The 230,686-nt window shown below is 67.1% G+C and carries 201 protein-coding genes, 2 tRNA genes and 3 pseudogenes (1 of these 206 running past the window's edge); 99 read left to right on the top strand and 107 right to left on the bottom strand.

Annotated elements, in window-relative coordinates:
- On the top strand, positions 1-175 hold the 3' portion of the coding sequence (locus MLG_RS01520) for a DUF2845 domain-containing protein (RefSeq protein WP_011628054.1). It extends 422 nt beyond the left edge of the window; 175 of the gene's 597 nt are visible here — the last part of the coding sequence; its start codon lies off the left edge, out of view; its stop codon occupies positions 173-175.
- Positions 176-181: 6 nt separating this feature from the next.
- Positions 182-580 carry a gamma-glutamylcyclotransferase family protein gene (locus MLG_RS01515; RefSeq protein WP_011628053.1) on the top strand — a complete coding sequence of 133 codons (399 nt, stop codon included), beginning with the start codon at positions 182-184 and terminating at the stop codon, positions 578-580.
- A gap of 16 nt (positions 581-596) precedes the next feature.
- Here MLG_RS01515 and cyoE read toward each other — a convergent pair whose 3' ends face one another.
- The 4 genes from cyoE to MLG_RS01495 are packed head-to-tail and all read right to left on the bottom strand — an operon-like array spanning position 597 to position 4,002.
- Complete coding sequence (gene cyoE, locus MLG_RS01510) at positions 597-1,526, bottom strand: heme o synthase (RefSeq protein ID WP_011628052.1); 930 nt, start codon at positions 1,524-1,526, stop codon at positions 597-599.
- 10 nt (positions 1,527-1,536) lie between these two features.
- Positions 1,537-2,622, bottom strand: coding sequence for a COX15/CtaA family protein (locus MLG_RS01505; protein ID WP_011628051.1), 1,086 nt, complete (start codon positions 2,620-2,622; stop codon positions 1,537-1,539).
- On the bottom strand, positions 2,622-3,248 hold the full coding sequence (locus MLG_RS01500; RefSeq protein WP_011628050.1) for a hypothetical protein: 627 nt from the start codon (positions 3,246-3,248) through the stop codon (positions 2,622-2,624). Before MLG_RS01500 ends, MLG_RS01505 begins: the two co-directional genes overlap by 1 nt.
- Complete coding sequence (locus tag MLG_RS01495; protein WP_011628049.1) at positions 3,235-4,002, bottom strand: SURF1 family protein; 768 nt, start codon at positions 4,000-4,002, stop codon at positions 3,235-3,237. Before MLG_RS01495 ends, MLG_RS01500 begins: the two co-directional genes overlap by 14 nt.
- 51 nt (positions 4,003-4,053) lie before the next feature.
- Here MLG_RS01495 and MLG_RS01490 point away from each other — a divergent pair, with 51 nt between their 5' ends.
- Positions 4,054-4,281 carry a twin transmembrane helix small protein gene (locus MLG_RS01490; RefSeq protein WP_011628048.1) on the top strand — a complete coding sequence of 76 codons (228 nt, stop codon included), beginning with the start codon at positions 4,054-4,056 and terminating at the stop codon, positions 4,279-4,281.
- Positions 4,282-4,305: 24 nt separating this feature from the next.
- Here the strand turns inward: MLG_RS01490 and MLG_RS01485 are convergent, their stop codons facing one another.
- The 6 genes from MLG_RS01485 to bioD form a co-directional block, all read right to left on the bottom strand.
- Entirely contained in the window at positions 4,306-5,166 is an 861-nt protein-coding gene (locus tag MLG_RS01485; RefSeq protein WP_011628047.1) for a cytochrome c oxidase subunit 3, read from the bottom strand.
- A gap of 31 nt (positions 5,167-5,197) precedes the next feature.
- Positions 5,198-5,740, bottom strand: a complete 543-nt coding sequence (locus MLG_RS01480) for a cytochrome c oxidase assembly protein (protein WP_011628046.1) — start codon at positions 5,738-5,740, stop codon at positions 5,198-5,200.
- On the bottom strand, positions 5,727-5,852 hold the full coding sequence (locus MLG_RS15800; RefSeq protein WP_269490049.1) for a hypothetical protein: 126 nt from the start codon (positions 5,850-5,852) through the stop codon (positions 5,727-5,729). The genes MLG_RS01480 and MLG_RS15800 overlap by 14 nt, the downstream gene beginning before the upstream one ends.
- A 32-nt stretch (positions 5,853-5,884) precedes the next feature.
- Positions 5,885-7,465 carry a cytochrome c oxidase subunit I gene (gene ctaD, locus MLG_RS01475; protein ID WP_011628045.1) on the bottom strand — a complete coding sequence of 527 codons (1,581 nt, stop codon included), beginning with the start codon at positions 7,463-7,465 and terminating at the stop codon, positions 5,885-5,887.
- Entirely contained in the window at positions 7,466-8,401 is a 936-nt protein-coding gene (gene coxB / locus MLG_RS01470; protein WP_011628044.1) for a cytochrome c oxidase subunit II, read from the bottom strand.
- Positions 8,402-8,607: 206 nt separating this feature from the next.
- On the bottom strand, positions 8,608-9,321 hold the full coding sequence (gene bioD / locus MLG_RS01465) for a dethiobiotin synthase (protein ID WP_011628043.1): 714 nt from the start codon (positions 9,319-9,321) through the stop codon (positions 8,608-8,610).
- 1,411 nt (positions 9,322-10,732) lie between these two features.
- Here bioD and MLG_RS01460 point away from each other — a divergent pair.
- Positions 10,733-11,605: an ATP-binding protein gene (locus tag MLG_RS01460; protein WP_011628042.1), complete on the top strand. Its 873-nt coding sequence runs from the start codon at positions 10,733-10,735 to the stop codon at positions 11,603-11,605.
- Here the strand turns inward: MLG_RS01460 and pgi are convergent.
- The 3 genes from pgi to MLG_RS01445 all read right to left on the bottom strand — a co-directional run bounded on the left by pgi (position 11,602) and on the right by MLG_RS01445 (position 15,052).
- Positions 11,602-13,263: a glucose-6-phosphate isomerase gene (gene pgi, locus MLG_RS01455; RefSeq protein WP_011628041.1), complete on the bottom strand. Its 1,662-nt coding sequence runs from the start codon at positions 13,261-13,263 to the stop codon at positions 11,602-11,604. The two genes, MLG_RS01460 and pgi, sit on opposite strands and share 4 nt — an antisense overlap.
- 7 nt (positions 13,264-13,270) lie before the next feature.
- Complete coding sequence (locus tag MLG_RS01450) at positions 13,271-14,614, bottom strand: UDP-glucose dehydrogenase family protein (RefSeq protein ID WP_011628040.1); 1,344 nt, start codon at positions 14,612-14,614, stop codon at positions 13,271-13,273.
- A gap of 204 nt (positions 14,615-14,818) precedes the next feature.
- Entirely contained in the window at positions 14,819-15,052 is a 234-nt protein-coding gene (locus tag MLG_RS01445) for a SlyX family protein (protein ID WP_011628039.1), read from the bottom strand.
- Positions 15,053-15,137: 85 nt separating this feature from the next.
- On the opposite strand from MLG_RS01445, the gene MLG_RS01440 reads away from it, so the two are divergent.
- Positions 15,138-16,001, top strand: coding sequence for a sterol desaturase family protein (locus MLG_RS01440; protein WP_011628038.1), 864 nt, complete (start codon positions 15,138-15,140; stop codon positions 15,999-16,001).
- On the opposite strand, the gene ychF is transcribed toward MLG_RS01440, so the two are convergent.
- From ychF to MLG_RS01400, 8 genes are all read right to left on the bottom strand, one after another.
- Positions 15,998-17,089, bottom strand: a complete 1,092-nt coding sequence (gene ychF / locus MLG_RS01435) for a redox-regulated ATPase YchF (RefSeq protein WP_011628037.1) — start codon at positions 17,087-17,089, stop codon at positions 15,998-16,000. The genes MLG_RS01440 and ychF overlap by 4 nt on opposite strands.
- 11 nt (positions 17,090-17,100) lie before the next feature.
- Positions 17,101-17,694: an aminoacyl-tRNA hydrolase gene (pth, locus tag MLG_RS01430; protein WP_011628036.1), complete on the bottom strand. Its 594-nt coding sequence runs from the start codon at positions 17,692-17,694 to the stop codon at positions 17,101-17,103.
- A gap of 32 nt (positions 17,695-17,726) precedes the next feature.
- Positions 17,727-18,371: a 50S ribosomal protein L25/general stress protein Ctc gene (locus MLG_RS01425; protein WP_011628035.1), complete on the bottom strand. Its 645-nt coding sequence runs from the start codon at positions 18,369-18,371 to the stop codon at positions 17,727-17,729.
- A 99-nt stretch (positions 18,372-18,470) separates the two neighbouring features.
- Positions 18,471-19,427, bottom strand: coding sequence for a ribose-phosphate diphosphokinase (locus MLG_RS01420; protein ID WP_011628034.1), 957 nt, complete (start codon positions 19,425-19,427; stop codon positions 18,471-18,473).
- Between the two features lie 59 nt (positions 19,428-19,486).
- Positions 19,487-19,561: transfer RNA gene (locus MLG_RS01415), tRNA-Gln, on the bottom strand.
- 27 nt (positions 19,562-19,588) lie between these two features.
- Positions 19,589-20,464, bottom strand: coding sequence for a 4-(cytidine 5'-diphospho)-2-C-methyl-D-erythritol kinase (gene ispE, locus MLG_RS01410; protein WP_011628033.1), 876 nt, complete (start codon positions 20,462-20,464; stop codon positions 19,589-19,591).
- Positions 20,461-21,063: a lipoprotein insertase outer membrane protein LolB gene (gene lolB / locus MLG_RS01405; protein ID WP_011628032.1), complete on the bottom strand. Its 603-nt coding sequence runs from the start codon at positions 21,061-21,063 to the stop codon at positions 20,461-20,463. The genes ispE and lolB overlap by 4 nt, the downstream gene beginning before the upstream one ends.
- Positions 21,060-22,814, bottom strand: coding sequence for a tetratricopeptide repeat protein (locus MLG_RS01400; RefSeq protein WP_011628031.1), 1,755 nt, complete (start codon positions 22,812-22,814; stop codon positions 21,060-21,062). The genes lolB and MLG_RS01400 overlap by 4 nt, the downstream gene beginning before the upstream one ends.
- 140 nt (positions 22,815-22,954) lie before the next feature.
- On the opposite strand from MLG_RS01400, the gene hemA reads away from it, so the two are divergent.
- Both hemA and prfA read left to right on the top strand, forming a co-directional pair.
- Complete coding sequence (hemA, locus tag MLG_RS01395) at positions 22,955-24,295, top strand: glutamyl-tRNA reductase (protein WP_011628030.1); 1,341 nt, start codon at positions 22,955-22,957, stop codon at positions 24,293-24,295.
- Positions 24,222-25,307, top strand: coding sequence for a peptide chain release factor 1 (gene prfA / locus MLG_RS01390; protein ID WP_011628029.1), 1,086 nt, complete (start codon positions 24,222-24,224; stop codon positions 25,305-25,307). The genes hemA and prfA overlap by 74 nt, the downstream gene beginning before the upstream one ends.
- A 6-nt stretch (positions 25,308-25,313) precedes the next feature.
- Here the strand turns inward: prfA and MLG_RS01385 are convergent, their stop codons facing one another.
- From MLG_RS01385 to clpX, 4 genes are all read right to left on the bottom strand, one after another.
- Positions 25,314-26,069 carry a phosphodiesterase gene (locus tag MLG_RS01385; RefSeq protein ID WP_011628028.1) on the bottom strand — a complete coding sequence of 252 codons (756 nt, stop codon included), beginning with the start codon at positions 26,067-26,069 and terminating at the stop codon, positions 25,314-25,316.
- Between the two features lie 121 nt (positions 26,070-26,190).
- Positions 26,191-26,622: an RNA polymerase-binding protein DksA gene (gene dksA / locus MLG_RS01380; protein ID WP_011628027.1), complete on the bottom strand. Its 432-nt coding sequence runs from the start codon at positions 26,620-26,622 to the stop codon at positions 26,191-26,193.
- A 133-nt stretch (positions 26,623-26,755) separates the two neighbouring features.
- Positions 26,756-27,832 carry a 3-deoxy-7-phosphoheptulonate synthase gene (locus MLG_RS01375; RefSeq protein ID WP_011628026.1) on the bottom strand — a complete coding sequence of 359 codons (1,077 nt, stop codon included), beginning with the start codon at positions 27,830-27,832 and terminating at the stop codon, positions 26,756-26,758.
- 119 nt (positions 27,833-27,951) lie between these two features.
- Positions 27,952-29,199 carry an ATP-dependent Clp protease ATP-binding subunit ClpX gene (gene clpX, locus MLG_RS01370; RefSeq protein ID WP_011628025.1) on the bottom strand — a complete coding sequence of 416 codons (1,248 nt, stop codon included), beginning with the start codon at positions 29,197-29,199 and terminating at the stop codon, positions 27,952-27,954.
- Positions 29,200-29,383: 184 nt separating this feature from the next.
- On the opposite strand from clpX, the gene MLG_RS01365 reads away from it, so the two are divergent.
- Entirely contained in the window at positions 29,384-29,659 is a 276-nt protein-coding gene (locus tag MLG_RS01365) for a Trm112 family protein (RefSeq protein ID WP_011628024.1), read from the top strand.
- Positions 29,656-30,543, top strand: coding sequence for a peptide chain release factor N(5)-glutamine methyltransferase (prmC, locus tag MLG_RS01360; RefSeq protein WP_011628023.1), 888 nt, complete (start codon positions 29,656-29,658; stop codon positions 30,541-30,543). Before MLG_RS01365 ends, prmC begins: the two co-directional genes overlap by 4 nt.
- Before the next feature lie 512 nt (positions 30,544-31,055).
- On the opposite strand, the gene lpdA is transcribed toward prmC, so the two are convergent.
- From lpdA to MLG_RS01340, 4 genes are all read right to left on the bottom strand, one after another.
- On the bottom strand, positions 31,056-32,837 hold the full coding sequence (lpdA, locus tag MLG_RS01355) for a dihydrolipoyl dehydrogenase (RefSeq protein WP_011628022.1): 1,782 nt from the start codon (positions 32,835-32,837) through the stop codon (positions 31,056-31,058).
- Positions 32,838-32,856: 19 nt separating this feature from the next.
- Positions 32,857-34,554, bottom strand: a complete 1,698-nt coding sequence (aceF, locus tag MLG_RS01350; protein ID WP_011628021.1) for a dihydrolipoyllysine-residue acetyltransferase — start codon at positions 34,552-34,554, stop codon at positions 32,857-32,859.
- Between the two features lie 78 nt (positions 34,555-34,632).
- Positions 34,633-37,320: a pyruvate dehydrogenase (acetyl-transferring), homodimeric type gene (gene aceE, locus MLG_RS01345; RefSeq protein WP_011628020.1), complete on the bottom strand. Its 2,688-nt coding sequence runs from the start codon at positions 37,318-37,320 to the stop codon at positions 34,633-34,635.
- A 265-nt stretch (positions 37,321-37,585) separates the two neighbouring features.
- Positions 37,586-38,212, bottom strand: coding sequence for a DUF502 domain-containing protein (locus MLG_RS01340; RefSeq protein WP_049753635.1), 627 nt, complete (start codon positions 38,210-38,212; stop codon positions 37,586-37,588).
- Between the two features lie 95 nt (positions 38,213-38,307).
- On the opposite strand from MLG_RS01340, the gene rsmA reads away from it, so the two are divergent.
- The 13 genes and pseudogenes from rsmA to MLG_RS01285 all read left to right on the top strand — a co-directional run bounded on the left by rsmA (position 38,308) and on the right by MLG_RS01285 (position 54,650).
- Complete coding sequence (rsmA, locus tag MLG_RS01335) at positions 38,308-39,132, top strand: 16S rRNA (adenine(1518)-N(6)/adenine(1519)-N(6))-dimethyltransferase RsmA (protein WP_011628018.1); 825 nt, start codon at positions 38,308-38,310, stop codon at positions 39,130-39,132.
- 102 nt (positions 39,133-39,234) lie between these two features.
- Positions 39,235-39,390, top strand: coding sequence for a hypothetical protein (locus MLG_RS15320; RefSeq protein ID WP_156774616.1), 156 nt, complete (start codon positions 39,235-39,237; stop codon positions 39,388-39,390).
- Positions 39,387-42,689 (top strand): hypothetical protein, encoded by a 3,303-nt coding sequence (locus MLG_RS01330; protein ID WP_011628017.1) that lies wholly within the window; start codon positions 39,387-39,389, stop codon positions 42,687-42,689. The genes MLG_RS15320 and MLG_RS01330 overlap by 4 nt, the downstream gene beginning before the upstream one ends.
- 58 nt (positions 42,690-42,747) lie before the next feature.
- Positions 42,748-43,761: a tetratricopeptide repeat protein gene (locus MLG_RS01325; RefSeq protein ID WP_049753499.1), complete on the top strand. Its 1,014-nt coding sequence runs from the start codon at positions 42,748-42,750 to the stop codon at positions 43,759-43,761.
- A 4-nt stretch (positions 43,762-43,765) separates the two neighbouring features.
- Positions 43,766-45,397 carry a hypothetical protein gene (locus MLG_RS01320; protein WP_011628015.1) on the top strand — a complete coding sequence of 544 codons (1,632 nt, stop codon included), beginning with the start codon at positions 43,766-43,768 and terminating at the stop codon, positions 45,395-45,397.
- A gap of 93 nt (positions 45,398-45,490) precedes the next feature.
- On the top strand, positions 45,491-46,318 hold the full coding sequence (locus MLG_RS01315; protein ID WP_232209273.1) for a tetratricopeptide repeat protein: 828 nt from the start codon (positions 45,491-45,493) through the stop codon (positions 46,316-46,318).
- 274 nt (positions 46,319-46,592) lie between these two features.
- A pseudogene (gene icd / locus MLG_RS01310) lies at positions 46,593-47,831 on the top strand (isocitrate dehydrogenase (NADP(+))); the annotation flags it as partial.
- Positions 47,829-48,353: a CBS domain-containing protein gene (locus MLG_RS15625; RefSeq protein WP_332247288.1), complete on the top strand. Its 525-nt coding sequence runs from the start codon at positions 47,829-47,831 to the stop codon at positions 48,351-48,353. The pseudogene icd and the gene MLG_RS15625, both read left to right, overlap by 3 nt.
- A 626-nt stretch (positions 48,354-48,979) precedes the next feature.
- The gene (gene ppc, locus MLG_RS01305) at positions 48,980-51,628 is read left to right on the top strand and encodes a phosphoenolpyruvate carboxylase (protein WP_011628012.1); all 2,649 of its coding nucleotides are present in this window, start codon (positions 48,980-48,982) and stop codon (positions 51,626-51,628) included.
- 11 nt (positions 51,629-51,639) lie between these two features.
- Positions 51,640-52,293 (top strand): orotate phosphoribosyltransferase, encoded by a 654-nt coding sequence (gene pyrE / locus MLG_RS01300; protein ID WP_041717861.1) that lies wholly within the window; start codon positions 51,640-51,642, stop codon positions 52,291-52,293.
- Positions 52,293-52,631: a hypothetical protein gene (locus MLG_RS01295; protein ID WP_011628010.1), complete on the top strand. Its 339-nt coding sequence runs from the start codon at positions 52,293-52,295 to the stop codon at positions 52,629-52,631. Before pyrE ends, MLG_RS01295 begins: the two co-directional genes overlap by 1 nt.
- Positions 52,632-52,752: 121 nt before the next feature.
- Complete coding sequence (locus tag MLG_RS01290) at positions 52,753-54,108, top strand: sigma-54-dependent transcriptional regulator (RefSeq protein ID WP_011628009.1); 1,356 nt, start codon at positions 52,753-52,755, stop codon at positions 54,106-54,108.
- Positions 54,109-54,200: 92 nt separating this feature from the next.
- Positions 54,201-54,650, top strand: coding sequence for a DUF4399 domain-containing protein (locus MLG_RS01285; protein ID WP_011628008.1), 450 nt, complete (start codon positions 54,201-54,203; stop codon positions 54,648-54,650).
- A gap of 202 nt (positions 54,651-54,852) precedes the next feature.
- Here the strand turns inward: MLG_RS01285 and MLG_RS14630 are convergent, their stop codons facing one another.
- The 6 genes from MLG_RS14630 to MLG_RS01260 all read right to left on the bottom strand — a co-directional run bounded on the left by MLG_RS14630 (position 54,853) and on the right by MLG_RS01260 (position 58,869).
- Positions 54,853-56,085 carry a pilus assembly PilX N-terminal domain-containing protein gene (locus MLG_RS14630; RefSeq protein ID WP_011628007.1) on the bottom strand — a complete coding sequence of 411 codons (1,233 nt, stop codon included), beginning with the start codon at positions 56,083-56,085 and terminating at the stop codon, positions 54,853-54,855.
- A gap of 64 nt (positions 56,086-56,149) precedes the next feature.
- On the bottom strand, positions 56,150-56,830 hold the full coding sequence (locus MLG_RS01275; protein ID WP_011628006.1) for a PilW family protein: 681 nt from the start codon (positions 56,828-56,830) through the stop codon (positions 56,150-56,152).
- Positions 56,831-56,838: 8 nt separating this feature from the next.
- Complete coding sequence (gene pilV, locus MLG_RS01270; protein WP_083761810.1) at positions 56,839-57,300, bottom strand: type IV pilus modification protein PilV; 462 nt, start codon at positions 57,298-57,300, stop codon at positions 56,839-56,841.
- 4 nt (positions 57,301-57,304) lie between these two features.
- Positions 57,305-57,811, bottom strand: coding sequence for a GspH/FimT family pseudopilin (locus MLG_RS15030; protein WP_011628004.1), 507 nt, complete (start codon positions 57,809-57,811; stop codon positions 57,305-57,307).
- Positions 57,812-58,119: 308 nt separating this feature from the next.
- Positions 58,120-58,557: a pilin gene (locus MLG_RS01265; RefSeq protein ID WP_011628003.1), complete on the bottom strand. Its 438-nt coding sequence runs from the start codon at positions 58,555-58,557 to the stop codon at positions 58,120-58,122.
- A gap of 9 nt (positions 58,558-58,566) precedes the next feature.
- Positions 58,567-58,869: a hypothetical protein gene (locus tag MLG_RS01260; RefSeq protein WP_049753498.1), complete on the bottom strand. Its 303-nt coding sequence runs from the start codon at positions 58,867-58,869 to the stop codon at positions 58,567-58,569.
- 57 nt (positions 58,870-58,926) lie between these two features.
- Here MLG_RS01260 and mntA point away from each other — a divergent pair, with 57 nt between their 5' ends.
- Positions 58,927-59,340 (top strand): type VII toxin-antitoxin system MntA family adenylyltransferase antitoxin, encoded by a 414-nt coding sequence (mntA, locus tag MLG_RS01255; protein ID WP_011628001.1) that lies wholly within the window; start codon positions 58,927-58,929, stop codon positions 59,338-59,340.
- Positions 59,341-59,505: 165 nt separating this feature from the next.
- On the opposite strand, the gene MLG_RS15025 is transcribed toward mntA, so the two are convergent.
- The 3 genes from MLG_RS15025 to MLG_RS01240 all read right to left on the bottom strand — a co-directional run bounded on the left by MLG_RS15025 (position 59,506) and on the right by MLG_RS01240 (position 61,861).
- Positions 59,506-59,922, bottom strand: coding sequence for a pilin (locus tag MLG_RS15025; protein WP_041717857.1), 417 nt, complete (start codon positions 59,920-59,922; stop codon positions 59,506-59,508).
- A gap of 369 nt (positions 59,923-60,291) precedes the next feature.
- Entirely contained in the window at positions 60,292-61,251 is a 960-nt protein-coding gene (gene trxB, locus MLG_RS01245; protein ID WP_011627999.1) for a thioredoxin-disulfide reductase, read from the bottom strand.
- A 91-nt stretch (positions 61,252-61,342) separates the two neighbouring features.
- Entirely contained in the window at positions 61,343-61,861 is a 519-nt protein-coding gene (locus MLG_RS01240; protein WP_041717856.1) for a hypothetical protein, read from the bottom strand.
- Here MLG_RS01240 and MLG_RS01235 point away from each other — a divergent pair.
- The 15 genes from MLG_RS01235 (at position 61,860) to MLG_RS01165 (ending at position 77,364) form a co-directional block, all read left to right on the top strand.
- Positions 61,860-62,144 carry a hypothetical protein gene (locus tag MLG_RS01235; RefSeq protein ID WP_011627998.1) on the top strand — a complete coding sequence of 95 codons (285 nt, stop codon included), beginning with the start codon at positions 61,860-61,862 and terminating at the stop codon, positions 62,142-62,144. The two genes, MLG_RS01240 and MLG_RS01235, sit on opposite strands and share 2 nt — an antisense overlap.
- A 267-nt stretch (positions 62,145-62,411) precedes the next feature.
- Positions 62,412-64,742: an NADP-dependent malic enzyme gene (locus tag MLG_RS01230; protein ID WP_011627997.1), complete on the top strand. Its 2,331-nt coding sequence runs from the start codon at positions 62,412-62,414 to the stop codon at positions 64,740-64,742.
- A 368-nt stretch (positions 64,743-65,110) separates the two neighbouring features.
- Positions 65,111-65,818 (top strand): protein TolQ, encoded by a 708-nt coding sequence (tolQ, locus tag MLG_RS01225; RefSeq protein WP_011627996.1) that lies wholly within the window; start codon positions 65,111-65,113, stop codon positions 65,816-65,818.
- Positions 65,819-65,878: 60 nt separating this feature from the next.
- Positions 65,879-66,280: a protein TolR gene (tolR, locus tag MLG_RS01220; protein ID WP_041718166.1), complete on the top strand. Its 402-nt coding sequence runs from the start codon at positions 65,879-65,881 to the stop codon at positions 66,278-66,280.
- A gap of 1 nt (position 66,281) precedes the next feature.
- A complete protein-coding gene (tolA, locus tag MLG_RS01215; protein WP_011627994.1) occupies positions 66,282-67,283 on the top strand; it encodes a cell envelope integrity protein TolA in 1,002 nt (333 codons plus the stop codon).
- Between the two features lie 17 nt (positions 67,284-67,300).
- On the top strand, positions 67,301-68,587 hold the full coding sequence (gene tolB / locus MLG_RS01210; RefSeq protein WP_011627993.1) for a Tol-Pal system beta propeller repeat protein TolB: 1,287 nt from the start codon (positions 67,301-67,303) through the stop codon (positions 68,585-68,587).
- A 73-nt stretch (positions 68,588-68,660) separates the two neighbouring features.
- On the top strand, positions 68,661-69,206 hold the full coding sequence (gene pal, locus MLG_RS01205) for a peptidoglycan-associated lipoprotein Pal (RefSeq protein WP_408626115.1): 546 nt from the start codon (positions 68,661-68,663) through the stop codon (positions 69,204-69,206).
- Between the two features lie 14 nt (positions 69,207-69,220).
- Positions 69,221-70,039 carry a tol-pal system protein YbgF gene (ybgF, locus tag MLG_RS01200; RefSeq protein WP_041717855.1) on the top strand — a complete coding sequence of 273 codons (819 nt, stop codon included), beginning with the start codon at positions 69,221-69,223 and terminating at the stop codon, positions 70,037-70,039.
- Positions 70,040-70,374: 335 nt separating this feature from the next.
- Positions 70,375-70,450 (top strand) — tRNA-Lys (locus tag MLG_RS01195).
- Positions 70,451-70,666: 216 nt separating this feature from the next.
- The gene (locus tag MLG_RS01190) at positions 70,667-73,156 is read left to right on the top strand and encodes a PqqD family peptide modification chaperone (RefSeq protein ID WP_011627990.1); all 2,490 of its coding nucleotides are present in this window, start codon (positions 70,667-70,669) and stop codon (positions 73,154-73,156) included.
- A 235-nt stretch (positions 73,157-73,391) separates the two neighbouring features.
- The gene (locus MLG_RS14625) at positions 73,392-73,811 is read left to right on the top strand and encodes a DoxX family protein (protein ID WP_198003237.1); all 420 of its coding nucleotides are present in this window, start codon (positions 73,392-73,394) and stop codon (positions 73,809-73,811) included.
- A gap of 99 nt (positions 73,812-73,910) precedes the next feature.
- Positions 73,911-74,222: a hypothetical protein gene (locus MLG_RS01180; protein ID WP_011627988.1), complete on the top strand. Its 312-nt coding sequence runs from the start codon at positions 73,911-73,913 to the stop codon at positions 74,220-74,222.
- Between the two features lie 148 nt (positions 74,223-74,370).
- Positions 74,371-74,952, top strand: coding sequence for a DinB family protein (locus MLG_RS01175; RefSeq protein ID WP_011627987.1), 582 nt, complete (start codon positions 74,371-74,373; stop codon positions 74,950-74,952).
- Positions 74,953-74,987: 35 nt separating this feature from the next.
- Complete coding sequence (locus MLG_RS01170) at positions 74,988-76,649, top strand: FMN-binding glutamate synthase family protein (RefSeq protein ID WP_011627986.1); 1,662 nt, start codon at positions 74,988-74,990, stop codon at positions 76,647-76,649.
- A gap of 43 nt (positions 76,650-76,692) precedes the next feature.
- Positions 76,693-77,364, top strand: coding sequence for a c-type cytochrome (locus tag MLG_RS01165; RefSeq protein ID WP_011627985.1), 672 nt, complete (start codon positions 76,693-76,695; stop codon positions 77,362-77,364).
- 91 nt (positions 77,365-77,455) lie between these two features.
- On the opposite strand, the gene MLG_RS01160 is transcribed toward MLG_RS01165, so the two are convergent.
- The 3 genes from MLG_RS01160 to MLG_RS01150 all read right to left on the bottom strand — a co-directional run bounded on the left by MLG_RS01160 (position 77,456) and on the right by MLG_RS01150 (position 79,384).
- Positions 77,456-77,848 carry a DUF6858 family protein gene (locus MLG_RS01160; RefSeq protein WP_011627984.1) on the bottom strand — a complete coding sequence of 131 codons (393 nt, stop codon included), beginning with the start codon at positions 77,846-77,848 and terminating at the stop codon, positions 77,456-77,458.
- Between the two features lie 136 nt (positions 77,849-77,984).
- On the bottom strand, positions 77,985-79,181 hold the full coding sequence (locus MLG_RS01155) for a UbiH/UbiF/VisC/COQ6 family ubiquinone biosynthesis hydroxylase (protein ID WP_011627983.1): 1,197 nt from the start codon (positions 79,179-79,181) through the stop codon (positions 77,985-77,987).
- The gene (locus MLG_RS01150; protein ID WP_011627982.1) at positions 79,178-79,384 is read right to left on the bottom strand and encodes a DUF2788 domain-containing protein; all 207 of its coding nucleotides are present in this window, start codon (positions 79,382-79,384) and stop codon (positions 79,178-79,180) included. The genes MLG_RS01155 and MLG_RS01150 overlap by 4 nt, the downstream gene beginning before the upstream one ends.
- A gap of 154 nt (positions 79,385-79,538) precedes the next feature.
- Between MLG_RS01150 and MLG_RS01145 the strand changes: the two genes are divergently transcribed.
- Together MLG_RS01145 and MLG_RS01140 are read left to right on the top strand one after the other, a co-directional pair.
- A complete protein-coding gene (locus MLG_RS01145; protein WP_011627981.1) occupies positions 79,539-80,087 on the top strand; it encodes an outer membrane beta-barrel protein in 549 nt (182 codons plus the stop codon).
- A gap of 225 nt (positions 80,088-80,312) precedes the next feature.
- The gene (locus MLG_RS01140; protein WP_011627980.1) at positions 80,313-80,612 is read left to right on the top strand and encodes an FmdB family zinc ribbon protein; all 300 of its coding nucleotides are present in this window, start codon (positions 80,313-80,315) and stop codon (positions 80,610-80,612) included.
- Positions 80,613-80,712: 100 nt separating this feature from the next.
- Here MLG_RS01140 and MLG_RS01135 read toward each other — a convergent pair whose 3' ends face one another.
- Positions 80,713-81,708 (bottom strand): CobW family GTP-binding protein, encoded by a 996-nt coding sequence (locus MLG_RS01135; protein ID WP_011627979.1) that lies wholly within the window; start codon positions 81,706-81,708, stop codon positions 80,713-80,715.
- Positions 81,709-82,017: 309 nt separating this feature from the next.
- Between MLG_RS01135 and MLG_RS01130 the strand changes: the two genes are divergently transcribed.
- A complete protein-coding gene (locus MLG_RS01130) occupies positions 82,018-83,190 on the top strand; it encodes an NnrS family protein (RefSeq protein ID WP_011627978.1) in 1,173 nt (390 codons plus the stop codon).
- Here MLG_RS01130 and MLG_RS01125 read toward each other — a convergent pair.
- Together MLG_RS01125 and MLG_RS01120 are read right to left on the bottom strand one after the other, a co-directional pair.
- Positions 83,176-83,664, bottom strand: a complete 489-nt coding sequence (locus MLG_RS01125) for an Rrf2 family transcriptional regulator (protein ID WP_011627977.1) — start codon at positions 83,662-83,664, stop codon at positions 83,176-83,178. The genes MLG_RS01130 and MLG_RS01125 overlap by 15 nt on opposite strands.
- Before the next feature lie 86 nt (positions 83,665-83,750).
- Complete coding sequence (locus MLG_RS01120; protein ID WP_011627976.1) at positions 83,751-85,844, bottom strand: thioredoxin domain-containing protein; 2,094 nt, start codon at positions 85,842-85,844, stop codon at positions 83,751-83,753.
- A gap of 63 nt (positions 85,845-85,907) precedes the next feature.
- On the opposite strand from MLG_RS01120, the gene ampD reads away from it, so the two are divergent.
- The gene (gene ampD, locus MLG_RS01115; RefSeq protein WP_011627975.1) at positions 85,908-86,468 is read left to right on the top strand and encodes a 1,6-anhydro-N-acetylmuramyl-L-alanine amidase AmpD; all 561 of its coding nucleotides are present in this window, start codon (positions 85,908-85,910) and stop codon (positions 86,466-86,468) included.
- Between the two features lie 18 nt (positions 86,469-86,486).
- On the opposite strand, the gene MLG_RS01110 is transcribed toward ampD, so the two are convergent.
- From MLG_RS01110 to MLG_RS01085, 6 genes are all read right to left on the bottom strand, one after another.
- Positions 86,487-87,326, bottom strand: coding sequence for a symmetrical bis(5'-nucleosyl)-tetraphosphatase (locus MLG_RS01110; protein ID WP_011627974.1), 840 nt, complete (start codon positions 87,324-87,326; stop codon positions 86,487-86,489).
- 47 nt (positions 87,327-87,373) lie between these two features.
- Positions 87,374-87,760: a Co2+/Mg2+ efflux protein ApaG gene (apaG, locus tag MLG_RS01105; protein ID WP_011627973.1), complete on the bottom strand. Its 387-nt coding sequence runs from the start codon at positions 87,758-87,760 to the stop codon at positions 87,374-87,376.
- Positions 87,757-88,902: a transaldolase gene (gene tal / locus MLG_RS01100; RefSeq protein ID WP_011627972.1), complete on the bottom strand. Its 1,146-nt coding sequence runs from the start codon at positions 88,900-88,902 to the stop codon at positions 87,757-87,759. The genes apaG and tal overlap by 4 nt, the downstream gene beginning before the upstream one ends.
- Positions 88,903-89,024: 122 nt before the next feature.
- Positions 89,025-90,359, bottom strand: a complete 1,335-nt coding sequence (locus MLG_RS01095) for a sigma-54-dependent transcriptional regulator (RefSeq protein WP_011627971.1) — start codon at positions 90,357-90,359, stop codon at positions 89,025-89,027.
- Positions 90,356-91,822 (bottom strand): sensor histidine kinase, encoded by a 1,467-nt coding sequence (locus MLG_RS01090; RefSeq protein ID WP_011627970.1) that lies wholly within the window; start codon positions 91,820-91,822, stop codon positions 90,356-90,358. The genes MLG_RS01095 and MLG_RS01090 overlap by 4 nt, the downstream gene beginning before the upstream one ends.
- Complete coding sequence (locus MLG_RS01085; RefSeq protein WP_011627969.1) at positions 91,819-92,718, bottom strand: substrate-binding domain-containing protein; 900 nt, start codon at positions 92,716-92,718, stop codon at positions 91,819-91,821. Before MLG_RS01085 ends, MLG_RS01090 begins: the two co-directional genes overlap by 4 nt.
- A gap of 268 nt (positions 92,719-92,986) precedes the next feature.
- Here MLG_RS01085 and MLG_RS01080 point away from each other — a divergent pair, with 268 nt between their 5' ends.
- The 7 genes from MLG_RS01080 to MLG_RS01050 all read left to right on the top strand — a co-directional run bounded on the left by MLG_RS01080 (position 92,987) and on the right by MLG_RS01050 (position 101,049).
- Positions 92,987-94,240: a 4Fe-4S binding protein gene (locus MLG_RS01080; protein ID WP_049753497.1), complete on the top strand. Its 1,254-nt coding sequence runs from the start codon at positions 92,987-92,989 to the stop codon at positions 94,238-94,240.
- Positions 94,237-96,750, top strand: a complete 2,514-nt coding sequence (locus MLG_RS01075) for a molybdopterin-dependent oxidoreductase (RefSeq protein ID WP_011627967.1) — start codon at positions 94,237-94,239, stop codon at positions 96,748-96,750. Before MLG_RS01080 ends, MLG_RS01075 begins: the two co-directional genes overlap by 4 nt.
- 25 nt (positions 96,751-96,775) lie before the next feature.
- A complete protein-coding gene (locus tag MLG_RS01070; RefSeq protein ID WP_011627966.1) occupies positions 96,776-97,525 on the top strand; it encodes a 4Fe-4S dicluster domain-containing protein in 750 nt (249 codons plus the stop codon).
- Between the two features lie 14 nt (positions 97,526-97,539).
- Positions 97,540-98,733, top strand: coding sequence for an NrfD/PsrC family molybdoenzyme membrane anchor subunit (gene nrfD / locus MLG_RS01065; protein WP_011627965.1), 1,194 nt, complete (start codon positions 97,540-97,542; stop codon positions 98,731-98,733).
- 341 nt (positions 98,734-99,074) lie between these two features.
- Positions 99,075-99,977, top strand: a complete 903-nt coding sequence (locus MLG_RS01060; protein ID WP_011627964.1) for a TorD/DmsD family molecular chaperone — start codon at positions 99,075-99,077, stop codon at positions 99,975-99,977.
- An 11-nt stretch (positions 99,978-99,988) separates the two neighbouring features.
- Positions 99,989-100,555: a hypothetical protein gene (locus MLG_RS15315; RefSeq protein ID WP_041717853.1), complete on the top strand. Its 567-nt coding sequence runs from the start codon at positions 99,989-99,991 to the stop codon at positions 100,553-100,555.
- Positions 100,555-101,049 carry an FKBP-type peptidyl-prolyl cis-trans isomerase gene (locus MLG_RS01050; RefSeq protein WP_011627963.1) on the top strand — a complete coding sequence of 165 codons (495 nt, stop codon included), beginning with the start codon at positions 100,555-100,557 and terminating at the stop codon, positions 101,047-101,049. The genes MLG_RS15315 and MLG_RS01050 overlap by 1 nt, the downstream gene beginning before the upstream one ends.
- Positions 101,050-101,062: 13 nt before the next feature.
- Here MLG_RS01050 and MLG_RS01045 read toward each other — a convergent pair whose 3' ends face one another.
- On the bottom strand, positions 101,063-101,743 hold the full coding sequence (locus tag MLG_RS01045; protein WP_011627962.1) for an alpha/beta hydrolase: 681 nt from the start codon (positions 101,741-101,743) through the stop codon (positions 101,063-101,065).
- A 147-nt stretch (positions 101,744-101,890) separates the two neighbouring features.
- On the opposite strand from MLG_RS01045, the gene lptM reads away from it, so the two are divergent.
- The 9 genes from lptM to MLG_RS01005 all read left to right on the top strand — a co-directional run bounded on the left by lptM (position 101,891) and on the right by MLG_RS01005 (position 108,816).
- Positions 101,891-102,013 (top strand): LPS translocon maturation chaperone LptM, encoded by a 123-nt coding sequence (gene lptM / locus MLG_RS15020; RefSeq protein WP_011627961.1) that lies wholly within the window; start codon positions 101,891-101,893, stop codon positions 102,011-102,013.
- Positions 102,014-102,036: 23 nt separating this feature from the next.
- Entirely contained in the window at positions 102,037-103,284 is a 1,248-nt protein-coding gene (gene lysA / locus MLG_RS01040; protein WP_011627960.1) for a diaminopimelate decarboxylase, read from the top strand.
- Between the two features lie 127 nt (positions 103,285-103,411).
- Positions 103,412-103,987: a TetR/AcrR family transcriptional regulator gene (locus MLG_RS01035; RefSeq protein ID WP_011627959.1), complete on the top strand. Its 576-nt coding sequence runs from the start codon at positions 103,412-103,414 to the stop codon at positions 103,985-103,987.
- Between the two features lie 158 nt (positions 103,988-104,145).
- Positions 104,146-104,532 (top strand): cupin domain-containing protein, encoded by a 387-nt coding sequence (locus tag MLG_RS01030; protein ID WP_011627958.1) that lies wholly within the window; start codon positions 104,146-104,148, stop codon positions 104,530-104,532.
- A 124-nt stretch (positions 104,533-104,656) separates the two neighbouring features.
- Positions 104,657-105,541 carry a universal stress protein gene (locus MLG_RS01025; RefSeq protein WP_011627957.1) on the top strand — a complete coding sequence of 295 codons (885 nt, stop codon included), beginning with the start codon at positions 104,657-104,659 and terminating at the stop codon, positions 105,539-105,541.
- Positions 105,542-105,603: 62 nt separating this feature from the next.
- Positions 105,604-106,134, top strand: coding sequence for a gamma carbonic anhydrase family protein (locus MLG_RS01020; RefSeq protein WP_011627956.1), 531 nt, complete (start codon positions 105,604-105,606; stop codon positions 106,132-106,134).
- 2 nt (positions 106,135-106,136) lie between these two features.
- Positions 106,137-107,198: a succinylglutamate desuccinylase/aspartoacylase family protein gene (locus MLG_RS01015; protein ID WP_011627955.1), complete on the top strand. Its 1,062-nt coding sequence runs from the start codon at positions 106,137-106,139 to the stop codon at positions 107,196-107,198.
- Positions 107,199-107,261: 63 nt separating this feature from the next.
- The gene (locus tag MLG_RS01010; RefSeq protein ID WP_011627954.1) at positions 107,262-108,560 is read left to right on the top strand and encodes an MFS transporter; all 1,299 of its coding nucleotides are present in this window, start codon (positions 107,262-107,264) and stop codon (positions 108,558-108,560) included.
- 16 nt (positions 108,561-108,576) lie between these two features.
- Positions 108,577-108,816 carry a MoaD/ThiS family protein gene (locus MLG_RS01005; RefSeq protein WP_011627953.1) on the top strand — a complete coding sequence of 80 codons (240 nt, stop codon included), beginning with the start codon at positions 108,577-108,579 and terminating at the stop codon, positions 108,814-108,816.
- A 10-nt stretch (positions 108,817-108,826) separates the two neighbouring features.
- Here MLG_RS01005 and pdxA read toward each other — a convergent pair whose 3' ends face one another.
- The 3 genes from pdxA to MLG_RS00990 are packed head-to-tail and all read right to left on the bottom strand — an operon-like array spanning position 108,827 to position 113,414.
- Positions 108,827-109,822, bottom strand: a complete 996-nt coding sequence (pdxA, locus tag MLG_RS01000; RefSeq protein ID WP_011627952.1) for a 4-hydroxythreonine-4-phosphate dehydrogenase PdxA — start codon at positions 109,820-109,822, stop codon at positions 108,827-108,829.
- Complete coding sequence (locus tag MLG_RS00995) at positions 109,819-111,120, bottom strand: peptidylprolyl isomerase (protein WP_011627951.1); 1,302 nt, start codon at positions 111,118-111,120, stop codon at positions 109,819-109,821. Before MLG_RS00995 ends, pdxA begins: the two co-directional genes overlap by 4 nt.
- 20 nt (positions 111,121-111,140) lie before the next feature.
- Positions 111,141-113,414 carry an LPS-assembly protein LptD gene (locus MLG_RS00990; RefSeq protein WP_011627950.1) on the bottom strand — a complete coding sequence of 758 codons (2,274 nt, stop codon included), beginning with the start codon at positions 113,412-113,414 and terminating at the stop codon, positions 111,141-111,143.
- Between the two features lie 147 nt (positions 113,415-113,561).
- Here MLG_RS00990 and MLG_RS00985 point away from each other — a divergent pair, with 147 nt between their 5' ends.
- The 5 genes from MLG_RS00985 to MLG_RS00965 all read left to right on the top strand — a co-directional run bounded on the left by MLG_RS00985 (position 113,562) and on the right by MLG_RS00965 (position 119,236).
- A complete protein-coding gene (locus tag MLG_RS00985) occupies positions 113,562-114,572 on the top strand; it encodes an aminoglycoside phosphotransferase family protein (protein WP_011627949.1) in 1,011 nt (336 codons plus the stop codon).
- A complete protein-coding gene (gene murU, locus MLG_RS00980) occupies positions 114,569-115,240 on the top strand; it encodes an N-acetylmuramate alpha-1-phosphate uridylyltransferase MurU (RefSeq protein WP_011627948.1) in 672 nt (223 codons plus the stop codon). The genes MLG_RS00985 and murU overlap by 4 nt, the downstream gene beginning before the upstream one ends.
- A gap of 39 nt (positions 115,241-115,279) precedes the next feature.
- The gene (locus MLG_RS00975) at positions 115,280-116,713 is read left to right on the top strand and encodes a hypothetical protein (protein WP_011627947.1); all 1,434 of its coding nucleotides are present in this window, start codon (positions 115,280-115,282) and stop codon (positions 116,711-116,713) included.
- A 19-nt stretch (positions 116,714-116,732) separates the two neighbouring features.
- A complete protein-coding gene (locus MLG_RS00970; RefSeq protein ID WP_011627946.1) occupies positions 116,733-117,740 on the top strand; it encodes a M14 family metallopeptidase in 1,008 nt (335 codons plus the stop codon).
- 545 nt (positions 117,741-118,285) lie between these two features.
- Positions 118,286-119,236, top strand: a complete 951-nt coding sequence (locus MLG_RS00965) for a TAXI family TRAP transporter solute-binding subunit (RefSeq protein ID WP_156774615.1) — start codon at positions 118,286-118,288, stop codon at positions 119,234-119,236.
- Positions 119,237-119,284: 48 nt separating this feature from the next.
- Here MLG_RS00965 and MLG_RS00960 read toward each other — a convergent pair whose 3' ends face one another.
- The 25 genes from MLG_RS00960 to MLG_RS00835 all read right to left on the bottom strand — a co-directional run bounded on the left by MLG_RS00960 (position 119,285) and on the right by MLG_RS00835 (position 144,659).
- Complete coding sequence (locus tag MLG_RS00960) at positions 119,285-120,562, bottom strand: MFS transporter (protein WP_011627944.1); 1,278 nt, start codon at positions 120,560-120,562, stop codon at positions 119,285-119,287.
- Between the two features lie 164 nt (positions 120,563-120,726).
- Positions 120,727-121,416 (bottom strand): urea ABC transporter ATP-binding subunit UrtE, encoded by a 690-nt coding sequence (urtE, locus tag MLG_RS00955; RefSeq protein ID WP_011627943.1) that lies wholly within the window; start codon positions 121,414-121,416, stop codon positions 120,727-120,729.
- 1 nt (position 121,417) lies between these two features.
- Positions 121,418-122,260: an urea ABC transporter ATP-binding protein UrtD gene (gene urtD, locus MLG_RS00950; protein WP_011627942.1), complete on the bottom strand. Its 843-nt coding sequence runs from the start codon at positions 122,258-122,260 to the stop codon at positions 121,418-121,420.
- Positions 122,257-123,351, bottom strand: coding sequence for an urea ABC transporter permease subunit UrtC (gene urtC / locus MLG_RS00945; RefSeq protein WP_011627941.1), 1,095 nt, complete (start codon positions 123,349-123,351; stop codon positions 122,257-122,259). The genes urtD and urtC overlap by 4 nt, the downstream gene beginning before the upstream one ends.
- 10 nt (positions 123,352-123,361) lie before the next feature.
- Positions 123,362-125,065 (bottom strand): urea ABC transporter permease subunit UrtB, encoded by a 1,704-nt coding sequence (urtB, locus tag MLG_RS00940; protein ID WP_011627940.1) that lies wholly within the window; start codon positions 125,063-125,065, stop codon positions 123,362-123,364.
- A 122-nt stretch (positions 125,066-125,187) separates the two neighbouring features.
- Positions 125,188-126,522 carry an urea ABC transporter substrate-binding protein gene (gene urtA, locus MLG_RS00935; RefSeq protein ID WP_011627939.1) on the bottom strand — a complete coding sequence of 445 codons (1,335 nt, stop codon included), beginning with the start codon at positions 126,520-126,522 and terminating at the stop codon, positions 125,188-125,190.
- A gap of 193 nt (positions 126,523-126,715) precedes the next feature.
- Positions 126,716-127,351 carry an urease accessory protein UreG gene (gene ureG, locus MLG_RS00930; protein WP_011627938.1) on the bottom strand — a complete coding sequence of 212 codons (636 nt, stop codon included), beginning with the start codon at positions 127,349-127,351 and terminating at the stop codon, positions 126,716-126,718.
- A gap of 331 nt (positions 127,352-127,682) precedes the next feature.
- Positions 127,683-128,369 (bottom strand): urease accessory protein UreF, encoded by a 687-nt coding sequence (locus MLG_RS00925; protein WP_011627937.1) that lies wholly within the window; start codon positions 128,367-128,369, stop codon positions 127,683-127,685.
- The gene (gene ureE, locus MLG_RS00920; RefSeq protein WP_011627936.1) at positions 128,359-128,850 is read right to left on the bottom strand and encodes an urease accessory protein UreE; all 492 of its coding nucleotides are present in this window, start codon (positions 128,848-128,850) and stop codon (positions 128,359-128,361) included. Before ureE ends, MLG_RS00925 begins: the two co-directional genes overlap by 11 nt.
- 690 nt (positions 128,851-129,540) lie before the next feature.
- A complete protein-coding gene (ureC, locus tag MLG_RS00910) occupies positions 129,541-131,247 on the bottom strand; it encodes an urease subunit alpha (protein ID WP_011627935.1) in 1,707 nt (568 codons plus the stop codon).
- Positions 131,244-131,564, bottom strand: coding sequence for an urease subunit beta (locus MLG_RS00905; RefSeq protein ID WP_011627934.1), 321 nt, complete (start codon positions 131,562-131,564; stop codon positions 131,244-131,246). The genes ureC and MLG_RS00905 overlap by 4 nt, the downstream gene beginning before the upstream one ends.
- An 11-nt stretch (positions 131,565-131,575) precedes the next feature.
- Positions 131,576-131,878 carry an urease subunit gamma gene (gene ureA / locus MLG_RS00900; protein WP_011627933.1) on the bottom strand — a complete coding sequence of 101 codons (303 nt, stop codon included), beginning with the start codon at positions 131,876-131,878 and terminating at the stop codon, positions 131,576-131,578.
- Between the two features lie 10 nt (positions 131,879-131,888).
- Positions 131,889-132,770, bottom strand: a complete 882-nt coding sequence (locus tag MLG_RS00895; protein ID WP_011627932.1) for an urease accessory protein UreD — start codon at positions 132,768-132,770, stop codon at positions 131,889-131,891.
- A 10-nt stretch (positions 132,771-132,780) separates the two neighbouring features.
- Positions 132,781-133,383: a HupE/UreJ family protein gene (locus MLG_RS00890; protein ID WP_011627931.1), complete on the bottom strand. Its 603-nt coding sequence runs from the start codon at positions 133,381-133,383 to the stop codon at positions 132,781-132,783.
- Between the two features lie 183 nt (positions 133,384-133,566).
- Entirely contained in the window at positions 133,567-134,214 is a 648-nt protein-coding gene (gene lipB, locus MLG_RS00885; protein ID WP_011627930.1) for a lipoyl(octanoyl) transferase LipB, read from the bottom strand.
- Positions 134,215-134,657: 443 nt separating this feature from the next.
- Entirely contained in the window at positions 134,658-134,936 is a 279-nt protein-coding gene (locus tag MLG_RS00880; RefSeq protein ID WP_011627929.1) for a YbeD family protein, read from the bottom strand.
- A 1-nt stretch (position 134,937) separates the two neighbouring features.
- Positions 134,938-135,798 (bottom strand): D-amino acid aminotransferase, encoded by an 861-nt coding sequence (locus MLG_RS00875; RefSeq protein ID WP_011627928.1) that lies wholly within the window; start codon positions 135,796-135,798, stop codon positions 134,938-134,940.
- Between the two features lie 11 nt (positions 135,799-135,809).
- Positions 135,810-136,955 carry a D-alanyl-D-alanine carboxypeptidase family protein gene (locus tag MLG_RS00870; RefSeq protein ID WP_011627927.1) on the bottom strand — a complete coding sequence of 382 codons (1,146 nt, stop codon included), beginning with the start codon at positions 136,953-136,955 and terminating at the stop codon, positions 135,810-135,812.
- Between the two features lie 71 nt (positions 136,956-137,026).
- Complete coding sequence (locus MLG_RS15515; protein ID WP_011627926.1) at positions 137,027-138,001, bottom strand: septal ring lytic transglycosylase RlpA family protein; 975 nt, start codon at positions 137,999-138,001, stop codon at positions 137,027-137,029.
- A complete protein-coding gene (mltB, locus tag MLG_RS00860; protein ID WP_011627925.1) occupies positions 137,998-138,990 on the bottom strand; it encodes a lytic murein transglycosylase B in 993 nt (330 codons plus the stop codon). Before mltB ends, MLG_RS15515 begins: the two co-directional genes overlap by 4 nt.
- 24 nt (positions 138,991-139,014) lie before the next feature.
- A complete protein-coding gene (gene rodA / locus MLG_RS00855) occupies positions 139,015-140,166 on the bottom strand; it encodes a rod shape-determining protein RodA (RefSeq protein WP_011627924.1) in 1,152 nt (383 codons plus the stop codon).
- Positions 140,153-142,045, bottom strand: coding sequence for a penicillin-binding protein 2 (gene mrdA / locus MLG_RS00850; RefSeq protein WP_011627923.1), 1,893 nt, complete (start codon positions 142,043-142,045; stop codon positions 140,153-140,155). Before mrdA ends, rodA begins: the two co-directional genes overlap by 14 nt.
- An 8-nt stretch (positions 142,046-142,053) precedes the next feature.
- On the bottom strand, positions 142,054-142,542 hold the full coding sequence (gene mreD, locus MLG_RS00845; RefSeq protein ID WP_011627922.1) for a rod shape-determining protein MreD: 489 nt from the start codon (positions 142,540-142,542) through the stop codon (positions 142,054-142,056).
- Positions 142,539-143,492: a rod shape-determining protein MreC gene (gene mreC / locus MLG_RS00840; protein ID WP_156774614.1), complete on the bottom strand. Its 954-nt coding sequence runs from the start codon at positions 143,490-143,492 to the stop codon at positions 142,539-142,541. The genes mreD and mreC overlap by 4 nt, the downstream gene beginning before the upstream one ends.
- Before the next feature lie 123 nt (positions 143,493-143,615).
- A complete protein-coding gene (locus MLG_RS00835) occupies positions 143,616-144,659 on the bottom strand; it encodes a rod shape-determining protein (RefSeq protein WP_011627920.1) in 1,044 nt (347 codons plus the stop codon).
- A 111-nt stretch (positions 144,660-144,770) separates the two neighbouring features.
- Between MLG_RS00835 and gatC the strand changes: the two genes are divergently transcribed.
- From gatC to MLG_RS00810, 5 genes are all read left to right on the top strand, one after another.
- Positions 144,771-145,058 (top strand): Asp-tRNA(Asn)/Glu-tRNA(Gln) amidotransferase subunit GatC, encoded by a 288-nt coding sequence (gatC, locus tag MLG_RS00830; protein ID WP_011627919.1) that lies wholly within the window; start codon positions 144,771-144,773, stop codon positions 145,056-145,058.
- 45 nt (positions 145,059-145,103) lie between these two features.
- Positions 145,104-146,558 carry an Asp-tRNA(Asn)/Glu-tRNA(Gln) amidotransferase subunit GatA gene (gene gatA / locus MLG_RS00825; protein WP_011627918.1) on the top strand — a complete coding sequence of 485 codons (1,455 nt, stop codon included), beginning with the start codon at positions 145,104-145,106 and terminating at the stop codon, positions 146,556-146,558.
- 66 nt (positions 146,559-146,624) lie between these two features.
- Positions 146,625-148,061, top strand: coding sequence for an Asp-tRNA(Asn)/Glu-tRNA(Gln) amidotransferase subunit GatB (gatB, locus tag MLG_RS00820; RefSeq protein ID WP_011627917.1), 1,437 nt, complete (start codon positions 146,625-146,627; stop codon positions 148,059-148,061).
- 26 nt (positions 148,062-148,087) lie between these two features.
- Positions 148,088-148,972 (top strand): Hsp33 family molecular chaperone HslO, encoded by an 885-nt coding sequence (hslO, locus tag MLG_RS00815; RefSeq protein WP_011627916.1) that lies wholly within the window; start codon positions 148,088-148,090, stop codon positions 148,970-148,972.
- A 436-nt stretch (positions 148,973-149,408) separates the two neighbouring features.
- A complete protein-coding gene (locus tag MLG_RS00810; RefSeq protein WP_011627915.1) occupies positions 149,409-150,722 on the top strand; it encodes a sensor domain-containing diguanylate cyclase in 1,314 nt (437 codons plus the stop codon).
- Positions 150,723-150,736: 14 nt separating this feature from the next.
- On the opposite strand, the gene galE is transcribed toward MLG_RS00810, so the two are convergent.
- From galE to MLG_RS14620, 3 genes are read right to left on the bottom strand one after another with little or no spacing between them, the layout of a single operon-like run.
- Positions 150,737-151,732, bottom strand: coding sequence for a UDP-glucose 4-epimerase GalE (gene galE, locus MLG_RS00805; RefSeq protein WP_011627914.1), 996 nt, complete (start codon positions 151,730-151,732; stop codon positions 150,737-150,739).
- Between the two features lie 21 nt (positions 151,733-151,753).
- The gene (locus MLG_RS00800) at positions 151,754-152,497 is read right to left on the bottom strand and encodes a YdcF family protein (RefSeq protein WP_011627913.1); all 744 of its coding nucleotides are present in this window, start codon (positions 152,495-152,497) and stop codon (positions 151,754-151,756) included.
- A gap of 52 nt (positions 152,498-152,549) precedes the next feature.
- A complete protein-coding gene (locus MLG_RS14620) occupies positions 152,550-153,188 on the bottom strand; it encodes a PilZ domain-containing protein (RefSeq protein WP_011627912.1) in 639 nt (212 codons plus the stop codon).
- A 780-nt stretch (positions 153,189-153,968) separates the two neighbouring features.
- Here MLG_RS14620 and MLG_RS00790 point away from each other — a divergent pair.
- From MLG_RS00790 to prsT, 5 genes are read left to right on the top strand one after another with little or no spacing between them, the layout of a single operon-like run.
- Positions 153,969-154,595, top strand: a complete 627-nt coding sequence (locus tag MLG_RS00790; protein ID WP_011627911.1) for an XrtA/PEP-CTERM system exopolysaccharide export protein — start codon at positions 153,969-153,971, stop codon at positions 154,593-154,595.
- A gap of 32 nt (positions 154,596-154,627) precedes the next feature.
- Positions 154,628-156,025 carry a TIGR03013 family XrtA/PEP-CTERM system glycosyltransferase gene (locus MLG_RS00785; protein ID WP_011627910.1) on the top strand — a complete coding sequence of 466 codons (1,398 nt, stop codon included), beginning with the start codon at positions 154,628-154,630 and terminating at the stop codon, positions 156,023-156,025.
- A gap of 19 nt (positions 156,026-156,044) precedes the next feature.
- Positions 156,045-158,099 (top strand): XrtA/PEP-CTERM system histidine kinase PrsK, encoded by a 2,055-nt coding sequence (gene prsK / locus MLG_RS00780; protein WP_011627909.1) that lies wholly within the window; start codon positions 156,045-156,047, stop codon positions 158,097-158,099.
- A 24-nt stretch (positions 158,100-158,123) separates the two neighbouring features.
- Positions 158,124-159,470 (top strand): PEP-CTERM-box response regulator transcription factor, encoded by a 1,347-nt coding sequence (gene prsR / locus MLG_RS00775; RefSeq protein ID WP_011627908.1) that lies wholly within the window; start codon positions 158,124-158,126, stop codon positions 159,468-159,470.
- 8 nt (positions 159,471-159,478) lie between these two features.
- Positions 159,479-162,346 carry an XrtA/PEP-CTERM system TPR-repeat protein PrsT gene (prsT, locus tag MLG_RS00770; protein ID WP_011627907.1) on the top strand — a complete coding sequence of 956 codons (2,868 nt, stop codon included), beginning with the start codon at positions 159,479-159,481 and terminating at the stop codon, positions 162,344-162,346.
- 549 nt (positions 162,347-162,895) lie between these two features.
- Here prsT and MLG_RS00765 read toward each other — a convergent pair.
- From MLG_RS00765 to MLG_RS00730, 8 genes are all read right to left on the bottom strand, one after another.
- Positions 162,896-163,873: a hypothetical protein gene (locus MLG_RS00765; RefSeq protein ID WP_011627906.1), complete on the bottom strand. Its 978-nt coding sequence runs from the start codon at positions 163,871-163,873 to the stop codon at positions 162,896-162,898.
- A gap of 370 nt (positions 163,874-164,243) precedes the next feature.
- Positions 164,244-166,499 carry an efflux RND transporter permease subunit gene (locus MLG_RS00760; protein WP_011627905.1) on the bottom strand — a complete coding sequence of 752 codons (2,256 nt, stop codon included), beginning with the start codon at positions 166,497-166,499 and terminating at the stop codon, positions 164,244-164,246.
- Entirely contained in the window at positions 166,499-167,851 is a 1,353-nt protein-coding gene (locus MLG_RS00755) for a hypothetical protein (RefSeq protein ID WP_408626114.1), read from the bottom strand. Before MLG_RS00755 ends, MLG_RS00760 begins: the two co-directional genes overlap by 1 nt.
- A gap of 64 nt (positions 167,852-167,915) precedes the next feature.
- Positions 167,916-168,725: an outer membrane lipoprotein-sorting protein gene (locus tag MLG_RS00750; protein WP_011627903.1), complete on the bottom strand. Its 810-nt coding sequence runs from the start codon at positions 168,723-168,725 to the stop codon at positions 167,916-167,918.
- The gene (locus MLG_RS00745; RefSeq protein WP_011627902.1) at positions 168,722-169,624 is read right to left on the bottom strand and encodes a ThiF family adenylyltransferase; all 903 of its coding nucleotides are present in this window, start codon (positions 169,622-169,624) and stop codon (positions 168,722-168,724) included. The genes MLG_RS00750 and MLG_RS00745 overlap by 4 nt, the downstream gene beginning before the upstream one ends.
- A gap of 686 nt (positions 169,625-170,310) precedes the next feature.
- Entirely contained in the window at positions 170,311-171,066 is a 756-nt protein-coding gene (locus MLG_RS00740; protein WP_011627901.1) for a PEP-CTERM/exosortase system-associated acyltransferase, read from the bottom strand.
- 44 nt (positions 171,067-171,110) lie between these two features.
- On the bottom strand, positions 171,111-171,824 hold the full coding sequence (locus MLG_RS15015) for an acyl-homoserine-lactone synthase (protein ID WP_198003236.1): 714 nt from the start codon (positions 171,822-171,824) through the stop codon (positions 171,111-171,113).
- Between the two features lie 260 nt (positions 171,825-172,084).
- The gene (locus MLG_RS00730; RefSeq protein ID WP_011627899.1) at positions 172,085-172,657 is read right to left on the bottom strand and encodes a PilZ domain-containing protein; all 573 of its coding nucleotides are present in this window, start codon (positions 172,655-172,657) and stop codon (positions 172,085-172,087) included.
- 350 nt (positions 172,658-173,007) lie between these two features.
- Between MLG_RS00730 and MLG_RS00725 the strand changes: the two genes are divergently transcribed.
- The 13 genes from MLG_RS00725 to MLG_RS00665 are packed head-to-tail and all read left to right on the top strand — an operon-like array spanning position 173,008 to position 189,814.
- The gene (locus MLG_RS00725) at positions 173,008-174,519 is read left to right on the top strand and encodes an XrtA system polysaccharide chain length determinant (RefSeq protein ID WP_011627898.1); all 1,512 of its coding nucleotides are present in this window, start codon (positions 173,008-173,010) and stop codon (positions 174,517-174,519) included.
- 14 nt (positions 174,520-174,533) lie between these two features.
- Positions 174,534-175,490: an XrtA-associated tyrosine autokinase gene (locus MLG_RS00720; protein WP_011627897.1), complete on the top strand. Its 957-nt coding sequence runs from the start codon at positions 174,534-174,536 to the stop codon at positions 175,488-175,490.
- Positions 175,480-177,012: a TIGR03016 family PEP-CTERM system-associated outer membrane protein gene (locus tag MLG_RS00715; RefSeq protein WP_011627896.1), complete on the top strand. Its 1,533-nt coding sequence runs from the start codon at positions 175,480-175,482 to the stop codon at positions 177,010-177,012. The genes MLG_RS00720 and MLG_RS00715 overlap by 11 nt, the downstream gene beginning before the upstream one ends.
- A gap of 3 nt (positions 177,013-177,015) precedes the next feature.
- The gene (locus MLG_RS00710) at positions 177,016-178,065 is read left to right on the top strand and encodes an XrtA/PEP-CTERM system-associated ATPase (RefSeq protein WP_011627895.1); all 1,050 of its coding nucleotides are present in this window, start codon (positions 177,016-177,018) and stop codon (positions 178,063-178,065) included.
- Positions 178,055-178,987 (top strand): XrtA system polysaccharide deacetylase, encoded by a 933-nt coding sequence (locus MLG_RS00705; RefSeq protein ID WP_011627894.1) that lies wholly within the window; start codon positions 178,055-178,057, stop codon positions 178,985-178,987. The genes MLG_RS00710 and MLG_RS00705 overlap by 11 nt, the downstream gene beginning before the upstream one ends.
- Before the next feature lie 14 nt (positions 178,988-179,001).
- On the top strand, positions 179,002-180,054 hold the full coding sequence (locus MLG_RS00700; RefSeq protein WP_011627893.1) for a FemAB family XrtA/PEP-CTERM system-associated protein: 1,053 nt from the start codon (positions 179,002-179,004) through the stop codon (positions 180,052-180,054).
- A 4-nt stretch (positions 180,055-180,058) separates the two neighbouring features.
- Positions 180,059-181,312 carry a TIGR03087 family PEP-CTERM/XrtA system glycosyltransferase gene (locus MLG_RS00695; protein WP_011627892.1) on the top strand — a complete coding sequence of 418 codons (1,254 nt, stop codon included), beginning with the start codon at positions 180,059-180,061 and terminating at the stop codon, positions 181,310-181,312.
- The gene (gene xrtA, locus MLG_RS00690; protein ID WP_011627891.1) at positions 181,302-182,876 is read left to right on the top strand and encodes an exosortase A; all 1,575 of its coding nucleotides are present in this window, start codon (positions 181,302-181,304) and stop codon (positions 182,874-182,876) included. The genes MLG_RS00695 and xrtA overlap by 11 nt, the downstream gene beginning before the upstream one ends.
- Positions 182,873-184,081, top strand: coding sequence for a TIGR03088 family PEP-CTERM/XrtA system glycosyltransferase (locus MLG_RS00685; RefSeq protein WP_011627890.1), 1,209 nt, complete (start codon positions 182,873-182,875; stop codon positions 184,079-184,081). The genes xrtA and MLG_RS00685 overlap by 4 nt, the downstream gene beginning before the upstream one ends.
- 3 nt (positions 184,082-184,084) lie before the next feature.
- Positions 184,085-185,980, top strand: a complete 1,896-nt coding sequence (locus tag MLG_RS00680) for an XrtA/PEP-CTERM system amidotransferase (protein ID WP_011627889.1) — start codon at positions 184,085-184,087, stop codon at positions 185,978-185,980.
- 12 nt (positions 185,981-185,992) lie between these two features.
- A complete protein-coding gene (locus MLG_RS00675) occupies positions 185,993-187,222 on the top strand; it encodes a TIGR04063 family PEP-CTERM/XrtA system glycosyltransferase (RefSeq protein WP_041718140.1) in 1,230 nt (409 codons plus the stop codon).
- Positions 187,212-188,465, top strand: coding sequence for a glycosyltransferase (locus tag MLG_RS00670; protein WP_011627887.1), 1,254 nt, complete (start codon positions 187,212-187,214; stop codon positions 188,463-188,465). The genes MLG_RS00675 and MLG_RS00670 overlap by 11 nt, the downstream gene beginning before the upstream one ends.
- Complete coding sequence (locus tag MLG_RS00665) at positions 188,462-189,814, top strand: phenylacetate--CoA ligase family protein (RefSeq protein ID WP_011627886.1); 1,353 nt, start codon at positions 188,462-188,464, stop codon at positions 189,812-189,814. Before MLG_RS00670 ends, MLG_RS00665 begins: the two co-directional genes overlap by 4 nt.
- Here MLG_RS00665 and MLG_RS00660 read toward each other — a convergent pair.
- Complete coding sequence (locus MLG_RS00660) at positions 189,811-191,667, bottom strand: asparagine synthetase B family protein (protein WP_011627885.1); 1,857 nt, start codon at positions 191,665-191,667, stop codon at positions 189,811-189,813. The two genes, MLG_RS00665 and MLG_RS00660, sit on opposite strands and share 4 nt — an antisense overlap.
- A 71-nt stretch (positions 191,668-191,738) precedes the next feature.
- Between MLG_RS00660 and MLG_RS00655 the strand changes: the two genes are divergently transcribed.
- The 5 genes and pseudogenes from MLG_RS00655 (at position 191,739) to ddaH (ending at position 196,383) form a co-directional block, all read left to right on the top strand.
- Complete coding sequence (locus tag MLG_RS00655) at positions 191,739-191,993, top strand: acyl carrier protein (RefSeq protein ID WP_041717850.1); 255 nt, start codon at positions 191,739-191,741, stop codon at positions 191,991-191,993.
- 13 nt (positions 191,994-192,006) lie between these two features.
- A pseudogene (locus tag MLG_RS15010) lies at positions 192,007-192,801 on the top strand (hydrolase 2, exosortase A system-associated); the annotation flags it as partial.
- The gene (locus tag MLG_RS00650) at positions 192,787-193,800 is read left to right on the top strand and encodes a glycosyltransferase (protein WP_049753626.1); all 1,014 of its coding nucleotides are present in this window, start codon (positions 192,787-192,789) and stop codon (positions 193,798-193,800) included. The pseudogene MLG_RS15010 and the gene MLG_RS00650, both read left to right, overlap by 15 nt.
- A gap of 157 nt (positions 193,801-193,957) precedes the next feature.
- Positions 193,958-195,580, top strand: a complete 1,623-nt coding sequence (locus MLG_RS00645; RefSeq protein WP_011627882.1) for an amino acid adenylation domain-containing protein — start codon at positions 193,958-193,960, stop codon at positions 195,578-195,580.
- A 14-nt stretch (positions 195,581-195,594) separates the two neighbouring features.
- Positions 195,595-196,383, top strand: coding sequence for a dimethylargininase (ddaH, locus tag MLG_RS00640; protein ID WP_041718138.1), 789 nt, complete (start codon positions 195,595-195,597; stop codon positions 196,381-196,383).
- A gap of 76 nt (positions 196,384-196,459) precedes the next feature.
- Here ddaH and MLG_RS00635 read toward each other — a convergent pair whose 3' ends face one another.
- The 10 genes from MLG_RS00635 to MLG_RS00590 form a co-directional block, all read right to left on the bottom strand.
- Positions 196,460-198,148, bottom strand: a complete 1,689-nt coding sequence (locus MLG_RS00635; protein WP_011627880.1) for an IS1634 family transposase — start codon at positions 198,146-198,148, stop codon at positions 196,460-196,462.
- A gap of 216 nt (positions 198,149-198,364) precedes the next feature.
- Positions 198,365-199,273: a hydrolase 1, exosortase A system-associated gene (locus MLG_RS00630; RefSeq protein ID WP_083761804.1), complete on the bottom strand. Its 909-nt coding sequence runs from the start codon at positions 199,271-199,273 to the stop codon at positions 198,365-198,367.
- Positions 199,274-199,409: 136 nt separating this feature from the next.
- A complete protein-coding gene (locus tag MLG_RS15305; protein ID WP_156774613.1) occupies positions 199,410-200,603 on the bottom strand; it encodes a carboxylate--amine ligase in 1,194 nt (397 codons plus the stop codon).
- 238 nt (positions 200,604-200,841) lie between these two features.
- On the bottom strand, positions 200,842-202,047 hold the full coding sequence (locus MLG_RS00620) for a pyridoxal-dependent decarboxylase, exosortase A system-associated (RefSeq protein WP_041717848.1): 1,206 nt from the start codon (positions 202,045-202,047) through the stop codon (positions 200,842-200,844).
- A 26-nt stretch (positions 202,048-202,073) separates the two neighbouring features.
- On the bottom strand, positions 202,074-203,669 hold the full coding sequence (locus tag MLG_RS00615; RefSeq protein WP_408626113.1) for an acyl-CoA ligase (AMP-forming), exosortase A system-associated: 1,596 nt from the start codon (positions 203,667-203,669) through the stop codon (positions 202,074-202,076).
- 2,014 nt (positions 203,670-205,683) lie between these two features.
- Positions 205,684-206,688, bottom strand: coding sequence for a hypothetical protein (locus tag MLG_RS00610; RefSeq protein ID WP_011627874.1), 1,005 nt, complete (start codon positions 206,686-206,688; stop codon positions 205,684-205,686).
- A gap of 24 nt (positions 206,689-206,712) precedes the next feature.
- Positions 206,713-208,599 (bottom strand): ABC transporter ATP-binding protein, encoded by a 1,887-nt coding sequence (locus tag MLG_RS00605; RefSeq protein WP_011627873.1) that lies wholly within the window; start codon positions 208,597-208,599, stop codon positions 206,713-206,715.
- Positions 208,599-209,546 carry a hypothetical protein gene (locus tag MLG_RS00600; RefSeq protein ID WP_011627872.1) on the bottom strand — a complete coding sequence of 316 codons (948 nt, stop codon included), beginning with the start codon at positions 209,544-209,546 and terminating at the stop codon, positions 208,599-208,601. Before MLG_RS00600 ends, MLG_RS00605 begins: the two co-directional genes overlap by 1 nt.
- The gene (locus tag MLG_RS00595) at positions 209,547-211,454 is read right to left on the bottom strand and encodes a hypothetical protein (RefSeq protein WP_011627871.1); all 1,908 of its coding nucleotides are present in this window, start codon (positions 211,452-211,454) and stop codon (positions 209,547-209,549) included. It abuts the gene before it with no gap.
- A 5-nt stretch (positions 211,455-211,459) separates the two neighbouring features.
- A complete protein-coding gene (locus tag MLG_RS00590) occupies positions 211,460-212,860 on the bottom strand; it encodes a putative O-glycosylation ligase, exosortase A system-associated (RefSeq protein ID WP_011627870.1) in 1,401 nt (466 codons plus the stop codon).
- A 315-nt stretch (positions 212,861-213,175) separates the two neighbouring features.
- On the opposite strand from MLG_RS00590, the pseudogene MLG_RS00585 reads away from it, so the two are divergent.
- The 5 genes and pseudogenes from MLG_RS00585 (at position 213,176) to MLG_RS15910 (ending at position 218,541) form a co-directional block, all read left to right on the top strand.
- Positions 213,176-214,120: pseudogene (locus MLG_RS00585) on the top strand (IS481 family transposase).
- A 64-nt stretch (positions 214,121-214,184) separates the two neighbouring features.
- A complete protein-coding gene (locus MLG_RS00580) occupies positions 214,185-215,450 on the top strand; it encodes an ISL3 family transposase (protein ID WP_011627869.1) in 1,266 nt (421 codons plus the stop codon).
- A gap of 286 nt (positions 215,451-215,736) precedes the next feature.
- A complete protein-coding gene (locus MLG_RS15005) occupies positions 215,737-216,756 on the top strand; it encodes a glycosyltransferase family 2 protein (RefSeq protein WP_011627868.1) in 1,020 nt (339 codons plus the stop codon).
- Between the two features lie 57 nt (positions 216,757-216,813).
- Positions 216,814-217,815 (top strand): GNAT family N-acetyltransferase, encoded by a 1,002-nt coding sequence (locus tag MLG_RS15000; RefSeq protein WP_332247264.1) that lies wholly within the window; start codon positions 216,814-216,816, stop codon positions 217,813-217,815.
- A 33-nt stretch (positions 217,816-217,848) separates the two neighbouring features.
- Entirely contained in the window at positions 217,849-218,541 is a 693-nt protein-coding gene (locus MLG_RS15910; RefSeq protein WP_083761803.1) for a GNAT family N-acetyltransferase, read from the top strand.
- Here the strand turns inward: MLG_RS15910 and MLG_RS00575 are convergent.
- Positions 218,501-219,526, bottom strand: coding sequence for a GNAT family N-acetyltransferase (locus MLG_RS00575; RefSeq protein ID WP_232209269.1), 1,026 nt, complete (start codon positions 219,524-219,526; stop codon positions 218,501-218,503). The genes MLG_RS15910 and MLG_RS00575 overlap by 41 nt on opposite strands.
- A 131-nt stretch (positions 219,527-219,657) precedes the next feature.
- Positions 219,658-220,662 carry a polysaccharide deacetylase family protein gene (locus tag MLG_RS00570; RefSeq protein WP_011627865.1) on the bottom strand — a complete coding sequence of 335 codons (1,005 nt, stop codon included), beginning with the start codon at positions 220,660-220,662 and terminating at the stop codon, positions 219,658-219,660.
- An 85-nt stretch (positions 220,663-220,747) separates the two neighbouring features.
- Between MLG_RS00570 and MLG_RS00565 the strand changes: the two genes are divergently transcribed.
- Positions 220,748-221,251: an inorganic diphosphatase gene (locus MLG_RS00565; RefSeq protein WP_011627864.1), complete on the top strand. Its 504-nt coding sequence runs from the start codon at positions 220,748-220,750 to the stop codon at positions 221,249-221,251.
- Between the two features lie 23 nt (positions 221,252-221,274).
- Here the strand turns inward: MLG_RS00565 and MLG_RS00560 are convergent, their stop codons facing one another.
- From MLG_RS00560 to MLG_RS00550, 3 genes are all read right to left on the bottom strand, one after another.
- Positions 221,275-222,225: a polysaccharide deacetylase family protein gene (locus MLG_RS00560; protein WP_011627863.1), complete on the bottom strand. Its 951-nt coding sequence runs from the start codon at positions 222,223-222,225 to the stop codon at positions 221,275-221,277.
- A 12-nt stretch (positions 222,226-222,237) separates the two neighbouring features.
- Positions 222,238-223,392 carry a non-hydrolyzing UDP-N-acetylglucosamine 2-epimerase gene (gene wecB, locus MLG_RS00555; RefSeq protein WP_011627862.1) on the bottom strand — a complete coding sequence of 385 codons (1,155 nt, stop codon included), beginning with the start codon at positions 223,390-223,392 and terminating at the stop codon, positions 222,238-222,240.
- A gap of 136 nt (positions 223,393-223,528) precedes the next feature.
- Entirely contained in the window at positions 223,529-224,347 is an 819-nt protein-coding gene (locus MLG_RS00550; RefSeq protein WP_011627861.1) for a PEP-CTERM sorting domain-containing protein, read from the bottom strand.
- 299 nt (positions 224,348-224,646) lie between these two features.
- Between MLG_RS00550 and MLG_RS00545 the strand changes: the two genes are divergently transcribed.
- Positions 224,647-228,015 (top strand): VanZ family protein, encoded by a 3,369-nt coding sequence (locus tag MLG_RS00545; RefSeq protein WP_011627860.1) that lies wholly within the window; start codon positions 224,647-224,649, stop codon positions 228,013-228,015.
- Here MLG_RS00545 and MLG_RS00540 read toward each other — a convergent pair.
- Entirely contained in the window at positions 227,943-229,325 is a 1,383-nt protein-coding gene (locus MLG_RS00540; protein ID WP_011627859.1) for a right-handed parallel beta-helix repeat-containing protein, read from the bottom strand. The two genes, MLG_RS00545 and MLG_RS00540, sit on opposite strands and share 73 nt — an antisense overlap.
- A 292-nt stretch (positions 229,326-229,617) precedes the next feature.
- Between MLG_RS00540 and MLG_RS00535 the strand changes: the two genes are divergently transcribed.
- Positions 229,618-230,361, top strand: a complete 744-nt coding sequence (locus MLG_RS00535; RefSeq protein ID WP_011627858.1) for a class I SAM-dependent methyltransferase — start codon at positions 229,618-229,620, stop codon at positions 230,359-230,361.
- The last annotated feature ends 325 nt before the right edge of the window (positions 230,362-230,686 follow it).

Here is a 230,686-nt window from a genome sequence, read left to right as displayed (position 1 = left end):
GACCATCCGCCGCCGGGCCGGATCCAGCCCGCCACGGGCTCCTTGGTACGGCGGCCCGGAACGCATCGTTGAGGAATGGCTCTATGACTTCGGCCCCCAGCATTTCTACCGCCTGGTAATCCTGCACCGAGGCGAGGTGGAACGTGTCGAACGGGGCGAACGCCACGGCAACTGAACGCCCATGGGACCACGGGAGCTTTTCGTCTACGGCACGCTGATCCACGGCGCCCCGGACCCCACCGTGCGGGAGGCCATGGATCGCTATGCGCTCATGGGGCCGCGGGCCTGGGTCCGCGGCGAACTACTGGACCTGGGCCCCTATCCCGGGGCCATCCCGGCCACCCGCAGCGACAGCCGAATCGAAGGCCGGATCGTCACCCTGTTGCAGCCGAAACGCCTGCTGCCGCTGCTGGACGACTACGAGGGGGCGACCCCGCATCGGCCGGAGGCCGGCCTGTACCGGCGCGAAGTGGTGCGGGCGCGGCCCGGGAAGGGCCCGCCACGACCGGTCTGGATCTACTGGCTGAATCGCGTGCCACGTAACGCGGTGCGGCTGCCCGACGGCCGTTGGCCCGCCTAAGCACCCGCCCCCCGCCTCAGGCGCCCAACCATACCGGCAACTGCCGATCCACCAGCAGGGCGGCAAACAACCCGAAGAGGTAGATGATCGAGAAGCGGAAGGACCGCATCGGCAGGCGTGGCCCGGGTGTCAGCAGCAGCCGCACGTTCAACATCAGGTACCAGCCACCCAGGCCCACCGCCGCCGCCAGGTACAGCCACCCGCCCATGAAAGTGGCCCAGGGCAGCAGGCTGACCGCCAGCAACAGCACGGTGTACAGCAGGATCTGCCAACGGGTGAAGCGCTCACCGTAGACCACCGGCAGCATGGGCACGTCCGCACGCTCATAGTCCTTCAACCGGGCCACCGCCAGGGCCCAGAAGTGGGGCGGCGTCCAGACGAAGACAATGAGGAACAACAGCAGGGCATGGGCATCGACACTGCCGGTCACCGCCGTCCAGCCCAACAGCGGGGGCGCTGCGCCGGCGGCCCCGCCGATCACGATGTTCTGCGGCGTAGCGCGCTTGAGGTAAAGGGTGTAGACCAGGGCATAACCGATCAATGAGGCGAAGGTGAGCGCCGCGGTCAGCGGATTTATCCACAGCGCCAGCATCCCCAGCCCGGCCACCCCGAGCAAGGACGAAAAGCCCAGCACCTGTAGCGGTCGCAGGTGGCCGGAGGGCAGCGGTCGGCGGCGGGTGCGCGCCATGATGGCGTCGATGCGTTGATCCGCCAAGTGGTTCAGGGCCGCCGCGGAGCCGGCGGCCAGGGCAATCCCCAGGCTGCCCACGGTCAACGCCACCCAGGGCACCTGCCCCGGACTGGCCAGAAACATCCCGACGATGGCGGTGAAGACCATCAACACCACCACCCGCGGCTTGGTCAGGGTGAGGTAGTCCCGCCAATGGACCCACACCCCACCCGCGGGGGTCACAACGTCCTGCACACTCTCTGCCCGACTCTTCATGGCGATACCCCTAACCGGATGGCTGCTCCAGGACCGCACCGCCGGCAGGGGCCGGCGACGACCGGGAGCGGCCCCCCACCGCCGCAGCCTCGGCGGTGGGGGCGAAAAGCAGATGGGTCACGTGCACCGTCGCCAACAGTAGCAACGCAGCGCCCGCCGTATGCGCCGCCGCCAGCCCTAGGGGCAGGGACAGCAGCACATTGGCCGCCCCCAGCGCAAACTGGGCCAGGGTCAGTGCCAACAGCAGCCAGGCCCCACGGCGCAGCGCACGGTGGGAACTGGCGCGCAACAGGCCAATGGCAAACGCCACCACCAGGCCCACCACCACCACCGCGCCGATCCGGTGGCTCAGCTGAATGGCCACCCGCGCCGGGTTGTCCAGGATGCCGAACTCGTAATTGACGCCCAGGCCCCGCCAGAGCACGAAGGCCTCGGCGAAATCGGCCCGCGGCCACCAAGAACCGTTACAGGTGGGGAAATCGGTACAGGCCAGCGCGGCATAATTAGCGCTCACCCAGCCGCCCAGGGCAACCTGCCCCACCACGGCGGCCAGCACCACCAGTGCACCCGCCCGCATCGCAGGTCCGGCCGCCGGCGCGCCGGCGGCCAGGCCGACCCGGCGGCTGCGCAGGTAGGTCCACCAGAGCAACGCGAGCACCGCGAGCCCCCCCAACAGGTGGGCCACCACCACGATGGGCTTCAACTGCCAGGTGACGGTCCAGGCCCCGAGGACCGACTGGAAGAGCACCACAAACACCACCGCCACAGGCAGGGCCACGGGCTGCCACGGGTCCTGGCGACGGCGCCAAGCGAGCACCGCCAGCGCCAGGATCATCAAGCCCAGCAGGCCGGCCACGTAGCGATGGGCCATCTCCCACCACCCCTTGGCCACCTCCACCGGCCGTTCGGGAAAGGCCAGATTGGCCTGACTGATCGCCGGCTCACTCTGCGGCACCACCAGCCGACCGTAGCAGCCGGGCCAGTCCGGGCAACCCAGGCCGGCGTCCATCAGCCGCACGGTGGCCCCGAGCACCACCACCATGAAGGTCCAGACGGTGAGCAGCAGCGCCAGGCGCTGAAACGCGCGAGCCCCCATCACACCCCCTCCTCGCGGCGGCGCTCCGCCTCCCGGTCCGACGCGCGCAGCAGTCGGCGAACGTCCGAAAGGACACCGCTGCCGTCCAACGGCAGGGGGTACACCATCATCCGCTCGCCGGCGGGGTCGACCAGGTGGACCCGTAAGCCGGAGGGGCCTGCCTCGTCGCCGGTGGCCATCCCCTCATCCCCCCGGTGACGCAGCAGGCTCAGGCTTTCGCTCTCCCCCAAGCCGTTGAGGGCCGGCCGCTCAGCAGCCTCCGGAAGCACCAGCAGGGTCTGAACCCGGTCGGCATCATGGTTGAGGGCGATCCGCACCCGCACCAGGGTATCGAGCACGGACTGGCAGGCCTCATCGCAGGGCCCGTCCACCACCAGCATCATGCTCCAGCGCCCGCGCAGCGCCTGCGCCGGAAGCGCACTGCCATCCTCCCGGGCGAGCGCGGCCACCGCCACCGGTTCCGGCGGACTGACGAACTCGCCATGGTTACCCAGGCTGTCCGGGCGCCAGTCGCTAACCACCAGCAGCCAGGCAACGGCGATCGGCAGGAAGAAGAGCAGCGCGATCGCCACCAACTGCCAGCGCCCGCGCCCGCGCGGCGGGCTCTCGACCTTACGCTCTGTCATCGCGCTCCCGTTTCAGATTCACCACCAGCCAGATCACCACCAGCGCCAACCCCAGCCCGAACCACTGCAGGGCGTAACCACGATGCCGCTCCGGAGGCAGCACGGTGGGGCTCCAGTCCTGGATCAGGGCCGCCGGATGCTCCGGGCTGAGCCGCAACAGGTAGGGCACCACCGGGCGGTCCAGCTCCCCGGCCACGTAATCGTAGTCCAGATACTGCAGTCGGCGGGGCCAGCGAGCGTGCTCCTCGGCCGGTTCGCCGAGACGCAGACCCACCGACGGCCCGCTGTCGATCACCCCTTCCACCAGCACACCCCAGGAGGGCCACTCCGGTGCGGGCAGTTCCGAACGCGCCTCGGCCGCCTCCACCCAACCACGATCCACCAGTAACACGGTCTCGCTGCCGGAAAGCCGGAAGGGCTGCAGCACCCGGTAGCCGTGACGCCCCTGATGCACCTGGTTGTCCACCAGGAACACCCGGTCCACCACCGGTTCCCCGGTGGCCTGGCCCCGGTGGTGGCGGACGGTGTCATAGGCCGGCTGCTCGCGATCCAGCTGCACCACCGGCGCCCGTTCGCCCTCGGCCAGGGCATCCACCGCGGCCTGACGCTGATCGGCCCGGTCCAACTGCCAGAAGCCAAGGCCGAGAAGCACCGGCAGCAGCAGCAGGAAAGCCACCGTCGGCCAGAGCCCGGGCCGAAACCGGTAGCGCCCGACCTGCAGCCCGTGCATCAGCGGTGGCGCGGGCGAGGCCATGATTTCCTATAATGGCGGTCTGATTTCGATGCCACGGAGCGCAACCCCATCATGGCCACCGTCATCTTCAAGGGTCTCGTCGTCCTCGCCCTGCTCGCCATCATCTGGAACCTGGGCGCGGCCGCCGTCGCCCTCAGCCGGGACGGCAGTGACCAGCGGCGCGTGGTGCGCGCCCTGACTTGGCGCATCGGGCTCTCGGTGGTGGTCTTCGTGCTGGTGCTGGTGGCCATCGCCAGCGGGCTGGTGGTGCCCAACCCCTCGCCCCTGCACGTCGGCTGACCCGTCACCGTCACCCTCCCGCCGTCACAGGACGTAGACGAAGATAAAGAGCAGCAGCCAGACCACATCCACAAAGTGCCAGTACCAGGCCGCCGCCTCGAAGCCAAAGTGGTCATCGGCACTGAAGTGCCGTTTGAGCACCCGCACCAGCATCACCGCCAGCATCAGCGCTCCGATAAAGACGTGGAGGCCGTGGAAGCCGGTGAGCATGAAGAAGGTCGAGCCGTAGATCCCGGTGTCCAGCCGCAGGTTCAGGTCCTGGTAGGCGTGGACGTACTCGTACATCTGAATGCCCAGGAAGAGCGTCCCCAGGAGAATGGTGGCCACCAGCCCCCACACCACGCGCTGATGGTGGTCCTCCTTGATGGCGTGGTGGGCAATGGTGAGGGTCACGCCGCTGGTGAGGAGGATGGCGGTATTGAGCGCCGGCAACCCCCAGGCACCCATCACCTGGAAGTCCAGGTCCAGAAAGCCCGGCCCGGCGGTGGGCCAACTCAGTACCACCGAATCCCAGATGAACTGGCTGGTCGCCGGGTCATCCCCTCCGAGCCACGGGATGGAGAACACCCGGGCGTAGAACAGGGCCCCGAAAAAGGCCCCGAAAAACATCACTTCCGAGAAGATGAACCAGATCATCCCCCAGCGGAAGGAGCGCTCCATCTGGTCGTTGTAGAGCCCCTGGCGCTTCTCCCGGATCACGTCACCGAACCAGCCGATCATCATCAGGATGATGATGACCACCCCCGCCAGCGACAGCGGCAGGCCCCAGCCCGCCCCCACCAGGAAGGCGGCAAAGCCCGCCACCAAGGCCATCACCCCGGCGCAGCCGACCATCGGCCAGTAGCTAGTGTGTGGGACGTAATACCCCCCGTGCGCGCTACTCATGGGCTTGTACTCCTCTTTATTCGATGCCCCATCAGCCGTCGCTCCCCAAATCGAACAGCGTGTAGGAGAGCGTGACCGTATTCACCTCTTCCGGGAGATCCGGGTCGATGAAAAAGGTGACCGGCATCTTGCGCCCCTCCTCGGCCGCAAACTCCTGGCGGGTGAAGCAGAAGCAATCGGGCTTGGCAAAGTAGCGGGCCGCGGTACCCGGCGTCATGTTGTAACTGGCCTGGCCCGCCCGCGCGCTGCCGGTCTTGTTCGCCGCGTAGTAGGTGGTGGTGTAGATCTCGCCGGGGTGGACCTGCATGCTCCGCTCGGAGGGCCGGAACTCCCACGGCCCGTTGCCATTGATCTGGCCGACGAATTGCACAGTGACCTTGCGGCTGGTATCCACCCGGTCCACCGCGGCGGCGGCGGCCCGTGGCCCGGCGTCCAGGTAGCCGTTAAGGCCAGTGATCTCACAGACCACCCGGTAGATCGGCACCATGGCGTAGCCGAAGGCGAACATCAGAGCGCAAACCACCAACAGCTTGGTGACCAGGGGCCAGTGCCGAATCTGTTCACGCACGTACATGGCTGATAACCGTATACAGGTAGAGTCCGAAGGCCACCGCCGCCAGGATCGCCACCGAGATGAAGACCCGGCGGCGGGTGGCCCTGTCCATCCGCCGACGTTGCTGGTTCACGCGCCCTCCCGCATGGGTGTCCAGGCCGTGGTTCATTTGATCACCGGCGGCTTGGAGAACGTGTGGTGCGGGGCCGGCGAGGGCAGCTCCCACTCCAGCCCCTCGGCCCCTTCCCAGGAGCGGGCCGGGGCCGGCTCACCCTGGCCGCGCATGCACTTGATGACGATATACAGGAACAGCAGTTGGCTGACGCCGAAGGCGAAGCCCCCGATGGAGGAGATCATGTTCCACTCGGCGAACTGCAGGGCGTAATCGGCGGTGCGCCGCGGCATGCCGGCCAGCCCCAGGAAGTGCTGCGGGAAGAAGAGCACGTTCACCGAGACCACCGACAGCCAGAAGTGCACCTTGCCCAGGAACTCGTCGTACATCACCCCCGTCCACTTGGGAATCCAGTAGTAGACGGCGGCGAAGATGGCAAACACCGAGCCGGTGACCAGCACGTAGTGGAAGTGCGCCACCACAAAGTAGGTATCGTGGTACTGGAAGTCCGCCGGGGCGATGGCCAGCATGATCCCGGAGAGCCCGCCGATGGTGAACAGCACCACGAAGGCGATGCTGAACAGCATGGGGGTCTCGAAGGTCATGGCGCCCCGCCACATGGTGGCCACCCAGTTGAACACCTTCACCCCGGTGGGCACCGCGATCAGCATGGTGGCGTACATGAAGAACAGCACACCGGCCGTGGGCATTCCCACCGTGAACATGTGGTGCGCCCAGACGATGAACGACAGGAAGGCGATGGCGGCGGTCGCGTAGACCATGGAGGCATAGCCGAACAGCGGCTTGCGGGCGAAGGCCGGGATGATCGCCGAAACGATGCCGAAGGCCGGCAGGATCATGATGTAGACCTCGGGGTGCCCGAAGAACCAGAAGATGTGCTGGTACATTACCGGGTCACCGCCGCCGGCGGCCGAGAAGAAGCTGGTGCCGAAGTAGGCGTCGGTGAGCAGCATGGTCACCGCACCGGCCAGCACCGGCATCACCGCGATCAGCAGGAAGGCGGTGATCAGCCAAGTCCAGACGAACAGGGGCATCTTCATCAGCGTCATCCCCGGCGCCCGCAGGTTGAGGATGGTGACGATGATGTTTATGGCGCCCATGATGGAGGACAGCCCGGCCACGTGGATGGCGAAGATCAGGAAGGGCAGGGCCATGCCCGTCTGCAGCGATAAGGGCGGGTAGAGCGTCCACCCCGAAGCGGGGCCGCCGCCGGGCATGATCAGGGTTGCCAGCAACATCAGGAAGGCGAACGGCAGCAGCCAGAAGCTCCAGTTGTTCATCCGCGGCAGCGCCATGTCCGGCGCCCCGATCTGCATCGGGATCAACCAGTTGGCCAAGCCCACGAAGGCCGGCATGACCGCCCCGAAGATCATCACCAGGGCGTGCATGGTGGTCATCTGGTTGAAAAAGTGCGGGTCCACCAGGCTCAGGCCGGGCTGAAACAGCTCGGCGCGGATGACCATGGCCATGGCCCCACCGACAAAGAACATGGTCAGAGAGAAGACCAGGTAGAGGGTGCCGATGTCCTTGTGACTGGTGGTCAGGACCCAGCGGTCAAGAAACCCCTGGGGCTTGTGGTTGTCGTAGTCCAGTTCGGAGACCGTGATACTCATTTAGCGCTCCCCCCCGCGAGCCTCGGGCACGGTCGCCCTGGGCATGTCATCGTTCAGATTGGCCAGCAGGCCCATCACGGTGGCCTCACCCAGCCGCGGCACCTCCGGCAGCCCGGGGGCCGCCAGCTGCTCCCCGCCGGCGCCGTTGACCTGCTCGTCCACCCAGGCCAGGTAGTCCTCCTCCTCCTTCACCACCACCACGATGGGCATGAAGGCGTGGTCGCGGCCGCAGAGCTCGGCACACTGGCCGCGGTAGGTACCCGGTTCGTCCACCTGCACCCAGGCCTCGTTGACAAAGCCGGGGATGGTGTCCTTCTTCCAACCGAACTCCGGCACCCACCAGGAGTGAATCACGTCGTTGGAGGTCAGCAGGAAGCGCACCCGCTTGCCGACCGGCAGCACCAGCGGGTTGTCCACCTCCAGCAGGTAATTGTCCACATCCGCGGGGGAGAGGCCGTTGGCGCGGATACGCGCCAGCCGCGTGTCGCGATCCATGCTGCTGTAGAAGGCCGTGCCCTCGGCATCACCGTCCATGTACTCGTAGTGCCAGAGCCATTGGTATCCGGTGACCTTGACGGTCAGGTCGTAGTCGGAGACATCCTCCATGTCCAGCAGCGTCTTGGTGGCGGGCACTGCCATGACGATGAGGATGACGAAGGGGATGATGGTCCAGACCACCTCGAGCCGGGTGCTGTGCGAGAACTGGGACGGTTTGACCCCGCGCGACTTCCGGTGGGTGAGGATCGAATAGAAGATCGCCCCGAAGACCACCACCCCGATCGCCACACAGATCCAGAACACCAGCATGTGCAGGTCGTAGACATCCTGGCTGAGGGCTGTGGGCCCGCGCGGCATATTGAGTGCAGAAAAACCGCCCAACGCGGCCGAACTGAAGGCACTCAGCCCGACACCGCACAGCAAGAGAGCTGCTTTCATCCTCCGACCCCCTCCGGGTGTTGTTGCCCTACCGGCCTTATGATTGATGTGGTTTGGCAGCCGGTGGCGACACGGTTCCGTTGACCGTACGACAATACCCGACCCTCATGTCAGGCATTTTCCTGAAGCATAGCCCAGGAATGTGCGGAGTAAAGGGCAAAGATAAGACGCGGTTTCCCTTTGTGGGCCACGCCTTGGGGGTGGGATCAGAGGGCAGAGAGGAGGGGCTCGATGTCCAGGCGGGCGGCCACCGCCGACGGGTCCCACCGGTCCATCCAGGGCAGGTCGCCCAGCAGGGGGGCCTGCAGCCGCTGGCGCAGCGCCCCCACCTGGGCATCGCTGCGCCCATCGTCCGGGTCCACGCGGTTGGCCACCCAACCCGCCAGGGGCAGGCCGTCGCGGCGCACCGCCTCGGCGGTCAGCAGCGCGTGGTTCAGGCAACCGAGCCGGATACCGACCACCAGCACCACCGGCACATCCATGGCGAGGGCGAGATCAGCCATGGTGTGGTGGTCATCCAGAGGCACCCGCCACCCCCCGGCGCCCTCCACCACCACGAAGTCCGAGGCCTGGGCAAAGGCACGGGCCTGGGCGGCGAGATTCGCCACCGGGATATGAATGCCCTCCTCCGCCGCCGCCAGGTGGGGCGCCGCCGCGGCCCGCAACGCCACCGGGTTGACCTTGTCGTAGGGCAGTGGCGGATCGAACAGCCGTCGAAGCAGCTCGGCGTCTTCGTTGCGCAGCCCCTCAGGCGTCTCCTCACAGCCCGCCGAGACCGGCTTCAGCGCCACCGTCTCCAACCCCCGGTCCAGCGCCGCCCGCACCAGCCCGCAGGCGACCACCGTCTTACCGATACCGGTATCGGTACCGGTGACAAAGGCCCCGCAGGGGCGCGGCTCTTCCGGGTGATATCGACTCATTCGCGATGCTCCTCGTGACCACACCCATTTCAACACGGCGGCCACCGGCTGTCATGGCCCTCCCACGTGATCAACGGGAGGGGCCCCTTGCCCCACCGTCATGACGAGGGTCAAATGCCTTCCCGCCCCCATCATGGCGAGGGCCGAAGGCCTTCCCCACCGTCATCGCGAGGGCCGAAGGCCCGTGGCGATCCAGGGCGGTAGACTGCCGCGTCGGCTTCGCCTCCTCGCAGTGACGGGGGCGACGGCGCCCCCACCGTCATCGCGAGGGCCGAAGGCCCGTGGCGATCCAGAGCGGTGGACTGCCACGTCGGCTTCGCCTCCTCGCAGTGACGGGGGCGACGGCGCCCCCCCGTCATCGCGAGGGCCGAAGGCCCGTGGCGATCCAGGGCGGTGGACTGCCGCGTCGGCTTCGCCTCCTCGCAGTGACGGGGGCGGCGGCGCCCCCACCGTCATCGCGAGGGCCGACGGCCCGTGGCGATCCAGGGCGGTAGACTGCCGCGTCGGCTTCGCCTCCTCGCAGTGACGGGGGCGGCGGCGCCCCCACCGTCATCGCGAGGGCCGACGGCCCGTGGCGATCCAGGGCGGTAGACTGCCGCGTCGGCTTCGCCTCCTCGCAGTGACGGGGGCGGCGGCGCCCCCACCGTCATCGCGAGGGCCGAAGGCCCGTGGCGATCCAGGGCGGTAGACTGCCGCGTCGGCTTCGCCTCCTCGCAGTGACGGGGGCGGCGGCGCCCCCACCGTCATCGCGAGGGCCGAAGGCCCGTGGCGATCCAGGGCGGTAGACTGCCGCGTCGGCTTCGCCTCCTCGCAGTGACGGGGGCGACGACGCCCCCCCGTCATCGCGAGGGCCGAAGGCCCGTGGCGATCCAGGGCGGTAGACTGCCACGTCGGCTTCGCCTCCTCGCAGTGACGGGGGCGACGACGCCCCCCCGTCATCGCGAGGGCCGAAGGCCCGTGGCGATCCAGGGCGGTAGACTGCCACGTCGGCTTCGCCTCCTCGCAGTGACGGGGGCGACGGCGCCCCCCCGTCATCGCGAGGGCCGAAGGCCCGTGGCGATCCAGAGCGGTGGACTGCCACGTCGGCTTCGCCTCCTCGCAGTGACGGGGGCGACGGCGCCCCCCGTCATCGCGAGGGCCGCAGGCCCGTGGCGATCCAGGGCGGTAGACTGCCGCGTCGGCTTCGCCTCCTCGCAGTGACGGGGGCGGCGGGGCAGCCGCGGCGGTGACGGCCGGGGCGAGCCACCGGATCCTCCCCGATGTTGCGGTCCTCCCCTTTGCCCTACACCCCTTCTACCCAACCTGCCAACCTGCCAACCTGCCAACCTGCCAACCTGCCAACCTGCCAACCTGCCAACCACGGAAATTGTGGCAAACTTCCCACACACCCGCCGCGGGAGGACAGCACACCATGGACCGACTCAAGCAATTCCTGGATCGCGCGGAACAACTGCTCGACCGCCTCGAACCCCTGCTGCCGGCGCAACCCGACATCCCCTGGGACCAGGTGAGCGCCCTGCGCTGGAGTCGCGAAGGCCACCGTGCCGGCCTAGTGCCGGTGCGCCACCCCCACCGCATCGCGCCGGAGGCGCTCAAGGGGATCGACCGCCAGCGGACCGCCCTCGATCGCAACACCCGCCAATTCCTCCGGCAATTGCCCGCCAACAACGCCCTGCTCTGGGGCTCCCGCGGCACCGGCAAGTCCTCTCTGGTCAAGGCCCTGCTCACCCGCTACGCCGACCAGGGCCTGCGGCTGGTGGAACTGGACCGCTACCACCTGCCCGACCTGCCCCTGCTGCTGGAACAACTGGCCGACCGCCCCGAACGCTTCATCCTCTTCTGCGACGACCTCTCCTTCGAGGCCGACGACCCCGGCTACAAGGCCCTCAAGGCCGCCCTGGACGGCTCCATCAGCGTGGCACCGGAGAACGTACTGATCTACGCCACCTCCAACCGCCGGCACCTGCTTCCGGAATACCACAGCGAGAACGAACAGACCCGCCTGGTGGACGGAGAGATCCACCACGGCGAGGCGGTGGAAGAAAAAATCTCACTCTCCGAGCGCTTCGGTCTCTGGCTCTCCTTCTACCCCTTCGATCAGGAGGCCTACCTGGAGATCGTCTTCAGCTGGCTGAAACGGCTGGGAGCGACCGCGGACGACCCGGAGCAGATCCGCGCCGAGGCACTGCGCTACGCCCTGGGACGGGGCTCACGCAGCGGCCGGGTGGCCTGGCAGTTCGCCCGCGACTACGCCGGACGACGGGGACTGGCCGACCCGGTTTAATCCGCCCCGCGCAGGATACGGATCAGGCCGCAAGAACTCGCGTCGAGATCCGCCGCCGGGTCCGTCTCACCGGTCACCGCCGGCAACAGCGCCCGGGTCAGTTGCTTGCCCAGCTCCACCCCCCACTGATCAAAGGGATTGATATCCCAGATCGACGCCTGCACGAAGGTGCGGTGCTCGTAGAAGGCGATCAGGCGCCCCAGGTTGTAGGGATCCAGACGGGGGAAGACCAGCGTGTTACTGGGCCGGCCACCGGGTATCTCCCGGTGCGCCAATAGGGCCTGGCGCTGCTCTTCGTCCACCCCGGCGCGGATCATCTCACCGGCCAGAGTGGCACGATCACGCCCGGTCATCAGCGCCCGGCCCTGCCCCAACGCCTGCGCCTGGGCGACACCGTGAAAGACCGCAAGACCGGAGGCATCCTCCCGGCTGATCAGGAAATCCACGGCCACCGGGCAACTGCCCTGGAACAGCAGCTGGGCAAAGGAGTGCTGGGCGTGGAAGCCCGTCTCGCCGAACACCACAGCGCCGGTGTGGTAGTCCACCGGCCGACCGCCGCTGTCCACCCGCTTGCCCAGGCTCTCCATCTCCAACTGCTGCAGCCAGGCGGGCAGACGGGCCAGGCGCTGGTGGTAAGGCAACACACAGTGGGTGTGGGCACCGAGGAAGTTGATCGACCAGACCTGGAGCAGACCGGCGATCACCGGCAGATTCACCGGCAGCGGCGCCTCCTCGAAATGGCGGTCCATGGCGTGCATGCCGGCGAGGAAATCCTGAAAATGCCGCATGCCCACCGCGAGCGCCACCGGCAGTCCCATGGCAGAGGCCACGGAATAGCGCCCCCCAACCCAGTCCCAAATGCGGAACCGCTGCTCCTCCGGGATACCGAAACGGGCCATCCCCTCCTCATTGGCCGACACCCCCACCCAGTGGCGGGCCAGGTGCGCCCCCTCCGGTGCGCAGGCCTCCAGCCAGTGCAGGGCCGCCCGGGCATTGAGCAGGGTCTCGCTGGTGGTGAAGGACTTGGAGGCCACGATGAAAAGCGTGGTGGCCGGGTCGAGCCGCCGGATCAGATCCTCCAGCTGCACCCCGTCGGAGCCGGAGGCGAAATGCATCCGCGGCGCCTCGCGCTGATGGAACCGCGACAGCGCCTGGACCGCCATCGCCGCGCCAAGCTCCGAGCCGCCGATACCCAGGTTGACCACATCGGTGAAGGGCCGGTCGTCCCAGCCGTGGACCAGACCCCGGTGCACACGGTCGACGAAACGGGTCATGCGCGCCAGCTCGGTGCGCACCGCCGCCCGGGCATCGGCCCCGTGTACCGGGAAGGCCGACCCCTCAGGCGCGCGCAGCAGGGTGTGCAGCGCCGGCCGGCCCTCGGTGGCATTCACCGGCTCCCCCGCGAACAGGGCCCGGATCCGCTCCGGAAGCCGCCGCTCGCGGGCCAGCTCCAACAGCAGATCGCGGGTGGTCTCATCCACCGGCTGGCGGGCGTAGTCGAAAAACAGCCCGTCCAACTGCAGGCTGAAACGACGGAAACGCTGCTCGCCCTGCGTGCCCTTCAGCGGCGGCCGCCAGCCACGCAGATCACCGGCCCGTGCCCCGAGCGCCTGCCAGGCGGCGGACTCGGTCAGTCGCGGTACCGCACTGTCGCTCATACCCGCCTCAGATGAGCGTATCGACGCTCTCGCCCCGGCCGATACCATAGTAGACGAAGCCTGCGGCCAGCATCTTCTCCGGGTCGTAGAGATTACGGCCGTCAAAGATCACCGGCTCGCTTAGCAGCCGCCGCATACGGTCGAAATCGGGGCTGCGGAAAACCTGCCACTCGGTGCAGATGATCAATGCATCCGCCCCCTCCAGGGCATCATAGGGGCTGCCGCAGAGCTCCAGCCCGGCCTCATCGGGGTAGAGTCTGGCGGCCTCGTCCTGCGCCTCGGGGTCGTAGGCGCGGACCCGGGCACCGGCATCCCAGAGCGCCTCCATGATCACCCGCGAGGGCGCCTCGCGCATATCGTCGGTGTTGGGCTTGAAGGCCAGGCCCCAGAGGGCAAAGGTGCGCCGCTCCAGGTTGTCCTCGAAATAGTGGCGGATACGGCGCACCAAATGGCGCTTCTGGCGGTGGTTCACCGCCTCCACCGCATCCAGCAGCTCCGGCTCGTAGTGCGCCTGGCGCGCGGTGCGGGCCAGCGCCTGCACGTCCTTCGGGAAACAGGAGCCGCCGTAGCCACAGCCGGGATAGATGAAGTGGTAACCGATGCGCGGATCAGAGCCCATGCCCCGGCGCACCTCCTCGATGTCCGCTCCCAGACGCTCGGCCAGGTTGGACAGCTCGTTCATGAAGCTGATCTTGGTGGCCAGCATGGCGTTGGAGGCATATTTGGTCAGCTCCGCCGAGCGCACGTCCATGAAGATCAGCCGGTCGTGGTTGCGGTTGAACGGGGCGTAGAGGTCCCGCATCAGGGCAACCGCCGCCGGGTTCTCGGCCCCGACGATGATGCGATCCGGCTTCATGAAGTCCTCAATGGCGGCCCCCTCCTTGAGGAACTCCGGGTTGGAAACCACATCGAAGGCCACATCCACGCCGCGCGCCTCCATTGCCTCGAGGATGGCGGCATGGACCCGGTCGGCCGTGCCCACCGGGACCGTGGACTTGTCCACCACCACCCGGTAGTCGTCGATGTGCTCGCCGATGGTGCGGGCCACTGCCAGTACGTGGCTGAGATCCGCCGACCCGTCCTCGTCCGGGGGCGTGCCCACGGCGATGAACTGGAACTGACCGTGAGCCACGCCCTCGGCGGCGTCCGTGGTGAAGCGCAGCCGGCCCTCATCCATGTTGCAGGCGAGCATGTCCTCCAGGCCCGGCTCGTAGATCGGCACCTCGCCGTCATTGAGCTGCTCGATACGCTCCTCGTCGATGTCCACACAGAGCACATCGTTGCCGGCCTCGGCAAAGCAGGTGCCGGTAACCAGACCCACGTAGCCGGTACCAAAGATGGTGATCTTCATGTCGTCCCCAATTGCTTGCTGTTCGCGGCGCGGCGGGCCGCTGTTCCCTCAGCGCGTACTGAGTTCCAAGTGTTATAGACCGTCACTAGCGGTACATTCTAGCGCGAACCCGGTCTCATGCAGCCCCAGGCTTCGCGGCCCTGACCGGGAGCGCGCCCGTACCGCGTCCCGCGGACAGGGTAACCCGGCAGGGTGTCAGCCGGGTTAATAGTGCGGGGGCCGCTCCTGCTGCGGCTCGCCCCCGCCACCGTCCTCGCTCCGGCGCACCATCCGTTCCACCAGCGCCTCCAGCTGCCGGTAGCGCGCCGTCAGCTCATCGAGCTGGCGTTGCTGACGGTAGATGACACCGTCCAGCTCACCGATAGTGTGCTCCTGGTGGGCCAGTTTCTCCTCCAGGCGGAACAGGTGCTCCGCGCTCACAGTGCCCCGGTTACTCATTGGCCCCTCCCTCTCCGGGCGCTGGTCTTGCCACCGCCCCCCGCATACCATTGAATCTCACCGACCACCAGTACCGGAGGTCCCCATGGAGTGGTTGCTAGCCCAGGAACCGCTGGTACGCCTGGCGGCCTTCGCCGGCATCTTTGCGGCCATGGCCGCCTGGGAGTTGCTGGCCCCACGCCGCCGGCAGCAGTTCGGCCGCCGCCAGCGCTGGCCCCACAACCTGGCGATCGTCATTGTGGACAGCCTGGCCGTGCGTCTGGTTTTTCCGGCCGCCGCGGTGGGCGTGGCCCTGTTCGCCGAGGCCCATGGCTGGGGGCTGTTCCACCTGCTGGACTGGCCCTTCTGGCTGGTGGTGCTGCTCAGCGTCATTCTGCTGGATTTCGCCATCTGGGCCCAGCATGTCATGTTTCACGCGGTGCCGGCACTCTGGCGGCTGCACCGGATGCACCACACCGACCTGGAGTTCGACGTCACCACCGGCCTGCGCTTCCACCCGCTGGAGATCCTGCTCTCCATGGTGATCAAGGCCGGGGTAATCGTCATGCTGGGGGCGCCTGCGGTGGCGGTCCTGTTGTTCGAGGTGCTGCTCAACGCCACCTCCCTGTTCAACCACGGCAACGTCCGGCTGCCGGCGCGGGTGGACCGGGTCCTGCGCTGGCTGGTGGTGACCCCGGAGATGCACCGCGTCCACCACTCCTGGCACCCCAACGAGACCAATTCCAACTTCGGCTTCAACCTGCCCTGGTGGGACCGGCTGCTGGGCACCTACCGGGCCCAGCCGCGGGACGGGCACCTGGGCATGACCATCGGCATCAATCTCTTTCGCGACGCCCGCGACCTGCGCCTGGACCAGCTGCTGATCCAGCCCTTCCGCGGCCCGACCCACAGCTATCCCATCAACGCGCGGCCGGAACGGGCCGACGGGGAGCGGGGCAAGGGCGGTTAGACGTTGAACCGGAAGTGCACCACGTCGCCCTCGGCCAGGACGTAGTCCTTGCCCTCCAGGCGCAGTTTGCCGGCCTCCTTGGCCCCCTGCTCGCCATTGCAGGCGACGAAGTCATCATAGCTGACCACCTCGGCGCGGATAAAACCACGCTGGAAGTCGGTATGGATGCGGCCGGCCCCCTCAGGCGCCGTCGCACCCCGGCGGACGGTCCAGGCCCGCACCTCCTTCTTGCCGGCGGTGAAGAAGGTCTGCAGCCCAAGCAGGCGGTAGCCGCAGCGGATCACCCGGTTCAGCCCCGGCTCCTCCAGCCCGTACTCGGCCAGAAACTCCGCCTTGTCCTCGTCGTCCAGCGCGGCCAGTTCCGCCTCAATGGCGGCGCACACCGGCACCACCTCGGCGGCCTCGGCCCGGGCCAGTTCGCGGACCTGATCGAGGAGGGGGTTGTCCTCGAAACCGTCCTCGGCGACGTTGGCGATGTACATCAACGGCTTGATGGTGATGAGGTGCAGATCGGCGATCAGCGCCCGTGCGGCCTCGTCCAGCGCCAGGCTCCGCACCGAGTGGCCCTCGCCCAGCCCGTCGCGCACCCGCAGCAGCACATCGCGTTTGGCCACCGCCTCCTTGTCACCGCTCTTGGTCTGGCGCTCCACCCGGCTGAGGGCCTTCTCCACCGTCTCCAGGTCCGCCAGGGCCAGCTCGGTGTTGATGGTTTCGGCGTCGGAGATCGGGTCCACCCGGCCGTCCACATGGTGGACGTCGTCGTCCTCGAAACAGCGCAGCACCTGGGCTACGGCATCGGTCTCGCGGATATGGGCCAGGAACTGGTTGCCCAGGCCCTCGCCCTTGCTCGCCCCGGCCACCAGGCCGGCGATGTCCACGAACTCCATGGTGGTGGGGATGACCTTCTCGGGTTTGACGATCTCCGCCAGCCGGTCCAGCCGCGGATCGGGCACCGGCACCACCCCCACGTTGGGGTCGATGGTGCAGAAGGGGTAGTTCTCGGCGGGGATCTCCGCCTGGGTGAGGGCATTGAACAGCGTGGACTTGCCCACGTTGGGCAGCCCCACGATTCCGCATTTGAAACCCATAACTCTCTCCGTCAGGACCGGGAGTGCAGGCGCTGGCAGGCACGCCCCCAGTCGCCGGCGAGCAGCCATTCCACGCAGTCGGCCAGCTCCTCCACGGCGTCGGCGATGGCCCGTCGCTCGTCGGGCGCGGGCCGCGACAGCACGTAGGGCACCACACCGTCGCGATGACCGGGATGGCCGACGCCGATCCGGGCACGGCAAAAGCCCCGCTCGTTGCCGAGGGCCCGGATAATATCGCGAAGGCCATTGTGGCCCCCATGCCCGCCGCCCTGTTTCAGCTTGACCTGACCTGGCGGCAGGTCGATCTCGTCGTGGACCACCAGGATCGACTCCGGTGGCAGCCGGAAGAACTGGGCGTAAGGCCCCACCGCCTGGCCGCTGCGGTTCATGTAGGTCTGCGGCCGCATCAGTCGGCACTGATGCGGCCCCAGGTGAAGGGTCGCCAGATCGGCGTGGTAGCGGCGCTCGGGCCGCAGCGCCCCGCCGTGGCGGCGCAACAGCTCGTCCAACAGCCAGAACCCGGCATTGTGCCGGGTTCCCGCGTAACGATCGCCGGGGTTGCCCAGGCCGACGATCAGCTGAATGGGCTGAGGGCTGTCAGTCATGGGCACCCCCGTTCAGGCCGGCGGCGAGGCACTCAGTCCTCGGCGCCCTCCTCGCCTTCCTCACCCTCGGCCGCCTCGTCCTCGTCGGCCTTGGCCTTGCGGCTGGCGTGAATGGACACCACCGGGTGGTCGTGGTCCGCACCCTGAACGAGCTCCGGGATCTCCACCCCGGCCGGCAGCGGCACGTCGGAGAGGTGGATGGCGCTGCCCAGCTCCAGCGCGGAGACGTCCACCTCCAGGTACTCGGGCAGGTCCTTAGGCAGGCAGGCGATCTCGATCTCGTTGAGATCGTGGTGGATGATACCGCCGGCCTTGATGCCCGGGGCCTTGTCCTCGTTGACAAAGTGAACCGGCACCGAGGTATGCACCTTCTCGCCCGCCACCACCCGCTGCAGGTCCACATGCTCGACCAGCGGCTTGAAGGGGTGGCGCTGCAAGTCCTTGACGATGACCTGCTCACTCTTACCGTCCAGGTTGACGGTGAGGATCTGGGAGTAGAAGGCCTCTTCCTGCATCAGTCGGTCCAGCTGCAGCAGGTTTAGGGTGATGGCCTGGGGCTCCTGGTGACCGCCGTACATGATGGCGGGCACGCGCTTGGCACGGCGCAGGCGGCGGCTCGCACCTCTCCCTGTCTCCGTGCGCAGCTCGGCGTCGAGTTTCATTTCAATGGCAGACATGGGTCCTCTCCATACAAAACACCGCCTCCCCCGCGACCAGGTTCGGCGGCTTGTGATAAAGGGCCGCCCGGCGGACGGCCCCGCGTTTGAAATCGGGTCTTACTCCACGAACAGCTCGCTGACCGACTCGTCCTGGCTGACGCGCCGCATGGTCTCGGCCAGGATGTCCGCAATGGACAGCTGGCGGATCTTATCGCAGGACTGGGCCTCGCTGCTCAGCGGGATCGTATTGCTCACCACCAGCTCATCCAGGTGGGACTCGCTGATCCGGTTGATGGCATTGCCCGACAACACCGGGTGGGTAATGTAGGCCACCACCTTGAAGGCGCCCTTGTCCTTGAGCACCTTGGCCGCCTCACAGAGGGTGCCGGCGGTATCCACCATGTCGTCGACGATGATGCAGGTCTTGTCCTGCACATCGCCGATGATGTTCATGACCTTGGACTCGTTGGCCCGCGGCCGGCGCTTGTCGATAATGGCCAGGTCGGCGTCGTCCAGTCTCTTGGCAATGGCCCGGGCGCGCACCACGCCGCCCACGTCCGGCGAGACGACGATCTTGCGCGGATAGAGCTGGCGCCAGATATCGCCCAGCAGCATGGGCGAGGCGTAGACGTTGTCCACCGGGATGTTGAAAAAGCCCTGGATCTGGTCGGCGTGCAGGTCCACCGTGAGCACGCGGTTGACCCCGGCCGCCTCCAGCATGTTCGCCACCAGCCGCGCCGAGATGGGCACGCGCTGGGAGCGCGGGCGGCGGTCCTGACGGGCATAGCCGAAGTAGGGGATGACCGCGGTGATGCGGGCGGCGGAGGACCGGCGCAGGGCATCGATGATGACCAGCAACTCCATGAGGTTGTCGTTGCTGGGTGCGCAGGTGGACTGGACCACGAAGACGTCCTTGCCGCGCACGTGTTCGTTGACCTCCACCATGATCTCGCCGTCGCTGAAGCGACCGACCACGGCGTGGCCCAGGCGGGTCTTGAGATGCTCGGCAATGGACTCGGCCAGTTGCGGGTTAGAGTTACCCGCAAACACCATCATGCGTCCGTTGTCATTCACAGCGCACTACCCCGTTGCGGTTGCGGTCCGGTTGAGCCGGCTGCTCGCGGGAAGGGAAATGGCTGGGGCGCCAGGATTCGAACCTGGGAATGCGGGTACCAAAAACCCGTGCCTTACCGCTTGGCGACGCCCCAGTTGTTGATCGGTGCCGACACCGTCGGCTATGTCGGGCCATCCCTGTCGGCGCTGTCCTGCTCACCACGCAACCGCCCAAGCAAGGAGGAGCACGCAACGCCTTGCGCCACGAAACCCTGCCAGGCGGCCGGCAGCCTGTCCAGCGCGGCCCGGGCCTGCGCCTCGCGCTCGAAGGGCGCGAACACGCAGGCCCCCGTGCCGGTCATGCGTGCCGGCGCAAACCGCGACAGCCAACCCAGGGCCTCGTCCACGGCGCGGTAGTGGGCACGCACCCAGGGCTCGCAGTCATTGCGGACCCTCCCGGCGCGAAGGGCCGATATTGTGCTCGGCGCGCTGTCCCTTGTCAAACCCTCCGCGGCGAAGACCTCGGCGGTGGACACGCGGCACCCGGGATGCACCACCAGAAACCAGCGCGACGGGGTCTCAATGGGGGTAAGCCGCTCGCCCACCCCCTCCGCCCAGGCGGTTCGGCCATGCACGAAGACCGGCACATCGGCGCCCAGCCGCAGACCCAGGCCAGCCAGCTCCAGGGTCGACAGGCCGGTGCCCCAGAGCCGGTTCAAGGCTTGCAGCACGGTGGCGGCGTTGGAGCTGCCGCCGCCCAGGCCGCCGCCATCGGGCAGGCGTTTGTCCAGCACGATGTCCGCGCCGAGCCGGCAACCGGTGGTCTGTTGCAGCAGGCGGGCGGCACGCACGGTCAGGTCCTGGTCCGGCGGCACGTGATCCAGTCCGCCCCGGCGCCGCAGCTCACCGTCGGGGCGGACCCGGAACGCCAGTTCGTCACCCCGGTCCAGGATCTGGAAGGCGGTCTGCAGCCGATGATAGCCGTCGGGGCGGCGGCCGAGGATGTGCAGGAAAAGGTTAATCTTGGCCGGGGCCGGCCAGTGGCGGGACCAGCTCATGGTGCCAGGCTCCAATCGCGGATCACCACCCGCACGCTGTCCTCGCCGCGGGAGATGTCCAACCGCCGGGGCAGTGGCAGGCCGTTGGTCTGGCTCCAGTCCCGGTAGACCACCTCCCAGCCGGCCTGATGCAGCCGCTCCGGTCGCCCGGCCGGGTCGAGGTCCAGCCGCTCCACCTCAGGCCCCGGGGCGTCGAGGCCACGCAGCCAGTAGCGCAGGGCGCTGACGGGCACCTGGTAGCCGGTGAACCAGGCCACCAGGGTCTCGGGGTCCGGGGCGTACTCGCGGTCACCGGCCGAGGTGGTCAGCCAGACCCCCTCCGGCCCGCCCTCCAGCCGCGCGCTGCCGGCACCCAGGGGGGCGCGCAGGTCCACTTGGTAGGTCTCTCCGCGCTGGCGCCATTCCAACGACAGGCTGCCGGCATCGTCCGCAGTGCGCAGGGCGGCACGCCCGCTCGCGTCCCAGTCGGTCTGCGCCCGCAGTCGCTCGACCGCCTCCTGGTAGCGGGCCTTTGGGTCGTCCACCGGCTCGGGGAGGGTGGCGCAGGCGGACAGCACCAGCGCCGCCAGGCCGGCAATAAGCAGACGCCCGCGCCTCATGGCCGCAGCCGCTCCAGGGTCTCCCGCAGTACCGGGTGGTCGGCTTCCAGTTCCTCGGCGGCCTCCCAGATGGCGCGCGCCTCCTCTCGGCGGCCCAGCACCCAGAGCACCTCGCCCAGGTGGGCGCCAATCTCCGGATCCGGCTGCCGGGCCCAGGCCCGCTCCAGATAGTCGAGCGCAGCCTCCGGCTTGCCCAGACGGTAGAGCACCCAGCCCTTGCTATCGAGAATCGCCGGATGGTCGGGCTCCTGTGCCAGCGCACGGGCGATGAGCTCGCGGGCCTCCTCCAGGCGCTCACCGGCATCGGCCAGGGTATACCCCAGGGCGTTCAGGGCGTGGGCGTCGTCCGGTTCATCGGCCAGAATGGCGCGCAGGTCCGCCTCCGCCCCGGCCAGATCCCCCGTCTCCACCCGCGCCAGGGCACGGGCGTAGAGCAGGCTGTGGTCCCCCGGCTCCGCCTCCAGGGCGTCATCGAGCAACGCCACCGCCTCTCCGGCCCGGCCCTGACCGGACAACAGATGGGCCTCCTGGGTCCAGGCCCGGGTGCGCTCCGCCGGGCGTTGCTCGCGCACCGCCGCCAGCCGCTCCCGGGCCTGCGTTTCGCGGCCGTCGTCCATCTCCATGCGCGCCAGCGCCAGTTGCGCGTCGGTCCAATACTCACCGGGCACCCGCTCGTACCAGGCACGCGCCTCCTCCCGGTTACCCTCCTGCTCGGCGATGCGGCCCAGACGGTAAAAGGCCTCGGCACGCTGATAGGCCCGCTTGGCAATGAACTGCCAGTATTCTCGGGCCTGGTCCCAGCGGCGCAGGTCGGTGGCGAGAAGGGCTGCCGCATAGGCCACCTCCAGGTCATCGGGGCGCTGCGCCATCAACACCTCGAACTCCTCCAGGGCGCGCTCGCGATGCCCCATGTTGACCAGCAGACGGGCGTGCAGCATCCGCAGGCTGCGGTCCTCGGCATCCTGGGCCAGCAGCGCCTCCACCACGTCCAGGGCGGCCTCGGGCCGGTCTAGGTTGACCAGCGCTTGCACCTCCAGCATCCGCGGCGCCTGCCAGTCCGGGTCCAGCTCGGCGGCTCGGCGGGACGCCTCCAGGGCAGTCTCCAGGCGCCCCAGTTGCATGGCCGCCCGGGCCAACGCCACCTGCGCGCTGGCGTGGCCGGCGTACTCATCCGCCAACCGCTCCAGCACCTGGAGTACGTCGTCCGCCCGCGCCTCACGGCCCATCAGCTCACCCAGCCCTTGAAAGGCCTGGCGCACCTCGCCGTCCAACGTCTCCAGGTAGCGCGACAGGTGGTGGTAAGCACGATCGGGCTCGCCGGCGCGCAGGTGCAACAACCCCAGCAGCCGATCCACCTCGGCGTTGTCGTCATCCAGGGCATCCCAGCGCTGCAGCGCCGCCAGGGCATCGTCGAGCCGCCCCTGGATGATCGCCAGCTGCGCGGCCTGTTCAGCCGGCCGGGTATCCCGGGTAAGATGCATGGCCTCCAGATAGGCGGCCAGGGCCTGGTCGGCGTCGCCGCGGTGGCGCGCCATCTCGGCCACCATCATGGTGTAGAGCAGCCGCGCCTTGGGGTCGTCCTCCCAGGGGGGCAAGTCGCTGACCACCGCGACGGGCGGCTCAACGGGGGTGGGCGCGGAGTCGGGGGCGACGGACGCGCAGCCGGCCAGCACCGCCAAAGCGGTGAGCGACAGGAGCAGCCGGTGGCCGATACCAAGCCGGCGCCATGGTGTCAGGCGGTCTTTCTGCATTCCAATGCTGCCCTCGGGGATTTAAAGCGTTACCATAGCGATGATGCCCGATGCACCTGTGCAACACCAGCCGGGGGACCGGGTGCCGGCCGTTTTGACAAGCCACCGGCGCGAATTACGCCGCTGACACGTAGCCATTCATGTCTCTTTTCGCCTTGGGCCTTAACCACAAGAGCGCCCCCGTGAACATCCGGGAGCAGATCGTCTTCGCGCCGGACGCGGTTACGGCGGCACTGCAGCATTTGCGCGCTCACACCACCGCGCGCGAGGCGGCCATCCTGTCCACCTGCAACCGCACCGAACTTTACGTGCGGATGGACGACCGGGCACCGGAGATGCTGGGCGAGTGGCTGGCACGCTACCACCGGTTGGACCCGGAATGGCTGCGCGACTATCTCTACCTGCACGAGGGTGCCGGCGCGGTCCGCCACCTGATGCGCGTCTCGGCTGGCCTCGACTCCCTGGTGCTGGGCGAGCCGCAAATCCTCGGCCAGGCCAAGATCGCCTATCAGGGCGCCATCGACGCCGGCACCATGGGCCGCGTGCTGGACCGGCTCTTCCAGCACGCCTTTTCGGTGGCCAAACAGGTCCGGACCGACACCGGCATCGGCGCCAATCCGGTCTCGGTGGCCTTCGCCGCCGTGACCCTGGCACGACAGATCTTCGACGACTTCCAAAACCGCACCGCACTGCTCATCGGCGCCGGCGAGACCATTGAACTGGTGGCGCGCCATCTGCGCGAGCAGGGGCTGAAGAACCTCATCGTCGCCAACCGCAACTTGGAGCGCGCCCGCCAATTGGTGGAGCTGGAGGGCGGCGAGGCCATCCCCTTGAGCGAGATCCCCACCCGGCTCCCGGAGGCGGACGTATTGGTCGCCTCCACCGCCAGCCCGCTACCCATCCTGGGCAAGGGCACGGTGGAGCGGGCAGTACGCAAGCGCCGGCACCGGCCCATGTTCATGCTGGACCTGGCCGTGCCGCGGGATATCGAGCCGGAGGCCGGCAACCTGGACGATGTCTACCTGTACACGGTGGACGACCTGCGCGAGGTGATTGCCGAGAACCGACGCTCGCGGGAGGAGGCCGCGCACCAGGCCGAGGAGATCGTCCAACGCCAGGTGGATCAATTTCTGAGCTGGCGGCGCGCCCAACAGGCGGTGGCCAGCATTTGTGATTTTCGCGAGCGCGGCCACGCCCACGCGCGCGAGCTGCTGCAACGGGCCAACCGCCGTCTGCGCTGCGGCGAGCCCCCGGAGCGGGTGCTGGCCTGGCTGAGCCACACGCTCACCAACCGGTTGCTGCACGCCCCCACCGTGGGCCTGCGCGAGGCGGCTGAGGCCGGCGACCGCGAGCGCATCGAGCTGGCACGCACCCTGTTGCAGATCGAAAACGCCAACGAGGACACCCGTGAAAGCGTCGATAAGGAACAAACTGGAACGACTCAGGGAGCGGCACGAGGAGATCAGCGCTCTACTGGCTGAGCCGGACACCGCCTCTGATCAGAAGCGCTTTGCTGCCCTGTCACGCGAGTACGCCCAGCTTGAGCCGGTCATCGCCGAGCTGAATCACTACCAGGAAACCGAGCAGGCGCTGGCCTCGGCGCGGGAAATGGCCCGGGACGACGACCTGGAGATCCGCGAGATGGCCGAGGAGGAGATCAGCCAGGCCCAGGCGCGACTCGAGGCCCTGGAGGCCGAGTTGCAAGTCCTGCTGCTGCCCCCCGACCCCAACGACGGCCGCAACCTCTACCTGGAGATCCGCGCCGGCACCGGCGGCGACGAGGCGGCGCTGTTCGCCGGCGACCTGCTGCGGATGTACGCCCGCTACGCGGAGCGCCACGGCTGGCGCCTGGAGGAGATCAGCGCCAGCGAGGGCGAACAGGGCGGCTACAAGGAGGTGATCACCCGCATCAGCGGCGAGGGGGCCTGGTCGCGGCTCAAGTTCGAGTCCGGGGCCCACCGGGTCCAGCGGGTGCCGGAGACCGAGTCCCAGGGGCGTATCCACACCTCGGCCTGCACCGTGGCGGTGCTGCCGGAGCCCGACGCCGTCGAGGACATCACCATCAACCCCGCGGAATTGCGCGTGGACACCTTCCGCGCCTCTGGGGCCGGCGGCCAGCACGTCAACAAGACCGACTCCGCCATCCGCATCACCCACTTGCCCACGGGGGTGGTGGTGGAGTGCCAGAGCGAGCGCTCACAGCACAAAAACCGGGCCCAGGCCCTGGCGCTGCTGCAGGCCCGGCTGAAGAACGCACAGCAGGCCGAGCAGAGCGCCCAACAGACCGAGCAGCGCCGGCAACTGGTGGGCAGCGGCGACCGCTCCGAGCGGATCCGCACTTACAATTTCCCCCAGGGCCGGATCACCGACCACCGCATCAACCTCACCCTCTACCGGCTGGAGGAGATCCTGCAGGGCGATCTCGATCAATTGGTGGAACCGCTGCGCACCGAGCACCAGGCGGACCAACTGGCCGCCCTCGCCGGGGACTGACCCGGCTCAGGTGCCGGGCACCGCCACCCGCGACACCCGGCTGGTCAGGCGACCGTTGGGCCAGAGCTTGACCGTGCGATAACCGGGCAGCCGCGTATCCAAGGCAAAGCGGGCCCGCCCCGGACGGAACTGAAAGCTGGTGGCGGGCGTGCCGAGCAGGCGCAGTGCGCCCTGGCGCCGGTCCAGGGCCTGGTGGATGTGGCCGAAGAGCATCCCACGCACCTGCGGGTGGCGCTTCAGCCAGGCCAGCAGGGTGGCACCATCCTCCAGCCCAATGGCGTCGAGCCAGGCCGAACCGCAGGCCAGCGGGGGATGGTGGCCCGCGCAGAGGGCCGGGCCCTCGTGCAGCAGGAACTCCAGCGCCTCCAGGCGCTGTACCCCCATCTCGCCCTCAACGCGCCCGGGGCGCGAGGTGTCCATCAGTAGCAATTGCCATTCGCCCAGCGAATGGCTGGTGGCACCGGTATCCACGGGGCTGCCGGGGAAGACCCGTGCCAACGCTTCCGGGTCATCGTGGTTGCCAGGCAGGGCCAGTACCCGGTCGGCCAACGGTACCAACCGCTCACGCAACCGCGCCAGCACGGGTTTGCCCAGGTCCTGGGTCAGATCGCCGGAGACCAGCAGCAGATCGGGGCGGGGACCGCGGCCGATGGCCGCCAGCACCGCATCCAGGCTGCGCCAGGGATCCATGCCACGAACCCGCTTGCCGGGGGCGGCACTGAGGTGGCAGTCGGTGATCTGCACCAGCCGTTGTGCGTGCATGGGGGCAACCTGCAGGGGTGATCAGCCACGCCACGGGCCGGGGCGCAGCCCTTGAGAAAATGACAAGGCCCACCCCGGCAGCGCCGGGGTGGGCCTCAGGTTCAGCTCAGCGCTGGCGGGGTCAGGCCACCCGTTGACGCTCGCGGATCTCCTCGAGCGTCTTGCAGTCGATACACAGCGTGGCCGTGGGCCGGGCCTCCAGCCGCCGCAGCCCGATCTCGATACCGCACTGATCGCAGTAGCCGTAATCATCCTTGCGGATCTTCTCCAGGGTCTGGTCGATCTTGCGGATGAGCTTCCGCTCACGATCCCGGGTTCGCAGCTCCAGGGCGAACTCCTCCTCCTGGGTTGCGCGGTCGTTGGGATCGGCGAAGTTGTTCGCGTCATCGCGCATGTGGTGCACGGTGCGCTCCACCTCCTCCTGCAGCTCGCGCTTCCAGGCCAGCAGCAACTGGCGGAAGTGCTCCAGCTGCGCCTCGCTCATGTACTCCTCGCCTTCCTCCGGCTGGTACGGCTCAATGCCGTGCACGGGAAGCCTGCGTTTGTCAGCCATGATGGTGTCCTCCATGGTCACAGCCGCGCCGCGCCGGAAACGGCGTCAGCGCCCGCCGCCTGTATGCCAACCCTTTGTCGGGTTTTGGCACGTTCTTTACATTATTATTGATTCAGTTCACGACGTCGACCCTTCAGGCCGCGGCCCGCCGGGGCAACACCTCGCGCAGCTTTTCCGCCGCCTCCAGCAGACCCTGCTCGGTGGTCGGCCAGTCGATACAGGCATCGGTGATGGAGACCCCGTAGTCGAGGGCAGCGGGATCGGCCCCCAGCTTCTGGTTGCCCCAGCCCAGGTTGCTCTCCAGCATGACGCCCACCAGCGACTGGTTGCCCTCCAGGATCTGGTGCACCAGGTCCTTCAGCACCATGGGCTGCAGCGCCGGGTCCTTGTTGGAGTTGGCGTGGCTGCAGTCGACCACGATCCGCGCGGGCAGCCCCGCCTTTTCCAGCTCCTGCTCGCACAGGGCAATGTGCACGCTGTCGTAATTGGGCTGGCCATGGCCGCCGCGCAGCACCACGTGGCCGTAGCTGTTGCCGCGGGTCCGGATGATACTGCACTCGCCGCGGGAGTTGATGCCCAGGAAGCTGTGCGGATGGGCGGCGGACTTCATGGCGTTGATGGCCACGTCCAGGCTGCCGTCGGTGCCATTCTTGAATCCGACCGGCGTGGAGAGGCCGCTGGCCATCTCGCGGTGGGTCTGCGATTCGGTGGTGCGGGCACCAATGGCCGTCCAGGTGATCAGGTCCTGCAGGTACTGCGGGATGATCGGGTCGAGCGCTTCGGTGGCTGTGGGCAGTCCCATCTCAGCCAGGTCCAGCAGCAGTTTGCGCGCCTGGAACAGGCCATTGTCGATCCGGAAGGAGTCGTCCATGTCGGGGTCGTTGATCAGCCCCTTCCACCCGGTCACCGTGCGCGGCTTCTCAAAATAGACCCGCATGACGATGAACAGACTGTCGCCCACCTGATCACTCAGCGCTTTCAGTTGCTTGGCATAGTCCAGCGCCGCTTTGGGGTCGTGGATGGAACAGGGCCCCACCACCACCAACAGCCGGTGATCCTTGCCATCCAGGATGTTGCGAACGGTCTCCCGACCCTCGACCACCAGACGGCGGGCTTGCTCGCTGAGCGGCAGCTGGGCCTTGATCTCGGCGGGGGTGGGGAGGTGCTCGATCTTCTCGACGTTCAGGTCGTCCACAGTACGATCAGACATAGGCGGTTCGGTGCTCCCGGCCACTACAAGGGCCGACTAGTTGGACACAAGGGCGACATATTAGCCGCTCCAGCCCCTTACCGCCAAACTTACTGTTACGCAAGGCGGGCACCGGCTGCCTAACCCACCTGCCGCAAGGCCTGGCTTCTGCAGTAGCGCACAGGTGCCCCAGCCACTGACTCGGTCGTAACCACCACGGCCTCGACATCGCCCCGGGCCGGAACGTGGTACATGGGTTCCAGCAACAGGCGCTCCAGCTCCGCGCGCAGACCACGGGCACCGGTGCCGCGCTCGGCGGCGCGCCGGGCCAGGGCCTCGAGGGCGCCGGCGGTGAAGTGCAGCTCACAGCCGTCCTGCCGGAACAGTGCCTGGTACTGGCGCAGCAGGGCGTTGCGCGGCCGACTGATGACCTCCAGTAGCTGTGCCTCGCTCAATGCCTCCAGGGTGGTGACCACCGGCAGCCGTCCCACCAGCTCGGGGATCAGTCCGTAGTGCACCAGGTCGTCCGCATCCGGGACTGCCGGCGGTTCGGCGGTCTCGGCCAGGCGGGCCCCGAAGCCCACGCCACCGCCGGCGCGACGCCCGGCCATCTGCTGACGCAGCCCCTGGAATGCGCCGCCGCAGACAAACAGCACGTCGCGGGTGTCCACGCTGTGGACGCCGCCCCCGCGGCCCCGGCGCGGCACGTTAACCACCCGCCCCTCGAGCAGACGCAGCAGCGCCTGCTGCACCCCCTCACCGGAGAAGTCGCGACCGTTACCGCTGCCGCCCGGTGCGCGGCATGCCAGCTTGTCCACTTCGTCCAGAAAGACCATGCCCCGACGCGCGGCGGCAGGATCACCACCGGCGGCCTCCAGCAACCGGACGGCGATGTCATCCACATCGGCCCCGGCATAACCGGCGGCGGTGAAGGTGGAGGCGTCCGCGGTGACGAAGGGCACCTCCAGGTGGCGGGCCAGGCTCTCCAACAGCAGGGTCTTGCCACTGCCGGTGGGCCCGACCATGAGGATATTGCTCTTGGCCACCTCACCGGGCCGGCGGGCACCGCGCCAGATCAGTCGCTTATAGTGGTTGTAGACGGCCACCGCCAACTGGCGCTTGGCCCGTTCCTGTCCGATCACGTAGCCGTCCAGGTGGGCGTGCAGCTGCCTCGGGGTGGACAGACCGGCCAGCTGGTCGGTCAGTGATCCGGTGAATTCGCTGTCCAGCCGCGCCTTGGACTCGGCCACGCAGTCTTCACAGATCCACGCCTCCGCCCCGGCGATGAGCGGCCCAGTCTGGTCCTCGGGGCGCCCACAGAAGGAGCAGTGCGCGTGGTCCTGTCGGTGCTCACCCCTTGCCTGGTGTTGAGGCTCGTGTTCCACCATGGGTATCCCCCCAATGCCTGAAATCCGCCCGTTGGCGAACCGTTGTGTCCTGGGCCAATAAACGGCAGACGCCGCCAGGTCTTGAGCGGCATCGCCGGGCGGCAAGGCTTGCCCTTACCGGAACCGGGCTGGCGGTGCCCGGTGCTATACTGGAGACCCACTTTTTGCAGTCGAGCCCGCAACGATGAGCCTGGACAAGAAATTGCTGGACATACTGTGCTGCCCGGTGACCAAGCAGCCGGTGCGCCTGCTGGAGGCGGATGCCCTGAAGCGACTCAACCAGCGGATCGAGCAGGGCGAGGTGCGGCATATGGACGACAGCCCGGTGGAGACGCCGCTGCGTGAGGCCCTGATCACGGAGAACGATCAGCGCATCTATCCGGTGGAGGACGGCATCCCGATCATGCTGGAGGAGCGCGCCATCCCGGCCTCCGCCGCCCGGCCGACCACCGAGGCGTGACCCGGGAAGCGCACCCCGCCACGGGCTCCACCCCGCCGCAGCCCACCCTGGCCGAGCTGCGCCGGTCCGCCCGCACCCGACTGGAGGCGGCGGGCAGCGACTCGCCGGCCGCGGACGCCGATGCCCTGCTGGCGCACGCGCTGGGGCGCGATCGCGCTTTTTTCCTGGCCCATCCCGAGCACCGTCCGCCGGCATCCAGCCTGGCCCGCTTCCGGCAACTCCTTGCCCGCCGTTTGGCCGGCGAGCCGGTGGCGCACCTGACGGGCCGCCGCGGTTTCTGGTCGCTGGAGCTGAAGGTGACGGCCGAGACGCTGATCCCCCGCCCGGAGACGGAGCTGCTGGTTGAGGCGGCGCTGGCCCGGGTTGACGGCGACCGGCAGCTCCGGGTGGCGGACCTGGGCACGGGCACCGGGGCCATTGCGCTGGCGCTGGCGGATGAGTGTCCGGCGTGGCGGGTGACGGCGGTGGAGGCCAGCGCCGGGGCCCTGGTGGTGGCCCGGGAGAACGCCCGCCGGTTAGGGCTGGCGGATCGGGTGCAGGTGGTGGCGGGGTCCTGGTTCGGCCCACTGGCCGGTGAGCGTTTTGATCTGGTGGTGAGCAATCCGCCCTATGTGGGCGTCCACGAGCCTGAGCTGTATGAGGGCGATGTGCGCTTCGAGCCGCGGTCGGCGCTGGCGGCCGGACGGGACGGGCTGGGTGACCTGCGGCGGATCGTCGGCGAGGCGCCGGGGCATCTGGTGGCCGGCGGTTGGTTGATGGTGGAGCACGGTTTTCAGCAGGGGGAGGCGGTGCGCCGACTGTTCCTGGAGGCCGGGTTCGGCGGGGTGGAGACCTTGCGGGACCTGGCCGGGCATGAGCGGGTGACGGTCGGGCGGCTGGACTGACAGCGCGCCTGGACGGGGTGTGTCGGCGGTTGGATGTCGGGGGTAGGGAGAAGGCTGAAGAGGCCTTAGGCCCGGTGGCTGCGGGAAGCCGCGGAACGGGGCGAGGCGGGGGTTCGGATGCGAATACGCCGTAAACCCATCCATGGGGGCTCGTAGGCAGCATCCCTGCTGCCTACGATTCGCATCCGAACCCCCGCCTCGCCCCTGTCGATTGAAAGGGTACTGGCTCGCGGAAGGCTGCTCTCGTGCCACCCTGGCTGCCCCAGTGCGCCCCTGTGCGCCCCGATTGATCCCGAGGTACTGCCCGCGGGCCGCATTGGTCTCCGTGACGCCGCCGCAAGCCCCGCTGACCAAGAACCCCCCCGGAGGCCGTTGGTGGGGCGGGTCACCGCAAGCCCACGGACCCACGAACCACCACGGACGATCACGACTTATCCAGCTACAAAAAGGCCGCCAGAGCCTAAACCCCGACGGCCACGATAAGCGAGGGCGCAAGGCACCCCGCGGCGCTGCTATTTCTTCTTCTTGGGGATATAGAGATCGGTCAGCGTCCCCTCCGCCGCCTCGGCGGCCATGGCCACGGTCTCGGACAGGGTTGGGTGCGGGTGCACCGTCAGGCCGATGTCCGCCGCCTCCGCGCCCATCTCGAGGGCCAGGGCCGCCTCGGCGATCAGGTCACCGGCGTTGGGGCCGACGATGCCGGCGCCAATCAGCTGCCCCGACTGCTCGTCGAACAACAGCTTGCTGATCCCGTCCTGGTAATTGAGCGACAGCGACCGTCCGTTGGCGGCCCAGGGGAAGGCGCCCTTCTCGTACGCAATCCCCTGCGCCTTCGCCTCCTCCTCGGTGATGCCCACCCAGGCCACCTCCGGGTCCGTGTAGGCCACCGATGGAATCGCCCGGGCATCCCAGGCGCTTTTCTCGCCCGCGATAACCTCCGCCGCCACCTTGCCCTCGTGCGACGCCTTGTGTGCCAGCATCGGCTGGCCGACGATGTCACCAATGGCATGGATGTGCGACACACCGGTGCGCATATACTCATCGACGTCGATGTAACCCTGATCATTGGGCTTGAGCCCGGTGGCCTCCAGGCCGATCAGGTCGGTGTTCGGCCGGCGCCCCACCGACAGCAGCACCCGGTCGAACCGGTCGCTCTCCGGCGCGTCCTTGCCCTCGAACTTCACCGTGATGCTCTTCTTGTTGGGCTTCAGCTCCTTGACCAGGGTGTTCAGGTGGATGGCGTCATAGCGCTTATCGATGCGCTTGCGCAGCACCTTCACCAAATCGGCGTCCGCGCCCGGCATCAGCCGGTCCGCCAGCTCCACCACCGTCACCTTGCTGCCCAACGCGTCGTACACACAGGCCATCTCCAGGCCGATGATGCCACCGCCGACCACCAGCAGCCGCTCCGGCACCTCCTCCAGCTCCAGCGCGCCGGTGGAGTCCATAACCCGGGGGTCGTCCACCGCCAGCGGGGGCGGGACCACCGGCCGGGAGCCGGCGGCGATGATGCAGTGCCGAAAACTGATGGTGCGCTTGCCCTCCTTACCGTCCACCTCCAGGTGGTAGGCGTCCTTGAAGGCCCCCTTGCCGGTCACCACCTCCACCTTGCGCTGTTTGGCCAGACCGGCCAGTCCGCCGGTCAACTTCTTGACCACGCTGGATTTCCAGTCGGCCAGCTTGCGGATGTCGATCTTGGGCTTACCGAAGGTGATGCCGTGGTCAGCGAACTGCTCCGCCTCGTCGATCACCTTGGCCGCGTGCAGCAAAGCCTTGGAGGGAATGCAGCCCACGTTCAGGCAAACGCCCCCCAGGGTCGGGTAGCGCTCCACCAGCACCGTCTTCAGGCCCAGGTCCGCCGCCCGGAAGGCGGCGGTGTAGCCGCCCGGGCCGGCGCCCAGTACCAGCACGTCGCAGTCGGCGTCCACCGGGGCATCCCCCTGCGGGGCGGCCGCCGGGGCGGGCCTGGTGGCCGCGGCCGGCGGTTCCGGCTCGGCGGGCTTTTCCGCCCTGCCGCCGCCGGTGGCGGGGGCCTCGCCCCCGGCCGTGGCTTCAGCCGCCTCGAGGGTGCAGACCACATCCCCCTCGGAGACCTTGTCGCCCACCTTGACCTTGACCTCCTTGACCACGCCCGCGTGGCTCGAAGGCACCTCCATTGAGGCCTTGTCCGACTCCAGGGTGATCAGCGACTGCTCCACCTCGATCTCGTCACCCGGGCTGACCAGCACCTCGATGACGTCCACCGCGTCGAAGTCGCCGATGTCCGGAACCTTCACTTCTACCAAATCTGCCATCTCGGGTATCCCCCGTCGGTTACAGCAACAGCCGGCGAATGTCGCCCAGGGCCTGAGCCAGCCAGGCGGTGAACCGGGCGCCGGCGGCGCCGTCAATCACCCGGTGGTCGTAGGACAGCGACAGTGGCAGCATCAACCGCGGCTCGAACTCGCTGCCGTTCCAGACCGGCTTCATGGACGAGCGGGAGACCCCGAGGATGGCCACCTCGGGCGCATTGACGATGGGCGTGAAGGCGGTACCGCCGATGCCGCCCAGGCTGGAAATGGTGAAGCAACCGCCCTGCATGTCCGACGGCCCCAGCTTGCCGTCACGCGCCTTGGCAGAGAGCGTGCCCAGGTCCTCGGCGATCTGGTAGACGCTCTTCCGGTCGGCATCGCGGATCACCGGTACCACCAGGCCATTGGGGGTATCCACCGCCACGCCAATGTTCACGTACTTCTTGAGGATCAGCTCATCACCGGCCGGCGCCAGGCTGCTGTTGAAGCGCGGGAAGGCCCGCAGCGCCGCCGCGGAGGCCTTCACCATGAAGGCCAGCGGGGTCAGCTTGACCCCGGCCTTTTCCGCCTCGGTCTTCATCGACTTGCGGAAGGCCTCCAGTTCGGTGATGTCCGCCTCGTCAAACTGGGTGACGTGGGGCACATTGAGCCAGGAGCGCTGCAGGTGCGGCCCGGAGAGCTTCTGGATGCGCGAGAGCGGCTGGCGCTCCACCTCGCCGAACTTGCTGAAGTCCACCTCGGGGATGGGCGGGATGCCGGCGCCACCGGCCTGCCCGGCCGGTGCCGCGGCCGCTCCGCCCCCCGCCAGGGCCTGCTTGACGTAGGCCTGGACGTCCTCCTTGAGGATGCGCCCCTTGCGGCCCGAGCCCCTGCCCTGCAACTGGCCCAGATCCACGCCCAGCTCACGGGCGAAGCGGCGGACCGCCGGGCTGGCGTGGGCGCGGCGATGGGCCTCGCGGTCGATGGGCGGCGGTGCCTGGGGCGGACGGGAGTCGGTGAGCAGGTAGGCGTTCGCCTTGTAGCTCTCCGGCGCCGCGGCCTCGCGCTGGCTGTCAGCGGCGTAGGTCTCGGCCGGCTCCTGGGACGGCTTTGCCGCCTCCCCTGCCTCCTTGGCTGGCGCGGAGGCCGTGGCACCCCCACCGGCACCCTGGCTCTCCAGCACGGCGACCGTATCCCCTTCGGAGACCTTGTCGCCCACCTTGACCTTGACCTCCTTGACCACGCCCGCGTGGCTCGAAGGCACCTCCATTGAGGCCTTGTCCGACTCCAGGGTGATCAGCGACTGCTCCTGCTCCACCGTGTCACCGGGGCTGACCAGCACCTCAATGACATCCACCTCGGCGAAATCACCAATGTCCGGAACCTTCACCTGGACGGCCTCACCGCCCCCGGCGGCTGGGGCATCGGAACCGCCGGCGGCTGGGGCGGACGCCCCGGCGTCGCTGCCCGTCGGGGCCTCGGCGGGCGAATCACCGCCCTCCTCGGCCTCCACCAAGACGACCACGTCCCCCTCGGAGACCTTGTCGCCCACCTTGATTTTGACCTCTTTGACCACCCCGGCCTCACTGGAGGGCACCTCCATGGAGGCCTTGTCCGACTCCAGGGTGATCAGCGATTGCTCCTTCTCGATCCGGTCGCCGGGGGCGACCAGCACCTCAATCACGTCCACCTCGGCGAAATCACCGATATCGGGGACGCGGACTTCTTTGACGTCTGCCATGTTGTTCTTCCTTCCGGCTGCTGGGCTTGCGACTCGACAGGGCCCGGGACACACCGCCCCGGGCCGGTTCTGGAGGGTCTAGGCCGTCCAGGGGTCGGGCCGCTCCGGGTCCACGCCGTACTTACGGATGGCCTCGGAGACCTTAGCCACCGGCACGACGCCGTCATCGGCCAGTGCCTTCAGTGCGGCCACCGCCACGTGGTAGCGGTCCACCTCGAAGAACTGGCGGAGCTTCTCGCGGGTATCCGAACGGCCATAGCCGTCCGTGCCCAGCACCCGGTAGGTGCGATCCATCCAAGGACGGATCTGGTCGGCGAAGGTGCGCATGTAGTCGGTCGCCGCAATCGCCGGCCCCGCGCGCCCCTTCAGGCATTCCTGCAGGTAGGGCACCCGGGGCTTCTTCGTCTCCGGATTCAGCGTGTTATAGCGCTCGGCGGACATGCCCTCACGGCGCACCTCGGTGAAGGAGGTAACGCTCCAGATGTCCGCCTCCACGCCGAAGTCCTGCTGCAACAGGTCGGCCGCCTCAATCACCTCGCGCAGGATGGAACCGGAGCCCATGAGCTGCACCCGCGGGGCCTTCTTCCTCCCAGAGCTCTTCTTGCCCTCGCGGAACAGGTACATGCCCTTGACGATGCCCTCCTCGGCACCCTTGGGCATGGCCGGCTGCCGGTAGTTCTCGTTGAGCATGGTGATGTAGTAGAAGCAGTTCTCCTGATCCACGTACATCCGCCGCAGCCCGTCCTGGATGAGCACCGCCATCTCGTAGGCAAAGGTGGGGTCATAGGCCCGACAGTTGGGGATGGTCGAGGCCAGCAGGTGGCTGTGGCCATCCTCGTGCTGCAACCCCTCGCCGTTCAGGGTGGTGCGGCCGGCGGTACCGCCCATCAGGAAGCCGCGCGCCTGCATGTCGCCGGCGGCCCAGGCCAGGTCCCCGATGCGCTGGAAGCCGAACATGGAGTAGTAGGCGTAGAAGGGCACCATGTTCACGCCATGGTTGCTGTAGCTGGTGCCCGCCGCAATCCAGGAGGAGAAGGCACCGGCCTCGTTGATCCCCTCCTGCAGGATCTGCCCCTTCTTGTCCTCCTTGTAATACATCAGCTGATCCGCATCCTGCGGGGTGTAGAGCTGACCGACGGAGGAGTAGATGCCCAGCTGGCGGAACAGCCCCTCCATGCCGAAGGTGCGCGCCTCGTCCGGCACGATGGGTACTATGTGCTTTTTCAGGTCCTTGTCGCGGGTGAGGATGGTCAGCGCCCGCACGAAGGCCATGGTGGTGGACATCTCGCGGTCGCCGCTGTCCTTCAGCAGCACGTCGAAGGCGGACAGCGCCGGCGCCTTCAGCGGCGCCGCCTCGGTGCGACGACTGGGCAGGTAGCCACCCAACGCCTGGCGGCGCTCGTGCAGGTACTTGATCTCCGGACTGTCATCGTCCGGCTTGTAGAAGGGCGCCTCGGCGATCTTATCGTCCGGGATCGGGATATCGAACCGATCGCGGAAGGCCTTGAGCGCCGCCTCACCCATCTTCTTCTGCTGGTGGGTGATGTTCTGGCCCTCGCCGGCCTCGCCCATGCCGTAGCCCTTCACCGTCTTCACCAGGATGACGGTGGGCTGGCCCTTGTGGTTGGCCGCCGCGTGGTAGGCGGCGTAGACCTTGTGCGGATCGTGGCCGCCGCGGTTGAGCCGGGCAATCTCCTCGTCGGACATGTGGGCCACCATGTCCTTGAGCTCCGGGTACTTGCCGAAGAAGTGCTCGCGGGTGTAGGCACCGCCCTTGGCCTTGAAGTTCTGGTACTCGCCGTCCACGCACTCTTCCATGCGCTTGCGCAGCAGCCCAGTGCGGTCGCGCTCCAGCAGCGCGTCCCAGCCGGAGCCCCAGATCAGCTTGATGACATTCCAGCCGGCGCCGCGGAACTCGCCCTCCAGCTCCTGGATAATCTTGGCGTTACCGCGGACCGGGCCGTCCAGCCGCTGCAGGTTGCAGTTGACCACGAACACCAAGTTGTCCAGCTTCTCGCGGGCGGCCAAGCCGATCGCCCCCAAGGACTCCGGCTCGTCCATCTCACCGTCGCCCATGAAGGCCCACACCTTGCGGCCCTCGGTGTCGATGACCTCGCGGTCATGCATGTACTTCATGAACCGGGCCTGGTAGATGGCCATGATCGGCCCCAGCCCCATGGAGACGGTGGGAAACTGCCAGAACTCCGGCATCAGCCAGGGGTGAGGATAGGAGGTAACGCCTTCACCTCCGACATCCTGGCGGAAATTGTGCAGTTGATCCTCGGTGAGGCGGCCCTCGAGGAATGCCCGGGCATAGATACCGGGCGCCGAATGGCCCTGGATGAAGACCATGTCGCCGCCGTGCTCGTCCGACGGCGCATGCCAGAAGTGGTTGAAACCGGTCTCGTAGAGCGTCGCCGCCGAGGCGTAGGAGGCGATGTGCCCCCCGATACCGTCATGCTCCTTGTTGGCCTGCACCACCATCGCCATGGCGTTCCAGCGCATGATCGAACGCAGGCGCCACTCCAGTTGGTGGTCTCCGGGGGAGCGGGCCTCAAGGTGGCGGGGGATGGTGTTCTCGTACGCAGTGGTGGCCTTGAAGGGGGCCACGCCGCCGCGTCGGCGGGTTTTCTCGACCAGTTGCTCCAGCAGGTACTGGGCGCGCTCGGGGCCCTCCTCCTCGATAACGGCCTCGAGTGCCTCGAGCCACTCCCGGGTCTCGAGCGGATCAACATCACCCTCTGGGAGGGGTTCAACTGCAGCCATGGGTTCACCTCTTGGGTTTAGCCACGCGCGCGGCGTCAGCGGCAGGGATCCGGAGTCGGAGGTCCCGAAATACCGGGCCTTTTGGGCCCTGTATCCGCGTCAGCCGAGACTGGTGGCGGCTTCGTTATGTTTAGGGGCCAGGCCTCGAAACCCAGACCGGCTGTTCTCATTGTGATGCCGGCCGGGCTCCCGAGCCGCAGCATGACCCCGTCGTTATGGTCCGCAAACCATCATAGTTACCCGAAACCCGTCTTGCCAGCACCCGTCAATGATTCTCACCGGGTGATGGGCCCGGAGCAGGCGTGGGTTTTTTTATCGACATGCCGGCCGTGACCGCGTAGCGCATGGCATCCTCCACGCTCATATCGATGGGGTGCACGCAGTCCCGGGGCAGCATCAGCGTGTAGCCCCCGATCTGGTAGCTCATGGGGGTATAGACCGCGATGGTGTCCCCGCCGCCGAGCGCGTCCGGCAATTGGGAGAAGTCCTCCCGGGTGACGATGCCGAGCAGGCGGAAGGGCACGCCGGGCAGGTCCACCACCACCACCTGCTGCATCTTGCGGGTGGCGTCGCCGGAGAAAAAGCCCATCAAGTCCTGAACCGCGCCGTAGATGGTCTTGATCACCGGCAGGCGGGTCATCAGCCCCTCGCCCCACTCCCAGATGCGCCGAAAGACGTAGGCCTGGAGCAGCACCCCCAGGGCGAAGACCAGACCGACCCCCGCAATCAAACCCAGTCCGGGGATGTAGAAGCTGGTGGGCAACACCCACTGGATGAGGCCGCCGAGGATGGCCTCGGCGGTGCTGCCCAGCCACCACAACACATAAACGGTGACCACGGCGGGCAGGATTGCCGCCAACCCCTTAAAGAACGTGCCGCCCAGCCGACGCACGGTGGTGTTGATCATCTGCCTGTCTCCCGACTTGCCACGTTGCATACGAGCATCGCCCATTTCCGCAGCGGGCGCAGCCGGATAAACTGCGTGGCATGAACAACCACCGCCGCCACCGCCCCCGCAAGCGCTTCGGGCAGAACTTTCTGCACGATCCCACACTGATCTCCCGCATGGTCAAGGCCATCCGCCCCCGGCCCGGCGACCCCCTGGTGGAGATCGGCCCCGGCGAGGGGGCACTCACCCTGCCGCTGCTGCGCGCCGCCGGGCGGCTGACCGCCGTGGAGCTGGACCGCGACCTGGTGGCCCCGCTGCAGGCGCGGGCCCGCACCGCCGGTGAATTGACCGTGCACCAGGCCGATGCCCTGCGCTTCGACTTCCGCCAGCTGGCCCCAGCACCGCCAGCACGGCTGCGGGTGGTGGGCAATCTACCCTATAACATCTCCACCCCGCTGCTCTTCCACCTTCTGGAGAGCGCCGATGTCATCCAGGACATGCACTTCACCCTGCAGAAGGAGGTGGTGGAGCGGCTGGCCGCACCGCCCGGCAGCAAGACCTACGGGCGGCTGTCGGTAATGGTGCAGTACCGCTGCGCGGTCACCAACCTGTTCCGGCTACCGCCGGGCGCCTTCCGCCCGCCGCCCAAGGTGGACTCCGCCTTCGTCCGGCTGGTGCCGCACGCCGAACCCACGGTGGACGTAGGCGACGAGCAGGCATTCGCCCGGCTGGTGACCCAGGCCTTCTCCCAGCGCCGCAAGACCCTACGCAACACCCTGCGCCCGTTAATGTCCGCTGACACCATTATCGGAGTCGGAATTGACCCCCGAGAACGGGCCGAGAATCTGTCCTTGGAGCAGTTTGCCGCCCTGAGCCAGGCCCACACCAGAACAAAACGGAACGCAAGCAGAGATACTCCTTGAGCCGCCCCATGCCCTCTTATCCTCACAATGCGTCGACTTGATGAAGGGACGCGGGCCCCATAGACTGCAGACGGAATCATGGACTTATGCCACGGAGCCGGCATGCAACAAGACAACGGACTGTACTTTCCCCTGCCGCGCGCAGGCGCTGAGGCGCCACCCACTCGGATCGGCCTGCGCGTCGATGCCCACAACTGGCTGACGCTGCTGCACCATCAGCGACGCCTGCGCGAGGCGGCCCGGGAGCCCCGTGCATGACCGACTCCATCGCCCCCCAGGTCTGGCCCGCGGGACCGCGCGGCCGCGACGACGACCTCTTCCACGAAGACCCGCGCCCCCTGTGCGCAACGTTCCTGTGGGCGGACATCGTCTATCTCACCGGCTCCGGCGAGTTCTGGCTGCTCAACGCCACAGCCGCCGCCGCGATGCACCACGCGGCCGACAAGCTGGCCGACATCGCCGCCGTGGACGACCGCGACGAGCGCAACCGGCGGCTGTCCGAGGAGGCGGGCGTGCTGGACAGCTTCCTGCCCGCGCATCCGGTCAGTTTCCTGGGGGAAGCGGACCGCCAACGGTTCGCGCAGACCCTCCAGCAGCTCGCCGCCCTTCAGGACGAGGCCCCGGACACGCTGCTGCAACGGGTGGTGGACGGCGTGCCTTTCCAGGGCACCACCAGCGTGAGCACCTCGCAATCCTGGTCCGGCGACCATTCAATGCCTTCGGCCGTACCGACCCAATGCCCGGAACCGGCACGCATCCACGAGAGCAACGACCATCTCGACGCACTTCAGGCCCTTTATCAACGCGGCCTGGACAAGGCCGAGAAGGCCGGCTATGTCGTCGATAGCGCCCTGGTCCACGGCGACAGCGAGGCGCGCATCCGCGAGGCGCTGCAGCGCTATCACCGGCGGCGGGAGCTTGCTTTCCAGGGTGCTCGGTCCCACCTGGAACAGGGTCAGGGCCTGCCACCGACGCGGCCGCTCCATAAGATCCTGGAGCAATACCGCCGGCATGTGGCGCTCTGCGACCAGGACCCGGTACCAGAGGCCGTCGAACGCTGCGAGATCGCCTCCGTGATCGAGCACTACATCCCGCAACTGGAGCAGGACTACCGCCACTACATCGACAGTCTCATCGAGCTGGCCGGGCTGGGCGTGGCCACCCCCGAGCTGGCGCTGGCTGAGGACCCGGACGCCGGCTTCGCCGACGGCGTGGACTACGTGGCCCGCTACTTCGCGACCCTGGACGAACTCGACGCCTTGCGCGAGGACGTGGACACGCGGCTCAGGGAGTGGGAACAGGGCACGGGCCGGGCCACCCCGCTGCCCATCTTCCTGTTCACCGACGAGCAGGCGCGGTTCGACCGGCTGCGCGAGCGCATGGACCGCCTCTACCGCACGGCCCGGCGCCGGGTGGACCGCACGCGCCCGAGGCGCGTCCTGCACTGGGACCTGGGCCCCGACGACATCCGCGACCCCGAACCCTACCGCCCGCCCCCGATCCACCGGCTGGTGCGCGCCGACTTCCCCCTGCGCGAGTTCAGCGGCCCCGGTCGGCAGCGCACCCTCGATCACCTGAGCCTGCACCAGCTGGGCGAGACCCGCCCCCACTACGCCCGCCAGCGCGATGCCGCCATCGCGCACGACAGCCGCACGGTCACCGAGCCCCGCTCCCTGCCCGACACGGCACTGACCGGGTGGCTCACCCGACGCGGCTGCCGGCGGCTCGACTGGAACCCCGACTGGCACAGCGAGCCGCTCGGGCTGTTCGAGCCGGAACGCTTCTTCCACGACCTCGACCACCAGGGCCTGGTCATCGACCGCCTTGCCGACGACAGCGCCCGGGAGGAGTGGGGCCGGCGCCTGCGCCGGATCCTGTTCGCCGACCCGCTCAACCACCCCATGCGCCTGTTCGATGCCAGTGGCCCGGCGCAGCTCCTGCGCCTGCTGGCCGGCGCATACGCCGAGCCCGACCGGCGCGACCGGGCGCTGTCCGGGGAGGCACCCCTGTGGCTGCGCCGGCCCGGACCCGTGGCGCAGGCCGAACCGGAGACAGCCGCTTCCGGAAACGGCGCCCGCATCGGCCTGACCGCCCGCTACCAGGACACCGCCGGCATCGACACCGGGGGCAACGCCGGCGGCCGGACGGTCAGTGTGGCCCCCAGCCTCGCTCTCGACGAGCTGGGCATCACCGCCACCGTGGCCCGCGGGCAGCACGGCTCGCCGGTCGTGTTGCGATTGCGCGGCCAGCACGCCTTCGACTTCGGCCGTGGCGAGATCGCCCTCGCGCCCATCCAGCTGCCCGATCCCGCCAAGGCGGAGCCGGTCATCGTCCCGTTCGGGCTGGAGGCGGATCACCCGGACGCCCGCTCCATCGGCCGCTACTGCCTGCACATCGAGCCCGTGCTCCACGGCCATGCCGCCGTGTCCGTGGCGCTGGGCGGCGGCGTCGGGCTCGACACCGCCGGGGGCCGTCTCGCCGTCAACGGCCTCGCCCCCGTGGAGCGCGACGGCGTCGATGCCCGACTGGAGGCCTTCGCCGGCACCGGACTGGCCGGCCACAACCACTGCCGTCTGCTCTGGCAGCCGCCGGCGAACCTGCTCGCGCGCCTGCCGCGCTACCAGGCCATGGCCGAGATCGACCGCGCGGGCTACGCCCGGGACGAGGCCCGCCAGTGGAAAACCCTGACCGCCGCCGAGATCAACCCCGAGGTGCGCGTCGGCGTCGGCGGCGAGGCCGCCTTCCGGCTCGGCCTGCACAACGGCCGCTTCGTGCTGCACGCCTCCCTGCGCCTGGTGCTCGGCGTCGGCGGCGGGGGCAGCGTGCGCCTGGCGCTTGACCCCCGCCACCTCGACCTCTGGCTCGCCATGATGCACCAGGCGCTGGTGGAGGTCGGCTACGAGCGCGTCGACTGGATCGACGAAGACGCCTTCGAGGAGATGAGCCGCCTGGCCTATCTCGCCGCCATCACCCTGGTCGAACCCGCCCTGCTCCTGCTGCGCGGCACCCACCGACTGCGCCAGATGATCGAGTGGTTTACCCGGGACCGGGACATGGCCAGCCGGATCGCCTACACCATCGTCAACGACCCGCAACGGGACGCCATTGCCGCCTGGGTGCGCCAGCTACCGCCCGAGGCCCTGGGGCCGCTGTTATACACCCTGACCAGTCGGCCGCAGGCGTTCGAGGTGGAGATTCAGCGGGATGGCCAGAAGCAAGTACAGCGGTTCGGGCGTGAACAGGCTCTTGTGTTCCACCAACGGGCGATCCTCAACTGCCTGCAATGGATCGTCTCCGGCGTCATGGCCGGCGTCTACGGCCCCCGACGCGACTTCTCCGCAGAGCACCCGCACCCGGCGCAGAAGCTGTTTGAAAAGGCCGTGGTGCGCATGGCCCGAGACGGACAGCCTACCGACGAATCGAGGGCCGATGCGTATGCCGAGAACCGAGGGCGGCTGGACAATTTCATGTCAGCAGGCAGCGGACAGCTGGAGCAACAGGACCGTCAATGGAAATACAGACAGAATGCCGGCTGGCTTTCCCGTCACATTCAGTAGAAAGGCAAGCGTGCGGCGACAAGAGCCAGTTTGCTCAGGGTTAACAAAGGTCTTGGCAATGCCCCGCAAAAAAATTCTAGTGTTCATCCTCATCGTTGGCTTATGGGCCGGCACGGCTCAACCCAACGATGGAGAAGACAAAACATCCCTGAAGCTCAATGCCGAGCAGCAACAGGCTAAAGAAGAAGGAATGCGCCTGTGGGGCCTGCATGAATGGATCGACATGCAGCCGCCGCTGGAAGAAGCGGCCGGGGCCGGTGATGTCGAGGCCATCTACTACCTGGGCGAGGCGAACCGGCTACTGGATCGCGGCATGTCCCGCGAGGCCATCGACTGGTACCACCGCGCGGCGCAGGGCGGGGATCCCCATGCCATGCTCCGGCTCGAACACGGCATGATCTGCAAGTTGGCTGACATTTGCCCCGAGAAATATGAAGCGTGGGTGGACAAGGCTCTCGAGCAGGAACTACCCAAGGCCGAACATGGTGACCCGATCGCCATGTCGACCCTATTTGATGTCTACAACATGCTCGGGGAACCCCGCACGGCCCTAGACTGGCTGGAACGTGCCGCCGAGGCCGGAAACCCGGAGGCCCAAGATTGGCTGGGAACTATCACCCAGGAACGCTCCGGCGAATGGCCCCCGCAGCTGAAAGACGTCGAAGCCGCCGAGCCCTGGTTCCGCAAGGCCGCCGAGCAGGGCTATGCCCCGGCCATATACAACCTCGTGGGGAATCTAATTCGGCAAGAAAAAATGGAAGCGGCGTGGAACTGGGTCGTTGAAGGTTCGGAGCGTGGGCATATTCGGAAGCGCATTACCTACGGATTTTGTCACCTCGCCCCAGGGGAGTTGATTGATTACTGCTACCCGGACGAACCCGATCCCGTCAAAGGGTGGGCCATATTGCACGCGCTGTATGAAGAAACACGAGCTAGCACGGCCGAGAGCCTTCTGGAGCGATACGGGGAGCGCCTATCCGACGAAGAAATCGCCGAAGCCGAAGAACTCGCCGAGGACTGGCTGAACCGCGAGCCCCCACTGTCCTACTTCCCGCCCAAGTACGGCCTGTAGCGAAATGCTCCTGTTTTGGCAGGTCACCACCCTGACTGGTTGGCGCTCCTGGCGGGGCTGCCGCCGGCCCGAGTCGGAGGAGCAGAGCGAGCCGGAGACCGAGGCCCCCGGAACCGGCGCCCGCATCGGCCTGACCGCCCGCTACCAGGACACCGCCGGCATCGACACCGGGGGCAACGCCGGCGGCCGGACGGTCAGCGTGGCCCCCAGCCTTGCCTTCGACGAGCTGGGCATCACCGCCACCGTGGCCCGCGGGCAGCACGGCTTGCCGGTCGTGTTGCGATTGCGCGGCCAGCACGCCTTCGATTTCGGTCGTGGCGAGATCGCCCTCGCGCCCATCCAGCTGCCCGACCCCTCCAAGGCGGAGCCGGTCATCGTCCCCTTCGGGCTTGATGCCGATCACCCCGATGCCCGCTCCATCGGCCGCTACTGCCTGCACATCGAGCCCGTGCTCCACGGCCATGCCGCCGTCTCCGTGGCGCTGGGCGGCGGCGTCGGGCTCGACACCGCCGGGGGGCGTCTCGCCGTCAACGGCCTCGCCCCCGTGGAGCGCGACGGCGTCGATGCCCGACTGGAGGCCTTCGCCGGCACCGGACTGGCCGGCCACAACCACTGCCGTCTGCTCTGGCAGCCGCCGGCGAACCTGCTCGCGCGCCTGCCGCGCTACCAGGCCATGGCCGAGATCGACCGCGCGGGCTACGCCCGGGACGAGGCCCGCCAGTGGAAAACCCTGACCCGTGCCGAGATCAACCCCGAAGTACGCGTCGGGGTCGGCGGCGAGGCCGCCTTCCGGCTCGGCCTGCACAACGGCCGCTTCGTGCTGCACGCCTCCCTGCGCCTGGTGCTCGGCGTCGGCGGCGGGGGCAGCGTGCGCCTGGCCCTCGACACCCGCCACCTCGACCTCTGGCTCGCCATGATGCACCAGGCGCTGGTGGAGGTCGGCTACGAGCGCGTCGACTGGATCGACGAAGACGCCTTCGAGGAGATGAGCCGCCTGGCCTACCTCGCCGCCATCACCCTGGTCGAACCCGCCCTGCTCCTGCTGCGCGGCACCCACCGCCTGCGCCAGCTGATCGAATGGTTCACCCGGGAGCGGGACATGGCCAGCCGGATCGCCTACGAACTCGCCGCCGAGGAACCGCCCAACCTCCGGTATGACCCGGAGGCCAGTCGGGAACACCACAAGCGCGTCCAGCAACTGCGCGCCTGGGTGCGCCAACTGCCGCCCGAGGCCCTCGGGCCGCTGCTTTATACCCTGACCAGTCAGCCGCAGGCGTTCGAGGTGGAGGAGAACCAATACAACGTGGAGCAAGCACGAGGATTCCACCAGCGGGCGATCCTCAACTGCCTGCAATGGATTGTCTCCGGCGTCCTGGCCGGCGTCTACGGGCCCCGGCGCGAGTTCTCCGCAGAGCACCCGAACCCGGCGCAGAAGTTGTTTGAAAAGGCCGTGGTGCGCATGGCCCGAGACGGACAGCCTACCGACGAATCCAGGGCCAAAGCCTATGCCGAGAATCGACAAAGACTGGATGGGTTTATGCCGATTCCATCGCCTACCGGGGCGGGCCGGGAAGATCGCATGCGGTACGACAGGGCTGTTCACAATCTTTCCAGACACCTTCCTCCGGTGGACTAGGAACCAGCGCACTAAAAGAAGGCGGATCAGGCATCCAATGCCGGAGATTGCACTATGAACTCAAGCACTGTCAGATGGCCACTGACCGGATTCATGGCGCTGCTGATCGCAGTGGGGTCCACTAGCGCGCTCAGCAGCGCCGACACGGCACGTGAACTAAATGAAGAAGCCCGGCAGGCGAAGGAAGAAGGCATGCGCTTGTACGGCATCCGGTGGCGAAGCGTGGCCATCCACCACCTCGAAAAGGCCGCCGAGGCAGGCGATGTAGAGTCCATGTACACCCTTGGCGAGATCTACCGCTTTATGGACCGTGGCATGTCCCGCGAGGCCATCGACTGGTACCACCGCGCGGCGGAGGGCGGGGATCCCTACGCCATGCTTCGTCTGAATTGGGGCATGATCTGCGAGCTGGCCGACATCTGCCCCGAAGAGCATGACTCCTGGGCAAAAATGGCTCTGGACCAGGAACTCCCCAAAGCCGAGGAAGGGGATCCGGATGCCATGCTTGCACTGTATTCAGTCTATGTTGCGCTGGAGGACGTGGAAGAGGGTCGAAACTGGTTGCGCAACGCCGCCGCAGCCGGCCTTCCCCAGGCACAAGACCTGTGGGCGAGTCGTATTCAGGAACGCTCCGGCGACTGGCCCCCGCGAGCAGAAGACGTCAAGGCCGCCGAGCAGGGCTACGCCCCGGCCATGAATAACCTGGCCGGCAATCTCTGGCGACAGGACGACGTCGAGGGCTCATGGAAATGGGTCGTGCGCGGGTCCGAGCACGGCTATGTAAATAATCGAGTGACTTACGGTCGGTGCCATCTCAAGCCCGAGGACCGGCCTTACTGCCCCAATGACAGCGATCCGATCAAGGGCTGGCTGAACCGCGAACCCCCGCTGTCCTACTTCCCGCCCAAGTACGGCCTGTAGCGGAGACGACCGGCTTGGACGCATAGTGCCGGGGCGGAAGTCGCAACACGGCGACCAGCCCCGACGCATCCGCTCAAAAGACCAAAGGAAAGCCCCCGCCCTTGGGGGCCCAGCGAGGGCTCGCGCCGCCTATCTGCTTGATCGCCCTCTGGGCGTGGTCCAGAATATTCAGGCTGTCCCCGAGTTGCACCGCACCTGATAGAAAGCCACCGCGCGGAAGGCGGGCCAAAAGCCCGTCCGCAACTCGACCCGACACTAATTCTAAGGAGGACGAATGAGCCAGCACATCCAATACCCCGAGAGCGGTGAGAAAATCACAATAAAAGACGGCAAGCTCTCGGTGCCGGACAACCCCATCATCGGTTGTGTGGAAGGCGACGGCATCGGCCCCGACATCACCCGCGCCTGCCTGCGCATATGGGATGCTGCGGTGGAGCACGCCTACAAGGGCAAGCGCAAGATCCACTGGGCCGAGCTGTTCATGGGCGAGAAAGCCGCGGCGAAGTACGACGGCAACTACTTCCCCGACGAGACCAAAGAAGCCCTCAAAGACCTGCTGATCTCCATCAAAGGCCCCCTGACCACCCCGGTCGGCGGTGGCTTCCGCTCCCTCAACGTCTCCCTGCGCCAGGAGCTGGACCTGTACGCCTGTGTGCGCCCGGTGCGCCACTACGCCGGCGTGCCCTCGCCGCTGAAAAAGCCCGAGGACGTGGACGTGGTGATCTTCCGTGAGAACACCGAGGACGTCTACGCCGGCCTGGAGTACCAGAGCGGCAGCGACGAGAACAAAAAGCTCGCCAAGTTCCTGCGCGAGGAGATGGGCGCGGACTTCTTCGAGGACGCCGGCCTGGGCATCAAGCCGATCAGCGCCTACGGCTCCAAGCGCCTGGTGCGCAAGGCCATTCAGTACGCCATCGACAACAACCGCGAATCGGTGACCCTGGTCCACAAGGGCAACATCATGAAGTTCACCGAAGGTGCCTTCCGCACCTGGGGTTACGAGGTGGCGCGCGAGGAGTTTGGCGACCAGACCATCACCGAGGAGGAGCTCTACTCCACCTATGGTGGTAAGCGCCCCGAGGGCAAGGTGGTCATCAAGGACCGCATCGCCGACATCATCTTCCAGCTGCTGCAGCTCCGCCCGGCCGACTTCGACGTGCTGGCCACCATGAACCTCAACGGCGACTACCTCTCCGACGCCGCCGCGGCCGAGGTGGGCGGCATCGGCATCGCCCCGGGTGCCAACATGGCGGACCACGTGGCCGTGTTCGAGGCCACCCACGGCACCGCGCCCAAGTACGCCGGCCAGGACAAGGTCAACCCCGGCTCGCTGCTCTTCTCCGGCGTTATGCTGCTGGAGCACATCGGCTGGCAGGAGGCCGCAGACCTGATCACCGCCGCTTACCAGGACGTGGTCACCGCCCGCATCGTCACCTACGACTTCGCCCGCCAGCTCGAGGGCGCCACCGAGGTCAAGACCAGCCAGTTCGCCGACGCCATCATCGACCAGATGCGCGGCAAGATCGACGTGGCCAAGATCCGCCGCGAGCGTGAAGAGGCCGTCGAGCGCGAGCGCAAGGCCCGCGAGCAGCGCCGTGTGGTGGCCCCGCTGGAGGAGATGATCGCCTCCGGCCGCACGCCGCACACCGTGGGCGACCTGATGAACCCCAACCCGGTCACCGTACCCGCCGAAACCAGCGTCGAGGACGCCATGCACCTGATGCGCGAAAAGCGCATCTCCAGCGTGATCACCGAACCGGGCACTGAGGGCGAGTGGGGTATCATGACGCAACGCGATGTGCTCAGCCGCATCGTCTCCAAGAACCGCACGCCGTCGACGGTGCAGGTTGAGGAGATCGCCAGCCGGCCGCTGGTCACCACCCCGGTGGACACCAGCCTGCACGACTGCGCCGAGATCATGTCCGAGTCCAACATCCGCCGTATGGTGGTCATGGACAACAACAACAAGCCGGTAGGCATCATCTCCGACACCGACATCTTCGCCAGCGTGGAGCAGTTCGGTCTGCCGGAGTAAGCAACACGGCCCCTTAGGGCAGCGCCCCACGGCCTGTTGTCTTAAGCCCCGGAGCGGCCCCGCCGCCCGGGGTTTTTTCATGGTCTGGACGGCCGAAGGCTTTCCCCCGTCATCGCGAGGGCCGAAGGCTTTCCCCCGTCATCGCGAGGGCCGAAGGCTTTCCCCCGTCATCGCGAGGGCCGAAGGCCCGTGGCGATCCAGGGCGGTAGACTGCCGCGTCGGCTTCGCCTCCTCGCAGTGACGGTGGGGGCAACACCCCCGTCATCGCGAGGGCCGAAGGCCCGCGGCGATCCAGAGCGGTGGACTGCCGCGTCGGCTTCGCCTCCTCGCAGTGACGGTGGGGGCAACACCCCCGTCATCGCGAGGGCCGAAGGCCCGCGGCGATCCAGAGGGGTAGACTGCCGCGTCGGCTTCGCCTCCTCGCAGTGACGGTGCCTTTGTGGGTGGGGGCACTTCCCGCAGTGGCGGTTGTGGGGGGTGGCATTTCCCGCAGTGACGGTGGGGAAGGCCCGCGCGCAGCGACGTGGCAACCCAAGCCAACCTCGCGGCATTTTGTAACGGCCGGGTAGCACCGCGGCACAAAACCTTTGTAAGCTGCGCACATTCGAATCACCGAGGAGCGACCGATGAGCATTCAGGATTCCGATGCCGCCCTGCGCGACGACATTCGCCTACTCGGCGAGATGCTGGGCGACACCCTGAAGGAGCAGGAGGGCACGGATCTCTTCGACACCGTGGAGCGCATCCGCGCCCTGGCCAAACAGGCGCGCGCCGGGGATCAGGGCGCCGCCGAGGCCCTCGAGCAGGAGCTGGGCTCGCTGGATGAGCACCAGATCATGCCCGTCGCCCGCGCCTTCTCGCAGTTCCTCAACCTGGCCAACATCGCCGAACAGCACCATCGCGTCCGGCGCAGCCGCGAGTGGGCGCGCAGCCCGGACGCCAGCCCGCTCAAGGGCTCGCTGGCCGAGGCCTTCCCCCGCCTGCTGCAGGGCGAGACCGACCCCGAGGCCCTCTACCACGCCGCCTGCGAGCTGGACATCGAGCTGGTCCTCACCGCCCACCCCACCGAGACCCAGCGCCGTACCATGCTGCAGAAGTACAACCGCATCGCCCGGCTGCTGGACGGCCGCGACCGGTTGGACCTGACCCCCGACGAAACCGAGGAGGTCACCGCCGGCCTGCGCCGGGAGATCATCGGTGCCTGGCAGAGCGACGAGATCCGCCGCCGCCGGCCCACGCCGGTGGACGAGGCGCGCTGGGGCCTGGCGGTAATGGAACAAGTGCTCTGGGACGCCGTCCCCCGTTATCTGCGCAACCTCGACCGCAGTCTGCGCGAGCACACCGGACGCGCCCTGCCGCTGGACGCCGCCCCCATCCGCTTCGGCTCCTGGATGGGCGGTGACCGAGACGGCAATCCCAACGTCACCGCCCGGGTCACCCGGGAGGTCTGCCTGGCCGGCCGCTGGATGGCCGCCACCCTGTACGAAAAGGAAATCCAGACCCTCATCAACACCCTGTCCATGACCCGCTGTGACCAGGCCCTGCGCGAGCTGGTGGGCGACGCCTGGGAGCCCTACCGGGTGCTGCTCAAACGCCTGCGGGCCCGGTTGCGCCTGACCCAGCGCTGGGTGGAAGCCCGCCTGGCCGGCAAGCGCCCGCCCGAGGGCGAAGTGCTACTGGACAAGGAGGACCTACTGCGGCCGCTGCTGACCTGCTACCACTCGCTCCACCGCTGCGGCGCTGGCCAGGTGGCCGAGGGCGAGTTGCTGGACACTATTCGCCGGGTCTCCTGCTTCGGCCTCACCCTCACCCGGCTCGACATCCGCCAGCACGCCGACCGCCACGCCGACGCCCTCTCCGAGATCACCAGCGCCCTGGGCCTGGGCCGCTACGACCAGTGGGACGAGGAGGCCCGTCAGCGCTGGCTATTGAGCGAGCTGGCCAGCCGCCGGCCGCTGATCCCGGACGACCTGGAACCGGGCGAGGAGGCCGCCGAGGTCCTCGAGACCTGCCGCACCCTGGCCGAGCTGGGCAGCGACGGCCTGGGCGCCTACATCATTTCCATGGCCGAACACCCCTCCGACATCCTCGCGGTGGAGCTGCTGCAAAAGGCCTGCGGTGTCACCCAACCGCTGCGCAGCGTCCCGCTGTTCGAGACCCGGGACACCCTGCAGAACGCCGCCGAGACCATGCGGGTACTGTTCGAACAGCCCTGGTATCGCGACCGGATCGGCGGCCACCAGGAGATCATGATCGGCTACTCCGACTCGGGCAAGGATGCCGGGCACCTCACCGCTGCCTGGACCCTCTACCAGGCCCAGGAGGCCCTGGTGGCCCTGGCCGAGGAAAACGGCATCCAACTCACTCTGTTCCACGGCCGGGGCGGTTCCATCGGCCGCGGCGGCGGTCCCACCCACGCCGCCGTGCTCTCACTGCCGCCCGGTTCGGTCAAGGGCACCCTGCGGGTCACCGAACAGGGCGAAGTCATCCAGTCCAAGTTCGGCCTGCCCGGCATCGCCCTGCGCAACCTCGAGATCTACACCGCCGCGGTGCTGGAGGCCACCCTGCAGCCGCCGGCCGAACCGCGGCCCGAATGGCGCGAGGTGATGGACCGGCTCAGCGACACCGCCTGCGGGGCCTACCGCGGGCTGGTCAAGGAGACACCAGAGTTCATCGAGTACTTCCAGGCCGCCACCCCGGTGCGCGAGATCGGCCAGCTGGCCATCGGCAGCCGTCCGGCCAAGCGCAACCAGAAGGCGCTCACCGTCGACAACCTGCGGGCCATCCCCTGGATCTTCGCCTGGACCCAGACCCGCCTGATGCTGCCCGCCTGGCTGGGCGTGGGCGATGCGCTGAGCGAGGCGCTGGAGGAGGACCTAGGCGACACCCTGCGGGAGATGTTCCAGCAGTGGCCCTTCTTCGAGGCCTTCCTGGACATGGTGGAGATGGTCCTGGCCAAGGGCGACCCGGGCGTGGCCAGCCTCTACGACCGCCGCCTGGTGCCGGAAGAGCTCCACGGCATGGGCGAGCAGCTGCGCGGGCGCTACCGCAAGACCCTGGACGCCGTGCTTAGCGTCACCGGGCACGAACGGCCGCTGGCCGACTTCCCGGTAGTCCGCCGCGCGGTGGACGTGCGCAACCCCTACGTGGACCCGCTCAACCTGCTGCAGGCCGAGCTGCTCTACCGCAGCCGCCTGTGCGACGATGAACAGCTCCGCCGCGTGCTCATGGTGGCCATCAACGGCATCGCCGCCGGCATGCGCAACACCGGGTAGAGACCTTGGCCATGACCGACACCACCGACCACAAGACCCGCTTCATCGAGTTCGCCCTGGAGCGCGAGGTGCTGCGCTTCGGCGACTTCACCCTCAAGTCCGGGCGCCAGAGCCCCTACTTCTTCAACACCGGGCTGTTCAACAGCGGCCAGGCCCTGGCCCGGCTCGGTCAGCACTATGCCCAGGCCCTGGTGGACTCGGGGCTCGAGTTCGACATGGTGTTCGGCCCCGCCTACAAGGGCATCCCGCTGGCCGCCTCGCTCTCCATCGCCCTGGCCGAACACCACGGCCGGGACGTCCCCTACGCCTTCGACCGCAAGGAGGCCAAGACCCACGGCGAGGGCAACAACCTGGTGGGCGCCCCGCTGCGCCGCCGGGTGCTGATCATCGACGACGTCATCTCCTCCGGCATGTCCGTGCGCGGCGCGGTGGACCTAATCCGCGAGCACGGGGCGCAGCCGGCCGGGGTGATCATCGCCCTGGACCGCCAGGAACGCGGCGAGGGTGAGCAGTCGGCGGTCCAGGAGGTGGAGCGCGGGCTCGACCTGCCCGTGGTCAACATCATCTGCCTGGACGACCTGGAGGCCTGGCTGGCACGCACCGGCCGGCACGAGGACGATCTGCAACGCATCCGTGCCTACCGCAACCGCTACGGGGTGCAATAATGGCGAAAGGACGTGGACACTACGCAGGCCTGGCCATGGCATTGGGCATGCTGACAGCCACCGGCTGCAGCGGCAATGACGCCCCGGACCGCCCGGACGCTCCACCGCCGCCGCAGGCGGAGTCGGAGACCGGGCTGCCCGAGGGCGCGGTGAAGGTGGGCGAGAACCTCTACATGATCCCCGTCGGGGTCACCGAGGACGGCTACCACCAGTACACCCCCCACACCACCGCGCCCGACCGGGTGGTGACCACGCTGATCCACTACCCGGACGGCGAGGGAGGGTTCACCTCGAACAAGCGCGAGGCCGTGCGCGGCCCGGCGGAACCCGACGGATAGCGCCCCGACCCCGTCCCATCCGCGCCAATAGTGTGCGGTCTCGCACATTGCGGCTTTGGCCAGCGTAGTACCATGGTGACGTATTTTGACACCCCGCCCGCGTCAGCCGAGGGACTGGACCATGGCCGCACCACAAGTGCTCGTGGTGGACGACGAACCGGACATCCGCGACCTGCTGGGCATCACCCTGCGCCGCATGGGCATCAACTGCCGCACCGCCGCCAGCCTGCGCGAGGCGCGGGACCGGCTGCAGGAACAGGCCTACGATCTCTGCCTGACAGACATGCGCCTGCCGGATGGCAACGGCATCGAACTGGTCCGCTACATCCAGAAGCGCTTCCCCGACATGCCCACCGCGGTGATCACCGCCTACGGCAATATGGACACCGCCGTGGAGGCCATGAAGGCCGGTGCCTTCGACTTCGTCCCCAAACCGCTGGACGTCGACACCCTGCGCCAGGTGGTCAACCAGGCCCTCAAGCTGGGACCGGAAAGCGCCATCGACCGCCGCTCCCGCGACGTGCTGCTGGGCGACTCCGAGGCCATGCGCCGGATCCGCGGCATGATCGTCAAACTGGCCCGCAGCCAGGCACCGGTCTACATCCAAGGCCCCTCCGGCACCGGCAAGGAGCTGGTCGCCCGCCTGATCCACGACAAGGGCCCGCGCCGTGACGGCCCCTTCGTGCCCGTCAACTGTGGCGCCATCCCCTCCGAGCTGATGGAGTCGGAGTTCTTCGGCCACAAAAAGGGCGCCTTCACCGGAGCCCACGCCGACCACAAGGGGCTGTTCCAGACCGCCGAAGGCGGCACCCTGTTTCTGGATGAGGTGGCCGAGCTGCCCCTGCCTATGCAGGTCAAACTACTCCGGGCCATTCAGGAGAAACGGGTGCGCCCGGTGGGGGCCAGCAAGGAGGTCCCGGTGGACGTACGCATCCTTTCCGCCACCCACCAGGATCTGGCCCGCCGGGTGGCGGAAGGCGCCTTCCGCGAGGACCTCTACTACCGGCTGAACGTCATCCCGCTCTCCATCCCACCCCTGCGCGAGCGCCCCGAAGACATCCCCCCGCTGATCGATCACCTGCTGGAAAAGATGGTGGGCGACGACCCGGAACTACGACCGCGCCTGACCACCGACGCCCTGCGCGCCCTGCAGCGCCACCCCTTTCGGGGCAATGTGCGGGAGTTGGAGAACATCCTGGAACGGGCGCTGACGCTGGCCGACGAAGGCGTCATCGACGTGGAGGACCTGCACCTGCCGGACGGCGACGCCTCCGCCCCGGCACAGCAGAACAGTGAGTTGGCGATCCCCGAACCGGATGAGGGCTTCGAGCTGGAAGGCTACCTGCAGGACCTGGAGCGCACCGCCATCCAGCGGGCCCTGGCCAAGACCAACGGCAATAAGACCGCCGCCGCCAACCTGCTGGGCATCAGCTTCCGCTCCCTGCGCTACAAGCTGAAAAAGCTGGAAATGGAGTAGCCGCTGCGCCGAACGCGGTGAATGGCCTCACGTAGGCTATACTTTTGACGCATTCAACACGGCTGGCAACAAGCCGAAGGAGCGCGGAGGAGATGAAACTACAATCACTTGCCCGAACGTCAGCCCTTCTGGTATTGACCGGCGGACTCGCACTGGCGGCCGGCAGCGCCACGGGCGTGGAACGCATCTCGGCACCGGAAGACGCCAAGGTCTATTTCATCAGCCCACAGGACGGTGACACCGTCGAAAGCCCGGTCCACGTGCAGATGGGGCTGCGCGGCATGGGTGTGGCCCCGGCTGGCCTGGAGGCCGACAACACCGGCCACCATCACCTGCTGATCAACAAGCCGCTGGACGAAATCGACCTGGATGGGTCATTACCCTTCACCGATCAAACGCGCCACTTCGGTGGTGGCCAGACCGAGGGCAAGATCGAACTCGAACCCGGCACCCACACCCTGCAACTGCTGTTCATGGACTACCGCCACATCAGCTTTGACCCACCGGTCGTCTCCGAGACGATTCAGATCACCGTCGAATAGTCGCGTCCCACGGGCGGCGGGCTTTATCGCGCCCGCCGCCCGTGAGCACCGCGGCTGCGGGACGACCCGCTCACACCGCCTCAGCGTAAGCCGAGCCAGCCCTGCTTGATCACTGAGCACCGCCACGAAACCCACCAACCGATCTGGCAGTGCAAGACCAGGAGCGCACCACCATCCAGCGGCCCCTGGCCAAGACCAACGGCTACAAGTTCAACGGCGCACGCCAGCCACCCCACTCCGCGATACCCGATGGCCCATCCCCATCGTCGTCGTCTTCCTCATCCCAGATCTCGCCGGCACGTCGCAAGGCCTCGGCACTATAGAAGAAACTGGTATTGCCAGCAGTATCCAGGGCCGACTCCAGGGGCTCACCCTGTTCATCAAAACCCGGAATCGAGATAACACTGCCGATGATCGCTGAGGTCCCGCCCGTTACCGTACCCCCACCTCGAACCAGAACCAACCCTGAGAAACAGGAGTTTCCGTCCAGGTTTAATGATCCGCCTTCCAGAATAACAATCCCGCCGAAGCCGGACTGCCCCTCACCGCTGAACGTGATCTCATCCCCTTCCCCGGCATAGTAGATCCCCTCCTCATACGCACCCACAGCATGGCTGCTGGGTTCCCTGCCCTGAACCAGGCTATTGATAAGCTGATTAAACTCATTCACTGCATGCGCTGTACTGTGGCCGTAAGTCGCCTCGTAGTGGGTTGAGTTATCAATCACATCCGGGCTACCGATAATTCCAGAGGGCCCTCCACCGCCACCACCGCCCGGCGGCCCCCCTCTACCACCCCCGCCACCAGCACCTGGCCTGTCACTGATATCACCCTCCGGTACGATGGCCCCTGCGACATCCTGCCTGACATCCGCATCTGCGAAATCACGGGTGTGAGCACCCTGTATCCCGCAGTTTTCCCCTTGGGTCAGGTCCGGGGCGGTATAGTCCCGACCATCGATGCCATAGTCCGCCGCGCCCGGACCAGGGCTCACATCACACTCTGCCCCAAAACACGAAACCGCCGCGTTGGAGTTAAAACCGCCCGCTCTTTCGTCCCCTTCGTCACCTTCACCCAAAACGTTCAACCGGACATTCATAGCCAGGACCTGACGCGCACCGGTCGCGTGGACCGCATTGGCTGTCAACTCTAAGGTATTGGTATCAGGATCGATGACCAGTCCGCATTCAGCCTCCAGGTTTGGCATATCGTCACTGTTGTCGAGCACGCAGTTAAGCTGCCTGACCAGGTCCGCCTCGGCCTCAAGGAACGCATCCTGTAACGTGCTTTGCCCACCCGCCATGCGTTCCTGCAGTACAGAGCCCTGCATCGCGGTGACACCCACGAGGGAGAGCACCGCCAGGAGGACCAGGCTCATCATCAGGGCAATACCGCGCTGCCGGTCCGCCAAATGTCCAAATGCCGTATCGCTCATTGACGGTTCTCCCAAGCCCTCAATCAACTGCTGAGTTACACTGCCACCCTTGAAACCCAATCAATCATTCCAGCAAGCGCTGAAAGATCCGGTTTCGCAAGCCTACCGTGACCTCGACTGGGCGCGTCTGCTCATCCACCCATTGCTGCCCGAATTCGAGACGAAGCCCGATGACGTCATCGAGCGCCTCGCTGCCATCAAACCACCCCGAATCCGGATCATCCTCGACCTCGTAATCGCCGTCCTGATTGTCATCGACCATCAACGCCACTACGGTCAACGCATTTAAACCGAAGGCGATAGGTGTCTCACCGTCGTCATCCTCACAAATCAAAAGGGGCTCGCCAGTGGGGGTTCCAACGAAGAAGCTTTTCTCTGCCTCGTCACCCTCCGCCAGATCATCACCCCGACAGGACTGGGCCTCTCCATCGTCGAACACCTGATATCGAACGGTAATACGATGCCCTCTTGCTGCATCTGGGGCCGCTTCCACTTCCAAACCGGGATTGACAACACCGAAGTCACCTCCCCCAGCGCTAACCTGTCGTAGTTCACGCACCAGGAAGTTCACCGCGTAGCGCAGGGACTCCTGCGACCGGTCAACCTCCCGCTGGCGCTCAAAACTCGCCATAGCGTTCACGAAGACGGCAACCACTCCGCCCACTAACAGCGTCCCGATCAGGAGCCCGATCATGAGCTCCACCAAGGAGAACCCTTTGTGCCGCCTGTAAGAATAACGAGTCATGGACCACCTCATAACTGGTCGAGATCCGGCAACACGAAAGCGTGCACAAATTGCATGTCGTCACGATCACCGAAGACGCCGCCCGCGTTGCCATCCCATTCAACGATCAAATCGCAGTCTGGGAATGCACCGGTGACGCGGATGCCCGCCCCGGCAAGATAATCCACCTCACCCGCCCAAAAAGGATGGGGAGCTCCCTCCAGACCAGTGACTTGGTCCCAGTCGCAGTCGTCCAACTGGCCTCCAGCAGCCTCAATCCACGCTCTCTCGTTGACATCCAAAGCGAGAATAGCCGCCATGGTGTTTTGATTGGCATCCGTGCTCGCGCGCAACGACTGGAGCACCAGGCTGCCTATCCCAAGCACACCAATAGCGATAATGACCAGCGCCACCAATGCCTCTATAAGCGTAAAGCCTCGATTCCCGATCATTGTCCGGCACTGCCACATGTCTGACGAGAAATACCACACGGCGTCAATCCTCCACACGCTCAACCCTCGAGGCCCCTGACCCGAGCAAACTAATCCGTCTCATATCGATACTCTGGATCCCCGATGAAATGGTGATTGTGCGCATCCCCTGCGCGCCATTCACCTGGCCATTGACTAGAAACGTCAAACGCCCTGGAAAGTCCGCCTCAACGTTTAGGCGCTCGTCCAGAGACACACGCCGCAGCTCATCTGGATCATTACCGCTCCAACCATCGCAACTGGCACCCAAAACCACGTAAGCTCCCTCTGACCAACCACCATTCAATGGACACAGGCTGACTACTTCCTGGCGGCGTGATGCCTCGGAGCGAGCGTACTGCAGCACACCCTGGAAGGCATTGGTGTTGGAGACCACCCGATTGTTCTCAACCAAGTGCTGGAAGCTTGGTACAGCAATGCCAAGCAGAACGGCTGCCACAAACAGGGTGACAAGCAGCTCTACGAGCGTGAACCCCGGACTGGGGATATTGATTCGGCTGCGCGTCGGCACGATGAGTTGGTCCTGTGGCTAGTTGGAAATGGGGCCGAATTGTCCCGGTTACCGCAGGATGGACCCCGCGCTGAGCAATGATGCAGAGATCGGACCAAAAAAACCAAGAAGCGCACTCAATAAATGAAAGCACCACGGCAGGACTCGCCGGATTCACGTGTTCCTGTCGCCAATCGTTACCAGTAGAAAAGCCTGATGAAGGAAAGCACGTGCAGCAACATTGACGCTACACGCCACCGATGACGCAAATGGTCACCCCATCGCGTCACCCATCACGGCAATGTGAACGATTCACGCCACCCCCTAACTCAGTCGGATTCGCAGCCTGTCACGTAGCGTTGCGCGACATCCGTCTGGCACGACCAGCCACCGGAATCAAAGTCATAGACATAGCGGACATTCTTGCCGTCCAATAGCCAGTTGACATCCTGGCCGTTCAGACCGAACTCGTATTCAAGGGTCCAGGTCCCCTGCTCATTGCCGTCGAACCCCCTCTCAATGAGCCCGCCAAAGCCGCCCACCATTTGCATTCCCAGGTCATCCTCCAGACTCGAGAATGACTCCCCGCGCTGCAGGCGCTCGGCAACGGCCGTCTTGGCCATACCGGTCAGGGACAGGCCATCCGCAAACTGAGCGCGTGCGACATAGCCCATGTAGGACGGTATCGCGATGGCTGCAAGGATGCCGATGATCGCGACGACCATCATCAGCTCAATCAGTGTGAACCCCCGCTGCTTCTGGCTCATAACTCCCCCTTATCGTGGGAGATAACCAGCAGGTTCTGTGCCAAGGTAGATTTGCTGGCGCAGCCGGTCGCACGTCAACCAGTCGGGCACCTCCACGGCCCCAAGCATCGCCCGGTGGCTGCGCCAGGGCCAATCGGCAGCATCATTGACCATTTCCGCTCGCACCGGATTCAGCGCCACATAGCGGGCCAGTTCGAGCAGATAATCCCCTTTTTCAACCAGGATGGCCTTGTAGCGGCCCTGAAAGACAGGCCCGACACGCCGGTGCGTCCGGCTCACGAACTGAGTGTAAACCCCGTTGAGGTAGCGCATACCCTTGGCGTTCACACCCGCCTTGCACAGGCGGCACGACCCGCTCAGCATAACGGGATGGAATTGCCGACGCATGACCCACACGGCCTGGCCAACCAGCTCACACCGTTGCTTACGGATGAGCCTGCCGTCATCTACGCTTATCTTTTCGGCAGCGTCGCTCGCGGTGACGCAGGCCCCCGAAGCGACGTGGACATCGCTGTGCTCACCCCGGATGAGATCGAGCCGGGGCTTCTCAAACCCCTTACCCGATTGAAGCTGAATCTGGAAGATGCGCTCGGCCGCAGGGTAGACCTGGTGCACCTGAACCAGGTACCGCCGGACCTTGTTCACCGTGTGCTGCGCGACGGTCTGTTACTGATCGACAAGGCGCCGAACAGGCGAGTCGCGTTCGAAGTGCAGTCGCGGAACGAGTATTGGGACTTGCTGCCAATCCTGAACGAATACCGGGGCGCGCGAGGCAACAGCTAAAGTATCCATTTCTGCCCTGCCAGAAGAAAAGCCCCGGCTGTTACACCGGGGCTCTCAAGGCTAGGGCCGGGAGTTAGGACCCGAAATCAACTGCCAGCAATCAACTCGTTCCCTCAGCCAATGTGGCAGTGCAAGACCTCACCCCTAGCTCTGACCCCCACTTGCTTAGTCACAGCCCCGCGGGAGGAAACGGTCTTCTATACCATCGCTCTGGCAGCTCCAAGAACCTTGTGCAGTTCTTACGAGTGACAATGTTCCGTTTTGAAGATCAGCAGTGGCCTCAGTACTAAAGTCAAAATCAAGACCACCGTCGTCCGCTCTGAAAGACAGCGTACCGATGTCCGGTTCGTCACTTGCCATGCCGATAAAACCAGCATCCTCTGAATTAAATGAAGGGTCCACTCCTCGTTGAATAGCCTCCTCAAATGAGGTCCTCAGAGAAGAGAGCGTGCTCAACGCCGAAGATGCCTGAGACCGAGTAACATAATTCTGATACTGCGGAATCGCAATCGCCGCCAAAATACCGATGATCGCCACCACGATCATCAGCTCGATCAAAGTAAAACCCTGTTGCTTTTGCATGGTCGTTCTCCCGTAGAGTCGACTTTTAACTATCCACCCGTCGCCGGGCGCGTATGACGCGGGAGGATGCCCTCCCCTCAACGTTTACCAATGCAAAAGTATTGCCAACTCAGGCGCGGCCAGGCTCCATTCAGCCAAGCGCCCTCCAACTCACTGTTTTTAAACACCAACATTATCTCGCCGTCCGGCGAGGCCAATGCCTAAGGCGTCGCCTTTTCCCCTCTCAAAAAAGGGTCACTGCCCCTACCAGGCGCTACGGACTGCCGAAAAACGTCAGTTCCCACATCATTGCTTAAGGTTTTCGGCTGCGCTCTGGCCGGCGTGCGGGCACGTCGGGGTGAGGCCGGCCAAAGCGTTCTTTCAGCCTCCTTACTCCAGATGCAACGCATCCAGGTACTTCTCCGCGTCCAGCGCCGCCATGCAGCCGGTCCCGGCGGAGGTCACCGCCTGGCGATAGACGTGGTCCATCACATCCCCCGCCGCGAACACGCCCGGGATGCTGGTGGCGGTGGCGTTCCCGTTCAGCCCGCTCTTGACCACGATGTAGCCGCCGTTCATCTCCAGTTGGTCCTGGAACAGCCCGGTGTTGGGCGCGTGGCCGATGGCGATGAACACCCCGTGCACATCCACCTGGCGCGTCTCGCCGGTCTGGGTGTGTTTCAGCCGCAGGCCGGTGACGCCGGCGTCGTCGCCCAGCACCTCGTCCAGGTTGTGGTCCCAGACGATGCTCACCTTGCCCGCCTCCACCCGCTCCATCAGCTGGCGCTGCAGGATCTTCTCGGCGCGCAGGCTGTCGCGGCGGTGGACCAGGGTGACGTGGGAGGCGATGTTGGAGAGGTAGAGTGCTTCCTCGACGGCGGTGTTGCCGCCACCGATCACCGCCACCGGCTGGTTCTTGTAGAAGAAGCCGTCGCAGGTGGCGCAGGCGGAGACGCCCTTGCCCATGAAGGCCTGCTCGGAGTCCAGCCCCAGGTACTTGGCGGTGGCGCCGGTGGCGATGATCAGCGCATCGCAGGTGTAGCTGCCGGCGTCGCCCTCCAGGCGGAAGGGCTTCGCCTTGAGGTGGGCGGTGTGGATATGGTCGAAGACCACCTCGGTCTCGAAGCGCTCGGCGTGGCGTTTCATGCGCTCCATGAGCTCGGGGCCCTGCACGCCCTCGGCATCACCCGGCCAGTTGTCCACGTCGGTGGTGGTGGTGAGCTGGCCGCCCATTTCCAGGCCGGTGACCAGCACCGGGTTGAGGTTGGCGCGGGCGGCGTAGATGGCGGCGGTGTAGCCGGCGGGGCCGGAGCCGAGGATCAGCAGCTTGCAGTGTTTGGTCTCACTCATCAATGGCATCCTGTTCGCTGGGCGGCCGGGGCCGCATGGATGAATGCTGCATAGCCTAAGGGAGCGGGTGTCTCGCCGTCACCCTCCACGGCTACCTCCTCACCGGCTTCGGGTTACGCTGATTGGGCCGGCGGACGCCCTGTCGCAGGCCCGATTGGTTCATCGCCACATTATTCATTGCCACAAACGATAGCCAGCCACTATGAGCCGCAAGAAAACACACCGTCCCCACTGGGCCCGCGAAATGGACAATGTATTGGCCCTGCTCGCGCGACCGGACGACAACGTGCTTTTGCGCCAGCCCGATACCATTACCGACCATGTCCGGCGCCTGGTCACCCACCGCGGCGTAGCCCGGCAGCTCGTGAAGGAGGTGATGACCGCCTCCGGGGAATCGGCCGATCCCAGGTTGGCCCCTGCCCAGCTGCTGCACCTGCTCCTGGACGAGGCCCGTCGTATGGCCGAGGACGGCAAGCGGCGCGGCGAGGACTTCCTCGAGGCGGCAGACCGGGCGGTCGCGCTCAACGCCGACAAGGCCACGGCGCCGGGCATCGAGTGCCTGCTGGTGCTCTACCATCGCGCTGAGCTCGCCCCGCCGGAACGGGCTCATGCAACGCCTGGAGGAATTGCAGGAGCCTCTTGGCGGGCTCTCCGGAGAGCCCCGACTGGTGCTGCTGCCCGCCGATCTGACCAGCGACGAACTGCAGGCCTGGAGCCGCGGGTTTACCGAGGCCCTGGATGCCGGGCTGACCGCATGGGGCAAGCGGCGCCCGAAACGACAGGATGCACAGGTCCTTGCCGTGATCAAGGAAACAGCCGAGGGGCGCTCATCACTCGCCAACCCGGGGGCCATTATCCGGGACTGGCTTCGCGACAGGCTGGCGCGGCGGTAGCGGACCCACGATCCTATGCTGCGCCCTGGAAAGGTTGTCTGACCACGGTGGCCAGACCGGGCCATAGGGCTCTATAATTGGAAGGTGCAGTCGATTATTAATGACCGCCGGCGCACGGATTGACGCCCTGCCCTGACGCGGCCTGTGCGGTCCCGGTTGCACTGTTCTTGTGCGCCCCGGAAACACCCGACGGCGGTAATAATAAATCAAATCAGCACCCGACCCTCGATCCGACCCCAGAACCAGGACAACAAGCTCGGAGACACCATGTCCGACAACTTCCGCGACAACGCCCTCGAATACCACGAATTCCCCCGCCCCGGTAAGCTGCAGGTCGTGCCCACCAAGCCGCTGGCCAACCAGCGTGACCTGGCGCTGGCCTACTCGCCGGGCGTGGCGGCGGCCTGCGAGGAGATCGTCAACGATCCGCAGGCGGCTTCAAAGTACACCGCGCGGGGCAATATGGTGGCGGTGATCACCAACGGCACCGCCGTGCTCGGCCTGGGCAATATCGGCCCGCTGGCCTCCAAGCCGGTGATGGAGGGCAAGGGCGTCCTGTTCAAGAAGTTCGCCGGCATTGATGTCTTCGACATCGAGATCAATGAGCAGGACCCGGACAAGCTCACCGAGATCATCGCCAGCCTGGAGCCCACCTTCGGCGGCATCAACCTGGAGGACATCAAGGCCCCGGAGTGCTTCCAGGTGGAGTCCGCGCTGCGCAAGCGGATGAACATCCCGGTCTTCCACGACGACCAGCACGGCACCGCCATTATCACCGCCGCGGCGGTGCTCAACGGCCTGCGGGTGGTGGACAAGAAGATCGAGGACGTGAAGCTTTGTTGCTCCGGTGCCGGCGCGGCGGCCATCGCCTGCCTGGACATCCTGGTGTCCATGGGCATGAACAAGGAGAACATCTTCGTCGCCGACTCCAAAGGCATCGTCTACAAGGGCCGCAAGGAGTACATGGACGAGCGCAAGGAGGGCTACGCCCGCGAGACCTCCGCCCGCACCATGAAGGAGGTCATCGAGGGTGCCGACATCTTCCTCGGGCTGTCCGCACCCGGGGTGCTCAGCCAGGCGATGGTCAAGCAGATGGCCGACAGTCCCATCATCATGGCGCTGGCCAACCCGGTGCCGGAGATCCTGCCGGAGCTGGCCAAGGAGGCGCGCCCGGACGCCATCATCGCCACCGGTCGGTCGGACTACCCCAACCAGGTCAACAACGTGCTCTGCTTCCCCTTCATCTTCCGGGGGGCGCTGGACGTGGGTGCCACCACCATCAACGAGGAGATGAAGCTGGCCGCCGTCTATGCCATTGCCGATCTGGCCATGGCCGAATCCTCCGACGTGGTCACCGCCGCCTATGGCGGCAAGTCATTGCGGTTCGGCCCGGAGTACCTCATCCCCCGGCCCTTTGACCCGCGCTTGATCCTGAAGATCGCCCCGGCGGTGGCCAGGGCGGCCACGGAGAGCGGCGTGGCCACCCGGCCCATCGAGGACTTCGACGCCTACCACATGGAGCTGTCGCAGTTCGTCTTCCAATCGGGCCTGGTGATGAAGCCCATCTTCGAGCGGGCGCGCACCAACCCCAAGCGGGTGGTCTACACCGATGGCGAGGAGGAACGGGTACTGCGTGCCGTACAGGTGGTGGTGGACGACGGCCTGGCCAAGCCCATCCTGGTCGGCCGGCGCAAAGTGGTGGAGATGCGCATCAAGCGCCTGGGCCTGCGCCTGGAGATCGGCAAGAACGTGGATCTGGCCGACCCGGAGGACGATCCCCGCTACCGCGAGTACTGGCAGCTCTACCACTCCATCATGGAGCGGCGCGGTGTCACCCCGGCCCGGGCCCGCACCATCGTGCGCACCCGGACCACGGTGATCGGCGCACTGATGGTCCGGCGCGGCGAGGCGGACGCGCTCGTCGGCGGCAGTGTGGGCCGTTACCATCGGCAAATAGGGCACATCGAAAATGTGATCGGGCGCCGGGCGGGGGTGCGCAACATGGCGGCGATGAACGTGCTCATCCTGCCCAAGGGCACGTTCTTTATCGTGGACACCTACGTCAACCACGACCCCAACGCCCATCAGATCGCCGAGATGACCACCCTGGCCGCCGACGAGGTCCGACGCTTCGGCATTACCCCCAAGGTGGCCCTGCTATCGCACTCCAGCTTTGGCACCTCCAACGCCGAGAGCGCCCGGAAGATGCGGGACGCCCTGCAGCTGATCCGCGACGCCGACCCCGGCCTGGACGTGGAGGGCGAGATGCACGGCGATGCCGCGGTCTCGGAGGAGATCCGCAAGCGCATCTTCCCCAACAATGAGCTCAAGGGGCAGGCCAACCTGCTGGTCATGCCCACCCTGGACGCGGCCAATATCGCCTTCAACCTGCTGAAGGTGACCACCGACGGCGTCTCGGTGGGGCCCATCCTGCTCGGCTCGGCGCGACCGGCGCACATCCTGACGCCCTCCTCCACCGTGCGGGCGATCGTCAACATGAGCGCCCTGGCGGCCGTGGAGGCGACGATGGCCGAACCGGAGGCCACCCACGACGAGGAGCGGGACTACTCCGGCTACGAGGACGAGGAAGACGTGTAGGCCTTACCGGCGTCCCCCGCCATCGCGAGGGTCGCCCCCACCGTCACTGCGAACGCGGACCCACCCCCACCGTCACTGCGAGGAGGCGAAGCCGACGTGGCAGTCTACCGCTCTGGATCGCCACGGGCCTTCGGCCCTCGCGATGACGAGGGGAAAGCCTTCGGCCCCCGCGATGACGAGGGGAAAGCCTTCGCCCCTCCCGATGGCGGGGCGCGACGGCCGCCCGCATTACCCCTAAGCCTTGGTGGTTGCCCGCCGACCCCGCTCCCGCTACATTAGTCCCCGTTGCAAACCATGGGCTTACGCGCCCTTTCTTAGAGCTGTCATAAGGTCCATCCAACGGGCGGTGCCGCGACCGGAGCGCGCTGATGTCGGGCGAATTATCCATCACTCATCTTGTTCTCGAGGCCAGCCTGCTGGTGCAGCTGGTCATGCTGATTCTGGTGCTGGCCTCGGTCAGCTCCTGGGCGCTGATTTTTCTCAAGCGCGCCACCATCCGCAAGGCCCACGACGGGGCGGTGCACTTCGAGGAGCGTTTCTGGTCCGGCGGTAATCTGGCCGAGATCTACCGCCAGATCCGCGAGCCCCACCCGGATCACGGCGGGCTGGAGCGGATCTTCCGCTCCGGGTTCAAGGAGTTCACCCGGATGCGCAAGCAGACGGGCACCGCCCCCGGTACCATGGTGGAGGCCTCGCACCGGGCCATGCGGGTTTCCCTCTCCCGGGAGATGGACGACTTGGAACGCCACCTCCCCTTCCTGGCCACCGTCGGGTCGGTGAGCCCCTATGTGGGTCTGTTCGGTACCGTCTGGGGCATCATGAACAGCTTCCGCGCCCTGGGTGAGATGCAGCAGGCCACCCTCGCCACCGTGGCCCCGGGCATCGCCGAGGCCCTTATCGCCACCGCGCTGGGGCTGTTTGCGGCCATTCCGGCGGTCATCGCCTACAACCAGTACGCCAACCAGGTGGAACGGCTGATCAACCGCTACGAGACCTTCGTGGAGGAGTTCACCAGCATCCTGCAACGCAACACCCATGGGCCCACGGAATTCGCCGCCGGCCAGGCAGGCCACTGAGGAGGTCGCGCCGTGCCCTATTCCGCCAACCCCCAGGGCCACCGTACCCGGCGACGGCCGATGTCGGAGATCAACGTGGTCCCCTACATCGACGTCATGCTGGTGCTGCTGGTCATCTTCATGGTCACCGCACCGCTGCTCTACCAGGGCGTGGACGTGGACCTGCCCCAGGTGGACGCCCAGGCCGAGCAGGACCCGCCCCAGGAGCCGCTGATCGTTTCGGTGGATGCCGACGGTCGCTACTACCTGAACATGGCCGACGATCCGGAAGCACCGCTGGACAGGGGTGAACTTTCCCGTGCGGTCATGGCCATATTGACGGACAGCCCCGACAAGCGGGTGCTGGTCAACGGCGACAGCAACGTGCCCTACGGCGACGTGGTATCGGTGATGGTGCGGCTACGCGATGCCGGGGCGGCGGGTGTCGGGCTGATGACCCGCAGGCCGGACGGCGAGGGCTGACATGACGCCTCCTGAGCGGCCCAAGGGGGCGCGACAGACACCCCCGGTCCGGCCGGGCCGTTACGTTGCGGCCTCGATCCTGCTGCACGTACTCATCTTCGGGCTCTTTTTCGCCAATGTCTCGCTGCTGCCCCAGGCCACCGAGGAGCATGCCGGCGACGGCGAGATTATCGAGGCGTTCGCGGTGGATGAAGAGGTGGCCATGGCCCCCATCCGCGAGCGCGAGGCCGCCGAGGAAGAGGCCCGCCGTCAGGCCGAGGAGGAACGCCGGCGCCAGGAGGAGGAACAACGCCGGCGGGAGGCGGAGCGCCGCGAGCAGGAGCGGCTGGAACAGCAGCGGCGCGAGGAGGCCGAACAGGCGCGGCGCGAGGCCGAGGAGCAGGCCCGGCGCGAAGAGGAGCGCCGCCAGCAGGAAGAGGCCGAGCGACTGCGCCGCGAGGAGGAACAGCGGCGCCAGGAGGAAGAGGAACGCCGGCGCCAGGAGGAAGAACGGCGGCGTCAGGAAGAGGAAGAACGTCAGCGCCAGGAGGAAGAGCGCCGGCGCCAGGAAGAGCTGGAGCGTCAGCGCCAGGAGGAAGAACGTCGGCGCCAGGAAGAGGCAGAACGGCAGCGTCAGGAGGAAGAACGCCGCCGGCAGGAGGAGCTGGAGCGCCAGCGCCAGGCCGAGGAGCGCGCCCGCCAGGAGGCCATCGAGGCCGAGCGCCGCGCCCGCGAGGTGCAACAGACGGTGGGCAGTTACGCCGGCCGGATCAGCGCCGAGCTGCGCCGCGCCTGGGTTCGCCCCAGCGGCACCCCGGCCGGCCTGGAGGCCCTGGTGCGCATCCGCCTGTCCCGCCACGGCGACGTGCAGGAGGTGACCATCACCCGCGGCAGCGGCAACGACGCCTTTGACGCCTCGGTGGTCCGGGCCGCTTACCGCGCCGCGCCGCTGCCCATGCCCGATGACGACGACGCCAACCGAGAGCTGCGCGAACGCACCTACCGCTTCGCGCCGGACCGATGATCAGCACAGGTAACGCCATGCGCCGCCTTTACCAGACCGTTTGCACCCTGGCCCTCCTGCTGGTGGGGCTGCAGGCCGCCCACGCCGACGACATCATCGACGTGATCGGTGGCCAGGAGGGCGCCATGCCCGTGGCCGTCATCCCCTTTGCGGTCACCGGCGAAATTCCCACCCCCGATCAGGACATCGCCCGGGTGATCAGCGACAACCTGGCGCGCAGCGGCCGCTTCGAGGTCCTGCCCCGGGAGGAGCTGGTGGCCCGCCCCGCCGGCCTGGACGACACCCGCTTCTCGGCTTGGCGCGCCCTGGGCATGGACTACCTGGTTACCGGGCGGATGGAGATGGACGGCCACCGGGTCTCGGTCACCTTCGAGCTGCTGGACGTCTTCCGCGGCAACCGCATCGAGGGCCGGCGCTACCGCCTGCACCCGGACAACCTGCGCAGCCTGGCCCACGCCATCAGCGACATCGTCTTCGAGGAGGTAGTGGGTCTGCCCGGGGTGTTCGGCACCCAGATCGCCTATGTCCAGGTGGAAGAGCGCAACGACCAACGCATCCACCGGCTGATGGTGGCCGATGCCGACGGCCAGCGCCCGCGGGAGATCCTCGAGTCGCGCCAGCCGATCATGTCACCGGCCTGGTCGCCAGAGCGCGACCGCTTGGCCTACGTCTCCTTCGAGGGCGGTCGCTCCGAGATCTACGTCCAGAATCTGCGCAGTGGCCAGCGCGACCGGATCGCCAGCTTCCGCGGCATTAACAGCGCCCCCGCCTGGTCACCGGACGGGCGACACCTGGCCGTCACCCTCTCCCGGGACGGGCGTGCCAACATCTACCTGCTGCGGCTGGACGACGGTCATGTCCGCCGGCTGACCGACCACTGGGCCATCGACACCGAGCCGACTTTCTCACCCGACGGGGAGCGGATCGCCTTCACCTCCGACCGCGGCGGACGGCCGCAGGTCTACACCCTGGCGGTGAACGGCCCGGGCGGGGTGGAACGGGTGACCTTCGACGGGGACTACAACGCCCGGCCCAATTGGTCCCCCGACGGCCGGCGGATCGCCATGGTGCACCGGCACAACGGCAGCTTCCGCATCGCCGTGCACGATCTGGAGAGCGACCGCACCCGGGTGCTCACCGACGGCCCGTGGGATGAGTCGCCCGTATTCGCCCCCAACGGCGATATGATCATGTACTCTGCCGGTGGCAGCGGCGACTCCAGGCTGCGCACGGTCTCCGTGCACGGCCGGGCCAACCAGGCCTTGCCCCGCGCCGGCGGATTGACCCGCGAACCCGCCTGGTAACCGGATTCGCTCCGAACCAGGCACTTCACCATGAACCAAGGACGTTCAAGTAAGGGAGTATGACATGAAGCAACTGCAAAACTGGATTGCCCTGGCTATCGCCGGTCTGTTCCTGGCCGCCTGCGCCACCGTCACCGACGTGGAGACCGACGACCGCCGGGTCAGCGACCGCGAGCGGATGGCCGACGAGGACTGGAGTGAACAGCGCCTGGAAGAGGCCCGCGCCCGCGGTCTCGACCCCTCCGACCCCTTCATCAGCGCGCTGATGGATGACCCCGAGGGGCCGCTCTCGCGCCAGACCGTGTACTTCGACTTCGACCGCAGTGAGATCCGCAATGAGGACATGCCGGTCATCGAGGCCCACGCCCGCTTCCTCAGCGGTCACCCGGACCGGCGCATGACCATCGAAGGCCACACCGACGAGCGGGGCAGCCGCGAGTACAACCTGGCCCTGGGTGAGCGCCGCGCCGAGGCGGTCAAGCGCATCATGGTGCTCAACGGGGTCGACGAGGACCAACTCGAGGTCACCAGCTACGGCGAGGAAAACCCGGTCGCCCTGGGCTCCAATGAAGAGGCCTGGCAGCAGAACCGGCGCGCCGAGCTCATCTATCGTCAATGAGACGGGAGTCCCACATGCAGAAGGCCGGCAAACGGCTGATGGGCATGTGCGTGGCGGCGGCCCTGGCGGCCGCCGTCCCGCTGCAGGCCCAGGCCCTGGAAGACCGGGTGGAACGGCTGGAGCGCCGACTGGAGAGCTCCACCCTGATCAACATGGCGAACGACCTGGAGCGGCTCAAACAGGAGAACCGCGAACTGCGCGGGCAGGTGGAGGAACTGAGCCGTGAGGTGCGCCAGCTCCGCGAGCGCCAGCAGGACCACTACCTGGATCTGGACGAGCGCCTGCAGGAGCTGGCCCGCGGCGCCCCGGCGCCGGCCCCGCCCGCCGATACCGCGATCCCGGTGCCGGACCTGGACCCGGCGCACGATGACGACCCCGACACCGCAGCGGTGCCGGTGCCCGATATCGAGGATGAGACCCCCACCACGCCGGCGGACACCGATGCCCGCAGTGAGGCCGACCGCTATCAGGCCGCCTTCCAGCTGATCACCGAGGGGCGGTTCCGCCGTGCCGGTCAGGCCTTCGAGGCGCTACTGGACGATCACCCGGACGGTGAGTTCAGCGCCAACGCACGCTACTGGTTGGCCGAGACCTGGTACGCCGAGCGTGAGTTCGACCGCGCCGGCGAGGAGTTCGAGCGGCTGCTGGCGGACCACCCGGACAGCAACAAGGCTGCCGACGCCAAGCTCAAGCTCGGCTTCGTCCGCTTCGAGCAGGAGCGCTACGACGAGGCCCGGGAGCTGCTTCAGGCCACCCGTAACGAACACCGCGGCACCACCGCCGCCAGCCTGGCCGAGCAACGCCTGGAGCTGATGCGCGAACGCGGCCTGTGACGTGACGGCCATCCTCGGGAGGCGCCGCCCCCTCGTCATCGCGAGGGCCGAAGGCTTTCACCCGTCATCGCGAGGCGCGCAGCGCCGCGGCGATCCAGAGCGGTAGACTGCCGCGTCGGCTTCGCCTCCTCGCAGTGACGGGGGAGTGGCCATCATCGCGAGGGCCGAAGGCCTTTCCCCCGTCATCGCGAGGCGCGCAGCGCCGTGGCGATCCAGGGCGGTAGACTGCCGCGTCGGCTTCGCCTCCTCGCAGTGACGGTGGGGGCGGTGGGGGCGGGCAGCACACCCAGGATTGCCAAGGCCACCGGCTTCGGCTAGAATTTGCGCCCTCATTTGGGTCGTTAGCTCAGCTGGTAGAGCATCGGGCTTTTAACCCGCTGGTCGTAGGTTCGAGTCCTACACGACCCACCAGACAACAACAAAACCGGAGCCGTTTCCTGTGCTCCGGACCGAGCTTCAAGCCCGCCCCCGGCGGGCTTTTTTGTGTCCGCCACCGTGGGCAAGCACAACCCCGGCGATCCGTCATACGTAGTTTCCCTCATACCGCCCCCCCGGCCCCACCCCTAGCCTTTCAGTAATCATTGCGCCGCGAGGTGGCTGCGGCCGTTCGCTGAACAGGGGGAACCGATGACCGAATCCGCCAACCCAGCACCCCGCCGTTTCTGGCTGGGCGGCAAGCGTAAACGTGAGCAGGATATTTTTTTCGAGCAGGCGCTCGACCCGGCCCTGTGGCAACCCGGGGACGCCGAGCACTGGGATGCCTGCTGGTACACCGGCATGCCGCCCAAAGAGGTCTTCCGGCAGACCGGCCCCGGGCGTACCGTCAACCACATCCCCGGCAACAACTGCCTGACGGTCAAAAGCCGCCTCTACCAGACCGTGCACGCCCTGCAGCGCCGCCTGGTGGCCAGCCGTCCCGCCGGGCACCCGGACCTGGCGCGGGCCGATTTCGTGCCCCAGGTCTTCAGCATGCCGGGCGACTACCACGCCCTGCAGGCCCACGCCGCCGCCCATCCCGACAAGCGCTGGCTGCTCAAGCCCAAGAACGCCGCACGGGGCAAGGACATCTCGCTGGTCTCGGACGTCGCCGAGGTACCCACTGGCGAGCGCTGGATGGTGCAGGAATACCTCAGCCGGCCGCACCTGATGAACCAGCGCAAGTACGTCCTGCGCCTCTATGTGCTGATCACCTCGGTGGAGCCGCTGCGGGTCTACCTCTATGAGCAGGGGTTCGCCAAGCTCGCCTCCATGCCCTACAGCCTGGAGGATGCCGACAACCCCTACGTCCACCTCACCAACCCCGACGTCAACGCGCTCAATGAGGCCGCCGACGACCCGGTGGTGTTCGTGGACCTGCAGCGTTACCGCCACTGGCTGCGCGAGCAGGGCCACGACGATGAGGCGCTGTTCGACCGGTTGCGCGACATTGTGGCCCTGACCACGATCGCGGCACGGGAGAACCTGCGGGCCCAGTTGCAGCACCATGGTGCGGATCAGGCGGGCTGCTACGAGCTGATCGGCATGGACTGCCTGGTGGATGACCGGATCCGGCCCTGGCTGCTGGAATGCAACCTCAGCCCGTCGCTGGGCGTGTGCGCCGCGCCGGAGGATGGCGGCGACATCGAGGCGGCCATCAAGCGCCGGCTGGTGACCGACGTGGTAACCATGACCGGCCTCAACGACCCGAAACCCACCGCCGAGGGCGCCGGCGACGACCCGGTGGGCCAGTGGCGCGCGGCGGCCGAGCGGGAGGCGCGCCACGCCGGCGGCTTTCAGCGCATACTGCCGGCCGCGGATGCGGCGCATTACCTCTCCTGTTTCCCGCTGCCCCGCTTCGCCGATGTGGCGCTGGCCGACGGCCTGAGCACCCAACCGGTTGCCCGGCCCACCCTGCAGCGTTGGCAGGTCGCGGAGGTGATCTCCGGGGATGAACTGCTCCTCTACGGCGAGGCCCGCCAGGCGCTCTACGCCACCAACCCCACCGCCGCGCTCATCTGGCTGCACGCCACCATGGGTAAGCGCCCGGACGAGATCGTCGCGGCATTGCACCAGACCCTGCAGGGCGCGGACCCGAACACCCTACAGCAACAGGTGTGGGAGGCCCTGGCGGACTGGGCCGAGGCGGGGCTGCTGGTGCAATGCCCGGATGGTGCGCCCTGCGAGACACCCGCGGACGGCGTAGCCTCCGCCTCTGGCGCCGCGGCACCCCGCACCGCCGATGCCCCCCACGCCATGGCACTGCGGCTCGGGCAGCAGGCATTGCACCTGCGCACTTGGAGCGAGCCGGCGGCAAGGCGGCTGTTTCCGCTGCTGGCCCCGCTGGCTGTGCCGGAACCGGGTGCGGAGGCCTTGGAGGTGGACATCGCCCGCTCGCGCCGTGGCTACACCGTGCTGATCGCCGGTGAGGTGGACGCCGAGCACCTGCGGCTTGCGGAGCTGGGCCCCTGGCTTGTCCGGACGCTGTTGCGGCGCACCCCCGACGTCGGGGAGATTGCGATCACCGGCGCCCTGGTCCCGGCCGGCCCGTCCCATCCCGGTGCCGCCCTGCTGGTCTGCCGCGGCGATACAACCGGCGATGATGCCCTGGCCCTCGCCCTGGCCCGGGAGAACGGCCAGACCGCCAGCGGCGGCGCGGCCATTGCGCTGGAAGGCAGCGGCCGGGCCCGCTCCCTCGGGCTGCCGCTCCGCCAGCCACGATCATCGACGCCGGCGCCAACCCCACGGCCCGGTGAAAAGCCCGACGGGCCGGACGCCACTGCCCATCTTTGGTGGTTCGGCCAGCGTGGCCACCTGGTGCCGGCGACCGGCACGCCGGCGCGCGATGCCGTTGAGGTGGCCGCGATCCTTATTGCCGCCCCCGACGACGCGAGCGGGGATCAGGGCATCGCCCGCCAGCTGGGCCTGCGCGAGGCCTTGGGCCACCTGCTGCCGGAGACGGCCCGCCACGATGGTACCGGGCTGGATGGCCGAACGCTGTCACAGTTTGCCGACTGGGTGGCCGGTCGACCCGTCTACGCAGTGGGGCATCGGGACGACCTCTACCTCGCCCTCCGTGCGGCGAACGACGTTCTGCGCGAGATCAACCCGGAAGGGAGGAAGGAGAAAGTAGCGAACTAGTTAACCGTGCACCCGGCAGTGCGTGTTATTACGGATACCGGGCGCTGACCCACACCTCTATTGTAGGCATCAAGGATCGGACGTTAAGGGCTCCCACACCTCGTCATTGCGAGGAGCGAAGCGACGAAGCAATCCATTCGCCCCACTACGGGCAACACGTCGCGGCAATCGCAATGACGAAAGGCGGCCCTTCAGCGTTTTCTTAGCCAACAACAGAGGGTGGCAACAGATGCTTATGACAACCGGAATTTCGACGGCCAACACAGAACTGCAGACGGTGGAGCGCCATGCCCATTGGTTACTCCGGGCGGTGATCTTCTCTGTCTTCACCTACATGGGTGTCGACAAATTCCTGGGCGCGGGCATCGGCCCCTGGGCGGAGATGATGGGTCTCCCCCTGGTCATCGCACTGCTGGTGGCGCTGGCGGAGATCAGCGCCGGCATCCTGGTGGTTGTAGGTGCCTTCACCAACGGCTGGGTGACGCGGCTGGGTGCGCTGGCCACCGTGCCGGTCCTTCTGGGCGCTATTTTCATGGCGCATTGGGGCCAGTGGCACTTTCTGCCAACGGCGACCCACCCGATGGGCGGCATGATGTTCCAGGTCAGCCTGCTATTCGTGGCCCTTTACTTGTTAGCAAAAGGAAACGATGCGTGATCCCTTCCCCGGGGGACTCCCGGGTCATTCTGAACCCAGGAAGGTCGTCATGATCTTCGAAAATGCGGGTGGGTCCGCAACCGAGTGACAGGAGGCAATATGAGTGAGGAAAAGACAGTCCGTCAGCAACTGCTGCGCACCTTGTCGCGCAGTGTCGCCTACACCGTCCCCGTTCTGGCGATTGTCGGCGGTGGCGCCGGCATTCACGCCGTCATGTCGGACGCGGTGGCCGATAGCGGCTATCAGATGATGGCCGCCGCGGAGGGCGAGGGCGAAGCCGAGGCCGCGGTCGGCGAGGCGGAAGCCGCCGGTGAGGCGGAGGCCGAGGCCGAGGGCGAAGCGGAAGGTGAGGCGGAAGGTGAGGCCGAAGGAGAAGCGGAAGGCGAGGCCGAGGGTGAGGGCGGCTACTGAAGCCGCCCCGCCCCATTCGCCTGTGACCCCCGTCCGCCCGGGCAGAAGGAGGTCAATCCCATTGCAGCGCAGGCGATGACACCGGCCCCGGGGGTTGCCGACACGACGCGGCCCCGCCGGGTCGCCTGCCCAGCCAAAGGATGAAGTCATGGGGTATCAACAAGCATGTAGGAACGGTCATCCCGTCACCGTCAGCCTGGTGGACGATAACCGCCATTTTCTCCGGCAACTGGCCAACCTGGTCGGCGACCTGGACACCGCGCGCTACCGGGCTTGCAGCGGGCCTTACGGCGGCAACGGCATCGGGCGGCAGGTCCGGCATATCCTGGAGCATGTCCAGTCCCTGCTCGCCGGCGCCTGGGGGGCAATGGATTACGACAGCCGGGCCCGCGATCAGGCCCTGGAGCAGGACCCGGAGCAAGCCCTCCGTGCGTTGGCCGAACTCGACGATCGGCTGGCTCGGGAGATCGGCCCGCTGCCACCGGACACCCCGGTACAGGTCGCCTGTGTCTGCGACACGTCGGCGGGCCCGCAACGGACCTGGACTCCGTCCAGCCTGCAGCGGGAACTGATGTTTCTGCTCAGCCACACGGTCCACCACATGGCCCTGATCGCCATGCTGGCGGAGCAGGCCGGTCTGCGGACCGATGAGGCGTTCGGGGTGGCACCGTCGACCCTGCGTTACTGGCGGGCCGGCGAACGGACCACCGCTCACGCCGCCGCCGGTTGACCCGGTCGGTGGCCACCCGATCCGGGGAGCACGCCATGTCCAAGACGCTATGGCCAGTGCCGGGGCGGTATGTCCCGTACCTGATCTGTATCGCGGCCTTCGTGATCTCGCTGCTGTGCCTGCAGGTCAGCGCCACCTGGGGGTGGGGCGTGGCCCTCTTCGGCGGCCTCTCATTGCTGGGCACCTGGGATCTGCTCCAGCCCCGCCGCACCATCAGCCGCAACTACCCGGTCATCGCTCACTTGCGCTACTGCCTGGAAGGTATCGGCCCGGAAATCCGGCAGTACTTCATCGAATCGGACACCGACGAGCGACCCTTCTCCCGGGAACAGCGCTCAGTGGTCTACCAGCGGGCCAAGAACCAACTGGACAAGCGCCCCTTTGGCTCCCTGCTGAACCTCTACGGCGACGGTTACGAATGGGTCAGCCATTCCGTCCAACCGGTAGCCGTTGATCCCTCGGCCTACCGAGTGGAGATCGGCGGTCGCTGCCAACAACCCTATTCGGCCAGCGTCTTCAACATCTCTGCCATGAGCTTCGGCGCCCTTTCCGCCAATGCCATCCTGGCCCTCAACAAGGGCGCGCGGCTGGGCGGCTTCTATCAGGACACCGGCGAGGGAGGCATCTCCCGGTACCACCTGGAACACGGCGGAGACCTGGTCTGGGAGATCGGTTCCGGTTATTTCGGCTGCCGGACCCCGGATGGCAGCTTCAGCCCCGAACGCTTCGCGGAGACGGCCGGCCTGGACAGCGTCCGCATGATTGAGATCAAGCTCTCCCAGGGCGCGAAACCCGGGCATGGCGGCATCCTGCCCGCCGCCAAGGTGAGTCCGGAAATCGCTGCGGCCCGCGGCGTGCCCGAGGGTGAGGACGTGATCTCCCCGCCACGCCATTCCGCCTTTTCCACGCCCCGGGAGCTGATGCAGTTCATCGGGCAACTGCGTGAACTCTCCGGCGGCAAGCCGGTGGGCTTCAAGCTGGCCATCGGCCACCCCTGGGAGTGGTTCGCCCTGGCCAAGGCCATGCAGGCAAGCGACGAGCGACCGGATTTCATTGTCGTGGACGGCGGTGAGGGAGGCACCGGTGCCGCGCCCCTGGAGTCGATCAACCGACTGGGCATGCCGCTGGACGAGGCCCTGCTGCTGGTCCACAACACCCTGGTGGGCACCGGCCTGCGTGACCACATCCGCCTGGGGGCCGCCGGCAAACTGACCAGCGGCTTCAAGGTCGCGCGCACCCTGGCGCTGGGCGCGGACTGGTGCAATGCCGCCCGTGGCTTCATGTTCGCGCTCGGCTGCATCCAGTCCCTGAGCTGTCATACCGACCGCTGCCCCAGCGGGGTGGCCACCCAGGACCGGCGGCGCAGCCGCGGCTTGCACGTGGGCGACAAGGCGCTGCGAGTACGCAACTTCCACGCAGGGACCGTGGAGGCGCTCGGCAGCCTGCTGGCCGCCGCTGGCCTGAGCCACCTCGACCAGCTCACACCCGACCATATCTACCGGCGCCTGTCCGGCACCGAGGTCCGGAGCTTCGCGGAACTCTACCCCTTCGTTGAAAAGAACGCGCTGCTGTCCGGCGCCCCCGCCTACCCGGCAGTATTCCGTGAGTACTGGCCCAGGGCGTCGCCGGACACCTTTCACCCAGTCACCCCCAAACACCACCCCAGTGAGGAGGCCGCCATGAAAGGAACCGCGTGACCCCCAGGCAACACGATTGCCGGATCATCAGAGGAGGAAACCTATGAAAATGGAGCAGAACGACGCCAAGCGACAACGCCTGCTTCGAAACTTGTCTTACGGGGCCATTGCCTCGGCCCCGCTGATCGCATTGGCCGCCTACAGTTCGGCCGGCGTGATGGCCGCGCAACCGGTTGAGCCTGGCTCATCACCCAGTGCCGCGTACCTTATCCCCGTCGCAGAGGGCGAGGCGGAAGCCGAGGCCCGCGCAGAGGGCGAAGCCGAAGCCGAAGCCGAGGGTGAGGCCGAGGGTGAAGCCGAGGCCGAGGGTGAAGCCGAGGCAGAGGGCGAAGGAGAGGCCGAGGCCGGGGAGGCACTGCGCGACGCCGTGACACGACCCGCCGATTATCAGCCCTTCGAGGGCGACCCTGAGGCACTGGCCGCCCTGGGCGAGGACCTGTTCTATAACCGGGAGCTGTCCACCAACAACCTGGCCTGCGCCAGTTGCCACATGGAGGGTGCCGGTTATGCCGATACCTTCGCCCAACCCTTTCCCCACCACGTGGAGATGGCCCAGCGGGATTTCGGCCTCAACGAGGTGCACTTGGACGAGATGGTGCAGATCTGCATGGTCTCACCCATGGCCGCCGAGCCCTTGGACTGGGACTCGGAGGAGCTGGCCGCCCTGGTGGAATTCATGAAGCTGGAGCAGGAGGCCTTCCAGGAGGGGCGTTAAACCAACGCGCCGACCCGGCGCACACCCGCGCCGCTGGCCGGCACCCAAGAGGGCAGCGCGCCGGCACGGCCCTGCCCTCTGCTTGGTCCGGTCAGCGGTTGCGGACCCCCTTCGCCCAACGCTCCATGGCGTCGTTGGCCACCGGCATGGGGGCCTCCATGAAGGCAATCACAAACCGGTCATCCAACTCGGTGACGCCCATGGAGCGGGGGCGCACCGCCATCACCTGGGGGTTCGGGAGCTTGATGCCGAAACAGAAGACGATGTTCTTCGCGTCCTTGATCTCCGGGGCGATCTCCGCATCCGGCAGGGCACGGGTGTGGCTGAAGTGGTCAAACTCCGCGATGAAGCGGCACTTGGGGTGGGCCTCGATCTGCTCCTTAAGGTAGACCAGGATGTCATCCACGCTCTGATAGGTGGTCTCGGCCTTCTCCACCTCCAGGGTGAAGATGGGGTATTTCTCCTGGAACAGCGACTGTTTCATGCGGATAATCCTCCATTTTTAACGGGTTCATAACAGCAAAGGCTCACGCCTCCCAGGAGGCGTGAGCCTGCACTTCATAGGCCGGTCTGCGCGGCCGACGGCGCCGCCAGCGGGGCGAGTCGTCAGCGCGTCAGGGTCACCGAGGGGGCCGCCCGCCCTCAGCGTACCGGGCCACCACCGCCTTGGCCGGACCGGCGTGATCCGCCAGCCACAGGCCCGCGCGGCGCAGCCTCCGGAGCAGCTCATTTTCGTTGCAGAAGACCTCCTTGAAGAGGTCCATGCCGTGCATCATCATCAGGTTGGCTGGCCGCCGGCGGGCCTCGTAGCGCGCCAGCAGGCCCGCCCCGTGCAGCGGACGGCCGGCGGCGTGGGCCTCCAACAACAGGCCGGCCAGCGCCTCGGCGTCCTGCAGCCCCAGGTTCACCCCCTGACCGGCCAGGGGGTGAATGGTATGTGCCGCGTCTCCAACCAGCGCGATGCGATGCGCACGGTAGCTCTGGGCATGGGTCCGGCGCAGGGGAAAGGCGCCTCGCGCCAGGACCGCCTCCAGGCTGCCCAACTCCTCCGGGAACTCCGCCTCCAACTCGCCACGCAGGGTCTCGTCGTCGAGCCCAAGGCGGATTCCGGTGGCCTGGGGATCGTCGTACCAGACCAGGCAGGCGTGCGGCCCCGGCAGCGGCAGGAAGGCCTGGGGGCCGGCCGGGGTGAAACGCTGCCAGGTCACGCTCTGGTGAGGCAGCATCGTGCGCACGTTGATCAGCAGGGCGTGCTGGCCGTAGTCGTGCACCTGCACGTCAATGCCCGCCATGGCCCGCACCGCTGAGCGCGCGCCGTCCGCCCCCACCACCAGATCGGCGCGGATCAGGCGCCCGTCCTCCAGGCGCAGCCCCAGGGCATCGGGCTCGGGCTCCAGGGCCACCGGCCGCGCCGGGCAAAGCCATTCCACCGACGGCAACGCCTGCAACCGGTCCAGCAACGCCAGCTGCATGATGCGGTTCTCCAGGAACCACCCCAGTTGCTGCGCACCGACGTCGCGGGCGTGGAAGTGGGTCACCGCCGTGCTGCCCTGGTCCCAGACCCGTACCTCGTCGTAGGGGCAGCCGCGCCGGGCGAGCATCCCCTCCCAGGCACCGGCGGCCCGGTAGACCGCCTCCGAGTGGGCGTTGATGGCCGAGACCCGCAGGTCGAGCGGCTGCGCCGGGTCGAAGGGCTGCGGTGGCTGCGCCTCCAGCACCGCCACCCGCACCCCCTGGTCGCCCAGCAGGGCCGCCAGCGCGGCGCCTACCATGCCACCGCCCACGACGGCGACCTCCACCCGCGTCACGTCCTTCATCCTATCCCCATCACCTCGACCAGGATCGTCTTGACCAGAAACCCGAACATGCCAAAGCCGAGCACAATGAACAACACGATCATGCCGAATTTACCAGCCTTGGAGTCCTTACCCAGCTTCCAGATGATGAACATCATATAGGCCATGAAAAACCCCAGGCCCACGGGCAAAAAATATGTGGAGAGTATCTCGTCGGCGTGCATAAGCGGTCTTTCAGAGTCAGGAATATTAGAAGGGGGGTTAACTATGCCCAAATTTCCCGGCCAGCGCCATGGCGGGCAGGCAACGGCACCGGGGCATACGACCGCCCTGTGACCTATGCTGGGCAGGGAGTATCCGGCAACCGGAGAAGGCGCTATGAAACATCCAATCACCACACTCTGTCTCGCGGGTTGCCTACTGGCCACCCCGGCATTGGCCGCCGCCCAGCAGGAGGGGCCTTATGTCAACGCACAGGTGGCCCGCAGCCTGATCGGTGCCAGCGGCTTCGACGACACCTGGGCCCTGGGCGCAACCCTGGGCTATAACCTGGGACAACGGGGACAGGGGTTCGGTTTCGAAGGCGAGATCACGGCCACCCTCAGCGACTCGGAAAACTCCAGCCCCGGCATCCCGGGCGTGAACCGGGTTCGCTTCAACTACACCAGTTACGCGGTTTACGGTGTCTACCGGGCCCCGTTAACCCGCGAACTCGGCCTGCGTGCCCGCTTGGGCGTGGTCTATATCGACGGCGAATTCCGCCGCCGGGGGGCCGAGAGCCGGACCCGCAGCGACAATGAGACCAACGTCAGCGGGGGCCTGGGCCTGACCTACGCCTTCACCCGGCAGGTGCACGGCCTGGTGGAGTGGACCCACCTGGACTCCGACATCAATCACGTGGGGGCCGGCGTCCAGCTGCGCTTCTGACCCCTCACCCCCAGGCCTCGCCCCCCCTATCACCCACCCCCGCCGGCGCTGGCACCACCGCGCCGGCGGGGGTATGCTGGTCCGCTGCCCTCGGGTGCGCCGGAACCTTGACTTGGAAACCGGGCCAGGCGCCCCCATCTATGCCTGGGTATCGATAGGGCTGCGGTATGCAGCCGGTAAACTGGATTTGTCAGTGGGTTGGGCTCAGCGGGGAGGAAGCGATCCATGCCCATTTACGAGTACCGATGCGACCAGTGTGCGCATGAACTGGAAGCCATTCAATCCATGAGCGACGCGCCGCTCACCGACTGCCCCGAGTGCGGGGCACCCGCGCTGCAACGCAAGATCTCGGCGGCGGGCTTCCGGCTCAAGGGCAGCGGCTGGTATGAGACGGACTTCAAGTCCGGTAACCGACGCAATGTGGCCGACGGCGGGGGCGGCGCCGAGTCCGGCGGCAAAAAGAAGGAGAGCGGGGGCGGCTGTTGTGGCGGGGGCAGCTGCACTCACAGCAAGGCCAGCGCCTGAGGCAACGCCCGCCCGGTGAAGCGTCATCGCGCGGCGCGGGGCGCCGCGGCGATCCACCCGCCTGGGGGTAGCCACGCCCCGGCGGGTGGTGCCCCGGGCTTCAGACCGGGTCTTTCTCCCGTTGGCGCCGGCAGGCCAGCAGCGCCGCCTCCAGGGCCCGGGCATCCTCGTGGCCGATGACCTCCAGACGACTGTCGCGACGCCAGTCACAGACCTCGGCCCGCACCCCGTCCCGATCGGCATTCACCAGCAGCCAGTCCCGTCCGGTGCGAAAGACGCCCTTCAGGCGCTGCGCCGGGCGCAGTTCGTTGAGCGTGCGCAGCAGGCGTTGACGGTCAAACACCGTGGCTGCCGCGAACACCCAGCCGACGCTGCGTTGGCCCAGTGACCGGCCGCAGGCCCGCCAGACCCCTTCATCCACCGGCTCGGCACCCTGCTGGACATAGTCCCCAGCGGCCACCTGATGGGCATCGGGGAACAGCGGCGAGCGTCCGGAATCGCAGGGTTCGGATAGCCACTCCGGGTTGAGCTGGCCGTGGCGGGTGATCTCCACCCGCGCCTTGGGCGGGAACAGGTCCGCCGCCCACCCCATGAAGGCGGCGACATCGCCCGAGGGGGCGAGGTCGGCCTTGTTGGCCACGAGGACGTCGGCGAGCTCGATCTGGTCCCACCAGGCCGGATTATCCGCCAATTCGCCACTGCGCCATTGCCGCGGATCCACCAGCGTAATGGTGGCACCCAACCGGACCGACGCCGCCACGGGCCCCTCCCGCAGGGTCTGCAGGATGCGGGCCGGATGGCCCAAACCGGTGGGCTCGATCAGCAGGCGGTCGGGCCGCTCCCGGCGCAGCAGTCGCTTGAGGGTGCGATCAAAAGGCGCGCCCAGGGTACAGCACAGGCAGCCGCCGGGCAGGTCTGCCACCACCACGTTGTCGTCCACCGACAGGGCCGCTTGATCGACGGGCACGGCCCCGACCTCGTTGACCAACACCGCCCAGCGCTCCCCTTTGGGGCGATGATGCTTGAGCAGGTGGCGTATGGCCGTGGACTTGCCGACACCCAGGGCGCCGGTAATCAGATTGCAGGGGACAGACATGGGTACTCCGCGCACATTTATGTGGGGTTTATTGCTTTTACTAGCACAGGGTGTTGAGTGCTGCAGGCTTACATCCCGCGACAAATCGTCTCAGATCGCTGAAACGGGAGGCGGGCGGCACACACCCGAGCCCAGTGCTTGGATTAATCGTTATGTTATCCGCCCATTATGACAAATCCAGGGCCGGGACGTTCCCCCTCGTTGACAGCGCCGCCTCCTGACCACCGCCGCTATCCGCCAAGGGAGGGTGACAAGCAGCGCCTCCGACATTAACATGCGCATTGTACGCATCTTACCGAGGCCCGCGCCATGCCCCTGCTGTCACAGCCCTACCGTCCCTTCTTCCTGCTGGCCGCCCTGTTTGGGGCCTTCTCGGTGTTACAGTGGGTGGTCTGGCTGGCCGGCAGTGGCACCCCCGGCCCGGTCGGGCTCAACCCCCTGATCTGGCACGGTCACGAGATGGTCTTCGGCTTCGCCGCTGCGATAATCGCCGGCTTCCTGCTGACCGCGGTACAGAACTGGACCGGCATCCGTGCCGTGGGCCCTTGGGCGCTGCTTGGCCTGGTGCTGCTCTGGGCCCTGGCGCGGCTGGGCTTTACCCACCCGCCATGGTTCCCACCGGTGGCGCTGGCGGCATTGGACGTGGCCTTTCTGCCGCTGGTCGCCGTGGCCCTGGCCCGGCCACTGCTGCTCACCGGCAATCGCCGTAACCTGCTGTTCCTACCCATCCTGCTGGCCCTGGCCCTGCTCAACGGCCTGATCCACCTGGATCTGCTTGGCATCGCACTCGGCTGGGGTCGCCCGGCACTGCTCACCGCCGTGTTGATGGTGGCGTTGTTGATGGTGCTGATGGGTGGCCGGGTGATCCCCTTCTTTACCGGGCGGCGGTTGCCGCAGGCGGAGGTGGTCCAGCGCCCGGTGCTGCATTGGGCGGCGGCGGGGCTGGCCCTGGCCTCGACCCTCGCTTGGCTGCTGATCCCCCACAACCCGGTCACCGGGTTGGTGCTGGCGCTGACCGCCATCGTCCTGGTCCTGCGACTCTCCGACTGGCGGCCGCTGGCCACACGCGGTGAGCCGCTGCTCTGGATACTCCACCTGGGCTACCTCTGGCTGGCGGTGGGTTACGCCCTGCTGGCGGCGTCGGCCTTCGGCCTGGGTGTGCCGGCGACCGCCGGTGTGCACGCCCTGATGACCGGCGCCTTGGGCGCCCTGGGGCTGGGGATGATCGCGAGGGTGGCGTTGGGTCACACCGGCCGCCCGCTGTCCGTGGGGCCGGGGATGACCGCCGCCTTTGTGCTGGTCAACGCCGCTGCCCTCACCCGGGTGGTCACCGCCCTGGGCTGGGGCGGCTCCGCGCTACTGCACACCTCAGCCGTCTTGTGGGCAGTGGCGTTTGCGCTCTATCTAGTGCACTTCCTGCCGATCCTCCTGCGGCCCCGGGCGGATGCCCAGCCGATGGCCGGCGACCTACGCCGAGGCTGACGGCTCGGAAGGCTCTGAGGACTCGTCGGGGGCGGGCACCGGCCCGGCGAGCAATTGCGCCAGCTCGTCCCGGTTTTCCAGGAGATCGGCCAGGGTGTAGCGGTCCAGGACCGCCAGGAAGGCGCGGGTCGCCTCACCCAGCACGCCGCGCAAACGGCAGCCCCCCTCGATGCGGCACATCCCGCGCCCGCTCGGGCGCATGCATTCGACCAGGCCGAAACCCTCCTCGGTGTCGCGCAGCACCTCGCCCACGCCGATGCCCTCCGGGTCCCGGGTCAGGCGCAGCCCGCCCCCCTTGCCGCGCACCGTTTCGATGTAGCCCTGGCTGCCCAGTTGGTGCACCACCTTGGTCAGGTGGTTGCGGGAGATGCCGTAGCAATCGGCGATACCGCGAATGGTGGCCCGCTCACCCGGCCGCGTGCCCAGGTAGACGAGCACCCGGAATGCGTAATCGCTATAGACGGTCAACCGCATGGTGTCTGTCACTCCCACTGGCAAGGCTGGTGCCGGGCGGCCGGGGCGCGCCGACAAACTCATATTCTATAACAATGATATACGAATCAATCCATGGAACGGAAATCCGGGTGTGCCAGAACCCGCTCCAGTTCGTCCAGGCTCCGCACCGGGGCGCGGCAGGTCTTTCCACTGCACACCCAGGCCGCGGGCGCCGCCCCTTCGGTCTGCCGTCCGGACAGCACCCCCGGAGGCGCGGCGTCCGCCGGCAGGGCAAAGACCAGGCGATTGGGCGTGTAGTATTTCAGGGCCCGGGTGCGCCAGGGGCCCGTGACCTCCGGTGCGCCGCGGATCACCACGATCTCCGGCGGGTAGAGATACTCCTCCAGGGCCGTGAGCAGACTGGCATGGGCCTCGGGCATGCGGGCGATAGCGCCGGCGGCGGCCCGAAGCCCCCGCGCCACCGCCTCCAGATAGCGCGGCTCGCCCAGCAGATGGCCGAGACGCTGCAGGGCACGCAAGGCCACGGCGTTGCCCGAGGGCAGGCTGTCGTCGGCCAGCGGACGGGGGCGATGAATCAACGGCTCATGGTCGTCGGCGGTCATCCAGAACCCGCCCTCGTCCTTGTCCTGAAAGCGCTCGAGCAGCGTGTCCGCCAGGTGCAGGGCGAAGCCAAGCCGGTCGTCGGACCACTCGCTCTGCAGGCACTCCAGCACCCCCTCCAGCAGGTAAGCGTAGTCCTCCAGACAGGCCTGATGGGCGGCCCGGCCCGCCCGCCAGCTCGCGTACAGGCGACCCTGGTCGTCCGCCAGCCGTTCTCGCAGAAAGCCCAGCGCACGCAGTGCCGAGGCGGTCCAGGCCGGCTCGTCCAGCAGACGGCCGGCGCGAGCCAACGCCGCGATCATCAACCCGTTCCAGGCGGTTAACACCTTGTCGTCACGGCCGGGGCGCACCCGTTGGCCCCGCGCCCGCTGCAGTTTCTGGCGGGCGCTCTGCCAGAGGGCCACCACCTGCTCGCGCGGGCGACCCAGGCGCCGCGCCGACTCGGAGAAGCTGGCCTGCACATGCAGGTGCCAGCGACCCTCGAAGTTGGCGGGCTCGTCCAGGCCGAAGCGGTGTTCCACCAGCCGCCATTCGTCCTCGTCGAGGAGCTCGCGAACCTCGTCCGGGGTCCAGAGGTAGTAGCGACCCTCCCCACCCTCGGAGTCGGCATCCAGGCTGGTGCAGTAGCCGCCCTCCGGGCGCTCCATCTCGGCCCGCACCCACTCGGCCGTCTCCTGGACCACCCGGGCGTAGAGCCCATCCCCGGTGGCATGCCAGGCGTCGGCGTAGAGGCCGAGCAGAAGGGCGTTGTCGCAGAGCATCTTCTCGAAGTGGGGGATCATCCAGTACTCGTCCACCGAGTAGCGGGCGAAACCGCCGCCCACCTGGTCGTAGATCCCCCCCAGGGCCATCCGGCGCAGCGTGTGGCAGGCCATGTGCAGAGCATCCCGGTCCGGCCCATCACCGGTGACCAGGGTGAGTGCATAGTGGCGCAGGAGCCGTTCGATACCGCCCGGATGGGGAAACTTGGGCGCGGCCCCGAAACCGCCGTGGACCCGGTCGAAACTGTCGGCGAGGGCATCGCGGGCCGCCCTCAGGGGGGCATTGCCCAACGCCGCGTCGCCGCCATCGGCGGGGGCGTGGGCCAACCGGCCAAGGGCATGGCGCAATGCTCGGTTCTGGTCGGCCACCGCCTGTGGCTGGCTGCGAATGGCCTCGTCCACCTGGCGCAGCACATCGGCAAAGCCCGGCATGCCGCCGCGGGTGTCAGGCGGGAAATAGGTACCCGCGAACACCGGCGTCTGGTCGTCGGGGGTCAGCACCAGGGTCAACGGCCAGCCCCCGGGCCGGCGGGTGAGCAGTTGATGGGCCGTCTGATAGATGCGGTCCAGGTCCGGGCGCTCCTCGCGGTCCACCTTGATATTGATGAACCGCTCGTTCATCAGGCGGGCGATCGCCGGATCCTCGAACGACTCGTGGGCCATCACATGGCACCAGTGGCACGCGGAGTAGCCGATGGACAGTAGAATAGGCTTGCCCTGCTCCCGCGCCAGGGCGAGCGCCCGATCGTCCCAGGGCTGCCAGTGCACCGGGTTATCGGCGTGCTGGAGCAGGTAGGGGCTGGTGGCATCACCCAGGCGGTTGCCGACTGCAGCCATCAGTTCACCTCCACGGCCATCGGATACAAGTATTCAGTCTACCAACCCAGGAGCCCGCGCCCCATGCCCACGTTCCGGTACGACCCGGCCAGCGGCCTGATCCGGCCGGCCCACCAGCACCCCTCGCCCAACCAGGATGCCCGCCCGGCGGGGGTAGCGGTGGACGCGCTGATCATTCACGGCATCAGCCTGCCGCCGGGGGCGTTCGGCGGTCCCTGGATCGACCGGCTGTTCACCAACCGGCTGCCGGCCGATGCCCACCCCTACTTCGCCCGGGTGCACCGGCTGCGGGTCTCCTGCCACCTGCTGATCCGGAGGGACGGCGCGCTGACGCAGTATGTGCCGTTGCACCGGCGGGCTTGGCACGCCGGCCAGTCCCGCCTCGCCGGTCGCGAGCGCTGCAACGACTTCGCCATCGGGATCGAGCTGGAGGGCACGGACGAGACGCCCTACACCGAGGCCCAGTACCAGGTGCTCGGCCCCCTGTGCCGAACACTGATGGCGGCCTTTCCGGGGATCACGCCGGAGCGGGTGGTGGGCCACAGCGATGTGGCACCGGGGCGCAAGACCGACCCGGGCCCGGCCTTTGATTGGGCCCGCCTGCGCGCCGCTCTCCATGCGTGACCCGCGGGGCGGCGCGCGCTACTTCGGCTCCAGGAAGGCCGGGCAGGGGCGGCTGATGATCTCGCGCTCGTCGCTGTCCAGGCGCAGGGCGGTAAGGGAGCCGCCCCAGAGGCAGCCGGTGTCGATGGCCACATTGCCGCCGCGCTGGCAAAGCCCGAGGGTGGACCAGTGGCCGCTGACGATGGTGAGCGGGTCCGGCTCCGGGCGCAGGCGTTCGCGCACCTCGTACCAGGGGTAGAGGCCATCCGGCTGGCTACCCGGCGCGCTGTTGCAACGCAGGTCCAGGCGGCCGTCGGCGTCCACATAGCGCATGCGGGTGAAGGCATTGCAGATATAGCGCAGCCGGTCCCAACCGGTCAGCCCCTCATCCCAGCGGTCGGGCTGGTTGCCGTACATGTTCTCGAAAAAGGCCAGGTAGTCCTCACTGCGCAGCACCGCCTCCAGCTCGCGGCCGCGGGTCTCGGCCTCATCCAGGCTCCACACCGGCGGCACCCCGGCATGAACCATGAAGTAACCCAGATCGTCGTCGCGCCAGGTCAGGTGCTGAAAGCGCAGCCAGTGCAGAAGCTCCTCGCCATCGGGGGCATCCAGCACCTGGTGGACGGTGTCCTTGCGCTTGGCCCGGGCCGTGCCCGCCCACACCGCCAGCAGGTGCAGGTCGTGGTTGCCGAGGGTGGTGACGGCGGCCTCGCCCAGGGCACGCACGTAGCGCAACACCCGTACCGAATCGGGGCCCCGGTTGACCAGATCGCCCACGAACCAGATGCGGTCCCGGGCGGGATCGAAGCGCAGCTGCTCCAGCAGCGCCTCCAGCGGAGACAGACAGCCCTGCAGATCGCCGATCGCGTAGACAGCCAACGTACAACTCCCGATGCTGGTGTTGGGGTTCGCGCCGAGTGGGCAGATTAATGCAGCGTGTGCGGCACAGCCAGGGTAAAGGCGGGAATATCGGCGTTGAAGACCGTGCCGTCTTCGGCCACCAGGTGGTAGCTGCCGTGCATGCTGCCCACCGGCGTCTCCAGGATGGCCCCGCTGGTGTAGCGAAAGCCCTCGCCGGGCTTGATGCGGGGCTGCTCGCCGACCACACCCTCGCCACGCACCTCGCGCTCGTGACCGCTGCCGTCGGTGATCACCCAGTGGCGGCTGACCACCTGGGCGGTCACCGCGCCCAGGTTCTTGATGGTGATGGTATAGGAGAAGACGTAGCGGTCCTCGGCCGGATCAGACTGATCCGCCACGTAGGCCGGATCCACGTCCACCTCGATGCAGTAGCGCTCCTGCTCGTCGCTCATGCACCCTCCGCGTTGCCGCGGGCCGGTGTGGCCCCCAGTTGGGCCGCCTTGCGCTGCAGCGTGCCCAGCAGGTCGCGGTAGGAATCCACGAAGGCCTGCACCCCCTCGCGCTCCAACTCGGCGGTAATGGTGTCCATTTGCACGCCGTGGCGGGCCAGGGCAGCCAGGGTGGCGGCACCGTCGTCGCCGTCCTCCAGCACCGGCCGGGCGGCGCCGTGGTCACGGAAGGCCTCCCAGGTGGCCGGCGGCAGGGTGGTGACCGTGTTCCGCCCGACGAGCCGGTCCACGTAGAGGACGTCGGAGTAGTCCGGGTTCTTGGTGCCGGTGCTCGCCCACAGCAGGCGTTGCGGGCGGGCGCCCACGGCGGCCAGCTCTGGCCAGCGCGGGCCACTCAACCACCGCTGCATATGGGCATAGGCAGCGCGGGCGTTGGCGATCGCGGCACTGCCCAGCAGCTCGCGGGCCCCGGCGTCCCCGGCGGCCTGCAGGATGGGGTCCGCCTTGTTGTCCACCCGGCTGACGAAAAAGCTGGCCACCGACTGCACATCATTCACCGGCAGCCCGGCCTCGCGCCGGCGCCGCAGGCCCTCCAACCAGGACTCGACCACCTCGGTGTAGCGTTGCACGGAAAACAGCAGGGTGACGTTGACGCTGATCCCATCGGCGATCAGCGCCTCAATGGCCGGTAGGCCCTCGCGGGTGGCCGGCACCTTGATCATCACATTGGGCCGGTCGACGCGGGCGAAAAGCTCTCGGGCCTGGGCAATGGTGCGGTCAGTGTCCCAGGCCAGTTCCGGCGAGACCTCCATGCTGACGAAACCGTCGGCACCGTCGGTCTGCTCCCAGACCGGGCGCAGCACGTCGGCGGCGGCACGGATATCGGCCAGGGCCAGGTGCATGAATAACCCCTCAGCATCCAGCTCCGGCGCGGCGGCCAGGGCGTCGGCGATGGCGGCGTCGTAAGCGTCACTACCACCGATCGCCTTCTGGAAGATGGTGGGGTTGGATGTCACCCCGCGCAGGCCGTCCTCCTCCACCAGGCGCTGGAGCTCGCCCTGTTCCAGCATGCGGCGATGAATATTGTCGAACCAGGGGCTTTGGCCCAATTCGATCAGCTCTCTTAGGGGGTTGTTGCGAGTCACCGTGCGCCTCCGCACCTGATTTGATCGGGAACCGGGCAGTATAACCGCCTTGCCGCCCTGACTTGAAGCGTAGCCCCCGCACCCCACTGCGACAAACCAGCGACAGCGCACAGCCGCCCTCGCTATCCGGGCGCCTTCACCCCGAGCTTCTTCATCTTCTCCCAAAGGTTCTTGCGGCTGATCCCCAGGCTGGCGGCGGTCCGGGCCATATGCCCGCCGTGGGCCTCCAGCGCCTGCACGATATGGGCCCGTTCGCAACGACGCAGGTAATCGGTCAGCCCCTGGCCCGCCTCATCGGGCAGGCCCGGCTCATCCCGGTCGTCAAACAGATCCGCCGGGGTGACCTGCGGCCCCTCGGCGAGGATGACCGCCCGATCGATGGCATGGCGCAGCTCACGCAGATTGCCGGGCCAGTGGTGCTCCAGCAGCGCCTCCTGGGCCTGACCGGACAGCCCCTGCAGATCCTCCCGTCCCTGCTCGGCAGCCGCCTCGGCGAGGAAGCGGGCGGCGAACCAGAGGATATCCTCGGGCCGTTCGCGCAGCGGCGGGATGCGCACCTGCACGGTGTTGATGCGGTAGTAGAGGTCCTCGCGGAATTCACCGGACTCCACCAGGGCACGCAGGTCGCGGTGGGTGGCGGACACCAGGTGGATATCCACGGGGATGGGCGTCTCGCCACCGACCCGGGTGATGCAGCGTTCCTGAATCGCGCGCAGCAGACGCACCTGCATCGCCGGCGACATATCGCCGATCTCGTCCAGAAACAGGGTCCCCCCCTGAGCCTGCTCGAACACGCCGCGCCGCGCCCGGGCCGCGCCGGTGAAAGCGCCTCGTTCATGACCAAACAGCTCGGCCTCCAGCAGGCTCTCGGTCAACGCACCGCAGTTCACCGCCACGAAGGGGCGCTCACCGTCGCCGGCACCGGCCTGGTGGAGCAGGCGCGCGGCGTGCTCCTTCCCGACACCGGACTCACCGGTGATCAGCACGCCGGCCCCGGCGCGGGCGAGGCGGCGCAGACGCTCCTCAAGCCGCCGCATGGCCGGTGCAATCCCAAGCAGGGGCTCGCCCTCCTCGGCCGGGGCGTCTCCCCCCTGAGCCTCCGCCAGCCCGCGCACCTTGGTGACCAGCTCATCCAGGTCAAAGGGTTTGGTAACGTAATCCGCAGCCCCCTCCTTCAATAGCTGGACCGCCGTCTCGATGGCACCGTGGCCGGTGATGAAGATAAACGGGGGGAGCACCTGGCCGTCGCGTTTCAAGGACAGGTAAAGGGCATCCCCCTCCTGGTCGGGCAGCCGGATGTCACTGATGGCCGCCGCGTATCCCCCGCCCCGCAGGTGCTCCCGGGCCTGTGCCGCGGTCACGAACCAGTCCACCTGAAACCCCTCCAGGGTGAAGCGATCCTGCAGGGACTCACCCATGATGGGATCGTCCTCGATGAGACACAGGCGAGCGCTCATGACAGCGCCTCCCGCAGCTCGGCCTCACGGGCCTCCAGCGGCAACTGGACGACGAATCGGGTGTCGTCGGGTCGACTCTCCACTTCAATACGCCCACTTAGCTGCTCAATGATCTGATAGGTTACCCACAAGCCCAGGCCGTTGCCCACGGCACTGGCACCGGAGAAGGGCTCGAACAGGTGATCCATGCGCTCGGCGGGTATGTGGTCGCCGTCGTTCCAGACGGTGATCAGCAACCAGCCGTCGACACGCTCCAGCCGGCAATCGACCCGACCACGCTGTTGCGCCGCGCGCACCGCGTTGAGCAGCAGGTTGATGAGCACCTGACGCACCGGGGTCGCCGGCAGGGGCACCGGCCCCTGAAGCCGGTTGTCCCAGTCCAGGTTCACCTGCTTTCGGCGAATGTCCGGCGCCAGCAGTGTACGCACATCCTCCAGGTCCTCCGCCCAGAGGTCCTCCCCCTTAAGCCGGGTCTCCACCAGCAGAGCGCCGACGATATCGCGGATCTGCAGCAGACCGCGCTCCACCAGCGACAGGGTCTTGAGGGTGAAGGGGTCCGGCGCCCCATGATGTTTATAGGTGTTGAGTGCGTTGAGCATGCCGCCAAGCGGGTTGTTGATCTCGTGGGCGATCCCGGAGGTCAGCCGGCCGATGGCCGCCAGCCGGTCGGCCCGCACCATCTCCCGCTCCAGGGCCTCTTTCTCCTGCAACTCCTCAATGAGGGCGTGGAATTGGCGATTGAGCCGTCCGATCTCATCGTCGCCGGTACGCCGCAGTTGGCAGCCCAGCCGCTCCGCGGAGCCGCTGCCGAGCTTATCCATACAGGCGGACAGCGCCAGCAGCGGCTCGGCCACCCGCCGGCCCAGCCACCATCCGGCCGGCACCAGCACCAGCAGGATCAGGAACGTGGTGACCAACACCTGTTGCATCGCCCCGAGAAAACGGGGCAGAAACCCGGCGCGCGAATAGCCCAGCACCACCGTACCCAGCACGCTGCCATCCATCTCCACCGGCAACAGCACCAGGAACTCGTTGCCCGCCAACTGCAGCCGCTCCGGGCCACTGATCCCCTCCCCGGCCAGTAACCGCCCCAGAGGAGCCAGATCGGGGTCCGCCTCGGCGGGGCGGGCGAGGATTGGCAGGCGGTCCGGATCGGTGGAGACATAGATCCGGTGGTGCTCGTCCAGCACCATGATGCTCTCCGGGCGCAGGTGGGGCTCCATGTCCACCGCCATGGGGGTCCGGATGGTCTCGTAGGCCCCCCAGACGTCCTCCTGCAACAGCGCCGGGGCGACCCCATGGGCCAGCACCCGGGCCAGGCTCTGGCCGTTCTGGTAAAGGTCCCGCTCCAGATCGCGCCAGGCCTGCCCCAACACCGTCAGCGAGATCACCGCCGCGGTCAGCACCACCACCAGGGTGATGTTCAGCGGCACCTTGTAGCGGTAGCTGATGTTCTCGATCATCGCTCGTAGCCGTCCGGCGGCTCCGGCAGCCGGCCCACATCCACCAGGCGCTTGAGATCGCGGATACCGTCGTAGAGCGACTCATCCCCGGCCTCGAACCGCTCCAGGTTCAAGCGCTCCAGCAACTCCCGTCCGCGCTGGTCCTCATCCATACCGAACAGGGCCTCTTGCAGCGCCCGGCGTTCGCCCTCGGTGGTGCCGGGAGAAGCCACCAGCGGCGGAAAGCCAAACGGCTCGGAGCGATGCACGACCCGGGTCCGCCCGGTGAGGTCGGGCCGGTCCAGCGCCAGCGTCTCCCAGACGTAGCCATCCACGAGGCCACCATGGGCCACGCGCTCCGCCACCGCCTCCACCACCTTGCGGTGGCTGAAGGTGAAGAAGGTGCGCAGGAAGAAGCGCTCCGGGTCCATGACGCCGGCCTCGTCCAGCAACTGCTGGCCGTAGAGCCAGCCGGAGTTGGAATTGGGATCGGAGTAAGCAAATACCCGGCCGGCCAGGTCCTTGATGGATTCGGTCGCCTGGTCATTGGCCGGCACGATTAAATAGGCCTGGTAGAGGGGCGCCCCGTTGAACCGCGGGACCGCCAGCAGACCCAATCGGGTGTCATGCTGGACGTAGGGGTAGCCGCAAAGCCATGCGAAGTCGATCCGGCCCCGCAGAGCCAGCTCCACCACCTCACCGTAGCTGTTACGGCGCACGAATTGCACCTCCCGGCCGGTGCGCCGCTCCAGGTAGGTCTGCCACTCGTCCAGGAAGCTCAATTGATCCTCCAGGATCACCGGCGTCAGGCCGATACGCAGGGGCTGCGATTGCTCTGCAGCGTGCTCTGCGGCGATCGCCGCGGGTGTCGACGCCACCAACAGCGCCAACCATACGGAACCGAACCAACGGGCCATCTTCCACCTCCACGCGGCCGTTACCTATCGGTAACAATTCAAGCCGGAACCACCTCGTTTACGTTACCCACCGGTAACACTCATGCGCAGATTCGCTGGGCCATCCTGCGCCGCGCTGCGTCTAAATGCCACACCACGCCACTTGGCAAGGCTATTGCTTAAGACCACACCACTATAAAAGTTACTTCGCAATTAGACCAACGGCCCGACCCTCGCACGGCGGGGGAATAAATCAATGAACCGGGCCGGGGTGTGGAGGAGAAGCCGCTTGTCAGAGTCCGCCGAACAGTCGGCCTGGCATCGCCTGAGCGATGCCCAGCCCTGGTTGCTGTGGCAGGAGAACGCCTGCCTGCCGGCGCGCTCGCCCCTGTCCGATTGCCGTGCCTGCAGCCAGGCCTGCCCGGTGGATGCCCTGACCGCCACGCCGAAAGGCCCGCAACTGACCGGCGACTGCGTCGCCTGCGGCCGCTGCACCGCGGCCTGCCCGACCGGGGCGATCAACGGCGCCGGGCTGGACAGCCACCCCGGCGATGACCAGGCCACCGCACCGCTGGCCGTGGATTGTTGGCGGGTGCCGCCGGAGCAGTCCCCGGAAGGCGCCCTGCGGGTGCCCTGCCTGGGGGGCCTGGGCAGCGATCGCCTGCTGCGACTGGTGCAGGAGTGCGGCGAGCGTCCGGTGGAACTGCTCGACCGGGGCTGGTGCGCCGACTGCCCGGCCGCCGCCGACTGCCGGCGCCCGCCGGTGGATCAGGCCCTGACCGAGTGCCGCGAGGCCCTGGCCTCACTGGGGCTTACCGGGCGCAGCCCCAGCCTGCGGAAGGCCCCGCTACCCGCCCACCTGTACCGCCGGGAGACCCCCACACCCGGCGGGGAGACACGGGTCAGCCGCCGGGGGCTGTTCCGTCGGCTGGCCGGCCACGCGGCCGGGGCCGCGGAACAGATCCAGGGCACCGGCCCGGCCGCGCCGGCCGCAGTGCCGATGGTCTCGGGCCGGGTTCAGCCCGCACCGCGCCTTCGCCGGGTGGAGGCCCTGGCGGCCCTGGCGGTGGCCCAGGACCAGAGCCTGCCCAACACCCTCTTTCCGCAGGCGAAGATCTCCGACGCCTGCTGCAACCACCGTATCTGCGCGGCGCTCTGCCCCACCGGCGCCCTGCAACCGGTGGAGGACGAGGACGGCAGCGGGCTGGACTACGACCCGCTCTTCTGCATCCGTTGCGGCCTGTGTCAACAGGTCTGCCCGGAAAAGGCCATCACCATAACGGAACGCGACGGCCACCCCTATGTGGGACGCGTCCCGGCCACCCGACACCACCGGCAGCGTTGCCAGCGCTGTCACACCACGTTCACCGCGGGGAAGGAGCACACGCTCTGTCCCGGCTGCCGCAAGGATGCCGCACTGGCCCAGGATTCGGGCCGCGACCTGCTCTTCGGGGCAGGCTCAAGCTCCGGGGCCGCGGGCCCCGCACAAGACCCGGGCACCCAACCCGGGGATCACGATGATCAGGAGGATACAAGGCGATGAAAATGATCCTGGATACGCTGCTTAACCGGCGGCGGTTCCTCAAGGCCACCGGTGCCACCGGCGCCGCGGCCGCGACCACCGCCGGGGTGGGCAAGCTGGCCGGCTTCACCGCCGCCAGCACCACCTCCACCCATGTCAATGCCCGGCCGGGCGGCGAGACCCGTGTGACCAAGAACATCTGTCACCAGTGCCCGGCCCGCTGCGGCATCAACGTCTACACCACCAACGGACGGGTGCACGCCATCTACGGCGACCCGGGCAACCCCATCGCCAACGGCAAGCTCTGCCCCAAGGGCCACCTGGGCACCCAGTTGCTGTACGACCCGGACCGGTTCAAGGGCCCGATGAAGCGCACCAACCCCAACAAGGGCCGCGACGAGGACCCGGAGTTCGTGCCCATCTCCTGGGACGAGGCCTTCGATATTGTCGCCGAGCGGCTCAACCGCCTGCGCGAGCGCGGCGAGTCCCATCGCTTTGCCCACTTCTACGGTCGCGGCTGGGGCTCCTCCGATGCTGGCCTGTACGGCGACTTCGGCAAGCTCTACGGCACCCCGAACTCGGCCATCGGCCACGCCTCCATGTGCGCCGAGGGCTCCAAGCGGGCCAAGCGCGCCACTGACGGCAACGACTCCTACAACAGTTACGACTACCGCAACACCAACTACATCCTGAACTTCGGCGCCGGCTTCCTGGAGGCCTTCCGCCCCTACAACTACCTGATGCAGGTTTGGGGCCACATGCGCACGAAGAGCCCCAAGACCCGGGTAACCACCATTGATGTGCGCATGAATCCCACCATGGCGGCCTCGGACCGCGCGCTGATGATCAAGCCGGGCACCGACGGCGCCCTGGCCCTGGCCATCGCCCATGTCATCCTCACCGAGGGCCTGTGGGACAAGGAGTTCGTCGGCGATTTCGAGGACGGCCGCAACCACTTCCGCACCGGCGAGACCATCATTCCCGACGCCTTCCAGGCCAACTGGACCCACGGCCTGGCCGAATGGTGGAACGGGGAGCTGAAGGACCGCACCCCGGAGTGGGCCGAGGAGATCACCACCATCCCGGCCAAGCACATCTATACCGTGGCCCGGGAGTTCGCGACCACCCGCCCGGCCATGGCCATCATGGAGCGTGGGCCGACCGCCCACTTCAACGGCACCTACAATGGCATGGCGGTGCACGCGCTGAACGCGCTGGTGGGCAGCATGTTCGCCGAGGGCGGGCTGTTTTACCAGATGGGTCCCTCCTACGGCCCGCTGCCGGTGAGCGCCGACGATTACATGGACGACTACGCCCGGGAGATGCAGGGCAAGCATCCGCGCATCGACATGGCGGGCACCGAGAAGTGGCCGATGGCCGGCACCATGATGCAGGAGTGCGCCAAGCACCACCTGGCCGGCGACCCCTACAAGCTGGACACGGCCATGTTCTTCGTCACTAACCCCATCTGGACCGCGCCCGACCCGCGCCTGTGGGAGGAGGCACTGAAGGACGTCTTCATCATCGACACCTCCCCCTACCCCGGCGAGACGGCCATGTACGCCGACATCATCATGCCGGAGCACACCTACCTGGAGCGGCTGCAGGACTCGCCCACCTACCCGTTCGAGGGTTGGCCCATGGCCGCGCTGCGCACCCCGGCCGTGGACCCGGTGTACGACACCAAACACTTCGGCGACATGATCATCGAGATCGGCAAGCGCATTAACAGCCCGATGGCGGACTACTACCGCGAGTTGGGTGATGTGGAGAACATGCTGCGCCACCGCGCCGCCGGCTTCGCCAACGACCCGGGCGATAATGGCGTCAACGACTTCGAGAGCTGGAAGGAGAAGGGCGTCTGGTACAAGAAGCCCTACCACTGGCGCTACTGGCGGGGCACCTTCTACGAGTGGGACGGCGAGGGCTACAACATCGAGATGTCGGAGGACGAGGTCAAGGACAAGCTCATGCCCACGGCCTCCGGCAAGTTCGAGTTCAAGTCCAGTTTCCTGGAGAACAACGCCAACTATATCGCCCGGGAGATGGGCATCGCCGAGGATCGGGTCGGACTCATCCAGTGGGTGGAGCCCCGCCACACCGGCGACGGTGACCTGCACTTCGTCACCCCCAAGACCCCGCTGCACGCGGAGGGCCGCAGCGCCAACATCCCGCAGGCCCAGGCCTATATGCAGCCCATTGTCGGGGGTCGGGGCACCTGTTACCTGGAGATCCACCCCAAGACCGCCCAGGAGCGCGGCATCAACGACGGCGACACCGTCCGCCTCTCCGCCCAGGTACGGGGCGAGACCAAGTCCATCCTCGCCGTGGCCCGCTACATGCCGGGGCACCGTCCGGACACCCTGGTGCTGCCCATGGAGTACGGCCACTGGGCCCAGGGCCGCTGGGCCACCGCCCAGGGCCGTGACATGAAACCAGGGCACTCGGGTGATCTCACCGAGAACCTCTCTGACCCGATTTCCGGGCTCGCCTGTTACTACACCGCCAAGGTGCGGCTGGAAAAGGCGTGAGCCTGATAACTGGAGGACATGAATAATGGCTAAGTGGGGAATGGTCATCGACCTGGACAAGTGCACCGGGTGCCAAGCGTGCACCACGGCTTGTGCCATGGAGAACAACACCCTGCCCGGCGAGAGCTGGCAGGACGTGCTGTACTACAACGAGGGCGAGTACCCGAGCGCCCAGATGAAGTGGCTGCCGCGGCCCTGCATGCAGTGTGAGGACCCGTCCTGCGTGCACGTCTGCCCGACCCGGGCCACCTACAAGGACCCGGACGCCGGCGGCATCGTCTTCGTGGACTGGAACAAGTGCATCGGCTGCAAATACTGCATGATCGCCTGCCCCTACGGCGTGCGTTTCTACGCCGACGAGCAGCCGCTCATCGAGCCGGACATGCGCGACGTCTACCCGGGCGAGAACGGGCAGATGTGGAGCCCGCCCTACCAGAACCCGGAGCAGGACTGGCGCCGGGGCATCGGCATCCAGCCCAAGGGCGTGGTCTCCAAGTGCACCTTCTGCTACCACAAGGTCAGCAAGGCCCCCGAGGGCGTGCCCGACCTGGACGAGGACGATCCGGAGCTGGTCGAGTACGTGCCGGCGTGTGTGCGCACCTGCCCACCCAAGGCCCGCTACTTCGGCGACCTGGACAACCCGGAGTCCAACGTCAACCGCATCATCGGCGACAAGCACGGCGTGCGGCTGCTGGACCATACGGGCAACCGCCCGCAGGTCTACTACCTGGGCGCCGGCGCCGGCGTGCCCGCTTTCAGCCCGCGCAATTCCTGAGGGGGTGAACGACCATGTCAGATAACAACGTCATGAAGGGCGGGCTGGGCACCGGCCTGCTGATACTCTCCGCCGCCGTGATGGTGGCGACCTTCGGCTACGTGATCTTCCAGCTCAACACGGTGGGTCACGCCGCCTTCAACGTCAGTTCGAAGTTGCCCTGGGGGCAGCCGATCTCCACCTACCTGTACTTCGCCCTGGCGTCGTCCGGGCTGGGCCTGATCGCCTCGCTGCCCCTGGTGTTCGGCTTCAAGCAGTACTACGGCATCGCCAAGCGGGCCATCTTCCTGGCCTTCATCATCCTGATCTCCGGTATGGCAGTGCTGGCGCTGGAGCTGGGCCACACCTTCCGCATGCTGTGGGCCATCCCCTTCAACATGCAGATCCAGTCCGCCATGTTCTGGATGGGTGTGTTCTACGCCGCCGACCTGCTCTTCCTGCTCTGGAAGTTCCAGAAGATGGAGGCCGGCGACTGGGACAGCAAGAACACCAAGATCATCGGCATCGCCTCCTTCCTGGGCGTGCTGCTGGCCAGTGGTAACCTGGCGCTGATCTTCGGCATGATGAGCATGCGACCGTTCTGGTTCGACGGCTCGCTGCCCATCTACTTCTACCTCACCGCCGTGACCAGCGGCATGGCCGCGCTGGTGTTCTTCAGCTACCTGGCCTACGGCTTCGACCGCAGCAAGATGCCGCAGAAGCTGCAGAACGCCCTGAACAACGGCCTGCCCAAACTGTTCGCCGCGGTGCTGGGGCTGACCATCCTGTTCGTGGCCGTGCGTGCCATCACCGGCCTGTACACCAACAACCCGGAGGTCTACCACGTCTGGGCGGACTACCTGTTCGCCTCGCCGGTGTACATCCTCTCGTTGCTGTTGGGCCTGCTGGTGCCGTTCGCCCTCATGATGTCGCGCAATCTGCGCGTCAACCCGCAGGTACAGGTGCTGGTCTCCGTGCTGACCTTTGGCGGCCTGTTCGCCGAACGCTACTTCTTCGTGGTGGGCGGCCAGGTCATCCCGCTGTTCCAGGGCACCTGGGCCTGGAACATGATCCAGTACACCCCCTCGGCCACCGAGTGGGCACTGACCATCATGGGCTCCGCCATGATCTTTACGCTCTACGTGCTCGGCGAGAAGTTCTTCAACCTCTCCGCCGTGCCGGAGCAACTGGAGGAGGCAGCGGAGGCCGAGGCCAAGGCCACGGCCTGACGCAGGGGCACGGAAAGCCGGGGCAGGGAGGCCCCGGCGCCCCTTCACCTGCCGGTTTTTGGAGAGGGCTGCCGGGGTGGCGGGTTATCGATTGAGGCGACTTTGCGCACCGAGCAACGCAGCAAAAAGGCGGAAAAAAGGCGCGCCTGTCCGAGCGAAGCGAGTTCGCGCCGCCGCCTTTTGGCGAGTAGCGCAGGGCACCCCGAAGGGGTGCGCAACTGGAGCCTCAATCGATAACCCGCCACCCCGGCAGCCCTCTCCAAAAACCCCCGAACGAAGCCGTGGACGTCTAAAATGGCGTCTACGCCCCCCAGACCAACGAATCAGGCCAAGACAACACCATGCCGAACCTGCAACAACACGCCGAGCACCTGATGACCCGCGCGGAGCTCTACCTCTGCCTCGGTCAGGCCTTCATCCCCCCGGTGCAGGCCGAATACCACGAGGCCATGGGCGAGGCCCTGCCCGCGGACCTGGACGAACTGCTCCCGGACACCGACGCCGGGCAACAACTGCGCAACGCCATGCGCCAGATCGACAGTCACGAGACCCTGCTGCGCGGCTACAGCCGTCTCTTCCTGGTGCCCCCCTACCCGGCACCCCTGAACGCCGGCCTCTACATCGATCAGGCCATGATGGGCCCCAGCGTCGTGGAGATGGAGGGCTACTACCAGCGCCACGGCCTGGCCAGGGACGTCAGCTTCCGCGACACCCCCGACCACCTGGCCCTGCAACTGCAGTTCCTCGCCCTGCTGCTCGCCTCCGCCAGCCAGGCCGAGGACGGCGAATCCGCCACCCACTACCTGGAGGAGGCCCGCGACTTCCTCAACCGCTTCCTGCGCCCCTGGCCCAACGACTGGGTACGCAAGCTCGAACAGGAGGTCCGCGACACCCCCCACGGCGCGCCCTACCTGCTGCTGGCCCGCCTGGTCCGCGACAGCCTGGACCAGGACGCCCGCTGGTTGCAGGCCCAGGTGCCCGCCCCGGAGGCCGAAGCGCAAGAGGACGCCCCCGAACTGGCAGAGGCCTCCGCCGCCGTGGCCGCCAGCAGCGCCGGCAACCAGACCGAGTGCGCCCGCTGCGGCAAGCCCTTCGCCGCCTCCGGCGATCTCGCGGGGATGATGGCCACCCTGCGGGCTAAAGGGCTGGACGCCAGCCACCTGGCCGTCTGCCCCGACTGCCGGGCCGGCGCCATGGGCATGCAGCACACCAACCCCGAATTCAAGGAAGTCAAGAGCCGCTGAACGCGCCGATCATGCCGCACCCAACCGTCGGGACCCATGGGCGCCTGATTGCCGGGTTGACCGGCCTGCTGCTCGCCATGGGCCTCCCCGTCCTACCCGGCCACGCCGGTATGTCGGCGGAAGAGCTGATGGTCGACCCCATCGAGGAGGGCATGACCGAGGAGGAGCGGCAGGCTCGTCGCGAGGCCATCGAACGCGAACGCCAGGCGGCGGAGGAACGCCGGCGTGAGCGCGAGGCGGCCGAGCGCGCCGAGCGGGAGGCCCGCGAGGCGGAACTGGCCGCACGCCCCTACCCGGTTCGCCTGACCGAACGCCGCTGCATGGAGTGCCACGATGCCGGCGACTTCGACCGCGAGGCACGAACCTGGCCGGGCTGGGCCTTCACCGTCTGGCGCATGCGTCTGGCCTACGGCGCCGAACTGGAGTCGGGGGAATGGCGGGTGATTACCGACCACCTGGCGGAAACCCATGGCGCACCCGCCTCCAAGGCGGCCGCCACCTGGACCCTGCTGGCCCTTACACCCATCCTCATCGCCGCGCTGCTCTGGTACCTGATGCGCGGCAGGAGACAACGCTGATGAAGATCCGCAAGAACACCGTGGCCACCGTGCATTACCGGCTAAAGGACGAAGACGGGACCCTGCTGGACGACAGCGAACAGTCCGGCCCCATGGTCTACCTGCACGGCTACCGGCACATCCTGCCCGCGCTGGAAGAGGCGCTGGAGGGCCTCGAGGCGGGCACGCCCCACCGGGTCACCCTGCCCCCGGAAGAGGCCTACGGCCCGCACAAGGAGAACCTGGTGTTCGAGGCCAACCGCGAGTTCCTCCCGGACGACCTGGAGCTGTACGAGGGCCAACAACTGACCAGCGGCTCCCACGGCCGGCGTTTCACCCTCAAGGTCCTACGCCTGACCGAGAACGGCGCCATTCTGGATGGCAACCACCCATTGGCCGGCCGCCGACTCACCTTCGAGCTGGACGTGCGCGAAGTGCGCCCGGCGACCAAGGAGGAGGTACGCGCCCAGCACGCCCGCGACGCCACCGCCAAGGGCCAGCACGACGACTCCTGAAGCGCACCTCGGCTCAGTCGGACAGCACCCGACTGAGCCAGTCGTCCACCAGGGCGATCTCCTCCATGCAGACCTGGTGCTCCATGGGGTAGTCCTGCCACTCAACGGGATAACCCAGCCCCTGCAAGGTATCGCGGGCGGCCACCCCCAAGGGCATAGGCAACACCGGGTCGTAGCTGCCATGGACCAGCAGCACCGACGTCCCGCTGTTGGCCGGATCACGCTCATCGGCCAGCCGGTCGGCCAGGGGCAGATAGCAGGACAAGCCCATCAGCCCGGCCAGCCGCTCGTCGTGCCGCAACCCGCTGAACAGGGCCGCGGCACCCCCCATCGAAAACCCAGCCAGGACGATCCGTCCGGCCGGGACGCCCCGCGCCTTTTCCTCATCGACCAGCCCCCGCACCAGGTCCATCGCCTCGCGGATGCCCGCCTCGTCCTCCCCGGCGCGGTTGATGCCGAGGTCGTAGAGGTCGTACCAGGCGCGCATCACGGCCCCCCCGTTCACCGTCACCGGCCGCTTCGGGGCATGCGGGAAGACAAACCGCACGGCGCCCTGGGCCGCCGTCTTGCGCAGCTCCGGGACGATGGGCTCGAAATCGTGGCCATCGGCACCCAACCCGTGCAGCCAGATCACACTGGCGGTGGGATTGGCGCCGGTGGACACCTCGACGCGCTCCAATCGCTGACTGTCCATAGACCCTCTCCGAAAGCCATTGTTATTCTGTGGGACGCCCAGCCTAGCGCCGACCGGAGCGAAGCACCTTGCGCTGGGTCAGTTTTGCTGGGATTTGTCGTCCGGCGGCGTATAATGTCCGGTCCATTCACCCATCCGGCCCGTCCCATGCGCACTACCGTACTGGCCATCCTGGTCCTCCTCGTCCTGAGCACCACCCTCCTGGCCGGTTGCGGGCAGAAGGGGCCACTGTACATGCCGGACGACGAGACCGAGCAGTCGCACCACTGATCACCCCGGAGAGCCCAGACCCCATGCAAGCGTTCACGCTGCAGGACGGCCGGCTGTGTGCCGAGGCCGTGCCACTGGAAGACATCGCAGAACAGGTGGGCACCCCCACCTACGTCTACTCCAAGGCCGCCATCGAATCGGCTTGGCGCGGCTTCGACCAGGCGCTGGGTGACCACCCGCACCAGGTCTGCTACGCGGTCAAGGCCAACTCCAACTTGGCGGTGCTGCAACTGTTGGCGCGCCTGGGCTCCGGCTTTGATATCGTCTCCGGTGGGGAACTGGAGCGAGTCCTGGCCGCCGGCGGCGATCCGCGCCGGGTGGTCTTCTCCGGCGTCGGCAAGACCGCAGATGAGATGCGCCGGGCGCTCGAGGTGGGTATCCGCTGCTTCAATGTGGAGTCCACTGCAGAGCTGTCGCGACTCAACCGGGTGGCCGGCGAGCTGCGACTGACCGCCCCGGTATCCCTGCGCGTCAACCCGGACGTGGACGCCCGCACCCACCCCTACATCTCCACCGGGCTGCGCGAGAACAAGTTCGGGATCGACATCCGTGAGGCGGAGGCCATCTACCGCCAGGCGGCCAACGCCGCCCACCTTAGCGTGGAGGGGGTGGACTTTCACATCGGCTCGCAACTCACCGACCTCTCACCCATCGCCGACGCCCTGGAGCGGGTGCTGGCACTGGTAGACCGGCTGGCGGCTGAGGGGATCACCATCCGGCATCTCGACGTGGGCGGCGGTCTGGGCATCCGCTACCGGGACGAGACCCCACCGGCGGCCGAGGACTACGCCCGGGTCCTGCTGGACGGGCTTCAGGGCCGCGACCTGGAATTGCTGATGGAACCCGGCCGGGCCGTGGTGGGCAACGCCGGCGTACTGATCACCCGGGTGCAATACCTGAAGGACGGCTCGGAGCAGCGCTTTGCCGTGGTCGACGCCGCGATGAACGACCTGCTCCGCCCTTCGCTCTACGACGGCTGGCACGCGATCACCCCGGTGCGCCCGCGGGCCGACACCGACACCCTGCCCTGGGATATCGTCGGCCCTGTCTGCGAGACCGGCGACTTCCTTGGCAAGCAGCGCGAGCTGGCCCTGGCCGAGGGCGACCTGCTGGCGGTGCACTCCGCCGGCGCCTACGGCTTCGTAATGGCGTCCAACTACAACACCCGTCCGCGCCCGGCCGAGGTGTTGGTGGCTGGCGGCTGTCACCACTTGGTGCGCGAACGCGAACCGTTGCGGGCCCTTTGGCGCGGCGAGCACCTGCTCGACTGACCCGGGCCAGCGAAGGAGGAGCAACGGCCGGGCACGACTTGATCGGGCGGCATTGGCCCTCTCCACCTTGACGCCGGCCGGCCTTGGCCTAGTCTTGATATAGACTGATCGGTCTACGGGTTCCGCCATGCGCAAGGACACCAAGCAACGCCTGCTGGAGGTCGGCCTGGACCTGCTGCTGCAGCACGGCTACAACGACCTGGGCGTGCAAACGCTGCTCACCGCCAGCGGCGTTCCCAAGGGCTCGTTCTATCACCATTTCCGCAGCAAACAGGACTTTGCCCTGCAGGTGGTGGACCGATACATGCGGGAGGTCCACGCCGGCCTGGACGCCTGCCTCAGCGCCCCGGAGCGCGCGCCGCTGGAGCGGATTCACACCTTCTTCGCGCTGTCGTTGGAGAAATACGGTCGCGAGGGCTATCGCGGCTGCCTGCTCGGCAACCTGGGCCAGGAACTTTCCGCGGCCAGCGATGTATTCCGCTACAAGATCGAGTGGTGTTTCGCCGAGATCACGGCACGAATCGCGGTTTGCCTGGAACAGGCGCGGCTGCGCGGCGACCTGCCGCCCGACACCGACGTCCACCATATGGCCGACCTGCTGCTGGACTGCTGGGAGGGGGCGGCACTGCGCAGCCGCCTGCAGCGGGACCCGGCACCGTTGCGGGCCATGCTCGATTTCCACTTCAACCACAGCGCCGCCTGATCACCGGGGCACCCTTTTCCGCAGGGATCTTGTCTGCACGCGAGCCGGCGTACACACAACGGAAAATCGTTTGCTTGACCACCCCCCGGGCTTTCCTAGACTGCCAGTTAGACTGATCGGTCTACCCGCATAACCCTGCTGTGCAGGAGGAGGCCACCATGCGTATCGCGAAGTCGGATGTACCTCAGGTGTTCAACGCCCCGGGCGCCATCGCCCGCCAGGTTTTGGATTTTGGCGACGCCACGGGCTACAGCAAGATGACCGGGGAGTACTTCTCCCTCGAGGCCGGCACTGATATCACGCCCCTGCTTGAGGGGCTGAAGGACAATCTCTGCCAATCCCCCCACTGGGGCTACATGATCCAGGGGCGATTGGTCATGACCTACCGCGACGGCAGCGAGGAAGCCGTGGCCGCCGGCGACCTCTTCTACTGGCCACCGGGGCACACCCTCCGGGTGGAGCAGGACGCCGAGATCATCCTGTTCAGCCCACAAGAAGAGCATTGCCAGACCCTGGCCCACCTGAAAGAGCAGCTGGACAGCTGAACCGCGCCGGCACCGTTGGCGGAGGCCGTCATCGGTGCCGGCAGACCTCCCGGGGTGGCGACGCCGCGGGGCAACCTGCGCTAGTCTAGGGACAGACCAATAACCACTCAGGGAGATAAGGTCCATGAGCGAACGCGTTGCCCTGGTGATACTGCCCGTGGACGGCTCGCCGGCGTGCGTGGCCGCCGCGGGCCATGCCGGGTTGCTGGCGCAGGTGCTGCACGCGCGCCTGCAGCTGGTGCATGTCATGCCCCCCATCCCTGCCGAATTCAGCGACCTGCCGGCCAACCGCAAGCCGGAGACCGACCAGGACCGGGCGGAGCAACTCGAAAACGCCCGGCAGGCGTTCGAAAAGGCACGCGCCATTCTCGACCCCTCGCTGGAGCCGGAATGCCTCACCCTCGAGCCGGACGATGAAAGCCTGGTCCACCGCCCGGGCCGGGTGGTGGCCGATCACGTGCGCCGCCAGTCCGATTGCCTGCTGGTGCTGGGGGCCCGCCACATGAGCGACTTGGTCAAGCTGGTGGAGGGCAGTGTCAGCAACGAGATCCTGCACCGGGTGCAGTGCCCGGTGACCGTGGTCCACGACGATGCCGAGCATGAGGGCACGGCGCGCTTGGGCCTGATCCTACTACCTGTGGATGGCTCCGGGCACAGCCAAGCGGCCGCCGCGCTGGCCGGCGACATGGCACGTAACGCCTCGGTGCCGGTGGAGCTGATCTTCTGCCAGCCGAGGGGTGGGGTCGACCCGGGCGACGAGAAGCCCGAGGCGATCTTCGCCCGCGCCCGCGAGGCCCTGGGCAAGGTACCGTCCGGGGTGGAGGAGACGCTGCTGACCACGGCGCGGCCATCGGACGCCATCGTGAAGCATGCCCGGGCGCGGCAGGACCAGTCACCAACGGTGATCATGGGCCGGCACGGCCGAGGCGTGCTTGGCGAGGCGCTGATAGGCAGCGTCAGCCACCGGGTGGTGGAGACCGCGCCCTGCCCGGTGACCGTCGTCATCTAGAGCAGGGCCAGCGCGACACCCGCCCGATCTCACACACCGAGTAAGACGCAAAGGGTACCTACATGATCCGCCACTATCTGGGCCGTTACCCCGACATCGCCGACTCCGCCTGGATCGACGAGAGCGCCGTGGTCATCGGCGACGTGACCCTGGCAGAGGATGTTTCCATCTGGCCGATGGCCGTGGTGCGCGGTGACGTGCAGTTCATCCGAATCGGCAAGCGCAGCAACATCCAGGACGGCAGCGTGGTCCATGTCGCCCACGACGGGCCTTACAGCCCGGGGGGCTTCGCCACCCACATTGGTGAGGACGTCACCGTGGGCCACAAGGCCATCGTGCATGCCTGCACCGTGGGCGACCGCTGCCTGATCGGCATGGGCGCCATCATCATGGACGGTGCGGAACTCGGTGACGAGAGCATCCTCGCCGCCGGCGCCCTGGTGCCGCCCGGCAAAAAGCTGGAGGGCGGGCACCTGTACGTGGGCAGTCCGGCCAAGCCGGCCCGGCCGATCACCGACGAGGAACGCGAGAAGCTGGTCTACTCCGCACGCCACTACGTGAAGGTGAAGAACCGCCACCGGGACGGCGAGTAGGCATGGCGCGCCGGGCGCCCTTCCGCATCCTGGACACGGAGGTCCGCCCCGGACAGCGCGCCACGGTGGATGTGCCGCTGGCCCAACTCTACACCCACACCCAGCTGCACATGCCGGTGCAGGTGGTGCACGGCCGACGCGAGGGGCCGGTGCTGCTGGTCAGTGCCGCGCTCCACGGCGACGAGATCAACGGCGTGGAGATCATCCGCCGGCTGCTCAAGCTCTCGGCCCTGCGCCAGCTGGCCGGCACTCTGGTGGCAGTGCCCATCGTCAACGTCTTCGGGTTCATCCACCGCTCCCGCTACCTGCCTGACCGGCGCGATCTCAACCGCTGTTTCCCGGGCAGCGAGCGAGGCTCCCTGGGCGCCCGCACCGCCTACCTGTTCCGCACCGGGATCGTCGAGCGCTGCAACCACGTCATCGACCTGCACACCGCCGCCATCCATCGGGACAACCTCCCCCAGATCCGGGTCAACCTGGAGAATGCCGAAGCCGCCGCCATGGCCCGCGCCTTTGGCATGCCGCTCACCCTGAACAGTGGGCTGATTGAGGGCAGCCTGCGGGCGGTGGCGGACGATGCCGGCATCCCGGTGATCACCTATGAGGCGGGTGAGGCCCTGCGCTTCCAGGAGCCGGCCATCAAGGCCGGACTGGCCGGCACCGTGCGGGTGATGCGCAGTCTGGGTATGCTGCCGTCACGGAGCGGGCGGCACACCGGTGGCTCCCGCCAGAGCTATGTCGCCAATGCCTCGCAATGGGTGCGCGCCGAACAAGACGGCATCTTCCGCACCGTCAGCCCTCTCGGGACCCACGTGAAACAAAGGCAGGTACTGGGTTATATTGCAGACCCCTTCGGCGAGCGCGAGCTGCCCGTCCATGCGCCCTTCAGCGGGATCGTGGTGGGCCGCAATAACCTGCCGCTGGTGAACGAGGGCGAGGCGCTGTACCACGTGGCCCGATACGATCAGGCCGCCCGCGCCGAACGGGTGGCGGCCCAGTGGGCCGCATTCGAGGAGGGGCTGAACGGCGACTACCCGCCCTCCGAGGAGCCGCCCATCGTCTGAGCCCCCGCCGGCACGGGCACCGGGCCGGCCGATAACAACCCGACAAAGGCTGGGGGACCCAATTTGACTGCTTACGACCACCGCCACTTCCAGCAGGTCCGCTGGACCATCTATATCATCCTGATCCTGGCCTACATGCTGGTGTTTTTTCACCGTATGGCCCCGGGATCAGTCTCCGGTGACCTTACCGAGGCCTTTGGCACCAGCGCCGCCGCCCTCGGCTCGCTGGCGGCGATGTACTACTACATCTACACCGCCATGCAGATCCCCTCCGGGGTACTGGCGGATACCCTCGGGTCACGCTGGGCGGTGTTGGCGGGCAGCCTGGTGGCGGGCGTGGGCTCGATCCTGTTCGGCCTGGCGGACACCTTCGCCATGGCCAGCGTGGGCCGCTTCCTGGTGGGGCTGGGGGTCTCCACCGTCTTCGTCGGGCTGATGAAGAGCAACAGCGTCTGGTTCAGCGAACGCCAGTACGGCTCCATCAGCGGTCTGACCCTGTTGCTGGGCAATGCCGGGGCCATCGCCGCCACCGGGCCGCTGGCCCTGGTGCTGGACCACTACGACTGGCGTACGGTGTTCGTCGCCCTGGGGGTATTCTCCATCGTGCTGGCGGTGGCCACCTGGTTGAAGGTCTATAACAAGCCCGAGGATGCGGGCTTCCCATCGGTGCGGGAGATGGAGGGCAAGACCGCCCACGCCGCCCGCGACCAGCACTGGCTGAAGGACCTGCGGGCGGTGTTCGCCAACCGCAAGCTTTGGCCCGGGGCCGTGTACGATTTCGGCATCACCGGCAGTTTCTTCGGCTTCGTGGGGCTATGGGCGGTACCGCTGCTGCGCGACCTGCACGAGCTGGACCGCAGCGCCGCCTCGCTCTATCCGACCCTGGCCACGGTCGCCTTCGCCATCGGTTGCCTGGTGGCGGGGATGTACTCGGACCGGGTGGGCCGGCGCCGGCCGGTACTGATCGGCGGGGCGGTGGTCTATTTCGCCGTCTGCCTGGGGTTGTGGCTGCTGCCCTGGGGCCCCGGGCCGCTGGCCATGGCGCTGTTCGTGGCGCTGGGGCTGTCCGCCGGTTGCTTCGTGGTGGCCTACGCCCACGCCAAGGAGGTGACCGCGCCGGCCCTGGCCGGCATGGGCATCGCCTTCGTCAACACCGGGCTATTCCTGGGCGCGGCCTTGTTTCAGCCCATCTTCGGCTGGATCATGGACCTGTTACTGCTCGCCGCCGGGCGCAGCGACTACGGCGTCGCGGAATACCAGGGGGGGCTGGTGCTGCTGTGCGCCTTTGCCGCGCTGGCCCTGGCCGCCTCCCTGCTGCTCCACGAGACCCATTGCCGTAACATACATGTGAAACACGACTGATTCGGGTGAACGCGACGTGCAAGTAGAGTTTTACGGGATTCTGGAAGAGGTCATGGGCCAGCCGCGCATGACCCTGACCCTGGACGAGGGGGCCACGGTGGCCGATGCCCTGACCGCCCTCACCGCAGAAAAGCCGGAGCTGGCGCCCCACCTGGAGCGGGTGGCCTACGCCGTGGGCGACGAGCTGGTGAGCCGGGAGACGGCGTTGAAGCCGGACGACACCCTGGTTTTGCTGCCACCGGTGAGCGGCGGATGAACCGGCGGCGCTAGACGACCGCGCGGCGGCTGGCCCCGGCCATCCGCCGCGCCTGCTCCAGCGCCTCCAGCAGACTGCCCGGCTCGGCCCGCCCGGTGCCCGCCAGGTCCAGCGCCGTGCCATGGTCCACCGAGGTACGGATGATGGGCAGGCCCAGGGTGATATTCACCGCCCGGCCGAAGCCCGCATGCTTGAGTACGGGCAGCCCCTGATCGTGGTACATGGCCAGCACGGCGTCGGCCCCCTGGAGGTGGCGCGGGGTAAAGGCCGTGTCCGCGGGCAGCGGTCCGTCGAGGTCGAGCCCCTGGCCGCGGAGCCGCTCCAGCACCGGCTCGATGACCTCGATCTCCTCGCGCCCCAGGTGCCCGCCCTCTCCGGCGTGGGGGTTCAGGCCGCACACCCGGATACAGGGCCGGCGAATGCCGAAGCGGGCCTCCAAGTCGTGCGCCAGGGTAGTGATGACCCGCTCCAGGCGCTCGGGGGTGATGGCGTCGGCGACGGCCCGCAGCGGCAGGTGGGTGGTCACCAGGGCCACGCGCAGGGTGTCCGCGGCCAGCATCATCACCGGCAATTGGCCTCCGGTCCGCTCGGCGAAGAATTCGGTGTGGCCGCTGAAGGGATGGCCGGCCTCGTTGATCACGCCCTTGTGCACCGGGGCGGTGACCACGGCGTCGAACTCACCGCTCAGACAGCCCCGGGCGGCGCGCTCCAACAGGGCCAGCACGTGATCGGCGTTGCGGGTGTCCAGCCGGCCGGGCTCCCGGGCCCCCGCCATCGGGACCGGCAGTACCGGCAGCACCCCCGGCCGGTGGGGGCCGGCAGGCGCGCTCTCCACCGGCTCGATACGCACCTCAAGCCCCAGCAGGGCAGCACGCGCCCGCAGCAATTGCGGGTCGCCAAGCACCACCAGCGAGGCCGCCAGCGGCTCCGCGGCGACCATCAGGCAGAGATCAGGCCCGATACCGGCCGGCTCGCCGGCGGTAAGGGCCAGCCGCGGCAGGCTCAAAGCTCGACCCTCACATCCACGTACGCCTCATCGCGCAGGCGGCGGATCCACTGCTCGAACGCCTCCTCCACCTTGCGCTGGTGGATCTGCTGGGCCAGCTGGTCGCGCAGGCGCTCGCGGCTGACATCGCGCTCCCGCCGATCGGTGACCTGCACGATGTGCCAGCCGAAGGGGGAGGCGAAGGGGGCGCTGATCTGGCCCTCCTCCAGGGCATCCATGGCCCCTTGGAACTCCGGCACCAACTGGCCGGGCTGGGTCCAGCCCAGATCCCCGCCCCGGGCCGCACTGCCCGGATCCTCGGAGTACGCCTCCGCCAGTTCCGCGAAGGACTCACCCGCCTCAATGCGCTCCAGCAGGCTACGTAGCCGAAGGCGGGCGTCCTCGTCGGTGATCACGTCGCCATCGGTCCGGATGAGGATGTGCCGGGCCCGGGTTTCGGTGACCCGCTCGCCGCCCTGGGTGCGCTGGTCCATCAGCTTGACCAGGTGAAAACCGCTGCTGTTCTGCAATACCCCGCTGACCTCGCCGGCCTGCAAGCCCTCATCAATCGCCTCGGCGAACAGGCTCGGCAACTGGCTGTGCAACCGCCAGCCCAGGTCGCCCCCCTCCATGGCGGAGGCGGCATCGGAGAAGGCGGTGGCCGCGCCCTCGAAATCGGTCTCGCCGGCGATAATCTGCTCGCGCAGTTGCTCGATCCGCTCCCGCGCCTCCTCCAACTGGGCGGTCGAGGCCGCCTCCGGCGTCGCGACCAGGATGTGGCCGAGGCGGTACTCCTGGTTCTCATCGTCCAACGTCTCCAGCACCTCCTCCACCTCTTGCGGGGTGACCGTCACCTGCTCCTCCACCTGGGCCTGGCGCAGGCGGCTGATGGCAATCTCCTCGCGGATCCCCTCGCGGAAGTAGTTGTACTCGAAGCCCTCCTGCTCCACCGCCTGGCGGAACTGGCCCAGGGTCATGTTGTTCTGCCGTGCCATGCGCTGCATGGCCGCGTCCAGGGTGGCGTCATCCACGGTAATCCCCACCCGCTGGGCCCGCGAGAGCTGCACCCGCTGGGTGATCAGCCGCTCCAGGACCTGGCGCTGGAAGACGTCCCGGGGCGGCAGGCGCTGGCCCCGGCTGCGCAACTGGTTGGCGATGGTGGCCAGCTCCCGTTCCAGCTCGGAGGCCAGGACCACTTGGTCGTCGACCACGGCGACGATGCGGTCGAGGGTCTCGGCCCGCGCCGGCTGCAGGGCCGCCAGCAGCAGGGCGGCGGCGAGCAGCGCGCCGGTCAGGGTGATGCGGGTGATTGCGGTCATGTTCCTCTCAATCCCGGGCGTCAAAAGCGGTCGCCCTCATAGCCGTAGATGCTGTCCTGCAGGAAATCGGTGCTGCCCGAGTCCACCTGCCCCAGGCCGGTGAACTCGAACTGCAGCATAATAGAGGTGTCCGGCTCGGCGCCGGCCCCCTCGAAACTGCGCCGGCCCATGGCCCGCACCCGCCAGCAGCAGGTCCGGTACTCCAGCCCACCGACGGTCTCCAGGCTGTTGTCGTCGGCGAGGGAATAGAGCCAACGGCCGATCAGACTGAAACGGGGGCCCAACGGGATGACCGCGGCCAGGTCCGATTGTTCCACGTCCCGGCCCTCATCGCCGTAGCGCATCCGGTAGCCGGCGCCAACCAACAGGTCCGGCCGCGGGTGCCAGCCCAGCCGGAACGCCCCCTGCTCGGAGCGGCTGTCATAGGGATTGTACCGGTACTCGCCCTGGGCCAGCACCCCGCCCGGTAACTCGCTACGCATCTCGGCCATATAATCGGACCGACTACGCCGGTCCGCCGCGCGGTCGGTCTCGGGGAACAACGTCACCTGGCGGTCGCGCCGGTAATGGATCTGGCCGAGGCTGGCACGCAGCCACTCCCGACCGCCCCCCAGGTCGACGAAGCGGGTGGTCAGTGCGACGGTGACCTGGTCGGCATCCCCCACCCGGTCGGCGCCACTGAAGCGGTCCTCGCGAAACAGGCCATCAAAGAAGAAATCCCGGCGGGAGGTGTCGAACACCGGCAGGTCGTCCTGCCGGCGCTCCGGGGTGTAGACGTAGAACACCCGTGGCTCCAGGGTCTGCACCATGGGGCGTCCGTCCCAGTCGAAGGGGCGATCGAAGAACAGACCGGAGTCGACACTGAAGGTGGGCACGGTGCGCCGGGGGCTGCGGTCGTCCGCGCCCGGTACCGGGTCGTCCAGCCGGTACTGGGTGTGGCGCAGCGCGGCCGCCGGTGTCAGATAGCCCCAGGGCCGGTGCAACCGCCACTCCACCCGCGGAGCAATGTCCATGCGCTCACCCTCGGGCCGGTCGGCATCGGTGTCGGGCAGGGCGAAGCGGGTGTATTCGGTGTTCAGCCGGTAGCGCGGTTGCCCGGCACGGAAGGGGCCCTGGTAGTCCGCGGTCAGGCGCGGCTCGCGCCGGTAGGGATTGCGCAGGTCGTCGTCCAGGGTCTGCCAGTGCTGGACCTCGGCCGCCACCGCCCAGTCGTTCCAGCGATTGCGCAGGCGCCCCCGGCTCTGCAGGTGACTGGAGCTGGTCTCCAGCAGGCCACTGCCGAAATCCCGCAGGTAGTCGCCGTCGCTGGCCCGGTTGATATCGGCGTCATAGCGCCAGCCCCGGGGCAACCGCCCCCGGTGGTCGATGCCGAGCAGCCAGCGGTCGTCCCGGGCGAGGCTGTCATTGGGCAGGTATTCACCGTAGAGCTCGCCGGAGAAGGCCTCCTGCAGGTAGCGGAACTCACCACCCAGAAGGGCGCCACGGCGCTCGATCCAGCGCGGCACCAGGGTGGCGTCGTAGTTGGGGGCGATGTTCCAATAGACGGGCACGGTGATGTCCGTGCCATGGCGGTCCGAGGTGGCAAACCCCGGCGCCAGCAACCCGGTCCGGCGCCGGTCGTCGATGGGGAAGGTGATCCAGGGGGTGTAGAACAACGGCACGTTGAGGAAGGTGAACCAGGCGTGGCGGGCCGTACCCAGCCCCTCCTCGCGATCCAGCTCCAGCTCGCGGGCCTGCAGCCACCAGTCCTCGTTACCGGGCCGGCAGGTAGTGTAGCCCACATCCTCGTAACGGGAGCGCTGGGCGTCCGCCAGTTCCAGCCGCTCGGCCCGCCCGCGGATGTTGCGCTCATCCAGCATGAACTCGCCGGCCACCACCTCGCCGCGGTCCTCGCGCAACTGCAGCCAGCCGCTCTCGCCGGTCAGCGCCAGCCCGGCCTCCTCGTACACGAAGGGGAAGGGCAGATCGACCCGACCGCTCGCGTGATCGTAGCGCACCTCCTCGCTGCGCAGCCGCTGATCCAGGCGCTGCATCAGGACATCGCCACGGAAGCGGTACCGCCCGGCCGCACCATCGTAGTAAATAGCGTCCGCATCCACGGTGGCAGGGGTCTCGGGCCGGTGGCGCAGGGCGGTGTCCACCGCATCCAGCGGCATCACCAGCGGTGGGCCACACAGGGCCCGCTGGCGCTCGGCGAAGTAGGCCTCGCGCTCGGCGGCGGTGGGCCCCTGGGCCTGGACCGCCGCCCCCCACAGCAGGGAACCGGTAATGGCAATGGGAATCAGACGTCTCACGGGCTTTTATCCGGCCGACAAGCCCGCATTGTAACCGCTAATCCCGTCATGTCATGCCCATTGCAGCGCAGCATGGGCGGCTGGCAGGCTTGCATTTTGCGAGGGGATGACGCCGAATAAGGCCTGCCCAATCAGCGACCGAGACCCATGACCGGTATCAGCACCCACACCGACGCCCGACAGCAACAGCTGCAACACTGGCTGCACCGCCAGCTCGGCATGCCGCCGGAACCGCTCCAGCCGGTCTCCGGTGATGCCAGCGCACGCCGCTATTTCCGCATCCACCACCCGGAGGGCAGCCGGGTGGTGATGGACGCGCCCCCCGGCACCCTGAACAGCCAGCCCTTCGTCCACGTCCAGCAACTGATGGCCAGCGCCGGGCTTCGGGTGCCCTACATCTACGCCGTGGACCTGGACCAGGGCTTCATGCTGCTGGAGGACCTGGGCGACCAGACCTACCTGGAGGCGCTTACCGAGGACAACGCCGACGAGTTGTTCGCCCAGGCGCTGGATGCACTCATCCTCTGGCAGCGGGCGAGCCGCTCCGGCGAGCTCCCGGATTACGACGCGGCGGCCCTGCGCCGGGAACTGCAGCTGTTCACCGACTGGTACCTGGGCCGCCACCTCAGCGTCGCCATCAACCCGGACGAACGCCGGGCTTTCGACGCCCTGGTCGAAGAGCTGATCTACCGGGTCTCCAGCCAGGGCCGCGTCTGGATCCACCGCGACTGGATGCCCCGCAACCTGATGCCGCTGCCAGACGGCCCCGGGGTGCTGGACTTCCAGGACGCCGCCACCGGTCCGGTGACCTACGACGTGGCCTCCCTGTTCCGGGACGCCTTCATCAGTTGGCCCGATGACCGGGTGGCGCAGTGGCTTCACGACTACTGGCGCATCGCCGGCATGCGCTCGGTGCCGGTGGCCCCGCGCTACGACAGCTTTCTGGTGGACGTGGACTGGATGGGCGTGCAGCGCCACCTGAAGGTGCTGGGCATCTTCGCCCGCCTGCGCTACCGCGACGGCAAGCGCGAGTACCTCAAGGACGCCCCCCGCTTCCTCGACTACCTGTACGCCGCCGCCGATCGCCAACCCGGTCTGGCGCCGCTGCGCGACCTGCTGGACGCCTGGCACGGCCGCGCCTCGGAGCTGGTCCGATGAAGGCGATGATCCTGGCCGCCGGGCGCGGCGAGCGCATGCGCCCGCTCACCGACCACACCCCCAAGCCGCTGCTGCCGGTCGCCGGCCGGCCGTTGATCGAGCATCACCTGCGGGCACTGCACCGGGCCGGGGTCCGCGAGGTGGTGATCAATACCGCCTGGCTGGGCGCCCGGATCGAGCAGCACCTGGGTGATGGTCACCGTTTCGGCCTCCGTCTGGCCTACTCCCGCGAGCCCGAGGGGGCACTGGAGACCGGCGGAGGCATCCGCCAGGCACTGCCGCTGCTGGGCGAGGCCCCCTTCCTCGTGATCAACGGCGACATCTGGTGCGATCTTGCCCTGCAACCGCTGCTGCGCGTCCCCCGGGGACTGGCCCACCTGGTACTGGTGGACAACCCCGATCACAATAGAGACGGGGACTTCGTCCTGGCGCAGGGCCGGGTCCGCGCTGAGGGCCCCGGGCGCCGGTTGACCTACGCCGGCATCGGTGTCTTCCAGCCGGCCCTGTGGAACGGGACCGCCCCGGGCGCCTTCCCGCTGGCCCCCCTGCTGCGGCAGGCCATGGCCGCCGGTCAGGTCACCGGCGAGCATCACCGCGGGCGCTGGCTCGATGTGGGGACGCCGGAGCGGCTGCGCAGCCTGGATGCGGAACTACAGCACACCGATTGACGCCGACGGGGCGCACTGGCGGCCCGGAGAGGAGCAAGCATGGGCCAGGAGATCGACGAGACCCACTTCACGCCGGAGCACTTCCACCGCTTTTCCCGCCGCCTCAAGGAGGAGACCGCCCTGCTCAAGCAGTGGCTGCAGGAGGGCCGCTTCCGGGACGAGCCGGCACGCATCGGGCTGGAGCTGGAGGCCTGGCTGGTGGATGACCAGGGGTTGCCGACCCCACGCAACGAGGAGGTCATCCGGCAGTGCAATGACCCGCACCTGGAGACCGAGCTGGCGCGCTACAACCTGGAGCTCAACACCGATCCCGTCGCCCTGCCGGGACGGCCGTTCAGCGAGCTGGCCGGGGTGCTGGAGCAGCGCTGGGCCCGGCTGCGCGAGGCCGCCCGGGGTCAGCAGTGCCAGCCCACGCTGGTGGGCATCCTGCCCTCGGTGCGTGAGGCGGATCTCTCGGTGGCGGCCATGTCCGGCCTAAAGCGCTACCAGGCGCTGAACGAGCAGGTCCTGGCCCTGCGCAACCGGCGCCCGATCCACCTGGACATCCGCGGCGAGGAGCACATCACTCTGGACCACCCGGACGTGATGCTGGAGTCCGCTGCCACCTCCCTGCAACTGCATCTGCAGGTCAGTCCCGGCAACGCCCACCGGCTGTTTAACGCCGCGGTGGCCGCCTCCGCCGCCACCGTGGGCACCGCCGCCAATTCACCGCTGCTGTTCGACCACCTGCTCTGGGCCGAGACCCGCATCCCGTTGTTCGAACAGGCGGTCGCGGTGACCCCCCTGCACGGTGGCCATGCCGGCCCCCTGGCCCGGGTGGGCTTCGGCAGCGGCTATGCCCGGGATGCCCTCTACGGCTGGTTTGTGGAGAACCGCCAGCACTTCCCGGTGCTGCTGCCGGTGCTCCAGGACGCCCCGCCGGAGGACCTGGCCCACCTGCGGCTGCACAACGGCACCATCTGGCGCTGGAACCGCCCGCTGGTGGAACCGCACGGCGGGCACGACCCCCACCTACGCATTGAGCACCGGGTGATGGCCGCCGGGCCCACCCTGGCCGACGTGGTGGCCAACGCCGCCTTCTTCTATGGTCTGGTGCACGGGCTGCTGCTCAAGGAGCCGGAATTGGAGGGGCGCCTGCCCTTCGTCACCGCCGAGGCCAATTTCTACAGCGCCGCCCGCCACGGCCTGGACGCCACGGTCACCTGGCTGGGCCAGCGCCAGGGGCCGCTGAGGGAGCTCATCCTGGAGGAACTGCTGCCACTGGCCCGGGTGGGCCTGGAGCACCAGGACGTGGCCGGCGACGAGATCCGCCACTGGCTGGGGCTCATCCGCGAGCGGGTGACCAGCGGCCGTACCGGGGCCGCTTGGCAGCGCGCTTGGTGGCACCGCCACGGCCCTAACGCCCCGGCACTGGTACAGGCAATGCTCCGCCACCAGCAGACCGGGGAACCCGTCCACCGCTGGGCGCTCTAGCCGGCGTTACAATAACGACATGCTCAAGGTCTACGACGCGATACCCGACGGCTTCCTGCAAGCCCCCCCTACCGCCATGGAGGAGATCCTCGGCGGCCCCAGCCTCATCCACATCCCCGGCCGGCGCAACCCGCCGCTGTTTGTCACCACCCTGCTGCACGGCAACGAGACCACCGGCATCGAGGCCGTGCAGGCGCTGCTGAAGGACTGGTCCGGCCGGACCCTGCCGCGCGCCCTTACGCTGTTCATCGGTAACGTGCAGGCCGCGCGCCACGGCGTCCGCCGGCTCGACCACCAGCCGGACTACAACCGCGTCTGGCCAGGCACCGACTACCCGGACTGTCCCGAGCGCCGGCTGATGGCCGAGGTGGTGGCCCGGCTGGCCGCCCGCGGGGTGTTCGCCAGTCTGGACATCCACAACAACACCGGCCGCAACCCCTTCTACGGCTGCGTCAACCGGCTCGACGCCCGCTACCTCTTCCTGGCCTCGCTCTTCTCGCGCACCCTGGTCTACTTCACCCGTCCCCGCGGGGTGCAGTCGCTGGCGCTGGCGGAGCTCTGCCCGGCGGTCACCGTGGAGTGCGGCCAGCCCGGCAGCCGCGCGGCGGCCACCCACGCCCGCGCCTTCATCGAGGACGCCCTGCACCTGCAGGAGATTCCGGATCATGTCGAGCCCGCCGACCTGGGCGTCTACCACACCGTGGCCACCGTACGGATACCGCGCCAGCACACCTTCGGCTTCGACCGCCGTGACGTGGACCTGCAACTGCTGCCCGATCTGGATAATCTGAACTTCCACGAGCTGCCCGCCGGTACCGCTTTCTGCCGCGTCCGGCCCGGCAGCAACGCCTTCCTGTCCGTCGAGGACAATGCCGGCCAGGAGGCCTGCGACGCCTATTTCTTTCACGAAGGGGGCGAGATCCTGCTGCGGCGCCCAATGATGCCGGCCATGCTCACCCGCGATGAGCGGGTCATTCGCCAGGATTGTCTCTGCTACCTGATGGAGCGCTATCCAACAGCGGGTTGACGTGGGAGGCTGACCGCACCGGGCGCGAATCAGTCCATAGCCCCGCGGCGACTGGCCGTAGTGCCCCAACCTCCGACCGACCCCGGAAGCGCTTGCCCGGCGACCCCGGTCATCCACAGAAACTGTGGATAACTTTGTGGATTGTTGCTGGAAAGGGCGCCAAGTGCTTGATCGATACTGGTCGCCCCGGATTGGTGGTTTTTCCACCAGTCGGCTCATGAAGCCAGTAAATCAATGAGTTATGAAACGCTTTGGATCTGAAACCGACGGAACGGGAAGGGGCCGAGTCTGGCCGGAGCGGCTTGCCCGCATGTGCACAACCGAGTAACAGGGGCTGGCTTTCGCCCTTGACAACCGAGCGGCCGCAGGAAACCGGGCCCGTTCCGGCCCATAATGATCGGATGAGACATGCCCGGAGCCGCTGCCCGCCGGCCTCCTCCCGGCGGCGGAGCGCTCCGGATGGACGCGGGAGGTATGAGATGCACGCAAAGCCAACGACTCACCGCCGCCGCTGCTGGGCCTGGGCGGCTTGGATCCCTGCCTTGATGGTGCTGGGCACAGCCACCCCCTCGCTGGCAGAGGACAATCCGTGGCAGGCCACCCTGCGTCTCGGAACCGCCTCCCCCGGCGGCACCTATGCGGTCTACGGCGAGGGGCTGGCGCGGCTGATCAGTCAGGAGCTTGGGGTGGACACCGTGCCGGAGAACACCGGCGGGCCCTATCACAACATGGCCCTGGTCCACAGCGGTGATGTGGAGCTGGGCCTGACCACCCTGGGGCCGGCCCGGGAGGCCTGGCACGGTAAGTCGGACGTGGCCCCCGGGGTGGAGATGCGTAACGTGCGCGCGCTCTTCCCGATGTATCAGACCCCCTTCCAGGTCATCACCCTGGCCGACTCCGGGATCGAGGAGATCAGCGACCTGGCCGGCCGCCGAGTGGGGGTGGGCCCGATGGGCGGCACCTGTGCCAACTACTGGCCGCGCTTCCTGGAGGCCCTGGGCGTGGAGGACGTGCAGTACCAGTACGACGGCGCGAACCAGCTCGCCGACTACGTGGCGGTCAACCTGGTGGATGCCTTCGCCTTCTGCGCCGGCCTCCCGATCCGGGCATTCCAGAACCTGGAGGCGCGCCATGACGTGCATCTGTTCACCTTCACGGAGGAGGAGCAGGCCCGGCTGGTGGAGGCCTTCCCGGTGGCCCCCTTCGGCATCCCCGCAGCGACCTACGACAGCCAGACCACCACCCAGCATTCGGTGGCGTTCTGGAACTTCGCCATCGGCAGCAAGGACCTGCCGGAGGACCTGGTCTACGAGCTGATGGCCCGGGTGTTGGAGCACCCGAACCTGTCGGAGGCCCTGCACCCGGCAGCGGCAGACACCCGGCCGGAGCACCTGGACCGCAACACCGTGATGTGGTTCCACCCCGGCGCCATCCGCTACTATCGGGACCAGGGCTACGCGGTGGACGGCGACCGCATCCCGCCCGAGGCCGAGTAGCCCCCACGCAGGCGGGCCCGGCGGCCGGCGCCCGCCTCGACCCTCGAATCAGCGGGTCTGATCGTCCGCCTTCAGGGTGGGCTGGTGGTACCGGTCGCGGGTCAGCACCGGCTCGCGGCGCTCGGTCCACCACATCCAGACCACCGAGACCAGGGTGAAGCCGAAGCAGAGCATCCAGATGGTGGTGGGCACCCCGGTCAGGTCGATCAGCGCACCGAACATGGGCGGCAGGAGGAAGCCGCCCATCCCGCCGGCCAAACCCACGATGCCCGACACCAGCCCCAGGTTGCGGTCGTATTCATCGGAGAGGTACTTGAACACCGAGGCCTTGCCGATCCCCCAAGCGATACCGACGATAAACAGCAGCGCCGTGAACAGCCACACCGGCATGGCCAGGTGTAAGGTGGTGGTCTGGCCGTCCAGGCCGTGGATGGTGTAGTCCGTGGGCGGATAGGACATGAAGAAGAAGCTCACCAGGCTCGCCCACATGCACCACCAGGTCACCGTATGGGCGCCAAAGCGATCTGACAGCCAGCCGCCGAAGGCCCGGATCACGCCGGAGGGCAGCACGAAGATGGTGGCGATCAGGGCGGCGAGCTGGATACCGACACCGTACTCGAGCATGTAATACCGGGTCAGATAGAGCGAAACGCCCACGTAGCCCCCGAACACCACCGAGTAGTACTGGCAGTACTTCCAGACCTTCGGGTCGTTGAGTACGGCGATCTGCTCGCGCAGCTTCGGCGCGTCCGCAGTGCGGTGTTCTGGGTTGGTATAGGTGAAGAACCAGAACAGGATGGCGGTAACGACCACGATGGCGGCATAGATGTTCGACACCGCCTGCCAGCTCAACACCACGATGATGGTCGGCGCCACGTACTTGGTCACCGCCGCGCCGGCGTTGCCCGCGCCGAAGACACCCATCGCCAGGCCCTGGCGCTCCCGCGGAAACCATTTCGCCGTGTAGGTGATGCCGACCGAAAACGAGCCGCCCGCCAGACCCACCATGGCGCCCAGGACCAGCAGCTGCCAGTACTCGGTGGCGAACTGCACCAGCCAGAGTCCCGGCAGCACGGCCAGCATGAGGATGAAAAACACGGGCCGACCGCCGTACTTGTCCGTCCAGGCCCCCAAGGGCAGACGCACTAGCGAGCCCGTCAGAATGGGTACGGCCGTCAGCAGACCGAACTGGGTATCGCTCAGGCCCATCTCCTCCTGAATGGGCACACCGATCTCGCCGAACACGGTCCAGACCATGAACATGATCGTGAACGCAAAGGTGTTCGCGGTCAGGATGGAGTACTGTTTGAATCGCTCGCTGGCCATGCCACCCCCTCCCGGATTGCTGAGTGGACGGACGGACCCGCTCGTCCGCTGCCACCCTCAGCGTCGCAAAGAGGGTACGCCGGTTAAATCACCCATCGGAGGCGGAGCAAGCCAGCCGGGGGTACCCAATGGTGGGTAACCCCGGGGACCGGTGGTGACGCGGCTCACACCGTCATGTGCTCCTGGATCAGCTCGTCACTGAGCTGACTCATGGCGCCGGAGGCGACCGCACGGCCGTTGTTGAGCAGGGTGAAGTGATCACCGGTGGCGCGGGCGAACGGCAGCTTCTGCTCCACCAGCAGGATGGTCAGGCCCTCCTCCCGGTTCAGCATCCGGATCACCTCGCCGATCTGGCGGACGATATTGGGCTGGATGCCCTCGTTGGGCTCGTCCAGCAGCAGGATCTCAGGCTGCAGCACCAGTGCCCGGCCGATGGCCAGTTGCTGCTGCTGCCCACCGGAGAGGTCGCCCCCCCGCCGGCGGGCCATCTCTTTCAACACCGGGAAAAGCTCGAAGATCCGCTCCGGGATACCCCTTGAGCGCTTGCCCGCCAGGGGCACCCGCAGGTTCTCCTCCACCGTGAGCTGGGGGAAGATCTCCCGCCCCTGGGGCACGTAGCCGATGCCCATGCGCGCCCGCTGCTGGGGCCTCAAGCGGCTGATCTCCCGGCCCTGGAAGGTGATGCTGCCATCGGCGATGGGCACCAGGCCCATCAGGCACTTGAGCAGGGTGGTCTTGCCCATGCCGTTGCGGCCCATGAGACAGGCGCAGGTGCCCTGCTCCACGGCGAGATCCACGCCCTTGAGGATGTGACTGCCGCCGTAATACTGGTTGAGCCCCTTTATCTCGAGCATGTCACGCCTCCTCGCCCAGGTAGACTTCGCGCACCTTCGGGTCGTTCTGCACCTGGTCCATGGTGCCCTCGGCCAGCACGCTGCCCTGGTGCAGGACGGTGACGGTGCGGGCGATGGAGCGTACGAACTCCATGTCGTGCTCCACCACCACCACCGAGTGCTTGCCGGCCAGGGAGACCAGCAGTTCGGCCGTGGCTTCCGTCTCCGCCGGGGTCATGCCCGCCACCGGCTCGTCCACCAGCAGCAGCCGGGGGTTCTGCATCAGCAGCGACCCGACCTCCAGCCACTGCTTCTGGCCGTGGGAGAGCAGGCCGGCGGCCCGGTGCCCCTCCTCCTTGAGCCCGATCAGTTCCAGGATCTCATCCACCCGGTCCCGCTGCTCGCCGTCCAGCCGCCAGAACAGACTGGTCATCAGCCCCCGGTGGGCGTGCATGGCCAGTTCCAGGTTCTCGTGGACGGTGAGGTTCTCGTACACCGTGGGCTTCTGGAACTTGCGCCCGATACCCGCCTGGGCGATGTCGTGCTCGTTCATGCGCAGCAGGTTCAGGCGTTGGCCGAACCAGGCGTGGCCGGTATCGGGCTGCGTCTTGCCGGTGATCACGTCCATCAGCGTGGTCTTGCCGGCGCCGTTCGGGCCGATCAGGCAGCGCAGTTCCCCGTCACCCACGTAAAGTGTCAGGTCGTCGAGCGCCTTGAAGCCGTCGAAGCTCTTCGTGATGCCCTCCACGTAGAGGATGGGCCCGTGGCGGGTGTCCAGCCTCGGATGGGGCGGCGGCGCCTCGTCGATGAAGGGAAAGACGCGGTCACGCCGGCGCAGCTCCTGTAGCAGTTCCAGCGGCTTCATGAGCGTTTCTCCTTGCGCAAGCGGTCGAACAGCCCCACCACCCCCCTGGGCAGGAACAGGGTCACCAAGATGAACAGCGCCCCCAGGAAGAACAGCCACAGCTCCGGGTAGGCGGCGGTGAACCAGCTCTTGGCGCCGTTGACGATGCCCGCCCCGGCCAACGCCCCCACCAGGGTGCCGCGCCCGCCCAGGGCCACCCAGACGGCCATCTCGATGGAGACCGCCGGGGCCATCTCGCCGGGGTTGATCACCCCGGTCTGGGGCACGTACAGGGCGCCCGCCAGGCCGCAGAGCATGGCCGAGAAGGTCCAGACGAAGAGCTTGTAGCGCAGCGGGTTATAGCCGGTGAAACGCACCCGGCTCTCGGCGTCCCGGATTGCGGTGAGCACCCGGCCCAGCTTGGAGGTGACGATGAACCGGCAGAGCAGGTAGGCCAGGATCAGCACCACGCCGCTGAGCAGGTAGAGGGTCAGGCGGGCATCGTTGGAGCGCAGGGAGAAGCCCAGCACCTCCTGGAAGTTGGTGAGCCCGGTGTCGCCCCCCAGCCCCGTCTCGGTGCGGAAGAAGAGCAGCATCAGGGCGAAGGTGAGGGCCTGGGTGATGATGGCGAAGTAGACCCCCCGCACCCGGGAGCGGAAGGCGAGGAAGCCGAACACCAGCGCCAGCAGCCCGGGGGCCAGCACCACCAGCAGGGCGGTGGCCCAGAAGTACTCGAAGGGCGCCCAGAACCAGGGCCAGTCCGACATGCCCAGGAACTGGATGAAGTTGGGCACGCTCCCCTCCTCGTAGGTGTTGCGGGTCAGGTGCATGCCCATGGCGTAGCCGCCCACGGCGAAAAAGGCCCCGTGCCCCAGGCTGAGGATGCCCGTGTAGCCCCAGATCAGGTCCAGGGCCAGGGCCACCAGCGCCAGGCAGAGGAAGCGCCCCAGCAGGGTGACCATCCAGTTGGGCATGTAGAAGAACGAATCCGGCGGCACCACCCGGTTGAGCACCGGCACCAGCAGCAGGACGGCGGCGCTGAGCAGGAGGAAGAGCAGCCATCCCCTGGGAGAGTGCAGCCCCGCCAGGCGCATGATCATGGGTTGTCGCATGCTGATTCCCTCAGTCGTCGGCGGAACGGCCCTTGAGGGCGAAGATGCCCTGGGGACGCCACTGAATGAACAGGATGATCGCGGTGAACAGCAGGATCTTGGCCATGACGGCCCCGGTCACCGGCTCCAGGAACTTGGAGAAGACCCCCATGCCCAGGGCGCTGACCACCGAGCCCATCACGTTGCCCACGCCCCCCAGCACCACCACCATGAAGCTGTCCACGATGTAGGCCTGGCCGAGCTGCGGCCCCACGTTGACGATCTGCGACAGGGCCACGCCCCCCAGGCCGGCCACGCCGGCGCCGGCGGCGAAGGTCCACATATCCACCCGGTTGGCGGAGACGCCCAGGGCGGCGGCCATCTCCCGGTTCTGCATCACCGCCCGGACCTCCAGGCCCAGCCGGGTGCGCTGCATCAGGAACCAGACCAGTGCCACCACGAAGATGGCGAACAGGATCACCCCCACGCGGCTGGTGGACAGGGAGACCCCCTGCATCAACTGCACGCTGCCGGAGAACCACTCGGGACTGGCGACCCGCACGTTCTGCGCCCCGAAGAGGGTGCGCATGGTCTGGATGAGGATCAGGCTGATGCCCCAGGTGGCCAGCAGGGTCTCCAGCGGCCGCTTGTAGAGAAAGCGGATGACGCCCCGTTCCATGGCGATACCCACCAGGGCGGTGGCGATGAAGGCCACCGGCACCGCCGCCACCAGGTAGAAGTTGAACAGCCCGGGCATGAACGCGACGAAAAAGTTCTGCACCAGGAAGGTGACGTAGGCGCCAATCATCAGCAGCTCGCCGTGGGCCATGTTGATGACCCGCATGAGGCCGAAGATGATGGCCAGCCCCAGGGCCGCCAGCAGCAGCACGCTGCCCATGGACAGGCCGTAGACCAGGTCGCTGAGCACGCTGGCCACCCGCTCCCGGGCCTCGATGGCCTCGATGGCCACCCGGGCGGCCTCCCGGACCCGCTCGTCCGGTTCGATGTACTCGCCGTCCGGCCCTTCCGCCAGCAGTCGCTGGAGCTGGGATTTCAGGCGGCTGGAGCGCACCACGGCGATGGTCTCGACGGCGGCCAGGCGAACCTCGGCATCGTCGTCGTCCAGTTCCAGCCGGGCGATGGCGATGTTGAGCAGGCGGGACACCTCGGCGTTCTGCTCCTGCTCCACGGCCTCCCGCAGGGTATCCAGCATGGCGGCTTGCGGTCGGTCGGCCAGTTCTTCGGCGGCCGACAGGCGCAGGGGCAGTTCATCGGAGAAGATCTGCAGTTGCCCGATCACCGGGCGCAGGCTGCGGCGGATGGGGTTGGTCAGCGGGGGTTCGCTCAGATCAAGCCCCTCGCGCTCCACGTCCTCGCCGGTCACCGGATCACGGAGCTGCCCGGTAAGGGCATCCTCCACCAGCACGCGCTCGTCCTGGTCGTAAAACAGGCGCCGGTCCTGCAGCGCCTGGAGCACCGGGAGGGCATCGGCGTCGTTCAGCTCCGCCAGGCGGTTGATGGCGTCGCGCACGTCCTGCCAGTTGCTGCTGGCCATCCGGGCCACGGCCTCCGCGGTCTCCTCGGCCAGACCGTCGCCGGCCACCTCCACGGTGTCCGCCTCGGTCTCCGCCAGTTGTGCGGCGCGCTCCTCGGCAGTCAGCTCCTGGTCCGCCAACGCGCTCGCGGCGGCGGCACACAACACGACTGCCAGCGCCCATCGCATGAAGGCTTTCATGGTCGCTCCCGTCCAGGTGAGGGCCAGACGGCCCGGGGACTGAATGGGGTGCCCGGGGACGAACCCGGGCGCCCGTATTGTTCTTGGCGGGGGCGGGGCCCGGAGGCCCCGCCATGGGCGGATCAGAAGTCCAGCTCGTAGGTGGGCTCGGTGCAGTCACCGCAGACCCAGGGATAACGCCAGTTGGCGACCTTGTCCCGGCTGTCCTCCAGGTACTCGCTCCAGGGCTCCGCGCGCACCGGACCGTCGGTCTCCCAGACCGGGGCGAACTGGCCGTCGGGCTGGATCTCGCCGATGATCACCGGCTTGTGCAGGTGGTGGTTCTCCTCGTCCATGCAGATCTCGAAACCGGAGGGGGCGTCCACGCACTGGCCGTAGACCGCCTGGCGCACCGCGTCCACGTCGGTGGTACCGGCCTGCAGCACCGCCTGGGCCCACATGCGGATGCCGATGTGGGTGGCCTCCATGGGGTCGTTGGTGACCCGGTCACTGCCACCGCTCAGGCCCTCGGCCTCCACGTAGTCCATCCAGGTGGAAACGAACGTCTCGTTCTCCGGGGTATCGATGGACATGAAGTAGTTCCAGGCGGCCAGGTGGCCCACCAGAGGGCCGGTGTCCATGCCGCGCAGTTCTTCCTCGCCGACGGAGGTGGCCATCACCGGGATGTCGATGGCGTCGATGCCCTGGTTGGCCAGCTCCTGGTAGAAGGCCACGTTGGAGTCGCCGTTGACGGTGTTGATCACCGCGGTGGGGCCGCCGTCGGCGAAGCTACGGATATCACCGACCAGGGACTGGAAGTCGCTGTGCTCGAAGGGGAAGTAAACCTCTTCGATATCGTCGTCGCTGACCCCGTGGTGATTGAGGAAGGCGCGCACGATGCGGTTGGTGGTGCGCGGGAAGACGTAGTCGGTGCCCACCAGGTAGAAGCGCTCGGCGCCGCCGCCCTCTGGGCTCATCAGGTATTCCACGGCGGGGATGGTCTGCTGGTTCGGGGCCGCGCCGGTGTAGAAGATGTTGCGGGAGGACTCCTCGCCCTCGTACTGCACCGGATAGAACATCAGGCCGTTCAGCTCTTCCAGCACCGGCAGCACCGCCTCGCGGGAGACGGAGGTCCAGGAGCCGAAGATGACGTCCACCTCGTGGCGCTCCAGCAGCTCGCGGCCCTGCTCGGCGTAGCGGGGCCAGTCGGAGGCGGGGTCCATGACCACCGGCTCCAGCTCCCGGCCCAGCAGGCCGCCCTGCTCGTTGATCTGCTGGATGGTCATCAACGCCACGTCCCGCAGCGAGGTCTCGCTGATGGCCATGGTGCCGGACAGGGAGTGGAGGATGCCCACTTTGATCGGCCCCTCGTCGGCCACCGCCGGCCCCCCCAGACCGACGGCAGCCATGACGCCCGCCGCGATGGCGGTGCGGCGCAGGCCGGCGACGGGGTTGGTACGCGTTTGCGTTTTGCTCATGCTTCCCTCCTGATACTCACGGTCCCCGAGGGCGGTTGCACCATCGGGATTGCAGTCGGGCAAGTATCAGCAACCCGCGTGCCAACTTTTTAAGTAGTTGTATTGTTTGTGTTTATAGGCCTCCTGCTGGTTATGGGGTTGTTTTACGCCTCGTCGGCGCCCCAACCTGGTGCGACCGGGCATCGAAGGGCCCTCACGCTGGTGCAAGACCCGGCTTCCGGTCGAGCATGCCCTCCCGGATGATGAAATCGATCACGGATTCCAGCCCCTCACCGGCGTGGAGGTTGGTGAAGATGAAGGGCCGATCGCCGCGCATGCGGCGGCTGTCCCGGTCCATGACCTCGAGGGAGGCGCCGACGCCTGCGGCCAGGTCGATTTTGTTGATGACCAGCAGGTCGGAGCGGGTGATGCCGGGACCGCCCTTGCGGGGGATCTTGTCCCCGGCGCAGACGTCGATGACGTAGAGAGTAAGGTCGGAGAGTTCGGGGCTGAAGGTGGCGGAGAGGTTGTCGCCGCCGCTCTCGATGAAGACGACTTCCAGCTCGGGGAAGCGCTGGTTGAGGTCGCCCACGGCGGCGAGGTTCATGGAGGCGTCCTCGCGGATGGCGGTGTGGGGGCAGCCGCCGGTCTCGACGCCGATGATGCGGTCGGCGGGGAGTGCACCATTTCGGGTCAGGAATTCGGCGTCTTCGCGGGTGTAGATGTCGTTGGTGACCACGGCGATCTCGTAGTGGTCGCGCAGGGCCTTGCACAGGGCCTCGACCAGGGCGGTCTTGCCGGAGCCCACCGGGCCACCGATGCCGACTCTGAGGGCGGGTTTGTCTTTCATGGGGTGTTCCTCTTGCTCTGATGGTTTTGTCTGTTGTGGCTTCGAAGGGGTTGGGGTCGGGCGTGGCGGGGGTTCCCTTGGGAATACGCCGTGAATACATCCCTGTAGGCTCGTAGGCGGCATCCCTGCCGCCTACGATTCCCAAGGGAACCCCCGCCACGCCCTCTCATCCTTTCGGGCACCGGGCTTACGGCCAGGCCCGGCCGCCCCAAGAGGTTTCCAGGTGAGCCCGACCTCCGTTTAATAGGCTGAAGCAACCGCGCCCCCTGGATGGAACTTGGCCCCGTTTCCTGGAAAAGAGGGGCTGTGGTCAATCCCACTCTTGCGTCTCTCAGCTCCTGAAGAGCCGGGAGTACTGGGTTTCGTGCAGGCTGCTGGCCAGGGCCACGCCGGGCAGGCCACCGCCCATTTCCTCGTCTTCGAGGGCAAGCCCCTGGCGGGCGGCCTCGCCCACGGGTTCGGCCATTTCCAGCAGCAGTCGCTGGCCGGCGGTCTGGCCCAGGGGCACCAGCTTGATGGCGGCGGACACCTGGTTCTCGCACCAGGCCCAGAGGTAGGCCTCGGCGGCGGTCTCCAGGGGGATGGCCCAGCGGGCGACGGCCAGGGCGTACAGGGTGGGCCAGCCGGCGATGGGGTCGTCCACCCAGGGGGCGGCCTCGGGCAGGTCCAGGTCGCGCAGCAACCGCGCGAGGGCCTGGCCCACGTGGCGATCCTCCTCGCGCAGTTCCTTGGTTTCCCGGCAGGCGCGCAGCCACTGACTCCAGTAATGGACGGCCACGGCGTCGTCGCTTTGCCAGGCCGCGTGCAGGCGGGCCAGGGCGGGAATGTCCACCGGTGCCAGGGCGTGGTGGAGTTGGCCCTGCAGCCAGTCGGCCACGGCATCGGCATTGCGCAGCCAGCCCGCCTCCACGGCGTATTCGAGCCCGGCGGAGTAGCTGTAGGCACCGATGGGCAGGGTGGGACTGATCAGCTGCCAGAGCCGCCGTTGGGCCAGGCCGGGGTTGGTCTCAGTGCTCATGGGCGTGGCCCGCCGGGTCGTGCTGGTGGCTATGGTCGTGGCTATGAGTATGGCCGTGGCCGCCGCCATAGGCCCCCGGTTCCGGTTCGAAGGGGGCCTGCTCGCTCACGACCTCCAGCCCCAGGCCCCGGAGCATGTCGTCCAGCACGTGATCGTGCAGGTAGCGGGCGAATCCGGCGCCGATCTGCAGGGGGACGTGGCGGTTCCCCAGGTGGTAGCAGGCCCGGGCCAGGGCCAGGCCGTCGTCGCCACGCACGGTGCTCACTGCCTCCGCAGCGGCATGTACCCGCACCACGGTGCCGTCCCCGGCCTGCAGGCATTGGCCATCCCGCAGAATCTCGCCCCGGCTCAGCATGACCCCCACCTCCCGGCCATCGTCCAGGGTTGCCCGGAAACGGCTCTTCTGGCGGACCTCGAAGGGCAGGGTCAGGGTGGCGTCGGCAGGGGCGGCCTGGGGTAATCGCTCGGTCAAGGTCAGCATGGTGATCGGTTGCTCCTCCGATAAACGTACAACGGCGTACCCCCGTCATCGCGGGGGTCAAAGGCTTTCCCCCGTCATCGCGAAGGCCGAAGGCCCAAGGCGATCCAGAGCGGTAGACTGCCGCGTCGGCTTCGCCTCCTCGCAGTGACGGTGGGGCGCCATCCCGTCATCGCGAGGGCCGAAGGCCCGTGGCGATCCAAGGCGGTGGACTGCCACGTCGGCTTCGCCTCCTCGCAGTGACGGTGGGGGCGCCATCCCCGTCATCGCGAGGGCCGAAGGCCCGTGGCGATCCAAGGCGGTAGACTGCCGCGTCGGCTTCGCCTCCTCGCAGTGACGGTGGGGCGCCATCCCCGTCATCGCGAGGGCCGAAGGCCCGTGGCGATCCAAGGCGGTGGACTGCCACGTCGGCTTCGCCTCCTCGCAGTGACGGTGGGGCGCCATCCCCGTCATCGCGAGGGCCGGAGGCCCGTGGCGATCCAGGGCGGTGGACTGCCACGTCGGCTTCGCCTCCTCGCAGTGACGGTGGGGCGCCATCCCCGTCATCGCGAGGGCCGGAGGCCCGTGGCGATCCAGGGCGGTAGACTGCCACGTCGGCTTCGCCTCCTCGCAGTGACGGTGGGGCGAGCCCGCTCCTCGTAGTGACGGTGGGGCGAGCCCGCTCCTCGTAGTGACGGTGGGGGCGGGGGCGCGTCAGAACAGGAAATAGCGCTGCGCCATCGGCAGCACATCCGCCGGTTCGCACACCAGCAGTTCGCCGTCGGCGCGCACCTCGTAGGTCTCCGGGTCCACCTCCATCTTCGGTTGCCAGTCATTCAATACCATGTCCGCCTTGGTCACACTGCGGCAGTCCCTCACCGCCACCAGCCGCCGCTGCAGCCCCAGCCTGTCGCCCACGCCGGCCTCCAGCGCCGCCCGGGAGACAAAGGTCACCGAGCTGTTGGGCATGGCCTTGCCGAAGGCGCCGAACATGTACCGGTAGTGGCGGGGCTGGGGCGTGGGGATGGAGGCGTTGGGGTCGCCCATGGGGGCGGCCGCGATAAAGCCGCCCTTCAGGATCAGGCTCGGCTTCACCCCGAAAAAGGCCGGGTCCCAGAGCACCAGGTCCGCCAGCTTGCCCGGCTCGATGCTGCCCACCTCGTGGGCCACGCCGTGCGCGATGGCCGGGTTGATGGTGGTCTTGGCGATGTAGCGCCGGGCGCGGAAGTTGTCGTTGCGCTCGCCGTCCGGCGCCAGCGGCCCCCGCTGCACCTTCATCTTGTGGGCCGTCTGCCAGGTGCGGATCACCACCTCCCCCACCCGGCCCATGGCCTGGGAGTCGGAGGCGATTACCGAGAACCCGCCGAGGTCATGCAGGATGTCCTCGGCGGCGATGGTCTCGCGGCGGATGCGCGACTCGGCGAAGGCCACGTCCTCGGGAATGGCCGGGTCCAGGTGGTGGCACACCATGAGCATGTCCAGGTGCTCATCGATGGTGTTCACGGTGTAGGGCCGGGTGGGGTTGGTGGAGGAGGGCAGCACGTTGGCCTCGCCCACCGCCTTGATGATATCCGGTGCGTGGCCGCCACCGGCGCCCTCGGTGTGGTAGGTGTGGATGGTGCGCCCCTTGAAGGCCGCCAGGGTGTTCTCCACGAAGCCCGACTCGTTGAGGGTGTCGGTGTGGATGCAGACCTGCACGTCGTGGGCCTCCGCGACGTTCAGGCAGTTGTCGATGGCCGCCGGGGTGGTGCCCCAGTCCTCGTGCAGCTTCAGCCCCAGGGCGCCGGCCTCCACCTGCTCGTTCAGGGCGTCGGGCAGGCTGGCGTTGCCCTTGCCGAGAAAACCCAGGTTCATGGGGAAGCCCTCGGCGGCCTCCAGCATGCGGTGGATGTTCCAGGGCCCGGGGGTGCAGGTGGTGGCGTTGGTACCGGTGGCCGGGCCGGTGCCGCCGCCGATCATGGTGGTGATGCCCGACATCAACGCCTCTTCAATCAATTGCGGGCAGACGAAGTGGATGTGGGCGTCGATATGGCCGGCGGTGAGGATCTTGCCCTCGCCGGCGATGGCCTCGGTGCCGGGGCCGATGATGATGTCCACGCCGTCCTGGGTGTCCGGGTTGCCGGCCTTGCCGATGGCGTGGATGCGCCCGGCCCTGATGCCCACGTCCGCCTTCACGATCCCCCAGTGGTCGAGGATGAGGGCGTTGGTGATGACCAGGTCCACAGCCTCGGCGTTGGTGCGCTGGCTCTGCCCCATGCCGTCGCGCACCACCTTGCCGCCACCGAACTTCACCTCGTCGCCGTAGATGGTGTGGTCGCGCTCCACCTCGATGAACAGCTCGGTGTCCCCCAGGCGCACGCGGTCGCCGGTGGTCGGGCCGAACATGTCGGCGTAGGCGCGGCGGGAAATACGGGTAGTCATGCGCTCTCTCCTGTTGCCGGCCCCATCACCCGGCCCTGAAAGCCGTAGATATCGCCACTGCCCGCGTAGCGCACCAACTGCACCGTGCGGCTCTGGCCGGGCTCGAAGCGCACCGCCGTGCCGGCGGCGATATCCAGCCGGAAGCCCCGGGTAGGCTCGCGGTCGAAGTGGAGGTGGTCGTTGACCTCGTAGAAGTGGTAGTGGGAGCCCACCTGGGCGGGGCGGTCGCCGGTGTTGGTCACCTCCACGGTGAGGGTGTCGCGCCCCGCGTTGAGGGTGATCTCGCCGTCCTCGGGAAGGATTTCTCCGGGTATCATGGTGCGCCTCCCTAGCGGATGGGCTCGTGTACGGTGACCAGCTTGACCCCGTCCGGGAAGGTGGCCTCCACCTGCACTTCGGGGATCATCTCCGCGACCCCTTCCATCACGTCCTCCCGGGTCAGCACCTGGCCACCGGCATCCATCATCTCGGCCACGGAACGCCCCTCCCGGGCGCCCTCCATGATGGCGCAGGAGATGAGCGCCACCGCCTCCGGGTGGTTGAGCTTCAAGCCCTTGGCCTTACGCCGCTCCGCCAGCAGCCCGGCGGTGAAGAGCAGCAGCTTGTCTTTCTCTCTCGGGGTCAGATCCATGGGTTCGGCCTCATGTACTCCAGATTCGGGGGGGACAAGGGGGAAGCCCGACCACGGGCTCGCGGATAGTGCGCCAGGCCTGTTCCAGGGTCTTGCGCACCGGTTCCACGCCGGGCCCCAGCACGCGCACTGCCAATAGCCCCTCCGGGCACCGGGTCGCCCCCATCCGGACGCCGGGTGGCACCTGCAGGGCGTCCCGCAGGTCGTGCTCCAGGCCGTCCGGGGCGGGCGACGCCAGCAGGGTGGCGAACACCGCCTGGCCCTGCAGCCCCCAGGGGGCGGTGCGGAGGGGGTCGTCGGCATTCAGGGAGAGGCGCTCCCGCAGCAGGGGCATTTGCTCGCAATTCACCGCCAGCCGCTGATCCAGCACGCCCCTGGGGAAGTGGTCACCACTCCCCGGACGGCCCAGGGCCACCATCTCCCAGGCGATCAGGCGGGCGCCTTCGGCCAACTCGAAGCGGTTGATCAGCCGGCTACGGCTGCCCCCGTGGAGGATGGTCTCCATGGGCAGCCACTCGAATGTGGCGCCCGGGGCCAACCGGAAAACCTGCCGCTGGATGGACCAGTCGCCCGAGGAGCGGTAGAACTTGGCCGCCCCGGGGGTGGTCATCAGGGCGTGGGCGCCCTCGCCCACCTCCACGGAGAGGTCCAGTTCATCGCCACCCACCAACCCCCCAGGGGGGTGAAGCAGGTAGGCGTGGCAGGGCGCGCCCTCCGGGTGGAAGGTGCGCTGGACCACCAGCGGCCCTTGGTGGCGTCGTCGCACCAGGGCGGTGCGTTCACCCCGCCGGGCGAAGTCCAGCCGCAATGCCCCCCGCCACCCCGGGCTCACGGGTGCTGCTGAGGGGGCCGGGTCGGCCCCCGGTGACCAGGCTTGTTGGGCGACAGCCATCTCGCCGCGCTCAGAACAGTGCGACGAGGACGAGACCGGCCAGCACGATACCCACGCCGGCGCCCCGCGCCAGCGGCAGGGCCGGCAATTGCCGGCGGGCCAGGCGCTCCAGGCCCACGCCCGCCGCGAGCAGGACGGCACTGGCCAGCAGGAAGCCCGCGCCGAAGCTCAGGCCGGAGAGGCCAGCGGCCATCTCGGCGCCGTGGGCATGGCCGTGAAACAGGGCAAAGGCTGCGGCCAGGGCCATACCGGTGGCCAGGGGCAAGCGACCGCCCCAGGCCACCAGCCCGCCTACCACCAGCAGGGAACCGAGAATGCCGAACTCCACCGCCACCATCGGTGCGGAGGCCAGCCCCACCCCGAAGCCCACGAGCATGGCGAGCAGGAAAGCGCCCGGCAACAGCAGGGCGCTGCGCCGGTCGCCTTGCTGGCCGGCCCAGAGCCCCAGGCCCAGCATTGCCAGCAGGTGATCCAGCCCCAACAGCGGGTGCAGGAGTCCCTGGCCGAAGCCCCCGTGTACATGAGGATGGGGATGCGGATGCGCCAGCGCCAGCGGCGCGGCCAGCAGGGCCGCCAGCGCGAACAGCAGGATGGGCAGGGAAGTACGGCTCATGGTCACCTCGGCATGTCAGTGGTCCACGGAAGGGCGTTATACCCACTCCGTCTATCCAAGTTGCATGCCAGGGAAGAGCACCCGCTGTTTCAGGGCGTTGCGCAGGACAAAGGCGCCGTGGTGCGCACTAGACGGGGGCGTTGGCGGGAAAGGGCACCAAACCGGTGCATAAAGGTCGCCTGGTTAGGCCGCGCCGCCGTTCCCGTACTCGACGATCGCCTCCAGACAGTGCAGCGCCAGATCGGCCTCCAGGCGCTCGTAGGGCGTGGGCACGCCCAGGTCCAGCAGGCGGGTGACCTCGAGCCCGGGGTAGCCACAGGGATTGATGCGAAGGAAGGGTTCCAGGTCGACATCCACGTTTACGGCCAGGCCGTGGTAGCTGCAGCCGCGGCGCACGCGCAGGCCCACAGACGCCACCTTGCGACCCTCCACGTAGACGCCGGGGGCGTCGTCGCGCGCCTCGGAGGCAATCCCGTAGCCCGCCAGCAGGCTGATCACGGTGTGCTCCAGGGCGCTGACCAGGCTGCGCACGCCCAGGCCCCAGCGGCGCAGGTCCAGCAGGGGGTAGAGCACGATCTGGCCCGGGCCGTGGTAGGTGACCTGGCCGCCCCGGTCGGTCTCCACCACCGGGATCTCACCGGGGTCGAGGATATGTTCGCGCCGTCCCGCCTGCCCCAGGGTGTAGACCGGCGGGTGGGAGACCACCCAGAGCTGGTCCGGCGTGTCCGGGCCGCGCTCGTCGGTGTAACGGCGCATCGCGGACCAGGTCTCGCGGTAGTCGCGCCGGCCCAGGTAGCGGACCTGGATATCGGTCAACGGGGACGGGGGCATAGGCACTCCTTATACAGCTACCTTTAACGAGGCGCAAAATAAACCGTCATGGCAAAGGCGGCCCCTCATCGCGACGGCCGAAGACATCCCCCACCCGTCATCGCGAGGGCCGAAGGCCCGCGGCGATCCAGAGCGGTAGACTGCCACGTCGGCTTCGCCTCCTCGCAGTGACAGTGGGGGTGGGGGCGGGTCCGGTCCTCGCCGTGACGGTGGGGGGTGACGCCGCCGCTCGCCGTAACGGTGGGGACGGGTTCGCTCCTCGCAGTCGCGCTGGGGGTGGCGCCAGTCACGGTGGGAGTAGCGCCGCCAGTCGCCGTGGGAGTGGCGGCGTCGGTGGCGGTGGTGACGGGCCCGCCCCAGCGGTGACGGTGAGGCGGGGCCGCGTTGGCAGTGCCGGTGGGAAGCGCGTTCGCAATGACAACGAAGCTTTCGTTCATGGTTCCCTAGAGGGTCATCAGGATGGCCTCTTCCGCATGCAAGGCGCGGTAGATGGCATCCAGTTGCGGCCGGCTGTGGGCGGTGATGGTGGCGGTGACCGAGACGAAACGGCCGTTGCGGCTCTCGCTGACGCGCAACTCCACCTGCTCCGGGCGGTCCAGGTGCTCGGTGAGCACCGCCCGGACCAGGGCCTCGATGTCCGCCTCCGCACGACCCATGGCCTTGATCGGGAAGCGGCAGGGGAACTCAAGGGGGGTGTTGTCCTCGTCGAACTGCTGAACCATCTCAGCCTCCGGCGGCCCAGGCCGCCTTGTGCTCGTCGAACCAGGCTCGGGTCCGCCGCCACATCGGTCCGGGGCGACCGTCGCCCACCGGCTCGCCGTCCAACCGGGTGACCGGGAGCAGCTCCTTGGTGGAGCTGGTCAGCCAGATCTCATCGGCCCGTGCCAGCTCCTCGGCGCTGATGGTGGTGCACTCGCAGGCCACGCCGTGGTCGCGTAATAGCTCCACGACAAAGTCGCGGGTGACCCCGGGCAGCAGGCCCGGCCCCTGCAGCGGCGTCTTCACTCTATTTTCGCACACCACGAAGGCATTGCTGGCCGCCCCCTCGGTGAGCTGGCCGTCGCGCAGCAGCAGCGCCTCGTCCGCGCCCGCCTCCACCGCCTGCTGGCGCAGCAGCACGTTGGGCAGCAGGGCGACGGTCTTTAGATCGCAGCGCCCCCAGCGGTTGTCCTGGAGCCGGACGGCGGACTTGCCCTGCTCGCTGTCCGGCGGCATCGGGGTCGGCAGGGGCGAGGCCGTCATGAAGACAGTGGGCCGGGTCCCTTCCGGGAAGGCGTGGTCGCGCTGCTCGGGCACCCCGCGGGTGATCTGCAGGTAGACCCCCGCATCCCGCCACCGGCCGGCCGCCAGCAGCTCGTGGATCAGGCGGGTCCAGTGCTCATGGGTATGGGGATTGGGCAGGCGGATACCGGCCAGGGTCTGGTCCAACCGGCGCAGGTGTGCCGGCAGCCGGAAGGGGCGGCCACCGTAGACTGGGACCACCTCGTAGGCGCCATCGCCGAACAGGAAGCCCCGGTCCATGGGCGAGATACAGGCGCGCTCCAGGGGCAGGAACTCGCCGTTCAGATAGCAGATGTCACGCATGGCCGCTCCGGTCACTGGAATCGCAGCAGGACATCGTCCACCAACCGGCGCCAGAGGCTGCCCTCGGCCACGGTCTCCCGCGCCAGCAGGGGCTCCTCGTGCATCACCTCCCCCTGCAGCCGGATGATCAGGCGGCCGACCGGCTGTCCGGCCTCGATCGGGGCGATCAGCGGCTCGTCCAGGCGCAGGCGAGCCTCCAGGTTCTCGTACTGCCGGCGGGGGATGGTCACATAGAGTTCATCGGCAATGCCCACCCCGAGGTCCTCCATATCGCCCTTCCAGACCCGGGTGCGGGTCAGCTCCTCGCCCTCGTCATAGAGCCGGTGGGTCTCGAAGAAACGGAAGCCGTAGTTGAGCAGCGACTGGGTCTGATCCGCCCGCGCCTGCTCGCTGGCGGTACCCAGCACCACGGAGATCAGGCGCGTGCCCTCGCGCTCGGCGGAGGCGGCCAGGTTGTAGCCGGCGGCGCTGGTGTGGCCGGTCTTCAGCCCGTCGACGCTGGAGTCGCGCCAGAGCAGACGATTGCGGTTGGACTGACGGATATCGTTCCAGGTGAAGCTGCGCTCGGAGTACCAGCCGTAGTACTCGGGGAAGTCACGGACGATGGCGCGGGCCAGGAGGGCGGTGTCGCGGGCCGTGGTCTTCATCGCCTCGTCGGGCAGGCCGGTGGCATTGGCAAAGTAGGTGTTCTCCATGCCCAGCTGCTCGGCATAGCTGTTCATCACCTGGGCGAAGGTCTGCTCATCGCCGGCGATATGCTCGGCCAGCGCCACACAGGCATCGTTGCCGGATTGAATGATGACGCCCCGGATCAGATCCCCCACGCGGACGTTATCGCCGGGCTCGATGAACATCCGCGAACCGGGGGTCCGCCAGGCACGTTCGCTCACCGTCACCAGTTCGTCCAGATCGATGTTGCCCTCACGGAGCTCGCTAAAGACCACGTAGGCGGTCATCATCTTGACCAGGCTAGCCGGGTCACGCGCCTCGTCGGCGTTGTTCTCCGCCAGGACCTGGCCGCTGCGAGCATCCATGAGCACGTGGGCCGCCGCCCCCACGGAGGGCGCCGCCGGTGTGGGAATGGGGATCTGACCGGCAGCGGCGCCGGAAACCAGGACCAGCAATAACAGCAGGCAGGCAAGGATCAGCTGACGCATGGGTGCAACTCGCTCACAATCGTCTGGACAGGGTTGGGCATTGTACACGGGGGGTTCGGGCCGGCGGTGGGCTAACGCTCAACCAGGTGGAAGTCCCGCAGGCCCTGGCGTTCCAGTTCGCCATGGGCCTGGTCCACCGCGCCCATGTCGGCCAGCGGCCCGACCTTCACCCGGTGCACGCCGTTGGCGCTATGCACCGCCACCGGTGCGCTCAGTTTGCCGTCGAGCTCATCACGCAGCCGGCGGGCGTTCGCCTCCTGGCCGAAGGCGCCGAGCTGCAGGAAGTAACGGCCACTCGCCTCGGCCCCATTGTCCCGGGAGGGATTGGCGGCGGCCTCGGGCGCGTCCTCGCCCGACGTGACCACCAGCCGCTCGCCCTCCGGCAGCGCCACCGCCGGGAGGCCCGCGGCGTCCGCCCCGTCATCATCGGGGACGGTGGACGCTGCCTGCGCGTCGCCGGCGGGCGCACGGTCCCCGGGGCGGGCGGTACGCAGGGAATCCGCCGCGGTAACGGTCCGCACCCGGACAGGGGCGGTGCCGGCATCCACCATGTCCAGCCGGGTGGCCGCCGCGTAGGACAGGTCGATGATGCGGTTGTCCACGAAGGGGCCGCGGTCGTTGATGCGCACTACCACCCGCTTGCCGTTATCCAGGTTGGTCACCTCGGCGTAGGTGGGCAGGGGCAGTGAGCGGTGGGCCGCGGTCATGGCGTACATGTCGTAGGGCTCGCCACTGGACGTCCGGCGACCGTGGAACTTGGTGCCGTACCAGGAGGCGATCCCCTCCTGGTCGTAGCCCTCGGCGCTGTCCTTGACGTAATAGGTTTGCCCGAACACCTCGTAGCGGGCCGGGTTACCGTAGCGGGCCCGGGGCTCGTCCCGGGGCACCGCGTCCGGCACCTGACTGAGGTCCGGCGGGTTGCTCGGCCCACCGTCGGGGCTGCGGCCGGCGAAGGGCCCACCCTCTTCGCCGGAAGGGCCACTCACCGTGGAGCAGCCAGTCAGAAAGAGGGCCAGGAGCAGGGCGAAAGGGATCAGCCGTCTCATGCGTCGCGCGCCTCCCGGATGGCCTCGGCCAGTTGGAACACCGCCAGGCCGTATAGGGCGCTGTGGTTATAGCGGGTGATGACGTAGAAGTTGTGGAAGGTCACCCAGTATTCCGGGCCGTCCTCGCCCTCCAGCGCCAGCAGCGCCACCGGGGTGTCATCCGCCACGTCGCGCTCGGGTGTGACGCCCGCGGCGGCCAGCTCGGCCATGGTGTGCCGGGTCCGGGTGGGCCCGCGGGTGGCACTGGCCAGCTCGGACCCGGCCTCGCCGGCCACCGTGGCACGCACCGCCACCGGCTCCCCGGCGCGCCAGCCGTGCGCGTCGAAGTAGTTGGCCACACTGCCGAGGATGTCGGCCTTGTTACCGAACAGGTCCCGCTGGCCGCTGCCGTCGAAGTCCACCGCGTAGTGGCGGTAGCTGCTGGCGATGAACTGCGGCAGGCCCATGGCACCGGCGTAGGAGCCCTTGAGCGCCGTCGGGTCCAGCCCCTCCTCGTCCACCAGCAACAGGAACTGCTCCAGTTCCCGACGGAAGAAATCGGCGCGCGGGGGATAACCGAAGGCCAGGGTGGTCAGGGCGTCCAGCACCCGGTGGCGGCCGGCATGGCGGCCGTAGCGGGTCTCCACCCCAATGATGGCCACCAGCACCTCGGGGGCGACCCCGAACGCCTCCGACGCCCGCGCCACCTGGTCAGCGTGCCGGTCCCAGAACTCCACGCCCTGCTCGATGCGGGACTCGGTCAGGAAGATCGGCCGGTAATCGCGCCAGGGACGTGCCTCGGCCGGACTGGAGATGGCATCGATGATCTCCTGCTGGAAGACGGCGCCGTCCACCAACGCCTGCACCTGCGCCCGGTCCAGACCGTGACGCTGACTGACCTCCTCGGCGAAGGCGGCCAGGCCATCGTCCGAAAACCCGGCCTGCACCGGAGCCGCCAGCCCCGCCAGCAGGACAAAGCCGGCGGCCAGCCACGATTTCTTAAGGTCCATTACACAGAATACCCGCTAAGTTATTCAGGATGACCATATTCTTCGATGGGTGTGTATGGACATGAGAATACCGAAAGCGGCCATCACCGTCACCAGTGACGTGCCCCCGAAACTCACCAGCGGCAACGGCAGCCCCACCACCGGCAGCAGCCCGGAAACCATGCCCGCGTTGACGAACACGTAGACGAAGAAAGTAAGGGCCAGGCTGCCCCCCACCAGTCGGCTCCAGGTGTCCTGGGCGTTGACCGCGATCCACAGACCGCGGCCGACGATGAAAAGATAGACCGCCAGCAGCTGCACCACACCCACCAGACCAAACTCCTCGCTGACCACGGCCATGACGAAGTCTGTGTGCCGCTCGGGCAGGAAGTCCAGGTGGGCCTGGGTGCCGTTGAGCCAGCCCTTGCCGAACAACCCGCCGGAGCCGATGGCGATCTTCGACTGCATGATGTGGTAGCCGGCACCCAGCGGGTCGCGTTCCGGGTTGAGGAAGGTGAGCACCCGCTGTTGCTGGTAGTCCTGCATGACGAAGAACCAGAGCAGCGGGGCAGCGGCGGCGAGCAGGGCCAGCAGGGCGAATATCCAGCGCCAGCGCAGCCCGGCGAGATAGAGCACGAAGAACCCGGAGGCCGCGGTGACCACGGCGGTGCCCAGGTCCGGCTGCAGCGCGATCAGCGCCGTGGGCACGAGGATGAACGTGCCGCAGATGACGATGCTACGCCAGTTCGGCGGCAGCGGACGCTCCGCCAGCCACCAGGCCACCATCATGGGGATGGCCAGTTTCATCAGTTCCGAAGGCTGGAAACGCACGATCCCCAGGTCCAGCCAACGCTGTGCGCCCTTGCCCATGACGCCGAGCACCATCACCGCCAGCAGCATGACCACCCCGGCGGCGAACAGCCACGGCGTCCAGCGCCGCAGGGTACTGGGCGGGATCTGCGCCATCGCCAGCATGACGGAGAAGGCGATACCGAGGCGGATGAGCTGCTTCTGCACCTGGGCGGGGTTCTCGCCAAAGGAGCTGTAGAGCACCGCCAGGCCGAACAGCGCCACCAGCAACAGCGCCGTCAGCAAGGTGCCGTCCAGGTGCAGATAGCGCTGCAGCGGGGACAGGCCACTGGTGCCCAGGCGGCTGCGCGTGCCCAGCGGGTTGCGGGTCAGATCAATCGCCGCCATGCTCGCTCACCTCCGCCGCTACCTCGACCTCCGCTTCCACCGGCCCCTTCAGGTAGGCATCCAGCACCTGCCGGGCCACCGGTGCCGCGCTCCGGCCCCCGCCGCCGCCGTGCTCCACCACCACCGAGACCGCGATCCTGGGCGCCTCCGCCGGCGCGAAGGCCACAAACAGGCCGTGGTCGCGATGGTGGTAGGGGCGGTCCTCGTGGTCCACATCGCGCATCCGGGCCGAAACCTGGGCGGTGCCGGTCTTACCGGCGATCCGGTAGTCGAGCCCGTCATCGATGCGCCGGGCGGTGCCAAAGCGGCCATGCACCGTCATCTCCATGCCCTCGATCACCGCATCCCAATGCCTGGCGTCGCTCACCACGACCCGCTCCTCCGGATCGGGCACCGCCGGCGGGGCCTCGAGCGGTTCGGCATCGTCACCGGTGCGCGCCAACAGGCGCGGCTGCACCGCCTGGCCCCGATTGGCCATGACCGCCGTGGCCACCGCCAGTTGCAGCGGGGTGACCGAGAAGTAGCCCTGGCCAATGCCGGTATGCAGGGTCTCGCCGTGGTACCACCCCTCGCCCAGCGCGCCGCGTTTCCAGTCGCGCGAGGGCAGCACTCCGCGCCGTTCGCCGTTGAGATCCAGGCCGCTGAGCTGACCGAAGCCGAACCCGGCGAGGAAACCGGACATGTCGTCGATGCCCATCCGGTAGGCGAGATCGTAGAAATAGATATTGCAGGACTCCGCGATGGACTCACGCAGCGCCAGCAGGCCGTCGTTGGAGTGCCAGCGACCACGGTAGACCCGGTCGTCTCCGGGGATGGAGAACTGGCCGGAGCACTGCACCCGGCGGGTCTCGTTGGTCTCGCCGTGATGCAGGCCGGCCAGCGCCACGAAGGGCTTGATGGTGGAGCCCGGCGGGTACTGGCCGCGGATGGCGCGGTTGAACAGCGGCTGGCTGCCCGCACTCTGCAGCGCCTGGAACTGCTGGTGACTGATGCCGCCCACGAAGAGGTTAGGGTCGTAGCCCGGATGGCTGACCATGGCCAGGATGTCCCCGGTGTGGACGTCCATGGCCACCACCGAGCCCCGCTGGTCACCCAGCGCCGCCTCCGCCACCCGTTGCAGGCGACTATCGAGGGTCAGGTAGAGGTCCACGCCGGGTTCCGGCGGGTGGCGCTCCAGCACCCGCAGCACCCGCCCCAGGGCGTTGGTCTCCACCTGCTCGTAACCCACCCGCCCGTGCAGCAGGTTCTCGTAGGCCCGCTCCACACCGCTCTTGCCAATGTGGGTGCTGCCGGCGTAGTTGGCGGTGTCGATGCGGCGGAGTTCCTGCTCGCTGATCCGGCCCACATACCCCAGCACATGGGCCATGTGTTCGCCATGGGGATAGTGGCGGGTGAGTTGCGCCCGCACCTCCACCCCGGGGAAACGGTGACGGTGCACCGACAGCCGCGCCACCTCCTCCTCGGTCAGGCGCAGCTTCAGGGGCACCTCGTGGAAGCGCCGGGCGCGCTGGAGCTGCTGCTGGAAGCGGCTGATCTCCGCTTCATCCAGGCTCACCACCTCGCCCAGCGCCGCCAGCAGCGCCGGCATGTCACGCACCTGTTCCGGGGTGACCGTCAGCCGATAGGAGGGGCGGTTCTCGGCCAGGAGCACGCCATTACGGTCGTAGATCAGCCCCCGGGTGGGCGGCACCGGTTGCAGGCGCACGCGATTCTGCTGGGAGAGGGTGCTGTAGTGCTCGTGATCGCGCACCTGCAACTTGACCATCTGGTTGACCAGTACCCCGGTGAACAGACAGACGGCCACCGCCGCCACCACGACGCGGCGGAAGAACTGACGGGCCTCGGTGGAACCGTCCTTGATGGCCTTGGAGTGGTGCATTCCGCTCACTACTGTACGCCGAAATGGCGGCGCGCGGTACGCAGCAGGAAAAAGACCCAGGGCCACAGCGCCGCGCCAATCACCGGTGCCAGCCAGGCCTGCCAGGGGGGCACCGGCCGGCCGACAAAACCATTGACCCAGAACAGCACCAACTGCACTGCATAGAGCAGCAGCAGGATGGTCAGCGCCTGTTGCCAGACGGGCATCAGGCGCATCCGCCGGTGCAGCTTGAGGATGATCCAGGCGATCAGTGCGAAGGCCAGCGCGTGCTGGCCCAGCAGGCTGCCGACCAGGGCATCCTGAAACAGGCCGGCCAGCCAGGCCACCGTCACCCCCACCCGGCTGGGCAACGCCATGGCCCAGTACAATAACACCAGGGCCACCCATTGCGGCCGCGCCGGCACCGCCCAATCGGGCATGGGCACGATCACCAGCATCCCCGCCAGCACCAGACTGGCGAGGATGACCCAGCGGCCGCGGGGAATGGCCGGGTTCATTGCGCCTCCTCCCCCGGCACAGCGGCCGGCGGGGAGGCGGCGTCCGGGGCCTCCTCCGGCGGGACCGCCCCTGGGGCTGGGGCCGGTTCGGATGCCGACGGCACAGCCGGAGCCTCCACCGCCGGCAGGTCCGGCATCCGGCCGAGAGCGCCCCCCTGAACCAGTACCATTTTCCGGCTGCGGTCCAAGGCCGCCAGCGGGCGGGCGCTGACCCGGGCGAAGGGCTCGCCCGGATCCAGCACCACCCGCTCCACCTCGGCCACCGGGTACCCGCGCGGGAAGACACCCCCCAGCCCGGAGGTCACCAGCAGGTCGCCGGACTGGATATCGGCATTGATGGGCACGCTGCCCAATTCCAGGCGGTTCAGGTCGCCGGTGCCCAGGGCGATGGTGCGCAGGCCGTTGCGGTTGACCTCCACCGGAATGGCGTGACTGGGGTCGGTGATCAATCGCACCATCGCCCCGTGGGTGCCCACCCGGTCCACCTGCCCCATCACCCCCTCGGCGTCGAGGACCGCCTGACCCACGGTCACCTGGTGGACACTGCCCTTGTCCACCTGGATCAGGTGGGAGTAGGGATCCAGGTCCACCCGGGTGAGCTCGGCGATGAGCACCGTCTCGCCGAGCTGCCCCGAGGAGCCGAGCAGGTCACGCAGCCGCTGGTTCTCCATCTCCAATGCCTGCAGACGCTGGAGCCGTGCCTGGTCGAGCAGGTAGCGCCGGCGCAGCTCGCGGTTCTCGTCCACCAACTGCTGGCGACTGGCCAGATGCTCGCCCAGGCGCTGGCTGGCCTCAATGGGCAAACTCACCGCCTGCTGCACCGGCCAGACCACCGCGGCCAGGCCCTGGCGGACCGGATCGGCCAGTTGCTGGCGGTGATCCAGGGTCATCAAGAGCACCGAGACCAGCGCCAGCAGCACCAGTCGCACGGTGATGGAAGGTCCTTGCAGGAATAACGGTTTGATGGCCCTTACCGGATGTCAGTGCCGGCACCGACCCTCCAGGGCCGTGCCGGCAGATACTGCCAGATCCGTGGCCGGTGACCCACTGGCCTAATGCCGGCCGCCCCGGATCTACTCGCTGATGAACAGGTCGGTGCCCTTCTCGTCCATCATCTCCAGCGCACGCCCCCCGCCACGGGCCACGCAGGTGAGCGGGTCGTCGGCCACCACCACCGGCAGCCCGGTCTCCTCCATCAGCAGCCGGTCGATATTGCGCAGCAGCGCCCCGCCCCCGGTAAGCACGATGCCGCGCTCGGCCACGTCCGCCCCCAGCTCAGGCGGGGTCTGCTCCAGCGCGGTCTTGAGCGCGGAGACAATACCGGAGAGCGGCTCCTGCATGGATTCGAGGATCTCGTTACTGTTCAGGGTGAAGCTGCGCGGCACCCCCTGGGCGAGGTTGCGCCCCCGCACCTCCACCTCGCGCACCTCGGCGTCCGGGAAGGCGGTACCGATCTCATGCTTGATCCGCTCCGCGGTGGTCTCGCCGATCAGGATGCCGTAGTTGCGGCGCACGTAGTTGATGATGGCCTCGTCGAAGCGATCACCGCCGATACGCACCGAGGCGGAGTAGACGATGCCGTTCAGCGACAACACCGCCACTTCAGAGGTGCCGCCACCGATATCCACCACCATGGAGCCACTGGCCTCGTCCACCGGCATGCTGGCGCCAATGGCCGCCGCCATGGGCTCCTCCACCAGAAAGACCTCCCGTGCGCCCGCGCCCTCGGCGGATTCGCGGATCGCCCGGCGCTCCACCTGGGTGGCGCCGCAAGGCACACAGACCAGCACCCGCGGGCTGGGCTTGAAGATCCGCGCCTCGTGGACCTTCTTGATGAAGTGCTGCAGCATCTTCTCAGTCACGGTGAAGTCGGCGATCACGCCGTCCTTCATGGGGCGGATGGCGCGGATGTTGGCGGGGGTACGCCCCAGCATGGCCTTGGCCTCGCCGCCCACGGCGACGATGCGTTTGGCGCCACCGTCACGGTCCTGGCGGATGGCCACAACCGACGGCTCGGCGAGCACGATGCCTTTGCCACGGAGGTAGATCAGCGTGTTGGCGGTCCCCAAGTCGATGGAGACGTCGTTGGAGAAGAGTCCTCGAATACCCTTGAACATTGAGTTTAGAACCGGCTGGAAGGAAAGTCGCCAATCTACACATTGGGCGGCACTTTGGGCAAGCGGGGTGTTGTGGTAAGTTTTCCGGCTTACCGTCTTGGAGGATGCGCAATGTCCCTGGAAGAATCGGAAGTCAAGCACATTGCCCACCTGGCGCGGGTGGCCATCGAGGCCGATGACATCCCCGGCTACGCCCGCAATCTGTCCGACATTCTCGACTTCGTCGAGCAGATGAAGGACATCGACACCTCCGGCGTCACCCCCATGGCCCACCCTCTGGACGCGGTGCAGCGCCTGCGCGAGGACGAGGTCACCGAGCCGGACCAGCGGGAGCGCTTCCAGGCCATCGCACCGGCCACCGAGGCCGGTCTCTACCTGGTGCCGCGTGTCATCGAGTAACCCGCGCCGCCACCCCGTGCCCCCATTGAAGGGACCCGACCCGACATGCATGAAAAGACCGTAGCCGAGATCGCCGCCGCCCTGCGTGCGGGCGAGTTCTCCAGTCGCGAGGTCACCGAGGCCTTTCTGGCGCGCATCGACGCGCTGAACCCGGTGACCAACGCCGTCATCACCCCCACGCCGGAACAGGCCCTGGCCGCCGCCGATGCGGCAGATCAGCGCATCGCCGCCGGCGAGGCCGGACCGCTCACCGGCGTGCCGCTGGTGCACAAGGATATCTTCTGCACCCAGGGGGTGCGCACCAGCTGCGGCTCGCGGATGCTGGACAACTTCACCGCCCCCTACGACGCCACCGTGGTGGGCAAGCTGGCCGACGCCGGCATGGTCATGCTGGGCAAGGCCAACATGGACGAGTTCGCCATGGGCTCCTCCAACGAGACCAGCTACTACGGCCCGGTGAAGAACCCCTGGGATTTGGACGCCGTGCCCGGCGGCTCCTCCGGCGGCTCCGCCGCGGCGGTGGCCGGGCGCCTGGCGCCGGCGGCCACCGGCACCGACACCGGCGGTTCCATCCGCCAGCCGGCGGCACTGTGCGGCCTCTCCGGGCTCAAGCCCACCTACGGCCGGGTCTCCCGCTACGGCATGATCGCCTTCGCCTCCAGCCTCGATCAGGGCGGCCCCATGGCCCGCACCTGCGAGGACTTGGCGCTGCTGCTCGGCGGCATGGCCGGCTTCGACACCCGCGACTCTACCAGCGTCGACCACGTGGTGCCCGATTACACCGAGACCCTCAACCGCTCGGTGAAGGGGCTGAAGATCGGCGTGCCCAAGGAGTTCTTCGGCGAGGGCCTCGACCCCGAGGTGCGCCGGGTGGTGGAGGCCGCCATCGAGGTCTACCGCGAAGAGGGGGCCGAGATCCGCGAGATCTCGCTGCCCAACACGCGGCACTCGGTGCCGGTCTATTACGTCATCGCCCCGGCCGAGGCCTCCTCCAACCTCTCGCGCTATGACGGGGTGCGCTACGGCTACCGCTGCGAGGACCCCAGCGACCTGGAGGACCTGTACAAGCGCTCCCGCGGTGAGGGCTTCGGCGAGGAGGTCAAGCGCCGCATCCTGGTGGGCACCTACGCCCTGTCCGCCGGCTACTACGACGCCTACTACCTCAAGGCCCAGCAGGTGCGGCGCCTGATCCGCGACGACTTCACCCGCGCGCTGCAGGCGGTGGACGTGATCATGGGCCCCACCTCGCCCACCGTGGCCTTCAACATCGGCGAGCGCACCGACGACCCGGTGCAGATGTACCTCTCCGACGTCTACACCCTGGCGGTCAACCTGGCCGGCGTGCCCGGGCTGTCCATCCCCGCCGGCTTTGCCCAGGGCCGCCCGGTGGGGCTGCAGATCATCGGTGATTACTTCGACGAGGCCCGGCTGCTCAACGTCGGCCACAAGTACCAGCAGGTGACCGACTGGCACCGGCAGGTCCCCCAGGGCTTCGAGTAAGCGTCGGCTCGAACGGCACCCGGCAGCAGTCAGCCAGTCCCCAGGGCTTCGACCAGGAACACGATTATGGAATGGGAAACGGTAATCGGGCTTGAGATTCACGCCCAGCTCGCCACCAAAAGCAAAATCTTCTCCGGTGCGGCCACCGCCTACGGTGCCGAGCCCAACCGCCAGGCCTGCGCGGTGGACCTGGGCATGCCCGGGGTGCTGCCGGTACTGAACAAGGGCGCGGTGCGCATGGCCACCAAGTTCGGCCTGGCCATCGGCGCCAAGATCGCCCCGCGCTCGGTGTTCGCGCGCAAGAACTACTTCTACCCCGACCTGCCCAAGGGCTACCAGATCAGTCAGTACGAGCTGCCCATCGTGGAGGGCGGCGAACTGTGGATCGAGCTGGAGGACGGCGAGCGCAAGCGCATCGGCGTCACCCGCGCCCACCTGGAGGAGGACGCCGGCAAGTCGCTGCACGAGGACTTCCACGGCATGACCGGAGTGGACCTCAACCGCGCCGGCACCCCGCTGCTGGAGATCGTCTCCGAGCCGGACCTGCGCAGCGCCGCCGAGGCCGCGGCCTACATGAAGAAGCTGCACGCGCTGGTCCGCTACCTGGAGATCTGCGACGGCAACATGCAGGAGGGCTCCTTTCGCTGCGACGCCAACGTCTCCGTCCGGCCCAAGGGCGAGGAGAAGTTCGGCACCCGCGCCGAACTGAAGAACCTCAACTCCTTCCGCTTTGTGGAGCGCGCCATCAACTACGAGGTGGAGCGCCAGATCGCGCTGATCGAGTCCGGCGGCACGGTGGTGCAGGAGACCCGCCTGTACGACGCCGACAAGGGCGAGACCCGCTCCATGCGCACCAAGGAAGAGGCCAACGACTACCGCTACTTCCCGGACCCCGACCTGCTGCCGGTGGAGCTGGACCCGACGTTCATCGAAGAGGTCCGCGAGACCCTGCCGGAGCTGCCGGACGAGAAGCGGGCCCGCTTCGTCGAGGAATACGGCCTGTCCGACTACGACGCCGGCGTGCTCACCGCCACCCGTGAGCTGGCCGAGTTCTACGAATCCGTGGTGACCGAGTCCGGCGGCTTTGCCAAACGCAGCGCCAACTGGGTGCAGGGCGACTTCCTGGGCGCGCTCAACAAGGCCGGCCTGGAGCTGGCCGACAGCCCTGTCACCCCGGAGATGCTCGGCCGGCTGGTCGCCCGCATCGAGGACGAGACCATCTCCGGGCGCGTGGCCAAGGAGGTGTTCGAGGCCATGTGGAACGGCGAGGGCGAGCCGGACCAGATCATTGAGGCGAAGGGCCTCAAGCAGGTCACCGACACCGGTGCCATCGAGGCCATGATCGACGAGGTGCTGGCGGCCAACCCCAAACAGGTGGAGCAGTACAAGGGCGGTAAGGACAAGCTGCTGGGCTTCTTCGTCGGCCAGGTCATGAAGGCCTCCCGCGGTAAGGCCAACCCGGGGCAGGTCAACGAGCTGCTGAAGGAAAAGCTCGACAGCTGAGCGGGCGGAGGCCCCTTGAGCAGACCATGACCGACCACCTGCATCGCTTTATCTTCGAGCACGCCAGCATCCGCGGCGAGCTGGTCCAGCTCAGCGAGAGCTACCGGGAGGTGCTGCGCCGGCGCCCCATGCCCGAGGGGCTGGCGCGGCTCACCGGTGAGGCGATGGCCGCCGGCGCCCTGCTGGTGACCACGCTGAAGTTCAAAGGCCAGCTCAGCCTGCAGTTCCAGGGCGACGGCCCGGTGGGGCTGCTGCTCGTCCAGGTGGGCAGCGACGGCGGCCTGCGGGCCACCGCCCGCTGGAATGAAGACGCCAACCTGCCGGAGCCCGGCGCCCCGCTGGACCGGTTTTTCGGCCAGGGCCATCTCGCCATCACCATCGAGCCCAAGGACGAGGGCGAGCGCTACCAGGGCCTGGTGGGCCTGGGCGGCGGCCGGCTGGCCGAGGCGGTGGAAGGCTACTTCCGCGACTCTGAACAGTTGGACACCCGCATCTGGCTCAGCAGCGACAGCCAAACCACCGCCGGCCTCCTGCTCCAGCGCCTGCCCGGTGAGGACCCGGACCCCGATGCCTGGAATCGCGCCGGCCTGCTGGCCGACACCCTGACCATGGACGAACTGCGCAACCTGGATGCCGGCGAGATCCTCCGCCGACTCTTCCACGAAGAGGACCTGCGGCTGTTCGACCCCACCCCCTTCCGTTTCCATTGCAACTGCTCACGCGAGCGCATCAGCCACATTCTGCTCTCCATGGGCGAGGCGGAGATCCGGGAATTGCTCCGCGAACAGGGCACGATCGAGACCCACTGCCAGTTCTGCAACGCCGGCTACCGTTTCGATGCCGTCGACATCGAGCAACTCTTCAGCGACAAACCCAGCCACGGCCCACAGACACCCCCCACCCAGCACTAGGCCAACGCCGGAGAACGCACCCTTTGGCACCGCGATGACGGAAACGTCCGCCCCGTCATCGCGAGCCCCCCGCCCCGCTGCGCGGGCCCGAATCAACGAGGAACGGGGCACCCCTGTCATTGCCAGGGCCGAAGGCTTTCCCCCCGTCATCGCGAGGGCCGAAGGCCCGTGGCGATCCAGAGGGGTAGACTGCCACGTCGGCTTCGCCTCCTCGCAGTGACGGGGGGGGCTGTGACAGCACGTGCCCTCCACCCGTCATCGCGAGGCGCGCAGCGCCGTGGCGATCCAGAGCGGTAGACTGCCGCGTCGGCTCCGCCTCCTCGCAGTGACGGGGGGCTGTGACGGTGGCAGGGGCCGTTCCCGTTCGCCGGCAAGGTATAGTAGAAAGGTGCCTCATACTATCGTATTGCCGATCGAACTGAACTAGCCTCAATCCATGGACCGAAATCGCCAGCCCTCAGCCACCCAGCATCGCACCACCGATTCCGCGGGTGAGTCCCGGCTTTACCAGCGGGTATTCGAGCAAAACCCCGACGGCATGCTGATCATCGAGGGCCACCGGTTCGTGGTCTGTAACCGGGCGGCGGCCGAGCTTCTGGGCTACGAGGACGTCGGCCAACTGCTCGGACGCACCCCCGAGGAGATCTCGCCGGTCTGCCAGCCCGACGGCCACAGCTCCGCCAAACGGTCCCGCGAGGTGGTGGCCCAGGCCCGGGCGCGGGGTTCGCAACGCTTTGAGTGGCAGCACCTCAAGGCGGACGGCAGTCCGATTTGGGTCGAGGTGCTTTTGACCGGCCTGGACCGAGATGAACGGTCCAAAATTCTAGTCGTCTGGCGGGACATCTCCCGGCGCAAGGCCCTGGAGGCGGAGGCGCGCGCCGCCCAAGCCTCGCTGGAGGCCATCATCGAGCACAGTCCGGTCGGGCTGCTGTTCCTGGACGGCGAGCGCCGTATCCTGCATTGCAACCCCGCCTTCTTGCGCATGACCGGCTACCGGGCGGAGGAGGTGTTGGGCCGGACCACCGCCTTCCTATACACGAGCCACACCGACTACGAGGCCACCGGCGAGGCCGTCTACCCGGTGCTGCGCCAGGGCCGCACCTCGGAGATCGAACGGGAATTCGTACGGGCCGACGGCGAAGTCATCACCGTCTCCCTGCTGGGCCGCCCGCTGGACCCCTGTGACCTGTCCCAGGGCTTCGTCTGGGTGCTACAGGACATCAGCGAGCGAAAGGCCCTCCAGGACGCGCTGGAGCGGGAGGCCACCTTCGATCAGTTGACCGGGGCACTCAACCGGCGCCGCATTGAGCAGGCCCTGGCGCGGGAGATGGAACGGAGCAACCGGCACGGCGATGCCCTGTCGGTGGCCCTGCTGGACGTGGACCACTTCAAACGCGTCAACGACCAGTACGGCCATAACGTGGGCGACCGGGTGCTGCAAACGCTTATCCGGCGCTGCAAGGAGAACCTGCGGGCCGTCGACCTGATCGGCCGCTGGGGAGGGGAGGAATTCCTCATCGTGCTGCCTGACACCGATCGGCACAGCGCCCTGCAACTGGCCGAACGCCTGCGCGCCCGGATCGCGGAGAGGGCGCGCGCCGACACCCACGGTGTCACGGTCAGTCTGGGGCTGGCCAGCTTCCGACCCGGTGAGGGTCTGGATCAGTTGGTGAAACGGGCCGACGACGCCCTCTACCGGGCCAAGGACCGCGGTCGGAACCGCGTCGAGGGCGAGCAGCCTGAGGACTAAGGCCCGGGACGGCGTTACCGTCGGGGCCCGCGGCGTGCCAGCAACCCGTCGCGCTCCCAGGCCAGGGCGTGGGCGACGATGGTGTCCAGGTCAGCGTAGCGCGGGCTCCAGTCCAGAGTGCGCAGGATGCGCCGGTTGTCCGCCACCACCTGCGCCGGATCGCCGGCACGCCGCGTCCCCAGGGTGACGGGAAAGTCCGCGCCACTCAGCCGCTTCACGGCCTCCAGCACCTCCAGCACGCTGTAGCCACGACCATAGCCGCAGTTCAACACTTGCGAGTCGCCGCCATCCACTAGGTGGGACAGGGCCTGGATATGGGCCCGGGCCAGGTCCTCCACGTGGATGAAGTCCCGCACACAGGTACCGTCCGGCGTGGCGTAGTCGGTGCCGAAGACGGTGACCCCGTCGCGCCGCCCGACAGCGGCCTCGCAGGCCACTTTGATCAGGTGGGTGGCCTGGGGCGTCGCCTGCCCCAGTCGCCCCGACGGCTCGGCCCCGGCCACGTTGAAATAGCGCAGGCACACATAGCGCAGGTCGCTGGCCGCCCCCAGGTCCATGAGCATGCGCTCAGACATCATCTTCGAGGCGCCATAGGGGTTGATGGGCGCCAACGGGGCGTCCTCGGCCACCGGCATGGTCTCGGGCATGCCGTAGACCGCCGCGGTGGAGGAGAAGACGAACCGCTTCACCCCAGCCTCGTGGCAGGCCTGGAGCAGTTGCCAGGTGTTCCGGGTGTTGTTGCCGTAATAGCGAAGCGGATCGCTCAGCGACTCCGGCACCACGGTATGGGCGGCAAAATGGAGCACGGCATCGAAGGCGTGGCGGGCCAGGGTCTCCGCCAACTGCGCCGTATCCGCCAGGTCGGCCCGCACCAGCGGCGCCTCGCCCACCGCCCAGGCAAAGCCGGTGCTCAGATTGTCGTACACCACCGGCTCGTGGCCCGCTGCCAGCAGTTGGCGCACCACATGGCTGCCGATGTATCCGGCGCCGCCGGTTACCAGTACCCGCATCGCATCCCCCGGCCCATGGCCTCAGTCACCCCGCATCCAGCGATACCAGAATAACCCCAGGTACTCGTGCATGGCCAGCCAGCTCATGCGCAGGGCGTTGGCCTGGGGCCGCAACATCCCCCAGGACCAGCCGCGGTCGTGGGGCACAAAGGCGCCGGTGGGGGCCGGCAGCACGGTTACGCCTGCCTGCTCGAAGGCCCAGACCGCCCGCGGCATGTGGTGCGCATGGGAGACCAGCGCCACGCGCGACAGGCCCTGCCGGGCCAACAGCTCTGCTGTATGCTGCGCATTACCCCAAGTATCCCGCGCCTCACTCTCCGTGAGTATGGGGTCCACACCGAATTCCGCCAGCACCTCCGCCATCCAGCGCGCCTCTGGCTCGCGATCGGTGGCAGCCCCACCGCTGGCGATCACCGGCAGCCCGGTCTCGCGGTGCAGATAGGCGGCGTAGCGCAGCCGCACCAACGCCAAGTCGTTCACCGTCTCGCCGCTGAACTCGTCCGCGCCGCTGCGGTAACCGGCACCGAGCACCACAATGGCCTGGGCGTCGCGCAACTGCGCCGGCTGCACCGGCGGGCAGTCGGCCTGCAGACCATCCATGAGCGCGTAACCCACCGGCGGCAGGGCGCTGAGCCAGGCGAGCAGTAGCCCCAGCAGGAGGAGCAGCCGGCCCGGGCGCCAACGCGACAGCAGCAGGCCCAGCAGGGCCAGTAGCAAGGGCCCGCTGGGCGGCAGCAACCAATCGGCGAGGCTACGCAACGCCATTCAATACCGGGGAGGGCTTTCGCGGGGCATGGGCGGCTCGGGGGCCTACGGTTCAGTGCGCCTGGGCCATCGGCGACGGCTGGGTCGCCGGCCGCGGCTCCCAGGGCAGTTGCGACTCAAAGGCCAATCCGATCCGGTTGACCCGGGTGCGCACCACCGCCGCCAGCTTCATGCCGAACCCGGGAATACGCACGGACACCCGATCCCCGGGGTTCAATCCATCACAATCCTCCACCGCCGCCCCGCCCCGGGAGAGGTCCCGCATCGCGCACTCGGTGCGTCGGCCGTGGGCCCAGAGGCTCACCGGACAGCCCTGCGGCACCCGCCGGTGGCGTCGGCGGTCCACCCAGTAGGCCGGTGTGTCATCCGAGTACCCGGGCGTCTCGCGAGCCAGCTCACCCAGGGGCTGCTGGGCCATGTATTTCTCCGACGCCCGCCGGTGGCGCGGGTCGCCCGAATTGGCGTAGATCCGCGCCTGCGCCAGGCTGTTGACCGGCGGCTGACCGAGGCCGCGGATCAGCTCGGCGACCAGTTCCGGCGAGGCCCGGCGAAAGGCGATCTCGTTACCCACCCGTTTGTAGAGTTCGGCGTGGATCTCGTCCAGCTTTCTCAGGCGCTCCGGCCAGTTCAGCCCCCGCAGCGTGCCCTCCCACGCCGTCCGGTACTCGTTGACCAGCGTCTTGATATCCATTGTGACTGGGCTCCCGATAGGCCCGCATATTCACGCCCGGACAGCCCCGGACCCTGACAAACCGCTGAACAACCCTGATGGCCAGCAAAGTGCTTCCGCCATCGCCTGTCCCAAGGCTTCCTTCCGTCATCGCGAGCGAACGCTTCACTTCACTCATCGCGAGGAGCGGACGCTTCACTTCTGTCGTCGCGAGCCCCCCTCCCCGCTGCGCGGGCCCGAATCAACGAGGAACGGGGCACCCCCGTCATCGCGAGGGCCGAAGGCCCGTGGCGATCCAGGGCGGTAGACTGCCGCGTCGGCTTCGCCTCCTCGCAGTGACGGTGGGGGCGAAGGCTTTCCTCTCGTCATTGCGAGGGCCGAGGGCCCGTGGCGATCCAGAGCGGTAGACTGCCACGTCGCTTCGCTCCTCGCAGTGACGGTGGAGACGAACCCGCTCCTCGCAGTGACGGTGGAGGCGAACCCGCCCCTCGCCGTGGCGATGGCAGCGAACCCTCCGCTCGCCGTGACGGTGGCAGCGAACCCGCCGCTCGCCGTGACGGTGGCGGTGGCTCTACCCTTTCATCACGCCCAATTAACTCGTATTAGTCATACTTAGGTGTAGCATACAGCGTCGGATGTGCAGCCCCTGGCCGGTGTGACCGGGGTATCACCGCTCGATGTCCGGGATCAGCACCGCTGGAACCTGACGCAACCTGTGCTTCACTTTGGATACCGGGAGCACATATTCCGGTGCTCATAAGCCGTGCTTCAGAGAACACGATGATGATAAGGAGTAAGGACATGTCTCGATTTGGGCGTCCCGGATTCTGGCGAGGCCTCTGCGTCCTCTGGCTGGGCGGCCTGCTGGCGGCCTGCGCCGGCACCCACCCGGATGCGCCCAACGAGGTCGAGGAGCGCCATCTGGACCAATACATCATCGGGCCGGGGGACACCCTCAACGTCAGCGTCTGGCGTAACCCGGACCTGTCCACCTCGGTCCCCGTCCGCCCAGACGGCCAGATCACCACGCCCCTGGTCGAGGACGTGCAGGCCAGCGGCGTTACCCCCACCGAGCTGGCGCGGACCATGGAGGAAGAGCTCAGCCGTTACATCCGTGACCCGGTGGTCACGGTGGTGGTCACCGGCTTCGCCGGCCCCTACGACCGCCAGGTGCGGGTGATCGGTCAGGCGGCGCAGCCCCAGGCCCTGCAGTACCGCGAGCACATGACGGTGCTGGACGTGATGATCGCAGTCGGGGGTATCACCGATTTCGCCGCCGGCAACCGGGCGGTGATCATCCGCCACGAAAACGGAGAGCGGAAGCAGTACCGGGTGCGTCTCGACGACCTGGTCAATGGCGGCGACATCACCGCCAATGTCGACGTGTTGCCGGGCGATACCCTAATTATCCCGGAACGCTTCTTTTAACCACTTAGCACGGATCGCGAGGAACGGCCACGGTGCGCATCTTCGGACACCACGTGCCACGCAAGGTGCTGCTGCTTGCCGGTGTGGAGGGGCTGATCATCTACGGCTGTCTGGCCCTGGCCCTGCTGGTGCAGGCCGACGGCAGCCTGGTGCCCGGGGCGGTCACCATGGAACTGCTGGCCACCGCCCTGATCGCCCTGCTCAGCCTCAGCCTGCTGGGCCTGTACGAACCCGACCAACTGGTGGCGATCCAGGGCTGGCATCTGGTGGTGCTGCGCATCGCCGTGGGCCTGCTGGTCGCCCTGGGCATCGTCGCCGCCTACGGGCTGGTCGCCCCGGCGGCCACGCTGCAGAACGGCACCATCTCCATCGGCCTGGCGCTGGCCTCGGTGGGGCTGGTGGCAGAGCGCAGCCTCTACCGCAGTGTGACCGCCCAGGAGGCGTTCAAACACCGGCTGCTGGTGCTGGGCACCGGCTCCCGGGCTGCCGCGGTGGAGCACGTGCACCCGGACAAGCGGCCGGAGGAGCTGCCCTACAAGGTGCTGGCGTACATCGCGCCGGTCGACGACGGCCATGTGGACATGTGCCCCAGCCGGGTTATCCACCGGGAGGAGGGGCAAACGCTGCTGGATCTGATGCGTGAGCACCGGGCCCATGAACTGGTGGTTGCGGTACGCGACCGGCGGGGCAACCTGCCCATCCGCGAGCTGCTGGACTGCAAGCTGCATGGGGCACGGATCACCGACATCTCCACCTTCTTCGAGCGTGAGCGCCAACAACTCCGGCTCGACTCACTGAACACCAGCTGGCTCGTGTTCGGCAGCGGCTTCCGCCAGGACCGCTTCCGCAACACCGTCAAGCGCTGCTTCGACCTGACGGCCAGTTCCGTCCTGCTGCTGCTCACCCTTCCGGTGATCCTGATCACCGCCCTGGCCATCCGCCTGGACAGCCCCGGACCGGTCTTTTACCGCCAGACCCGGGTGGGTCAGGGCAATGAGCCGTTCGACATCTACAAGTTCCGTAGCATGCGCCAGGATGCGGAGCGCGACGGCGTGGCCCGCTGGGCACAAGGCGACGACGACCGCATCACCCGCGTCGGGCGCGTCATCCGTAAGCTGCGCATCGACGAACTGCCCCAGGTCATCAATGTCTTCAAGGGCGAGATGTCCTTCGTCGGCCCACGGCCGGAGCGGCCCTTCTTCGTCGAGCAGCTCAGTGAGCAGATCCCCTATTTCCTGGCACGGCACAGCATCCGCCCTGGCATCACCGGCTGGGCACAGGTGCGTTACGCCTACGGCGCCTCGGTGCACGATGCGCGGGAGAAGCTCCAGTACGACCTCTACTACGTCAAGAACCACACCCTGTTCCTGGACATCGTCATCCTGCTGGAAACCGTCAAGGTCGTCCTGTTCGGGCGGGGGGCCCGCTGAGTGCCCCGGGTAAACTGAGATGGCCGCGGCAAGCTACCTGATCGCCACCCTGGCATTCCTCGGCCTGGCGGCCACCATCCTGCTGCGCTGGCGGGACCGAACCTCCGCGCTATGGGTGGCCGGCGCCTCACTGGCCTCGGCCTTGTGGGCCGGCTACCTCACCGTGTTGGCCCACACCCACGGCGGTCAAGCCCTACTCTCCGCGGGTGTCCTCGAGCTGGCGCGCAACGGCGCCTGGTTCGTGGTGCTGCTCACCCTGCTGGCCAGCAACGCCGGTACCCGGCACGCCCTGCCGGCCGCCTTCCGGCGCTGGGTGGCGGTGGTGGCCGGCTTCCTGCTGCTGCTCCTCGTCCCGGTGGCCTGGCCGGGGCTGGAGGCCTGGCAGGCGGTCGCCATGCTGGCGCTGGCCATCGGCGGCCTGGTGCTGGTCGAGCAGACCTACCGCAACACCCCGCCCCAACGCCGTTGGGAGATCAAGCCGCTCTGCCTGGGGCTGGGCGGTCTGTTCGCCTTCGACCTCTTCCTGTTCGCTGACCTGGCCCTGTTCGGCACCCTGAACAGCCCCTCCTGGCAGGCCCGCGGCCTGGCCAACGCCCTGGTGGTGCCGCTGCTGGCCCTGTCCATGGCCCGCGCCCTGCCGCGCCAGGAGGGGCCCACCGTCTCCCGCCACCTGCTCTTCCACACCGCCACCCTGGTGGGGGCCGGACTCTACCTGCTGGCGGTGGCCAGTGCCGGCTACTACCTGCGCCACTTCGGCGGCGAGCTGGGGGCCGCGCTGCAGGTGGTGTTCCTGTTCGGTGCAGGGCTGTTGCTGGCGCTGGTGCTCTTCTCCGGCAGCTTCCGCGCGCGCCTCAAGGTGCTGCTGACCAAGCATTTCTTCAGCTATAAGTACGACTACCGCCAGGAGTGGCTGCGCTTCACAGGCACCCTGTCCACGGAGGACGTGGACATGCCTTTCCGGCAGCGCGCCGTCCTTGCCATCGCGGAGATGGTGGACAGCCCCGGGGGCCTGCTCTGGGCACGTGGGGACGATGGCGCCTACACCCTGGACGGGGTGCTTAATCTGGGGGCCCCGGACCACCCCCCCGAGGAGCCGGAGGGCGAGCTGGTCGCCTTCCTGGTCCGCAGCGGCTGGGTGATCGACCTGGATGAGTACCGCAACGAGACCGGCCGCTACCAGGGCGTGGCGCTGCCGGGGTGGCTGGTGGACAACCCCCGCCACTGGCTGGTCATCCCCCTGCTCAAGGACGACGAGCTGGTGGGCTTTGTGGTGCTCTCTCAGCCGCGGGCGCCACGCGGGATCGACTGGGAGGACCGCGACCTGCTCAAGACCGCGGGCCGCCAGCTCGCCGTCTACGTCGCCCTGGTACAGGCCAACGAGGCGCTGCTGGAGGCCCGCCAGTTCGAGACCTTCCACCGTCTGGCGGCCTTCCTGGTCCACGACCTGAAGAACGTCTCGGCGCAGCTCTCCCTGGTCTGCTCCAACGCCGAACGCCACAAGGACAACCCCGAGTTCGTGGCGGACGCCTTCCGCACCATCGCCAATGCCCGCGACCGGCTGGACCGCACCCAGGCCCAGTTGCGCAAGGCCCAGCCGCGTGCGGACGCCCCCCTGCACCCACTCAGCCTGCGGGCGTTGCTCGACGAGGTGATGACCCACAGCCAGGACCTGCGACCGGCACCGGAACTGCGTATCAAGGCGGACAGCGAGGTGCTGGGCGACCACGAGGGCCTGCTGAATGTCCTGCTGCACTTGGTCCGCAATGCCCAGGAGGCCACCCCGGACGAGGGCTGGGTCCGCTTAACCCTGTACAAAGACGGGCCATGGGCCATTATTGAGGTGGCGGACAACGGCTGCGGCATGGCCGAGGACTTCATGCAGCGCCGCCTGTTCCGCCCGTTCCAGACCACCAAGGGCAATGCCGGCATGGGCATCGGCGTGTACGAGGCCCGCGAACACATTGTCCGCATGGGCGGCCGGCTGGAGGTCGCCAGCAAACCCGAGCAGGGCACCACCTTCACTGTGAAACTGCCCGCCCGGGCCAGCGGCGCGGCAGCGGTGCAGGCATCTTGACGCCCGTCATCAGAGGAGGAATCAGTGGCCGAGGCGCTTAAACTACTCATCGTCGAGGACGACCAGGGACTGCAAAGCCAACTGCGCTGGTGCTTCGAGGGCTATGACGTCCTGCTGGCCGCCGACCGTGCCAGCGCCATGGCCCAGGTGCGCCGTCACGCACCGCAGTTGGTCACCCTCGACCTGGGCCTGCCGCCGGACCCGGCCAATGCCTCCGAGGGGCTGGCCGTGCTGGAGGAGATCCTCTCCGTGGCGCCGGAGACCAAGGTCATTGTGGTCACCGGCAACGATGATCGCGCCAACGCCCTGCAGGCGGTGGCGCTGGGCGCCTACGACTTTTACATCAAGCCAGTGGACGCCGACATGCTGCGCCTGATTGTGGATCGGGCCGCCCGACTCTACGAGCTGGAGGAGGAGAACCGGCGGCTGGCCCGCGGCGGCGAGTCGCCCCTGGCCGGGGTAATCACCACTGACCCGGGGATGCTGCGGGTCTGCCGCATGGTCGAGCGGGTGGCGCCCTCCGACGCCACCGTGCTGCTGCTTGGCGACAGCGGCACCGGCAAGGAGGTGCTGGCCCGGGCCGTCCACGACCTCAGTAACCGGGCCGGCAAGCGGTTCGTCGCCATCAACTGCGCCGCCATCCCCGAGAACCTGCTGGAGAGCGAGCTGTTCGGGTATGAAAAGGGCGCCTTCACCGGCGCCACCCGGCAGACCATCGGCAAGATCGAGCACGCCGACCAGGGCACACTGTTCCTGGACGAAATCGGCGACCTGCCACTGAGCCTTCAGGCCAAGCTGCTACGCTTCCTGCAGGAGCGCACCGTGGAACGGCTGGGCGGCCGGCGCGAGATCCCGGTGGATATCCGCGTGGTGGGAGCCACCAACCAGGATCTGGCCCGGCTGATCAAGACCGGTGATTTCCGCGAGGACCTCTACTACCGGATCAGCGAGATCAGCATCGACATCCCGCCCCTGCACCAGCGCAAGGGCGACCCCAGCCTGCTGGCGCACGCCTTTCTCGAGCGCTTCGCCCGCGAGCAGCGCAAGCCGCGCAAGGGCTTCACCAGCGGCGCCATCGACGCCATCCAGGGCTATACCTGGCCAGGCAATGTCCGCGAACTGGAAAACGTCATCCGACGGGCGGTCATCATGGCCGACGGGCCACGGATCACCGCCGAGGATCTCGGCCTATCCTCTTCTGAGGAACCGGAAAAACCCCGCCTGCTGCGCGAGGCACGGGACCAGGCCGAATACGACGCCGTGGTCACCGCCATGGGCCGCGTCAACGGCAACATTGCCCAGGCGGCAGACCTGCTGGGCATCACCCGGCCGACGCTGTACAGCCTACTCGACAAGTTTGAACTCAGGTAACGCTCATCATGAAGAAACGCCCGCAACGCTCCCGTATCACCCGTGCGCTCCGCCCCATCAATCACGCCGAGCGCATGCATGGCGCCGGCTGGCGGCGGCGCCTGGGCGTCCTGGCCTTCTGTATCACCCTCGGCGGCGGCCTCACTGCCTGCGACAACATGGGCGCCAGCACGGAGGAGGACTACCTGGAACGGGCCCAGTCCCGGATGGAGCAGGGGGACTATGCAGCTGCACGGGTCGAGTTTCGTAATGCCCTGCAGTTGAACCCCCATGCGGCGGACACCCGGCGGGACCTGGGGCTCACCTACCTGGCGTTGGGGAATGTGGACGAGGCCCGCCGGCAATTGCGCCGCGCCCTGGAGGAGGGGGCCGACGAGGCGGAGATCGCCCTGCCGCTGGCAGAGGCGCTGTTCGAGCTGGACCGGCTGGACGAGATCCGGGCCATGGGCGTGCCCCCGGGGCTGGACCGAGCATCCAATGCCCGACTCCACGCGCTGCGGGCGGTTGCCTTCGCCGCCATCGGCCGGACCGAGCCGGCACAGTCAGAGCTGACCGCCGTGGACGGGCATGAATCGGCCGCCGCGCTGAGCGCGCTGGCCGAGGCCCACCTGGCACTGGCGGCCGGCGACCATGAACAGGCCGAGCACTGGCTGGACCAGGCGCTGGATGCCGATCCGGAGCTGGGCCAGGCCTGGAGCCTGCTGGCCCGATACCACCGCATCATGGGCGATAACGAGAGCGCCGAGGCGGCATACGGTCGGGCCATCGAACACCGGGCGGCCCCCGGCCGCGATCACCTGCGGCGGGCCATGGTGCGCCTGGACCTGGGTGACCGCGAAGGCACCCGGGCGGACATTGAGGGCCTCCGCCAGGGGGGCTCCGCGCACCCGGCCATCCCCTACCTGGAGGGCATGCTGGCGCTCCAGAACGAGAACTACGGCGACGCCCGGCGCAGCTTCGAGGAAGCCTTGGCCATGGATCGCAGCTACAGCGCGGCGCTGCTGGCCCTGGGCCAGACCCTCCGCCGGCTGGGCAGCGACGAGCAGGCGGAGCACTTCCTCAACCGCCATGTACAGGAGAGCCCGGGCTCGCTTCAGGGGATTCGCACCCTCATGGCGCTCTACGCCGAGCAGGAGCGCTTTGACGACGCCCTGCAGTTCCTGAACCGCGCCAGCCTGGACTATCCCGGTGATGCCGCCGACCTGCACGAGCTGCGGGGCCGCCTGATGATGCTCTCCGGCGACCCGGAGCGCAGCGTGCAGGCCCTGCGCAACGCCGTGGCCGCCCGCCCGGACGAGACCGGGCTGCAGGAGCTGCTGGCCGTGGCCCTGCTGCGCAGCGGCGAGACCGAGGCCGGGCTCGACACCCTGCGCGCCGCGGGCACCCAGGATGTGACCTCTCAGCAGCTTGACGCCACCATGGTGCTCTTCCTGCTCCAGACCGGCCGGTACGAGGAGGCCCTGGAGCGGGCCGAGCTGCTGCAGGCACGGCAACCCGACGCCGCGAGTCCGCACAGCCTCGCCGGCGCGGCGCTGATGGGGCTGGGCCGGGTCGAGGAGGCGCGTGAGGCCTTCAAGAAGGGCCTCGAGTTGGAGCCCGACAACCTCTCCGTGGCCATGAACCTGGCGAACCTGGAGTTGCAGACGGGCGACCGCGAGGCCGGCCGTCAGGTGCTCGAAGGTATTCAGGAAGCACACCCGGGACACGCCCGCTCCGCCCAGCGCCTGGCCATGCTCAGCCTGCAGGATCAGGACACCCAGGGCGCCGCGAAGTGGCTGCAGCGGGCCATCGATGCGCAGCCGGAGAGCCTGCCCCCCCACCTGATGCTGGCCCGCATCCAGGAGGACGAGGGCCGCCGGGAGGCGGCATTGCAGACCCTGCTGGGTGCCCGCGAACACCACGGTGACAACCCGGAGTTGCTTTACGCGCTGGCCGATGTGCAGATGAGCCTGAATCAGACCGACGAGGCCGTCGTGAGCCTCCAATCGGCGGTCGAGCGCGCCCCCGATAACACCGGCCTGCAGTTGGCCCTGGCGCGGGCGCAGGCCCGGGCGGACGACAACGAAGGGGCCGAGGCCACCCTGGAGGCCCTGCTGGAACAACAGCCCAGCCACTACGAGGGGCGGATGGCACTGACCCGGGGCCTGGTCAACCAGGGCCGGCTGGCCGATGCCCGCCCCCACCTGGATGAGCTGCAAGAGCGCTACGGCGACCGCCCGGAGGTTCAGGCGTTGCTCGGCCAAGCGGCACTGGCAGACGACCGGCTGGAGCCGGCCATTGAGCACTACCAGCAGGCACTGGCCGACGCCGACCCGCAGCCACGCCCCTGGGTCCACGCCCTGGCGGAGGCCCAGGTCGCCGCCGACCGCCCCGGGGAGGCCCTGGCCACTCTGGGACGCTGGCTGGAGGCCCACCCGGAGGACCGGGGCACCTGGCACCTGTACGCCAGCCGTCAGCTCGCCTTGGGCGACACGGCGGAGGCCTTGCAGGCCTATGAGCGCATCCTGGCGCAGGACAATGACGACGCCCTGGCCCTCAACAACGCCGCCTGGCTCCTGCGCGACCGCGACACCGAGCGCGCACTGGACTACGCCCGCCGGGCCGTGGAACTGGTACCGGAATCGGCCCAGATCCATGACACCCTCGGCGTGGTGCTGATCCACGCAGGCCAGCCCGCGGAGGCCCTGGAGACCCTGACCCGGGCCGGCGAACTGGCCCCCGAGTCGCCCACCATCCAGTACCACCTGGCCTGGGCCGAGCGCGAGGCCGGCGATACCGAGGCGGCAACCCGGCGCCTGAACCGGCTCCTTGAGGCCGAGCCCGATTTCCCGGAACGGGATGATGCGGAGCAACTGCTGGAGGACATCCGGCGCTGAGCGGGGGGGCAATCGCCCTCCGTCGCTCCCCGTCCGTCATTGCGAGCGTAGCGAGGCCATCTTTACGACATGGCAACCCGCGGGAAATGGATTGCTTCGTCGCTTCGCTCCTCGCAATGACGGAGGAGTGGGCCCGCTCCTCGCAATGACAGGGGTGAGGGGGCCCGCTCCTCGCAATGACAGGGGTGAGGGGGCTCGCTCTCCGCAATGACGAGGCCCGGCACGTCACTGCGAGCGCCCCCACCGTCACTGCGAGGAGGCGAAGCCGACGTGGCAGTCTACCGCCCTGGATCGCCACGGGCCTTCGGCCCTCGCGATGACGGCGGGGGAAGCCTTCAGCCCTTACTCTGACTGACAGGGGCTGCGCTCGCAATGGAGGAAGCGGAGGATCCGGAGCCATCGGAGCGGCGGGTGTGAGGGCAAGCCGGTGCCATCGACAGAAGAACAGGTAACCTAAAAAAACGAAGGGCCCCGGGAGGGGCCCTTCAGGTCGGTCACTACGCTTACCGGGTAACTACTGGGCTATTATAGCGCCCTACAGCGGTTGCTTCAGGCCGCTTGTGCCGACCCGGTGCGGCGGCGGATGCCACCCACACCCAGGAGGCCACCGAGGATCAGCAGAGCGGTGCCCATCAGCGCCAGGGTACCCGGCTCCGGCACCGCGAAGCGCAGGCTGCCATCGTGGGTGGACTGGGTCTCGCTGAACAGGGTCTGGCCCTCCCGCTCGTCGCCGAACGCGTCGCTATTAGCGTCATCGCCGAAGAAGGTCTCGGGCGGCGGCTCCTGGATAGTACCGGCGCTGGCGAAGGCGCTGACGATGAAGGTGGGCGCCCCCTCGTCATCCTCGATCAGATCGGCGAAGTCCTCGCCATCGCTGGTGAACCAGAAGCCCGGCAACACGTCAATCACCTGGAACTCGAAGGTGAATGTCCCCTCGACAAAATCCCCAGCCGGACCGCCTTCGAATTCGAGGATACTGTCACCCTGCACCAACGCCATCTCCATGACCTGCTCGCCCCCCGAGAAGTGGGCGGCGGCCCCGTCATAGTCCTGGCCATACCCGGGGTTGAGGTCCGCGACGAACAACTGGAAGTTGTTGGGACCCACCGAGGTGTAGTCGGCGGTCACCACCCAATCACCGGCGGCATTGGCACCCGCCGAGGTAATCACCCCGCGGAGCTCATCCCATAGCAGCCCCATGGAGTAGGTAATGCCCAAAAAGTCTCCTCCGGGCTCTTGAACGGCGGAACCACCGCCCGAGGTCCGGTACGCAGAGGCATCGCCATAACCGCGGTCGAAGAATACATCCCCAACTTGGACGGGGTTCAGCGGATCCTGCACATATTGAAAGGTCTGGGTATTCAAGTCGAACTGGATACGCCGAACATCGCTAACCCCGCCGCTGAAATCCGCCGTGGCATCCAGGTCGATATCAAAGTCGATGATCTCCGCCGCCGATGCAGCGCCCGCGCCGAAGGCGAAGGTGCCCGCGCAAAGCGAAGCGAGCATGAGTCTTTTTGTGTTCATGAGCCTCTCCTGATGATCAATGTAGTGCGATGAACCCATCGCGGGTTCGGCCCTAAGGCCGGCAAACCACCTCTTGTCGTTCACTAGAAGCAGACACCATGCCAAGATGAACAATCATCCAGAAGCGCATCACAAGTGACTGAATTTATTGGCGACAAACGACCTTCCTGGAGATGCCACCCGGAATTAGGTCTGTCCCAGCGCATCCCTGACGGAGAAAGCACGGAGTCTGTAAAGCGGATTGACAGCGAATCGGGGGAGATTCCGGGGGCAACGGGGCCTGCAGCACAGAGGCCCAGGAAAATCTCGACAAACCAGTCGGTTATCGATCACCCATCGCTGTAAAGCCGGCCGACAACCCCCACTGGCTTCATTCTTTCAACCGTTGGACCCGGCTCAGCAGCACCAGCACTGCCGGCAGCACCAGCAGGTCGTACACCAGCGCCGCTGCCAGCCCGAAGGCCGTGAGCAGGCCGAAGCTCTGGGTGGGCTGGAAGTCCGACAGGGCCACCAGCAGGAACTGGGCGATCAACACCAGGGTGGTGGCCGTCACCGCCCGCCCGCTCTGGCGGAAGCTGCGGGCCACCGCCCAGGCCGCCGGGCTGCCGGCGCGCCGGCGGCGCAGGTAAGCATGGAGGATGTGGATGGTGTCGTCCACGGCGATCCCCACCGCGACACTGGCGATCATGGCGGTGGCCATGTCCAGCCAGATACCCAGCAGACCCATCAGCGAGAAGATGAGCACGATGGGGGTGAGGTTGGGCACCATACTGACGGCGGCCACGGAGACGGACCGCCACATCAGGAGCATCAGCACGGCGAGCAGCGCCACCACGACCATCAAGCTGTGCAACTGCCCCTGGATCAGCAGCCGCTCCTGATCCGCGAACAGCCGGCCCATACCGGCGATATCCCACGCCAGATCGGCCGGCGGTTCGGCCTCCAGGTGGCCCCGCAGGTCAGCCATCAGGGTATTGAGTTCCTGGGCACCGGTGGCGTTGAGGTTGAGCAACAGCCGGCTGCGGGTGAAGTCGCGGTCCACCACGTCCCACAGGTCCTGGCCGTCGTAGATGAACAGGTACTGGGCGACCAGCGGTTCGTTGTCGGGCACGGCGCGGTAGTCCGGGTCCTCCTCGTTGAAGGCCCAGTGCATCTCCGCCACCAGATCCGGCAGCGACAGGCTGTAATCCACCTCCGGGCGGGCATCCAGCCAGGCCTGCACCGCGTGGATGGCCTGCAGCCGCTCCGGCGCCATCAGGCTGTCCCAGTCGGGGCCGTCGAAGACCACCTCCATGGCCATCACCCCGGCGAGGCGCTCCTCCACCTGGCGGGTGGCGCGGGTGATCTCGTGGCCCTCGTCGAAGAAGGCGTAAAGATCGGTTTCCACCTCCACGTGGCGGATCTGCGGGATGGCGACAGCGAAGACCAGCACCGCCGCGGCCACCACCCAGCCGGCCCGGCGTACCGCCAGGTGCGCGGCCAGCCGCAGGAAGCCGTCGAGCCGGCGCATGCCCCGCTGCTGCCGCACCCAGGGGCCGCGATCATACCGGGCCAGGATCGGCGGCAGCAGCCCGAGTACGCAGGCGGCGGCCACCAGCACCCCAAAGGCGGAGACCTGGCCGAAGGCCTCGATGGGGCGGATGGGGCTGACGCTGAGCGAGGCCAGGCCGGCGGCGGTGGTCAGGGCCATGAACAGGGTGGGCCGGGCCACGGCCTGCAAGGCCGCCTCCACCCGGGCGCGGCCGGTGTAACCGCGCTGGGCGGCGTGCAGCACGGCGTTGAAGTAATGCATCATCATCGCCACCGTCAGCGCGGTGAGCAGCGGCGGCATGATGGCGGTGATCAGGGTGAAGGGCTTGCCGGTGACTACCAGCAGGGTAAGCGCCGAGCCGGTGACGGCGCTGATGGTGGCCGCGGCCAGCCCCACCACCAGCCAGCGCCGGAACAACCACCAGAGCAGCAGCAGGCCGATGCCCATGGTGCCGGGCACCAGCAGGGCCAGGTCGCCGATCATGGCCCGGAGTTGGGCCACGTCCAGCGCCACATGGCCGGCGATGGCGGTCAGCTCCGCGCTCAGGCCGTGGGCCTTGATGGCGCGGCGCAGCGACTGCTCCAGCTCCAGGCGCTGCAGGCTGTCCTCCAGCACGTGGGGGCGGACCACCAGGGCCGTGGCCTCCCCGTCGTGGGCGACAATCAGGCCGGGGGCAAAGGTGTCGCCCAGCGCCCGCGCGCGCCAGCCCGCGGGGTCGAACCGGTCCAGCGCGGAGGCGTCCACCAGCGGTTCCACGGCAAAGCCGTCCGCCGTGGCGCGGATGTGGTCGGTGCTGGTCAGGCCGAGCACCCGCTCCACCCGCTCCTTGCCCTCCAGGGCCTCGGCGAGGGCGTGCAGCCGGCCAAGGAAATCCGCCTCGAACAGGTGCTCCCCCTCGAACAGCGCCACCAGCACCTGATCCTGGGGGAATTCCTCCCGCAGCTCGTTGTCCAGCACCACTGCCGGGGCGTCCAGCGGGAAATAGGCCTCCGGCGCGTTGTCCAGGTTGACCTGCAGCAGCATCGGCCCCGGCCCCAGCACCAGCAGCGCGAGCACGGCCAGGGCAAGACGGGGGCGGTCCAGCAGCCAGCGCATCAGAACTGTCCCCGCCAGCCCAGCACCAGCATGCGGTTGTCCCGGTAAAACCCGCCAGCGGTGTCATCACGCCCGTCCAACCAGTGCAGGCCGGCGTAGAACTCGTGGGGTTCGAAGCCGATCCAGGCCAGTTCCGGGTTCAGATAGACATCGCGGCGGTCGAGCCCCGCGGAGAAGCGCACCCGGGCCCGCCACTGGTGGTCGGCGAAGGGGTTTTCCAGTTCGCCGGTCAGGTAGTAGGCCTCGCGCGCCTCCAGCACCCCCCCGGCACCGTCCAGGTGCTGCCCGGCCACCTGCAGGGTGGTGCGGAAGTCGCGATCCCCGGGAAAGCCCTCCACGCCCAGCACCCAGTCAAAACCCGCCACCGTCCGCTGGCGCAGGTCATCGGCCCGGGTGACCGGCACGTCACTGAGCCAGGCGGCCTCGGCACGCAGGGTCCAGGCGCCCAGTTCCGTGGCCAGGTCGCCGCCCACCACCCAGGTGCGCGGGTGCTCGGCATGCAACGTGGGCCGATCCGGCGGCGGGCCCGCGCCCAGCAGGGCGGCGCGGGTGGCGTCGTCCACCCGGTAGTGGGGCTGGGAGTGGCGCGCACGCTGGAGGGTGAGGGCGAAGTCCGCACCGGCGCCGCCGCGGCTAAGGCGCACCCCGCCCCCGCCATCGCCATCGCCGGAGACATCGTCGTCGATGCGGGCGTCACGGATGAAGGGTGCCAGGGCGGGGTCCGCCGGGAGGCCGAAGAGCCGGCCACGCTCGCGGTCCACCGGATGCCAGACGCTGTCCCGGTCGGGCAGCTCCGCGGGGCGGAAGAGCGGCAGGAACAGCAGGTCCACCGCCCAGCCGGCCTGGTAGAACTCCAGGCGGACAGCGGGATTGGTCCGTCGCCGGTCCACCATCTCGTCCAGCGCAAAGCGGGTGAGGTCCTTGGTGCTCAGGCGGTCGGTGGGCGGGATCTCATCCACCCGCCCCCAGAGTACCCGCTGGGTCCCGACGGTGAGCCGCCAATCGCGGCCCCGGTAACGCAGCCAGTTCTCGGCGTAGTCGGCGTCCAACCGCGAGACGCCGGAGCGCTCGCCCCCGCCCTGCCAGTGGCCGTCCAGGCGGGCGCCCAGGCGCAGCTCCCAGTCTCCGGCCAGCGTGCGGCCGGCGCGGAACTCGGCCCGACCGTGGTGGCTGAAATCGGCGGTGCGCCGGTTGGCGGCCAGTTGGCCCAGCTCCAGCAGGCCGCGCTCGATGCGGGTGTCCCAGGGGGAGGGCATCTCGGCGGCCTCCGCCTCCGGCGGTTCCGGCTCGTCCGGGTCCGGCTCGCCGAAGATCAGCACGTCCTCTGCGGCGGCGGGGGCCGTCAGTAGCACGGCCAACAGCAGCGCCAGGATGACACAGGACAACACGAAGCCGGTCCAATGCGTGCGCTCGCGCTCAGGGGCGATAGTCACGCTCCAGAGTCGGGTCGGAGAGGGCCCGGCTGGTGAACAGGTCACGGGGCAGTCCCTGGTCATACACCACTTCCTCGACTTCCAGTGTGGTTTCCCGGCCGCGGCGCAGGTCGGCCATGGTGCTGCGCATCACTGTCCAGTACCCCTGAATCCGCTCGATGCGATCCACCGTCAGGCGCTTCACCGGCTCCTCGCCGGACTGGTAGAAGTCGATGCGCAGCGGGATCAGGGTATCGGGATGCACCCAGCTCAGCCGCTTGCTATAGACCGAATTATCGGGGTCGACAGGGACGCTCGCCAGCAGCTTGACCTCCACCCCCTGGTAGTGGTCCTCCCCCAGAAGACGGTGGGTGTCCTCGTGGGGCTCGCGGTCCTCCAGGTCCTCGAACCAGAGCTCCGACTGCACGAAGCTGCCGCCCCGGTTCTCGCTGCTAATCCGGCGCACCCGCTGGGCCGCCGGCAGAAACAGCCACTGGTCGCTGGCGTCGTCCGGCCGGTTGTGGACCAGCAACCCGGTATCCGCGATGTTGGCGGGGTGGGTGAACCGGATGAGGTTCCAGCTCTCGCCGTCGTCGCCGTCCAGGCGGTATTCATAACTCTCACGCACCCGCTCACGCCGGCCCTCGCCGCCGAGCACCATGCGGCCGCGGGTGACTGCGTCGTCGCCATCCGGCCGGTCATAGACCGCCTGGGCCAGGGCCCGGCCCGCCTCCTCGTCGGCAGCTACCGGCCCGGCCAGGGCCAGGATCAAAACGCCACCGGCGAGAAACCGGCCACGCCACCATTCGCTCATCGTGCACCTCCAGTCTGCGCCGGCCGCTGGGCCGTGCGCAGTTTCGCCAGTCGCCGCCGGGCGATGGCCATCAGCAGCCGTTGCAAGGGGTTGCGGTTGCCCCCGGGGCGCCAGGTGTGAGCCAGGCGCTGCCGGTAGGCGTCAAAGTGCATCCCCCGGGGGGCCCAGACCACCCGCCCGCGACCCAGCAGGATCTTGAGCACCTCGGTGCCCATGATGCCGGCACACAGGTCGCAGGCCATCGGGGTGGAAGGCCCTCGCTGGGCGCCCAGATCCACCGCCGCCGCATCGGCCAGGTAGCCCATGTGCAGCATGGCCGGGGCCAGGCCCATCATGAAGCGCAGCGCCAGGTCCTCATCGGAGAGCCCGTCGCGCAGGTCGAAATAGGCGTCGAAGCTCATGCCCTGCGGGTCGAAGTTAAGCAACGCCCCGCCCATGCCCAGGGGGGCCACCGTGACGGCGGGGATACCCCGGCGGGCCACCTCTGCGAACACCTGCCGGCGGGCCTCGAAGGCGAAAAAATCCAGGCCGTCCACGTAGACATCGACCCCGTCCAGGAAGTCTGCCAGGTTCCCCCGGCCCACGCCCTCGGGAAACAGGGTCAGGTCCAGTTCGGGGTTGATGTCGCGGGCCATCTCCGCCAGGACCTCGACCTTGGGCTGGCCCAACCGGCTCATGCAGGCCCCGGCCTGACGGTTCATGTTGTGCAACTCGAAGTGGTCGAAGTCGGAGATGTGAAAGGCGCCGACACCCAGGCGCGCCAGTGTGAGCAGATGGGCTCCGCCGACGCCACCCAGGCCGGCGATAGCCACCCGCGCCCGCCTCAGGCGCTGCAGCTCCTCTTCGGTCACCCAGCCCACGTTGCGGGTGAAGGCGGTCCGGTAATCAAACCCTGCCATCGCTGGCTCCCTGCATCCGGGAAGCGGTGAAGAAACCATCGTTGCGAGCGCACCCACCTTCGTCATCGCGAGGGCCGGAGGCCTTCCCCCGTCATCGCGAGGGCCGAAGGCCCGTGGCGATCCAAGCGGCGCCTGGACTGCCGCGTCGCTTCGCTCCTCGCAGTGACGTTGGGGGCGCCATCCCCGTCATCGCGAGGGCCGCAGGCCTCCTCTCCGTCATCGCGAGGGCCGGAGGCCCGTGGCGATCCATGCGGCGCCTGGACTGCCGCGTCGCTTCGCTCCTCGCAGTGACGGTGGGGGCGCCATCCCTGTCATCGCGAGGGCCGCAGGCCTCCTCTCCGTCATCGCGAGGGCCGGAGGCCCGTGGCGATCCATGCGGCGCCTGGACTGCCGCGTCGCTTCGCTCCTCGCAGTGACGGTGGGGGCGCCATCCCCGTCATCGCGAGCGCCGGAGGCCTCCTCTCCGTCATCGCGAGGGCCGGAGGCCTTCCCCCGTCATCGCGAGGGCCGAAGGCCCGTGGCGATCCATGCGGCGCCTGGACTGCCGCGTCGCTTCGCTCCTCGCAGTGACGGTGGGGGCGCCATCCCCGTCATCGCGAGGGCCGGAGGCCCGCGGCGATCCAGAGCGGTAGACTGCCACGTCGGCTTCGCCTCCTCGCAGTGACGTAGGGGGCGAGCCCGACTCCCTAGGCCGTGGTCGTGGCGTAGAAGCCCTCCCCAAGTTGTTCCAGCGCCCGCTGGTAGAGGCGGTTCAGCATCGCGGACTGTTTCAGTTCGCGTACAGCGTTGTCCCGATGAATATAGAAGGCCGCACGCAGCCCATGGTAGTCCAGCACATCACCCACCTGCACGAACACCAATCCGCTGCGGCTCAACAGGCGTGCCAGCCGGGGCTCCATCATGGCGAATACATGGTGCTTACCGGTCAACCCGGTCAGGGCGGTGGCGGCCATGAACAGGCTCACCGCCATCAAGGGAAAGGTCCGGTAATGCTCTGCCGGGATTTCCAGGCCGTCCACGTCACCCAACGGGGTCTTCGACTCACCGCGCCGACGGCGGAACACCCCATGCACCGCCAGCCGGGAAACCTCGCAAACGTGTTCGCGCTCCAACAGATCGGGCCGGAGTTCCGGGTGAAAGAAGCTCTCCCCGCAGTGCTTCTCGATGGGCAGGGCGGCACCCGGTGCCCCGGCGTCGGCGGGCACCACCCGCACACAGCCGGCGGCCCGTCCCGTGCCACGGTGGCGGAGCAGCCCGTGCCATGAGAGGGCATCGAACTCATCCTGCTCCAGCCCCCCGGGGCAGTCCTCCTCCCGCTCGAAGCCGAACTCACGGCAATAGACGTCATAGCGCAGCCGGTGAATCTCCTCCTGCTCATCACCGCGGGCCAGCGAGTAGTCAAAGTAGGCTTCAAAGGCCTCGGCCAAAGGCGCATCAGACATGGTTCGCTCCTGTCGGGGAGGTCATCGGCCAACCCCGGTCTCGCTCAAGCCATACGGACGGCCCATGACTCGCCCGCTCCCAAAAACCCGGCCGCCTCGGGCCTCGCCACGTGCTCGGCATAACTCAGGTATGGGGTCGCCGGGACCGGGCCGGGTAAACGACCACGCCAGACGCGCAGCCCCGCGCCCAGGTCGGTGGTGGAAACCCGACAGGGCAACCGGACCCCGCGGTGATCCACCGGGGGCGCAAAAACCTGAAGGGGTAACCCCTGGCCGCGCACGAACCGGGCCAGGGCGGGCGTGACCATGAAGTAGAGCTCCTCAAACCCGTGTTGCATGGCATAGGCCCAAGCGGCACGGCACAGGAGGTAGATCATCACCGGCGAGCGGCCACCCCGGGCCTCGGGCCGGAGCAGCAGGCGGGAGACCTCCAGGATCGAGCGGTGACGGCCATCCAAGCCACCAGCCGCTACCCCATCAGGGCAGAGCACCCCCTTCATCGGTAATGCCAGGGGCGCGGGGCGGACCAGCCGCATGGCGCCGACCCAGGGTGTAGCAACCCGAGATGCCGGGTCCGGTGGGCCGACGAGGAAATGGACGGACTGGGTATCGTGGGCATCCCGTTCGAGCCCCTCCGGATGTTGCTCCGGCGGCTCAAAGCGATACTCCTGGCAGAAGACCTGATGGCGCAGCCGGAAGTGGTCACGCCGGGGTGCGGCGCAATCCGCCAGAACCACCTGGTGTGTGAAATTGTTCATCGCATCTGGTTCACCGGTTCGACCCAAGGCCAGAAGGGCGTCGTCGGCGGACCGCAAGTCCGGTGACCCTCCCCCCTGCATCGGCCGCAAGCGCAGCCAGAGTGCTAAGACTATACGGTTAGTCCCTGCGATAAAACGACTAAAAACAGGGGCATCTTTAGCACGACGTGGCATGTACCCCCCGGCATCAGGCAGGGTCCTTACCACTTTCCGCACATTCAACACCCGTCCACACCCCTATCCCGCCAACCCGCGCGCAGTCACGCCGCCCGCTGTACCGGCTCAAAACGCAGCCCCGCGCTGCAGGCATTGGCGTGTACCACCTTGGCCGGCTGCACCTCGCCATCCGGCATGGCCACCCGCACCTGTGTGCCCACACCAAGGTCCGTCGCGAAGGCGGTCACACGGGCGCCGCCGGCCGACAGGTCCACCAGACGGCAGGCCACCGTGTGCTCCCCGATCCACACCAGGCTCGGCTCATCCACCACTCGGCGCTGATACCGCCGCCTTTCCTCGCCCGCCGCTTCACCGGCCTCGTTCCCGCCACGACCATGCTTCCACCAGAGCCGGGCCGCCTGGCAATGGGCCTCGTCGGCGGACTGGGCGTAGATTTCGGCCTGGGCATCCGACGTCACCGGCGGATCGCCCAATCGATGGATGGCGGCGGCCACGAAATGAAGGGAGACCTGACGGAAGGTGCGCTCATCCTCGAGATCCTTATACAACTGCTCGTGGATCCGGTTCATGAGCTCCAGCCGACCCGCCCAGTCGCGTTCCACCAGCGCTGAGGCCCAAAAATCGGCCAGTTCTTCAGCCAGTTCTTCTACGTTCATTCCATCCCCTTGCCCGAGACGAGCGGCTGGCTTCGAGTATTTTTCATGCAATCCAGCAATATTCAGACCGGGATCGATAAATCGTTGTTACTAGTTCGATAATCTGGCACTCTCGCTGTTCCGACCCCCACCCCGCTGCCTACGGTTGTAAAGGATGTCGACACCGCATGCGTGGAGACCGGGGGCCGGGCGCCCGGCGCACCACGCCCCCCCTTAAAGGGCCCGCTGAATCCGCCGGGCAGACTGCTATTTTTGTGCTTGAATAAGTGACAGGCGTCGTCCCCGTCGGGACGGACTGGTTCCAACGTAGTGCCGCGCCGGCCCAATAGCCGGCAGGGGTCTGAGCAGCAATGGAAAAGATTTATCAGGAGGTCCTTCAGCAGGCGCGCGCCACCTGGCGCAAGCGTTGGTGGATCATCCCAATCGCGTGGCTGATCTGTCTGACGGGGTGGGCCTATATCCAGACCATCCCGGACACTTACCAGTCGTCGGCCCGCGTCTACGTCAACACCCAGTCGGTGCTCGACCCCCTGCTTCGGGGTATGACCGTGCGGCCCGACACCGAGCAGCGGTTGCGGATGATGACCCGCACCCTGCTCAGCCGCGACAACCTGGAGCGCATCGCCGAGGCCAGCGACCTTGGCGTGCTCACCGGCAGCGACAACATCGACAGCCAAGTGGGTGTCCTGCGCTCCCGACTCTCACTGGACGGCGGGCAGCGCGACAACATTTACAACATCTCCTTCCGCCACGGCGACCCGGAGGTGGCCCACCGCGTCGTTCAGGAGACAGTCAATCTCTTCATGGAACGCGGCCTGGGCGACTCCCGGCTGGACCTGACCAGCTCCCGGCAGTTCATCGAGCGCCAGCTGGAGAACTACGAGCGGCAACTGGAGGAGAAAGAGGCTGAGATCGAGCAGTTCAAGCGCGATAACGCGGCCTATCTGAGCGCCGGCGGCAGCTTCTACAACCGCCTGGAGCAGGCCAAGGAGCGTCTGGAGCAAGCCCGGCTGGAACACCGGGAGGTACAGCGCCGGGTGAACACCTTTGCCCAACGCATCCGCGAGGGCGGCACGTCGGCTGACGGCCTGGGGTACGAGAACCCTGAGCTGAAACAGCGCATCAGCCGCCTTGAGAGCGAGCTGGACACCCTGCGCCAGCGGTATACCGACGAGCACCCCGATGTGAAGTCGGCCCGCCGGGTGCTGGACGAGTTGCGCACCCAGATGGCCGAGGAGGCGGAGCAGTTCGCGGCCTCCGGCGCCGACGGCCTAGACGGCGCCAGCCAGTCCCAGCATCCGCTGCAGATGGCCCTGGCCGAGGCGCAGAGTCGCGCGGCGGCGCTGGAGACACGGGTCGAGGAGTTCGAGGACCGGGTCGCCCGCCTGGAGGCGCAGGTGGACCGGGTGCCGGCGGTGGAATCCGAATTCACGTCGTTGACCCGCAATTACGACGTACTGAAGAACAGCTACCGCCAGCTGCTCAGCACCCGGGAGCGGGCGATCATGTCCGGAGAGGTGGAGACGCAGACCGACTCGGTGGACTTCCGCGTGCTCGAGCCGCCGCGTCTGCCCAGCAACCCGGCCTCACCCAACCGGCCGGCACTGGCCAGCATGGTGCTCATCCTGGGGCTGGGTGCCGGCGGCGGTTTTGCCTTCCTGCTGGCGCAGCTGCGCGGCACCGTGAACAGCAACAGTCAACTGGCCGAACTGACCGGGCGCCCGGTGCTGGGGCAGGTCTCCCGCGTGCGGACCCCGATCCGCCGCCGGCGGCGCATGCTGGAGCTGTTGGTCTTCGCCACCGCCACCGGCAGCCTGCTGGTCGCGTTCTTCGTGGTGGTCGGCGTTTACTTCTCCGGTTAGAGGTCTGCCAAGACGTGAGTATCATCGAAAAGGCACTGAACAAAAGCCGCACCGCCCGCGAGCAGCATAAGGAAGGGCAAGGGACGGCGACGTCCGCCGCGCCGGAGGTTGCCGATGCGCCTCTGGGGTCCGGGGAGTCCGTAGGCGCGACCAGCGACCCCGCCCCGCAACCGCAACTAAAGGCGGCGGCTAAGGCCCCGCCACCGGTGGAGCGATCCCAGCAGGTCGAGATCGACTTCGCCTGGCTGCGCAAGCAGGGCATCATCGTGCCCAACGAGCGGCGTTCGGGCTTGGCCGAGGAGTTCCGCATGATGAAGCGGCCGATCCTCGACAACGCCTTCGGCCGCAGCAACGCCATGCGCGTGCCCAAGGGTCGCCTGGTGATGGTGACCAGCTCGCTGCCCCGTGAGGGCAAGACGTTCACCACGGTGAACCTAGCCCTGAGTATGGCCATGGAGGTCGACCGCACGGTGCTGCTGGTTGATGCGGACGTGGCCCGTCCGGCCGTCCCCCACACCCTGGGTTTTCAGAGCGACCGGGGCCTGATGGATGTCCTGACCGAGCCCGACATCGAGATCCCCGATGTGCTGCTGCGCACCAGCATCCCCAATCTCAGCGTGCTGCCCGCCGGGCGTCCCCACGGCCGCTCCACCGAGCTGTTGGCCAGCGAGGCGATGATGCAGATCCTGGACGAACTGCACGACCGCTACGACGACCGCATCATCCTGTTCGACTCTCCACCGCTGCTGGCCACCAGTGAGCCCGGGGTGCTGGCCGGCCACATGGGCCAGATCATCATGGTGGTGGAGGCGGAGCACACGCCCAGGACTTCCCTGGAGCGCGCCATGGAGCAACTGCAGCACTGCGACGTAGTGCTGACCACCTTAAACAAGGCCACCCGCCTCCCGGGTCTGGGCGGCTATGGCGGTTACTATTCCCAGGGCTACGGGAAGGGGCCTTATGGCGAGTAGGGAAAGGATAGCGTCAGCCGGCGTCGCCCGGCGGGCATGCGGAAACCCCACTCTGGTGGCGCTGGGCCTGGTCATCGCCGGGCTCGCCCTGCCGACGACGGCGACGGCCAATTGGACGTTCACCCCGAGGGTGAGCGTGACCGGCGAGCTGACGGACAACGCCACCCTGGCGCCGCGGGGCAGCGAGGAGTGGGACTTCATCACCAGCGTCAACCCCGGTTTCAGCCTGCGCCGGGATGACGGCCGGCTCCAGGCGTCGATCAACTATTCGATGAACAACCGCTTCTACGCCCGCGAGACCGGCCAGGACCGCACCAGCCACCGGCTGGCCGGGACTGGCACCGCGGAAGTGATCCGCGAGACCTTCTTTATCGAGGCCACCGCCCTGCGCACCGAACAGGCCGACTCTCTGCTCGGTCCGGTGGGCGTGGGCGGTTCCACGCCCCGGGAGAACCTCCGCGAGACCACTCGCTACAGCATCAGCCCCTACCTGATCACCCGCTACGGGCGGTTCGCCACCCAGCAGTTGCGCTACCGCTTCAGCGAGGTGCTCAACCACCGCAGCACCCAGGGCGACAGCCACACCCACGCGACCAGCTATCAGCTGAACAGCGGCCCGGCCTTCAACCGCCCTTTCTGGCAACTGGCTGCGGATTACCGGGAGGAGCGGTTCGACAACGCGCCCACCGGCGAGTTCGGCTCGGTGTCCGGCACCGCGGGGTACCAATTCAGCCGCTTTTTCAGCAGTTACGTCCAGGTGGGCCGGGATTACAACAACTTCGAGACCCTGCGGGACGACGAGGACGACACCTTCTGGGAGGTGGGGGCCACCTGGACACCCACACGGGCCACCAGCGTCCAGGCCAGTTACGGCGAACGCTATTTCGGCAAGAACCGCGCCATTAGCGCCCGACACGCCAGCCGGCGCGCCAGCTACCGGCTCAGTTATAGCGAGCGCATCACCTCCACCCAGCGGACCACGCAGTTCTTCCGGGAGGACTTGTTGCTCCAGGAGATCATCGATCTCATCGGCGAAGGCGGCATCTTCGACGACGAGGGCAACCTCAACATCCCTATCGACAACATCGACGACTACATCGACGAGGCCCGGGTACAGAGCTTTTTCTTCGTGCAGAGCTGGCGCGGCGCCTGGCAGTACCAGACCGGTCGCAGCACCTTCCGGCTGAGCGGCTTCCACACCCGGCGTGAGTCCGAGACGGACATCAGCGGCCAGCCGGGCGGTCTGTTTGAATCCGACCGCCAGACCCGGGGCGGCAACGCGAGCTGGACCTGGGCACTCGGCCCCAGGACCAACACCACCCTGAGCGCCCGGTTCTCGCGCTCCGATTTCGCCGATGAGCGCCAGGACGACCTGTGGGGGCTGCGCGCCGCCATCTCCCGGCAGCTGACCCCGGACGCCCGCGCGACCCTGAGCTACCGCCATCAGCAACGGGAGTCGTCCGAGCGGGCGGCGGAGTATCGCGAGAACGCGCTGCTCGCCACCTTCACCAAGGAATTCTGAGGCATGTACGAGGATTTCTACGGACTGCAGGCCCGGCCGTTCGCCCTCAGCCCCGACCCCCGGTTCTTCTACGGCAGCAAGGGGCACCGCCGGGCCATGGCCTACCTGGAGTACGGCGTGCAGTTGGAGGAGGGCTTCATCGTCATCACCGGCGAGGTGGGCGCGGGCAAGACCACCCTGGTGCGCAACCTCTTCCAGAGCCTCTCCGGCAAGCCGCTGGTGGCCGCCCAACTCGTGAGCACCCAGCTGGACGCCGACAACCTGCTCCGCTCGGTCTGCCTGGCCTACGGGCTGGAGGACGCCCCGGCGGACAAGGCCGGTCAGTTGCGACGGCTGGAGCAGTTCCTGCTGCGGACCCGGGCGCGCGGACAGCGGGCCCTGCTGGTAGTGGACGAGGCCCAGAACCTGGGCAACGACGCGGTGGAGGAGTTGCGCATGCTCTCCAACTTCCAGGGCGAGGACGGCCCGCTGCTACAAAGCTTCCTACTCGGGCAGCCGGAGTTCCGGGGCATCCTGCGCAGCGAGAACATGCAGCAGCTTCGCCAGCGTGTGATCGCCACCTACCACCTCGGCCCCATGGACGAGGTGGACACCCGCGCCTACGTGGAGCACCGCCTGGCGCAGGTGGGGTGGACCGACAACCCCCGCTTCGAGGAGGCCATCTGGCCGCTCATCCATCATTATTCCGGCGGCATCCCACGGCGGGTCAACACCTTCTGCGACCGGCTGTTCCTGATGGGCTTCCTGGAGGAGCGCCACACCTTGGGGCCGGAGCAGGCCGAGACGGTGATCAATGAGTTGGAGGATGACCTGGGGGGTGGAACGGCACCGGCCCCTGCGCCGAAGAACCGGAACGGGCAGGATGCCGGGGGCCTGAATGGCCTGGAGCTGCCCGGGCTCGATGACGCCGACGAGGCGCTCTACCAGATGGACAAGCGCCTGCACCGCATCGAGCGCTACTTGGTCTATAACTTCAAGCTCACGCGCCAGATCCTCGCCGCCATGCGCGAGGCGCCAAACCACAACCCGGACGAGCAGCACCATGACGACTAGGCAGGGACAAGGCCGCCAGGTCAGCGACATGCAGGGGGTGGTGAACGCCCTCACCGTGGACGTGGAGGACTACTTCCAGGTCTCGGCGCTGGCGCCGCACATCCCGCGCGAGAGCTGGTCGCACCGCGCCTGCCGGGTGGAACGCAATCTCGATCGGATCCTGGCTCTGTTCGAGCGCCGGGATGCCCGGGCCACCTTCTTCACCCTGGGCTGGATCGCCGAGCGCTACCCGGCGGCGGTGCGCCGCATCGTCGAGTGCGGCCACGAGCTGGCCAGCCACGGCTACGGCCATGAACGGGTCAGTGACCTGGGCCCGGCCCAGTTCCATGCCGACATCACCCGCGCCAAGGCCTTGCTGGAGGACATCGGCGGGGTCGCCGTCAAGGGCTATCGCGCCCCCAGCTTCTCCATCGGCCGGAGCAACCTCTGGGCCCTGGAGGTGCTGGCGGAGACCGGGCACCGCTACAGCTCCAGCATCTACCCGGTGCGCCACGACCACTACGGCATGCCGGAGGCACCGCGCCACCCGCACCGCCCCACCGGGCGCGGCGGTATCCTGGAGCTGCCCCCCGCCACCCTGGCACTGGCCGGGCGCAATCTTCCGGCCGCGGGCGGCGGCTACTTCCGGCTGCTGCCCTACGCGGCCTCCCGCGGCGCGCTGAACCGCATCAACCGCGTCGAGGGCCAGCCGGCGGTCTTCTACTTCCACCCTTGGGAGATCGACCCCGGCCAGCCCCGGATCCCGGGCATCGGCCTGAAGACCCGCTTTCGCCACTACCTCAATCTGCACCGCATGGAGGCGCGGCTGGAGCGGTTGCTGCACGACTTCCGCTGGGACCGGATGGACCAGGTCTACGCCAGTGCCCTTGCCGGCGAACCACAGCAGGCCACGCCGCCAGCCGCCGCGCCTGAACTCGCTTGACGGAGCCGCACCCCATGGCGCCCGACACCCTGCAAGGCACGACGGTACAGGTTTGCACCCTCACCCCGGAGGCGATCCCACGCTGGGACGCCTACGTGACCGCCTGCCCGGAGGCCACCTTTTTCCACCGCGCTGGCTGGGCGGAGGTGATCCGGCGCGCCTTCGGCCACCCCACGCTGTTCCTGTTCGCCGAGCGCGAGGGGCAAATCGTCGGGGTGCTGCCCCTGGCCCGGGTGAAGAGCCTGCTCTTCGGCCACTCGCTGGTCTCGCTGCCCTTCTGTGTCTACGGCGGCATCGTCGCCGACGACCCCGGTGCGGCCCGGGCCCTGGACGAGGCCGCCCGCGCCGAGGCGGCCGACCAGGGGGTCGACCACCTGGAATACCGGCACCGCCGTCCCTACCACCCGGACTGGCCGACCAAGGACCTGTACGTCACCTTCCGCAAGCCCATCGAGCCGGAGGTGGAGGCCAACATGAACGCCATCCCCCGCAAGCAGCGGCGGATGGTGCGCAAGGGCATCAAGGCCGGGCTGACCAGCGAGGTGGATACCGACGAGACCCGTTTCTTCCCCGTCTACGCCGGCAACGTGCACCGCATGGGGACCCCGGTCTTCAGCCGCCGCTACTTCCGCATCCTGAAGGCGGTCTTCGGCGACGACTGTGAATACCTCACGGTCACCCGCGACGGCCAGCCGGTGGCCAGCGTGCTCAGCTTCTACTTCCGCGACGAGGTGCTGCCCTACTACGGCGGCGGCACCCCGCTCGCCCGCGAGGTGGCCGGCTACGACTTCATGTACTGGGAGTTGATGCGCCGGGGTTGCGAGGCCGGCTACCGGCTGTTCGACTTCGGCCGCAGCAAGCGCGGGACCGGCTCCTTCAGCTTCAAGAAGAACTGGGGGTTCGAGCCCGAGCCGCTCCACTACGAGTTTGAGCTCCACCGGGGCGATGCCGTGCCGGACAACAACCCGCTTAACCCCAAGTACCAGCGGCTGATCCGCTGGTGGCAGCGCCTGCCGCTGCCGGTGGCCAACGCCATCGGCCCCTACGTGGTCCGCAACCTGGGGTAAGCCGATGGAAGACGTGCTGTTTCTGGTCCACCGCATCCCCTGGCCCCCCAATAAGGGCGACAAGATCCGCTCTTACCATATCCTGCGCCACCTGGCCGGGCGCTACCGGGTACACCTGGGCACCTTCGTGGACGACCCGGCGGACCAGGCCCACGTGCCGGAGCTGGAACGACTCTGCGCCAGCGTCTGCGCCCGTCCGCTCCCCGCCAGCCGGGCCCGCACCCGGGCCCTCACCGGGCTGCTCACCGGCGAGCCGCTGACCCTGCCCTGGTACCGCGACCGCACCCTCCAGGACTGGGTGGACGACACCCTCGCGCGCCACCGCATCCGCCGGGCGCTGGTCTTCTCCTCGGCCATGGGCCAGTACCTGCCCGACAGGGCCGGCGAGCTGCTGCGGGTGGTGGACTTCGTGGACGTAGACTCGGACAAGTGGACCCAGTACGCCGCCAGCAAGCGCTGGCCCATGAGCGCCCTCTATCGCCGCGAGGGCCGCCGGCTGCTGGCTTACGAGCGCCGCCTGGCCGCCGCCAGTGACGCCAGTCTGTTCGTCTCGCCGGCCGAGGCGGAGAGCTTCCGCGGCTTCGCCCCGGAGAGCACCGGCCGGGTGCACGCCCTCAACAACGGCGTCGACGCCCGCTTCTTCGCCCCCGACCCGCAACGCCCCTCGCCCTACCCACCCGGCACCCGCACCGTGGTGCTGACCGGGGCCATGGACTACTGGCCCAACGTGGACGCGGCCTGCTGGTTCGCCGAGGCGGTCCTGCCCCGGCTGCAGGCCGGGCTCCCCGGATTGCAATTCCACGTGGTGGGCTCCCGGCCGGCGCCGCGGGTGCTGGCGCTGGCCCAGCGCCCCGGCGTCACGGTCACCGGTTTCGTGGACGACGTGCGCCCCTGGATTCAGCACGCGGCGCTGGCGGTGGCACCGCTGCGCATCGCCCGCGGGGTGCAGAACAAGGTACTGGAGGCCATGGCCCTGGGCCGGCCGGTGGTGGCCACCCCCCAGGCGCTGGAGGGGCTCACCGCCCGCCCCGGCGAGGACCTGCTGCTGGCGTGGGACGAGCCGGAGGCCTTCGCCACCCGGGTGGCCGCGCAACTGACCGACCCCGACCCGATCCTGGGAAAGTCGGCGCGCGAGCGGGTGCTCGCCGACTACGACTGGGATCGCAACCTGGCCCAGCTCGACGCGCTCCTGGACGGCGAAGAGGCGGCACCGGGAGTCGCCGGCGACCTGGCGCTGGAGGCGAGTCATGGCCGTTGAGTGGTCGCAGGGCGCCGGGGCGGTGCACCCGGCACCGGGCTGGCCCCGGGCGCTGACCGCCATGGCGGTAGCGCTGACCGCGCTGCTGGTGGCGTTCTTCCCCACCTTCACCAGCATGGTGGAGACCTGGCAGCGCTCGGAGACCTTCGCCCACGGGTTTCTCATCGTCCCCATCGTGGCCTTCCTGGTCTTCCGCCTGCGCCATGAGCTGGCGTCTCTGCAGCCCCGGCCCTGCCTGCTGGCCGTCATCCCGCTGGTGCTGATCACCCTGATGTGGGTGATGGGCGAGCTGGTGGATGTCATCTCGGTGCGCCAGTTCGCCGCCGTGCTGATGGTCCCGGCCCTGGTCTGGCTGGTGCTCGGCGGCGAGATCACCCGCCGGCTGCAGTTCCCGCTGGCCTACCTGCTGTTCGCCGTACCCTTCGGCGAATTCATGGTGGAGCCGATGATGATCTGGACCGCCGACTTCACGGTGGGCGCCATCCGCCTCACCGGGGTCCCGGTCTACCGGGACGGCCTGTTCTTCGACCTGCCCACCGGCCGCTGGTCGGTGGTGGCCGCCTGCAGCGGCGTGCGCTACCTGATCGCCTCGGTGGCCCTGGGCACCCTGTTCGCCTATCTCATGTACCGAAGCTGGACCCGGCGGCTGATCTTCGTGGCCATCGCCATCCTCGTGCCCATCGTTGCCAACTGGCTGCGCGCCTACGGCATCGTGATGATCGGCCACCTGAGCGACATGCGCTTGGCCGCCGGGGTGGACCACCTACTCTATGGCTGGGTCTTCTTCGGGGTGGTCATCCTGTTGATGTTCCTGATCGGGGCCCTCTGGCGGGAAGACCACCTGTCCACAGGCCAGAACAGCGGGGACAAGACGCCAGGCACCGGGGTAGCCGAGCCCGCGCCCCGCACCGGGCGCCTGGTCACCGCCACCGCCCTGGCGCTGCTGCTCACTGTCAGCGGCCCACTCTATGCCGGCTGGATGAACCACCGGGACCTGGGCGAAGTGCAGGGCCTGGGCAGTGGCCCGCTGCTGGTCGAGGGCTGGCAGGCCGCGAGCGAGGCCGACGCCGAGCCCTGGACCCCCGGCTACCGTAACGCCCGCGCCAGCCGCGGCGGCCTGGTCGTCCAGGAGGAGGCCGGGCACGCCGTTGGCCTCCACATCGACTACTATCGCGCCCAGCACCGCCACGGCAACATGGTCGGCTGGGCCAACACCCTGGCCGGCCGTCACCGCGACGACTGGCGACAGCACAGCGGCGGCCGGACCGCCGTGCCCGGCATCGACCGGCAGGGCGACCGGGTGCTGCTCTCCGGCCCGGATGGCCGCCGGGTGGTGGCCTGGCGCTGGTACTGGGTGGGTGGCCGGCTGACCACCAGCGGCCACGAGGTCAAGGCACGAGAGGCCCTCAGCCGCCTGCTGGGCGGGCGGGACGACGCCGCCCTGGTGGTCCTCTACGCCGACTACCGCAACGACCCCGCGGAGGCCGAGGCCGCATTGGCGCAGTACGCGGCGCAGGCCCTGCCCCAGGCGCTCCGCCTGCTCGACGGCGTGGCGGGACCATGAGCGCGGCCCGCCCCCTGGCAACGGCGGCCCCGGGCGACGAGCGCCCGCTGGTGGCCCATATCATCCACCGCCTGGACGTGGGCGGCATGGAGAACGGCCTGGTCAACCTGATCAACCACATGCCGGCCGAGCGCTACCGCCACGCCATCGTCTGCATGACCCGGTACACCGACTTCAGCCAGCGCATCCACCGCGATGATGTGAGCCTGCACGCCCTGCACAAGCGCGAGGGCAAGGACCTGGGGGTGCATCGGCGCCTGCACCGGCTGCTGCGGTCGTTGCGCCCGGCCATCGTCCACACCCGCAACCTCGCCACCCTGGAGGCCCAGGCCACCGCCGCGGCGGCCGGCGTGCGGGCACGCATCCACGGTGAGCACGGCTGGGATATCGGCGATCTCGACGGCGCCCGCACCAAACACCGCCTGATGCGCCGCCTGGCCCGACCGTTGGTGGGGCGCTATATCGCCCTGTCGCGCCAGCAGCTGGACTACCTGGCCGGTGCCATCGGCGTGCCGGAGGGGCGGTTGCACCACGTCTGCAACGGTGTGGACACCCACCGCTTCAGGCCCCGCCGTCGGGACGAGGCCTCGCCACTGCCGGACGGCTTCGCGCCGGAGGGCAGCCTGGTGGTGGGCAGCGTGATGCGCATGCAGGCGGTCAAGGCCCCGGAGGATCTCGTTGATGCCTTCATCGCGCTGCGCGAACGGGCACCCGCCCGCTTCCCCCGCCTGCGGCTGGTGCTGGTGGGCGACGGCCCCCTGAGCGAGCGCGTCGCCCGGCGGCTGGCGGAGGCCGGGGTGGCGGATCAGGCCTGGCTGCCCGGCGCCCGGGACGATGTGGCGGCGGTGATGCGCGCCCTGGACCTGTTCGTGTTGCCGTCACTCGCCGAGGGCATCTGCAACACCGTCCTGGAGGCCATGGCCTGCGGGCTGCCAGTGGTCGCCACCGAGGTGGGCGGCAACCCGGACCTGGTGCGGCCCGGCGAGACCGGCACGCTGGTCCCGGCAGGCGATCCGTCAACCCTCGCCCGGCACCTCCAGGCCTACCTGGACGACCCGGAACGGCGGCAGCGCGAGGGCGAGGCCGCGCGGGCCCGGGCGGAGGCGGTATTCAGCATGGAGGCCATGGTGGAGGGCTACATGAGGGTCTACGATCAGGCGCTGGCCGAACACCCCTTGCCGGCCGTGCCGGGGAGGCGGGGCTAGGCCATGTGCGGTATCACCGGCATCTTCGATCTCCAGGCCCAGCGCCCGATAGACGTCCCGCTGCTCGAGGCCATGAACCAGACCCAGTACCACCGGGGTCCGGACGAGGGCGGGCTGCACCACGAGCCCGGCGTCGGCCTGGCCCACCGGCGGCTCTCCATCATCGACCTGTCCAGCGGCCAGCAGCCGCTGTTCAACGAGGACGGGTCGGTGGCGGTGACCTACAACGGCGAGATCTACAACTTCCCGGAGCTCACCCGGACACTGCAGAGCGCCGGCCACACCTTCCGCACCCACTGCGACACCGAGGTCATCGTCCACGCCTGGGAGGAGTGGGGCGAGGCCTGCGTGGAGCGCTTCCGCGGCATGTTCGCCTTCGCCCTCTGGGACCGCAACCGCGAGACCCTTTTTCTGGCCCGTGACCGGCTGGGCATCAAACCGCTCTACTACGCGGCGCTGCCGGACGGGCACCTGCTCTTCGCCTCGGAGCTCAAGGCGCTCATGGCCCACCCGGATCTGCCCCGCCAGCTCGACCCCTGCGCGGTGGAGGAGTACTTCGGGTTCGGCTACGTGCCGGAGCCGCGCAGCATCTTTGCCGGGGTGCACAAGCTGCCCCCGGGCCACACCCTGACCGTGCGCCGCGGGCAGGGCGGGGTGCCGGCCAGTCGCGCCTACTGGGACGTCCCCTTCGCACCCCTGCCGGCCATGGGCGAGGCGGAGGCCGCCGAAGAGCTGGTCCGGCGCCTGCGCGAGGCGGTGGAGATCCGGCTGGTGGCGGAGGTGCCGCTGGGCGCCTTCCTCTCCGGCGGGGTGGACTCCAGCGCCGTAGTCGCCATGATGGCCGGCCTCTCCCCCGATCCGGTGCGCACCTGTTCCATCGGCTTCGACGACCCGCGCTACGACGAGTCGGAGTACGCCCGCATGGTCGCCGAGCGCTACCGGACCGCCCACCGGCTGGACCAGGTCAACCCGGACGACTTCGACCTCCTGGGCAAATTGGGCGCGCTTTACGACGAGCCCTTCGCTGACAGCTCGGCGCTGCCCACCTACCGGGTCTGCGAGCAGGCCCGCCGCCAGGTGGTGGTGGCCCTGTCCGGCGACGGCGGCGACGAAAACCTGGCCGGCTACCGGCGCTACCGCCACCACCTGGGCGAGGAGCGGTTGCGCGGCCTGCTGCCGTTGGGCCTGCGCCGGGGCCTGTTCGGCAGCCTGGCGCGGGTCTACCCCAAGGCCGACTGGGCGCCCCGGGTCTTCCGCGCCAAGGCCACCTTCCAGGCCCTGGCCCGGGACGCGGTGGAGGGCTACTTCCAAGGGGTCTCCATCCTGCGGGATGACCTGCGCCGCCACCTGTTCTCGTCCGGCTTTCGCAGCGAACTGCAGGGCTACAGCGCCGTGGACGTGCTGCGCCGGCACGCCGCACAGGCGCCCACCGATCACCCACTGTCGCTGGTGCAGTACCTGGACATGAAGACCTACCTGCCGGGGGACATCCTGACCAAGGTGGACCGGGCCAGCATGGCCCACGCCCTGGAGGTCCGGGTGCCGATCCTGGACCACAAGCTGGTGGAGTGGATGTCGGGCCTGCCGCCGGAGATGAAGCTGAACGGCAGCGAGGGCAAGCACCTGCTGAAGAAGGCCATGGAGCCGCACCTGCCCCACGAGGTGCTATACCGGAAGAAGCGCGGCTTCGCGGTGCCGGTGGCCGAGTGGTTCCGCGGCCCGTTGCGCCAGCGGGTGCGCGACCAGGTGCTGGGCCCGCGCATCGGCGAGTCCGGCCTCTTCGACATGGACTTTCTCAACCGGCTGGTGGACGAACACACCCGCGGCGCCCGTGACCACAGCCCGGCGCTGTGGTCGCTGCTGATGTTCGACGAGTTCCTGGCCAAGGCCCGACCCTGACGCGGCATGCCCATGAAAGTGCTCCACATCCTCGACCATTCCCTGCCCCTGCACAGCGGCTACACCTTCCGCACGGCCGCCATCCTGCGCGAGCAGCACCGGCTGGGCTGGGAGACCGTGCACCTGACCAGCCCGAAACACGGGGTGGCGGCCGGCGCGGACGCCGACCGCGAGGAGTGGGCGGAGGGGTTGCACTTCCACCGCACCCCCCACACCCCCCTGCGGGTCCCCGGACTGGGCGAGTGGACCCTGATGGATGCGCTCACCCGACGCCTGCACCAGGTGGCCGCAGAGACCCGACCGGACGTCCTGCACGCCCACTCGCCGGCCCTGAACGCCATCCCCGCCCTGCGGGTGGGCCGGCGGCTGGGCATCCCGGTGGTCTACGAGGTGCGGGCCTTCTGGGAGGACGCCGCGGTGGACCATGGCACCAGCCGCGATCAGGGGCTGCGTTACCGGCTCACCCGCGGCCTGGAGACCCGCGCCCTGCGACGCGCCGACCATGTCACAACGATCTGCGAGGGGCTGCGCCAGGACATCATCACCCGCGGCATCGCCCCGGGCCGGGTCACCGTCATCCCCAACGCCGTGGACGCGGAGCGGTTCCAACTCGGCGGTACCGCCGACCCGGCCCTGAAGGCGGAACTGGGCCTGGAGGGCTGCCGGGTGCTCGGTTTCATCGGTTCCTTCTACGCCTACGAGGGGCTGGACCTGCTGCTGCAGGCCTTCCCACGCATCCACGACCAGGCCCCCGATGTCCGCATCCTGCTGGTGGGCGGGGGCAGCCAGGCGGAGGCGCTCAAGGCCCAGGCCCGGGACCTGGGCATCGCCGACCAGGTGGTCTTCACCGGCCGGGTCCCCCATGACCAGGTCAACCGCTACTATGACCTGGTGGACCTGCTGGTCTACCCGCGCCATTCCATGCGCCTGACCGAGCTGGTCACCCCGCTCAAGCCGCTGGAGGCCATGGCCCAGGGCCGGCTGCTGGTGGCCTCCGACGTGGGGGGCCACCGGGAGCTGATCCGCGATGGCGAGACCGGCTGGCTGTTCCCGGCCGGCGACCCCAAGGCCCTGGCCGATACCGTCCTGCACACCCTCGCCCGCGCCGCGGACTGGCCGCAGGTGCGCGCCAATGGCCGCCGATTTGTCGAGGAGGAGCGCAACTGGCCGGCGAGCGTGGCCCGCTATCAGGCCATCTACCGCCGCCTGACAGGGCTCGGGGAGGCCGCCCGTGCCGGCTGAGCGTCGCCCCCGCCTGGTGGTTTACACCCGCGTCTACCCCAACCGGGCCCAGCCCGGCCTCGGCCTGTTCGTGCGCGAGCGCATGCGTCGGGTGGCCGAGCACCTGGACCTGGAGGTGGTGGCGCCGGTGCCCTGGTTTCCCTTTCAGGGGCTGCTGGGCCGGCTGCGCCCCCACTCCCGCCCCGCCGATGTCCCCTACGTGGAGGAGCAGGACGGCATCCGGGTGCACCATCCGCGCTTCTTTTGCATCCCCGGGCTGTTCAAGTGGACCGACGGGTTCTTCCAGGCCCTGGGCAGCCTGCCCCTGATGCGCCGGCTGCAGCGGTCGTTCGACTTCGATGTCATCGACGCCCACTTCGTCTACCCGGACGGCGTGGCCGCGCGCTGGCTGGGCCGCTGGCTGAACCGCCCCTACACCATCACCCTGCGCGGCAGCCTGACCCGCTTCAAGGGCAAGGGGGCCGAGCGGCGCCAGATCGAGCGGGCCATGAGCGAGGCCGCGCACGTCTTCTCGGTGGCCGACGCCCTGCGCCAGGACGCCATCGCCTGGGGGCAGGCTCCGGATCACGTGCAGGTGGTGGGTAACGGCGTCGATCTGCAGCGATTTTACCCGGAAGACCGGGCGGAGAGCCGGGAATGCCTGGGTCTGCCCGCCCGTGGACAACTGCTGGTCTCGGTGGGCGGACTCACCGAGCGCAAGGGCTTTCACCGGGTGATCGCCGTGCTGCCCGACCTGCTGAGGCGCCATCCGGACCTGCACTTCGCCATCGCTGGCGGCGCCAGCCCCGAAGGCAACAACGAGGCCGAGTTGCGCCGGCAGACGACCGATCTCGGGCTCGGCGAACGAGTGCATTTCCTGGGCCAGGTCCCTCCGGAAGAGCTGCGCCACGTCTACTCCGCCGGCGACCTCTTCGTGCTGGCCACCCGCTTCGAGGGCTGGGCGAACGTCTTCCTGGAGGCCAGCGCCTGCGGCCTGCCCATCGTCACCACCCGGGTGGGGGGCAATGCCGAGGTGGTCCCCTCGGAGCGGGTGGGGCTGCTGGTCCCCTACGGCGACGCCGCTGCCCTGCGCGAGGCCATCGACCAGGCGCTGAGCCGCGACTGGGACCGCGAGGCCATCCTGGCCCACGCCCAGGCTAACGCCTGGCAGACCCGGATCCCGCAGCTGGTGACCGCCTTCCAGGCCGTCCACGACGGCAAGGCCCCCGCCACCGTCCCGACCCCCTCCTCCGGCAAGTCATGAGCCCCTGGACCCGCCTGGTGGCCGGGGGCCTGTTCCCCCTGCACGAGCGGCTCAAGGGCCACCACAGCGTCGCCCATCGGCGGGCGCTGGAGGCCAGCCAGTGGTGGCCGGCAGACCGGCTGGCGGCGCTGCAGGTGCAACGGCTGCAGGCCCTGTTACACGACGTGGCCACGCGCGTGCCCTACTACCGGCGCCTGTTCCGGGCGCAGGGCCTGACCCCCGAGCAGTTCCGCACCCTCGACGACCTGGCCCGGCTGCCGGTCACGGACAAGGCGCTGATCCGGGCCCAGGGCCAGGACTGGCTGGCGGAGGGCGCCACCGGCCTGGTGCGCCAGCGGACCAGCGGCTCCTCCGGCGAGCCGCTGACCTTTTGGCTGAGCAAGGACCGGATCAGCCTGGATATCGCCGCCAAGTGGCGCGCCACCCGCTGGTGGGACGTGGACATCGGCGACCGCGAGCTGGTGCTCTGGGGCTCCGCCGTGGAGAACCAGGCCCAGAACCGCCTCCGCGCCTGGCGCGACCGACTGATGCGCTCCCGGCTGGTGCCGGCGCAGGCGCTGGACGGGCCGGGCCTGGACCGGGTCATTGAGCAGATCCAACGGTTCCGACCGCGCATGCTGTTCGGCTACCCCTCGGCGCTCTCGCGGGTGGCCTGGCGGGCGCGGGAGCAGGGCCGGCGACTGGATGACCTGGGCATCCGGGTGGCCTTCACCACCTCGGAGGTGCTGCGCCCGGAGTGGCGCGGGGTGATCGGCGAGGTGCTGGGCTGCGGCGTGGCCAACGAGTACGGCGCGCGGGATGCGGGCTTCATCGCCCGGGAGTGCCCGGCGGGGGGGCTGCACGTCAGCGCCGAGTACCTGATCGTCGAGGTGCTGGACGACGCGGACCAACCGGTCCCGCCCGGCGAGGCCGGTCACCTGGTGGTCACCACCCTGGCCGGGCCCGAGTTCCCCTTCCTCCGCTACCGCACGGGCGACCGCGGCGCTTTAGATACCACGCCCTGCCCCTGCGGCCGCGGGCTGCCCCGGCTCAGCCGCCTGGAGGGCCGGGCCAACGACGGCCTGCTGGCCTGGAACGGGGCCTGGGTGCACGGCAGCCGCTTCAACTACCTGCTGCGGGAACTGGACGGGCTGCGCGCCTACAAGATCGTCCAGCACCGGCGCGACGCCGTGGAGGTGCTGCTGAGCGCCGACCCGCCCCCCGACGAGGGGTTCGAGCAGCGACTGCGGATGGCCTTCGCCGATGCCCTGGGCCCGGAGGTGGGCATCACCCTGCGCCGGGTGGACGCCGTGCCGCCGGAGCCCAACGGCAAGCACCGCCACGTGGTCTGCCGGGTGGACGCCGGCTAGGCCTGAGCAGCCCGAGGCAACCGGCCCGCGCCCTCCGCCGGATGCGCTTCCAGCCACAGGTCCAGCATCATGAGTATCCAAACGAAATCGCCGTAGTAGGCGGAGTGGCCCTCCCGGTGCAGCCGGATCAGCTCGTCGATGAAGGCAGGGCGCAGGAAGCCCTGCCCCTTAAGCCGCAGCAGGCTATCGTAGGCCATCTCGCGCAGCGGGGGATGCTCGTGCATCCAGACCCCGAAGGGTAGGCCAAAGCCGTGCTTCTTCTTGTCGATGATCTCAGCGGGCAGAAAACCGCTCAGGGCCTCCTTGTAGAAGTGGCGCAGGCGCCCCTTGTGCAGTTTGAGCGCCGAGGGCACCCGGCAGGAGAAGACCACCAGGTCGTCGTCCAGCATGGGATAAACCACGTCCAGCCCCGCCAGTTGCACCATCCGGCTGACCTTGCGCAGGTCGTTGTCCGCCAGGGTCTGCTGCCAGTCCAGGTACATCATGCGGTTGAGGGCGGAGGCCCCCTGGGGGCGCTGGTAGATACTGCGCATCAGCCCCCAGGGGGCCTCCCGGTCCACCTGGCCGAGGAAGTCCGGCTCGAGCATCTCCTCCACCGCCAGCCGGTGCAGGTAGTTATAGGTCTGCAGCCGGTCGGGCAGGGGGATGCGGGCCTGTTCCACGTAGCTGCGCGCCTTGCCCAGCACCGGCAGCCCACGGGGCAGGCGGGTGAACAGCGGCTCCAGCGCCCGGCGGGCCGGCGCCGGCAGCCGGCCCCAGTGCTCGAACACGCCCTGCTTGGCGTAGCGGGCGTTACCGGCGAACAGCTCGTCCCCGCCGTCGCCGGCGAGCATGCGGGTGACGCCCTGCTCGGCGGCCACCCGGGCGCAGAAGTAGGCGGGCAGGGCGGAGGAGTTGCCGAAGGGCTCGTCGTAGCTGGCCGCGATAAGCGGCACGGCCTCCACCACATCCTCGGGGGTCACGTAATACTCGTGCGAGCGGGTACCGAAGTGGCGGGCGGCAATCCGGGCGTAGGGCAGCTCATCGTAGCCCTCGGCGTGAAAGCCGATGCTGAAGGTGTCCGCACCCTCCGGGCGCACCCCGGCGAGCATGCCGGCGACGGTGGAGCTGTCCAGTCCGCCGCTGAGAAAGGCGCCCGGCCGGTCCACATCCGCCCGCCGGCGCACCGACTCGTGCAAAAGCCCCCGCAGCTCCTCGCCCAGCTCGGCCCCATCCGCCCCGTCGGGCTCCTGGAAGCGTGGCTGCCAGTAAGGGGTGGCCTCCACGGCGCCGCCCTCGGCCTGGAGGCAGTGGGCCCCCTGCAGCTTGGCCAGGTCGGGGAAGAGGCTGACCGGCGCCGGCAACATGTGGAAGAAGAGGTAGTGGTAGAGCCCCTCCGGGGTCGGCGTACGGGAAAGCCCCGGATGGGCCAACACGCTGTCAGCGGTGCTGCCGAAGACCACCCCGCCGGGAATACGGGCATAGTGCAGCGGCTGCTGGCCCATCCGGTCGACCCCCGCCAATACCCGGCCTTGCGCGGTATCGATCACAGCGAGGGCAAAGTCCCCCGCCAGGCAGTCCAACAGCCCCGGACCATGCCGCCGCCAAGCCTCGAGCAGCGCCTGGGCGGGGTCCTGCGCGCGGGCCAGTTCAGCCAGTTCGCCATCGCGCCAGTGCGGGTGGCCCACCAGCGCCACCATGCGTCCCTGGTCATCCTCCGCCAGCCAGCCGTCCCGCACCAGACAGGCCGCGCGCGGGTTGCTCCGGCTGTCCATTCCGGCGCCCCGACGGGCCGCCAGCGTATCGGCCCGTGACCGAATGTCCCGCCCATCCTGCCCGCCGCCCGTGCTAAACCAGCCACACAATCCCGCCATTTGACCATCCTTTCCTATAGGTCAGGTGCTACACTTCGATGTGTTTCACCCACGTTGGAGGTAATGCTTTCATGTCAAGTCTAGACCAGGTCAGGGAGATCCTGGACAGCGCGCTGAGCCTCAATGGCCGCGCCCGCTCGTTCGACCGCGACACCGTGCTGTTGGGGGACCTTCCGGAGCTGGACTCGATGGCGGTGGTATCCGTCATCACCGAGCTGGAACAGCGCTTTGGCATCATGGTCGAGGACGACGACGTCAGTGCCGAGACCTTCGAGACCGTGGGCAGCCTCTGCGACTTCGTGGAATCGAAGCTGGAAGAGGCCTGAGCCCATCCCCCGTATGGAAGCCGGATTTCTAGAAGGGCCCCAAGGGCCACTCTTCCATATCCTTCACCCACCGGAGGCGGAGCCCCCCAAGGGTTGCGTGCTCTATGCTCCGCCGTTTGCGGAGGAGCTGAACAAATCCCGCCGCATGGTGGCGGAGCAGGCGCGCAGGCTGGCGGCTGCCGGCTACGCCGTGCTGCTGCCCGACCTGTATGGCTGCGGCGACAGCGCCGGTGAGTTGCAGGATGCCCGCTGGGAGGCCTGGCTGGACGACCTGCAGCGGTGCGCGGAGACGCTATGCGCCCGTTTTCCGGCCCCGCTGCACCTGTGGGGGCTGCGCAGCGGCTGCCTGCTGGCCAGCGCCCTGGCCCACCGCCTGGAGACCCCACCCCGCTCACTGCTCTACTGGCAACCGGTCGGCAACGGCAAGCTCTTCCTGACCCAGTTCCTGCGTCTGCGCGTGGCCGCCGGGATGATGAGCGGCGGAAAGGAGACCACCGCGGCATTGCGTGAGCGCCTGGCCGGCGGCGAGACCCTGGAGATCGCCGGCTACCCACTGGCACCGGCCCTGGCCCAGGCGCTGGAGCAGGCCCGTTTGCAGCAACCGCCCGATGGCGTCGAGGTGCACTGGGTGGAAGTGATGCAGGGGGATGCCCCGCAGCTGCCTCCTGCCAGTCAGCGGCTGGTGGACGACTGGCAGGAGGCCGGTATCGCGGTGCAGGCCGCAGTGGTGCCCGGCGAACCCTTCTGGTCCACCCAGGAGATCCGCACGGTACCTGCGCTGTGGCAACGGACGCTGGGTTGCCTCCAGCGCGGCCCGGCGGCAGCAGCGCAAGCGGCCGATGCAAGCGCCCAGCCCCTGGTTTCGGTGATCATGCCGGCGTTCAACGCCGCCAGTTACATCGAGGAGGCCATCGACAGCGTCCTGGCCCAGGACTACCCGCACAAGGAGCTAATTGTCATCGACGATGGCTCCAGTGACGACACGGTGGCCCGGGTGCAAGCCTACGGTGACCGGGTACGGCTGTTGACCCAGGCCAACCAGGGCTCGGCGGTGGCCCGGAACCAGGGCCTGGATGCCGCCCAGGGGGAGTACATCGCCTTTCTGGATTCCGACGACGTGTGGCTGCCGGGCAAGCTGACGGCGCAGGTGGGGTACCTGGAGGCGCACCCGGATGTGGGCATGATCTACTCGGACTGGCTGCCCTGGAAACGGGACAAGCAGTCCAAGGCCTTCCCCCCACCCGAAGCCCTGGCACCGGCAACACCTGATACCGGGGTACCTCCGGAAGAGATCCCGCTGCTGACCGAAGGCTCCGGCTGGCTCTACAACCGGCTGCTCTTTGGCTCGCTACTGCACACCATCACGGTCATGGCCCGCCGTGAGCTGATCGAGCAGGTCGGCCGGTTCGATCCCGAACTGAAACGGGGTCAGGATTACGACTACTGGCTGCGGGCCTCCCGCCACACCGAGATCCACCAGCTGGACCGGGTGTTCGCGCTGTACCGATTGCACGGCAGCGGCTGCATCACCCAATGGCCGGACATCAACTACGAAAAGCTGGTGGTGGAAAAGGCGTTGGCCCGCTGGGGGCTGGAGGGACCCACCGGTGAACGCTCCGACCGCAAGGCCGTCGAGCGACGCCTGGCCGGCACCTGCTTTGACTTTGGCTATCACCACTACTGGAGCGGTAACCCCCGCAGGGCCAGCCGGTCCTTCCTGGAGGCGCTGCGCCACCACCCCCGCCACCTGGGCAGTTGGCGCTACGCCGGGATGAGCCTGGCCATGGGTCTCTTCAAGGGGCGTTAAGCGCCAGGCCCGCCCGGCGGAGCGCCGCCACCCCTGAAGTCTCACCCCTGACTGCTAATCTGAGCAGTAGATCCGCCTGCAAACCATATTGGCCGTTAGCGGCAGGCAACACAGTGACAACAGTGCCCGTGTCACCGACAAAGGAGCGCGACAGAAGATGGCAACAGGGTTCGACGGCATCTACGGTCTCCACCAGGGTTTCTTGCAATCCGTCGACCGCCACTCCGGTCGCCCCGCGCTAGAGGTACAAGGGGCGCAGTACAGCTACAGCGACCTCTACCACCAAGCCGCAGCGGTCGGTGCTGCCCTGCAAAGCGCCATGCCGGAGACCACGGCGCCGTTGGTCGGGGTACTGGCCAATCGCTCTCTGCCCGTCTACAGCGGCCTGCTCGGCACGCTCATGGCGGGGAAGGCGGTGGTGCCGCTGAACCCTGGCTTCCCGCAGGAACGCACCCAACAGATGGTTGAACAGGCCGGCCTGCAGGCCCTGGTGGCGGATGGGCAGGGTGAGGCCCTGCTCAGCGACTTGCTACCTGGAATGGATGTCCCCATGGTCGTGGTGCTGCCCCTTGCCGAATCGGCCCAGGCACTGCAGGCGCGCTTCCCGCAGCACCGTTTCCTGACGCGCGCGGAGTTGGGTGCGCCGTCTGACTGGCGCCCGGCATCGGTGCAACCCGACGACCTGGCCTATCTGTTCTTCACCTCCGGCAGCACGGGAACGCCCAAAGGCGTGGGAGTGCTTCACCGCAACGCTCTGCGCTTCGTCGCCATGTCCCTGGAGCGCTACCGGCCGTTCGGGATCAGCGAGGCAGACCGCTTCTCGCAGTTTTACGACATCACCTTCGACTCCTCGATGTTCGACCTGTACGTCTCCTGGGCCTTCGGCGCCTGCCTTTGCTGCCCCACGGCGAAGGAGTGGTTCAACCCCAACAAGTACATCGAGGAGGGCAGGCTGAGCGTCATCGATATCACGCCCTCCGCCGGTCACGGCATGAACCGGCGGGACGGCTGGCGCCCGGGCCGCTTCCAGGCCCTGAGGCTGTGCCGGTTCGGTGGTGAGGCCCTGTCCGCGGAGCTGGCCACCGCGATGGCCGCAGCAGCCCCCCATGCGCGGGTGGACAATGCCTACGGCCCCACGGAATGCACCGTGGATTCCGCCTATTACCTGTGGGACCCGGAACGCTCGCCGGGCGAGTGTGAACACGGCATGGTCCCCATCGGTTACCCGGGCAACCAGGTCCAGCTGACCGTGGTGGATGACGACCTGCAACCGGTTCCCGAGGGGGCCGAGGGCGAGTTGCTAATTGGCGGGCCACAAGTCACCCCGGGCTACTGGAACGATCCGGAGCGCACGGAACAGGCCTTTATCCGGCTGCCCTCGGACGGCGCGGTTCACTACCGGACCGGCGACCTGGTGCGCCGCCCACCGGCCGGCAAGCCCATCATGTTCCTGGGCCGCATGGACCATCAGATCAAGGTGGGCGGGGTACGCATCGAACTGGGCGAAGTGGAGCAGGCCCTGCGCGAGGCGGCCGCCACCGACGAGGCCGTGGCCCTGGGCTGGCCACGTACCTCCAGCGGTGCGGCCGGGATTGTGGGCTTCGTGGTGGCCGGGACGGCCGACGAGGCCGCGATACGCGATCAGCTGCGCAGCCGGCTGCCCAGCGTGATGGTGCCCCGGGTCATCCACGCCCTGGAGGCGCTGCCGCTCAACCCCAACGGCAAGGTGGACCGCAAGGCCTTGATGGCCCGGCTGGAAGCGGAGGCCGGGGGTCGATGAGCAAAGCCGTCCTCATGTGTCCGCCGGAGCACTTCGATATCGAGTACGAGATCAATCCGTGGATGCACGTGGATGACCCGGTCTGCAGAGAGCTGGCCCGTTCCCAGTGGCAGGGCCTGTACCAGCTTTACACCCAGACGCTGGGCTGGGATGTCCACCTGATCGACCCCATCGAGCACCTGCCGGACATGGTCTTCACGGCCAACGGCGGCCTGGTGATTCGCGACCGGGTGGCCCTGCCCCGCTTCCGGCAACCGGAGAGGCAGGGCGAGACAGAGTTCTTCGAGCAATGGTTCCGCCGCCGCGGCTATCGCACGCTGTGCCTGCCCCGCCACGATTTCGAGGGCGAGGGGGATGCCCTGCTGTGGAACGACACCCTGTTCGCCGGGTACCCGTGGCGCAGCGACAAGCCCGCCCACCGGGAGCTGGCCGAGTTCTTCGGCCTGGAGGTGGTCAGCCTGCAACTGACCGACGCCCGCTTCTACCACCTGGACACGGCCCTGACCATCGTGGATGAACAGACCGTGGCCCTGTATCCAGATGCCTTCACGGCTGAAGGCCTGGAGGCCGTCCACCGCCGGGTGCCGCGCGTCATCGAGGCGGCGGAGGCCGATGCCGTTGGGTACGGCCTGAACGCGGTGAGCGATGGCCGACACATCGTACTGAGCGATCGGGCCCGGGGCCTGGCCGCCACCTACCGGGAAATGGGGCTGCAAGTGCATCCCATGCCCATCTCCGAGTTCCAGAAGTCAGGGGGCGGCATGAAGTGCCTGACATTGGAACTCCGCGATAACGGTGCCTGACCACCCAAGTTGGACAGTTAGGGACGTAACTGATTGATTCCTCGGCACTGAGATTTCGAAAAATGCCACAACAGGCTCAGCAGGGCTCCTTCGGCACCTCCACGCCGGCGACCTCGAATAGGTCCAGTTGCTCCTGGCTGGGCCGTGTCAGGCCCTCGTAGGATTGGCTGCCCACATGGACGGTGTGGCGTTGGATCTGCCTCAGACCGCGCAGCAGCCTCTCCGGTGAGTGGGGGCTTCCGGCAGCCTTCAGCCGCCCACGCAGGACGCGGTAGAGCACCAGGGCCAGGAAACAAATCATCGCGTGTGCCCGGATACGTTCTGGCAGGCGGTGGTAAACCGGGGCAATTTCAATCTCGCTTTTGAGCACCCGGAAGCCGCGTTCGATGTCGGCCAGGGAGCGGTAACGCTCCACCACAGCCTCGGCCTCCATGTCGCTGAGGCTGGTGACCAGCAGCAGTTTGCCATCAAGCTGCTCGGCCCGAGCCCACGCCTCGGTGTCGATGCTGTAACTGAACCGGGGCGCCCCGAGGTCCGTTTTAACAATGGCGCCCATGCGCTTGTCCAGTACTGCCTTGTGGAAGCGCTGGTAGGCGCTGCGATCAGTGGAACGTCTACCCCGACCCGGCTGGCCAGCATCCTGGTTGTCGAGGCGTTCCGCGAGTTGTGCCCCCAGTGCATCCAGTTCCTCGATGGTTTCGCGGCGCTGGACGGTCTGCTCTGCCGCCCGCTCGGCATTGTGTGCTACCACCAGCCGTCGACCCTCCCACGTGGTCTCGGTCACCACGTCGGCACTCGGCTCGGTGACCGCCGCCGCCAGTTGTGGATGCAGCGTGCTCATCAACTTGGCGAAATCGCGGTAGCGGCGACCGGGGACGGCCAGGATGTAATCCACCGCCAGCCCTTGCTCGGCGCCCAAGGCATCCAGGGTGTCGATGTTGTCGAACGACAGCAGGCCCCGGTCGGCGACGACCACTACCCGCGTGAGGGCAAAGCGCTCCAGCAGGCGCTCAATCATTGGCGCCAAAGTACGCGTCTCGGCGACGTTACCCTCGAAGACCTCATGGGCGATGGGCAGGCCCTCGGCGGTCTGGACAACGCCGAGGGCGAATTGGCGGCCAATACCGCCGGTCTCCTTGCTCAGGCCGTAGTCGCGGATGTCATCGGCCACCCTGGTGGTGCCGTGAATGCGCACCGTGGTTAGGTCATAGAAAATGACGCTGAGCTCTTGGTCCAGAAGCGGGCGCAACTGGGCCGCCACCGACCGTTCGACGGCTTCCTTGTGCTCTTCCAACGCATCCATGGCGCGCAGGAGCTGTTTATGATGGATGGCTTCGCTATCAAGCCCAGGGACACTGGCTTCCTCACGGAGCCATTCCAGTACGCCGAGTTTGCTGCACGGGGCAGCTAGACGATTGAAGACCATCGCTCGGATAAGGGCCTCGGCATCGAACTGGCGGCGCGAAGAGCGCAGCGCGCGTTTCAGGGCCTCACCCAGCCCCAACTCCTGCCAGAGCTGGTGCAGTGCCCAGACATCACCAAAGGCCTTGGCCGTGTCGAAGCGCGGGGCCTCGGGCAGTGACTCGGGGCGCCCCACCGCCCGCTGAAGCCCTTTGATGAGGGCGTCGAGATCTGACGCTTCCAACTGATCAAGGCGGCCGAGATTAGCAACGACCCGCTGCTTTACCTTGCCATTGTCGTCCCGGTACCCCTGCACCAACTGCAGGTAGCGGCGTGGACCCGACTTGGTGATGCGCGTGTACATATCACGACTATAGCCGCTGCACGCCCCGCCCTCAATACCGATAAGCAATATCACGTGACACAACAACGCCTAGCGGTGTAAAGCATGCTCAATCATCTAAATTCAGCAGGTTACGCCTCGCCCCGGGGTGAAAAATGGGCTTGAAGTGTCGAACTTGGGTGACCACGATGAACCCATTACGGCAGGCCGCTCGTCTACTGCGCAGAGGTTGGCCGTTCATCGGGCCTGTTCGCCGGCGGCAGGCGGCGTTGCCGGCTCCGGCTCCAGACCCTGAAAAGCCTGGATCCACTCCAGGCTCGCCTCCTCCACCTGGTGCATAGCCGCCGCGCTGGAAAAGGTGTGGTCAGCGGATGGGAAACGGCACACCTCCACGGCCCCGGCCTGTTCCAACTCGGCAAACGCCGGGTGGCCGGCCATGGCCTCTTCGAAGGTCCTGGCCACATAGTCGCGGCCACTCAGGAATACCGCGCTGCGCCCGCCCCCGGCCTGCAGGGCTCGTAGCATGTCCCCGGGGTATATATCGTCCGTCTGCGCAACAGCGTCCGCGGGCTGGCCATGGCCCTTACGGGCCACGCGGGCGGTACCCAGCAGGCCCTTTGCCGAAGCCCCGACGCTCAGGCCGCCTCTCAGGGCCTTCTTCCAGAAATCCCCCGCGAGCAGTCGGCGGGCGTAGTAGTGCTTCAGCCGGACCTTCGCCCGGGCCTCCTCCACATCCAGCCAGGGGTTCACCAGGATAAGGCCTGCCACCCGGTCGTCGGTCACCCGGTACAGGCAGGCCGCGCTGGCACCACCACACAGCCCCCAGAGCACAACCCGCCGCACCTGAGGCACCTGGGCCTGAAAGGCCGCCAGCGCGGCCCCAATATCCGGCAGCACCCGACCATAGCCACGCTCCGCACCCGAGGCGTCTCCCATGCCCCGGTAGTCGAAACGCATGCAGGAGATACCGTTCGCGGCGAGACAGCGGGCCAAACGGACAAACTGCCTATGTGCGCCTACACGATACTGAGGCCCACCTACTAATATAATCACACCCAGCTCCGCAGGCTGGTCAGGTTGGCTAACAACCCCAACCAATGACTCAAGATCACATAAAAATACTACGCCTTTTTCAATATATCTCATTGACATTCCACAGTGCTGCCAAAATATTTTTTAGCCAACATTCGCATCACCGCGCCCACGCCATTTTCAAGCCTATACGAATGCAGAGGAAGGAACTAATATACGACATACTCACTAACCAAAAACCTAACATTAATCAAAACTTTTTTACCACCCTGCGAATCAACCCCCTAAGAAAAAATCTCAAATCTTCCATGGCTGGGCAGGGGTCTCTCCACGACCACAGGGCATCTTTGGTGTCCCCAAAAAAGTCAGAAAAGGAAATGGACGCATCCCTAAAAAAACAACCTAGCGTCGCTTCTCCATGGCGCACTTGGGCAAGCAGCTGTAGCGACCTTTCCAAATCCCCAGAAAGCCACCTCATTTTTTGACCCAAAGGATAGCGTTCTGGAAATTCTATTTCTTCGCCAGAGGCAAGAATTACAGCATAGTATGGAAATTCTATACCGCATTTTATAGGAAGAGAAATTGACCCCCAACACCTACCATTTATCTCCATTAGCCCAACCCTACCAGTCACTGGGTCCTGCCTAAACTCAACCATTGCAAGTCCTTCCCAGCCAATTTCTGAAAGCAAAGATAGTGCATATGCTACCATTTTTTGATCAGGCTTCTCACTGATACAGCGCACAGCTACCCCTCCTGTCACAGGAAGCTCTTTTAACCGTCTATGTTGAAAGATAACGCGCGCCTCTCCATTCCAAAAAAGGACTTCGACACCAACCCCCTGACCGGGCAAGTACTCTTGAACAAGCCACATTATTTTTGACCCGATATGAGGCAATAAAATCGCCCTGAGATCTGCTTCATTTTTTGCATGGCGAGCCCTCAATGGCGTCGCCACACTCCTGTCAGATGGCTTCACAACGACTGGAAACGACGCATTTTCACAGACCACGTCAAGGTCGTCCTCTCCACTCACATAGAATGTCTCGGGCGCAGGGATGCTAAGGTTTTTCGCCAACCTCAAAGTTTCAGCCTTATCCAAAACTGCGCGCACTTTTCTGGCCTCTGGGAGCAGCAACACAGCTCTGCTCCGAAGTTGATCTTCATATTTAGCAAGCGCACTCAACTCACCATCACTAACAGGAACAACAAAATCAACTTGAAACTCATCAATAAAACGAACAATCTCACTAAGAAAACAGTCGCCACTTCTTTCTGGAGAAGAAAACTTAAATAATCCATCAATATAATTTGAGTATAGATTGCGTGGATTGCTGCCAATATCACCGACATAGACATCAAACCCATGATTTTTTAGGCACTGCGCTATAGGAACAGAAATCCTAGGAAAGCAACCAAGTATCAAGACTGTCTTATCCCTCACCAACACACCCTCATGACCCAAGCATTAATCATATAACCGGCCCTTTGGATCTCTCGAGAGACCCTTTGTGCATCGCCGGCTAGCCGACGGACGAAACCCGTATCTTTAAATTAAATAGCCTACTTCTCCGCATACTGCGAATGCTTCGGCATTCGATAGGCGGCAGTACTCCACATCCACTCTATTACTATTTTAATTACACGCCCCTCCCCCCCCCCAAGACGGCTTGCCCCCTTACTCAAACGAGCAACTCCAGCGGTTCCGGATGCCCCAGGAACCGCGTCGGGCTCGCGGTGTAACCGTAGGCACCGGACTGGTACACCACGATCCAGTCACCGGGCTGCGCCGGCGGCAGGTCCACCTGCTGGGCGAGGATATCCAACGGCGTGCACAACGGCCCCACCACATCCACTGTCTCGCTGGCGCTGGCATCCATGCGATTGCCGACGGCGACCGGGTAGTTCTTGCGGATGACCTGGCCGAAGTTGCCGGATGCCGCCAGATGGTGATGCAACCCCCCGTTGGTGACCAGGAATGTGCGGCCGCGGGAGACCTTGCGGTCCACTACCTTCGCCACGTAGATGCCGGCCTCGCCGACCAGGTAACGCCCCAGCTCCAGGATGATCTCCACCCCCGGGAGGCGCTCCCGCACCGCCGGGAGCCGCGCTTCAAGCTGCTCACTGACCGGCGCCAGATCCAGCCGGCGGTCGCCCGGGAAATAGGGGATGCCAAAGCCACCGCCGATATTCAGCATCTCCACCGGGCCGGGCGCATCGTCCGCCAGCCGGAGCGCCAGGTCCAGGGTCAGGCCCTGGGCCTCCACCAGGGCCTCGGCCCGCAGATTCTGTGACCCGGAAAAGATGTGAAAACCGCGAAAATGCACATCCAGCGCCGCAATGCGTTTGAGCAACGCCGGCACCGCCTCCGCATCCACGCCGAACGGCTTGGCCCCGCCGCTCATCTTCATCCCGGAGGTCTTGAGCTCGAAGTCGGGATTCACCCGCACCGCCACATGGGGTCGGTGACCGATCTTCTCCGCGATGGCGGCCAGCCGCTCCAGCTCGGTGGCCGACTCCAGGTTGATGGTGATACCCGCGGCTACGGCCGCGGCCAGTTCATCGTCCGTCTTACCGGGGCCGGCGAAGCTGATATCCGCCGCGGACACCCCGGCATCCAACGCCACCCGCAACTCCCCCGCCGAGGCCACATCGAGACCGTCAACCTGGCCGGCCATATGCTGGACCACGGCAGGCATGGGGTTGGCCTTGATCGCGTAGTGAAGCGCAATCCCCTCTGGCAGGGTCTGGCGCAACGCCGCGACACGCCGGGTCATCAGGCGACGGTCGTAGGCGTAGAAGGGCGTACCGCCGGCCTGCTGCACCAGATCGGAGAGCGGGCGGCCACCCACCTGCAGCATGCCGTCGGCAACCTCGAACTGGTCCATGGGCGCATGGCAAGGGCGTTGTCCATTCACGGTGCAGCGTTCTCCTGAAACAGGTCGGTGAAGTCGGTGGATAGCCCCTTGCGGTCGATCTTGCCATTGGCGTTACGCGGCAGGGGTTGTTGCCGAAGCTCCACGTGAGCGGGCAACATGAATGCCGGTACCCGGGGCCGCAGGGCATTCAAAAGCTCCTCCGCGGTCACGCCGGTGGAGCGCGGCAACACGACCAAAACGATGCCGTGCCCCAGCACCGGGTGCGGCACCCCGAGCGCGGCGGCCTCGGCGACAAGCCCGGTGCCATAGACGGCTTCCTCCACCTCGTTCGGGCTCACCCGATAACCCGAGGTCTTGATCATCTCATCGCGTCGACCGATGAAGTAGAGAAACCCCTCCTCGTCCATGCGTACGGTATCGCCCGACCAGACCGCCAATTCCTTTTGCGGCAAGCCGCCCGGCTGGCCCGGCGCCGGACGGAAGCGCTGCGCGGTCCGTTCCGGGTCGTTCCAGTAGCCCATGGCCACCAACGCCCCCCGGTGCACCAGCTCGCCCGGCTCGCCGGGGGCGCACGGGGAGCCGTCCTCACGCACCACCCTGATCTCTGCATTGGGGATGGCCTTGCCCATGGAATCGGGCCGTCGGTCCACCTCCTCCGGCGGCAGGTACGTCGAGCGGAAGGCCTCGGTGAGCCCGTACATCAGGTAGAAGCGGGTAGCGGGCAGTTGCGCCCGGAGCGCCTCCAAGGTCTTCAGGGGCATGGCACCGCCGGAATTGGTCACGTAGCGCAGGGTCTTGCGCGCCGCGTCCGGCCACTCCAGCTGTGCTAACTGGATCCACAATGGGGGGACCGCCGCCAGGCCGGTGATTCCCTGCTTTTCCACCGCTCTGATCACATCCCGCGGCAGCAGGTAGTTCAGCAGCGACACCTGCGCACCGGTCAAGAAGGCCGTCGTGAGCTGGCTGAGGCCGTAATCGAAGCTGAAAGGCAGTGCGGCCAGCAGGTGGTCCTCGGGCCGGTTGTCCAGGTAGCTGGCCACGCTCTGGGCACCGGCAACCATATTGCGGTGGGAGAGCACCACCCCCTTGGGCTGACCGGTACTGCCGGAGGTATAGAGGATGGCGGCCATGTCGCTGTCGATCACGCGATGCGGCCGAGCCGGCCCTGCTGTAGAGACCACGTCGTACCAGTCGTGGACCCGGTAGGGAGGCTCCTCTTCGCCGAGGGTGTCCGAACGGCCCACGACCAGGACGGTGTGCAGGTCGGGGCACTGGACCAGCGCCTGGCGGATCGCCTTGAGCCGGTCAGCGGTGGTCACCAGGATACGGACATTGCAGTCGCGCAGGATGTAGGCGACCTGGTCAGCCTTCAGCAGCGGATTGACGGGGACGAAGACCCCTCCGGCCATTGCCGCACCGAACAAGGCCTGCACCGTCTCGGGTCGCTTGTCGAGGTAGACGGCCACCCGCTCCTGACGCAGCAGGCCGCATTCGCGCAGCGCTGCGGCCACGCTTTGGCAGGCAGTGGCAAGGGTGTCATAGTCGTGTGAAGAATCCCGGTAGCTGACCGCCGGTGATGAAGGGGCCCGCCCCGCGCTGCTCAGCAGGGTCTCGTGAAGCAAAATTGGTATAGCCATAGGTGGCCCGACTCTCTCCTTCTCGCCCTCATAGCGGTTGGTTTGCGTCTAGTCTGGCTAGCGTGGACCTTAACTTACAGAATCATAGTTCAGACTTCGCAAAGGCATCCGACCAGACATGCAAACTTCGGCCGAACAGCTACCCTTACTTCTTTAAAACCCAGCATTTCACGCACGCTCTATGAGATAACCCCATGTGAACCCGTCACTTGGTTGCTGGCAGCAACACTACTTGTTCCGCTAGTTGCAACAGGAAGACAGGCTCATCGCCACTGGAAGCCATGGGAAGACCTAAAGCCACCGCACCACCCAATATACAACCCTTATGCCGAGCTCAGAAACAACAACTATGCCCACGACAAGAAAGGACAATGGTTTGATTCATATTCGATACTTGATCACGGGCTGCGGCCGGTCCGGAACGCAATACATTTCAGATCGCTTAAACGCAGCTGGGATCGCGTGCAAGCACGAAGAGCAGTTTACTGTTTTTGGCCCTAAACCAAAAGAGCGAGGGGACTTCGGAGAATCTTCATGGTATGCAGCCCCCTTTCTAAACCGGCTCCCGGCCAACACACCTGTTTTGCATGTGGTTCGTTATCCCGCAGACGTGGTGGCTTCTTTTGGTCGTATTGGATTATTTTGTGGTAACCCCCTCGTCCACGCCACCCATGGGAAAAACCTATACACTTACATCAAGGACTTAGGATTTAGCCCTCGGAGGCTTTACCGGCGTTGTAGATATGTATTTCAACATCGTGCATTCTTAAAAACCCATACCAATTGTTGGACCTATCGGCATGAAGCCGAAAGGCTCTGGTGGTATTGGGCCGAGTGGAACAAGCTTATTGAAGTTAATGCAAACGCTGCCAGACTTCCGTATCTTAGAGTTCGCCTAGAAGACTTGGACACTTGCTGGCCAACAGTCATCGAGCACCTAGGCATCTCGGATACCTTAATAGAGCCCGGGCCAAAATCTAATAAAAAACTGGGCTATGCGCACAGAGCGCCATCATACACACCGCCCCCGGATGAAGTAATAAAGCTGGCACAGCGATATGGATATAATGTCAATTAGAAACCTAATGCCGACTTATAGGGGGAACCGAAAACTCTTCTATTAATTTAGCCGAGAGGCGTCGAAACCCTACTACTCTCTTGAGAAAAAGGCTAGGATGCCGTCGAAGGGCCCAAAACTCTATGGCGCGTTTACGGCGTGAAATATTATTTCCATGGCCTACTCGGTAGACAGCACCACGGAAAGGAAGCTTTTCTAGATGGTGGCCCTCAAAAGATAGCCTGTCTGCTAGATGTAGGTGGCTTCCGAAATACTTCTTTATCTCATCCTCCGTCATCTCCGCTTTAGAAGATAGCCCTGGTATCAGATCTGTTCTCACAATGTGGCAGCTCCCACAAACTCTATTAAACCTATCTTGTTGATATATAAATGGACTATTAGGCCGGTGCAACCAACCCTTGTCGATCACCCAACCCGGGGCCCCACGATGCGCGGCAACCCACCCTATAATTCTATTACTTAAAAGGTCATCAGCATCAAGAAACATAATGTATTCAGCGCCTTCATCACGGGCTTCGCGGGCTGCTGCCAGTACTTTTTCCCCCTTATCCAACCTCACCGACTCTAGTCGCACTGCCTCCTGATCACCTGTGCTAGCATAAACTGACGCGTCCGGTGCTGGCAGAGGCAAACGCATAAGTTTTACACCTGATGGAAGGTCTGACACCTCCGCTTCGTAGTTACAACCGACAAACATTCGAATGGGGGTGGCTGGGCTATCAGATGAGAGGACGGAAGCGGCAGTCTCACGGAGGCGGGCACAAACAGATGGCCAACTCCGGGCCACATCGGGGTGTATAAGCGGAGTCACACATGCCAGTAAAGGCGCGTTATTACCTTCGAAACTTCTACAATGGTCGTAGTAGATAGTCATTCACTGCCCCCGAATTATCATTCTCGAGCCCCAGGCCCTAGGGCTATTCATATGTTTTATGACCAAAAAGCAGCCCTATTGCAAAAGTCCTTCGCCCGCCGCCAACAGCGATTACGGAACCGAACCCCTCCATCCATCACCAAGCCAGCTCTCAATTGAAGATGACGAAATGGCTCGGAGGTTTCAGACCACCTTTCGAACTCAGGCCCAATCTCTCTAGTAAGCAACTCCATCCAGTGATGGCACGTCCTTTCCCTGAGTCCTAACCGATTCACTTTCCTGCCACCCTCCAATATCATTTGATCACCCAATTGAGGACTTTGCGAAAGGGCCTTGAGGTGATACGTGAACGCTCGTTCGTTTGCAGCAATCAAATAGTCCTTCCCTGCCGACCCCACCTGATAGTAGGCAGAGTCTGCCCCACCAATAAAAACGCAGCCAGCGATCCAGGCGTTAAAGAGCTTTGTTGGCGGCTTATTATTAAACTTCTTTCTCCCGAATCGCCTTACGCCGATCGCCACATCCACGTCCCTATAATCATGCCATTGCGCGGGTGGGCGCACGGAGAACTGCATGCCAAATTGGCCGCAAACCTCCCGCCACCATGCTTCCTCATGCTCCAGATTCCTTGCCAGCCCGAAAAACACCACGTTCTTAAAGCCCTGCCGGTCAGGGTCCCGCTTCAGCAGACCAGGCTGAGGCCAGTGGGGCACCCAGTACGCCCGCCTTCCGGCTTGGGCCTTATTCTGAACAATGAAGGCATTCGACCACCTCGCCCGCAGTTGGTCGGCATCGATGCTGACCCGGAAGCAGTCGGCGGTCCGGGGTAGACGGCGTAGGTCGGCCGCCAGACCCAGGTTCACGGCATCGGGGCGCAGTTCCGGCCCCATGGAGACCGGCAGGCCGGCATCCCGCAGCAACACCGCCGTTTGGGCGATCCATGCCCACGCACTGTTGGTAAACCGCTGATGCTCCGAGTCAATGCAGGCGCCAGCCTCGTGGCCCGCAGTATCGCGGAAGAAGTCGACGATCTCCGGGTTGGCGATGAAATGGTAGATCATGAGATAGCCATGGTCGTCATGCGCTTATTTGGCGCGCTCTGCCGAGCGGAGTCCGGACGGTTGCGCCATTGCCTGCTTAACGCTCCGTTGATCGTCGGACGCTCCCGTCGTCTTTAATCCCTCCGCCAGGCGCCGGAAGTGATCACTTTCCTGCATAAGCACATCCCAGGCACCCTGATCCACCAGGCGACCGTCATGCAGGACCGCGATCTGGTCACAGGGCTCGACCGTGGACAACCGATGGGCAACCAGGATGACCGTCTTCGCCTTCGAGAGGTTGTGCACTGCCTCCATCACAGCCCGTTCCGTGGCGTTGTCCAGCGCACTGGTTGCCTCATCAAAGACCAGTACCGACGGATCCCTGTAAAGCGCCCGCGCAATGCCGATCCGCTGGCGTTGCCCGCCGGAAAGTCGCAGGCCGCGGTCGCCGATCTCGGTCTGGTAGCCCTGCGGTAGTTCGCTTAGGACGAAGTCGTGGAGGTTTGCCATCTTCGCCGCGCGCTCCACCGCAGCCATGTCGATCGACTTTTCCGGCACGCCGAGGGCGATATTCGCGGCCACGGAATCGTCGGCGAGGAAGATATGCTGCGGCACATAGCCCAGGGTCGCCTGCCACCGGCGGAGGTTGTCTTCAGTGAGGCGCTGGCCATCAACGTAGATCGCGCCCGCGGCGGGCTCCAACAAGCCCAGAAGCAAATCAACCAGCGTGCTTTTCCCCGCACCGGACGACCCCACAAGGCCAATGCTGGAGAACGCCGGCACCGTCAGGTTCAGGTCCGTCAACGCGGGTCGGGGCGCGCCGGGGTAGGTGAACGTGACGCCCTCAAACCGGATATTGGCATTGCAGACCAAGGGCCGGTCCATTTGGCTGCGTAGGGGCAGCGGGACAACCCCTTGGCCATCCCCCAGGTCGGCCAGCAGGTTGTGCACCGCCGGCATGGTGAAGCGCAGGCGTGCTATGGAGGCGAAGATCTGCTGGAAGGCGGGGATCAGCTTCTTGGCCGCCAAGGCGTACACCCCGATAATCGGCAGGGCCGTCGCCAGCCCACCCGGCCCGGACATCAGGTAGAGGACCAGAATCATGACCCCGCCGAAGGCCACGGCTTCAATCGCATACTGGGGCAGGTTGGACAGAACGGCGACATTGGCCTGTTGGTGGGCGAACTGCCTGGCCGGGCGCTGATAGCGGTCCAGGTAGGCCCGCTCCCGACCCAACAGGCGAATCTCCTTGGCGCCCGCAAAGGCCTCCCCCGCAGCGGCGAAACGCGCCCGGTTCGCCTGCAGCCGGATCTTGCCAATGCGTTCCAGCCAACGGCGGGCCAGCAGGTAGATGGCGCCATACACCACCCCCAGGACCGACGCGGTCACCAGGGCCAGCCAGGGTCGGATAAGGAGCAGCAGCACGATAATGGCCACAGCCGTGGTGCCGTGGATCACCAGGCGAAGCGCTGGCAGCAGAGCCCCGTTCACCGCCTGTTGGGTCTCCTCGAGGACACTCTTCGCCAGGTCGGAGGAGTTTCGGTTGAGGTAAAAGCTGTAGGGGCGCCGCAGGTAGTCCGTCATCAACCGCTTGGACAGCCAGTACTGCTGCCCGTGGGAAAAGCGGATCATCGCCCACTGGGACAAGGCCTGGGTCATTGTGCCCAGCAGGAAGACCGTGAAGGCGCTGGCACCAAGGAAAAAGAGAAAGGCCTCCGTGCTCTGAAAGCCCAGCCAGGCGAACGCCGCGGATAGCCAGGCGTTGTCGTGGACCATCTGCGGATCCGCGAGGACCGACAGGAAGGGCATGACGCTGGCCACCCCAAACATGTTGAGAAAAGCCGTCCCCGTCATGAGGATCAACAGGGCGATCACCTTAAAGGTATCGCGGCGATCAACCAGTCGCACTATCGCGCGAATATTATCTACCATTACGTCTCGGTCCGCTCGTTGACACCCGGGCCGGTGAGGAAACGGGACAAACCCAACTGAGAGGCCACCTCGTTCAGGTCATAGTTAAAGGATAGATCCTTGCTCAAATCCCTCCGGTGATCCCGGGGCGAGCGGGATTGATAGCGCTTGTTACCCACCCGGCTGCAGTGGCCCTCCTCGACCCACCGCAAGGGAATGGGATGGACCGTGCCACCGGCACGCTCCTCCCAGATAAGGATGCCCACCCCATGGTCGTGCATGTACCGCCTTCGCGCGGCGCGCTCGGCCTCGTCCGGGCAGTTGGGGTGACGTGTCGGCCGGCGCCACCAGCCGCATCCCGATTCGTACTGGGCACGGCTCGCCCCCCGGGTATTGCAGCCTATGAGTTCCCAATATCGCCCGCGGTGCCCGATCAGGCGTCGCCACCACCCACGCCGGATATCGGTCGCGGCCGTTTCACCATCGGCAAGGCCACGGAAGTCGTCAGCAAGCTGCCGAAACACCGGTTCCCGCACCAACAGGTCGGAATGCCAGAAGGCCAGCCGCGGGGCAAAGAGAAAGATGAATTCCAGCGGGAACATCATGGACATGGTGGGCAGATCCAGCCCTTCATTGAAGTCGATCAATATCGCACCTTCCACCAATGGCGGCGGCCCCACCCGCGGATCGAACCCCACCACGGGCGTCCAGCCCACGGAACGGACCATGCGCTGCTGCACTAGGCACCATTGGTCATCCACATTCCAGCACAGCCAGGGGTAGTCCACCCCGCTCAGCGCCTCCGCCCACGGACCGCGCGCCTGATTGCGGGCCAACGCCAGTTCCTCGGCGTTGATCCACTCCCAACTGCCCTTGCCGGTGGCGTAGCGACGGCGCAGCTCACCACCGTAAGTGCGTTCGTCCCCCTCAGCCACGGAGGCCCTGTCATGATCCCGTACTTGTGCCATTCACTCTCCCTTATCCAAGCCGGCGGCACCCTTGCAGGGTAGTCCATGATCCCCCCAATCCAGGTACAGCCGGTGTCTGTAGCCCCCTTTCCGAAGCAGGGTCGGCGGCGCACTGAAACCCATGGCATGGGGGATAGACGCATCCGGTCGCGCGGACAGCAGGGTGGAGACATCGAGCGATACTTCGGACGCCGATGGGTCACTCTCCGACGGACTCTGGACCAGCGCCCGCTTGAGAGGCAGGGCATCCGTCATCAGCGCGTGGCCGCCCGGATTGAGATAGTGCACTTCCGCATCACAGCGGTGCCGGATGACGAGTTCCTGGGAAACGGCGCAGCGAGACCGATGGAACGTGAAGCACACCGAGCCACTCACGCCAGTGGCGCGCGGCCGCCGCAGCGCCCGATTTCGACCCATCCGGCCACCCAGGCGCCAATCGGCTGCGGCGAACAATCGTTGACCCAGGGAGCGGGGCTCGGGCCGCAGGAGGCTGACGGGTTGTCCGCTGAGGCGAATAGTGATGTCGTCACCGTCTTGGGACAGGGCGACGTCCTGAAAATCCACCAACCCAAAGAGTTCATCCCCGATAAGGAATACCGGCGTCCAGCCCGCCAGCGACGGTTCCCGCCGCAGCGCATCGGCATGCACCCGCACCGGGGGCGGACAGAGGACAGTCCCGCCCCGAATCATGTGGTACGGCAGTGCACCGGCATAACGCAGCTCGGCCCAATCCCGCCCGAACGCTTGAGGCGGTTGCCCAGAGGTGGACATGAGGGCAACCGTACCGTCCTCTGGCGCGCACCGCATCAGCCCCGCCGCCTCGTCGGCTTCAACCCTGCCGCCCACCTCAAACGTCGCTGCCTGGCGAAGCGCCCCCTGGTCCGGGCGGGCATCGGTCCAGGCACGGTGCAGCGCCCACGACAACACGGCCGCGGTCCAGGCGTTGTAGACGGACAGGTACATGTAATCGTCCCAGCCAGCGGGGGCTCCACCGGCCGTCGGTCCCGCCGGGTTCAGCATCAACAGCCCATCGGGGCGTTGCTGGCCGGCCCAGCGCTCCAGGATACCGGAGGCCATGGCACCGAACGCCCCGTCCTGGTTCTCCCTGGACAGGACACCCAGCAATACTAGGCTGGCCATCAGGCAGGCGTCGCCGAACAATGAATGGGTACTGCGCCCGAAGCCCCCAACATGGCCGTCACCGTCCCAAGTCAACCGGACCCAGCCCAGCATCCGTTGCACATGCCGGTCCAGGGCGGGGGAGGTTACGTAGCAGCCGGCCACGGTAGCCACGAAGAGCGCCTTGTGGTGATAGGCGACCGGCGTGGCACCGGACCGGGGCAGGGCCGGACGGTAGGGGAAGTCGATGAACCCGCCGGCAGGCGTTGTCCAACGCTCGAGCAGGCTCAAAAGGCGGGCCAGCGCCCTGCCTCGGCGGTGATCGGGCGCTTCGATCAGGTGACAAAGCGCACCGAGCAACGTCCAGTTATTGGAAGGATAGCGGCGGGCTACCGGGCAGCGGTTCAGCGCCTCCTCCCAAGGCAGCCCGTCCCCCGCCGGGGCGCCGGTCGCCAACAAGTGCTCCCGCATCAGTAACAGCAGGAAGCGGTTGAACGGCTCGTGGCCCACCTGGCGGCGCTCAAGCGCCATCCAGGTACGCACCATGGGACGCCATTGCGCGCCCTCCGGCCCGTCACGCATCAGCAGGGCCAACGCAGCACTGTTGTGACCGTAGTGCTCGGCCGGCGTTTCAGCACGCAACACGGGGTCCCAAAGCCGACCCGGGGGATCGCCGCAGCGACGCGCCGCCCCCACCAGGGTATCCAGCCGACGCTGCAAACGGCCTTCGAGCGACGCAGAATGCCCCGCCCGGTCGGTGCTTGCGGCCAGTACCGGCGCATCACCCATCGGATTCACCTGCGCTCCACCCCCGATCTGGCCCCCAGGGAAGGATTGGAGAGGCTTGGTCGAGTATCCTGGGGCAAGGGCTGAGCTGGCGTCGGCACGGTCGCTTCCGCCGGTTTGGGCGCCTCCTCGAGCTCACGCCGCATAATCACTGACATGGCTATGAACGCATAATAGAGGTTAAAGTAGGCCACGTCCAAAAATATCCCTGCAATGAAATATCCGGCCAAGCCAACCTGCAAGGCCCATGCATACTCCGACAACCAGATCTTCCCAGTTCTTCGCTTCGCGGTCCGCCGCACCCGATTCAACGTCAAAAATGTAAACGCTCCGAGAAAAAGATACACGGCCAGCCCGCCAAATCCGTGCTGTCCCAGCAACCCGAAATAAATGCTGTGCGGTGACAGAACATGCCGCCAGCCGCCTTCAAACTCCGCATAGGTAATCCACCAATCGTAACCCAAAGCGGTATTTCTGAACCCCATACCCGTCAGGGGTCGCTCCATGGCCATATTCCACGCCACACCCCAACTCTGGATTCGCTGCATAGCCGATTGGTCTTCTTCGTACGTCTTTATCGTTTGCCAGCGCTCGACCAACGGCTCCGGCGCCGTCACTCCAATCACGCCAACTCCGATAAAGGCTACCAGCACCAAAAGCCACTTTTTTCTCATGTGCAAGAATAAAAATGGCGTGATCACCACCATTCCGACGAAGGCCCCCCGGGAGTGGGTCGCCAGTATGGCTGCACAGGTGAACCAAAACACAGCGTACCCGGCCCAACCGATGGGGACAGCAAACCGATTGATAAGTGGAATGCTAAAATCCACCCATTGTCGATGGAACAGTCGCGCGCTGGTTAGAATAAGCGGCAATACCATGAGCATCGCCAGCCCGATATAGGTATTCCCGGAGAGGTAGGAGCCCGATGGGCCAAGGACCATGTGGGCCCCTCCGGTGTTAACCGCGAAGATCCCTCCCTTCAGGCCAAAGAACGCCAGCGCCCCGGTGATCACCAAGAGCGTGATCAGGATACGTCGCTCACCGTGGATCAGTATCGGCGTGAGGAAGGTCACCAACAGGATCTTCATAAAGTGCACCCAGAAATCCCACGCGCCACTGGAGTTCACGGCGAAGTGGCTGGTCATTGCGAAGTATGCTGCGAGAATCAGCAACATGACCGTTTCCCTCGTCCAAGGAAACGGTTTTCGATCCTTAGAAAACGCGATGGCAGCCAGGGTGACTACTGTGAACAGCATCGCCGCCGGAAAACCGTGCATAAAGGTCCAGGTCTGGAGCTGCGGCGTAAATAAGCTCACCCAGAACAGCGTGGGTATCCCCACCCAGGCATGACGCAGGATTACAGGCACTAAGCCAGCGAATATAAGTGCAAGGAGGATGTCACGCATCTGAGGTGGACCATCGCATCGGTAGAAAGTTTGGGCCTAGGGAAGCCTATCTCAAGGATAGCGCGGGTTGGACTGGACTGCGTGAGATTTCTGCCGCCAGCCTCTGGGATGCAAGGAACATGGTGCCACCACATGTTTCAATGGCTTAGCGCAACCCTCGAGCATGCTAGCATACGTAGTCAAAATGCAGATCGGCATCAAGCCATCGCCCCCATGACAGGCATCGGTCGGCGACCATGCGCATCTCTATCGATACTGGGATCACGAGCCATGCTTGGGACTTTGCGCAAGGTGGCGCTCCACGGCCCGTGGTCCATGGGTACGTGTAGGATCTCGGATAATCCCATCGCGCCAAGGAGTTATCATTACTGGCTAGCGCGAGAGGAGCTGGGCATCTCGGTGAGCACGGTACGCCACTGGCGCAAGCGCGAGGATGTCTACGACCGTCCCCATACGCGCAAGAACCTGCTGGCTACGCTCTCCCCGGCCCAGGAAGCGTTCGTCGTGGAGCTGCGCCGGACGCTGCGGCTGCCACTGGATGACCTGCTGGCGGTCGTCCGAGAGTTCATCCACCCGCGGCTCTCGCGCTCGGCACTGGATCGGTGCCTGCGCCGTAACGGTGTCTCGCGGTTGGCCGATCTGACCCCCACCGAGCCCTCGGAAGAGGTCAAAGCCAAGCCGTTCAAGGCCTACGAGCCGGGCTAGGTTCATATCGACATCAAGTACCTTCCACAGATGCCGGACGAGGATCGGCGCCGGTATCTGTTTGTGGCCATTGATCGGGCCACGCGCTGGGTCTACGTCGAGTTCAAGGCCCATAAGTCTGCCCGTACTGCCACGGCCTTTCTCAAAAGCGTCCGCGCCAAGGCGCCGTTTCGCATCCGCAAGCTGCTCACCGATAACGACAAGGCGTTCACCGACCGGCTCCAGCACAAGCACCGTCAGCCCAGTGGCGAGCATACCTTCGACCGGTTCTGTGCCGAGACCGGTATCGAGCATCGGCTCTCACCGGTGCGCCGCCCTCAGACCAACGGCATGGTCGAGCGGTTCAACGGGCGGATCAGCGAAGTCCTGGCCACGCACCAGTTCGACTCCCGCGCGGACCTCGAAACTACGCTCAAACGCTACTACCACCTGTATAATCATTACATTCCACAGAAGGCGTTGCGCCAGCGAACGCCCATCCAGGCGCTCAAGGATTGGCAGCAAAGCCAGGTCCCTTCGCGATCTGTGTGGGTGCCAGGGGGTGCCGGCGGGTAGCCGGTAGGCGGCGGTAACCGATATGTTGTGCACTCAGGATCACTGCCACCGGAGTACCGACACCATGGCCCCAAACGCGTCTGAGTTCAGTCTGTTTTCCGCCGCCCTGGGTCTGGCGCCGCCTTGGGAGGTGGTTTCGGTGGACTTTGACCCGGACGCCAAACAGATCGACCTGGAGGTGGGCTTTGCCCGCGGGGCGCGCTTTGCCTGCCCGGCCTGCGGGGCGGCGGATCAGCCGGTCCACGACAGCCGCCGGCGTAGCTGGCAGCACCTGCACTTTTTCGAGCACCGCGCCTATATCCATGCCCCAGTGCCACGGGTGCGCTGCGGTAGCTGCGGGAAGACAACGCAAGTGGCGGTGCCTTGGGCCCGCCCGGGCAGCGGCTTCACCGAACTCTTTGAGGCGATGGTGGTGACACTGTGCGCGCAGATGCCGGTCCAGGTGGTGGCCCGCCATCTCGGCGTGGGTGATGACGCGCTCTGGCGCATCCTGCATCACTACGTCGATGCCGCCCGGGCGCAGGAGGACTTCAGCGAGGTCACGACGGTGGGGGTCGACGAGACCGCCGCCCGGCGTGGTCACCACTACATCAGCATCTTCCACGACCTTGAGCGCCGGCGCGTGCTCTACGCCTGCCCGGGGCGCGATCAGCATACCGTGGCGCGCTTTGCCGAGGACCTGCGGGCCCACGGCGGTGAGCCCGAGGCCGTTACCGCCGCCTGTATCGATATGTCGAAAGCCTACATCGCCGGGGTGAGCCGCTACCTGCCGGCGGCTGCGGTCACGTTCGATGGCTTTCACGTCATCCAGCTCGCCAACGCCGCCGTTGACCAGGTACGCCGCGCCGAGGTCCGGGAGCGGCCGATCCTCAAACACACCCGCTGGGTGTGGCTGAAAGACGGCTGGCGCTGGACCGCCCGCCAACTCCAGGACTTCCACACGCTCTCGCGCACGCAACTCAAGACCGCCCGCGCCTGGCGGCTCAAGGATGCCCTGCGCGAGCTCTACGCCCAGGCGCCGCCACGCGAGATCGCCGAGGCAGAACTCCAGCGCTGGTATAGCTGGGCACGGCGCTGCCGGCTCGCGCCGTTCAAACGCCTGGCGCTCACGATCAAGGCCCACTGGGATGGCATCCTCAACGCCTTCGACTCGCGGCTGAACAACGGCGGCGTCGAGGCCCTCAACGGACGGATTCAGGCCGCCAAGGCTCGCACCCGCGGCTACCGCACCGTGCGCAACCTGATCACCATGACCTACCTGATCGGCGGCAAACTCACCCAACTGCCAAGCTCCCCCTACACCACAACATCCAGGGTGGCGGCGGCATGACCGTAATCAGGGCTAACCCACACAATCCGAGAAGGTGCCCAAAGCCATCCTCATTTATTCCTGCGGCAGGTGCGGCATCCCTCGGGACCCGACATCTAGACTCCCCCGACCTTACGCGGTGAGCGACTGTCCAACTTGGGGAGCACGCTCCGGTTGCCGCTCACTCATCGCGAAAAGTTGCGGCAGCCACGATACCGGTGGAGATACATCCGATGCTGCATCATAATTCCTGAGAAGGACTCCACCTCAGGAGCTCGTTTACCCAAAACACTATAACTCAGAACCGATGCTATCCCGGAGAACCGAATTGGCTACGACCGACCGGAAAATTGCTGTCATCATACCTTATTTCCAGCGGCAGCCAGGCCTGTTGCGGCAGTGTGTGCGCTCAGTGCTGGATACCAAAGGTGATGTCGACCCGTTAATCATCATCGTAGATGATGGTTCTCCGATACCGGCTCAGGACGAGGTCGGCGACCTCCATGACGGCATCAGTTTGACCATTATACGTCAAAAAAACTCAGGGCCTGCCGCTGCACGAAACACAGGACTGGACCATGTTTCCGGCGGCACACGATTCGCGACTTTCCTAGACTCGGATGATTGTTGGGTCGAGCAATTTCTTCCAGACGCCGTCTGGGCGCTGCAAAGAGAATGCGAACTCTTTATTGGTAACACAAGAAGAAAAGGTAGTAAACCCCGTTTTTCCTGGAGCAAGGACTCTTCTCGAAACATCGAGCCACACAAGCACACCCTAATAAACCAGAAGCGAGATATTTATAATTTTCGGGGCGACTTTTTTGACCTGATGGTCTTCCGGAGCAACTTAGTAAGCGCGACGGCCATGGCGTATAGAATAGACAAATTTCCCTCGTTACGCTTCCCGGAACATCTATTTCAGGGAGAAGATCGGCTGTTTAAATTGCGGCTAAGCAAAAGGCTAAAAAGCATAGCGTTCTCTCCAAAGGTTTACGCTGAAGAAGGAGAGGGAGTAAATGTGCTGGACAAGTCCGGATGGCAGACAGAAGGACACCTACGACTTACTTCTAGCTACATAAAAATGTCCACGATGATCCTGAACGAAATCGACTTAACGTCACGACAAAGAGGTCATGTGTGCCGTGAGCTTTCTGAGTTTCGTAGAGCGTTTGTGGCCACAATATTGCATAATATTCGCCATCGAAAGCCATTGAATTGGGGCTGCGTGAGATCCACTCTACGGCATGACCCCTACGGGGCCGCATTTATTCTACCCAATGTTATTCGTATCTTGGGAAAGAAAGCCATTGGAGCAAAAAATACCTAGCTTTTTTGTAACGCACCAGGATCACAATTGCTTCGCCGAAATGGATGCGGGCATGCAATGAAAACATCGCAACCACCTGCTATAATTCACCCCAATCACTCAACAATTTCGAACAAAACAACGCAACGGTTCCCCGCAATGAGAAATAGCCCGCCTGTAGAGAGAATTCGACTACCGGTTCACTTCGCCGGATTTACCCTCGGCGGCATCACGCTACGATTATCCGTAGATAAGTCGCTTTTTATTCACGACAAAAAAGGAAGAAGAAACCCGGAGAGAATGGGTCCGCATGGATTTTTGGCACGGTCCAGTCCGGAAGCACCTGAGTTCCCACGCCTTAGTCTTGACAAAGGTTTTATCCGGTACGTCCCACGAGTTTATCGGCGACACTACATTGACTTATCTCAAGGCTGGGAAACCTACCTGCACACCTTTTCCGGAAAGTCGCGACAAAGCATTCGCCGAAAGATTCGTAAGTTCGAAAAGGCATCTGAGGGAGAGTTGGAATGGCGGTGCTACAAGACGGAGAATGAAATAAGAAGATTCCTTGAGTTGGCGAGAGGAGTGGCGGACGTCAGTTACCAAAAGCGACTGCTAGGTGCTGCTTTGCCTGATAGCCAGGAATTCTACGATGCCGCCATTTCTTTAGCCCAGAATGACCAAGTAAGGGGTTTTCTCCTTTTTCATTCTGGCGATCCTGTTGCTTACCTATACTGCCCAGCTCAGGATGGCGTTTTACGATACCGTTTCTTGGGGTACAAACCCAACGCCGCAACTCTCTCTCCAGGAACGATATTACAATGGCTAGCACTAGATAATTTGTTTAAAGAGGGACGCTTTCAATACTTCGATTTCTGCGAGGGAGACGCCCCTCACAAAGCATTCTTCGGAAGCCATTGCAGAGTCTGTGGCGATATATATTGGCTTAAGCTAACTCCCAAAACCATTGCGGCCGTAGTGCTAAACTTATCCAGCCTGACACTTTCCGAAGGCCTCTCCTGGTTTCTTGATCAAGCCGGATTAAAGGACCGAATAAGACGATCATTGCGAGGCCGGTAAACAAAACACTTACAAGACTTCAGGAGGGCGCCAATGCGTCACCGGTTGCGGAGAGCTGGTTTATTTTTAGATGCGGTCGGAACCTGGTTACTGAAGCACGCAGCCCGGATTTTGGTCCACTACGTATACGCTTCAAACAACCCCCTGGAAACCGTGACAAGCTCTAGGGAAGACGACAAGGCCGCATTTTCCAGTAGGCTTGTTACTCTAACCAAAGAAAGTGATCTGGATGCATTACCTAAAGAAAAAATAGACTATCTAGCACGGCATAGCGGTCGCGCGCCAGCAAGAATAATCTCAAATGGCGGGCGCATTTATGCTCTGAAAGGTCCCGATGGGATCTTAGCGCAACTGAACGTAAATTTTGGCACGTTCCCCGTATCCACTCCCGTACCGTTAGAGTTCGAGCTGGCGCCTGACGCATTCTTTATCAGCTTCCTTTACACTGCGCCCGAACACCGTGATAGGGGGTATGCTCGCAAGCTTATGAATTCTACTTTTTCAGTTTTGGTTGACGAGGGATTCGCACGAGGATTGTGCCACATCCGATCAACGAATATGGCGTCCCGTGCCTCATTTCGCTGCGCGGGATGGCGGTGCGAGGCCATGATTCTGGCGACACGGAGCGGGCGGTTACTGGCGACACCGGGAGTGCGTCGTGTCGGCTTAAAGGTCTCGCCGTCCATCAAACCGCGCGGCGCAGGCGACGCCGCAGACGCTCCTTGATACGGAGCCAGTCTGCAAGGCCTGAAACGCCGTCCGAAAAGGCATTGAAGCCTCTCAATGCCGCAAAGCTTAGGTTCCCCTTGAGGTTATTCGGGAACAGGTAAAATTTCCCCTCCCGACGGCAAGCGTTGCTGAGCTTTTCTTTGACGGGGTTATCCCCATACAACATGTCGAGTTCGCTGACGGCCGGCGTGAGCTGACAAAGATCCTCGATCACTTTCAACTGGAGTACAATGCCGGGGTGCCACTGTGCCAGCCTCGGGTCATAGCCGATGTGGTGGCTGTAGTAGATGCCACCATGAACAAACCCGATACGCCAGGCAACTGGCTGGCCATCGACGAAGAGGGCGTAACAACGAGCCTTGCCCAGGCGGGCACCGGCCCGCACTTTCCTGGCAATCCAACCGGTTTCAGTTATCCCCAGACCGTGTAATCGGCTTTGGTACGTCCTCAAAGAAACCGGCTCAACCTGACCTAGGAAACGGCCCAACAGCTCGGGCTCGGTATACACCCCAAGAGACCAGCCGGGAAATCGCCGTAAAAAACGCCGCTCGCTCCGTCGCAAATCCTGACGCCTTCTTCTGGGCAGACTTGCCAGGTAGGCATCAAAACCCTCTGGAAAGCACGCCAGCCGACGCGTTTCCAACCCACCACTTTGCAACACGCGGTAGTGCCTTCGCACTATTGGCTCTCGCAACGCCTGCCAGAGGGGCTCACCTTCAACGACGCCTATTAGGAATAGCACGCCTCGGCTACCAAGCTCCCGCCGCAGGAGGCAAAGCACCTCTGCCGCCTCTGGCTTCGACAAATACGGCAAATTGCCGCTGATGACGTATCGTCGGATCGGAATGCGCCCTAAAGCGAAGCCGGCCAGTAAGAAACCCAAACCACCATCGTGAGCATAGAACGGCAGATAATGATCGCCGGAGACGAACTGCCCCACCTCGCCGTGCGAGGGATGAGCCGTTGCCGTCAGCCAGTCCAAGTCGTGGTCCAACATTTGGCCCAAAGGTGCTCCCTTTACGGTTTGTGACGCGGCCTCCGAATGAGGGATGAGGCGCCATTGGCCCGAGGGCGGTGTTTTCTGTGCCAACGTTGTCATCACGCTCAATCTCATTACCAACACGCAACTTGGTTGATCCTGTTGACCACCATGCGGGGCAACACATATCGCAGAGGCACTGCCAGGGGCACTAATGTCCGCTCATCACCAGAAGACCCGCCAGCACCTGTTACCCCACCGGTGCAAACCGACTCCAGGCCCGGTTCAGCCGAAACAAAGCTGCAGAGGCGTTCTAGCCGCTGCCTATTGACCCGATCAACACACAACGCCCGGTAGCGGGTATCCCGATGCTTGATGAATTCAAACGGGTGGGTCAGCACCACCACGTCGCTCAACCCCCGATCCCGCGCCTGGGTCAGGAGGCGACGCATCTCCGGCCAGGAGCTGCCGGTGATGGTCAGCGTCTTGTAGTGGCTGCGCTGGCCGAGGCGGAAGTCCGTGTAGGTGGTCACCGGAAACTCCAGCACCCCGTCGATATCGTGGCACCCGGCCAGTAGTTGCAGCTCCGGCTCCGCCGGGCGGTAGATGGCCAGGCCGATGTTCGAGGCCACCCGCATGCCCGCCCGGCGCATGGCCTGGTAGACGTTCAGGCCCACCTTCAGCCCGCCGGTGCGCAGCACCGTGGGTGCCGGCAGGCCCCAGCGGCGGAAGGTCGCCCGGCCCCGCTCGATCAACGCCACCAGCTCCTCCACGCTGCGCCGGGTTACATCGTCGCTGGGCGGGTCGTGGGCCAGCCGCTCCGGCCAGTCCTCATGCTCGAAATAGGTCCAGCAGGGGTGCAGGTGCAGTTGCACATCGTGCCCCCGTCCGGCGATCTCGCGGGCGATGGCCCCCATGGGTTCGTCGCCGAAGAAGCAGGTGTTCAAGGTTTCGACGTAGAATGTCCCGCGTAGGCCGTGCGCCTCCAGGGTGTCCAGCAGGTGGCCCAGGCCCTCGGACCGTCCATCGATGTTGCAGTACACCGACGGCGGGCCCACGGGCTGGTGAGCCTGCGGGTCCCGAAACGCGCCGGCGATGTTGAACTCGGTGTCGACGGTGATGTGCACCCGGGTGGGCATCTGCAACTCTCCTCGGCTGGAGGCGGTTCAACTCAAGCAGGGTAGTCCATCACCCCGCACATTTCCCGTAACCCTATGGCGGCTTATGCGCAACCCGGCCCGGCCCAGCGCCACCGCGGATGAGACGACACCCACGGTGACCGTACTCATCGAAGTCCCCCGCTGGAGCTTCCTCAAACGCGGCTCCACCGGGGAGATCGACTTCGTCTCCCCGCTGCCCTGCCCGTTCAACTACGGCGCGGTCCCGGCGTTTATCGGGCGCGAGGGCGATCTGCTGGATGCCCTGGTGCTCGGGCCCCGGCTGCCGCTGGGCCGCCGGGTCTCGGTGCGCGCCTACGCCTCGATCGCCCTGACAGACCGGGGCATGACCGACGACAAGCTGGTCTGCGGCCACCATCCACCCACCGCAGCGGAGTTGCGGCGTGTGGAGCGCTTTTTCCGCTTCTACGCCCACTGCAAGGCGCTGCTGAACCGCTACCGCGGCCGTCCGGGCCGGAACGCCTTTGACGGCTGGGACGATGCCGCCGCTGCCATCGCGAGGGCCCAGCCGCGGGGGCCGGAGTGGACGCCGCCGCAGGTGCCCTTCTGAGCAGTCTGCCGTCACGGGCCCGTTCAGGCGCGCCCGGCGAGGTTGCGGGCCAGGCGCAGGGCGAAACGGCCGGGGGTGCGGTCCCAGGGGGTGAAGCGCGGTAGCTGGTAGGGATCGGAGGCGGGGCCGGCGGCGCCGGCCGCGGTGGAGACGGCCGCCTCGAAGCCGCAGTCGCGCACCATGTCCACGTGCTCGGGGGCATAGTCGGTTCCCGGCCGGCCGTTGGGGTAGGCGAACAGCCGGACGCGCTGGCCCAGCATACCCTCCAGCGCCTCCCGCCCCGCCTCGATCTCCTGCCGCGCTTCCGGGGCGGACTGCCGGGCCAGGATGGGGTGGGTGAGGGTATGCCCGCCGATCTCCATGCCGGCGTCGGCCAGGCCGCGCAACTGGCCGCTGGTCATCATCAGGTCGTCCGGGACCGTGATGCCCAAACGCTCGGGCAGGGCCTCCACCCCGCGGTTCCGCACCGCCGGCGGCTGGTACTTGAACTGCCCGATCAATGCCTTGCAGAGCGCGATCCGGTCGCTGTCGGAGGCGACGCGCCGCCGCCCCAGCCCCTCCGGCGTCAGGTCGACCTCGCCCTCGGGCAGCCGGCGCACGGTCTCGATCAGGGTGTCATTGAACATACGACCGCCATTGAGGTACCCGACGGCGATGAAGAAGGTGGCGGGCACGCCCACCGAGCGCAGGAGGGGCAGGGCCACCTCGGCGTTGTCGGCGTAGCCGTCATCGAAGGTCACGCAAGCGGCCCGGGGGGGCAGGGTGCCGTCGCGCAGCCGCCGCACCGCCTCGGCCAGCGGCAGGGGATTGAAGTGGCGTGCCAGCAGCTGCATCTGCCACTGAAAGCGTGCCGCGTCCGGCTCGCCCGGCAGCAGCGGGTCCGGCGCCGGCAGCACCCGATGATAGATCAGGATCGACAGCCGCCCGCGGGCGCCTCCCGGGGACAGCAGTGACAGCAGCGACCGCAGCACCATGGCCACCCTGGTCTAGCCGGCGGCCGCGGGCTGTTCCCGCGCCAGCCAGTCCGCCAGCACCTCGACGATGCGCTCGGCGGCCCGGCCGTCCCAGTAGTCCGGTACCCGGCCCTGCTTGCCCCCGCCGCCCAGGACCTCGTTAAACGCAGCCAGGATGCGCCCGGGGTCGTTGCCCACCAGGACGTTGGTGCCCTCGTCCAGGGTGATCGGGCGCTCGGTGTTCTCGCGCAGGGTGATGCAGGGCACGCCCAGGGCGGTGGTCTCCTCCTGCATACCGCCGGAGTCGGTGAGCACCACCCGGGCGTCGCGCATCAGCCCGAGCATCTCCAGGTAGCCCGCCGGCGGCAGGAGGGCGATGCGGGGCTCGGACGCCAGGGCCGGCAGCAGGCCGAAGGCCTCAAGCCGGGCTCGGGTGCGCGGATGCACCGGAAACACCAGCGGCAGGTCCCGCGAGACCCCGATCAGGGTCTCGGTCACCCGGCGCAACACCGCGGGCTCATCCACGTTCGACGGCCGGTGCAGGGTAACCGCGCCGTAGCCCCCGGCGCGCTGGAAGGGGGTCAGGTCCACACCCGCGGCGGCAAGGGCCTCCTGCCACGGCACGGCCCGTTCCAGGTTGTGGCGCAAGGTATCGATCATCACGTTGCCCACAAAGTGCACCCGCCCGGTATCGATCCCCTCGCGGGCCAGGTTGGCCTCGGCGTGGCGCTCGGTGGTGAAGAGCAGGTCGGAGATCTGGTCGGTGAGCACCCGGTTGATCTCCTCGGGCATGGCGCGGTCGTAGCTGCGCAGGCCCGCCTCCACGTGGATGACACCGACCCCTTTCTTGGCCGCGACCAGGGCACAGGCGATGGTGGAGTTGACATCCCCCACCACCAGCACCGCCCGCGGCTGCAGCTCGTCCACCACCGGCTCGAAGCGACGCATGACCTCCGCCGTCTGCACGGCGTGGCTGGCGGAGCCCACCTCCAGGTTGATGTCCGGGTGGGGGATGCCCAGGTCGGCGAAGAAGCGCTCGTTCATCTCCGCATCGTAGTGCTGTCCGGTGTGCACCAGCCGCGCCGGGATGCCCTGCGCCTGCAACGCCCGCATGACCGGGGCGATCTTCATGAAGTTCGGGCGGGCGCCCACGATGCAGAGGATGTCACACTGTCGCTTACTGGGCATTCAGGGCCTCGTGTCGTTTCCGTCCTAAAGCGGACGTGATCGGTATAGCCTGGCCCCCTAGTATGTGTCGGGAATCTGTCCGCTGCATCCGACCAGGCTATACGTCACTGTGCACCGGCCCTGGCAATGGGCGGAATCAAGCGCCCTGAGCGCCCGCCGATGGCCGGCGTCGCCGGACCATCCAACCCATGGCCAACAGCCCCATGCCCATCAGCAGCCAGGTCCCGGGCTCGGGCACGGCCGTACGTAGCGCCATGTTCCCCTCCAGCATATCCCCGCTGGAGAGATTGCCGCCGAAATAGGCGGTCAGCACGGAGTTGATATCGTTCGGCGCCCCAAACGTGTCCTCGCCCCAAAAGGCGTCGTCAGGATCAAACTCGATGGTGGCCGAGAACATCAGGGAGTCAAAGGTCCCGTCATCGACCAGGGGAAGCCCTCCATCCTCGGGGGCCGAAAACCAGGGGAACAGCGGGGTGTTGTAAGCCAGGTAGTTGCCCAGATCCGGATTGGTATTCTGGAACCAGCCCAGGCCATCGGGCCCCGCATCAAAGAAGCCGGTGCTCCAGCCATCGGGTGCTGTCACATCGACCCAAGCCAGGGGCTTGTAGTCCTCACCCCACTGTACGCCGCGCCCATCCAGTCCCCAGAGATTGAAGCTGGTCAGGGTCTCGCCCTCTCGCGCCAGAAAGTTGTAACGCTCTATGAACTGACCGTGCTGACTCTCCACGTAGGTCCGGGCTGCGCCCTCACCGGTACTGCTCCCGTCCCGCAGGCGGGTGGCCCCGGCGAACAGCCCGTTCTCAGCGGCCTTGGTGCCATCCTCTCCGTCGACAAAGACGTTGCTTATCATGTCCGCCGCCGACCACTCGTAGGTGATCACCGTAGCGTGGGCGGGCAAGCCCATCAACGAACCGCTGACCAGGGCTACCGCGGCGCAGGTGGTTGTGAAACGCATGCTTGCTTCCCCCGTACTGCAACAAACCGATTCGATTCGACAACTGAGGGGGCAAGATGCGTTCCGACACCCTGAAAAACGGGCACAATCAAGCTTATGCCCGACTTGCCCCATGGTATTGGATACCGAACTGTAAACATTTCCGACTTATCGTTGTGGCTATTGGCTGCGGAGACTAGCCGCGGTCAGTACCGCTCTGCGGTCCGGCTACAATGGCTGCAACAGCGCGAAACGCGGCCCGGTATTGGGTGTAAGCGATTCCGACAGTTCAGGACGCCAATGCAATCATCCCCTCACACATGACCCACCGCGAGCCCTGGCAACGCGGCACCTGCCTCACCTGGGCCTGGCTGGCCCTGGGCGCCGCGGTCTATCTCACGTTGCTGCCCTTCGAGTTCCGCGATGATCTCGGCCTGCGTCAGGCGTGGGAGGTCTATCGGAACATGGACCTTACCGGTCCCGGCGCCTCGGGCCGCCAGCAGTTCATGGCCAATGCCCTGATGTTCCTGCCGTTGGGCTTTTTCTGGTCGGCCTGGCTGGCCTATGGGCGCCGCGACAGGGGCACCACCCTGGCCACCTTCCTGGCCGTCTCCGCCCTCGGTCTGGCGGTGACGGCCACGGTGGAGTTCCTTCAGATCTGGCTGCCTTTCCGGCACCCGGCGGCCGCCGATATCGCCGGCAACTTCACCGGCGCGGTGCTGGGCTCGCTGGCCTGGTTCGCCTTGCGCGATCCGCTGGCCCATTGGTGGCAGACCCTGTCCGGGGGCGGACCGCGCGCGCTCCACCTGGCCCTGATCGGGTATTTGGTGGTCTACGTGGTCATCGGGCTGCTGCCCTTCGACATGGTGCTCAGTGCCGACGAACTGATGCGCCGGCTACGGTCCAGCGCCTGGGGCCTGTGGACCACCCCCGACGCCTGCACGACGGGGCTGCGCTGCTACGCCTGGCTCAGCCTGGAAGTGGCCGCGGCGGTACCGGTGGGCCTGCTTCTCGCCGTCTGGCTGCAGCGGCGCCGGTTCCCAACTCTGCTGGCCGGGCTGCCGCTGGCGGTGGTGCTGGCCATCGGGCTGGAGGCCCTCAACCTATTGACTCTCAGCGGGATCACCGAGGGCCGGTCTGTGCTGCTGCGGAGCGCCGGCATAGCGGCGGGTCTAGTCCTGCTGCACCGGCTACCGGCCCACTCCCATGGGGTGCTCCGCTTCCTGCAGCAGCATGGGAGGCTGATCCTCGGCCTGACGCTCCCCGTCTACCTGCTGTTGCTGCTGGGCCTGAACCACGGCTTCGGCCCTTACCACACCGACCTGGAGCGGGCCTGGCGGCAGTGGGGCGAGCTGCGGCTGCTGCCCTTTTACTACCACTACCACGTGCCGGAGATCGTGGCCCTGCGCAGCACCGCGTTGCACCTGGCCATGTACGCACCCGTCGGCCTGATGGCCTGGCTCTGGCACGTCGGGCGTCCCGGCGGCCAGGCCCGGCTCTACGGGCTCGCCGCCGCCAGCGGGGCACTGGCGGCGTTGCTGATGGAGGCCGGCAAGCTGTTCGTTGCCGACGCCCGGCCCGATCCCGCCAGCCTGGTGCTCGGTGCCCTGGCCGCCTGGGCGGTGGCAGCCGCCTGCGCCTGGCTGACCGCCACCAGCAGCAGTCGGCCGGTGGCGCCCGCCGCGGCCCCGTCCCCCTCCGGGCCGTCGGCCTCGCCACGCCACGTGCTGACCGGCGAGAGCCCCTGGCACCAGGCGCTGGGCGCGTTGTGCGGGGTGCTGGCCCTCGTCCTCGCCCTGAGCTGGCCGGTGGCGGCGTGGGCCCTGACGGCGGGCCTGGTCGCCTACCTGGCGCTACTGCACTGGCGCCCCCAGATCGGGCTCCTGATTATCCCCCTGCTGATCCCCACCCTGGACCTGACGCTCTACACCGGGCGGCTCTTCCTCTCGGAACTGGACCTGTTCCTGCTCGCCACCCTGGCGGTGGTGCTCTGGCGCTGGCCGGCGCGCCCCAGATCCAGCCTGTTGCCAAGGGCGATCCGCTGGCCGCTGATACTGCTGATGGCCTCAACCGTGATCAGCCTGGTCATCGCCCTGCTGTCGAGCACCGCAATCGATCTTGGGCAGGCCTACCACTACGCCCATCCGTTGAACGCCCCGCGGGTGGCCAAGGGGCTGCTGGGGGCCCTGGTGCTGCTGGGTCTGATGCGCGTCATCCCCTTGCCCCAGCGGGAGCAGGTGGAGCGCTGGCTGCTCCCCGGCGTGGCAGCGGGCTTGCTCGCCACGATCCTGATTGTCATCCGGGAACGGATCACCTACCCGGGCCTGCTGGACCTGGACAGCCGCTACCGCATCTCGGGCTTTTTCACGGACATGCATGTGGGTGGTCCCAGCATCGAGACCTACCTGGTACTGGCGCTGCCCGTCGCCCTGACCTGGTGCCTGCACCGGCGGCTGACCTGGGCGCTTGCGCCCCTGCTGGCCATCGGCGCCACCTACGCGATCGCGGTGACCTATTCCCGCGGCGGCTACCTGGGTCTGGTCGTCGCGCTGGTGCTCTTCGCCGGGCTGGCCCTGGCCCACGCCCTGCGCCCGGGTGCAACAGGGCGTGGGCGGCTGATCACAGCCGCCTTGGTACCGCTCCTGGCGACCGGCGCGGTGGCGCTGCCCTTCATGGACAGTTTCGGCGAGCGCCGCCTGGGGCAGGTGCAGGCCGATTTCGAACAGCGCCTGAGCCACTGGCGCGAGGGCCTGGACCTGCCCGGCGCCGGGCCCTGGTCACCCCTGATCGGGCGGGGCCTGGGCAGCTTCCCGGAGGCCTACCGCCTCGGCAACCGCGAGGGGCGCATCCCGGCCAATTTCGACTTCCGGCGCGTCGATGGCAATGACCTGCTGCGCCTGGGACGGGGCGACTCCCTGTTTCTCAACCAACGGGTGGCCCCGCCCCGGGAGGGGGACTTCCGGCTGCGGGTGCGGGCCCGCAGTGACGTGCCGGCCGGGTTCACGCTCTTCCTTTGCGAGAAGCCGGTACGTCACTCCTTCACCTGCCGCTCCCAGGGGTTGAGCCTGGGTGGTGGTGGGGATTGGGAACACCTGGAATGGCGCTTCGACCTCCGGGACATGGACCGCCGCCCCTGGCCCTTTCAGCGCGGACTGGTCCTCTCCATCACCAGCCGCGGTGAGCCGGGCATCCTCCTGGAGTTCGACGCCTTCGAACTGCTTGATGAGGCGGGCAACGACCACCTGCGCAACGGGGATTTCACCCGGCTCGGCCGGCACTGGTACATGAGCACGGACCACCTGTGGCCCTGGCGAATCGAGAACCAATGGCTGGAGCTCTACTTCGACCAGGGCGCGCTGGGGCTGCTGGCCTTCGTCTGGCTGACCCTGGCCGGGCTGCTCCTGCTGGCCCGGCGCGCCCTCGCCGGCGACATCACGGCGCTGGGCCTGGCCGCCGGTCTGGCCGGGGCGCTCGCCGTGGGGTTGTTCAGCACGATCTTCTTCTCGCCCCGCATCGCCACGCTCTTCTACGGGCTGTTGTTGCTGGGCGTTGCGGCCACCGGCCGGCCTGACAAGCGGCACGCCGGACCCACGCCGCAGGCACCAGTGCCCGCCGCTCAATGCAGCGGCCCGGCCCCCGGGCCCACACCAGCCGCCCGGCCCGGGTTGCCCTCGGCGCCGCCATCGTAGGCCCCGTAGGTCTCGTGCTCGCGCGGCCTGCCGTTGTAGTCCCGCTCAAAGCCCGGCAGATCCGCCCCCGAGACCGGCAGGGGGTCATCGCGGCGCAGCGCGCCCCGCTGGGGGTACAGGTCCAGGTCCCAGCCCTCACCATGGGGCCGGGCGAGCCGCTCCGCCGCCCGCTCAAAGGGCGCCGTCAGATTGACCGCCTCCCGCACGCCCCGGGCCATTGCCAGCGGCTGTTCCGCGAACACCGCATTACCGGCCACCACCTGCTGGTAATCCCGGTCCGGGGCATCGATCCGCACGCCCACCCCGCGGGCCAGCACGGTGTTGTTCAGGATCTGCACCTCCTTGGGCACGTGGTTGTGCCGGAGCACGATCAGACCATCACCGCCGTGGTTGATGAACAGATTGTTGTACAGGAAGAGATTGCCCTCGCCCTGGAACAGGCGCTCATGCGGGTTTTCGTGGAAGAGGTTGCCGTAGACCAGGTAGCGGTCGTGCTGGCCGGCGCCCTCCGGCGGGAAGTGCCCCAGCAGCAGGTTGGGCCGGGCGCGCTCGCTGCTGCCACCCTCGGCCTTGCTGAGCAGGTTGTACCGGAGCACGGTCCGGCGGGGTTCGTCCGGCATGGGGGGCAGCAGGTCCCGCCGGTTCTGGTGCTTGATCTGGATGCTATAGCCCAGCGTCTCCGCCACCACGTTATTCTCAATCAGCCCGCCGATGAAGGGCGCGGAACCGTCGGGTTGACCCAGGTACATTCCCGTCCCCACCCGACGGATATCGTTGTGGCGGATGGTCCAGTTCCAGGCCGGGGCGCGGGTGGTAATGCCGCTGTTGCCCTGGGCACCGTCGTAGTTGCGGATGGTCAGGTGTTCGAGGGTGATGTCGTGGCTGTAGTCGGCCTCTGCCTCCAGGGTGACCGCTGCGATGTTCTCGCGGCCGCCATCAAGGGTCAGGTGCCGCAGGACGATGTGGGCGGTGGTGCCCAGGCTTAGAGTATTGGCCCCCCGCCGGCCCTTGAAGAGGGCAGGCGGGCCCTTGCTGGGGCCGGAGATGATAATCGGCCGTTCAGCGGTCCCCTGGACACCATCCAACCTCAGGGAACGGGGGTACGCCCCAGCGGCCAATCGCAGGTGGTCCCCCGGCCCGAGGCGGCGCACCACTTCCCGGTAATTGGACGGATGAGCCTGGAGCACACGGACGGGCTCCACCTGCGCCAGGGTCTGGCGCAGGTCCGCGGCACTGTCCACGGTCACCGCCGCGCCGGCAAGCGCGGGGCCGACCGGCGCCAGCAGGGCTATCAGCCAGCAGGCGGCCATCAAGCTGATACGCAGCCGCCCATAACATCCCCCTTCATGCCAATACCCCGGCACGGCACTGCCTCCATCAGGTTGTGGTGGATGCTCGCAGTATTGTTCATGATCGGCGCCTGGCCAGCAGCGGAGGGGGAACACGGGCGGCAGCCCCCCAGACACGGCAAAGACAGGCCAGTGGTTTATGCTGTTAGCGGCCGATGTGCGGCGGGCAGGCAACGTGCGCCGGCACAGACTGTACAGACTGTAAAGTTCACCTACACCCCATCGTCATCCGGCAGCAGGGACCCCCGAGATCTTGCGCGATTCCAGTTTTGAACAGCGTTGGCGCCGCCGCTTCGCACAGCGGGGTGCGCAATTGGACGACGACGCCGGTATTGCCGGCTGGACGCCGACCGGGCTCGCCGGGCGGGTGCGCCAGTTCCGCACCCTCTGGTCGATGAGCGCGCGCGCCCCCGGACGCTGGCTGGATATCGGCTGTGGCGCAGGGACCTACACCCGGTTGTTGCACGCCGAGGGCCACCAAGTGGCGGGACTGGACTACTCGGCCCCCTCCCTACACAAGGCCCGGGCGCGCAGCCCGGCGGGTATCCCCTGGCTGGCGGCGAACATCCGCCAACTGCCGTTGGCCGATGGCGTGGCCGATGGCGTGCTCTGTTTTGGCGTGATGCAGGCACTGGCCCGCCCGGATGAGGCCCTGGCCGAGATGCACCGGGTGCTGAAACCCGGCGGCGAGGTATGGGTCGACGCCCTCAATGCCCGCTGCCTGCCCACGGCCTGGCGCGAGTACCGCCGGCAACGAGCGGGGGCACCGCCGCATCTGCGCTACGACCGCCCCGATGAGTTCCTTGAAGCCGCCCGGGTGGCGGGTCTGGAGCCCCTGCACCTGCACTGGCTGCCGCTGCTGCCAGGGCGGCTGGCACCGCTGCAGGGGGTCGCTGAATGGACCGGCACCCGGCGGGTGATGGAAAAGATCCCGACGGTGGGTGCGCGCTTGAGCCACTCCTTTATCCTGCGCGCGCACCGTCCCCTCAATGAATAGGGCATTAGTAAATCTGGACAACACCTGGCGCAAAGCACCTATACTGGCGCTAGTGGCCAGATAAGGAGTCCTCGCCTCCACCCCGGCAGCTGTCAGCGGGCTTTACAACCCCGGCGGCTCCAGGGATGAGACCCGGGGCATCGGGAGAACTTTAGGCTGTGGCTCAACCGGTTAGCTAATCGCGCATGTTTGGCGCGGATTTTGCAAGAGATAGTACACAATGGGATGCGGGTGTCAGCCACAACCGCCTTACCCGAATCGCGCACCCGCGACATCCGGGGCGCCTCCGGTGGCTTAAAGACAGCGTGTATTGCGCGGAGTTAGA

Origin of the sequence: Alkalilimnicola ehrlichii MLHE-1, from assembly GCF_000014785.1 — a bacterium.
In the GTDB taxonomy this organism is placed as follows: domain Bacteria; phylum Pseudomonadota; class Gammaproteobacteria; order Nitrococcales; family Halorhodospiraceae; genus Alkalilimnicola; species Alkalilimnicola ehrlichii.
The sequence above is the reverse complement of the archived record's forward strand: the minus strand, read 5'-3'. Positions and strand labels throughout refer to the sequence as shown.

Excerpts from the sequence above, each read along its gene's own strand:
- MLG_RS01515 (WP_011628053.1), top strand. The coding sequence starts at position 182 with ATGGGACCACGGGAGCTTTTCGTCTACGGCACGCTGATCCACGGCGCC.
- cyoE (WP_011628052.1), bottom strand. The coding sequence starts at position 1,526 with ATGAAGAGTCGGGCAGAGAGTGTGCAGGACGTTGTGACCCCCGCGGGT.
- MLG_RS01505 (WP_011628051.1), bottom strand. The coding sequence starts at position 2,622 with ATGGGGGCTCGCGCGTTTCAGCGCCTGGCGCTGCTGCTCACCGTCTGG.
- MLG_RS01500 (WP_011628050.1), bottom strand. The coding sequence starts at position 3,248 with ATGACAGAGCGTAAGGTCGAGAGCCCGCCGCGCGGGCGCGGGCGCTGG.
- MLG_RS01495 (WP_011628049.1), bottom strand. The coding sequence starts at position 4,002 with ATGGCCTCGCCCGCGCCACCGCTGATGCACGGGCTGCAGGTCGGGCGC.
- MLG_RS01490 (WP_011628048.1), top strand. The coding sequence starts at position 4,054 with ATGGCCACCGTCATCTTCAAGGGTCTCGTCGTCCTCGCCCTGCTCGCC.
- MLG_RS01485 (WP_011628047.1), bottom strand. The coding sequence starts at position 5,166 with ATGAGTAGCGCGCACGGGGGGTATTACGTCCCACACACTAGCTACTGG.
- MLG_RS01480 (WP_011628046.1), bottom strand. The coding sequence starts at position 5,740 with ATGTACGTGCGTGAACAGATTCGGCACTGGCCCCTGGTCACCAAGCTG.
- ctaD (WP_011628045.1), bottom strand. The coding sequence starts at position 7,465 with ATGAGTATCACGGTCTCCGAACTGGACTACGACAACCACAAGCCCCAG.
- coxB (WP_011628044.1), bottom strand. The coding sequence starts at position 8,401 with ATGAAAGCAGCTCTCTTGCTGTGCGGTGTCGGGCTGAGTGCCTTCAGT.
- bioD (WP_011628043.1), bottom strand. The coding sequence starts at position 9,321 with ATGAGTCGATATCACCCGGAAGAGCCGCGCCCCTGCGGGGCCTTTGTC.
- MLG_RS01460 (WP_011628042.1), top strand. The coding sequence starts at position 10,733 with ATGGACCGACTCAAGCAATTCCTGGATCGCGCGGAACAACTGCTCGAC.
- pgi (WP_011628041.1), bottom strand. The coding sequence starts at position 13,263 with ATGAGCGACAGTGCGGTACCGCGACTGACCGAGTCCGCCGCCTGGCAG.
- MLG_RS01450 (WP_011628040.1), bottom strand. The coding sequence starts at position 14,614 with ATGAAGATCACCATCTTTGGTACCGGCTACGTGGGTCTGGTTACCGGC.
- MLG_RS01445 (WP_011628039.1), bottom strand. The coding sequence starts at position 15,052 with ATGAGTAACCGGGGCACTGTGAGCGCGGAGCACCTGTTCCGCCTGGAG.
- MLG_RS01440 (WP_011628038.1), top strand. The coding sequence starts at position 15,138 with ATGGAGTGGTTGCTAGCCCAGGAACCGCTGGTACGCCTGGCGGCCTTC.
- ychF (WP_011628037.1), bottom strand. The coding sequence starts at position 17,089 with ATGGGTTTCAAATGCGGAATCGTGGGGCTGCCCAACGTGGGCAAGTCC.
- pth (WP_011628036.1), bottom strand. The coding sequence starts at position 17,694 with ATGACTGACAGCCCTCAGCCCATTCAGCTGATCGTCGGCCTGGGCAAC.
- MLG_RS01425 (WP_011628035.1), bottom strand. The coding sequence starts at position 18,371 with ATGTCTGCCATTGAAATGAAACTCGACGCCGAGCTGCGCACGGAGACA.
- ispE (WP_011628033.1), bottom strand. The coding sequence starts at position 20,464 with ATGAGCTGGTCCCGCCACTGGCCGGCCCCGGCCAAGATTAACCTTTTC.
- lolB (WP_011628032.1), bottom strand. The coding sequence starts at position 21,063 with ATGAGGCGCGGGCGTCTGCTTATTGCCGGCCTGGCGGCGCTGGTGCTG.
- MLG_RS01400 (WP_011628031.1), bottom strand. The coding sequence starts at position 22,814 with ATGCAGAAAGACCGCCTGACACCATGGCGCCGGCTTGGTATCGGCCAC.
- hemA (WP_011628030.1), top strand. The coding sequence starts at position 22,955 with ATGTCTCTTTTCGCCTTGGGCCTTAACCACAAGAGCGCCCCCGTGAAC.
- MLG_RS01385 (WP_011628028.1), bottom strand. The coding sequence starts at position 26,069 with ATGCACGCACAACGGCTGGTGCAGATCACCGACTGCCACCTCAGTGCC.
- dksA (WP_011628027.1), bottom strand. The coding sequence starts at position 26,622 with ATGGCTGACAAACGCAGGCTTCCCGTGCACGGCATTGAGCCGTACCAG.
- MLG_RS01375 (WP_011628026.1), bottom strand. The coding sequence starts at position 27,832 with ATGTCTGATCGTACTGTGGACGACCTGAACGTCGAGAAGATCGAGCAC.
- clpX (WP_011628025.1), bottom strand. The coding sequence starts at position 29,199 with ATGGTGGAACACGAGCCTCAACACCAGGCAAGGGGTGAGCACCGACAG.
- MLG_RS01365 (WP_011628024.1), top strand. The coding sequence starts at position 29,384 with ATGAGCCTGGACAAGAAATTGCTGGACATACTGTGCTGCCCGGTGACC.
- lpdA (WP_011628022.1), bottom strand. The coding sequence starts at position 32,837 with ATGGCAGATTTGGTAGAAGTGAAGGTTCCGGACATCGGCGACTTCGAC.
- aceF (WP_011628021.1), bottom strand. The coding sequence starts at position 34,554 with ATGGCAGACGTCAAAGAAGTCCGCGTCCCCGATATCGGTGATTTCGCC.
- aceE (WP_011628020.1), bottom strand. The coding sequence starts at position 37,320 with ATGGCTGCAGTTGAACCCCTCCCAGAGGGTGATGTTGATCCGCTCGAG.
- rsmA (WP_011628018.1), top strand. The coding sequence starts at position 38,308 with ATGAACAACCACCGCCGCCACCGCCCCCGCAAGCGCTTCGGGCAGAAC.
- MLG_RS15320 (WP_156774616.1), top strand. The coding sequence starts at position 39,235 with ATGCAACAAGACAACGGACTGTACTTTCCCCTGCCGCGCGCAGGCGCT.
- MLG_RS01330 (WP_011628017.1), top strand. The coding sequence starts at position 39,387 with ATGACCGACTCCATCGCCCCCCAGGTCTGGCCCGCGGGACCGCGCGGC.
- MLG_RS01325 (WP_049753499.1), top strand. The coding sequence starts at position 42,748 with ATGCCCCGCAAAAAAATTCTAGTGTTCATCCTCATCGTTGGCTTATGG.
- MLG_RS01320 (WP_011628015.1), top strand. The coding sequence starts at position 43,766 with ATGCTCCTGTTTTGGCAGGTCACCACCCTGACTGGTTGGCGCTCCTGG.
- MLG_RS01315 (WP_232209273.1), top strand. The coding sequence starts at position 45,491 with ATGGCGCTGCTGATCGCAGTGGGGTCCACTAGCGCGCTCAGCAGCGCC.
- MLG_RS15625 (WP_332247288.1), top strand. The coding sequence starts at position 47,829 with ATGCGCGGCAAGATCGACGTGGCCAAGATCCGCCGCGAGCGTGAAGAG.
- ppc (WP_011628012.1), top strand. The coding sequence starts at position 48,980 with ATGAGCATTCAGGATTCCGATGCCGCCCTGCGCGACGACATTCGCCTA.
- pyrE (WP_041717861.1), top strand. The coding sequence starts at position 51,640 with ATGACCGACACCACCGACCACAAGACCCGCTTCATCGAGTTCGCCCTG.
- MLG_RS01295 (WP_011628010.1), top strand. The coding sequence starts at position 52,293 with ATGGCGAAAGGACGTGGACACTACGCAGGCCTGGCCATGGCATTGGGC.
- MLG_RS01290 (WP_011628009.1), top strand. The coding sequence starts at position 52,753 with ATGGCCGCACCACAAGTGCTCGTGGTGGACGACGAACCGGACATCCGC.
- MLG_RS01285 (WP_011628008.1), top strand. The coding sequence starts at position 54,201 with ATGAAACTACAATCACTTGCCCGAACGTCAGCCCTTCTGGTATTGACC.
- MLG_RS14630 (WP_011628007.1), bottom strand. The coding sequence starts at position 56,085 with ATGAGCGATACGGCATTTGGACATTTGGCGGACCGGCAGCGCGGTATT.
- MLG_RS01275 (WP_011628006.1), bottom strand. The coding sequence starts at position 56,830 with ATGACTCGTTATTCTTACAGGCGGCACAAAGGGTTCTCCTTGGTGGAG.
- MLG_RS01265 (WP_011628003.1), bottom strand. The coding sequence starts at position 58,557 with ATGAGCCAGAAGCAGCGGGGGTTCACACTGATTGAGCTGATGATGGTC.
- MLG_RS01260 (WP_049753498.1), bottom strand. The coding sequence starts at position 58,869 with ATGCGCTACCTCAACGGGGTTTACACTCAGTTCGTGAGCCGGACGCAC.
- mntA (WP_011628001.1), top strand. The coding sequence starts at position 58,927 with ATGGAATTGCCGACGCATGACCCACACGGCCTGGCCAACCAGCTCACA.
- MLG_RS15025 (WP_041717857.1), bottom strand. The coding sequence starts at position 59,922 with ATGCAAAAGCAACAGGGTTTTACTTTGATCGAGCTGATGATCGTGGTG.
- trxB (WP_011627999.1), bottom strand. The coding sequence starts at position 61,251 with ATGAGTGAGACCAAACACTGCAAGCTGCTGATCCTCGGCTCCGGCCCC.
- MLG_RS01235 (WP_011627998.1), top strand. The coding sequence starts at position 61,860 with ATGCAACGCCTGGAGGAATTGCAGGAGCCTCTTGGCGGGCTCTCCGGA.
- MLG_RS01240 (WP_041717856.1), bottom strand. The coding sequence starts at position 61,861 with ATGAGCCCGTTCCGGCGGGGCGAGCTCAGCGCGATGGTAGAGCACCAG.
- MLG_RS01230 (WP_011627997.1), top strand. The coding sequence starts at position 62,412 with ATGTCCGACAACTTCCGCGACAACGCCCTCGAATACCACGAATTCCCC.
- tolQ (WP_011627996.1), top strand. The coding sequence starts at position 65,111 with ATGTCGGGCGAATTATCCATCACTCATCTTGTTCTCGAGGCCAGCCTG.
- tolR (WP_041718166.1), top strand. The coding sequence starts at position 65,879 with ATGTCGGAGATCAACGTGGTCCCCTACATCGACGTCATGCTGGTGCTG.
- tolA (WP_011627994.1), top strand. The coding sequence starts at position 66,282 with ATGACGCCTCCTGAGCGGCCCAAGGGGGCGCGACAGACACCCCCGGTC.
- tolB (WP_011627993.1), top strand. The coding sequence starts at position 67,301 with ATGCGCCGCCTTTACCAGACCGTTTGCACCCTGGCCCTCCTGCTGGTG.
- ybgF (WP_041717855.1), top strand. The coding sequence starts at position 69,221 with ATGCAGAAGGCCGGCAAACGGCTGATGGGCATGTGCGTGGCGGCGGCC.
- MLG_RS01190 (WP_011627990.1), top strand. The coding sequence starts at position 70,667 with ATGACCGAATCCGCCAACCCAGCACCCCGCCGTTTCTGGCTGGGCGGC.
- MLG_RS14625 (WP_198003237.1), top strand. The coding sequence starts at position 73,392 with ATGACAACCGGAATTTCGACGGCCAACACAGAACTGCAGACGGTGGAG.
- MLG_RS01180 (WP_011627988.1), top strand. The coding sequence starts at position 73,911 with ATGAGTGAGGAAAAGACAGTCCGTCAGCAACTGCTGCGCACCTTGTCG.
- MLG_RS01175 (WP_011627987.1), top strand. The coding sequence starts at position 74,371 with ATGGGGTATCAACAAGCATGTAGGAACGGTCATCCCGTCACCGTCAGC.
- MLG_RS01170 (WP_011627986.1), top strand. The coding sequence starts at position 74,988 with ATGTCCAAGACGCTATGGCCAGTGCCGGGGCGGTATGTCCCGTACCTG.
- MLG_RS01165 (WP_011627985.1), top strand. The coding sequence starts at position 76,693 with ATGAAAATGGAGCAGAACGACGCCAAGCGACAACGCCTGCTTCGAAAC.
- MLG_RS01160 (WP_011627984.1), bottom strand. The coding sequence starts at position 77,848 with ATGAAACAGTCGCTGTTCCAGGAGAAATACCCCATCTTCACCCTGGAG.
- MLG_RS01155 (WP_011627983.1), bottom strand. The coding sequence starts at position 79,181 with ATGAAGGACGTGACGCGGGTGGAGGTCGCCGTCGTGGGCGGTGGCATG.
- MLG_RS01150 (WP_011627982.1), bottom strand. The coding sequence starts at position 79,384 with ATGCACGCCGACGAGATACTCTCCACATATTTTTTGCCCGTGGGCCTG.
- MLG_RS01145 (WP_011627981.1), top strand. The coding sequence starts at position 79,539 with ATGAAACATCCAATCACCACACTCTGTCTCGCGGGTTGCCTACTGGCC.
- MLG_RS01140 (WP_011627980.1), top strand. The coding sequence starts at position 80,313 with ATGCCCATTTACGAGTACCGATGCGACCAGTGTGCGCATGAACTGGAA.
- MLG_RS01135 (WP_011627979.1), bottom strand. The coding sequence starts at position 81,708 with ATGTCTGTCCCCTGCAATCTGATTACCGGCGCCCTGGGTGTCGGCAAG.
- MLG_RS01130 (WP_011627978.1), top strand. The coding sequence starts at position 82,018 with ATGCCCCTGCTGTCACAGCCCTACCGTCCCTTCTTCCTGCTGGCCGCC.
- MLG_RS01125 (WP_011627977.1), bottom strand. The coding sequence starts at position 83,664 with ATGCGGTTGACCGTCTATAGCGATTACGCATTCCGGGTGCTCGTCTAC.
- MLG_RS01120 (WP_011627976.1), bottom strand. The coding sequence starts at position 85,844 with ATGGCTGCAGTCGGCAACCGCCTGGGTGATGCCACCAGCCCCTACCTG.
- ampD (WP_011627975.1), top strand. The coding sequence starts at position 85,908 with ATGCCCACGTTCCGGTACGACCCGGCCAGCGGCCTGATCCGGCCGGCC.
- apaG (WP_011627973.1), bottom strand. The coding sequence starts at position 87,760 with ATGAGCGACGAGCAGGAGCGCTACTGCATCGAGGTGGACGTGGATCCG.
- MLG_RS01095 (WP_011627971.1), bottom strand. The coding sequence starts at position 90,359 with ATGAGCGCTCGCCTGTGTCTCATCGAGGACGATCCCATCATGGGTGAG.
- MLG_RS01090 (WP_011627970.1), bottom strand. The coding sequence starts at position 91,822 with ATGATCGAGAACATCAGCTACCGCTACAAGGTGCCGCTGAACATCACC.
- MLG_RS01085 (WP_011627969.1), bottom strand. The coding sequence starts at position 92,718 with ATGGCCCGTTGGTTCGGTTCCGTATGGTTGGCGCTGTTGGTGGCGTCG.
- MLG_RS01075 (WP_011627967.1), top strand. The coding sequence starts at position 94,237 with ATGAAAATGATCCTGGATACGCTGCTTAACCGGCGGCGGTTCCTCAAG.
- MLG_RS01070 (WP_011627966.1), top strand. The coding sequence starts at position 96,776 with ATGGCTAAGTGGGGAATGGTCATCGACCTGGACAAGTGCACCGGGTGC.
- nrfD (WP_011627965.1), top strand. The coding sequence starts at position 97,540 with ATGTCAGATAACAACGTCATGAAGGGCGGGCTGGGCACCGGCCTGCTG.
- MLG_RS01060 (WP_011627964.1), top strand. The coding sequence starts at position 99,075 with ATGCCGAACCTGCAACAACACGCCGAGCACCTGATGACCCGCGCGGAG.
- MLG_RS15315 (WP_041717853.1), top strand. The coding sequence starts at position 99,989 with ATGCCGCACCCAACCGTCGGGACCCATGGGCGCCTGATTGCCGGGTTG.
- MLG_RS01050 (WP_011627963.1), top strand. The coding sequence starts at position 100,555 with ATGAAGATCCGCAAGAACACCGTGGCCACCGTGCATTACCGGCTAAAG.
- MLG_RS01045 (WP_011627962.1), bottom strand. The coding sequence starts at position 101,743 with ATGGACAGTCAGCGATTGGAGCGCGTCGAGGTGTCCACCGGCGCCAAT.
- lptM (WP_011627961.1), top strand. The coding sequence starts at position 101,891 with ATGCGCACTACCGTACTGGCCATCCTGGTCCTCCTCGTCCTGAGCACC.
- lysA (WP_011627960.1), top strand. The coding sequence starts at position 102,037 with ATGCAAGCGTTCACGCTGCAGGACGGCCGGCTGTGTGCCGAGGCCGTG.
- MLG_RS01035 (WP_011627959.1), top strand. The coding sequence starts at position 103,412 with ATGCGCAAGGACACCAAGCAACGCCTGCTGGAGGTCGGCCTGGACCTG.
- MLG_RS01030 (WP_011627958.1), top strand. The coding sequence starts at position 104,146 with ATGCGTATCGCGAAGTCGGATGTACCTCAGGTGTTCAACGCCCCGGGC.
- MLG_RS01025 (WP_011627957.1), top strand. The coding sequence starts at position 104,657 with ATGAGCGAACGCGTTGCCCTGGTGATACTGCCCGTGGACGGCTCGCCG.
- MLG_RS01020 (WP_011627956.1), top strand. The coding sequence starts at position 105,604 with ATGATCCGCCACTATCTGGGCCGTTACCCCGACATCGCCGACTCCGCC.
- MLG_RS01015 (WP_011627955.1), top strand. The coding sequence starts at position 106,137 with ATGGCGCGCCGGGCGCCCTTCCGCATCCTGGACACGGAGGTCCGCCCC.
- MLG_RS00995 (WP_011627951.1), bottom strand. The coding sequence starts at position 111,120 with ATGACCGCAATCACCCGCATCACCCTGACCGGCGCGCTGCTCGCCGCC.
- MLG_RS00985 (WP_011627949.1), top strand. The coding sequence starts at position 113,562 with ATGACCGGTATCAGCACCCACACCGACGCCCGACAGCAACAGCTGCAA.
- murU (WP_011627948.1), top strand. The coding sequence starts at position 114,569 with ATGAAGGCGATGATCCTGGCCGCCGGGCGCGGCGAGCGCATGCGCCCG.
- MLG_RS00975 (WP_011627947.1), top strand. The coding sequence starts at position 115,280 with ATGGGCCAGGAGATCGACGAGACCCACTTCACGCCGGAGCACTTCCAC.
- MLG_RS00970 (WP_011627946.1), top strand. The coding sequence starts at position 116,733 with ATGCTCAAGGTCTACGACGCGATACCCGACGGCTTCCTGCAAGCCCCC.
- MLG_RS00965 (WP_156774615.1), top strand. The coding sequence starts at position 118,286 with ATGGTGCTGGGCACAGCCACCCCCTCGCTGGCAGAGGACAATCCGTGG.
- MLG_RS00960 (WP_011627944.1), bottom strand. The coding sequence starts at position 120,562 with ATGGCCAGCGAGCGATTCAAACAGTACTCCATCCTGACCGCGAACACC.
- urtE (WP_011627943.1), bottom strand. The coding sequence starts at position 121,416 with ATGCTCGAGATAAAGGGGCTCAACCAGTATTACGGCGGCAGTCACATC.
- urtD (WP_011627942.1), bottom strand. The coding sequence starts at position 122,260 with ATGAAGCCGCTGGAACTGCTACAGGAGCTGCGCCGGCGTGACCGCGTC.
- urtC (WP_011627941.1), bottom strand. The coding sequence starts at position 123,351 with ATGCGACAACCCATGATCATGCGCCTGGCGGGGCTGCACTCTCCCAGG.
- urtB (WP_011627940.1), bottom strand. The coding sequence starts at position 125,065 with ATGAAAGCCTTCATGCGATGGGCGCTGGCAGTCGTGTTGTGTGCCGCC.
- urtA (WP_011627939.1), bottom strand. The coding sequence starts at position 126,522 with ATGAGCAAAACGCAAACGCGTACCAACCCCGTCGCCGGCCTGCGCCGC.
- ureG (WP_011627938.1), bottom strand. The coding sequence starts at position 127,351 with ATGAAAGACAAACCCGCCCTCAGAGTCGGCATCGGTGGCCCGGTGGGC.
- MLG_RS00925 (WP_011627937.1), bottom strand. The coding sequence starts at position 128,369 with ATGAGCACTGAGACCAACCCCGGCCTGGCCCAACGGCGGCTCTGGCAG.
- ureE (WP_011627936.1), bottom strand. The coding sequence starts at position 128,850 with ATGCTGACCTTGACCGAGCGATTACCCCAGGCCGCCCCTGCCGACGCC.
- ureC (WP_011627935.1), bottom strand. The coding sequence starts at position 131,247 with ATGACTACCCGTATTTCCCGCCGCGCCTACGCCGACATGTTCGGCCCG.
- MLG_RS00905 (WP_011627934.1), bottom strand. The coding sequence starts at position 131,564 with ATGATACCCGGAGAAATCCTTCCCGAGGACGGCGAGATCACCCTCAAC.
- ureA (WP_011627933.1), bottom strand. The coding sequence starts at position 131,878 with ATGGATCTGACCCCGAGAGAGAAAGACAAGCTGCTGCTCTTCACCGCC.
- MLG_RS00895 (WP_011627932.1), bottom strand. The coding sequence starts at position 132,770 with ATGGCTGTCGCCCAACAAGCCTGGTCACCGGGGGCCGACCCGGCCCCC.
- MLG_RS00890 (WP_011627931.1), bottom strand. The coding sequence starts at position 133,383 with ATGAGCCGTACTTCCCTGCCCATCCTGCTGTTCGCGCTGGCGGCCCTG.
- lipB (WP_011627930.1), bottom strand. The coding sequence starts at position 134,214 with ATGCCCCCGTCCCCGTTGACCGATATCCAGGTCCGCTACCTGGGCCGG.
- MLG_RS00880 (WP_011627929.1), bottom strand. The coding sequence starts at position 134,936 with ATGGTTCAGCAGTTCGACGAGGACAACACCCCCCTTGAGTTCCCCTGC.
- MLG_RS00875 (WP_011627928.1), bottom strand. The coding sequence starts at position 135,798 with ATGCGTGACATCTGCTATCTGAACGGCGAGTTCCTGCCCCTGGAGCGC.
- MLG_RS00870 (WP_011627927.1), bottom strand. The coding sequence starts at position 136,955 with ATGCGTCAGCTGATCCTTGCCTGCCTGCTGTTATTGCTGGTCCTGGTT.
- MLG_RS15515 (WP_011627926.1), bottom strand. The coding sequence starts at position 138,001 with ATGAGACGGCTGATCCCTTTCGCCCTGCTCCTGGCCCTCTTTCTGACT.
- mltB (WP_011627925.1), bottom strand. The coding sequence starts at position 138,990 with ATGGACCTTAAGAAATCGTGGCTGGCCGCCGGCTTTGTCCTGCTGGCG.
- rodA (WP_011627924.1), bottom strand. The coding sequence starts at position 140,166 with ATGGCGGCGATTGATCTGACCCGCAACCCGCTGGGCACGCGCAGCCGC.
- mrdA (WP_011627923.1), bottom strand. The coding sequence starts at position 142,045 with ATGCACCACTCCAAGGCCATCAAGGACGGTTCCACCGAGGCCCGTCAG.
- mreD (WP_011627922.1), bottom strand. The coding sequence starts at position 142,542 with ATGAACCCGGCCATTCCCCGCGGCCGCTGGGTCATCCTCGCCAGTCTG.
- MLG_RS00835 (WP_011627920.1), bottom strand. The coding sequence starts at position 144,659 with ATGTTCAAGGGTATTCGAGGACTCTTCTCCAACGACGTCTCCATCGAC.
- gatC (WP_011627919.1), top strand. The coding sequence starts at position 144,771 with ATGTCCCTGGAAGAATCGGAAGTCAAGCACATTGCCCACCTGGCGCGG.
- gatA (WP_011627918.1), top strand. The coding sequence starts at position 145,104 with ATGCATGAAAAGACCGTAGCCGAGATCGCCGCCGCCCTGCGTGCGGGC.
- gatB (WP_011627917.1), top strand. The coding sequence starts at position 146,625 with ATGGAATGGGAAACGGTAATCGGGCTTGAGATTCACGCCCAGCTCGCC.
- hslO (WP_011627916.1), top strand. The coding sequence starts at position 148,088 with ATGACCGACCACCTGCATCGCTTTATCTTCGAGCACGCCAGCATCCGC.
- MLG_RS00810 (WP_011627915.1), top strand. The coding sequence starts at position 149,409 with ATGGACCGAAATCGCCAGCCCTCAGCCACCCAGCATCGCACCACCGAT.
- galE (WP_011627914.1), bottom strand. The coding sequence starts at position 151,732 with ATGCGGGTACTGGTAACCGGCGGCGCCGGATACATCGGCAGCCATGTG.
- MLG_RS00800 (WP_011627913.1), bottom strand. The coding sequence starts at position 152,497 with ATGGCGTTGCGTAGCCTCGCCGATTGGTTGCTGCCGCCCAGCGGGCCC.
- MLG_RS14620 (WP_011627912.1), bottom strand. The coding sequence starts at position 153,188 with ATGGATATCAAGACGCTGGTCAACGAGTACCGGACGGCGTGGGAGGGC.
- MLG_RS00790 (WP_011627911.1), top strand. The coding sequence starts at position 153,969 with ATGTCTCGATTTGGGCGTCCCGGATTCTGGCGAGGCCTCTGCGTCCTC.
- prsK (WP_011627909.1), top strand. The coding sequence starts at position 156,045 with ATGGCCGCGGCAAGCTACCTGATCGCCACCCTGGCATTCCTCGGCCTG.
- prsT (WP_011627907.1), top strand. The coding sequence starts at position 159,479 with ATGAAGAAACGCCCGCAACGCTCCCGTATCACCCGTGCGCTCCGCCCC.
- MLG_RS00765 (WP_011627906.1), bottom strand. The coding sequence starts at position 163,873 with ATGAACACAAAAAGACTCATGCTCGCTTCGCTTTGCGCGGGCACCTTC.
- MLG_RS00760 (WP_011627905.1), bottom strand. The coding sequence starts at position 166,499 with ATGCGCTGGCTGCTGGACCGCCCCCGTCTTGCCCTGGCCGTGCTCGCG.
- MLG_RS00750 (WP_011627903.1), bottom strand. The coding sequence starts at position 168,725 with ATGAGCGAATGGTGGCGTGGCCGGTTTCTCGCCGGTGGCGTTTTGATC.
- MLG_RS00745 (WP_011627902.1), bottom strand. The coding sequence starts at position 169,624 with ATGGCAGGGTTTGATTACCGGACCGCCTTCACCCGCAACGTGGGCTGG.
- MLG_RS00740 (WP_011627901.1), bottom strand. The coding sequence starts at position 171,066 with ATGTCTGATGCGCCTTTGGCCGAGGCCTTTGAAGCCTACTTTGACTAC.
- MLG_RS15015 (WP_198003236.1), bottom strand. The coding sequence starts at position 171,824 with ATGAACAATTTCACACACCAGGTGGTTCTGGCGGATTGCGCCGCACCC.
- MLG_RS00730 (WP_011627899.1), bottom strand. The coding sequence starts at position 172,657 with ATGAACGTAGAAGAACTGGCTGAAGAACTGGCCGATTTTTGGGCCTCA.
- MLG_RS00725 (WP_011627898.1), top strand. The coding sequence starts at position 173,008 with ATGGAAAAGATTTATCAGGAGGTCCTTCAGCAGGCGCGCGCCACCTGG.
- MLG_RS00715 (WP_011627896.1), top strand. The coding sequence starts at position 175,480 with ATGGCGAGTAGGGAAAGGATAGCGTCAGCCGGCGTCGCCCGGCGGGCA.
- MLG_RS00710 (WP_011627895.1), top strand. The coding sequence starts at position 177,016 with ATGTACGAGGATTTCTACGGACTGCAGGCCCGGCCGTTCGCCCTCAGC.
- MLG_RS00705 (WP_011627894.1), top strand. The coding sequence starts at position 178,055 with ATGACGACTAGGCAGGGACAAGGCCGCCAGGTCAGCGACATGCAGGGG.
- MLG_RS00700 (WP_011627893.1), top strand. The coding sequence starts at position 179,002 with ATGGCGCCCGACACCCTGCAAGGCACGACGGTACAGGTTTGCACCCTC.
- MLG_RS00695 (WP_011627892.1), top strand. The coding sequence starts at position 180,059 with ATGGAAGACGTGCTGTTTCTGGTCCACCGCATCCCCTGGCCCCCCAAT.
- xrtA (WP_011627891.1), top strand. The coding sequence starts at position 181,302 with ATGGCCGTTGAGTGGTCGCAGGGCGCCGGGGCGGTGCACCCGGCACCG.
- MLG_RS00685 (WP_011627890.1), top strand. The coding sequence starts at position 182,873 with ATGAGCGCGGCCCGCCCCCTGGCAACGGCGGCCCCGGGCGACGAGCGC.
- MLG_RS00680 (WP_011627889.1), top strand. The coding sequence starts at position 184,085 with ATGTGCGGTATCACCGGCATCTTCGATCTCCAGGCCCAGCGCCCGATA.
- MLG_RS00675 (WP_041718140.1), top strand. The coding sequence starts at position 185,993 with ATGAAAGTGCTCCACATCCTCGACCATTCCCTGCCCCTGCACAGCGGC.
- MLG_RS00665 (WP_011627886.1), top strand. The coding sequence starts at position 188,462 with ATGAGCCCCTGGACCCGCCTGGTGGCCGGGGGCCTGTTCCCCCTGCAC.
- MLG_RS00660 (WP_011627885.1), bottom strand. The coding sequence starts at position 191,667 with ATGGCGGGATTGTGTGGCTGGTTTAGCACGGGCGGCGGGCAGGATGGG.
- MLG_RS00655 (WP_041717850.1), top strand. The coding sequence starts at position 191,739 with ATGTCAAGTCTAGACCAGGTCAGGGAGATCCTGGACAGCGCGCTGAGC.
- MLG_RS00645 (WP_011627882.1), top strand. The coding sequence starts at position 193,958 with ATGGCAACAGGGTTCGACGGCATCTACGGTCTCCACCAGGGTTTCTTG.
- ddaH (WP_041718138.1), top strand. The coding sequence starts at position 195,595 with ATGTGTCCGCCGGAGCACTTCGATATCGAGTACGAGATCAATCCGTGG.
- MLG_RS00635 (WP_011627880.1), bottom strand. The coding sequence starts at position 198,148 with ATGTACACGCGCATCACCAAGTCGGGTCCACGCCGCTACCTGCAGTTG.
- MLG_RS00630 (WP_083761804.1), bottom strand. The coding sequence starts at position 199,273 with ATGAGATATATTGAAAAAGGCGTAGTATTTTTATGTGATCTTGAGTCA.
- MLG_RS00620 (WP_041717848.1), bottom strand. The coding sequence starts at position 202,047 with ATGGACCAGTTCGAGGTTGCCGACGGCATGCTGCAGGTGGGTGGCCGC.
- MLG_RS00610 (WP_011627874.1), bottom strand. The coding sequence starts at position 206,688 with ATGATCTACCATTTCATCGCCAACCCGGAGATCGTCGACTTCTTCCGC.
- MLG_RS00605 (WP_011627873.1), bottom strand. The coding sequence starts at position 208,599 with ATGGTAGATAATATTCGCGCGATAGTGCGACTGGTTGATCGCCGCGAT.
- MLG_RS00600 (WP_011627872.1), bottom strand. The coding sequence starts at position 209,546 with ATGGCACAAGTACGGGATCATGACAGGGCCTCCGTGGCTGAGGGGGAC.
- MLG_RS00595 (WP_011627871.1), bottom strand. The coding sequence starts at position 211,454 with ATGGGTGATGCGCCGGTACTGGCCGCAAGCACCGACCGGGCGGGGCAT.
- MLG_RS00590 (WP_011627870.1), bottom strand. The coding sequence starts at position 212,860 with ATGCGTGACATCCTCCTTGCACTTATATTCGCTGGCTTAGTGCCTGTA.
- MLG_RS00580 (WP_011627869.1), top strand. The coding sequence starts at position 214,185 with ATGGCCCCAAACGCGTCTGAGTTCAGTCTGTTTTCCGCCGCCCTGGGT.
- MLG_RS15005 (WP_011627868.1), top strand. The coding sequence starts at position 215,737 with ATGCTATCCCGGAGAACCGAATTGGCTACGACCGACCGGAAAATTGCT.
- MLG_RS15000 (WP_332247264.1), top strand. The coding sequence starts at position 216,814 with ATGAAAACATCGCAACCACCTGCTATAATTCACCCCAATCACTCAACA.
- MLG_RS15910 (WP_083761803.1), top strand. The coding sequence starts at position 217,849 with ATGCGTCACCGGTTGCGGAGAGCTGGTTTATTTTTAGATGCGGTCGGA.
- MLG_RS00570 (WP_011627865.1), bottom strand. The coding sequence starts at position 220,662 with ATGCCCACCCGGGTGCACATCACCGTCGACACCGAGTTCAACATCGCC.
- MLG_RS00565 (WP_011627864.1), top strand. The coding sequence starts at position 220,748 with ATGCGCAACCCGGCCCGGCCCAGCGCCACCGCGGATGAGACGACACCC.
- MLG_RS00560 (WP_011627863.1), bottom strand. The coding sequence starts at position 222,225 with ATGGTGCTGCGGTCGCTGCTGTCACTGCTGTCCCCGGGAGGCGCCCGC.
- wecB (WP_011627862.1), bottom strand. The coding sequence starts at position 223,392 with ATGCCCAGTAAGCGACAGTGTGACATCCTCTGCATCGTGGGCGCCCGC.
- MLG_RS00550 (WP_011627861.1), bottom strand. The coding sequence starts at position 224,347 with ATGCGTTTCACAACCACCTGCGCCGCGGTAGCCCTGGTCAGCGGTTCG.
- MLG_RS00545 (WP_011627860.1), top strand. The coding sequence starts at position 224,647 with ATGACCCACCGCGAGCCCTGGCAACGCGGCACCTGCCTCACCTGGGCC.
- MLG_RS00540 (WP_011627859.1), bottom strand. The coding sequence starts at position 229,325 with ATGGCCGCCTGCTGGCTGATAGCCCTGCTGGCGCCGGTCGGCCCCGCG.